This window comes from Penaeicola halotolerans, assembly GCF_016464625.1.
Classification (GTDB): domain Bacteria; phylum Bacteroidota; class Bacteroidia; order Cytophagales; family Cyclobacteriaceae; genus Penaeicola; species Penaeicola halotolerans.
On sequence record NZ_JAEAGO010000001.1, the window covers coordinates 1 to 230,686 of the forward strand.

General features: G+C 39.8%; 192 protein-coding genes, 3 tRNA genes, 1 other RNA gene and 1 CRISPR repeat array (1 of these 197 cut by a window edge). Of the genes, 92 read left to right on the plus strand and 104 right to left on the minus strand.

Translation table 11 applies throughout. The annotated features are described in order from the left end of the window. Positions 1-150: 150 nt before the first annotated feature. Positions 151-1,083: a ribosome small subunit-dependent GTPase A gene (gene rsgA, locus I5349_RS00005; RefSeq protein ID WP_226388666.1), complete on the minus strand. Its 933-nt coding sequence runs from the start codon at positions 1,081-1,083 to the stop codon at positions 151-153. Then, a complete protein-coding gene (locus tag I5349_RS00010) occupies positions 1,080-2,312 on the minus strand; it encodes a 3-deoxy-D-manno-octulosonic acid transferase (protein ID WP_226388667.1) in 1,233 nt (410 codons plus the stop codon). The genes rsgA and I5349_RS00010 overlap by 4 nt, the downstream gene beginning before the upstream one ends. Positions 2,313-2,562: 250 nt before the next feature. Here I5349_RS00010 and I5349_RS00015 point away from each other — a divergent pair, with 250 nt between their 5' ends. Together I5349_RS00015 and I5349_RS00020 are read left to right on the plus strand one after the other, a co-directional pair. Then, positions 2,563-3,051 carry a low molecular weight protein-tyrosine-phosphatase gene (locus I5349_RS00015; protein WP_226388668.1) on the plus strand — a complete coding sequence of 163 codons (489 nt, stop codon included), beginning with the start codon at positions 2,563-2,565 and terminating at the stop codon, positions 3,049-3,051. Continuing rightward, on the plus strand, positions 3,041-3,916 hold the full coding sequence (locus I5349_RS00020) for a fructosamine kinase family protein (protein ID WP_226388669.1): 876 nt from the start codon (positions 3,041-3,043) through the stop codon (positions 3,914-3,916). The genes I5349_RS00015 and I5349_RS00020 overlap by 11 nt, the downstream gene beginning before the upstream one ends. On the opposite strand, the gene I5349_RS00025 is transcribed toward I5349_RS00020, so the two are convergent. Further along, positions 3,913-5,190, minus strand: a complete 1,278-nt coding sequence (locus tag I5349_RS00025) for an aspartate kinase (RefSeq protein ID WP_226388670.1) — start codon at positions 5,188-5,190, stop codon at positions 3,913-3,915. The genes I5349_RS00020 and I5349_RS00025 overlap by 4 nt on opposite strands. A gap of 51 nt (positions 5,191-5,241) precedes the next feature. Between I5349_RS00025 and fbp the strand changes: the two genes are divergently transcribed. Beyond that, positions 5,242-6,273, plus strand: a complete 1,032-nt coding sequence (fbp, locus tag I5349_RS00030; protein WP_226388671.1) for a class 1 fructose-bisphosphatase — start codon at positions 5,242-5,244, stop codon at positions 6,271-6,273. Here fbp and I5349_RS00035 read toward each other — a convergent pair. The 3 genes from I5349_RS00035 to yihA form a co-directional block, all read right to left on the minus strand. Continuing rightward, a complete protein-coding gene (locus I5349_RS00035) occupies positions 6,270-6,605 on the minus strand; it encodes a hypothetical protein (protein WP_226388672.1) in 336 nt (111 codons plus the stop codon). The two genes, fbp and I5349_RS00035, sit on opposite strands and share 4 nt — an antisense overlap. Before the next feature lie 27 nt (positions 6,606-6,632). Next, complete coding sequence (locus I5349_RS00040; protein ID WP_226388673.1) at positions 6,633-7,133, minus strand: DUF5606 family protein; 501 nt, start codon at positions 7,131-7,133, stop codon at positions 6,633-6,635. Positions 7,134-7,200: 67 nt separating this feature from the next. Next, positions 7,201-7,809 (minus strand): ribosome biogenesis GTP-binding protein YihA/YsxC, encoded by a 609-nt coding sequence (gene yihA / locus I5349_RS00045; RefSeq protein WP_226388674.1) that lies wholly within the window; start codon positions 7,807-7,809, stop codon positions 7,201-7,203. A gap of 113 nt (positions 7,810-7,922) precedes the next feature. Here yihA and ubiE point away from each other — a divergent pair, with 113 nt between their 5' ends. Genes ubiE through I5349_RS00060 form a run of 3 tightly spaced genes read left to right on the plus strand, consistent with a single transcriptional unit; the run spans position 7,923 to position 10,117 of the window. Further along, on the plus strand, positions 7,923-8,645 hold the full coding sequence (ubiE, locus tag I5349_RS00050) for a bifunctional demethylmenaquinone methyltransferase/2-methoxy-6-polyprenyl-1,4-benzoquinol methylase UbiE (protein ID WP_226388675.1): 723 nt from the start codon (positions 7,923-7,925) through the stop codon (positions 8,643-8,645). After that, complete coding sequence (porT, locus tag I5349_RS00055; protein WP_498366180.1) at positions 8,594-9,346, plus strand: type IX secretion/gliding motility protein PorT/SprT; 753 nt, start codon at positions 8,594-8,596, stop codon at positions 9,344-9,346. Before ubiE ends, porT begins: the two co-directional genes overlap by 52 nt. 3 nt (positions 9,347-9,349) lie before the next feature. After that, positions 9,350-10,117 (plus strand): SDR family NAD(P)-dependent oxidoreductase, encoded by a 768-nt coding sequence (locus tag I5349_RS00060; protein WP_226388677.1) that lies wholly within the window; start codon positions 9,350-9,352, stop codon positions 10,115-10,117. Here I5349_RS00060 and I5349_RS00065 read toward each other — a convergent pair. Together I5349_RS00065 and cdd are read right to left on the minus strand one after the other, a co-directional pair. Continuing rightward, entirely contained in the window at positions 10,100-10,732 is a 633-nt protein-coding gene (locus tag I5349_RS00065) for an alpha/beta hydrolase (RefSeq protein WP_226388678.1), read from the minus strand. The genes I5349_RS00060 and I5349_RS00065 overlap by 18 nt on opposite strands. Then, complete coding sequence (gene cdd, locus I5349_RS00070) at positions 10,729-11,214, minus strand: cytidine deaminase (protein ID WP_226388679.1); 486 nt, start codon at positions 11,212-11,214, stop codon at positions 10,729-10,731. The genes I5349_RS00065 and cdd overlap by 4 nt, the downstream gene beginning before the upstream one ends. A 115-nt stretch (positions 11,215-11,329) precedes the next feature. On the opposite strand from cdd, the gene I5349_RS00075 reads away from it, so the two are divergent. Further along, positions 11,330-12,658 carry a saccharopine dehydrogenase C-terminal domain-containing protein gene (locus tag I5349_RS00075; protein WP_226388680.1) on the plus strand — a complete coding sequence of 443 codons (1,329 nt, stop codon included), beginning with the start codon at positions 11,330-11,332 and terminating at the stop codon, positions 12,656-12,658. Here I5349_RS00075 and I5349_RS00080 read toward each other — a convergent pair. The 5 genes from I5349_RS00080 to aroQ all read right to left on the minus strand — a co-directional run bounded on the left by I5349_RS00080 (position 12,655) and on the right by aroQ (position 16,013). Further along, complete coding sequence (locus I5349_RS00080; protein WP_226388681.1) at positions 12,655-13,368, minus strand: tRNA1(Val) (adenine(37)-N6)-methyltransferase; 714 nt, start codon at positions 13,366-13,368, stop codon at positions 12,655-12,657. The two genes, I5349_RS00075 and I5349_RS00080, sit on opposite strands and share 4 nt — an antisense overlap. A 2-nt stretch (positions 13,369-13,370) precedes the next feature. After that, the gene (gene rnhA / locus I5349_RS00085) at positions 13,371-13,823 is read right to left on the minus strand and encodes a ribonuclease HI (RefSeq protein WP_226388682.1); all 453 of its coding nucleotides are present in this window, start codon (positions 13,821-13,823) and stop codon (positions 13,371-13,373) included. A gap of 65 nt (positions 13,824-13,888) precedes the next feature. Further along, positions 13,889-14,458 carry a MarC family protein gene (locus tag I5349_RS00090; protein ID WP_226388683.1) on the minus strand — a complete coding sequence of 190 codons (570 nt, stop codon included), beginning with the start codon at positions 14,456-14,458 and terminating at the stop codon, positions 13,889-13,891. Between the two features lie 58 nt (positions 14,459-14,516). Next, complete coding sequence (locus I5349_RS00095) at positions 14,517-15,587, minus strand: aminotransferase class V-fold PLP-dependent enzyme (protein ID WP_226388684.1); 1,071 nt, start codon at positions 15,585-15,587, stop codon at positions 14,517-14,519. A 3-nt stretch (positions 15,588-15,590) separates the two neighbouring features. Next, a complete protein-coding gene (gene aroQ / locus I5349_RS00100; protein WP_226388685.1) occupies positions 15,591-16,013 on the minus strand; it encodes a type II 3-dehydroquinate dehydratase in 423 nt (140 codons plus the stop codon). Between the two features lie 37 nt (positions 16,014-16,050). Between aroQ and xerD the strand changes: the two genes are divergently transcribed. The 4 genes from xerD (at position 16,051) to lolA1 (ending at position 21,238) form a co-directional block, all read left to right on the plus strand. After that, positions 16,051-16,953 (plus strand): site-specific tyrosine recombinase XerD, encoded by a 903-nt coding sequence (gene xerD, locus I5349_RS00105; protein ID WP_226388686.1) that lies wholly within the window; start codon positions 16,051-16,053, stop codon positions 16,951-16,953. Positions 16,954-16,992: 39 nt separating this feature from the next. Beyond that, positions 16,993-18,045 (plus strand): quinone-dependent dihydroorotate dehydrogenase, encoded by a 1,053-nt coding sequence (locus I5349_RS00110; protein ID WP_226388687.1) that lies wholly within the window; start codon positions 16,993-16,995, stop codon positions 18,043-18,045. Between the two features lie 68 nt (positions 18,046-18,113). After that, the gene (locus I5349_RS00115; protein WP_226388688.1) at positions 18,114-20,579 is read left to right on the plus strand and encodes an FtsK/SpoIIIE family DNA translocase; all 2,466 of its coding nucleotides are present in this window, start codon (positions 18,114-18,116) and stop codon (positions 20,577-20,579) included. A gap of 8 nt (positions 20,580-20,587) precedes the next feature. Continuing rightward, on the plus strand, positions 20,588-21,238 hold the full coding sequence (gene lolA1 / locus I5349_RS00120) for an outer membrane lipoprotein periplasmic chaperone LolA1 (RefSeq protein ID WP_226388689.1): 651 nt from the start codon (positions 20,588-20,590) through the stop codon (positions 21,236-21,238). A gap of 35 nt (positions 21,239-21,273) precedes the next feature. On the opposite strand, the gene I5349_RS00125 is transcribed toward lolA1, so the two are convergent. The 10 genes from I5349_RS00125 to I5349_RS00170 all read right to left on the minus strand — a co-directional run bounded on the left by I5349_RS00125 (position 21,274) and on the right by I5349_RS00170 (position 37,544). Then, positions 21,274-22,632, minus strand: a complete 1,359-nt coding sequence (locus I5349_RS00125; RefSeq protein ID WP_226388690.1) for an NAD(P)/FAD-dependent oxidoreductase — start codon at positions 22,630-22,632, stop codon at positions 21,274-21,276. Positions 22,633-22,706: 74 nt separating this feature from the next. Continuing rightward, positions 22,707-23,642, minus strand: coding sequence for a DUF4412 domain-containing protein (locus tag I5349_RS00130; RefSeq protein ID WP_226388691.1), 936 nt, complete (start codon positions 23,640-23,642; stop codon positions 22,707-22,709). A 117-nt stretch (positions 23,643-23,759) separates the two neighbouring features. Next, a complete protein-coding gene (locus tag I5349_RS00135) occupies positions 23,760-24,608 on the minus strand; it encodes an endonuclease/exonuclease/phosphatase family protein (RefSeq protein ID WP_226388692.1) in 849 nt (282 codons plus the stop codon). Between the two features lie 33 nt (positions 24,609-24,641). Next, complete coding sequence (locus tag I5349_RS00140) at positions 24,642-26,228, minus strand: glucoamylase family protein (protein WP_226388693.1); 1,587 nt, start codon at positions 26,226-26,228, stop codon at positions 24,642-24,644. A 7-nt stretch (positions 26,229-26,235) separates the two neighbouring features. Then, positions 26,236-27,030 (minus strand): carboxylesterase family protein, encoded by a 795-nt coding sequence (locus tag I5349_RS00145; protein WP_226388694.1) that lies wholly within the window; start codon positions 27,028-27,030, stop codon positions 26,236-26,238. Between the two features lie 72 nt (positions 27,031-27,102). Then, complete coding sequence (gene bglX, locus I5349_RS00150; RefSeq protein ID WP_226388695.1) at positions 27,103-29,337, minus strand: beta-glucosidase BglX; 2,235 nt, start codon at positions 29,335-29,337, stop codon at positions 27,103-27,105. 81 nt (positions 29,338-29,418) lie between these two features. Next, entirely contained in the window at positions 29,419-30,918 is a 1,500-nt protein-coding gene (locus I5349_RS00155) for a RagB/SusD family nutrient uptake outer membrane protein (RefSeq protein ID WP_226388696.1), read from the minus strand. A 23-nt stretch (positions 30,919-30,941) separates the two neighbouring features. Next, the gene (locus tag I5349_RS00160) at positions 30,942-33,968 is read right to left on the minus strand and encodes a SusC/RagA family TonB-linked outer membrane protein (protein WP_226388697.1); all 3,027 of its coding nucleotides are present in this window, start codon (positions 33,966-33,968) and stop codon (positions 30,942-30,944) included. Positions 33,969-34,280: 312 nt separating this feature from the next. Next, complete coding sequence (locus I5349_RS00165; RefSeq protein ID WP_226388698.1) at positions 34,281-36,098, minus strand: 7TM diverse intracellular signaling domain-containing protein; 1,818 nt, start codon at positions 36,096-36,098, stop codon at positions 34,281-34,283. A gap of 48 nt (positions 36,099-36,146) precedes the next feature. After that, the gene (locus I5349_RS00170; RefSeq protein ID WP_226388699.1) at positions 36,147-37,544 is read right to left on the minus strand and encodes a glucoamylase family protein; all 1,398 of its coding nucleotides are present in this window, start codon (positions 37,542-37,544) and stop codon (positions 36,147-36,149) included. Between the two features lie 171 nt (positions 37,545-37,715). On the opposite strand from I5349_RS00170, the gene I5349_RS00175 reads away from it, so the two are divergent. Together I5349_RS00175 and I5349_RS00180 are read left to right on the plus strand one after the other, a co-directional pair. After that, entirely contained in the window at positions 37,716-38,612 is an 897-nt protein-coding gene (locus tag I5349_RS00175; RefSeq protein WP_226388700.1) for a flavin reductase family protein, read from the plus strand. A 112-nt stretch (positions 38,613-38,724) separates the two neighbouring features. Then, positions 38,725-38,946 (plus strand): hypothetical protein, encoded by a 222-nt coding sequence (locus tag I5349_RS00180; protein ID WP_226388701.1) that lies wholly within the window; start codon positions 38,725-38,727, stop codon positions 38,944-38,946. Positions 38,947-38,982: 36 nt separating this feature from the next. Here the strand turns inward: I5349_RS00180 and I5349_RS00185 are convergent, their stop codons facing one another. Further along, positions 38,983-40,074 (minus strand): serine hydrolase domain-containing protein, encoded by a 1,092-nt coding sequence (locus I5349_RS00185; RefSeq protein WP_226388702.1) that lies wholly within the window; start codon positions 40,072-40,074, stop codon positions 38,983-38,985. Positions 40,075-40,226: 152 nt separating this feature from the next. On the opposite strand from I5349_RS00185, the gene I5349_RS00190 reads away from it, so the two are divergent. Genes I5349_RS00190 through I5349_RS00200 form a run of 3 tightly spaced genes read left to right on the plus strand, consistent with a single transcriptional unit; the run spans position 40,227 to position 42,796 of the window. Continuing rightward, a complete protein-coding gene (locus I5349_RS00190; RefSeq protein ID WP_226388703.1) occupies positions 40,227-41,054 on the plus strand; it encodes a serine O-acetyltransferase in 828 nt (275 codons plus the stop codon). Between the two features lie 4 nt (positions 41,055-41,058). After that, positions 41,059-41,937 (plus strand): cysteine synthase CysM, encoded by an 879-nt coding sequence (cysM, locus tag I5349_RS00195; RefSeq protein WP_226388704.1) that lies wholly within the window; start codon positions 41,059-41,061, stop codon positions 41,935-41,937. A gap of 58 nt (positions 41,938-41,995) precedes the next feature. Beyond that, entirely contained in the window at positions 41,996-42,796 is an 801-nt protein-coding gene (locus I5349_RS00200; RefSeq protein ID WP_226388705.1) for an SDR family oxidoreductase, read from the plus strand. 52 nt (positions 42,797-42,848) lie between these two features. Here I5349_RS00200 and I5349_RS00205 read toward each other — a convergent pair. The 5 genes from I5349_RS00205 to I5349_RS00225 all read right to left on the minus strand — a co-directional run bounded on the left by I5349_RS00205 (position 42,849) and on the right by I5349_RS00225 (position 46,635). After that, positions 42,849-42,922: transfer RNA gene (locus I5349_RS00205), tRNA-Pro, on the minus strand. A gap of 198 nt (positions 42,923-43,120) precedes the next feature. Then, positions 43,121-44,299: an acetyl-CoA C-acyltransferase gene (locus tag I5349_RS00210; protein WP_226388706.1), complete on the minus strand. Its 1,179-nt coding sequence runs from the start codon at positions 44,297-44,299 to the stop codon at positions 43,121-43,123. A 28-nt stretch (positions 44,300-44,327) separates the two neighbouring features. After that, positions 44,328-45,002: a hypothetical protein gene (locus I5349_RS00215; RefSeq protein ID WP_226388707.1), complete on the minus strand. Its 675-nt coding sequence runs from the start codon at positions 45,000-45,002 to the stop codon at positions 44,328-44,330. A gap of 4 nt (positions 45,003-45,006) precedes the next feature. Continuing rightward, a complete protein-coding gene (locus I5349_RS00220; protein ID WP_226388708.1) occupies positions 45,007-45,651 on the minus strand; it encodes a tetratricopeptide repeat protein in 645 nt (214 codons plus the stop codon). Positions 45,652-45,654: 3 nt separating this feature from the next. Next, positions 45,655-46,635, minus strand: coding sequence for a vWA domain-containing protein (locus I5349_RS00225; protein ID WP_226388709.1), 981 nt, complete (start codon positions 46,633-46,635; stop codon positions 45,655-45,657). A gap of 236 nt (positions 46,636-46,871) precedes the next feature. Here I5349_RS00225 and I5349_RS00230 point away from each other — a divergent pair. Next, a tRNA-Ser gene (locus I5349_RS00230) sits at positions 46,872-46,960 on the plus strand. Between the two features lie 77 nt (positions 46,961-47,037). On the opposite strand, the gene I5349_RS00235 is transcribed toward I5349_RS00230, so the two are convergent. The 5 genes from I5349_RS00235 to I5349_RS00255 form a co-directional block, all read right to left on the minus strand. Further along, complete coding sequence (locus tag I5349_RS00235; protein ID WP_226388710.1) at positions 47,038-47,814, minus strand: hypothetical protein; 777 nt, start codon at positions 47,812-47,814, stop codon at positions 47,038-47,040. 96 nt (positions 47,815-47,910) lie between these two features. Then, positions 47,911-48,171, minus strand: coding sequence for a hypothetical protein (locus tag I5349_RS00240; RefSeq protein ID WP_226388711.1), 261 nt, complete (start codon positions 48,169-48,171; stop codon positions 47,911-47,913). Then, on the minus strand, positions 48,155-48,412 hold the full coding sequence (locus I5349_RS00245) for a hypothetical protein (RefSeq protein WP_226388712.1): 258 nt from the start codon (positions 48,410-48,412) through the stop codon (positions 48,155-48,157). Before I5349_RS00245 ends, I5349_RS00240 begins: the two co-directional genes overlap by 17 nt. Continuing rightward, positions 48,400-48,852, minus strand: a complete 453-nt coding sequence (locus I5349_RS00250) for a DUF5675 family protein (RefSeq protein WP_226388713.1) — start codon at positions 48,850-48,852, stop codon at positions 48,400-48,402. The genes I5349_RS00245 and I5349_RS00250 overlap by 13 nt, the downstream gene beginning before the upstream one ends. After that, complete coding sequence (locus I5349_RS00255) at positions 48,845-49,594, minus strand: hypothetical protein (protein ID WP_226388714.1); 750 nt, start codon at positions 49,592-49,594, stop codon at positions 48,845-48,847. Before I5349_RS00255 ends, I5349_RS00250 begins: the two co-directional genes overlap by 8 nt. A 1,527-nt stretch (positions 49,595-51,121) precedes the next feature. Between I5349_RS00255 and I5349_RS14295 the strand changes: the two genes are divergently transcribed. Then, the gene (locus I5349_RS14295) at positions 51,122-51,412 is read left to right on the plus strand and encodes a helix-turn-helix domain-containing protein (protein ID WP_226389496.1); all 291 of its coding nucleotides are present in this window, start codon (positions 51,122-51,124) and stop codon (positions 51,410-51,412) included. A 67-nt stretch (positions 51,413-51,479) separates the two neighbouring features. Next, complete coding sequence (locus I5349_RS00265) at positions 51,480-53,126, plus strand: serine hydrolase domain-containing protein (RefSeq protein WP_226388715.1); 1,647 nt, start codon at positions 51,480-51,482, stop codon at positions 53,124-53,126. A 106-nt stretch (positions 53,127-53,232) separates the two neighbouring features. On the opposite strand, the gene I5349_RS00270 is transcribed toward I5349_RS00265, so the two are convergent. Together I5349_RS00270 and I5349_RS00275 are read right to left on the minus strand one after the other, a co-directional pair. Continuing rightward, positions 53,233-53,514 carry a DUF6520 family protein gene (locus I5349_RS00270; RefSeq protein ID WP_226388716.1) on the minus strand — a complete coding sequence of 94 codons (282 nt, stop codon included), beginning with the start codon at positions 53,512-53,514 and terminating at the stop codon, positions 53,233-53,235. A gap of 80 nt (positions 53,515-53,594) precedes the next feature. After that, positions 53,595-53,879: a MauE/DoxX family redox-associated membrane protein gene (locus I5349_RS00275; RefSeq protein WP_369075569.1), complete on the minus strand. Its 285-nt coding sequence runs from the start codon at positions 53,877-53,879 to the stop codon at positions 53,595-53,597. A gap of 17 nt (positions 53,880-53,896) precedes the next feature. Between I5349_RS00275 and I5349_RS00280 the strand changes: the two genes are divergently transcribed. Continuing rightward, entirely contained in the window at positions 53,897-55,078 is a 1,182-nt protein-coding gene (locus I5349_RS00280; protein WP_226388718.1) for an RHS repeat domain-containing protein, read from the plus strand. 137 nt (positions 55,079-55,215) lie between these two features. Continuing rightward, complete coding sequence (locus I5349_RS00285; protein WP_226388719.1) at positions 55,216-55,425, plus strand: hypothetical protein; 210 nt, start codon at positions 55,216-55,218, stop codon at positions 55,423-55,425. 979 nt (positions 55,426-56,404) lie between these two features. Here the strand turns inward: I5349_RS00285 and I5349_RS00290 are convergent. Genes I5349_RS00290 through I5349_RS00300 form a run of 3 tightly spaced genes read right to left on the minus strand, consistent with a single transcriptional unit; the run spans position 56,405 to position 60,662 of the window. Next, entirely contained in the window at positions 56,405-59,365 is a 2,961-nt protein-coding gene (locus tag I5349_RS00290) for a CHAT domain-containing protein (protein ID WP_226388720.1), read from the minus strand. A gap of 9 nt (positions 59,366-59,374) precedes the next feature. Next, positions 59,375-60,109 (minus strand): hypothetical protein, encoded by a 735-nt coding sequence (locus tag I5349_RS00295; RefSeq protein WP_226388721.1) that lies wholly within the window; start codon positions 60,107-60,109, stop codon positions 59,375-59,377. Next, a complete protein-coding gene (locus I5349_RS00300; protein ID WP_226388722.1) occupies positions 60,099-60,662 on the minus strand; it encodes an RNA polymerase sigma factor in 564 nt (187 codons plus the stop codon). Before I5349_RS00300 ends, I5349_RS00295 begins: the two co-directional genes overlap by 11 nt. 221 nt (positions 60,663-60,883) lie before the next feature. Here I5349_RS00300 and I5349_RS00305 point away from each other — a divergent pair, with 221 nt between their 5' ends. The 5 genes from I5349_RS00305 (at position 60,884) to I5349_RS00325 (ending at position 64,697) form a co-directional block, all read left to right on the plus strand. Continuing rightward, on the plus strand, positions 60,884-61,372 hold the full coding sequence (locus I5349_RS00305) for an outer membrane beta-barrel protein (protein ID WP_226388723.1): 489 nt from the start codon (positions 60,884-60,886) through the stop codon (positions 61,370-61,372). A 6-nt stretch (positions 61,373-61,378) separates the two neighbouring features. After that, on the plus strand, positions 61,379-61,966 hold the full coding sequence (locus I5349_RS00310) for a hypothetical protein (RefSeq protein ID WP_226388724.1): 588 nt from the start codon (positions 61,379-61,381) through the stop codon (positions 61,964-61,966). Positions 61,967-61,982: 16 nt separating this feature from the next. Continuing rightward, complete coding sequence (locus I5349_RS00315; protein ID WP_226388725.1) at positions 61,983-62,555, plus strand: hypothetical protein; 573 nt, start codon at positions 61,983-61,985, stop codon at positions 62,553-62,555. A 201-nt stretch (positions 62,556-62,756) separates the two neighbouring features. Further along, complete coding sequence (locus I5349_RS00320) at positions 62,757-64,109, plus strand: OmpA family protein (protein WP_226388726.1); 1,353 nt, start codon at positions 62,757-62,759, stop codon at positions 64,107-64,109. Positions 64,110-64,127: 18 nt separating this feature from the next. Beyond that, positions 64,128-64,697, plus strand: coding sequence for a hypothetical protein (locus I5349_RS00325; RefSeq protein ID WP_226388727.1), 570 nt, complete (start codon positions 64,128-64,130; stop codon positions 64,695-64,697). A 97-nt stretch (positions 64,698-64,794) separates the two neighbouring features. On the opposite strand, the gene I5349_RS00330 is transcribed toward I5349_RS00325, so the two are convergent. After that, positions 64,795-65,100 (minus strand): hypothetical protein, encoded by a 306-nt coding sequence (locus tag I5349_RS00330; RefSeq protein WP_226388728.1) that lies wholly within the window; start codon positions 65,098-65,100, stop codon positions 64,795-64,797. Positions 65,101-65,297: 197 nt separating this feature from the next. Between I5349_RS00330 and I5349_RS00335 the strand changes: the two genes are divergently transcribed. Further along, the gene (locus tag I5349_RS00335; RefSeq protein WP_226388729.1) at positions 65,298-65,789 is read left to right on the plus strand and encodes an outer membrane beta-barrel protein; all 492 of its coding nucleotides are present in this window, start codon (positions 65,298-65,300) and stop codon (positions 65,787-65,789) included. 203 nt (positions 65,790-65,992) lie between these two features. Continuing rightward, positions 65,993-67,543 (plus strand): aldehyde dehydrogenase family protein, encoded by a 1,551-nt coding sequence (locus I5349_RS00340; protein WP_226388730.1) that lies wholly within the window; start codon positions 65,993-65,995, stop codon positions 67,541-67,543. Between the two features lie 50 nt (positions 67,544-67,593). Here the strand turns inward: I5349_RS00340 and I5349_RS00345 are convergent, their stop codons facing one another. Next, positions 67,594-68,133, minus strand: a complete 540-nt coding sequence (locus I5349_RS00345; protein ID WP_226388731.1) for a DUF2911 domain-containing protein — start codon at positions 68,131-68,133, stop codon at positions 67,594-67,596. 88 nt (positions 68,134-68,221) lie between these two features. Between I5349_RS00345 and I5349_RS00350 the strand changes: the two genes are divergently transcribed. Next, a complete protein-coding gene (locus I5349_RS00350; protein WP_226388732.1) occupies positions 68,222-68,704 on the plus strand; it encodes a deoxycytidylate deaminase in 483 nt (160 codons plus the stop codon). Here I5349_RS00350 and I5349_RS00355 read toward each other — a convergent pair. Next, positions 68,701-68,982 (minus strand): GNAT family N-acetyltransferase, encoded by a 282-nt coding sequence (locus I5349_RS00355; protein WP_226388733.1) that lies wholly within the window; start codon positions 68,980-68,982, stop codon positions 68,701-68,703. The genes I5349_RS00350 and I5349_RS00355 overlap by 4 nt on opposite strands. 208 nt (positions 68,983-69,190) lie before the next feature. Between I5349_RS00355 and I5349_RS00360 the strand changes: the two genes are divergently transcribed. The 8 genes from I5349_RS00360 to I5349_RS00395 all read left to right on the plus strand — a co-directional run bounded on the left by I5349_RS00360 (position 69,191) and on the right by I5349_RS00395 (position 79,807). Beyond that, on the plus strand, positions 69,191-71,302 hold the full coding sequence (locus I5349_RS00360) for a TIM-barrel domain-containing protein (protein ID WP_226388734.1): 2,112 nt from the start codon (positions 69,191-69,193) through the stop codon (positions 71,300-71,302). 165 nt (positions 71,303-71,467) lie between these two features. Then, positions 71,468-71,540, plus strand: a tRNA-Lys gene (locus I5349_RS00365). Between the two features lie 343 nt (positions 71,541-71,883). Further along, a complete protein-coding gene (locus I5349_RS00370) occupies positions 71,884-73,065 on the plus strand; it encodes a DUF4221 family protein (RefSeq protein WP_226388735.1) in 1,182 nt (393 codons plus the stop codon). 7 nt (positions 73,066-73,072) lie between these two features. After that, entirely contained in the window at positions 73,073-74,239 is a 1,167-nt protein-coding gene (locus tag I5349_RS00375; RefSeq protein WP_226388736.1) for a DUF4221 domain-containing protein, read from the plus strand. A 332-nt stretch (positions 74,240-74,571) separates the two neighbouring features. Then, the gene (locus I5349_RS00380) at positions 74,572-75,357 is read left to right on the plus strand and encodes a hypothetical protein (protein WP_226388737.1); all 786 of its coding nucleotides are present in this window, start codon (positions 74,572-74,574) and stop codon (positions 75,355-75,357) included. 41 nt (positions 75,358-75,398) lie between these two features. Beyond that, positions 75,399-75,770 (plus strand): hypothetical protein, encoded by a 372-nt coding sequence (locus I5349_RS00385; protein WP_226388738.1) that lies wholly within the window; start codon positions 75,399-75,401, stop codon positions 75,768-75,770. Beyond that, positions 75,770-77,077 carry an alpha/beta fold hydrolase gene (locus I5349_RS00390; protein WP_226388739.1) on the plus strand — a complete coding sequence of 436 codons (1,308 nt, stop codon included), beginning with the start codon at positions 75,770-75,772 and terminating at the stop codon, positions 77,075-77,077. The genes I5349_RS00385 and I5349_RS00390 overlap by 1 nt, the downstream gene beginning before the upstream one ends. A 39-nt stretch (positions 77,078-77,116) precedes the next feature. Further along, on the plus strand, positions 77,117-79,807 hold the full coding sequence (locus I5349_RS00395; protein WP_226388740.1) for an ATP-binding protein: 2,691 nt from the start codon (positions 77,117-77,119) through the stop codon (positions 79,805-79,807). An 11-nt stretch (positions 79,808-79,818) separates the two neighbouring features. Here the strand turns inward: I5349_RS00395 and I5349_RS00400 are convergent, their stop codons facing one another. From I5349_RS00400 to I5349_RS00425, 6 genes are all read right to left on the minus strand, one after another. After that, the gene (locus I5349_RS00400; RefSeq protein WP_226388741.1) at positions 79,819-81,207 is read right to left on the minus strand and encodes a sigma-54-dependent transcriptional regulator; all 1,389 of its coding nucleotides are present in this window, start codon (positions 81,205-81,207) and stop codon (positions 79,819-79,821) included. Positions 81,208-81,341: 134 nt separating this feature from the next. Next, positions 81,342-81,656 carry a hypothetical protein gene (locus I5349_RS00405; RefSeq protein WP_226388742.1) on the minus strand — a complete coding sequence of 105 codons (315 nt, stop codon included), beginning with the start codon at positions 81,654-81,656 and terminating at the stop codon, positions 81,342-81,344. A 162-nt stretch (positions 81,657-81,818) separates the two neighbouring features. After that, positions 81,819-83,006, minus strand: coding sequence for a hypothetical protein (locus I5349_RS00410; protein WP_226388743.1), 1,188 nt, complete (start codon positions 83,004-83,006; stop codon positions 81,819-81,821). Beyond that, positions 83,003-83,611, minus strand: a complete 609-nt coding sequence (locus I5349_RS00415) for a hypothetical protein (RefSeq protein ID WP_226388744.1) — start codon at positions 83,609-83,611, stop codon at positions 83,003-83,005. The genes I5349_RS00410 and I5349_RS00415 overlap by 4 nt, the downstream gene beginning before the upstream one ends. Next, a complete protein-coding gene (locus I5349_RS00420; RefSeq protein ID WP_226388745.1) occupies positions 83,604-84,140 on the minus strand; it encodes an RNA polymerase sigma factor in 537 nt (178 codons plus the stop codon). The genes I5349_RS00415 and I5349_RS00420 overlap by 8 nt, the downstream gene beginning before the upstream one ends. 73 nt (positions 84,141-84,213) lie before the next feature. Further along, positions 84,214-84,951, minus strand: a complete 738-nt coding sequence (locus I5349_RS00425) for a lysophospholipid acyltransferase family protein (RefSeq protein ID WP_226388746.1) — start codon at positions 84,949-84,951, stop codon at positions 84,214-84,216. A 168-nt stretch (positions 84,952-85,119) separates the two neighbouring features. Between I5349_RS00425 and murI the strand changes: the two genes are divergently transcribed. From murI to I5349_RS00470, 9 genes are all read left to right on the plus strand, one after another. Further along, positions 85,120-85,932, plus strand: a complete 813-nt coding sequence (murI, locus tag I5349_RS00430) for a glutamate racemase (protein WP_226388747.1) — start codon at positions 85,120-85,122, stop codon at positions 85,930-85,932. A 27-nt stretch (positions 85,933-85,959) separates the two neighbouring features. Further along, the gene (locus I5349_RS00435) at positions 85,960-87,036 is read left to right on the plus strand and encodes a complex I subunit 1/NuoH family protein (protein ID WP_226388748.1); all 1,077 of its coding nucleotides are present in this window, start codon (positions 85,960-85,962) and stop codon (positions 87,034-87,036) included. Positions 87,037-87,124: 88 nt separating this feature from the next. Further along, the gene (locus I5349_RS00440) at positions 87,125-87,982 is read left to right on the plus strand and encodes a 4Fe-4S dicluster domain-containing protein (protein WP_226388749.1); all 858 of its coding nucleotides are present in this window, start codon (positions 87,125-87,127) and stop codon (positions 87,980-87,982) included. Next, positions 87,975-88,484: an NADH-quinone oxidoreductase subunit J family protein gene (locus I5349_RS00445; protein WP_226388750.1), complete on the plus strand. Its 510-nt coding sequence runs from the start codon at positions 87,975-87,977 to the stop codon at positions 88,482-88,484. Before I5349_RS00440 ends, I5349_RS00445 begins: the two co-directional genes overlap by 8 nt. Continuing rightward, positions 88,481-88,786 (plus strand): NADH-quinone oxidoreductase subunit NuoK, encoded by a 306-nt coding sequence (nuoK, locus tag I5349_RS00450; RefSeq protein WP_226388751.1) that lies wholly within the window; start codon positions 88,481-88,483, stop codon positions 88,784-88,786. Before I5349_RS00445 ends, nuoK begins: the two co-directional genes overlap by 4 nt. Then, entirely contained in the window at positions 88,786-90,873 is a 2,088-nt protein-coding gene (locus I5349_RS00455) for an NADH-quinone oxidoreductase subunit 5 family protein (RefSeq protein WP_226388752.1), read from the plus strand. The genes nuoK and I5349_RS00455 overlap by 1 nt, the downstream gene beginning before the upstream one ends. Positions 90,874-90,877: 4 nt before the next feature. Next, positions 90,878-92,599, plus strand: a complete 1,722-nt coding sequence (locus I5349_RS00460) for a complex I subunit 4 family protein (protein ID WP_226388753.1) — start codon at positions 90,878-90,880, stop codon at positions 92,597-92,599. After that, positions 92,600-94,120 (plus strand): NADH-quinone oxidoreductase subunit N, encoded by a 1,521-nt coding sequence (locus I5349_RS00465; RefSeq protein ID WP_226388754.1) that lies wholly within the window; start codon positions 92,600-92,602, stop codon positions 94,118-94,120. A gap of 14 nt (positions 94,121-94,134) precedes the next feature. Further along, complete coding sequence (locus tag I5349_RS00470) at positions 94,135-96,018, plus strand: amidophosphoribosyltransferase (protein WP_226388755.1); 1,884 nt, start codon at positions 94,135-94,137, stop codon at positions 96,016-96,018. Between the two features lie 98 nt (positions 96,019-96,116). On the opposite strand, the gene I5349_RS00475 is transcribed toward I5349_RS00470, so the two are convergent. The 3 genes from I5349_RS00475 to I5349_RS00485 all read right to left on the minus strand — a co-directional run bounded on the left by I5349_RS00475 (position 96,117) and on the right by I5349_RS00485 (position 101,166). After that, positions 96,117-97,484: a RagB/SusD family nutrient uptake outer membrane protein gene (locus I5349_RS00475; protein WP_226388756.1), complete on the minus strand. Its 1,368-nt coding sequence runs from the start codon at positions 97,482-97,484 to the stop codon at positions 96,117-96,119. A gap of 5 nt (positions 97,485-97,489) precedes the next feature. After that, positions 97,490-100,618, minus strand: coding sequence for a SusC/RagA family TonB-linked outer membrane protein (locus tag I5349_RS00480; RefSeq protein ID WP_226388757.1), 3,129 nt, complete (start codon positions 100,616-100,618; stop codon positions 97,490-97,492). 221 nt (positions 100,619-100,839) lie between these two features. Further along, entirely contained in the window at positions 100,840-101,166 is a 327-nt protein-coding gene (locus I5349_RS00485; protein WP_226388758.1) for a HesB/IscA family protein, read from the minus strand. Positions 101,167-101,286: 120 nt separating this feature from the next. Between I5349_RS00485 and mce the strand changes: the two genes are divergently transcribed. Continuing rightward, positions 101,287-101,691, plus strand: a complete 405-nt coding sequence (gene mce, locus I5349_RS00490; RefSeq protein ID WP_226388759.1) for a methylmalonyl-CoA epimerase — start codon at positions 101,287-101,289, stop codon at positions 101,689-101,691. A 6-nt stretch (positions 101,692-101,697) separates the two neighbouring features. Continuing rightward, the gene (thiL, locus tag I5349_RS00495) at positions 101,698-102,726 is read left to right on the plus strand and encodes a thiamine-phosphate kinase (protein WP_226388760.1); all 1,029 of its coding nucleotides are present in this window, start codon (positions 101,698-101,700) and stop codon (positions 102,724-102,726) included. 43 nt (positions 102,727-102,769) lie between these two features. On the opposite strand, the gene I5349_RS00500 is transcribed toward thiL, so the two are convergent. Continuing rightward, positions 102,770-103,147: a hypothetical protein gene (locus I5349_RS00500; protein ID WP_226388761.1), complete on the minus strand. Its 378-nt coding sequence runs from the start codon at positions 103,145-103,147 to the stop codon at positions 102,770-102,772. Positions 103,148-103,150: 3 nt separating this feature from the next. Then, positions 103,151-104,560 (minus strand): 23S rRNA (uracil(1939)-C(5))-methyltransferase RlmD, encoded by a 1,410-nt coding sequence (rlmD, locus tag I5349_RS00505; protein WP_226388762.1) that lies wholly within the window; start codon positions 104,558-104,560, stop codon positions 103,151-103,153. Positions 104,561-104,773: 213 nt separating this feature from the next. On the opposite strand from rlmD, the gene I5349_RS00510 reads away from it, so the two are divergent. Both I5349_RS00510 and I5349_RS00515 read left to right on the plus strand, forming a co-directional pair. After that, complete coding sequence (locus I5349_RS00510) at positions 104,774-105,586, plus strand: SDR family oxidoreductase (protein ID WP_226389497.1); 813 nt, start codon at positions 104,774-104,776, stop codon at positions 105,584-105,586. 6 nt (positions 105,587-105,592) lie between these two features. Continuing rightward, on the plus strand, positions 105,593-109,627 hold the full coding sequence (locus tag I5349_RS00515; RefSeq protein WP_226388763.1) for a DEAD/DEAH box helicase: 4,035 nt from the start codon (positions 105,593-105,595) through the stop codon (positions 109,625-109,627). On the opposite strand, the gene I5349_RS00520 is transcribed toward I5349_RS00515, so the two are convergent. The 4 genes from I5349_RS00520 to recQ are packed head-to-tail and all read right to left on the minus strand — an operon-like array spanning position 109,617 to position 115,116. Beyond that, positions 109,617-110,099 carry a gliding motility lipoprotein GldH gene (locus I5349_RS00520; RefSeq protein ID WP_226388764.1) on the minus strand — a complete coding sequence of 161 codons (483 nt, stop codon included), beginning with the start codon at positions 110,097-110,099 and terminating at the stop codon, positions 109,617-109,619. The two genes, I5349_RS00515 and I5349_RS00520, sit on opposite strands and share 11 nt — an antisense overlap. Then, positions 110,096-111,565 carry a PSP1 domain-containing protein gene (locus I5349_RS00525; RefSeq protein ID WP_438865879.1) on the minus strand — a complete coding sequence of 490 codons (1,470 nt, stop codon included), beginning with the start codon at positions 111,563-111,565 and terminating at the stop codon, positions 110,096-110,098. The genes I5349_RS00520 and I5349_RS00525 overlap by 4 nt, the downstream gene beginning before the upstream one ends. A 46-nt stretch (positions 111,566-111,611) precedes the next feature. Then, on the minus strand, positions 111,612-112,907 hold the full coding sequence (purD, locus tag I5349_RS00530) for a phosphoribosylamine--glycine ligase (protein ID WP_226388765.1): 1,296 nt from the start codon (positions 112,905-112,907) through the stop codon (positions 111,612-111,614). 19 nt (positions 112,908-112,926) lie between these two features. After that, a complete protein-coding gene (gene recQ, locus I5349_RS00535) occupies positions 112,927-115,116 on the minus strand; it encodes a DNA helicase RecQ (protein ID WP_262895339.1) in 2,190 nt (729 codons plus the stop codon). Positions 115,117-115,195: 79 nt separating this feature from the next. Here recQ and I5349_RS00540 point away from each other — a divergent pair, with 79 nt between their 5' ends. The 4 genes from I5349_RS00540 (at position 115,196) to pyrF (ending at position 121,510) form a co-directional block, all read left to right on the plus strand. Further along, positions 115,196-116,167 (plus strand): KpsF/GutQ family sugar-phosphate isomerase, encoded by a 972-nt coding sequence (locus tag I5349_RS00540; RefSeq protein ID WP_226388766.1) that lies wholly within the window; start codon positions 115,196-115,198, stop codon positions 116,165-116,167. 1 nt (position 116,168) lies between these two features. Further along, positions 116,169-117,242, plus strand: coding sequence for a mannose-1-phosphate guanylyltransferase (locus tag I5349_RS00545; RefSeq protein ID WP_226388767.1), 1,074 nt, complete (start codon positions 116,169-116,171; stop codon positions 117,240-117,242). Positions 117,243-117,387: 145 nt separating this feature from the next. After that, positions 117,388-120,612, plus strand: a complete 3,225-nt coding sequence (locus tag I5349_RS00550; RefSeq protein WP_226388768.1) for a S41 family peptidase — start codon at positions 117,388-117,390, stop codon at positions 120,610-120,612. 79 nt (positions 120,613-120,691) lie between these two features. Continuing rightward, positions 120,692-121,510, plus strand: a complete 819-nt coding sequence (pyrF, locus tag I5349_RS00555) for an orotidine-5'-phosphate decarboxylase (protein ID WP_226388769.1) — start codon at positions 120,692-120,694, stop codon at positions 121,508-121,510. Here pyrF and murB read toward each other — a convergent pair. After that, positions 121,504-122,520 (minus strand): UDP-N-acetylmuramate dehydrogenase, encoded by a 1,017-nt coding sequence (gene murB / locus I5349_RS00560; protein ID WP_226388770.1) that lies wholly within the window; start codon positions 122,518-122,520, stop codon positions 121,504-121,506. The two genes, pyrF and murB, sit on opposite strands and share 7 nt — an antisense overlap. Positions 122,521-122,608: 88 nt before the next feature. Between murB and I5349_RS00565 the strand changes: the two genes are divergently transcribed. Next, a complete protein-coding gene (locus tag I5349_RS00565; protein WP_226388771.1) occupies positions 122,609-123,550 on the plus strand; it encodes a succinylglutamate desuccinylase/aspartoacylase family protein in 942 nt (313 codons plus the stop codon). A gap of 70 nt (positions 123,551-123,620) precedes the next feature. Here the strand turns inward: I5349_RS00565 and sppA are convergent, their stop codons facing one another. Then, positions 123,621-125,378 carry a signal peptide peptidase SppA gene (gene sppA / locus I5349_RS00570; protein ID WP_226388772.1) on the minus strand — a complete coding sequence of 586 codons (1,758 nt, stop codon included), beginning with the start codon at positions 125,376-125,378 and terminating at the stop codon, positions 123,621-123,623. 82 nt (positions 125,379-125,460) lie between these two features. Here sppA and folK point away from each other — a divergent pair, with 82 nt between their 5' ends. Further along, positions 125,461-125,955, plus strand: a complete 495-nt coding sequence (gene folK / locus I5349_RS00575) for a 2-amino-4-hydroxy-6-hydroxymethyldihydropteridine diphosphokinase (RefSeq protein WP_226388773.1) — start codon at positions 125,461-125,463, stop codon at positions 125,953-125,955. 36 nt (positions 125,956-125,991) lie between these two features. Here the strand turns inward: folK and fabD are convergent, their stop codons facing one another. The 4 genes from fabD to hemA form a co-directional block, all read right to left on the minus strand. Then, positions 125,992-126,867: an ACP S-malonyltransferase gene (fabD, locus tag I5349_RS00580; RefSeq protein WP_226388774.1), complete on the minus strand. Its 876-nt coding sequence runs from the start codon at positions 126,865-126,867 to the stop codon at positions 125,992-125,994. An 83-nt stretch (positions 126,868-126,950) separates the two neighbouring features. Continuing rightward, positions 126,951-129,179, minus strand: a complete 2,229-nt coding sequence (locus tag I5349_RS00585) for a TonB-dependent receptor (protein ID WP_226388775.1) — start codon at positions 129,177-129,179, stop codon at positions 126,951-126,953. 136 nt (positions 129,180-129,315) lie between these two features. Next, positions 129,316-131,520, minus strand: a complete 2,205-nt coding sequence (locus tag I5349_RS00590) for a WG repeat-containing protein (RefSeq protein ID WP_226388776.1) — start codon at positions 131,518-131,520, stop codon at positions 129,316-129,318. 95 nt (positions 131,521-131,615) lie between these two features. Continuing rightward, positions 131,616-132,884: a glutamyl-tRNA reductase gene (hemA, locus tag I5349_RS00595; protein WP_226388777.1), complete on the minus strand. Its 1,269-nt coding sequence runs from the start codon at positions 132,882-132,884 to the stop codon at positions 131,616-131,618. A gap of 298 nt (positions 132,885-133,182) precedes the next feature. On the opposite strand from hemA, the gene I5349_RS00600 reads away from it, so the two are divergent. Both I5349_RS00600 and I5349_RS00605 read left to right on the plus strand, forming a co-directional pair. Next, positions 133,183-135,072 carry a sodium-dependent transporter gene (locus I5349_RS00600; RefSeq protein ID WP_226388778.1) on the plus strand — a complete coding sequence of 630 codons (1,890 nt, stop codon included), beginning with the start codon at positions 133,183-133,185 and terminating at the stop codon, positions 135,070-135,072. A gap of 161 nt (positions 135,073-135,233) precedes the next feature. Continuing rightward, positions 135,234-136,208 (plus strand): ComEA family DNA-binding protein, encoded by a 975-nt coding sequence (locus I5349_RS00605; RefSeq protein ID WP_226388779.1) that lies wholly within the window; start codon positions 135,234-135,236, stop codon positions 136,206-136,208. Between the two features lie 55 nt (positions 136,209-136,263). Here the strand turns inward: I5349_RS00605 and I5349_RS00610 are convergent, their stop codons facing one another. Next, on the minus strand, positions 136,264-137,907 hold the full coding sequence (locus I5349_RS00610; protein ID WP_226388780.1) for an amidohydrolase: 1,644 nt from the start codon (positions 137,905-137,907) through the stop codon (positions 136,264-136,266). Positions 137,908-137,981: 74 nt separating this feature from the next. Between I5349_RS00610 and I5349_RS00615 the strand changes: the two genes are divergently transcribed. Further along, complete coding sequence (locus tag I5349_RS00615) at positions 137,982-138,443, plus strand: type I restriction enzyme HsdR N-terminal domain-containing protein (RefSeq protein ID WP_226388781.1); 462 nt, start codon at positions 137,982-137,984, stop codon at positions 138,441-138,443. Between the two features lie 85 nt (positions 138,444-138,528). Here the strand turns inward: I5349_RS00615 and ald are convergent, their stop codons facing one another. Continuing rightward, complete coding sequence (gene ald / locus I5349_RS00620) at positions 138,529-139,644, minus strand: alanine dehydrogenase (RefSeq protein WP_226388782.1); 1,116 nt, start codon at positions 139,642-139,644, stop codon at positions 138,529-138,531. 315 nt (positions 139,645-139,959) lie between these two features. Between ald and I5349_RS00625 the strand changes: the two genes are divergently transcribed. Then, on the plus strand, positions 139,960-142,359 hold the full coding sequence (locus I5349_RS00625; RefSeq protein ID WP_226388783.1) for an alpha-ketoacid dehydrogenase subunit alpha/beta: 2,400 nt from the start codon (positions 139,960-139,962) through the stop codon (positions 142,357-142,359). A gap of 69 nt (positions 142,360-142,428) precedes the next feature. On the opposite strand, the gene I5349_RS00630 is transcribed toward I5349_RS00625, so the two are convergent. Further along, complete coding sequence (locus tag I5349_RS00630; protein WP_226388784.1) at positions 142,429-143,112, minus strand: hypothetical protein; 684 nt, start codon at positions 143,110-143,112, stop codon at positions 142,429-142,431. Between the two features lie 87 nt (positions 143,113-143,199). On the opposite strand from I5349_RS00630, the gene I5349_RS00635 reads away from it, so the two are divergent. Both I5349_RS00635 and I5349_RS14240 read left to right on the plus strand, forming a co-directional pair. After that, entirely contained in the window at positions 143,200-144,186 is a 987-nt protein-coding gene (locus I5349_RS00635; protein WP_226388785.1) for an acyl transferase, read from the plus strand. Between the two features lie 46 nt (positions 144,187-144,232). Then, the gene (locus tag I5349_RS14240; protein WP_262895340.1) at positions 144,233-144,358 is read left to right on the plus strand and encodes a hypothetical protein; all 126 of its coding nucleotides are present in this window, start codon (positions 144,233-144,235) and stop codon (positions 144,356-144,358) included. Between the two features lie 32 nt (positions 144,359-144,390). Here I5349_RS14240 and I5349_RS00640 read toward each other — a convergent pair whose 3' ends face one another. After that, the gene (locus I5349_RS00640; protein WP_226388786.1) at positions 144,391-145,551 is read right to left on the minus strand and encodes a sigma-54-dependent transcriptional regulator; all 1,161 of its coding nucleotides are present in this window, start codon (positions 145,549-145,551) and stop codon (positions 144,391-144,393) included. A 26-nt stretch (positions 145,552-145,577) separates the two neighbouring features. Further along, positions 145,578-145,960, minus strand: an RNA gene (gene rnpB / locus I5349_RS00645) — RNase P RNA component class A. A 244-nt stretch (positions 145,961-146,204) separates the two neighbouring features. Here rnpB and I5349_RS00650 point away from each other — a divergent pair. The 3 genes from I5349_RS00650 (at position 146,205) to I5349_RS00660 (ending at position 153,283) form a co-directional block, all read left to right on the plus strand. Beyond that, a complete protein-coding gene (locus I5349_RS00650) occupies positions 146,205-148,577 on the plus strand; it encodes a TonB-dependent receptor (protein WP_226388787.1) in 2,373 nt (790 codons plus the stop codon). A gap of 150 nt (positions 148,578-148,727) precedes the next feature. Further along, entirely contained in the window at positions 148,728-151,832 is a 3,105-nt protein-coding gene (locus tag I5349_RS00655) for a VPS10 domain-containing protein (RefSeq protein WP_226388788.1), read from the plus strand. Positions 151,833-152,014: 182 nt separating this feature from the next. Beyond that, complete coding sequence (locus I5349_RS00660) at positions 152,015-153,283, plus strand: DUF4934 domain-containing protein (protein ID WP_226388789.1); 1,269 nt, start codon at positions 152,015-152,017, stop codon at positions 153,281-153,283. On the opposite strand, the gene I5349_RS00665 is transcribed toward I5349_RS00660, so the two are convergent. After that, positions 153,280-154,335, minus strand: coding sequence for an endonuclease/exonuclease/phosphatase family protein (locus tag I5349_RS00665; protein WP_226388790.1), 1,056 nt, complete (start codon positions 154,333-154,335; stop codon positions 153,280-153,282). The genes I5349_RS00660 and I5349_RS00665 overlap by 4 nt on opposite strands. Positions 154,336-154,429: 94 nt before the next feature. Here I5349_RS00665 and I5349_RS00670 point away from each other — a divergent pair, with 94 nt between their 5' ends. Further along, on the plus strand, positions 154,430-154,900 hold the full coding sequence (locus I5349_RS00670; RefSeq protein ID WP_226388791.1) for a hypothetical protein: 471 nt from the start codon (positions 154,430-154,432) through the stop codon (positions 154,898-154,900). A 54-nt stretch (positions 154,901-154,954) separates the two neighbouring features. Here I5349_RS00670 and I5349_RS00675 read toward each other — a convergent pair whose 3' ends face one another. Further along, a complete protein-coding gene (locus I5349_RS00675; RefSeq protein ID WP_226388792.1) occupies positions 154,955-155,749 on the minus strand; it encodes a thymidylate synthase in 795 nt (264 codons plus the stop codon). 114 nt (positions 155,750-155,863) lie between these two features. Between I5349_RS00675 and I5349_RS00680 the strand changes: the two genes are divergently transcribed. From I5349_RS00680 to cas2, 7 genes are all read left to right on the plus strand, one after another. Beyond that, positions 155,864-158,113: an efflux RND transporter permease subunit gene (locus I5349_RS00680; protein ID WP_226388793.1), complete on the plus strand. Its 2,250-nt coding sequence runs from the start codon at positions 155,864-155,866 to the stop codon at positions 158,111-158,113. Positions 158,114-158,173: 60 nt separating this feature from the next. Beyond that, positions 158,174-159,832 (plus strand): amidohydrolase, encoded by a 1,659-nt coding sequence (locus I5349_RS00685; protein ID WP_226388794.1) that lies wholly within the window; start codon positions 158,174-158,176, stop codon positions 159,830-159,832. A gap of 36 nt (positions 159,833-159,868) precedes the next feature. Beyond that, entirely contained in the window at positions 159,869-160,441 is a 573-nt protein-coding gene (locus I5349_RS00690; protein WP_226388795.1) for a DUF2911 domain-containing protein, read from the plus strand. 319 nt (positions 160,442-160,760) lie between these two features. Further along, positions 160,761-164,849, plus strand: a complete 4,089-nt coding sequence (gene cas9, locus I5349_RS00695) for a type II CRISPR RNA-guided endonuclease Cas9 (RefSeq protein ID WP_226388796.1) — start codon at positions 160,761-160,763, stop codon at positions 164,847-164,849. Further along, positions 164,846-165,328 carry a nucleotidyltransferase gene (locus tag I5349_RS00700; protein ID WP_226388797.1) on the plus strand — a complete coding sequence of 161 codons (483 nt, stop codon included), beginning with the start codon at positions 164,846-164,848 and terminating at the stop codon, positions 165,326-165,328. The genes cas9 and I5349_RS00700 overlap by 4 nt, the downstream gene beginning before the upstream one ends. Continuing rightward, positions 165,325-166,218 carry a type II CRISPR-associated endonuclease Cas1 gene (gene cas1, locus I5349_RS00705; RefSeq protein ID WP_226388798.1) on the plus strand — a complete coding sequence of 298 codons (894 nt, stop codon included), beginning with the start codon at positions 165,325-165,327 and terminating at the stop codon, positions 166,216-166,218. The genes I5349_RS00700 and cas1 overlap by 4 nt, the downstream gene beginning before the upstream one ends. After that, positions 166,211-166,558 (plus strand): CRISPR-associated endonuclease Cas2, encoded by a 348-nt coding sequence (gene cas2 / locus I5349_RS00710; protein WP_226388799.1) that lies wholly within the window; start codon positions 166,211-166,213, stop codon positions 166,556-166,558. Before cas1 ends, cas2 begins: the two co-directional genes overlap by 8 nt. Before the next feature lie 113 nt (positions 166,559-166,671). Then, positions 166,672-169,824: direct repeats of the CRISPR family, unit length 46 nt; unit sequence CCTGTGAATCATCTATGAATGTACAATTTTGAAAGCAATTCACAAC. 584 nt (positions 169,825-170,408) lie between these two features. On the opposite strand, the gene I5349_RS00715 is transcribed toward cas2, so the two are convergent. Beyond that, entirely contained in the window at positions 170,409-171,215 is an 807-nt protein-coding gene (locus I5349_RS00715; RefSeq protein WP_226388800.1) for an aminotransferase class IV, read from the minus strand. A 183-nt stretch (positions 171,216-171,398) separates the two neighbouring features. Between I5349_RS00715 and sdaAB the strand changes: the two genes are divergently transcribed. The 4 genes from sdaAB to I5349_RS00735 are packed head-to-tail and all read left to right on the plus strand — an operon-like array spanning position 171,399 to position 175,025. Further along, positions 171,399-172,076: an L-serine ammonia-lyase, iron-sulfur-dependent subunit beta gene (sdaAB, locus tag I5349_RS00720; protein ID WP_226388801.1), complete on the plus strand. Its 678-nt coding sequence runs from the start codon at positions 171,399-171,401 to the stop codon at positions 172,074-172,076. 1 nt (position 172,077) lies between these two features. After that, entirely contained in the window at positions 172,078-173,418 is a 1,341-nt protein-coding gene (locus I5349_RS00725; protein WP_226388802.1) for a TolC family protein, read from the plus strand. Between the two features lie 4 nt (positions 173,419-173,422). Next, positions 173,423-174,793, plus strand: a complete 1,371-nt coding sequence (locus I5349_RS00730; protein ID WP_226388803.1) for an efflux RND transporter periplasmic adaptor subunit — start codon at positions 173,423-173,425, stop codon at positions 174,791-174,793. Positions 174,794-174,815: 22 nt separating this feature from the next. Beyond that, positions 174,816-175,025, plus strand: coding sequence for a hypothetical protein (locus I5349_RS00735; RefSeq protein WP_226388804.1), 210 nt, complete (start codon positions 174,816-174,818; stop codon positions 175,023-175,025). Positions 175,026-175,089: 64 nt separating this feature from the next. Here I5349_RS00735 and I5349_RS00740 read toward each other — a convergent pair whose 3' ends face one another. From I5349_RS00740 to accC, 3 genes are read right to left on the minus strand one after another with little or no spacing between them, the layout of a single operon-like run. Beyond that, on the minus strand, positions 175,090-175,665 hold the full coding sequence (locus I5349_RS00740) for a Maf family nucleotide pyrophosphatase (protein WP_226388805.1): 576 nt from the start codon (positions 175,663-175,665) through the stop codon (positions 175,090-175,092). Next, positions 175,643-176,962 carry a DUF1015 domain-containing protein gene (locus I5349_RS00745; protein WP_226388806.1) on the minus strand — a complete coding sequence of 440 codons (1,320 nt, stop codon included), beginning with the start codon at positions 176,960-176,962 and terminating at the stop codon, positions 175,643-175,645. Before I5349_RS00745 ends, I5349_RS00740 begins: the two co-directional genes overlap by 23 nt. Before the next feature lie 6 nt (positions 176,963-176,968). After that, a complete protein-coding gene (gene accC / locus I5349_RS00750; protein WP_226388807.1) occupies positions 176,969-178,468 on the minus strand; it encodes an acetyl-CoA carboxylase biotin carboxylase subunit in 1,500 nt (499 codons plus the stop codon). Between the two features lie 179 nt (positions 178,469-178,647). On the opposite strand from accC, the gene I5349_RS00755 reads away from it, so the two are divergent. Together I5349_RS00755 and I5349_RS00760 are read left to right on the plus strand one after the other, a co-directional pair. Then, positions 178,648-179,898 (plus strand): aminotransferase class I/II-fold pyridoxal phosphate-dependent enzyme, encoded by a 1,251-nt coding sequence (locus I5349_RS00755; protein ID WP_226388808.1) that lies wholly within the window; start codon positions 178,648-178,650, stop codon positions 179,896-179,898. A 101-nt stretch (positions 179,899-179,999) separates the two neighbouring features. After that, entirely contained in the window at positions 180,000-180,179 is a 180-nt protein-coding gene (locus I5349_RS00760; RefSeq protein ID WP_226388809.1) for a BF3379 family histone-like protein, read from the plus strand. A 75-nt stretch (positions 180,180-180,254) separates the two neighbouring features. Here the strand turns inward: I5349_RS00760 and dapA are convergent, their stop codons facing one another. Genes dapA through ligA form a run of 3 tightly spaced genes read right to left on the minus strand, consistent with a single transcriptional unit; the run spans position 180,255 to position 183,731 of the window. Continuing rightward, positions 180,255-181,133, minus strand: coding sequence for a 4-hydroxy-tetrahydrodipicolinate synthase (gene dapA, locus I5349_RS00765; protein ID WP_226388810.1), 879 nt, complete (start codon positions 181,131-181,133; stop codon positions 180,255-180,257). A 32-nt stretch (positions 181,134-181,165) separates the two neighbouring features. Next, positions 181,166-181,678 carry a DUF6913 domain-containing protein gene (locus tag I5349_RS00770; protein ID WP_226388811.1) on the minus strand — a complete coding sequence of 171 codons (513 nt, stop codon included), beginning with the start codon at positions 181,676-181,678 and terminating at the stop codon, positions 181,166-181,168. After that, the gene (gene ligA, locus I5349_RS00775) at positions 181,671-183,731 is read right to left on the minus strand and encodes an NAD-dependent DNA ligase LigA (protein WP_226388812.1); all 2,061 of its coding nucleotides are present in this window, start codon (positions 183,729-183,731) and stop codon (positions 181,671-181,673) included. The genes I5349_RS00770 and ligA overlap by 8 nt, the downstream gene beginning before the upstream one ends. Before the next feature lie 105 nt (positions 183,732-183,836). On the opposite strand from ligA, the gene I5349_RS00780 reads away from it, so the two are divergent. After that, the gene (locus I5349_RS00780) at positions 183,837-184,475 is read left to right on the plus strand and encodes a TetR/AcrR family transcriptional regulator (protein ID WP_226388813.1); all 639 of its coding nucleotides are present in this window, start codon (positions 183,837-183,839) and stop codon (positions 184,473-184,475) included. Here I5349_RS00780 and xseB read toward each other — a convergent pair. The 7 genes from xseB to serA all read right to left on the minus strand — a co-directional run bounded on the left by xseB (position 184,472) and on the right by serA (position 190,953). Continuing rightward, the gene (gene xseB / locus I5349_RS00785) at positions 184,472-184,669 is read right to left on the minus strand and encodes an exodeoxyribonuclease VII small subunit (protein ID WP_226388814.1); all 198 of its coding nucleotides are present in this window, start codon (positions 184,667-184,669) and stop codon (positions 184,472-184,474) included. The genes I5349_RS00780 and xseB overlap by 4 nt on opposite strands. Next, positions 184,666-185,961, minus strand: coding sequence for an exodeoxyribonuclease VII large subunit (gene xseA, locus I5349_RS00790; RefSeq protein ID WP_226388815.1), 1,296 nt, complete (start codon positions 185,959-185,961; stop codon positions 184,666-184,668). The genes xseB and xseA overlap by 4 nt, the downstream gene beginning before the upstream one ends. A 124-nt stretch (positions 185,962-186,085) precedes the next feature. Next, entirely contained in the window at positions 186,086-186,553 is a 468-nt protein-coding gene (locus I5349_RS00795) for a hypothetical protein (protein WP_226388816.1), read from the minus strand. 18 nt (positions 186,554-186,571) lie between these two features. Beyond that, positions 186,572-186,958, minus strand: a complete 387-nt coding sequence (locus tag I5349_RS00800; RefSeq protein ID WP_226388817.1) for a hypothetical protein — start codon at positions 186,956-186,958, stop codon at positions 186,572-186,574. A gap of 39 nt (positions 186,959-186,997) precedes the next feature. Beyond that, positions 186,998-187,534, minus strand: a complete 537-nt coding sequence (locus I5349_RS00805) for an RNA polymerase sigma factor (RefSeq protein WP_226388818.1) — start codon at positions 187,532-187,534, stop codon at positions 186,998-187,000. Positions 187,535-187,617: 83 nt separating this feature from the next. After that, the gene (locus I5349_RS00810; protein WP_226388819.1) at positions 187,618-188,541 is read right to left on the minus strand and encodes a universal stress protein; all 924 of its coding nucleotides are present in this window, start codon (positions 188,539-188,541) and stop codon (positions 187,618-187,620) included. Between the two features lie 519 nt (positions 188,542-189,060). Beyond that, on the minus strand, positions 189,061-190,953 hold the full coding sequence (gene serA, locus I5349_RS00815) for a phosphoglycerate dehydrogenase (protein ID WP_226388820.1): 1,893 nt from the start codon (positions 190,951-190,953) through the stop codon (positions 189,061-189,063). 189 nt (positions 190,954-191,142) lie between these two features. Here serA and I5349_RS00820 point away from each other — a divergent pair, with 189 nt between their 5' ends. From I5349_RS00820 to I5349_RS00830, 3 genes are read left to right on the plus strand one after another with little or no spacing between them, the layout of a single operon-like run. Continuing rightward, on the plus strand, positions 191,143-191,643 hold the full coding sequence (locus I5349_RS00820) for a DUF4920 domain-containing protein (RefSeq protein WP_226388821.1): 501 nt from the start codon (positions 191,143-191,145) through the stop codon (positions 191,641-191,643). 37 nt (positions 191,644-191,680) lie between these two features. Further along, positions 191,681-192,127 carry a hypothetical protein gene (locus I5349_RS00825; RefSeq protein WP_226388822.1) on the plus strand — a complete coding sequence of 149 codons (447 nt, stop codon included), beginning with the start codon at positions 191,681-191,683 and terminating at the stop codon, positions 192,125-192,127. A gap of 25 nt (positions 192,128-192,152) precedes the next feature. Further along, entirely contained in the window at positions 192,153-192,353 is a 201-nt protein-coding gene (locus I5349_RS00830; protein ID WP_226388823.1) for a hypothetical protein, read from the plus strand. Between the two features lie 35 nt (positions 192,354-192,388). Here I5349_RS00830 and I5349_RS00835 read toward each other — a convergent pair whose 3' ends face one another. From I5349_RS00835 to I5349_RS00865, 7 genes are all read right to left on the minus strand, one after another. After that, a complete protein-coding gene (locus I5349_RS00835) occupies positions 192,389-193,273 on the minus strand; it encodes an HAEPLYID family protein (RefSeq protein WP_226388824.1) in 885 nt (294 codons plus the stop codon). Between the two features lie 41 nt (positions 193,274-193,314). After that, positions 193,315-193,704 carry a hypothetical protein gene (locus tag I5349_RS00840; RefSeq protein WP_226388825.1) on the minus strand — a complete coding sequence of 130 codons (390 nt, stop codon included), beginning with the start codon at positions 193,702-193,704 and terminating at the stop codon, positions 193,315-193,317. Position 193,705: 1 nt separating this feature from the next. After that, entirely contained in the window at positions 193,706-194,152 is a 447-nt protein-coding gene (locus I5349_RS00845) for a hypothetical protein (protein WP_226388826.1), read from the minus strand. Between the two features lie 47 nt (positions 194,153-194,199). Further along, complete coding sequence (locus tag I5349_RS00850) at positions 194,200-194,868, minus strand: SGNH/GDSL hydrolase family protein (protein ID WP_226388827.1); 669 nt, start codon at positions 194,866-194,868, stop codon at positions 194,200-194,202. A 79-nt stretch (positions 194,869-194,947) separates the two neighbouring features. Beyond that, positions 194,948-195,568 (minus strand): PepSY-associated TM helix domain-containing protein, encoded by a 621-nt coding sequence (locus I5349_RS00855; RefSeq protein ID WP_226388828.1) that lies wholly within the window; start codon positions 195,566-195,568, stop codon positions 194,948-194,950. Positions 195,569-195,640: 72 nt separating this feature from the next. Further along, positions 195,641-196,042, minus strand: coding sequence for a thiol-disulfide oxidoreductase DCC family protein (locus I5349_RS00860; RefSeq protein ID WP_226388829.1), 402 nt, complete (start codon positions 196,040-196,042; stop codon positions 195,641-195,643). Continuing rightward, positions 196,039-198,834, minus strand: a complete 2,796-nt coding sequence (locus I5349_RS00865; RefSeq protein WP_226388830.1) for a T9SS type B sorting domain-containing protein — start codon at positions 198,832-198,834, stop codon at positions 196,039-196,041. Before I5349_RS00865 ends, I5349_RS00860 begins: the two co-directional genes overlap by 4 nt. A gap of 348 nt (positions 198,835-199,182) precedes the next feature. Here I5349_RS00865 and I5349_RS00870 point away from each other — a divergent pair, with 348 nt between their 5' ends. Genes I5349_RS00870 through I5349_RS00880 form a run of 3 tightly spaced genes read left to right on the plus strand, consistent with a single transcriptional unit; the run spans position 199,183 to position 202,586 of the window. Beyond that, complete coding sequence (locus I5349_RS00870) at positions 199,183-199,869, plus strand: succinate dehydrogenase cytochrome b subunit (RefSeq protein ID WP_226388831.1); 687 nt, start codon at positions 199,183-199,185, stop codon at positions 199,867-199,869. 14 nt (positions 199,870-199,883) lie between these two features. Beyond that, on the plus strand, positions 199,884-201,818 hold the full coding sequence (locus I5349_RS00875; protein ID WP_226388832.1) for a fumarate reductase/succinate dehydrogenase flavoprotein subunit: 1,935 nt from the start codon (positions 199,884-199,886) through the stop codon (positions 201,816-201,818). 18 nt (positions 201,819-201,836) lie between these two features. Then, the gene (locus I5349_RS00880) at positions 201,837-202,586 is read left to right on the plus strand and encodes a succinate dehydrogenase/fumarate reductase iron-sulfur subunit (RefSeq protein WP_226388833.1); all 750 of its coding nucleotides are present in this window, start codon (positions 201,837-201,839) and stop codon (positions 202,584-202,586) included. 74 nt (positions 202,587-202,660) lie between these two features. On the opposite strand, the gene I5349_RS00885 is transcribed toward I5349_RS00880, so the two are convergent. The 7 genes from I5349_RS00885 to I5349_RS00915 form a co-directional block, all read right to left on the minus strand. Then, the gene (locus I5349_RS00885) at positions 202,661-202,969 is read right to left on the minus strand and encodes a rhodanese-like domain-containing protein (RefSeq protein ID WP_226388834.1); all 309 of its coding nucleotides are present in this window, start codon (positions 202,967-202,969) and stop codon (positions 202,661-202,663) included. Between the two features lie 5 nt (positions 202,970-202,974). Continuing rightward, the gene (locus I5349_RS00890) at positions 202,975-204,822 is read right to left on the minus strand and encodes a T9SS type A sorting domain-containing protein (protein WP_226388835.1); all 1,848 of its coding nucleotides are present in this window, start codon (positions 204,820-204,822) and stop codon (positions 202,975-202,977) included. Between the two features lie 3 nt (positions 204,823-204,825). After that, the gene (locus I5349_RS00895; RefSeq protein ID WP_226388836.1) at positions 204,826-205,614 is read right to left on the minus strand and encodes a PASTA domain-containing protein; all 789 of its coding nucleotides are present in this window, start codon (positions 205,612-205,614) and stop codon (positions 204,826-204,828) included. Between the two features lie 3 nt (positions 205,615-205,617). Beyond that, positions 205,618-208,317, minus strand: a complete 2,700-nt coding sequence (locus tag I5349_RS00900; protein WP_226388837.1) for a D-alanine--D-alanine ligase family protein — start codon at positions 208,315-208,317, stop codon at positions 205,618-205,620. Positions 208,318-208,382: 65 nt separating this feature from the next. After that, positions 208,383-211,370: a T9SS-dependent choice-of-anchor J family protein gene (locus I5349_RS00905; RefSeq protein WP_226388838.1), complete on the minus strand. Its 2,988-nt coding sequence runs from the start codon at positions 211,368-211,370 to the stop codon at positions 208,383-208,385. Between the two features lie 158 nt (positions 211,371-211,528). Next, positions 211,529-211,774 (minus strand): NifU family protein, encoded by a 246-nt coding sequence (locus I5349_RS00910; RefSeq protein ID WP_226388839.1) that lies wholly within the window; start codon positions 211,772-211,774, stop codon positions 211,529-211,531. An 11-nt stretch (positions 211,775-211,785) separates the two neighbouring features. Next, entirely contained in the window at positions 211,786-212,877 is a 1,092-nt protein-coding gene (locus I5349_RS00915; RefSeq protein ID WP_226388840.1) for an Mrp/NBP35 family ATP-binding protein, read from the minus strand. 199 nt (positions 212,878-213,076) lie between these two features. Between I5349_RS00915 and dnaG the strand changes: the two genes are divergently transcribed. The 4 genes from dnaG to surE all read left to right on the plus strand — a co-directional run bounded on the left by dnaG (position 213,077) and on the right by surE (position 217,919). Beyond that, positions 213,077-214,996 (plus strand): DNA primase, encoded by a 1,920-nt coding sequence (gene dnaG, locus I5349_RS00920; RefSeq protein ID WP_226388841.1) that lies wholly within the window; start codon positions 213,077-213,079, stop codon positions 214,994-214,996. Positions 214,997-215,068: 72 nt separating this feature from the next. Continuing rightward, positions 215,069-216,289, plus strand: a complete 1,221-nt coding sequence (locus I5349_RS00925) for a bifunctional 3,4-dihydroxy-2-butanone-4-phosphate synthase/GTP cyclohydrolase II (protein ID WP_226388842.1) — start codon at positions 215,069-215,071, stop codon at positions 216,287-216,289. 119 nt (positions 216,290-216,408) lie between these two features. Further along, positions 216,409-217,032, plus strand: coding sequence for a hypothetical protein (locus tag I5349_RS00930; protein ID WP_226388843.1), 624 nt, complete (start codon positions 216,409-216,411; stop codon positions 217,030-217,032). A gap of 104 nt (positions 217,033-217,136) precedes the next feature. Next, on the plus strand, positions 217,137-217,919 hold the full coding sequence (gene surE, locus I5349_RS00935; protein WP_226388844.1) for a 5'/3'-nucleotidase SurE: 783 nt from the start codon (positions 217,137-217,139) through the stop codon (positions 217,917-217,919). A 38-nt stretch (positions 217,920-217,957) separates the two neighbouring features. On the opposite strand, the gene I5349_RS00940 is transcribed toward surE, so the two are convergent. The 6 genes from I5349_RS00940 to I5349_RS00965 all read right to left on the minus strand — a co-directional run bounded on the left by I5349_RS00940 (position 217,958) and on the right by I5349_RS00965 (position 225,993). Then, a complete protein-coding gene (locus I5349_RS00940; protein WP_226388845.1) occupies positions 217,958-218,614 on the minus strand; it encodes an outer membrane beta-barrel protein in 657 nt (218 codons plus the stop codon). Positions 218,615-218,657: 43 nt separating this feature from the next. Continuing rightward, positions 218,658-219,524, minus strand: coding sequence for a substrate-binding domain-containing protein (locus tag I5349_RS00945; protein ID WP_226388846.1), 867 nt, complete (start codon positions 219,522-219,524; stop codon positions 218,658-218,660). Between the two features lie 68 nt (positions 219,525-219,592). After that, positions 219,593-220,912 (minus strand): MFS transporter, encoded by a 1,320-nt coding sequence (locus I5349_RS00950; RefSeq protein ID WP_226388847.1) that lies wholly within the window; start codon positions 220,910-220,912, stop codon positions 219,593-219,595. Between the two features lie 4 nt (positions 220,913-220,916). Next, positions 220,917-222,269, minus strand: a complete 1,353-nt coding sequence (locus I5349_RS00955) for an alpha-amylase family glycosyl hydrolase (protein ID WP_226388848.1) — start codon at positions 222,267-222,269, stop codon at positions 220,917-220,919. 12 nt (positions 222,270-222,281) lie between these two features. Beyond that, entirely contained in the window at positions 222,282-224,705 is a 2,424-nt protein-coding gene (locus I5349_RS00960; protein WP_226388849.1) for a glycoside hydrolase family 31 protein, read from the minus strand. 259 nt (positions 224,706-224,964) lie between these two features. Continuing rightward, positions 224,965-225,993, minus strand: coding sequence for a LacI family DNA-binding transcriptional regulator (locus tag I5349_RS00965; protein WP_226388850.1), 1,029 nt, complete (start codon positions 225,991-225,993; stop codon positions 224,965-224,967). A 360-nt stretch (positions 225,994-226,353) separates the two neighbouring features. Between I5349_RS00965 and I5349_RS00970 the strand changes: the two genes are divergently transcribed. Beyond that, positions 226,354-229,299 carry a SusC/RagA family TonB-linked outer membrane protein gene (locus I5349_RS00970; RefSeq protein WP_226388851.1) on the plus strand — a complete coding sequence of 982 codons (2,946 nt, stop codon included), beginning with the start codon at positions 226,354-226,356 and terminating at the stop codon, positions 229,297-229,299. A gap of 19 nt (positions 229,300-229,318) precedes the next feature. Continuing rightward, positions 229,319-230,686 carry the 5' portion of a RagB/SusD family nutrient uptake outer membrane protein gene (locus I5349_RS00975; protein ID WP_226388852.1) on the plus strand. It continues 210 nt past the right edge of the window, so only the first 1,368 of its 1,578 coding nucleotides appear in the window; the start codon lies at positions 229,319-229,321; its stop codon lies off the right edge, out of view.

Genomic DNA, 230,686 nt, shown 5'->3' on the forward strand with positions numbered 1-230,686 from the left:
GGGTTACACCCGGGAGAGTAAGTCGTTGCCACCCTTTATTATAGTCCTTGAGTCCTCAAAAAACTTAAGGACTTTTTTTATGCACTTTATTTTTTAAATGAGTTTTTATCTTCAATATTATCAAAAGAGTAAATCCTGACAGATATTATTTTATCTCATAATATCTTCTTCAAAGAGAAGCTTGATGTAATTTTCGTATCGTTCGACTGAAATCTCATCATTTTCTACAGCTTCTATAATGCTACAGTTAGGTTCGTTTACATGTTTGCAGTTATTAAATTTGCATTTACCTAAATAAGGCCTCATTTCTCGGTAGTAATGTGATAGTTCATTGTCTTCTATTCCAAGAATGCCAAATTCTTTGATGCCAGGAGTATCAATGATGAAGGTTGATTGATTCAGTACAAACATTTCTGCAAATGTTGTAGTATGAACTCCTTTGTTAGAGTAGGATGAAATGTTAGTTGTTTGTTGATTAGCTGTTGGAATGAGGGTATTTAGAAGAGTTGACTTACCAACTCCTGAATGGCCTGCAAATAAATTAGTTTTACCCTCTAGCTTTTTCCTTAGTTTATCAATATTGTATGTATCACCAATACTTGAGACTTCTATAACTTCATAGTCTATAGACTGATATATGTCTTTTATAACGTCTCTATACACTAATTGATCGATTGCTTTTATTTGATCGGACTTATTGATAACAATTAGAACAGGAATTCGAAAACTCTCAGCACTGACTAAAAATCTATCAATGAAACCAAGAGAAGTCTTAGGTTGATCGACTGTTACAATCAATACCGCTTGATCAATATTAGACGCAATGATGTGTCCAAAGTGGGTTTTTCTTGTTGATTTTCTAATGATATAGTTTTCTCGTGGTAATATATCAATGATTAAGTAGGTTTCATTTTTTTCTTCTTTTATAAAAAGCACTTTATCACCTACAGCGATTGGGTTTGTTAATTTAAAGTCACTTTGTTTAAACCGCCCCTTAAGTCTTGCTTGATATGCATGTCTATCTGAAAGTATAGTATACCATGAACCAGTTGACTTTATAATAATTCCCTTTTGCTCGTTCATTTTTGGTGATTTTGTATATGCTTAATTATTTTACTGCTACTACCTTTATTATCATTCACATATTTGATAGCTGCTTTAACTGAGTCAGAGTATCTATCTGAGTTATTCAATAGGTCATTAATCACTTGAGTCAATTCATCTGAATTTGATACGGAGTAGCTACATCCATACTTAGCAGATATAGTGGCTTCTGGAAATTTATTAATTTTAGAAACTTCACCAAAAAGTGTTGGCTTCAAGAAGGCTAAAGGCTCCAATATGTTGTGCAGGCCTTTACCAAAAGCACCACCAACATAAGATATATATGCATACTGATAAAGGCTTGATAGCATGCCTATATTATCTATGATCAGTACTCTAGCGTTTTTATATTGATTTATTTCAGAGTACTTTATGCATTCCAGTGTGATGGCTTCCATCCAAATATCAATGGATTTGCTTCTAATATCGTGTGGAGCAATAATATATTTCAAATCGGGGTGTGAATTAATAAATGGGATAAGTAAGGTCATGTCTTCTTCCCAGCAACTTCCTATAACAATACACTTTGCCCCATCTAAAAAGTCTTCAATGTCAGGAAATGATTTAGGGTTTTGACTAATTTCAATTACTCTATCAAATCTAGTATCTCCTACAAATGTGCAATTTTTAATATCGAGTTGTTGAAGAAGGGTTATAGAAGCTTCGTTTTGAGTGAATATATGATCAAATGATTTTAGTGATTTTTTAAATATTGAACCATACCATTTAAAATAGATTTGATCTGTTCTGAGTGCGGCTGAAATCAAATAAAGAGGAATTTCATTCTTTTTGCTTTCTGTAATAAAGTTGGGCCAGATGTCATACTTAACGAAAATCGCTAACGTAGGAGTAAGTGTGCTTATAAATTCTCTGGCATTTTGGACCGTATCTAGTGGTAGATAGATTTTATGCTCATTTTCTCCCAACTTAGCATGTTCATATCCTGATGGGCTAAAAAATGAAATCAGAATATGATAGTTAAGCTCATTCTTTAATTTTTGTATCACAGGTTTGGCTTGCTCGTACTCTCCTAAAGAGGCCACATGAAACCAGCAAAATTCCTCTGTGGTAGAGTTTCTGATTTGCTGTAGCTGTTGAAACCAATTTTTTCTAACAGAAAATAAAGTCTTGATCTTTGGAATCAATAAAGCAGCTATACGGAGTAATCCAATCAAAAGAGTCGTTAGAAATCTGTAAATAATCATCATATGACTCAAAATTAAATAATCCTCTCATAAGGCTTTATCTTTATCAAATTTAAATCTCTTATTTAACTAAGAGATCACTAGCTTATGCCTGTCGATGAATAGGTGAGCTTTAAATTTTTAGGTAGAATTTTATTTCTTAGAAAGGAAAAATGTTTTGATAAAAATAAAAATGTTCTTTAATTTAAAGTGTTTGAATGCATGAATTTGCGATTTTACAATAATATATTACTTGATACATCAACCTAAAAATATGAGAGTTCTATTTGTCTGTCTTGGCAATATTTGTCGGTCTCCACTGGCTGAGGCACTATTTCAAAAAAAGATAATGGATGCAGGCTTATCAGATAAGGTGAAATGTGACTCTTGTGGTGTATCAGACTATCATATAGGAGAGTTGCCTGATGACAGGACACTTGCTAATGCAAAAATGAATGGAGTTGAGATCAAGCATCGAGCTAGACAATTAAACAAAAGGGACTTCAAAAGTTTTGATTATATCTTGGCGATGGATAAGTCTAACTTATCAGAAATTAATAAATTCATGCAAATGCATCATATAGCGCATGATAATGTCCATCTACTAAGAAGTTTTGATCAGACAGAAGGTCAAGAAGTTCCCGATCCGTACTATGGAGGGGATGAAGGTTTTCAGAAAGTATTTGATATTCTATCGGATGCTGTAGATTCATTTTTAGTTTTTTTAAAAGAAGAAAAATTAGCAGAAGCTGATGCTCGATGATGTCAATCAGCTTTTTGATTTTGTACTAAAGGAGTCTCTAGGATCGGCTACTATTCTTGAAGATGCATTCATCCAGTCAGCTGGCCATATCAATACCATAGCCAAGCTGCAAACTAATAAGGGAGTCTTTATTTTGAAATGGAACCATGAAGAATTGAGTCCATATAAGGAGGAGTTCAAAGGACTACAATTGTTGGATTCTCTGAGTCAATTCAAAGTACCCGAACCGCTTCACTTCGGATCTAACTTATCAGTTAACTACCTATTGATGGAGTTTATCCCAGAGACTCCAAAAACGATAAAATTCTGGATAAACTTAGCTGAAAGCTTAGCAACGCTTCACGCGCAAAGTAATACACATTTTGGCCTTGATCATGACAATTACATTGGTGCATTACCGCAGTCAAACAAGTTTCATGATAATTGGATAGATTTTTTCATCAATGAGCGTCTTGAGCCTCAAATAGGGCTTGCCTATTATGAGGGATTGGTGGACCTGTCCTATTTAAAGAATTTTCAAAGAATTTATCCAAAGCTGCCCACCTTGATTCCAAAAGAGCTTCCGGCATTACTTCATGGAGATCTATGGAGTGGGAATATACTCGCTACTGGTGATGATATGCCAGCCTTAATCGATCCTGCGGTTTATTACGGTCATCGAGAGATGGAGCTAGCTTTCACCAAACTTTTTGGAGGATTTGAAAGTATCTTTTATGCGACATACTCTGAGATATTTCCACTCCAAAGTGGCTTTCAAATCAGAGAAGAGATCTATCTACTCTATCCACTATTGGTACATGCTAATAGCTTTGGGCCTTCATATCTGACTAAAGTCTCCCATATATTAAAGAAGTATCTTGGTTAAAGAATACTTCTAGATAATACTATCTGACAGGTATTGCGAGTGCGCTGCTCCATCAATACCTCCGCTTGATTGGTGAAATCTTGGATGAGTGTATCTCTATAATTCTTGATGGTGATAAGTTGTAGATCAGTATTATACCTGATCTGAAAGTCGCTTTGAAGTGTTTCCATTAACTTTTCTAGCTTTATTGGAGCATCGTCTATACTAATCGAAAAGCTTACTGCTGAGTTTTGCATCAAGTTGATTTTGATATTGAGTAGTGATAGGCTCTCAAATATTTTATGTAGATGTGTCTCATTTATGAAACTAAAGTCTCTTGTTTTAAAGGAAACTAAAGTCTGCCTGTCTTTTATGATGATGGCAGGGATATCTTCGTGATCACTTGATTGACTGATAATTGTGCCTGTATCATCCGGATGTAAAAATGACTTAACTAATAAAGGGATGTTTTTGACTGCTAGTGGGCGTATAGTTTTGGGATGAATCACGGAGGCACCATAAAACGTCATCTCAGCAGCCTCATCATATGAAAGCCTACTATAAAGTTTAGCTTCTTTTATACGTTTAGGATCGGCATTGAGCACACCTGGGACATCTTTCCATATGGTGACGTCTATCGCTTCGAGACAGTGGGCTAGTATAGCTGCTGTATAGTCAGACCCTTCTCTACCCAGAGTGGTGGTATGTCCATCAGCTGTGGAGCCTATAAATCCTTGTGTGAGTATTATTTTTTGGTCAGCTAAGAGCGGTTGTAAGGTGGCTTTCGTAGCTGAAATGGTTGTTTCCCAGTTGACTTTTCCTTCTCGATAAGTTGCGTCAGTCTTGATGATCGACTTAGCATTTACCCACGTGATAGGGAGATTATTTAAAATCAAAAAATCAGCAACAATAGTAGTAGAAATCAGCTCACCTAGACTGATGATTTGGTCATAGTAGAAATCATAATTACTGTCGTTAATATCGCCTTGAAGTATTTGCTTCAAAGACTTGATATAATTTCTAAGGGAAGTTTCCGTAGGAGTATCTTGCAGGTTGAGCGAACTCAATATCTCAAAATGATAATCAAAAAGTGCTTCAACTTGGTCTTCATAAAGGATGTTACTATATCTTGAAAAAAGGATTTTTTCGAGGTTATTAGTAGTCTTTCCCATTGCGGAAATGACGACCACTAAATTTTCTTGCAATCGATTGTTTAATATTTTTAAGAGGTTTTTCACCGCTGAGGCATCTTTTACAGAGGCTCCTCCAAATTTGAATACTTTTATTTTTCCCATAAAAATTTTAGTGCTAATTTCGATTAGTCATTACCCAAAACAATATACTACATGTCATCAGACAATAATCAATCTGATAAATCAAAATTAGGATATTCTGTAGGAACTACCCTAGATAGATTTATCAAAAGTAAGCAAGACGACTTCCCTTTTGCAAGTGGAGAGCTGTCTCAGCTGCTAAGGGATATCGCTCTAGCAGCTAAAATAGTAAACCGAGAAATCAATCGTGCTGGTTTGGCTAATATAGCGGGTGCATTTGGTCAGATGAATGTACAAGGTGAGGAGCAGCAAAAACTCGATGTGATCGCTGATATCAGATTTACGAGAGCCCTTACCAAAGGTGGAGAGGTGTGCGCGATCATCTCTGAAGAAGTGGATGAGATCATAGATACGGGCAAGCCAGAAGGAAAATATGTGGTAGCTATAGATCCGCTCGATGGGTCTTCAAATATCGATGTTAACATTTCTATCGGGACTATTTTTTCAGTTTATAGGAGAGTGTCTCCGATAGGAAGTGCCATCACCAAAGAAGATGTGTTGCAATCAGGATTGAAGCAGGTAGCGGCTGGCTATGTGCTGTATGGGTCGTCTACTATGCTCGTCTACACAACTGGCAATGGAGTGAATGGATTCACCTATGAGCAATCTTTAGGAGAGTTTTTTCTTTCTCATCAAAATATCAGAATACCAGAGACTGGTAAAATATATAGCATCAATGAGGGGTCTTCAAATCATTTTGAGCCGTCTATACAGGCATATATCAAGCAATGCAAGGATAAAGAAATGAGTGCTCGATACATCGGTTCATTGGTGGCGGATTTTCATAGAAATATGCTAAAAGGAGGGATTTATCTTTATCCTTCGACCAAAAAAGATCCTAATGGAAAGCTTAGATTGATGTATGAAGCACAGGCTTTGGCCTTTATAGTCGAACAAGCTGGAGGAAAAGCATCGGATGGTCAACGCAGAATCTTAGAAATAGAGCCTGAGAATCTTCACCAAAGAGTTCCTCTTTATATAGGCTCTAAAAGTATGGTAAATGAGGTGGAAGGTTATGTCAAAGAGCATTCAGTACATGCTTAACTAAAACCTTTGTACTTTTCTCTTAATGCTATTTTTTGCAATTGCCTTTGAATAATCAAAATAGACAAACTAGAAGCTATCTCATCGGGGCTAGCTTCTAGTAATGTCTTTTTTACTTTTAGCTCGCTTACATCTATTCGATATAGAAGATGTAGTAAGCGCTCCAGATTGGTGTCCAACAAATGTTTGATTATAGGAGTCAGCCATGCGAGAAGTATTTTCTCAGGGTCTCCTTCATCCTTTAACTTAGGTTTGTGTTGCAGTTCGAGCTGAAGCCCTTTACTGATCTGATCAATACTTAAGCTTATGATATCCTGACTATTCATCATCAAAAAAGGGAGTGATTAGCTCCCTTCATTTTACTCTGATTTTTTAGCTTTTTTGGGAGCCTTAGTTTTTGACTCGTCTTTAGCTGTAGTAGTTTTTTCTTTTACAGGCTTTTCTGCTTTCACTTCTTCTTTAGCCGGTTGAAGTACTTCTGGCGCATATTGCTTTAAGATTTTATACCAGCTTACGAGTTTTTTGATGTCTGATACATAGACTCTGTCAGCATCATACTCAGGTAGTACATGCTTGAGAAATGATCTCAACTCTTCATCAGAAGATTTGCTATCTAGGTCTATATCACCTTTAAATTCTTTTTCTATGATGATCATCACCTCCTCTAGAGGTTTAGTGCCTTCTGTGTCAGTAGTGTAGATTGATATCTCGTTGAGTATAGATACTCTATGACTTGTGCCAGCGACTAGTTTTGCCTTTTTATCATCGAGTGATTCTAAAATGACACCATTTTTCGTAGGCTTCAAGATCTTGAAAAGCCCACCTTTTCCAGCTATTGTTGCTAATTCTCTAAATTCCATATATAATGTTGATCAGGTATTTCAAATAGGATGCAAATAATGTGATAAAAATAGCGATATACAAATTTTAGAATCTCTTTGGCTCAAAGGATTCGCTCACTTCAGCTATGAAGTTGAGGACTTCTTCTCGTCCTGTTTTGTTTTCTGCAGATGTGATAAAATACTGGGGCATCTCTTCCCAAGATCTGAGGAGTGCTTTTTTCATCTGCGCTATTGTAGCTTGCGTTTTATTGAGAGATTGTTTATCCGCTTTGGTAAAAATCAGACAAATCGGTACGCCACTTTGACCTACCCAGTCGATGAATTCAAGGTCTACTTTTTGAGGTTCTAACCTAGAGTCAATGAGGATAAAGGTGCACAAAAGATTCTTTCTATTAGTTAGATAGTCTTTTATCATTTTGTCCCATTTGGACTTGATGTCTTTGCTCACTTTGGCAAATCCATAGCCTGGTAAATCCACCAGATACCAAGCATTATTGATGATGAAGTGATTGATCAGCTGTGTCTTGCCGGGCCTTCCTGAAGTTTTGGCTAGCTTACTATGATTAGTAAGCATATTGATTAGAGAAGATTTTCCCACATTTGATCTACCGATAAAGGCAAATTCAGGCTTGTCTTCTGCTGGGCCTTTTTTATAATCTGTATTACTGATGACAAATTCTGCTGAGGTGATCATGTGATATCGGGTAATGTGAATTTCAGAGGGTATTTTCCTCCGAACAATAAGAGTGGACAAAAGTTATTTAGTAATATTGCACAAAATTAAACAATTACCTTTACAAATAGCGCATGTCAGTAGTACCATATAAGGAGCAGGAGGCAGGAAAGAAGGAGCAAGTAGCTACGATGTTTAACAACATCAGTAAAAAATATGATTTGCTTAATCATTTATTGAGTTTGGGAATTGACATTATCTGGAGAAAAAAGGCTGTCAAGCAGCTTAGAGCTGATCAGCCAAAACTAATTTTAGACATCGCTACTGGTACTGGTGATTTTGCCATAGAGGCGCTAGCACTAAACCCTGATAAAATCATTGGAGTCGATATCTCGGAAGGAATGCTCAATGAAGGGAAAAAGAAGCTTAAGAAAATGAAGTTGGATCACAAGATCGAACTTCAGGTGGGAGATTCTGAAAAGCTGCTTTTTGAAGATAATAAATTTGATGCTGTCATCGTTTCATTTGGAGTTAGAAATTTCGAAAATCTAGAGAAGGGTCTAGCAGATATGCAGCGTGTATTGAGACCAGGGGGTAAAACTGTGATCGTAGAGTTTTCAAAGCCAAAGGCTTTTCCTATGAAGCAGCTGTATAACTTCTACTTCAAAAACATACTTCCAGGTATCGGGAAGCTCATATCAAAAGATAACTCGGCATACACATATCTGCCCGAGTCAGTGCAAGCGTTTCCTGATGGAAAGGACTTTTTGACTATATTGGAAAAAGTAGGGTTTAAAAACACAAAATGCATCCCACTCACATTTGGTATCAGCTCGATCTACATAGGAGAAAAATAGTTTCAATATTTTTTTTCATCTTGCTTATTTCATTTTCTCAGGGATGGGCGCAAGACACCAAATGGAAGACTAAGTATAAATCGGGAGATGATGATAAGCTCATCAGTTATGGATTTTTCTTGGCAGCTCATAGTCATTCCTACAGATTACGCTACTCTGAGGCTTTTTTAGATACTAGTAATGTATTCACGCGCAATCAAAAGGCGATCATGCCTAGGTATGCGACTGGTTTTGCGCTAGGATTTATTGGTAATGTAAGGTTGCATGATCAGCTAGATATCCGCATTACACCCAAGATCAGTTTTTATCAGTATGGTATAGAAGTCAGGTACACTGACGCACCTAGTGATGAGATTCTAATAGAAAACACCAAGGTAGAGTTTCCTTTACTTTTGAAATATAAATCTATCAGAAGAATGAACTCTCGTGCCTATATGATAGGTGGTATCAATCCTATGATCGAGGGTAGGAAGCGAGACAATATAGAAGTAGCGCCTATCAGTACGCTTACTTATGACTTAGCTTTAGAACTTGGGTTCGGTTTTGATTTGTATTTCGAATACTTTAAATTTTCCCCTGAGATCAGATACTCACACGGTTTGATTAATATTTTTGATCAGACTACAAGCAACCCAGAATTTGCTACGGGGATAGCTTCTATGAGGTCTCACACGATTACATTGTATCTAAACTTTCAATAAGACATGAGAAAAATCGCCCTTGTCACTGGCGCTACTTCTGGAATAGGTTATGCAACAGCGCTTACTTTATCCCAAAACGGTTATGATATCATCGCATGTGGGAGAAGAGCAGAGCGACTTGATCAACTAGCAAAGGCTATCGATGAGTCAGCTGATATTCTTCCTTTGGTCTTTGATGTGAGTGATAGAGAGGCAGTCTTCAAGAGTATCGAAGGCCTACCAGATCGATGGAGGCCAATAGATGTGCTAGTCAATAATGCGGGTAATGCTCATGGACTTTCTCCTATACAAGACGGCTCTGTAGATGACTGGGAGCAGATGATAGATATCAATGTAAAGGGCTTGCTCTATGTCTCCAAAGCGGTGATTCCTCAAATGGTAAATCGCAGATCAGGCCATATCATCAATATCGGTTCGATAGCTGGTAAGGAGGTCTATCCCAATGGGAATGTTTACTGTGCCTCGAAGCATGCAGTAGATGCTATCAATAAGGGCATGAAACAGGATCTTAATCCATGTGGCGTCAAGGTAACAGCCATCAATCCAGGTCTAGTAGAAACGGAATTTTCTGAAGTGAGATTCAAAGGTGATAAAGATCGTGCAAAGACGGTTTACCAAGGTTATCAGGCACTTCAAGCTACAGATATTGCTGAAACGATACTATTTGTGGTGACTCGACCTGCTCATGTAAATCTACTAGACATCACAATCTTCCCTACAGCCCAAGGAAGTGCTACTATGGTTGAAAAAAATCTAAAGTCTGGTAATTGATAGCATCGTTTCTTCATGAAGCTCATGTCCGCCATCAAAAGTGTGTATGCTTGGTTTGATGCCAATCTTAGAAAGTAAGGTTAGTTGATCATCAAATATTGATTGCTTGAAAAACTCATCTTGCTTGCCGTATACCAAGTGCGTATTGTCAGAAGAAAGCTTTTGATTTTCATCCCATTTCATATCAGGAGGAAATACTCCACCCCACAAGACTAGTTTGGAAAGGTCAAACTTTGTAGTGAGTGCCCAGCGTGCAGCTGTAGCAGCACCTTGTGAGAAACCAAGTAATGAAATAGGCTTATTTGAAGTCATTTCTTTATTTGCTATACTGTCTAGAAAGTTTAGATAGTTAGTAATTGCTATTTCACGATCATTGCTAGTCATCCAATGCGCTCCGACCCTTCCTGAGTAGCCTTCTAAGTAGTACTTATTTAAACCTTCAGGGGCAATGATATAATGTCCAGCATCCGCTAAGCTCTTAAATTTTCGAATGAAAAATTCTGCAAGCTGTCCATGGCCATGACAAACCACCCAAATAGATTTGGCCGTTTGAGCTTCTCCCAGGGTATAATATCTTCCAGTAAATTGAAAATTAATATGTTTGGCAGTACTCACTTGAGATCGTTATCCGAAAACTTAAATGGGAGTAAATTATCAATGTTTGCAGACACATAGACTCTGCCTTCTGGTGCTTCCATGAGGATTCTGATAGGACTAGATTGTTTAGTCTCATATTCAGAGATCGCTTGTCTACACATGCCGCATGGCGTCACTGGAACAGTTTCTGGAGCATCTTGCTTTCGCGCTACCACTGCTATAGCGGAGACTACGGCTTTTGAATCATTTGCAAAGGCATAAGCAAGAGCCACTCTTTCTGCGCATATACCTACTGGATACGAAGCATTTTCTTGATTATTAGCTTTGACGATACGGCCGTCTTTTAGACGAAGTGCGGCTCCCACCTTAAATTGGGAGTAAGGTGCATGGGCATTATTAGCCGCTACTTTAGCTTCTCTGATGAGTTCTTGGTCAGCTAGGGTTAATTCAGCATATTGATACTCCTCAAGGGATATGATTTTTTCTACTTTTCTACTCATGTTGATTGTCTAAAAGGACAGTAGTAACTCGCCCTACTAAAATAGGGTTTGAAATATGGTGAAAAAATTTGAATCTCTGTGAATCATTTTCATATTTAATCCAAATTGAAATGACATGAAGCAAGTTTTAATATTGGGTGCTGGGAAGTCTTCAAGTGATCTAATCGCTTATTTGTTGGATTATGCTAAAAATAAGTCGGTTAAGTTGATCATAGCAGATGCTGATCTGGCAGTTGCTCAACGACATGTAGGGATACATCCCATGGCAGAAGCTAGACGATTAGACGCAGGTGATGATTCGGCTAGGAAGGCTCTCATTCAAGAGGTAGATATAGTGATCTCTATGCTTCCAGCATTCATGCACATTACCGTAGCAAAGGATTGTTTAGCTCTTAGAAAGCACTTGCTGACGGCTTCCTACATCTCAGAAGAGATGAGAGCACTTGACCCTCCTGTAAAGGCCGCTGATTTACTTTTTCTCAATGAATGTGGACTGGATCCTGGACTAGATCATATGTCTGCTATGCGTGTCATCAAAGCTTATCAAGACAAAGGATTCGAGACTGTTTCATTTAAGTCATATTGTGGGGGACTTTTAGCACCAAGCGCTGAGAGGGACAACCCATGGCAGTATAAGTTTACTTGGAATCCACGCAATGTCGTTTTAGCAGGACAAGGGGTTTCGAAGTATTTAGAAGAGGGAGACTTTAAGTACATTCCTTATCATCAGCTTTTTAGTAGGGTAGATAAGCTTTCTGTGGGAGGAGTGGAATATGATGGCTACGCGAATAGAGACTCACTTAGCTATAGAGAGGTGTATGGATTAAAAAAGCTCAGAACTATCCTTAGAGGAACTTTGAGGAGAGTAGGTTTTTGTCAAGCTTGGGATGTCTTTGTGCAGTTAGGGATGACTGATGACACCTATTCTTTGGCATGGACAGGAGATTTGACGAAAAGAAAATTTCTAAATGCGTTTTTACCCTTTGATCCGAACGATTCGGTAGAATCTAAGCTAAGTAGGTTGATTCCTCAGAGTCAAGATGCTGCTATTTTTCAAAAACTAGCTTGGCTTGGGCTATTTGATCATGAAGTCATCACGCCAAGTAAAAAGACCCCAGCGGCTATTTTGCAGCATATCTTGGAGGAAAAGTGGAAGCTAAATGCCGCAGATCAAGATATGACGGTGATGCAGCACCTTTTTGAATTTGAAAATAAGCAATCAACTATCAAAGTCAGTTCAAGTATGGTCTGTATAGGAGAGAATGCTCAGCATACTGCCATGTCAAAGACCGTGGGGCTTCCACTAGCGATCGCTTGTAAACTTTTGTTAGAAAATCGACTTAGCCTAAGAGGAGTACAGCTTCCTATCTATGAAGAAGTCTATGATCCTATTTTAGATGAGTTAGAAACTTTAGGGATAAATTTTAAAGAAGTAGAATTCTAAAAGATGATCAGATAGTCTTTCAATAGACTGATGTAATCATTTGTAAAATTGTTCGATTCGTCCTTGATAAAAAGTGTTTGCTCTATTGTTGAGTTGATCGGTTTTTTGACAAAATGACAAATACTTCTTACGTTTCCTTTTTTTTGATTTTCAGCTAACAAGACTTCTTTTTGTATATACCATGAGAAAAAGCTCATCATTTTCGAGAGCTGAGTCATCTGTACCTTTGGCAGGATGATCCAAACGCTAGTATCTGCATGACTAAATCTTTCGATACCATTTACTAGGTCTTCAAATCTGAGTTCTAATAAATGCATCGCTTTGTTCTTATGAGCATCATGGGATAAAGGATGATTTTCGAAGTAAGGCGGATTGCAGATGATCAGGTCAAAGTTAGTCTGAGATTGATAAGTCTGAAGTTTTTCTCTGTGGATGAAAAGTCTATCAGACCATGGAGACTCACTAAAGTTAGCCTGAGCTTCTTCGAATGAAGCTCGATCAGGCTCTATGGCCGTGATCTGAGAAGCAGGATGGCGCTGAGCGAGCATCAAGGCTAAGACTCCTGTGCCAGTTCCAATGTCTAGTATATTTCTTGGATTTTCCCCTTCAGCAAGAGCTCCCAGAACTACAGCATCAGTACTGATGCGCATAGCAGACTGCGCCTGTCGAACACTAAATTGTTTGAATCTAAAAACATGCTCTTTTGCCATGATTAGACACTTTCTTCATAGCCATGATCAGCGGGGAGATTTGGACGCTCAGCAGCTGCTACAGCTAGCTGATCACATCGCTCATTTTCTGGATTTCCAGCATGCCCTTTGACCCAGTAAAATTTCACTTTGTGTGCTCGATATACAGGGATAAATCTTCTCCAAAGGTCTTCGTTTTTTTTGCCTTTAAAGCCAGTTTTAAGCCAATTCCATAGCCAGCCTTTTTCTACAGCATCCACCACATATTTGCTATCAGAGTAGATCATGACTTCAGATGGACTGACTTTGAGCGCTTCAAGCCCTACGATCACGGCTAAGAGTTCCATTCGGTTATTGGTAGTTAGCCTAAAGCCTTCAGAGAGTTCCTTTCGAAGATCTTTAAACTTGAGTACTACACCATATCCTCCAGGTCCTGGATTGCCTTTGGCAGCGCCATCTGTGTACATTACGATCATAAGGTAAATTTAATAGAAAGCGACCAATTAAAGAATTTAGCTTCAAAAACCGATCAGTGGAATCATTAGCCAAAAAGATTGCTTTTGAATAGCTTGATGGCGATTGATAAAAGGATGATTCCGAAAATTCTTCTCAATACATCTACACCAGTTTTACCAAGCTTGCGCTCAAGCCAGTTAGTGCTTTTCAGTACTACAAATACGATGATCAAATTGATCACGATTCCCAGAAGAATATTGGCTTGACTATACTCTGCCTTCAGAGAAAGAATAGTGGTCAATGTACCCGCTCCAGCAATTAGTGGAAATGCTAAAGGGACTATAGAGGCACTATTAGTAGCATCTGGATCTGGCTTGAATATCTCAATACCTAAAATCATCTCAGCTCCAAGAGCAAAAATGATCAGCGCTCCAGCGATGGCAAAATCTTCTACTCCTATGCCAAAAAGGCTCAAGATCGATTTTCCAAAAAGTAAAAATAAAATCATCAGTAGACCTGCAGCTATCGTAGCCTTTCCTGACTGGATGTGTCCAGCTTTTTTTCTCAGGTTGATGATGATCGGGATAGAACCCAAAATATCAATGACTGAAAATAGGATGAGTGTGACGGATAGAGTGTCTTTGATATTGAACATGTTGTTTGCTTGGCTTAATTTTCCGCAAAGGTAGCAAATATTATTTGGCTAACTGAAGTCAGCTAAGGTGTTCATCAAGAAATAACTTTAGCCTATCAAATCCTTCATCTGGTACAGCGGGGAAGTTGGCTATGCGAAATGTAGAGGCCTTCAAATCACCATATCCGCTACCAAGCGCAAGTTTATGCTCACTAGCTTGAGACTTGAGTTTTAGGATGATATTGGGATCTGCTACTATCGGAAATACTGTATGACTTTGGAGATTTTTATCCTTGATCAGATGATGTATTTCTGTCTTTTTCGTCAGGTATTGGTTGAAGTCTAAATATCTTTTATGTATGCGGTCATGTGTTTGGCGGATAGGAGCCATGTTTGCAGCTACTTTTCCCAAGAGGAAGATTCCTAGAACATTGGGTGTATAGTTTGTTTGAAAATTTTCCATCTGCTGCATGATGCTTAGAAGGCTATTGTAGTGTTTCTTTTCACCGATAGCCAATGCACGATCTTTAGCTCTTGGGGAGCAGATCATCACACCTAGTCCTGCGGGAAGACCAAAGCATTTTTGCACTGAGCCATACCAAACATCTGCTAAAGAAAAATCCATGATTACACCACCTAAACTTGAGGTAGTATCTACAGCTATCAGTAGTTCGGGAAATTTTTCTTTGATATGCTTTATAGTCTGCATATCTACTTGTGTACCATTTGAGGTTTCGTTATGCGTCAGAGCAATCAGCTCTGTATGCTTAGATATTTTGAGCTGATCTACTGCGATGCGCTCATTCATGTCAAATGGATGTGCGATGCTTTCTGGATGGATATTTCTGGCATAGCCGTACCATTTTTCCCCAAAAGCACCAGAAAACAAGTGAATAGAGCTACGTCTAACTAGCGACTGGGAGATGATCTCCCAGCATTCAGTAGCGGATGAAGTGAAGTAAACACCATAGTTGGCGGGAATTTCCAATTTCTCTTTTAGATCAGCAATCGTTTTTTCACACATGGACATAAACTCCGAGCTTCTATGATTAGCACTCAGAAGTCCTAGGTCATAGGCCTCTTGTACCCAAATGGGAACTTCAGCATAGACTTGTGATGGCCCTGGATAAAATGAGATACGCTGCTTCATGACTTACGCCTTTTCGATAAAATATTGAATTCCTAGATCATAGCCCAAAAGTCCCAAGCCAGTGATACTGCCTATACAGTGCTGCGCGATGATGCTTTTGTGTCTGTACTCTTCTCTTGCATATACATTGGAGATGTGAACTTCAAGCACGGGTGTTTTGATCCCTGCTATGGCATCTGATAGTGCTACAGAAGTGTGTGTGTAGCCACCCGCATTGAAGAGAATGCCATCATAGTCAAATCCTACCTCATGAAGTTTATTAATAAGTTCCCCTTCTAGATTACTCTGGAAGTAAGCCAAGGAGATGATTTCATACTTTGCTTGCAGTTTTTTAAAGAAAGTGTCAAAACTCTCAGATCCGTAGATCTCAGGTTCTCTTTTACCCAGCAAGTTGAGATTCGGTCCGTTTAAGATTAATAATTTCATTTGGCGATGGATATTTTAATTTAGCTAAATTTCGAACATGCAAGCCTGGGAAACACAGATCAAGCACTTTAAAAACTACCTAAAGCTAGAACGAGGATTGGCTCAAAACTCTATCGATAGCTATTTGCACGATATCGTAAAGCTAAAACAGTTTATAGACATCTCCAATGGACCAGAGGATCCTACGGAGATAAAAGCCGCTCAAATCAAAAGTTTTTTGCAATACATAGGAGAGTTAGGGATGAGTTCCTACTCACAAGCGAGGATTTTGTCTGGCGTAAAGGCTTTTTATAAATACTTGTTTTTTGAAAATCGCATCACAAAAGATCCAACTGCAATGGTGGAGGCGCCTAAGATTGGTCGTAAGCTTCCAGATACACTTAATTTTGATGAGATCAATTCCCTACTAGAAGCGATCGACCTATCTACACCTGATGGCGCGAGGAATAGGGCTATGTTGGAGATTCTCTACAGTTCTGGTTTGCGGGTGACGGAGCTAGTGAGTCTAAAAATGGCCAATCTATACTTTGATGCAGGCTTTCTCAAGATCATAGGGAAAGGAGACAAGGAGCGACTCGTGCCGATCGGTAGAGATGCGATGAAGTACACCAAGATATATCTAGAGCAGATCAGAGTGCACTATCCTATCAAAAAGGGCAGTGAACCTTATGTATTTCTCAATAGGAGAGGCTCTCAGCTAAGTCGGGTGACAGTTTTCACCGTGATCAAAGATTTGGCTTTAAAGGTGGGTATCAAAAAAAGTATCAGCCCGCATACCTTTAGGCATTCTTTCGCGACTCATCTGATCGAAGGTGGTGCGGATTTGAGGGCTGTACAAGAAATGCTTGGTCATGAGAGCATTACTACTACAGAGATTTATACGCATTTGGATAGAGATTATTTACGCCAAGTATTACTTGATTTTCATCCCAGAAAATAGCCGAGGATTATGTATTTTAGCGCAATAAATCCTTAAGCTGTGTACCAATCCATCATCAAGCCACTTCTTTTCAGACTTCAGCCTGAGCAAGCACATCATTTGACTTTTCGTTTGGTAAAGTTTTTTTTCAATCTCCCAGGAGCGAAAAGAATCCTAAAGTCAAAATATCAATTTGCGGATCCGCTGCTTGAAAAAGAGGTTTTTGGTATCAAATTTCCTAACCCTGTAGGTTTAGCCGCGGGATTCGATAAAGATGCTGTACTGATCGATGAGATGTCTCAGCTTGGTTTTGGTTTCATTGAGATTGGGACGCTGACACCTCAGCCACAAATAGGAAATCCTCAGCCTAGATTATTTAGATTGCCAGAGGATCAGGCGTTGATTAATAGAATGGGGTTTAACAATGGAGGAGTGGCTGAAGCAGTTGAAAGATTGAAAAAGCGCCAATCAAAAGTAATTATTGGAGGTAATATTGGGAAAAATAAAGTAACACCAAATGAGGAAGCAGTGGCTGATTATGAGCATTGCTTTGATGCACTGTATCCTTATGTGGACTATTTTGTAGTCAATGTCAGCTCTCCTAATACACCTAATCTTAGAGAACTTCAGGATAAAGAACCGCTTAAAGCACTTTTGATGGCGGTACAGACTAGGAATTCGTCAAAACCCGCTCAAAAGCCAGTTTTGCTTAAAATAGCACCTGATTTGACCAATGAACAACTAGATGATATTATAGAAATCATTCAGGAAACAAAAATAGCGGGAGTCATCGCTACTAATACCACCATAGCTAGAGATCAACTGAGCATATCAACAGATAAAATCGAAAAAATCGGTGCAGGAGGTCTAAGTGGCAAAGTATTGGCTAAGAGAAGCACTGATGTGATCCAGTATTTAAGTCACAAGTCAGGTGGAAGCTTTCCGATTATTGGTGTAGGAGGTATATTCACCGCTGCCGATGCGATAGAGAAGTTGGAAGCAGGAGCTAGTCTAGTGCAGGTTTATACTGGATTTATTTATCAAGGTCCAAGTATCGTGAGTGATATCAATAGAGGTTTGCTTTCATACATCAAGCAAAAACAGATCAATTAGGTCTTTTTCGTTTAAGCTTCGGACTTTAGACGATTCTTCATATCTTCAAATGATTTTTGAGAAAAAGCATGAGCACTAATAGTTATAAATCAAACACTTTTAAGAAAAAGGGCGAGCCAGAAAAGAAAACAAAGTCGAAGTTTAAATTCGATATTGCCTTTTTGAAAGATCGCAAAATCCACCTAGCCTTTGGCTTATTTTTATTGCTAAGTGCTATCTTTCTATTCATTGCTTTCTTTGCCTATCTATTTACAGGTAGAGTAGATCAAAGTGTTGTCACGCAGACCATAGACGGAGATCTCAAAGAGACCGTAGCGGAGACGCGCAACTGGTTTGGATATGCTGGGGCTTATTTAGCTCATTATTTCATTTTTAAGTGGTTCGGTCTAGCGGCATTTTTCTTGCCACCGCTGATGTTTTTGATTGGGTTTAAAGTAGTCTTTGAAAGATCGCTCATTTCTATTAGTAGATTTTTTTGGTTCAGTGTATTCTTTACTTTTTGGCTTGGTTTGATGCTAGGCTACGTAGTATTGCTTACTGACGACTTCAATTATTTCGGCTACCTCAGTGGAGGCATTGGATATGAACTTGCTGTCTTAGTTAACGGCTTTTTTGGTTGGGGGACTTTTATTGTGCTACTTTTCGCTTTTTTAGTTTTCAATGTTTTCTTTTTCAACATTACCAATATCGCTTGGCTTACTAAGAAGGAAGTGACTTTGGACGAAGATGAGGAGAAGCTTTTTTCAAATATGACAGATTCGTCTGAGTCAGATGAAATAGTAGCAGACGAACAAGAGGATGAAGAGGTACTAACTGACTGGGCTGTCAAAACTGAGGCTCCAGTAAGTTCTAGTATGCCATTATCAGTTACAAAAAATGAAGAGGAACTACCCGTCAAAGAAACGAAGCTCGACCTACAACTAAGCAATGATTTAAATAAAGAGGTAGAAGAGGAAGTACAGGATAACTTTAAAATAGAAGAGACTATAGCAGATGACAAGCCTGCTGATAAGCTAGAAAACTATGATCCAACCCTAGATCTTAGCTCTTATAAATACCCTACTGTAGACTTACTCAATGAGTATGGAGGTGCCAAAGTCCAGGTAACCAGAGAAGAACTTGAAGCTAATAAAAATAAAATTGTTGAGACACTTATCAATTTTAAAATAGGCATACAAGAGATCAAGGCAACAATAGGGCCAACGGTGACACTCTATGAAATCGTCCCAGATGCAGGGGTGAAGATCTCTAAGATCAAAAACTTAGAAGATGATATTGCCTTGAGCTTAGCGGCTCTGGGTATTCGTATCATTGCGCCAATTCCAGGTAAAGGCACTATCGGTATAGAAGTGCCAAATAAAAATAAGGAAATGGTCAGTATGCGTTCTGTATTGGCTACAGAGAAGTTCATGAAGAGTGATAAGGAATTGCCAGTAGTACTAGGTAAGACCATATCAAATGAGATATTTGTGGCGGACTTAGCTAAAATGCCTCACCTACTTATGGCTGGTGCTACGGGTCAAGGTAAGTCTGTTGGATTGAATGTCATACTAGCTTCTTTGATATATAAGAAGCATCCCTCTCAATTGAAATTTGTTTTGGTGGATCCCAAAAAGGTGGAGCTTACACTTTTCAATAAGCTAGAGAGGCACTTTCTGGCCAAACTTCCAGATAGTGAAGAGGCGATCATCACTGATACTAAGAAGGTGATCTATACGCTCAATTCACTTTGTATAGAAATGGATCAGCGATATGATCTACTCAAAGATGCAGGTTGTAGAAACTTAAAAGAATACAATGCAAAGTTTGTTCAGAGAAAGCTCAACCCTGAGCATGGACATAAGTTTCTGCCATATATCGTGTTGGTCATAGATGAGTTGGCGGATCTCATGATGACAGCGGGTAAGGAAATCGAAACTCCAATAGCCAGACTTGCTCAGCTAGCCAGAGCTATTGGGATACATCTAGTAGTAGCTACGCAGCGTCCATCAGTCAACGTCATCACAGGTATCATCAAAGCTAACTTCCCAGCGAGATTGTCCTTTAGAGTGACTTCTAAGATAGATTCACGTACGATATTAGATGCAGGAGGAGCAGATCAGCTTATTGGTCAAGGTGATATGTTGCTATCAATGGGGTCTGAGATTATCAGATTGCAGTGCGCTTTCATAGATACACCAGAAGTAGACGCTGTCTGCGATTTTGTCGGTAATCAACGCGGATATAGTACTGCTTATTTACTTCCAGAGTTTGTAGGAGATGAGGGAGGAGATGGTATTGGAGATGTAGACCTTTCAGATCGTGATGCCTACTTTGAAGATGCGGCTAGGCTGATCGTCAATGCGCAGCAAGGAAGTACTTCGCTTATCCAACGAAAATTGAAGCTTGGATACAATAGAGCAGGTAGAATCATCGATCAGCTAGAGGCTGCGGGTATCGTAGGACCATTTGAAGGAAGTAAAGCCAGAGAAGTCTTGATTACAGATGAAGGGAGTTTGGAACAATTATTGAGTGAGCTCAACAATAAATATTAGCCTAAACAATGAAAAATATCATACTATCCTTTTGCATACTATTGATTAGCAGTGGTGCTATCTTCGCGCAAAGGGATCCTAGTGCACTACAGCTACTCGATCAGATGAGTGCTAAGTATCAAAAAATGAGTGGATTTAAAGCTAACTTTGACTATACCTTTGAAAACTCGGCTGAGGGTATCAATGAAAAGATGAGTGGCGAGATCGCTGTAAAAGGAAACAAATACAAGCTCAATATCGGTGGGCAAGAGATTTTCAATAATGGGGATGTCATCTGGACGTACCTTGACCTAGATGGTGTTAAAGAAGTTACGATCAATTATTTTGAGCCTTCTGAAGAAGAACTTACTCCTTCGAATATCTATACGATTTATAAAGAAGGATACAACTATAAGTTGCTTCCTGAAAAAAAAGAAGGTGCTATCACTTATCAATATGTAGAGCTCACGCCAACTTCTAAAAGTTCGCCATTTAAAAAAGTGATCTTGCAAATAGAAAAAGATACTAAAAACCTGAAGAGCTGGAAAATCACTGATGAAACAGGTGGGACTTTCAGTTATATAGTGAATAATTTTCAGCCTAATCTCAACTTAAAGGATGCGGATTTCAACTTTGACGTGAAAAAATATCCTGGAGTAGAGGTGATAGATTTAAGGTAACTAATTAGAAATAGACTTTATACGACCCATCCTTTTTAGGATGGGTTTTTTATTGGCTCTAGTAGCTCTGATACTTCTTCTTGCTTTACTTTTCTAGGCCTGATCAAAAGTCTCAATGATGGATCAAAGGATAGATAGTTCCAAGCCCAGTCAAGGAATATAAAGACTTTATTTTTAACCCCTACTATAGCCATCAAGTGAATAAATAGCCAAGTGATCCAGGCAAAGAAGCCATTGAAGTGAATAATTGGGAGGTCTACTACGGCAAGTTTTCGCCCTACTGTAGCCATAGATCCTAAGTCTTTGTATACAAATTTTTCTCCACTTGATACATCATTGTTTTTTCGCCAGAGTAGTAGATTGTCTGCTAGATTTTTGGCTTGCTGTATAGCTACTTGAGCTACTTGAGGATGGCCATTGGGGTACTTTTCAGTACTCATATAAGCGACATCCCCTAGTGCAAAGATATTTTGATAGGATGACACTCTATTGAATCGATCAGTGATCAGTCTCCCACCTTTTGTATAGCTAGCTTCTTCTAGTCCTTCTAAGTGGTTGGCTTTGATTCCAGCTGCCCAAAGAAGCGTTTTGGTAAAGATAGGCGCATGATTTTTGAAACTTACTTTTTGCCCATCATAGTCGACTACTTGTGCTTTTGTCATGACGTTTACACCAAGTCTAGTGAGGTATTCTTTAGCTTTTTCGGAGGAAGCTTCAGACATACCATTGAGCAGTTGTGAGCTAGCTTCTATCAAGTAGACTTCCATCAGGTCAAAGTTCAGCTCGGGATAATCTTTAGGCAAAACAGACTTTTTCATCTCCGCTAGAGCTCCAGCTAGTTCTACTCCAGTAGGTCCACCACCTACGATGACTACGTTCATCATTTCTTCAGCAGCATCATCAGTGAGTGTATTTAGCGCTTCCTCATAGTTAGCGATGATTCTATTTCTGATGTAGAGTGCTTCTGACACAGACTTCATAGGAATGGCGTTTTTTCGAATGTTTTCAATGCCAAAATAGTTGGTGTCAGCTCCTGCGGCTATGACGAGGTAATCATAGCTGATCTTTCCTACACTGGTAAAAAGTATTTGAGCTGTACTATCTACAGAAAGCGCTTCTGCCATTCTAAAATGTACATTCGAAGTCTTATGAAATATCTTTCTCAAAGGAAATGAGATAGCACTGGGCTCAAGTCCCGAAGTGGCTACTTGATAGAAAAGCGGTTGAAACTGATGGTAGTTATTCTTGTCGAGTAAGACGATCTGGTAAGGCTTATGCGCGAGTTTGCGTGCTAGCTTTAAACCAGCAAATCCACCACCGATGATGACGATGCGTGGATTTGATGATTGAGGTAAGTTTTGGATAAAATCAACTGCAATTGGCGCATTTTTCATAAAGGAGGGATTTGAGTGAGATTTCCCTATTTTGTACGATTATTACCGCCTATCGTTCTGTTATTGTGTATAATTTATTGATTTGCTCCTAGCATAAGATTTGGATATTCAGCTACTTTGAAACTTGTTTTTCTGTCAGTATGAAGTTCTTTGACTATATAGTGATATTCGCTTTTATCTTTTTTAGAAAAGTAGTCTATAGCCATTACATTGCCTGTAGGCCAGCTTGGGTTAGTCAGAGGTTGTCTGTTTTTCATCTGACTAGTTTCGTTATTTGACTGCATCAATTTTAGTAAGGCGACATTTTCTTGACTGACCCAAACATTAGATCTGTACTCTTCATCTTCCGTGATATATTCATCGCACATGATGCCACAAATTTCTTTGCTTTTGCCAGTCTTAGTGAATTTAGCATCTTTAGAGATGAGTTCTTCATCCTCCTCTTGATCTTCACTATCAAATGTTGAGTAGACATCTTGTTTGTATGCCATGCTAGATTTAGTACCGTCTTGATTGTCCATCAAGATCACAGAAACTTCTCTTTCTTGATCCATGATATATGTCATCATAGATTGAGATTCGATGGTATTGATCTTAGATCCAGTGATTCTCTCACTTTGAGATATTAGCATGTCCATCATGAAAGGATCTTGTACTCTACCTTTATCATCTACTGCGATGATTTCTATTTTGGCCAATGCGTCAAACGTATAGACGTCCGCAGTTTCGACTTCTTCATAAAGACTTTTCATGAAGTTTTCATACTTAGCTTTCCTTTCTGCAGCGATTTCAGGATCATCTGAGGAAATCTCCTCTTCTCCAAATATTTCCATCCAAGCTTTCTCTACTTGTTTTTCAGCAGCTTTATCTAGTTCCTTTTCTAGCTTTTTTTCTAATGCTTTATTAGCGGCCTGTTGTGCTTTGTTTTTGAGACTGTTTAGCAGCTGTGCTTCTGTGGTTAAAATGATGCAGGTTAAAAAAAATCCTGTCAAAAGTAATCTTGTTTTCATATTGATTTGAGGATTAGTGGTTTATGTCCGAAATGTAGTGGTAATTTTAGATAATTGGAATAAAAATGCCGATAAAGAATTCTTTACCGGCAGTGTTTTTTTAGTCAAATCCTAATATTACTTTTTAACAAAAGATATTAATGCACGAACTGGGAAATGATCGGATGGGTATTTTAGTCCATAATTATCGGTAATTACAGCGTATTTTTTTATTATCAGATTTTGTGAAGTCCAGATATAATCAATTCGTCTAGTAGGCTTCATCTGCCAGTCAAATGCATTGAAAGTACCAATGGGGCCATAAGGAGGACTTGCAGAACTGATGTAGCTATCAGTAAGTGTACTTGATTTTAGGTTTTCATAAGCTTCACTCTGTGGTGTTATATTAAAATCTCCCATCAAAATCACTTCTTCGTTTTTGATAATTTTTGGTATTTGTTCTAAAATTAACTTAGTGCTATTTATTTGAGCTTCTCTACCAACATGATCAAAGTGTGCATTAAAAACGTAGAATACTTGAGTTGTCTCATCAGAAATCGTTTCAAACCTTACCCAAGTACATATCCGCTCCATAGCTGCATCCCAACCAACCGATGGTTTATCAGGTGTTTCTGATAACCAGAAATTTCCGCTATCTGAGACTTTTACTTTTTCAGTATTATAAAATATAGCGCTAAACTCTCCTTTATTTATACCATCTTCTCTACCTACACCAATATATTCATAACTCAATAAGCCATCTTTAAGATCTTCTAGTTGATGTTTTAACCCTTCTTGAGTGCCTATAATATCTAATTGGTGATGTTTTATTAACCCAATGATTTGAGGAAGCCTATTTGACCAGTTGTTAATAGTGTCTCTTTTATCATCAAATTTTATATTGTAAGTGGCTACTGAAAGTGTTTGACTAATTCCGTAGCTAGATACAATGCAAAAAATATAAATAAGTAAAATGTGCTTTTTCATAAATCTTTATTCATGATTTTATAGAAAGGATTTTTAATTATTTGGATCATAAACAAATCCAAGCTTTCTAAGACCTTCTTTAATTTCTGGAGCATTCATAAATAATTTCCAACCAAGTTGTGACCTATAATTTTCTATCATAGCCACAATTGGTCCTTGATCAATAGCGAGATACCTTTGAGGGTACCAATCATCTTTTGGACTTAAAGCATCATAAAATCCATAAAGTCCAAAAGTTTCTTTTCCATAGTTATAATAAAGGTTTTTAATCACATCCATAGATTCATCAGGCGTGTAGACTATAGATGAAAGTGCAGCTGTAGGAGAAATCACTCCTAAGTCACTTTGCTCTCCAGGCTTATGACCAGCATAGCCTTTAACTGAATAGCTTGAAGTAAGGCCCCAAAGGTCCTCTCCGTATCCCTCGAAGCTATTTGAGTTTTCTACGCACCAAGCTCTGTTGATCAATGTATGATTCCGGTTATGATCAAAGTAGTTAGTGTACTGATCTTCAAGACCTCTAGGATCTAAACCTATAAAGGAGTAATGCGCCCAGAATAAAGGGCCTCCCAATTTTTCAGCGTAATTATGTTTCAAATTTAATTTGATACCGTATGGATTTTCATTAGCAGTGATTTGACCATCTCTAGCCCAGCCTTTATGATAAGCATCTGCTGATATCGTATGAGTAGGAGAGGATGCGGCTAGGATATAGGTGATCAGGCATTCATTGTAACCTTCTAGTGGGAAGTTCATCTCCCAGTTGTAGTTTGGAGACCAATGCCAATAAAGAACATCTTTATTTTGAGTATACCAGTCCCACTCCATCTCTTTCCATAGCTTGTCTATTTCCATGGCAAGTAACTGTTCATCTTGTGTCCCATTCTTATAGTATTCTCTAACCGCCAAAAGGCCTTGCATTAAAAATGCTGATTCTACTGTATCCCCTCCATCGTCTTTTGGGCTAAATGCTTTTACTTTTCCAGTTTCTCCATCAAGCCAATGAGGCCATACTCCATGAAATCTATCTGCGCTAGCTAAGAATGAAACTATTTTCTGAAATCTTTTTAAACCTTCTTCTTTAGTGATCCAACCCCTCTCTATACCAGCTAATAAGCCAAAAATACCAAACCCAGACCCTCCAGTTGTGACGATATTTTTATCATTTTGAGGATAAACCCCATCCATGTGATATCTTTCTCTAGCTAATCCAGAGTTGGGTTCAGCACCATCCCAAAAGTATCTGAAAGTGTAGTACTGCACCATGTCCAAAAGCTCTTCATCGGTAAAAGTACGAGTAGAGATTTGCGCAATATTGTATATATTGTCTGAGCCATCTACAGCCTTAATTTGATACTGCAGGTTTAAATTGCTACCAAGATCCGACAAGAAATCTAGATAAACAGTATCTTTTACAGTAGCTCTTTTTGTGAATTTATCTCCATTATCAGTTGAGAGATACACCTCATAAGAAGTTGTATTACTTAATTTATCCCAATGAAGTTCAACATGCTGGTCATACCCTTTTGCTATGACTTTATGTTTCGATTTTTCGTGCTGACAGCTAGCAGTGGTTAAGATGGCTGCTAGCAAGTTGAGATACAATAATGATTTTTTCATGTTGAGTTTATTTTGATTTTGAAAAGAGCCAAGGTAAAAGATCTGGGATAGCGAATGTTGGATCCCATGCATTATGGTTGGCATTAGGGAACTCTGTGTATTTTACATCTGCTCCATTTTTTTTAAGAGCGTCATAAACTCTCTGTGAATATAATACTGGAACAATATCGTCAAGTGCTCCATGAGTGATCCAAAGGCTAGTGTGCTTAGCATACTTTTTAGTTATTGTTACATTTCCACCTCCGCAGATTGGAATTGCAGCAGCAAATTTTTTTGGATTTCTTGAGATTAGGTCAAATGTGCCAAAGCCTCCCATGGAAAGACCTATGACGTATTGACGTTTTTCATCTACAGCTTCATTAGTCAAGATGCTTTGATGAAGTTCTATCAATAGACTCATTTGCTTACTAGGGGGCGCATTTACTTCACTGAAATCCAAGTCTTCTTTATCATAAAGTTTTTTGCGAACCGAAATATCTATCCAATAATCATCCTCTGGGCATTGAGGAAAAACTACAATGGCTGGGAATTTTGATCGATTCTCTGGTTTTAAAAATAATTTGCCTCCATGGGTTAATTGTTTTCGGTTATCACTTCCTCTTTCACCAGCGCCATGCAGAAATAGTACTAATGGGTATTTTTTTGATTTATCATAAGCTTCTGGATACAGTATCCTATAATCCATTCTATCTCCATTTTCATTAATGTAGACTTTTTCTTCGTACAAGCTGAAATCTACATCTTGACCTATACTATTTAGAGCGTATATGGCTAGTAATAAAAGTAATAGTAGTTTTTTCATATCTGTTTTTTTAAAGAAAGGGGAGACCAAAGGTGCTCCCCATTCATCCATTCATATACCCAAACAATATAACTATTTATTCAAAGTGAATTTTGACTCAATTACATCTCTTGAGTTTCCTCCTACGAAGATTTTAAACTCACCAGCCTCTGCTTTGAAATCCATAGAAGCAGTGTAAAAGGCTAGATCTTGCTCAGTGATGGTGAAGGTGATACTTTTCGTTTCCCCACTATTTAGCGCTATTTTTTGAAATCCTTTAAGCTCTTTGACAGGGCGAGTTACAGATCCTACTAAATCCTGTATATACAATTGCACTACCTCTTCTCCATCAAGATCACCTGTATTTGTGATATCTACTATGACTTTTAAGGAATCATTTATATTGATTTTATCAGCACTTAGTTTAAGGTTATTATACTCGAATGAAGTATAGCTTAGACCAAATCCAAAAGGATAAAGAGGATCATTTGAGACATCTAGATATTTTGATGTATACTTCTCATCTGTCATTGGTCGCCCTGTATTTTTGTTATTATAAAAAATAGGGATTTGTCCGACATTTCTTGGGAATGACATGGTTAGTTTTCCAGAAGGATTGTAGTCTCCAAAAAGTACGTCTGCTATTGCATGTCCAGCTTGGGTGCCTGCAAACCAAGTCTCTAAAATAGCATCAGAACTATTGTCAAGCCATTCTATAGTGAGAGGTCTTCCATTCATCAATACTGTAACTGTAGGCTTTCCAACTTTTAGTACAGCTTCTGCTAATTCTTTTTGCACACCAGGAAGGTCTAAGTTAGACCTACTTGCTGCTTCACCACTCATCCAGTAGTTTTCACCAAGGGCAAGGATCACTACATCAGCATTTCTTGCTGCCGCAATTGCTCTATTAAACTCACTTTGATCATTGCCCTCTACGTCACTGCCATTGACTTGTATGATTTTCGTATTACTACCTAGCTTTTCTTTGATACCTTCTAGAAGAGTGACAGCTTTGCTCCAATCTCCCGCAGCGGACCAAGAACCGATAAGATCTCTTCTATTATTACCCATTGGGCCTATAAGGGCGATAGTTTTGACATCTTTACTAATGGGTAAAACATTATCATTCTTTAAAAGAACTTGTGATGCTCTAGCGACTTCTCTCGCGCTCTCTAGATGTTCTTTAGTGAATACTTGGCTTTGCTCTCTTTCTTTATTGGAGTAGCGATATGGATCATCAAATAACCCTAATTTAAATTTCATTCGTAGTACATTTCTAACAGCCTGATCAATAGTCTTTTCAGACACTTTTGATTCAGAGACTAACTCTTTGAGATGATCATAATAAGCAGCTCCTTGCATGTCCATATCTACTCCAGCATTTATGGCTTGCTCAGCAGCATTTTTTAAATCAGTTGAAAAGCCATGAGCGATCATTTCATTGATAGAAGTATAATCGGTAACGACAAACCCATTAAATTTCCATTCATCTCTTAAGATATCATTCAAAAGGTATTTACTTCCTGATGCTGGGATACCATCCACCTCATTAAAAGAAGTCATAAAGGTGGCTACTCCTTCATCGAGTGCAGCTTTGAATGGGGGGAGGTAAGTCTCGCGAAGTACTCGATCAGACATATCTACTGTATTATAATCTCTTCCAGCTAAAGCAGCTCCATAAGCAGCAAAGTGCTTTGCTGTAGCAAGAATAGTATTGGTTTCTTTTAGATCACTTCCTTGAAAACCTCTAACTCGCGCTTTAGCTATGGCTGCTCCTAAGTAAGTATCTTCTCCTGATCCTTCAGAGACTCTGCCCCATCTCGGATCTCTAGAGATATCTACCATTGGTGCGAAAGTCCAATGGAGGCCTTCAGCACTTGCTTCTATTGCTGCAATTCTCGCAGCTTTCTCAATAAGTGCCAAATCCCAAGTAGAAGACTCTCCTAGAGATATCGGAAATATAGTTTTATGGCCATGAATGACATCATATCCAAAGAGTAGTGGAATACCAAGTCTTGTTTCTTCTATGGCTATCTTTTGAAGTTTAGTAGTATAATCTACTCCATAAGCATTAAAAATTGCGCCAACCTTACCAGATTTTATGTCTTCAATATAGCCTTCACGCATAGTAGGACCAGTCACATCGTAGTCACTAGTAAAGAGCGTGAGTTGTCCGATCTTCTCATCAATCGTCATTAGGGATAGAAGAGAGTCAATTTTATTTTCTGTTTGATCTTCGAGATTACTTTGGTCAGCTCTTTCAGAGCATGAAAGAATAGTGAGTAGTATTAGGCATAAGGATAAGCCCTTTGATAGTTGATTTATCATAATAGCTAAAGACAGTGTTAAAAAAAGGAAACAAGACTAAGAGGCACTCTCAGTCTTGTTTCCATTGGTTTAGGTTTGAAATTAATTATATCCTGGATTTTGAGTCAAACGTCCATTACTTAAGTCGATTTCATTCTGTGGTATTGGATATACCTCATTTTTACCTTCTTGAAAGTTAATTCCCAGATTAGCAAATATTTCAGGGGCTCTACCTTGGCGTACTATATCAAAGAATCTATGTTGCTCCATAGCTAGTTCTACTCTACGCTCATGCCAAATAGCTTCTCTGAGTTCAGTTTGGTCAGTAGTAGTGACATCTGGAAGAATAGTATCATCTCCCTGTCTGGCTCTTTCTCTCACTAGGTTAAGGTATCTCAATGCATCAGTTGAATTATTTAACTCATTTGCGGCTTCCGCTGCGATAAGTAAGACATCTGCGTATCTAAGGATTCTGATATTAGCACCTGAATTACCATTCCCTCCCACAGGCTGTACTGGGAGATAGGCTTTTTTACTAAACTTAGCATCAGCAGGCATACCTTGCCCAGCTACTACTACCGAGCCATCAGGAAGGGTCTCACCATTAAAGATAATAGTAGCTTCTCTTCTTGGGTCGCCAGGCTCATATGCATTTGCTAGGTCATTTGAAGGACTATTGAACCCCCAACCTCTGTTTGGATTTCCTCGGATACCTTGTACCTCATTGTATTGGCTACCTCCACCGCCTTGCTCAAGAGCCGCTGTAGAAACTTCAAATACTGACTCTGATGAATGCTCTCCAGCTTGCCTGAAGATCTCCAAGTAATCTGGATAAAGGGCATACTCTCCAGAGTTGATGACTAATTCTGCATAGTCAAAGGCATTTTGAAAGTCATTTTGGAAAAGATGTACCTTAGCTAATAAGCCGTTGGCAGCTCCAGAGGTAACGCGACCGAGATCTGATGCTGCATATTGAGATTTAGCGGGTAGATTTTCAGCTGCAAACTCAAGGTCTGCTTCAATAAAATCATAAATAGTCTCTTTAGGCACTCGCTCTTGGAAATACTCATTTGGATTGAGATTTCTATCTACCAAAGGAAGGTCTCCAAACGCCCTAACAAGGAAGAAATAGAAATAGCCTCTCATGAATCTATTTTCTGCAATGAGTCTATTTTTCAATACTGGGTCGATATCGGTTACATTTTCAATACCAGCAATCGCTTGATTAGCTCTGAATATTCCTTGAAAATAGCCATTCCAGATGCCATTTGGTGCAGTATTATTTGCATCAAATGTGAAGTCATTGATGTCTTGTAAAAATGCAGCATCCCCAGGTACAGAACCTTTTTCAGCGTCATCTGAAGCAATATCCGTAACTCCTATGTAGCTAAATACATGCACATTGAATGATCTCAAGATACTGTAAGTAGCATTAGTAGCTTGTTCGGCATGTTCAGCAGTTTGAAAGAAGCTGTCTTGTGTGAGCTGACCTTTTGGGGTTTTATCCAAAAAGTCTTCGCATGAAGTTGATAGCGTAAGCACTGCTGCCAAGCTAACTACTTGAAATATGCGATGATATCTTTTATTGATTAAATTTTTCATTTTTTTTTGATGATTTTGGATAATTAGAAATTGGCTGTCACGCCTAGTGTAAATGTTCTTGCAATTGGATAAATGCCTGAATCTATGGCATTACCTAATACATTTCCTCCTCCAATTTCTGGAGTATATCCGCTGTACTCACTGATAGTAAATACATTTGTTCCACTTACATAAACTCTAAGTTTATCTACTTTTATTTTCTCCAAGGTGCTGATTGGAAGTGTATACCCAAGCTGGATGTTTCTTAATCTTAAGTAAGATCCGTCTTCAATAAATCTTTCAGACACTAAGTAATTATGACCCCCATTAGTTACTCTAGGCTCTGTATTACTTGTGCCCTCACCTGTCCATCTGTCTAAATAAGAGGATTCAAAATTGTAAGTATTGAATCTGGTTTGCTTCTTAGCGTTATAGATTTCATTACCAAGTGTACCATTGAAATCAGCTGAGAGATCGAAACCTTTGTAGGCAAAGCTAAAGTTGAATCCAAAGATGAAGTCTGGGATAGGAGAGCCTATTTTGGTTCTATCTTGGTCATTGATCACCCCGTCACCGTTGACATCTCTATATCTAAAATCCCCAGGCACTTCTCCACCTCTTTTAGGAATACTAGCATCATTGATTTCTTGTTGATTTTGGAATATGCCATCAATCTGATATCCGTAGAAATATCCAATAGACTGCCCAACAACTGTACGACCAACCAGAAATCCATTAATTCCGGCCGCTCCACCTAATAATTGTTCATTTCCTCCTCCTAAACTCAGGACATTATTTGAAACAGTCGAAGCCACTACTCCAAATGAGTAGTCTAGATCACCTTTTCGATCTCTCCAGTTTAATGTCAGGTCAACACCTGAGTTTTCTACGCTAGCTGCATTCACTGTCGGATTATTAGCAGATCCTACATAAGCAGGAATTGGCACACCTATTAAAATGTCGTTAGTTTTTCTGTAGTAATAGTCAACTTCACCAGTAAGTCTATTATCAAACATTCCAAACTCGAGACCCACGTCAAATTGCTCAGTTTCTTCCCATCTGATTTGAGGATTAGCTAATCCAATGATAGTTGCACCAAATATCAAGTCTTCATCGACACCAAAAATGGCATTTTGATTACCGCTCACAACTGGTATGGCCGGATAGTTACCGATACGATCATTTCCAATTACACCATAGCTAGATCTGATTTTTAGATCTGATAGGAAGTTTGATTGTTGTAAAAACCCTTCTTCTATCAGTCTCCAACCAGCGGCTATCGAAGGAAAATATCCATATCTATTTTCTCTACCAAATCTAGAAGAACCATCCGCTCTTAAAGTAGCAGTCAAGAGATACTTATCTTTAAAAGTATAGTTAGCTCTCGCTAAATATGAAATCATTGACCAGTCTCCCGCTCCATTGAAGTTGGTTTGTGTTGCCGCATCACCTGCGCTCAAATACCACAATGCTGGGTCGTTACTTGGTAGATTCAGTCTACTTCCTCCTATATTTTCAGTATAGAAATCCTGCGTAGTGATACCTGCAAGCACATTTAATCTATGATCACCCCATTCCTTATCATAAGTGAGTGTATTTTCCCAAAGTACATTGATAGTTCTAAATGAGCTTACATTGAGAGAGTTGTTAAGGTTTTGCTGCAATGGAGATACAAAATATACAGGGGTAAAATTTCTTGATTGACCATTTGAGAAATCAAGACCGAAGCTTGATCTAAAGCTAAAGTTCTTCAATAGCTTGATATCCATATAAGCATTACCTACCGCTCTGTAGCCTAGATTTTCATTGTTTGAGTTGTATTCAAATGATGCTAGTGGATTTCCTACTGGAGATGTATCACTATATGAGCCATCAGGATTTCTTGGACTGATCGTTGGATATGCTTGATAGGCATTGCTGATCACTCCTGGGGCATCTTGCCTAGTAGTATAGATTAAGCTCATATTATGTCCAAAAGTGACGTTTTCAGACATTTTATAGCTATTATTTAGTCTTAATGTAAATCTATCAAACTGAGATTCTTTGACTATGCCTTCTTGAGAGAAGTAGTTGAAGTTTAAATTATAGGTCATTTTATCACTACCACCCCTAGCTCCGATGTTGTAGCTGGAAATTGGAGCTGTTTGAAAGATCTCGTCCTGCCAGTCAGTGCCTTCACCAAACTGGTTAGGATCATATAATGGAGGCTGACCCACATTTTGTTGAAGCTCATTATAAAGTGTAGCAAACTGGTTGGCATTTACTAAGTCGATCTTTTTCGCTAAGCTTTGTACGCCATAGTATGAATCGAATGTGATGATATTATCTTGCCCAGCTCTACCAGATTTGGTAGTGACGATGATTACACCATTTGCACCTCTAGAACCGTAGATTGCTGTTGCTGAGGCATCTTTAAGTACTTCTACTGACTCTACATCATTTGGATTGATAAAATTGATATCATCAAGTAGCATTCCGTCAACTACAAAGAGTGGGTTAGCATTGTTTAGTGTACCAATACCTCTAATTCGAACGGTTGATCCAGCGCCAGGTGCTCCCGAGTTTGCAGTTACATTAACCCCTGAAACTCGCCCTTGTAGTGCTTGTTCTACCGATGGGGTAGGTATTCTAGTGATTTCTTCAGCTTTCACACTAGAGATTGAGCCTGTTAGGTCACTCTTTCTTTGGGTACCATAGCCCACTACCACTACTTCTTCAAGTAACTCTAAATCTTCTCTGAGAGTGATATTGATGGTGCTTCTATTTCCTACTGTCTCTTCTACAGTGGTGAAGCCAATAAAAGTAAAAACCAGTATTGAAGAGCCATCCTTCACATTTAGACGGTACTGACCATCTAAATCAGTCGTAGCACCATTATTGGTGCCTTTTTCTCTGATATTGACACCTGGTATAGGCTCTCCATCAGATCCAATGACTTGTCCAGTGACATTAACTTGTGCCATAGCGACTACGCTTGAGAGCATCATCATAAAAAGGAGCATCACTACGCTCAGCCTTTTAGTATGCCATAGCACGTTTGCTGTGTTTTTTTTGGGTAGATTTTTTGACATCTTAATTTAGGTTTATGTTAACTTTTCTCGATTACCAAATAATATTTCAATCGATTGCATGATATGCTTCATGCTTTGGAATTTTACATTTAACCAAGAATGCCTGCAAGAAAAATTTAGGAAGAAATTTATTTAAGCCTCTTAAAAAGGTTGAAAATTCAACGCATTTATTTCGCCTTAGTATCAGTAAAAAATAGGCCTGATTTAAAATCAAATGGGTGACGAGCGTATTTTGTTGCGCTTTAAAAACAATTTATTAATCCCTTTAAGAAATAGGAGCAATACAGAAGTATGGTTAGAAGATTGTTTGGTTTATTCATCAAGGATGATATTTTTCCATTGATGCTTTTCTTTTGATAATCCTGTGATTTTTTCCTCGATTTTCTTTTTAAAGTTCCAAACCGTATTTCTTCTAAGGTTAAGCATTTCGGAGAGTGAATCTAAAGTTTGCTTATCTGTTTCCGCGATAACTGTATAAGCAAGATAAAATGCTTTTTCTAGAGGGAATTTGATGCCATGAAATATAGTGCCTGAAGTCGCTGATTCTATATAGCCACATTTGGTACATCTTTTAGAGAAGAGCTTCGGCCCATTGGATCCTTTTCTATTATTGCAATTTTTACATCTGAAGTTGCCTTCTGACCATTTAAATTCTTCTAAATACCTCAGGCAAGCTAATTTGTCTGGGAAAATATTCTTAAACTCATCAAATGAAAGAGACTTGTTTGTTAGTCTAGCTTGAAGTGACTCTTTAAAATTACTCTTTAGTTTATAATTGTCCTTATCGAGTAGCGCATTCATTCGTTGAATTTCACCATCAAGCTCTATCAGCCTTTGATTAGAAGCTATCAATTCTTTTGATTTCTCTTCTAGAGCCTTAGTCCTTTGAGAAACCTTTTCTTCCAGCTCTCTATTGACTTTTTCTTTCAACTGAACATTAATTTCATGCTCCTTTAAAATTCTTTTCCATGCCTTATCTCTATTTTGCTTGAGTATTCGAATTCTATCACCCAAGGCAAAAGCTAAGAAAAGCATCTCAAGTAAGAATGCAATATGTAAGCTGTAGTATAGGATAGTAGAGAATGGAACAAGGCCAAGATTTAGCAATGCTTTGATAATAAAACCGATGAATAAGAATCCATAAGCGATCACAAAGAATCGAGCTATCTTGTAGCCAGTACTTAAAATGTGAATTCCAACATAGAAAATGATGAAAAATGGGATAGTGTCTATTGGGCTTACTTCAAACATTCTTTGATTAAGTGTCAGACCAATCAGAAAATAGACTGTCTTAAATGCTAAAGCTCCCCAAAGTAGATAGTAAAGTTTCTTAGATTTGAATTTGACATTTAGAAACCTAAAGGAGAAGAGAACTGCCCAAATCACAATCATAAAACTGAATATACCATAGGCTATCTGATTCCATTTTGGACTGTTGGGCCATAAGTATTGATAGGCAATACCATCCACACACATAGCATAGATCCCTACACTCAAAAGGTAGAATATGTAGTAGAGGTACTTAACTTCTCGGATAGCGAAGTAAACTAAGAGATTGTACAAAGCTAATATGAGAATCATCCCATAGAAGATACCGTAAATGAAGTATTCATTAAGGGCATAATAGACAAATCTATTCAAAGATCTTACAGTCAGTCTAATGTCAGCTTTTTGTGAGGACCTCACCTTAAAATAATAAGTATCTACTCCTGTAAGATCATTATCTATGATTAATTCAAAATTTTTGTGTTGAAGTGATCTTTCTTTAAAAGGCTTAGCATCACCGAGATGGTAGATTTTGTAGGTACTGTCTTTTTGAGGGGCAAATGCTATAATCTCATCAATCGTCTGATCAAAAAACTCAATAAGCCATACTTTTTGAGAATTAGGGTTTTTTTCAATATTTAATTTTATCCAATAGGTGTTTTTTTCCCGAAAATCAGCATTTGTGAAGGTGGAGTCAATTTTGAAATTGCCTTTAAAATCTAAAGATGAAATCTCTTCGAATTTTAACGCATTTGTTGTGTCTTCAAAAAATAGAAGAGATGATATCGGTAGAATTCTTTCATCTAGTCGATCATCGATTTGTATTATAGCATCTTTTGTCTGACCTGTTGATAGCTTTGACAAGAAAAGCAATAAAACTAAACACAAATTGAATCTCCTGCTCATATCTATTTACTCATCAATCCAGCCTCCTTCAAATCCAGCCCTGATGAGCCCATTTCGAATATAGGGATTTTTCTTCATCACTGACCAAATCAATTCTGATTCGTGGTTTTCAATCATCAATAAGATTGGACCTTGATCAATACCTAGATAATCTTTTGCGATCCAGCCAGCTGCATTTGTTTCGCCATATATGTAAGTTGGATTAAATGCATCTTTAAATCCATATGCTCCATATAATCTATCTCCGTAAATACTGTACATTGCGCTGAGGGCTTTTTTTGATTCTTCAGGTGTAAAAGCATAACTTCCGCCAGCAGCAGTTGGAGCTATCGTACCATCGTCTACTTGGTAATTTCTGGCAGCACCTCTAGCTCTATAATCATAAAACACTTGGCCTCCCTCTTGTACATTTCCTGGTCCATCACTTGCCGTAAGCCCCCAGATATTTTCAGAGTAGCCCCTAAACCTTCCAGGGTTTTCTATGCAATAAGCTCGATTGCTTAATGTAGCTCGTCTTGAGTTTTCAAAATAATCAAAACCCAAGGTAGCTGTGTAGTCATCATTAATTCCCCTAAAATCAATGTAGATATGACTATATTGATGTCCAAATAGTGGTCCAAAATTAATATGTGTAAAACCTTGAAATGAGCCTACCTCATAAGTACTTGTCCAAGCAGGCCAAACACTTTCATCTAAGGGATATGTAGGCGATCCAAGGCCAAGAATATAGAGTATCATTGCCTCATTGTAACCTGTCCATTCGAAAGGTAAAAAGCCTTCTTCTGGAATCCAGCCAAGACTCATTTTTGCTTTATCATTCATAGCCCATTGCCAATCCACAGCTCTGTATAATTCATCTGCTACATTTCTAATGGATAGTTCATCTTCAGTATCTCCATCGAAATAGCTTTGACAACTTAATATCCCTGCCATCAATAAAGCAGTATCAATGGTTGAGAGTTCTACTTCTCTATATCGATATCCTGTATTCATATCTAAAAAGTGGTAGAAAAAACCTTTATACCCTCCGACCTGTATGCTGCTGTTTGATTGGGGTAGTGATTTTAAAAATTCTAATGTTTTTTTAACTCTTTGGACAGCTTCAAACCGAGATATGTAGCCATTTTCTACACCAACTATATAAGCTGTAAGACCAAAACCAACAGCAGCTATGCTACTAAAACTCTCAGTCGGTGCTCTGTCTGGAATTAACCCTGTCTCATTATCAGCTATGTCCCAGAAAAAATGAAAAGTATCTTCTTTCAGTTGCCTGATAAATTGAAGTGTATCTAAATTGCTGACTTCAGGTGGAGTTGTAGGGTTTTGAGGTAATTCTGTTTCACTTTTACATCCATAAGTGAAAATCAGAAAAAGTACTATACAATATTTTAATAGGTATTTCATCAAATAGGTCTTTTCTGTGTTTGAGTTTGCTCTGATAAGGGTATAAACTTCAAATGCTCCTCAAATTAACGAATGCCTCAATCATTTCGCATAAATACGTGTTTTGTAAGTGCTAGTCCAAACTTATTTTTAAATTCGTTACTCTGATTGATCTAATTTAAACAAACTGATATGTTGACGATAAACCCCAAAGATATTTCTACAGGTGAGTTTCACGGCTATATGCTTGGAGCGATTGCTCCTAGACCGATCGCTTTTGCAAGCACGATAGACAAGGCAGGAAATGTGAACTTGAGTCCATTTAGCTTTTTTAATGCCTTTGGTTCAAATCCTCCTACGATCATCTTTTCTCCAGCACGTAGGGTAAGGGATAATACCATCAAGCATACCCTAGAAAATGTGATGGAAGTAGATGAAGTGGTGATCAACATCGTCAACTACAATATGGTAGAGCAGATGTCTCTAGCGAGTACAGAATATGACAAGGGAGTTAATGAATTTGTTAAATCTGGATTGACAGAGGCTCCCTCATCGCTAGTCAAACCACCACGTGTACTAGAAGCTCCCGCAGCTTTTGAATGTAAGGTAAAGCAAATCATCTCTATGGGAGACCAAGGTGGTGCAGCTAATTTGATCATTTGTGAGGTGATATTAGCACATTTTAATGAGAACATACTTGATGCTGATGGCAAGATAGATCCCTTCAAACTGGATGCAGTGGCTCGAATGGGGGGCGACTGGTACTGTAGAGCCAATGGAGATGCGCTCTTTGAAATACCAAAGCCTGTCAGAAATAAAGGAATAGGTGTGGATGCTTTACCTCAGTCAGTGAGAGAAAGTGTCATTTTCACGGGAAATAATATTGCTAGACTAGGTAATGTAGAACAACTTCCTTCGGCAGAGCAAGCAGCAGCTTATCTAACGGAAAATGCAGAGCTAAAAGAGCTACTTACTCGTCTCAAAAATGATCCTGAGAACCTCATAGATCAAATACATGTGCTCGCTAAGCAACATTTGGAGGCGGGAAACGTAAATGAAGCATGGATGATACTACTCCAAATATTATAAGGCGGAATCCCATGTCTTGTTGATTTGAAGTGGTTTTATTGATATTATCAAAACATATATTTGTTTTGCTCGATTTGTTTTCTAACTTTACTGAAAACCAGACAGTTGTACTATGAAGCCTCCCAAATTTCTCTTCAGTTTCACAACTGACGATACGCGTGAGTATATCATTCATGCACATCCGCCAGTCATGCTTTTTAAGGTAGATCGCAATGCGAAAGGGGAGGTAGAACTGAAAGTGCAAAATAGTCAACCCTTAGAAAAAGATGAGTCGAAAATGAATCAACTCTTGGCTGAAGCTAAAAATTGGTTTTATAGAGAGATATATCAATGAAGAAAGTCTAGTCAACTGACTAAACTTTCTTATTTATTATCGAATGATTTCATTGATTTTTTCCCACATGAGATTATGAAAAATGACGGGGACCTCTCCGCCATCACTAGGAGCTTCACCCATCCGAATGACGACAAGGCGCTGACTAGGAATGATGTCTAGTATTTGTCCATTAGCGCCTAGTCCAGCAATCATATCACTTGGTGCCTGTGGTGCTAGCACACCGCTGAAGCTATTAGGATTGCCAGGATAGACGATACTCGTTTTCCCATTGAGCCACCATAGGTATCCATAGGCTGGATTTAAGCTTTGAGATGAATTGGTCATCGCTTGGAGATAGGCTTTATCACTTATTATTGGCGTTTCTCCCCAATTTCCATCATTGAGAATCATTAGTCCGAATCGTGCCATAGATCGAGGTGTACTAAAGTAGATACCATTGTATCCTACTTGACTCCAAAAGCCATTCATTCCTATCTTTTGCGCTATTTTTTCATTGGTATAAAGCGTCCTTGATCTACCAGTAGCGTTTTCCAATACACCATCAAGAAGCGTATAGGGTGCATTGTGGTAGTACCATTGGGTATTTGGCGGTGCCATATACTGAAGGCAAGCAGGCTCAGTACACATCAGGTCAGCCACTTCATAATCGAGACCTGTGGTCATAGTGAGTTGCCTTTTGATGGTAATTTGAGACTCTTGAGAGGGGCTTAGTGATGTCCATCCTTCTCCCAAATATTGACTGCTTGGATCATCTATGTTTAAAAGTACTTCCTCTTGAGCAATCCCTATGAGTGTAGCGGTGATTGTCTTGCCAGCTGATGCCCAGTACCAAAAGGAGTTCTCATCAAAACTTTCAGTGCTAGATATTTTTTGACCCCAGTAGTTTTCAAGGACGATCTTACCATCCTTCAATAGGATGAATGCCCTTGTGTCATTGGCTTCTAAAAATTCATAAAGTGCTGGTATTTGATCAGTATTCCACCCGAGAGATGCTGCGTCTGTCGTTTCCCATGTATTGCCACTGAGTGGAGGGAAATATAATGCTTCATCAGGCTGAGGTTCGTCATTTTTAGTGCATGAAAGCAGTAATAGCGATAAAATGAATAGTTTACTTAGCTTTAGCATAGCTTAAAATCTTTAGCTGAAAGTTACAGAGATAGTTTTTCATTCCTTTGATCCACACGAACTTTGTATTGGTTTTCACTGTATCAAAGAGTGTGCTAATTCAAGTAGTTTAACAATGAGACTACTAGCGCGTTTTCTTTAAAATAATACCAATGAATCAATCATTTATCAAATGCCTATTTGCACTCCATCAGGAAGCTGCCTGTTGTCCTCCGCCTAGGGTTGTGGTGTACTTTCATGAAGAGCTGATAGGCTTGCTATATCCTGAGTTTTCTGAGCTAGATTTTCCTAATACCGCTACACTAGAAGACTACATCAAGGAGCTGAAACAACAATTAATTTTACTTTTAGAGAAAGCTCCACTGCCATCTAGCGTAACTGCCGATCAAGTTGCTGAAGTGTTTTTTGGCCAACTCCCGCTGATTCGAGAAGCGATAGATAAGGATGTGCAAGCGACTTATGATGGCGATCCAGCTGCACAAAGCACTACTGAAGTGATTAGAACTTACCCTGGCTTCTATGCGATAGCTTCTTACAGACTGGCTCATGCACTTCATCAGCTTGGGGTAGCCCTCATTCCAAGGATGATCACAGAGCATGCTCATAGCAAAACGGGCATAGACATTCATCCTGGAGCGGAGATAGGGGCATACTTTTGTATAGACCATGGGACTGGAATCGTGATCGGGGAAACCGCTAAAATAGGTGATCATGTGAAAATCTATCAAGGAGTTACTTTGGGTGCGCTGAGTGTGCACAAGGAAGACGCAGCCATTAAAAGACATCCTACGATAGGAGAAAGGGTAGTCCTATACTCAGGCGCTACGATCTTGGGTGGAGAGACTGTTATCGGTCATGATAGCATCATTGGTGGCAATGTTTGGCTGACTAGGAGTGTGGCTCCTTTTTCTAAAGTGTATTATCGAGCACAGATGACTGATGGTTCGGGGAATACGGATATGATCACTTTTAAACCTTGATATCATGAAATTAGAATCATTGATAGGCAATACGCCCCTAATAGCACTTCAAAGAATACCTCTCAAAAAGGAAGTGACGATCTACTGTAAGCTAGAAGGTCAAAACCCAGGAGGCAGTGTCAAAGATCGTGCTGCACTAGGCATGATCTCCGCTGCACTTGAAAGAGGGGATGTCAAGCCAGGGGATCGCTTAGTAGAAGCGACAAGTGGTAATACGGGTATAGCTCTCGCCATGATCGCTAGTATGAAGGGACTGCAAATGACGCTCATCATGCCAGATAACTCCACCGAGGAACGCATCAAAACGATGAGGGCCTATGGGGCAGAAGTGATCCTCACACCAGCTGCACAGACGATAGAGTATTCTAGGACTCTAGCCGAAGAGATGGCCGCATCGGGTGATTATTACATGCTTAATCAATTTGGCAATGCGGATAACTATAAGCAACACGAAAAAACGACTGGCCCCGAGATTTGGAGGGATACGAAGGGTCAGGTGACTCACTTTGTCTCTGCGATGGGCACTACTGGTACGATCATGGGTGTCTCTCGATATCTCAAAAGTCAAAATCCAAATGTCCAAATCATCGGTACGCAGCCGACAGATGGTTCGCAGATACCAGGGATCAGAAGGTGGTCACCTGAGTTTTTACCCAAAATATATGATGCCAGTAGAGTAGATCGTATCATAGATGTCAGTGCTGAAGAAGCCACGGAGATGACGAGAAGGCTAGCAAAGGAAGAAGGAATCCTTGCGGGAATGAGTAGTGGAGGGGCGCTTAGTGCAGCATTGAAGGTGGCTTCAACGATAGATAAGGGTGTCATTGTCTGCATCACTTGCGACAGAGGAGATCGCTATTTGAGCTCTACTCTTTTTGAGTAAGGAATAAAAAACTTCCTCTTAAAATCTTTACCTTGTCAAGGTAGCTACATTCATATTTATGCATGATTTAAAGAATAAGACAGTGCTCATCACTGGTGGTGGGTCAGGTATCGGCAAACTGATGGGAAGAATGGTTCTGGAAAAAGGAGCGCAACTCATCATTTGGGATATCAATCAAGCCAATATAGACCAGACAATCACTGAACTGGCCGCATTTGGCTCCGTTACGGGCTATCAGATAGATGTGACTCATGTGGAGAAGGTCACAGCCACTGCACAACTTGTCAAGCAAAAACATGGGGTCGTAGATGTACTCATCAATAACGCTGGGACGGTCGTAGGGAAGTATTTTCATGAACATTCGCTCAGAGATATCAGCTTTACTATGGAGCTCAATGCTAATGCGCCTATGAATATCGCCCTAGCCTTTTTGCCAGATATGATGGCGCAGAGGAGTGGGCATATTTGCAATATCGCCTCTTCGGCTGGACTGATTTCAAATCCCAAGATGTCTGTCTATGCTGCTAGTAAATGGTCTATGATCGGTTGGTCAGATAGCTTGAGACTTGAGATGCAAGCCCTCAAAACAGGGGTGGGTATCACGACAGTCACACCTTACTACATCAACACGGGGATGTTTGACGGGGTCAAGTCTGTCATCCCAATCTTAAATCCAGAGAAAGTTTCCAAAAGGATCATTAGCGCCATTGAAAGAAATAAAATATTTGTCAGTATGCCTTGGACGGTACGTTTTGTGCGGTTTGCGCAGGGACTCTTTCCCATCTGGCTCTTTGACTGGTTCGTAGGAAAGGTACTCGGTGTATATAGCACGATGGAGCACTTCAAAGGAAGGTCATAAAAACAAAATCCCTAGCATCTATCAGACACTAGGGATTTCATTTTCATTGTAGTCGGGGTGGCAGGATTCGAACCTACGACCTCCTCGTCCCAAACGAGGCGCGATACCGGGCTACGCTACACCCCGAAACTAGGTTTTTACAACCCTTTTTTCCTTGAGAGGTCTGCAAAGCTAAGTAAAAAATCGAACTATCAGCAGTTAGTCCCTCAATTAGCCCATAAAAGAATCTAGCTTTATGCTTTGACCTTGATTATCAGGACTTAAATTTCATCAAAAAAGGGCTACTTCAAGCAGCCCTTTTTGGTGTGTGATGATATTCGCTGATTACATCTTCTCGATCACGATAGCAGATGCACCACCGCCACCATTGCAGATACCAGCTACGCCTATCTTACCACCTTTTTGGTGGAGGACATTGCTGAGTGTAGTTACGATGCGTGAACCAGATGAGCCTAATGGGTGACCTAGAGATACTGCACCACCCGCTACATTGACTTTATTGCTATCAAGATTCAATACTTGGTTGTTTGCCAAAGCTACCGCAGCAAAAGCTTCATTGATCTCATAGTAGTCCACTTCCTCAGGAGTGACTCCAGCGTTTTTGAGGGCTTTAGGGATCGCTAGTGAAGGCGCAGTAGTGAACCAAAGTGGATCTTGAGCGGCATCCGCAAAACCTCTGATCTTAGCGATTGGCTTCAATCCTAGCTCTTCTGCCTTTTCTTTGCTCATCAAAACTACTGCAGAAGCACCATCATTCATGGTAGAGGCATTGGCAGCAGTGACTGTTCCGTCTTTGGTAAATACAGGTCTCAGGCTTGGGATTTTGTCAAAGCTGACGTTTTTGAACTCTTCGTCTTCTTCGATAAAGCTGACGTTTCCTTTTCTATCTTTCACTTCTACTGGGATGACTTCCTCTTTGAAAAAGCCGTTTTTCCAGTTCTCAGCAGATCTTTTGTATGAATTGATTGCATACTCGTCTTGGGCTTCTCTGCTGATGTTCATTTCTTTGGCGGTGTTGTCTGCACAGTTTCCCATCGGGAATCCATTGTACACTTCCCAAAGACCATCTTTTACGAGGCCATCTACAAATTCAGCATTGCCATATTTGTATCCAAATCTAGCCTTAGGCACATAGAATGGCACATTGGACATGCTCTCCATACCACCTGCTACGACTACATCATTTTGACCAGTCATGATAGACTGCGCGCCAAACATGATGGCTTTCATGCCTGATGAACATACTTTATTGACTGTAGTGCAAGGGACATTGTAGCCTATACCTGCTCCTATGGCTGCCTGACGTGCAGGCGCTTGTCCTAGATTAGCAGAGATGACATTGCCCATCAATACTTCTTGTACTTCTTTAGGATCTACTTTAGCCTTGGCCAAGGCACCTTTGATAGCGATAGATCCAAGCTCTACAGCTGTGAAACCTGATAGACTTCCGCCAAAACTTCCCATGGGTGTTCTAGCGGCTGCGATGATGTATACTTCTTTCATGTTTAGGGTTTATTTTATGGTAAATATCCTACCAATCTGGCTTTCCATTTGGAGGCCTTTTGGTAGCTTTCTTTTTTTGCTGTTGGATAAATTTGATTTCGTTATTGTTCAAGGCATTGAGTATGGCTTCGGCTTTTTCCTTGGAGATATTCATCTCTTTGAGCTTGTCCATCAACTCTTGCTGTGATAGTTCTCTTTGCTGCTGTTCAGGGGATTTTTCGGACTGGCCGTTAGGATCATTTTTCTCATTGGATTTGTCAGCATCTCCGGGCTTTTGATCTTGTCCAGACGGGTTTTGCTTTTGATCGTCCTGCTTATCTTGTCCTTGATTATCCTTGTTTTGGTTTTGCTGCTGCTGATTCTGCTGTTTTTGTTGCTCTCCATTCTTTTGATCCTGCTGCTTGTCTTGAGCCGAATCCTGTTGCTCTTTGTTTTGGTCTTGCTGCTGCTGTTGCTCCTGTTGCTTTTGTTGCTGCTCTTTTTCTTCCTTTTCTTTTTCTAGTTTCTCCAAGAGCGCCTTCATTTTGGCATCATTAGGGTATTTTTGTAGCCCTGCCTTGAGCTGAGAGATGGCTTTATTGGCATCACCTCCTATGTAGGTCTGTGCTGAGCCATGAAATATGTCCGCAGCAGATTGCGCCCAAGCACTCTGGATGAGTGTGCAGGATAGGAGAAATACGAGTCCAAAGAGTATCTTTTTCATAAGCTTAATTGTCTACTTCTACTACTTCTGTGAGTCGTTGTACAAAGTCCTGATAGGCTTGTACTGTTTGGTCCTTTTGATAGGCTTCTATCATCACTTGTAGCGCAGCGCGATAGTCTCGCTTATTGACCAAATCGTCTGCTATGGCTTTTTGTTGCTTGGCAAACTCACTTGGTTCGATCTTGTCTTGCTGGTCTTGCTCTTGCTGCTGTTTTTGCAACATCTTTTTGACCAGTTCATAGTTATAACGTGCGTTATCGTTTTTTGGATCCTTTTTGAGGGCTTGTTTGAAAAGTTCTGCTGCTTTTTCTAATTCTTTATCCTTGGCTTGCATGATGCCCAGCTGTGTGTAGGCTATAGAAGCGGCTTGTTTGTCTGCATTGTCTAGGAGTGCCTCATAGGCTTTGGTAGCCGCTTCGTTTTGCTCGGATTTGTAGTAGGCATTGGCGAGGTTGAGCAGTACACTTGGATCGCTCACTTTGAAGCTGTCGACCAATTGCCTGTTGTATTTGATGGCTTTTTCAAAATCCCCTCCTTTGAAAGCTTCCTCAGCAGCTGTTTTTAGCCGATTGACTTGGGCGATTTCATTGAAACTCCCCCAATCGAGAAAGGCCAGCATCAGTAGCAATATGGCGGTAGACTTGGTCATGGCTTATACTGTTACGGTTTTGAGTGGTGTCAAAAAGTCTATCACTAGCATCACTAAAGCTAGTAAGACGAAGTAGTAGTATTTGTCGGCAGTGACATCGATGGTGCGGGTGTCTATGGCTTCTCCTTCTATTTGATTGATGGCGGAGATGAGTTTGCTGGATTCGTTTTGGCTGTCGCTGATCTCAAAGTACTTGCCATCTGTCTGTAGGGCAATGGCCCTGAGGGCACGGTCATCTAGTTTGGAGATGACATCTTCGCCTGTGCTACGGTCTTTGAGGAATGCATTTCCTTGTCTGATCTTACCTCCGTCTTTGGTCCCTATGCCGAGGGTAAATATTTTGATGCCTTGGTCGTCTAATGCCTGTACGACTGATTCTGTATCATCCCCGAAATCTTCCCCATCGCTGATAAGGAGTACCATTTTGGCTTTAGGTCGGGCGTCCATGTCTGTCTCAGCGGTGAGCTTGTCCAATGCCATCTGGAGGGGTGCACCAAAGTCTGTGCCTCCGCTTGGGACGAGGTTGGAGTTGAGCGTCTCAAAGTAGAGCATGAGGGCGCTCTGATCAAAGGTGAGTGGGCACTGCATGAAAGCCTCTGAGGAGAAGATGATGAGTCCTATGCGGTCTGAGTTGAAGGCTTGGATGAGTTTTTTGATTTCAAACTTTAGTTTTTCCAGTCTGCTCGGCTGTACGTCTATGGCATTCATGGACTGGGAGAGGTCCACAGCGATGAAGATGTCTTTGCCGATGGCTTTGATCTCGCGCTTGCTTTCCCCAAAGCTGGGTCCCATGAGGGCGAAAAGTACGAGGGCAAAGGCGGCTATTCTCCAGATGAGCTTGGTGAGTAGGGCAGTCTTGCTGACGCGCAACTTTCGATTGATCTGCCAAAATCTCCCGAGGTATAGCAAATAGGCAATGGCAAAAAGGGTGATCAGCCAATAGGCACTTTCTTCTAAAGGGTATGTGAAATTGATCTGGTCCATCGGAAAACAAAGATATAAAAACCTGATGGGGACAAAAACATCAGGTGGTAAATTAATGGGGTGGGGGGATTTGGACTAAGCTTTGAGGGACAAGTGCTTAGCGCTGGGTGCTGTGATAATTTTGATAAACTTGATAAAAAAGCCTTGTGCTATTGGTGAAATGAATGCGAATAATTTATATTTGCATCGCATTTGGGGAGATCATATCAAAACAGGTGCTGATAAGCCAAGTACACAGAGAGTTGGGTGAGTGGCTTAAACCAGCAGTTTGCTAAACTGTCGTACGGGTAATTCCGTACCGGGGGTTCGAATCCCCCACTCTCTGCACTTTAAACCCCTTTGAGGTATGATACCTTAAGGGGTTTTTGTTTTTGATGCAGTTAAGTGTGCTATAGGGTGAAACTAATTCTTGGCTTCTAAGGAAGTGAAGATTGATTCATAGCCTATGAGGTCTGTTTGGATGATATGTCCCGTATTGAGTTCATACAATGACCCTAGATTGCCATCAATAGCATGAGGAGCGGCACAAGTCAGCTTATTAATCGTCAGTACGATTAGCTTATCCTCTTTTTTGATGGGTAGGAGATCTGCCAAGTCAAATTGTTTGGGCGTATTGTGAAAGTCTTCATTTTCATATTCTCTCACTTGAAAAGTATGGGGGTCATCTAAGTATAGGAGTACTGAAATATCAAGAGATTCATTGAATACTAATAGGTAGTTGGTCACATTAAAGTAGGTGACTTCATCCTCAAGCAATTCTACTCTTCCCGAATGGCTGTAGGAGACTTTGGTGCCTTCTATGTCTACATTCACCATACCATATACATGCCTAGTGATATCTGCATAAAGGTTGAATTGAAGGCCTTCCAGGTAAGATGTGTCCAAGTATTGCTTGAGGCCTAAAACCTCTCTGTTCAAGTTACTTCCTTGAAAGGCTTTTAGCATTTCCGCTTTGAAAGCTTTAGCAAATCCTTTCGTGTAAATATCTCTTAATATGGGTTTGAGTGTTGCGAGGAGTTGCTCTGCATGCGCTTTAGCTTTTGCTTTAGGATTGGTAAATCGGTGAGACTTATCGGCTGTATTTTGGAGCATTTTGACAAAGTACTTGCCTCTAGTATTGTAGTATAATAGTTTCCATACTCTACCCACCATTTTTATTTCTTGCTTTTGTGTAGCCATGGTACAAAGGATTTGTGTGAGAAAATACATTTCAGGGATAAGGATAAAACCGATGGTCAAAGACCACCGGCTTTATGGTAAATGATGGCAAATTAATCAGGCATCAACTTTTTTAGCTGCCTTCTTTGGGACAGGTAACTTGCCTTCTACTGTTACTTGACTGACTGTAGTCAATACACCTCCTATGGCTAATACATAGCCTCCTGCTGTGATGACCGCTGCGGGTAAAGCCACAGGTGCGGCTAGTATGCTACCTCCAAGGGCTGTGATGACCAATCCGATCAATCTCAGCTTTTTGAAGAATTTAGGCGTTGGGGCTTTAGCCCTTTTGACTATTTCATTATCTGTAAGACTCATGATGTATTAAGTTTTGGTTTGACTTGTAAATTTGTGTGCGTAAGAATTCTATCCGTTCTGTAAGAAGTCGGATAGCCCCTTGACTTTCAGCTTGCTGCTTAGTCATCTGTTCTTGCAGACTGTTAATAGAAGCCTGCGCTTTCCTCAAATCCAATATCAGTGATCTGATGCTGTATGAAAGGATAGAAAGTAGCAGGGACAAAAGCCCCGCTACAATCAAGTGTGGTGTCAGAAACTCCATTCTGACATATCTATTGCTTCAGCTTCAATGACCATGGTACCATCGGAAGTGACTATGAGTTCACAATCACCATATTCCTGTAGTATCTCGATCAATATGTCTCTGAGTTTATAAAAGGCTCGTCTGGAATAGACGCCTTTACCTTCACCTGTAGTCTTGGACACAGGTGCTATGCAACCTTTTAGCTCTTTGAGTGCATCATTGGCTGGATGGATGTCTATTCCTTCTCGGCCAGGCACATCGAGGAGTCTAATCACCATGTCATAATCCTCACTAGGAATTAGTTCTAGCGCATAGATGCCTTCTGGAATGCAGGATGTTTCTTGTTTGTTGTCGTTCCATGGCAATTCGATGGTAGAACAGATTAGCTCATTGTTGTAATAGAGCAAACCATTTGTTCCTAGTGGGAAATATGACCTATTGAGAGTCAGCCTATGCATGCGGTAAATGCTGAACTACAGTTAGCGCATTGAAAGAGCCGTTCATGAACTGGTAGTATCGACCACCTACTTCTTTGACGAACTCTACTCCTAAGGCAACATACTTGTCGTATGCTTCAAGACCTGTAATGTCCAGGTTCATGCTCAAGTCTTCTTTAATGTCCAGAATAGAGAAGTAATCTGATTGTGCTTCAATCTTACTTGTCTCATTTGCAGCAAAATCAACTGCTCCACAGGCACAGACAATTCTGAAATGTGTGACATTTGGTGGTATGACCAATTCCCTTTCAGGATTGATGCTCGCGAAAGCTACCGTAATAGCTGATTCTGTACTGGTGATAGCAGCTTGCACTTTTAGGATGTTTTCTAATCGTGCTGCACTGTTGAACTCAAAGTTTCTAAGTAAGGTAAGATCCCCTTCAGATACTTTGCGTAAGCCTGGTATCCCATCAGGGTTTGATCTAATGATCGCACTCATGATTGAGAACAGTCTGTTGTTCATTCGAGGATCCTTAACACTGTCAATCGAAGTGGAGAATGCTGATAGGAACAGTTTGGCAGACTTGGAAGCATGTTCAAACTCTGCCATGTTTTCACGGGTTCTTTTGAACCTTGGATCAGACTGTATTCTTTCCTTGGAGACTCCACCTTTGAGCCTGGCAAGGAATCCATCTTTAGATTTGTAGAAGTTCACTTCATCTAGCGAACCTTGGATTTTGAATATTCCTTTTTGCTTTGGCATAATTGTATTTGTTTTGGTTTAACTGTGGCAATATGGGGAATGAAGTGGTTTGGAGAAAATGAACGTGCGTTCTGTGCGCATTTTGCGCATTTATACACTTTTTGCGTTTTATGCGGATTATGCGTTCTGTGCGCTTTATGCGTTTTATGCGCATTTCGACACTTTTTGCGCTTTATGCGTTTTGTGCGCTTTTCTTCACTTTTTGCGTTTTATGCGTTTTATGCGCATGGTCAGACCCTTAATGCCCAACTATGTACCAAGTATCTCCCAAGTATCTCCCAAGTATCCCCCCAACCATCCCCCAAGTATCTACCTAGAATCATGGGGTAAAGTATTATGAATTCTAGGTTTTGTGCAAAATGTTGAAGTTTGAAAAATCGAAAATTTCGAAGGTTTGGAAAAATCGAGCGTTTGTTTTTGTTGATTTTACAAAATAATGTTTGGTGAGAAGTGAGGAGTGAGCGGTTGGTTATAAGTTATAATTTATGGGTGATGAGTTATGAATGATGAATGAGGGATGGAGGATAAAAGATACATAAGCTTTTAAACTCTCATTTTATAAGAAATCGTGTGAGGTTTCTCTTAAAGGATAGGTCTAGATTAGTTGGTTTTGATAGTAGATCGTTGTTACATTGAGTAATTAAATGTGACCTATGTATGATATTGTTTGGCTTTAGCTTAAAGAGTAGTCTGTTGTTGATTTTTTTTATCCATGGACTCGTCTTTAGCTCTTTACTTTTTATAAAAGGCTTCAAAAAAAATGATCAAGCTAGCTACTGGCTTAGTTTCTTCACTTTGTTGTGTGTATTGTATATTAGTCCATTTATGCTCGGGTATGCAGGGTGGTACGGAAAAGAGCCTTACAGAACAATTCTTTTTTATATTCCATTTCAGCAACTTTATTTAATCCCTCCTGTCTTGTATATCTATTTTCAGTTTTTACTGAATGCAGAGTTTAAATTATCTAGAAAGCATCTTATTCACTTTATTCCTGCCTTTTTATATTTGGTTTATTCCTTGACTATCATTCTGATAGATGAGTATGTATTGGGATATAGTTATTTCTATTCTGATGGGAGAGATAAGGATTTTGATCCTTTTTATCAGCTTACAGGCTTCATTTTTCTAATATATTATCTAATTCTAACTTTTAGACTGTTTAATAGATATACCTCTATTACTTTCAACACGTATAGTTTTGCTGACTCTTTAAAGTTTGAGTGGGCTAAAAGGTTTTTGATTGCTCTTATATTATTGATATTAATTAGGATTCTGTTTTTTCTAATTAATCCAGAATGGGCTCAATTTGGAAGTAAGTTTTGGTATTACTTGTGTTTTTCAATACTCTTCTATTATATCTCAATAAGTGGATATGTTAATCACACTCGGTCTATAACTTTACTTGATATAGGAGTCAATGACCTTATTTCGAAGAATCAAAAGCATTCCTCATCTAGGGATTATAATAATCTCGAGCAAATCGAAGAGTTGGGTAAAGCGCTTGAAAGGATAATGATTGAAGAGAAAATGTATTTAGACCCCAACCTTTCTGTATATGAGCTAGCAAAGAAAATAGGGACTCATCCTAAAAAGGTGTCTGAAATAGTTAATAGGATCTATCATAAAAACTTTAATGATTATGTCAATACTTATAGAGTCTCCGAGGTCATCTCAAAAATTCAGTTAAATGAACATAAGCAGGTAACTTTACTAGGATTAGCACTTTCGTGTGGTTTTAATTCGAAGTCAACCTTCAATAGAGCGTTTAAACAAGTAACTTCCCAAACACCCGTTGATTATATTAAATCATTAAAGTAGTGTCAGATCAGGATTTGAGGCGATGTTTAAATGGATAAGGGTTATTCTTGAGGAAAAAAATATATCCATGAAAAAATCGATCATAGTTATCTCTTACTGCTTTTTGCTCTTAGCTCATCTAAGAGTGTCTGGACAGAATCATGTCTACAATAAGGATTCTTTAGACGTAATAGCACTTCAAGATGTGCCACCTAAGTCACCTGGGATAGCTACAGCAATCATTGATAATGGGAAAGTAGTATATAAGCAATATGGAGGATATGCCAATTTATCTGACAGTACCTTGATCAATGAGTATACTCTATTCAATATTGCTTCTAATGGAAAGCAATTTACTGCATTGGCAGTATTGCTATTAGTAGATCAAGGTAAAGTATCTCTTACTGACGATATTAGGCTGTATTTACCTAATGTATTTAAGGACATAGAGCAAAACATTACTATTGATCAATTATTACATCACACTAGTGGTATCAGGGATTTTTATGATCTTCTATCTCTACAAAGAAAGACTTGGTGGAAGCTATCTTATACGAATAGTGATGTTCTCAGACTTCTTGAAGATCAAAGAGAACTAAACTTTAAACCTGGTACGCAATATCTCTACAGTAATTCTAACTATGTACTACTTGCATTGATCATAGAACAAGTAAGTGGATTGACTTTCGTAAATTTTACTAGACAAATGTTTGACCAACTTGGTATGAACAATACTTTTTTTGTGGATGATGCCAAGTCATTAAATGGTCCAATTGCCAAGTCATATTTTAATTTTGGTACATGGACTACCTATGATTGGATTTGGAATGCCTGTGGAGATGGTAATATCTTTTCTACACTCAGCGATCAGATACAATGGGAAATGATAGTTCAAGGTAAAGTGTCTCAAATCAAACCTGAATTGATTGATCTAAGTCAAACACTTCCTAACTCTTCCATTTCAAATTATGGCTATGGACTCGAGTTTGGACAGTATAAGGGATTAACCTATAGATTTCATGAGGGAGCTACAGGCGCATGGAAGGCCACCATATTACGATTTCCAAATGACAATAGGTCATATATAACAATGACAAATACTGGTAAATCTATTCCTTCAATGCAGACTAGACAAATGGTTGATATTACTTATAACCTAGAGTCAGATGAAGCGTATTTTTTGACAAAACCTAAAGTCATTGGTGCTTTTGTTGATCAAGAGCAGATTGTAGGTTTATATAGCACTACAGATGGTTTTTTATTTCAATTTCTCGAAAAGGATGGGATATTATTTTTAAGAAGAGATGGTAGAAATGATGTTGAGTTAAAAAGAGAATCAGCCAACATCTTTCATCAAAAATTTGATCCTGATTTCAAACAAGAGTTTATAGTAAATGCTGAAGGTATACTTGAGGTTACTGCTTATTATATCAATCACGCCCCCTATACCCTCAAGAAAATCCAGCCGATTAAAGGTTTTAATTTTGAGCAATTGAATGGCGTCTATAAAAATCAAGAACTTGGTGTTACTATCAGTTTGAATTATTTAGGAGGTCAAGAATATGATATTAGACTTGGAAATGATTCTATTCAGAAAGGGTTGTTGTTGACAACTAATGAGATAAAGGTTGGCGGATATCTTTTAAAGATTAGTGGTAATACTTTTCGATTGGATGGAGATAGAATAAAAAATGTGTTGTTTGATAAGGTGAGCAATCTGGACAGAGATCAGTAATAATCATGAATTTGAGGAATGAGATATAATCACAAGTGCCCGTCAGGGACGGGCAACTTGCTTTCACTAAGCAGAAGATACTCCAAATCAAACTGCTTGGCTAATCTTAAAGCACTATGGCTAATCCTTCCACATCAGAATCTAAGATCATAGAGCCATTAATAGGATCGTTACCAGTGAACCTTGCTGAGCAAATCTCTACAGCAGGAGAACATAAGTATCCATTCGGTAGCTCATCCTCTGGTGTCCAAACAAAGTCATTTTGACCTGTTCCCGTAAATACTTTTACAAAGATTACATCATCATCAGATGATGGTGCATTTGCAAAAGCGAATCCTGCGCCTATCACAAAGGCGAGTGCTGCGAATACTAATCTTAAACTTTTCATTTTAAGGTTGGCTTTTGTACATCAAAAAGCCTTAAACTTTAGATTAAACATGTGGTAGGCGCTTCAAACAGGGGCATACCTTAACCTGTATTCCTAGCTAGAGAATGTTTATATAAATAGGCTGCTATAGCCGTCATTATGGTCAATGTGATGTTGATGTATAGATGGAGTTCCCAAGAGATATTTCTAAAGATGCCAGCACAGGAGCAAGGGATGAATTCAAATGAACCTCCATACACATAGGTTACATATATGGTAAATGATAACATGAGCGTCCCGGAAGCTAGGAGTCCCATCCAAATAGTTCTTTTGAAAAGGAGTAAAGCCATGCAAGCTAATTCGGCTAATGGTACACCAATGGCCAAGTAAGGCTTGATGAAAAGTGGCAGCAGGCTTCTTGAACAGCTTTGGGATAGAGCGTGCGCCAGAGCAGTCAGACCTGTATGAGTTGTTTGGAGACCTCTTTATGTCAGGGCCGATCTTTACGGGAAATAGCGATACGAGCATCCCTAGAGCCTATCTCAACTACTTGGTCTTTGATGAGCAGATGACCTTGGTGGACATGGGCTTTAGACAAGTGAGTGCGGCAGGACAGACGGATGGGACTACGGGCACACATGAGACACTATCAGCTGATGTGACGATCAGTAAATCTGGATTTGTTTTTGTATATTTATCCAATGAGAGCGGACAGGTGTCCGAGGTGTTCTTTGACGATATGCGGGTGGAGCTGGCTCATGGGCCACTGCTGCAAGAGACGGGCTACTATCCATTTGGATTAGAGACCTATCAGAGCAATGCCAGTGGGATGACTGGACAGAAGTATCTGTATCAAGGGGTCGAGTTTAATGACGCTATTGGTGTTTACGAAACAGAATATAGACTTTATGATCAGCAAATTGGTAGGTTTTTGAGTGTTGACCCTTTAGCGGATCAGTTTTTAAGTTGGACACCATATCATTATGCATATAATAACCCTATCTTTTGGAATGACCCTACAGGAGCTGCTCCAGAATCTGGAGATGAGTTTAGGGGGTTAGCTACTCGATACATTGATCCGAGTGGAAGAACCATAATCAATACGGATGATGGTAGAGATGATGTTTTCGTGGTTCCGTGGAATAGGGTCAATGATTTTAAAAGGAATGCTGAATTTGCTTCAGAGACAGGGGTTTCAAATTCAGGTGGATGGAACGACTATTGGAGGTCTGAGTTTCAAATGCTTGTCAGTGAAGGTACTCTTAATATGCTTCATTCTGAAAGGGCGAAAGATGCTTTGATTGACTATCTGGTTTCGGGTGATTGGAAGGATTGGGGTAGGTTTCTTATGTGGGAAGTAGGAGGACAATGGACAGACCCGGAATTAGTTGTGGGGAGTCTATCCCTAACAGTTGTATCATTACCACGTTCAATTAGAAATTCTATCAGTCCTGGTCGAGAAAATCATATATTTAGTAGAAAAGAAGGGAAATTTATAAATACCCCAAATAATCGAAGAGCAATAGAACAATTATCTAATAATAAAAGATTTAAATTGGGTATTGACCAATACGAAGTAACATGATGTGCAAAAACAAGAAGTGATGGGACACAAATATATTCTGCTGTTAATAAAAAAAATGAAATTATTTCAGCAGGAATTAATAGTGAACCGCGGAAGTTTACTTACGATCAAGGATTAAGAATTAAACCAGAAAGAAAATGACACAAAAAGAGGGTTATTCAGCAATGTATTTGTTTTTAGAAAACTGGTATAAAATTACAAAATCAGAAGATATTGGCGAATTGTTAAGTTTAATGGAATTCTTGGATGATGGTGGTCCAGTTGACTCAGCTATGTGGGAATACTGGGAAGACGCTATGCATAGAGTAAAAAGTGGAGACGAACCTTCTTCAAAAAAATTGATTTAGTTATAAGATGGAAGATGAAAAAAGTCTTAGGGTTAGTCATTTACTTAAAGTTATAGAACGAGGAGAGTGGTTTGAATGATCATCTTTACTAGAGAATTACATAACTATTTTAGTAATTGATTTCATGTCATAGCCCACGGTTTAAACCGTGGGCTATGGTGTTTTAAAAAGGTTATATTCTTTTAGTTTGAAGCATATCCTCCCTTCGTGAGACAGGTCTCCCTCTAGGAGGTGAATATGACCAGTTGATGGTGTTAGATCAGCAGCCTTGGTAGTCTGAGACCCTCCCCGAGGGAGGCAGGTCATCGTGCCTTAGGCAGGTGCGATACAAAACAAATCGTTTCATCCGATGCATTTCGGCAGGTACGGCATGTAGTTGTTACACCCTTACAGGGCTAGTGTGTGTAACGAAATCACCTATACATAGGGCTTCACCCTATGCTATTTTATTTCGACCCTGCCTACTGCAGGCAGGCTTTCAGGCCTTTATCGTTTCATCTGATATATAATACGACCAGTGGATAGCATAGGTACAGTAGCAACAGTAGTCAAGGATCCTCCCTTCGTGAGGTAAACTTTCCTATCGTCAACATGACAAAACTAGCATGGGATCAAGAAACGGTCTGTACTGTAATCTGTAGGGTCTTTAAAATGAAATGAGACATGATCAATGGAGACGCCCTGTAGGTCGTCTCTACAAATGACGATGAAAACGTCAACCTCGCCCGTCCTCGTTGCAAACGGGAGATGATTGTATGTGGAAAGAGACGCCATCAATGGACGTCTCTACGATAGACGTTGCAAACGGAGGATGATTGTATATTATAGGAGACGCGATGAATGGAGACGCGATGAATCGCGTCTCTACGGGTTGGTGTTAAAGGCTGGATTGCTTCGGGGCAAGCCCTCGCAATGACGTTGCAAACGAAGGACGATTATATATTAGAGGCGTGTCTTAATTGATGTATAAGGTGGGGAATTAAGTAAAATAATTGATTGGTTTTGAAGATTGATTTTTTGGTTTTGTAGCCTTTGCTATCCAAATGGTAATTCCAATTAAAATAAGTGCTCCTATGATGAGGAATGGCCAGTAATTGGGACCTTGCTCCATGGTGTCTTCTCCCACAAATACAAAGGCTCCCCAGTAGTAGGGGTGTGCGGTGTTGTCATCTGAGGATGCTAGGTAGGAGAGTTTAGCCGCTCTGATAGCTTCATCATATGAAAGTCCTTCATTTATGTTTGTATAAAATGACTCCATGAGTATGCTGGTAGATCTATCAGGAACTGCCCATAGGCTCATCAGCACATTGGCGGCACCCGCATACATGAATCCTCTGGCTAAGCTGATGACTCCCTCTCCTCTTTGAAGTTCGCCAAAGCCGGAGTTGCAAGCCGATAAAGTGACTAGATCTGCCTGTAGTGAAAGTCCAAATATCTCATAGGTGTGCAGTAGGCCATCTTCATTGGTATCACTTCCGAGAATCAGTTGAGAATTGAGTGGATTTGACTCATTGATGAAAGAGTGTGTGGCCAAATGGATCATGTTGGCTGTTGGAGCTTTTGATTTGAAGCTAGCCTCTGAGGCATTTTGACCTATAAGAAAATCTCCTTTGTAAACTTCAGAAAGCTTTTCTAGCTCTTTTTTTGCAAAAGGTAACACACTCAATTTGTCTATACTGCCTCTTACTAGATCTTGGCTACTTGATAGGTAGTTGCTTCTGATGATGTCAAAGTCAGGAGAGAGTGCGAGCATTTCATTTTTGGTGGATTTCTTAGTTTTTTGTCCTGGCTTCAATAGTGAAATGGCGTACTGGTAGCTTATGGTGTAATCTTTAATGAGGTACTTGAAATCTTTGAACCCTTTACTATCTGCTTCTTCACTGATCAATAACTCAAATGGCAGATAGGCTAGCTTGCCAGCTGGTATAATGACGATTTTGTCTGGGTTGCTACTGGCCAATGATGGGCTAAGCAGCTTGTCATAAATGGTATAGGCGTATTTTTGATAGTCTCCTGAGGCTTTGGTACTGATGATGCGTAATAGTTCATTGATTGATTTTTCTAGCTGCTCGCTCTTTGGTACTTTATAAGCGCCTTGTATCTTTTGGTCAAAGAATGAAATCAAGTAAGCCTCTGAATTTTCATGTATGTCTATGACCAATTGGGATTTGAAGCCTGCGCGAAGTGCTGTGAAGTCAGTTGTTTTTGCGTCTGCGAAAAGCCCTTCTGATCCATATTCGAGTTGGTAATAATTAGGGTAGTCTCTTTTCACCTCTCTGATGAATTCATCTAGTGCTGATTTGGCTTTGATGAGTCCAAGACGATTTTCACTATTTGGTTCAGAGGAGCGGACAGTCTTGGCAAAGCTTTCTTTGTAGACAGCCTGTTCGTAATAGAGTAGGTTGCTCTTTAAGTCAATTTCTTTGGAAGCAATGTGCTTAGGGATGCCAAGCGTTATGTTTTCTTTGCCTTGGACAAAATCCTTTAAAGTGGCTGCTTTTGATAAATCACTTAGCCACAGCATGGTCCAAAAGTCTTCGAGCTTCTTGGTCTGATCTTGTAGTAGAAAAGCCAATTCGATGGCTTGGTCAAAGTTGTTTGCCAAATAGGAAGAATAGAGGGATTTTGAGCGGAGACTGGTGAGACCTTTTCTTGTGCGCATTCCGATCTTTATCCCTAAAATATAGGCATCCAAGGCTCCTTTTAGGTAATTGATGTCTTCTGTTTGGTCGTAGAGTCCTTTTAAAAGCGCCCCTTTTTCTATGAAATAGTTACTAAATATGGGGCTTTGAAAAAGAGAATCTACTGAAGGATTCATCCAGATGTTGTCACTATTTTCAAAAGTTGGGAATATTAATTTAGTGGCACTAGCAATGCTTTTTTCTACTTTATCTAATGATTTATTTTGGAGGTAGACTTGCGCTTTTGATAAATGAGCTTGGGCTTTGTAGGGAAGTTTATCTATTTCTTGTGGAGTGGGGATGGCTATCGCTTTGTCTAAAACATCAAGCGCAGTGGATCCTTCTCCTTTGAGTGCATAAAGTTTACCTAAGGATGCCATTCGACTGATTAGTCCTGGGTAGGTTGGGCCGTATTGGTCTTGAAGGAAATTGACCGCTTTCTGACCATAATAAATGGCACTATCGTATTCAGAGAGTAATCTGTATGTTTTCTGCAAATTGTAATAGGTAGAGCCTACATATTGGTCGTTTGGATTGATGGCCTCTAGTATGCGTAAATTCTCTTTTAGATAATTTCTTGCTTCCAAAATCTCTTCTTTGTTTTGATTGATTTCGATCAGTGCATCAGCCAAAACAAGGTTTTCTTTCATTTTTTCATATCCAGTAGGGTCACTTTCTGGGTTTGATAATCGAATCAATTTGGCTATTTCTAAATTTTCTATAGCAGACTGGTAGTTCGATAGATCAAGGTGATTGGATGCTTTATTGATATAAAGGAGGCGACTTTGATCACTTAGCTGTAAGTCGCGCTTTTGAAAAATGACTAAACTGCTATCAAAGTACCTTAGTGACTGTGCATAGTCAAAAAGTAAGTTATAATTGATGGCTATGTTGCTGTATAGTTGTGCAATCTGTATGTCAAATTTATGCTCTTCGTTCCTAGCCCTATAAAAATCCGCTAGTTCATTGAAGGTAGCGATGGATCGTTTGTTTAGTCCTCTGTAAGCATAGCTTATGCCTAATCGGTTTTTCACTCCATGTACGATCTCTACAGGGCCGTCTTTGATCGCATTGATGAGGGTATTGGCTTTTTCTAAAGTTAGGATGGCAGAGTCGAGTTCATTGCTTTGTAGAAAGGCATCTCCTTTTTGTGTTAGCTCGATGACTTTGAGGCTATCTTGATATGATATACGCTGTGCTAAAGCTGATGTGCTTAATAAACAGTAAATAATGGTGTATGCGAAAAGTCTATAGAACATGTGATTGGATCATTTTATCTGATTAAGGAGTACACGTACCTCTTCTTGCTTGTAGGGGTATTTTGAGAGTAGTTCTAGTGTAGCCTTCGCATTTGAAGTGTCTTTGGCAGCATATTCTGAAATGAATTTGTACCATAGACTTTGTTGGTATAGCACGCTGTCGCCAGATTCTAGATATTCTGCAAAGTAAAAGGAGGCACTATCATACGATTGAAGCTCTATTTTTATGATGCCTTTGTAGAATGCGGTATAGCTTAACTGCAAGTATTTGACCTGGTTAAATAATGAGTCCGCTTTTTCATAGGATTCATTTTCATAAGCGATCAATGCTTCTCTGGCCAAATTCAGGCTATCTTCCGTAGCATTTCTAGTGGTAGGAGTGATCACATTCGGATAGGGTTCATAATAGGCTAATACGTCTTTTGGTTGATTATCTGTAAACCATTTAAAAACAAAACTTAGGCCTAGCAGTGCAATGAGTCCTGCAGCTACATAATAAGTGATTTGATAGATTGGCTCCTTTTTAGGCTTAGCGATCGAGTGAGTTGACTCATCAAGTTGACTGAGCATCTCTTTCAAAGATGCCCTTTCAATATTTTTAAAGGCTTGGCGTGTCTTTAGTTGGAAGGTCACTTCCTCTTTAAAGTCCGAGTCTTCTTTCATCAATTGATGAAAAAGCATATTTTCCTCCGTATTAAGGGTTCCTTCTAGGTACTTTTCTATTAATTCATCTTTATTCAGCATCTTCAAAAGATTTTGAGTTCATAGCATCTTTTAAGCTTTTCATACAGCGTGATTTTTGGCTCTTCACTACGTCATTGTGATTGTAACCCATGATTTCTTTTATCTCATGTATCTTTTTTTCTTCATAATAGAAAAGCCTCAATAACTCTTGGCATTTACTACCTAGCTTGGCTATGTTATTTTCCAGTATCTTCACTTGAGGATCTGGCTCATAGAAAAAGCTGGTAAGGCTTTCTTCCTCATATTGATCCAATACCTGTTGATCGTCTTCCAAAAACTCCATCTTTGAGTTTTTTTTAAGTTTTGTAAACAGCATGAATTTACCAATGCTGAATAAGTAAGTTTTTAGGTGGCAGGTTTCTAATTGAAGCTTACCCATCAGTGCCTTTTCATAGAGTGCAATGACGGCATCTTGATAAATATCATATATCAATGCTTCATCTTGGTGGTACTTAAGTGCAAACTGAATAAATGAAGATCGGTGCATGCTGTAGACTTCCGCGAGAGCCTTTTTATCTCCAGACTGCAATCTCTCCAGTAAAAAATTATCCATTTCCAATTAGTCTATTTAAGGTCGTAAAAGTAAACACAGGTAATACCTAAAAGATCGAAATTAATATAAAGAACTGTCATTAATTGATTTAAGTCAATTTTTTTTTATCAAAAATCATTTTTTCAAGAAAACTTTTCTGTTGGCGTTTACTTTTTTGCTTCTGCTCATACTAAGCTGAAAATAATCTTAAACCGGTCAAAAGACCATAATCAAAACATATCATGAAAAAAATATTACTCATAGTATGCCTAGCATTTATAGGCTCTTATGCAGCAGAAGCACAAGTTAGAGTTGGTGGTACAGTCGGGTATGGCACTCAAGTAGAAGCACTCGGTATAGGAGTGACGGGCGACTATATCATCAATGAGAACATTGCTGTAGCAGCTAATTTCGCTTATTATTTTACTGAGAATTCGGAGTTTGCTAAAACCTCTTTTTGGGAGTTTAACGGTAATGTGAACTATTACTTCACGTCTACGGAATCACTGGAGGTGTATGGTATTGGGGGGCTCAACTATAGTCGCTCTGCTGTCACCTTTGAAGGCTTTGGCTTTGATGGATCTGCTGCAGTAGGAGAGATTGGTCTAAATCTGGGTATAGGGTCCAATTTTAATATTGGTAAGAATTTTCTGCCATTCGCAGAAATGAAATATGTGGTAAGTGAGTTTGACCAGTTGGTCATTCAAGTTGGTGTCAAATTTAATTTATAATCTATTATGAAGCGTATATCAATAACAAGCTTTCTTTTACTAGTTCTTTGTGTATTAGTTAGTTGTAAAGAAGATGAGGCAGATGAGCCTCAACTTAGTCAAGCTACTTATTCCGTCACTGTGTCTGGTGGTCCGCTAAATGGTAGGACTTTCACAGGTACAGCTGATCCCGAGCAATATATTAGTTTGACGGTCATTAGTCAAGAAGTAGGGCTATCAGGAGTTAGTGCTACTATCCAAGATCTGACAACAGAGTCAATGGTACTGATAGGTATGACGTTCCCAGCTAATCCTGGTAGTTCATTCACGGGGACATTTACTGAGGATACTGATACTAGTGCTGATGATCAGCAAGAATCAGCGTTTCTGTTTCTTACTTTAGATACCGGTGTAGGTGTTACAAGTTATTATAGTGTAGATGCAGACTATCAAGTAAGAAACTATAGTTTCAATAGAATCAGTACCTCTCAGGGTAATGAGATAGGGACCTCATCAATGGATATCGAGTTTAATGGCACATTTGAAGACGGGTTGAACGAAGATGAGCAAGTACAGATAAGAGGAACTATTAGAGTTGTTCAAAATTTAAACTAATTCTGATAATTCATTTATGATGAATAGACTAAACTTTTATTGCTTTTTATTGATCATCCTGATTAGCATTGCTTGTAGTAAGGATGATGATGTAGTGCCAAGAAATACGGCTAATACATATGAAATCAACTTTAATAGTGGAGAATATGCAGGAGTATCCTTTAAGGGTGAAGCGATTGAGGTGTTTACTTATTTTTCCAAAACCCCAGAAGGAGATAGGATAATCTCAAATATCGGATCCAATGATAACCTTGATCGCATTTACTTTGGCTTAAATATACTGGCAGAATCTATAAGTAGCGAGGGTGACTTCAACGGGGTATTTTCTTATCAGAATCTCTCCAATACAGATTACCCTAAAATTTTGGTAATCTATATAAGTGGCGCTCCAAAGGATACCTTCATTAGTCGAAATGTATCCTTTACCATAAGGGGCTTGGAAACCACGGATGATGGTTTGACTAGGAACAATGCTGCATACGAAATAGAGTTTGCAGGTACCTTTATGAATGATTTAGATCAAATCGTTCAGGTGGATGGAATTGTTAACTTCTATCCTTTTGATGAAGTATCAACCTCTTCAAACTAAGTAATTCAAATATATTTTCTCATAATTTGGTTTTGTTTGAGGGTAAGTTAAATGATTTAATTATCCATTTACTTTACTCAGAAACTCTATTGGCTTTGCTGATAGAGTTTTTTATTTTTTTGTTGATGATGTTTACTTTTTGCGTGATCTCAAATACTAAGAGGTGTATCAAATACTTACATCAACTAAATACACCTTAATATGAAGAAGTGGATCATTTTGGGACTTATCATTGGCCTCTTTTCGGTTGTCAATTCAGAGGCTCAAATGAAAAAAAGAGTAAAATCTACTGCTAAAGAAAGCACGACTCGAAAAGCAGAAAAAACAGTAGATCAATCAATCAATGCCGCAGCAGACGGCTTGATCAATGGGGTAAAAGGAGCTTTCAAAAAGAAAGATAAAAAAGTAGCCAAAAAAGGCAGTAAAGTAGAGCAGCCATCTTCACCTACTCAATCCGAAGAGTCGCCTAGTCAAAAAAATAGTCTTGATCGGTATGCGAAGTTCTCATTTATTCAAGGTGAGGAAATCATTGTTTATGATGATTTTTCACAAGACCAGCTTGGGGATTTGCCAGCAGCATGGATTTCTACTGGCTCGGCTGAGATTGTCAGCTTTGAAGGCTTAGAGGGGAATTGGGTTTGGTTTAATAAGACGAGTGGAAATTTTGTCCCTACCTATTTAGATAACTTCCCGGAAAATTTCACGCTGGAATTTGACTTGATGTATGAGTTTGAATTTGATCAGTATAGTTTCAGTAGATCACTCATGCTTGTCTTTACGGATATAGCCAATCCAGAGTCTAAGTTGGATTGGAATGGTGGAGGAGATTATTTCAATCTTCAGAAATTATCTGCTAACTATTTTGGTCTTTTATTTAATGCAGCTAGCGCGAATGGTGGCCCATATATTACTGGTAGAAAAGCTGTCTCTGCCAATAGGTCTCTCAATTTTAGTACTGATTTTAAGGCGAATAAATACATCAACAAAGACTTAGTTACTGAGCCATTGCACATATCGATAGCTCGAATGGGTCGCAGAGTGCAAGTATTTGTCAATGAAGAGAAAGTCCTTGATTTGACAAATGCTTTCGAGAAAGAGGTGAAACTAACTTCTGCTAGATTTTTTGTCAATAATTATACTGAGCAGGATAACTACTACCTATCAAATATCCGCTTGGCGGTAGGTAAGCCAGATCCAAGAAGTAAGCTCTTAGATGCCGGCACTTTTACTACTAGTGCCATCACCTTTAGATCAGGGTCTGCTGAAATCCAACCAGAATCCTATGGTATCCTCAAAGAAATCGCTGCGGCACTTGCGCAAGAACCAACTAGAAAAGTACAAATCATAGGACATACTGATAGTGATGGCTCTGATCAACTAAATATGAAGCTATCTAAAGAAAGAGCTTTAGCGGTAATGGCGGCACTTAAAGAAACTTTCAATACTCAAAATCCCATGGAGGTGGATGGGAAAGGAGAGGCTGAACCGCTAGCAGACAATAATTCTGCAGCAGGAAAGGCTAATAACAGAAGAGTCGAATTCATTTTAAAATAAACCAATAATCAATCAAACATGAAAAAGTCAATGATTTATGCTATGCTCTTATTATTTGCAATAGGAGCTGTGTCATGCAAAGAAGATGAAGCTAGTCAACCCGATGATGAACTATCTTTTTATGAGTTTACTGTTCAAGGAGGGGCGCTTTCAGGGAAAACCTTCAGAGTGATAGAGGTAGCAAGAGAGACGAACTCTACTGGATCTATAACAGATGAAAATCAGCAGGTTACCCAGTCAAACATCACTTTCTTTGAAGCGCGCAATGCTGCTACTTATTTTAGAATAGAATGGGATGGAGCAAGTGCTCGTCCTTTGAATGTAGAGTTTCCAAATGATGATGATAAGTTTAGTTTCATCAGATTGACCTGCGAGGATACAGATGGGCAAGTTTATGTGTTTGAGTCACAATCAGGCAGTTTTACAGTGGCAGAGAGAGAAACCATTATGCTCACTGATCAAATAACGAATAAGAGCTATCCTACCTATCAATTTTCAGGCACTTTCCAAGGGATGTTTAGATCCGTTTCAGGAAATGAAACAGTCTCCATTAGTGGCAGGCTAATCTTAGTACCTGGTAGAAATTGACTTTAAGCTTAGTGATTTTACCTAACCCCTTGAGGTATGATACCTTGAGGGGGTTTTGTTTTTAAATTAAGATTAAGAATTTAAGTTTTCTCATACATTAACTTTCTCTAAACCTCTCAGGAATGCAGGATTCTGTACAAGATGTGCAGTCTAGGTACATGTGTCTAGCGAGGTTTTCTTTTCTTTCTGTTTTCATGTGGGTGGCGTAGTAGAGGCACCTATTGGCATAGCAGTCTTTGGTGTCGAACTCCTGTGCGATTGTCGCGATGATCTCATTTCCGCTGATGTCTTCACAGTAGAGTTCGAATATGCGCTCGTCTATTTCTTTGGGCGGGCTGAATTTTTCCCACTCTTTTCTAAACTGTAGGATGGCTTGGTCTTTTTCTCTGTTGGTGAATTTCATCTTCCTTCTGGTCGGTATTTGTCTATTTAAGTATAATATGGCGGATTATAAATTTTAATCCAAGTCCTGTGGGTAGGGTGGAATGGTTTAGTTTTTCACTATCTTCACGCAGGGAACTCGTTTGATGATGGTATTCCATCATGTATTTATAAATCAATTTTTAAACAAGCTCCATGGAGCACAAACAAATTATCTTTATGAAAAAATTCTTACTTATTCTATGTATTGCCTTTTTAGGCACCTTTGCTGCGCAAGCGCAAGTTAGGCTTGGTGGTACTATTGGTTACGGAACGCAGATTGAAGCGCTTGGTATTGGTGTGATTGGTGATTATAAAATCACTGAAAATATCGGTGTAGCTGCAAACTTTGCTTATTACTTTGCTGAAGACACGGAGTTTTCCACTACGGACTTTTGGGAGCTGAATGGTAATATCAATTATTATTTCGTGACTAATGAAAGCATTGAGTTTTATGGTTTAGGAGGTTTAAATTACTCTAGAATTTCTACTTCGTTTGATGGGTTTGGGTTTTCTGGATCTGCTGCTGAGGGTGAGCTAGGCCTCAACTTGGGTGTAGGCTCTAATTTCAATATTGGTAAAAACTTCTTGCCTTTTGGAGAGATTAAATACATCATTGGAGACTTTGATCAGTTGGTCATCCAAGCTGGAGTGAAGTTTAATCTGAATTAATCCCATTTGCATTAAGGCAAACAAGTCAATAAACGAGTTTCAATGAGGTCAGTACTTAGCGGTGCTGACCTTTTGTTTTTTCCTCAAGTTATTTTTACGATCGAGTTAGTGGTTGCTAAACTATTTTGTCATACAGGGGGTTAGCGAAATATCTCTATCTTAGAGAGGGTTTCTGCTGAATGGAGCTTCGAAAAAACACACTCATGACAAAACAAAAAGTAATTCTCGAAAAGGCGAAATGGGAAAATCTCTACGCGCAAATGGTCAGCCTCATACCAGAGGCATTTGATTCGGAAGGTCATCCACTTAATCTGATCCAAGGTCAATGGCAGGAGTCGGGCAATCACAAACCTTTTAGCTCTAGTATCGATGGGACGCTACTGGGTGTTTACCCTAATATCAATCTGGATACGTGTAAGCTGGCGGTGAAGTATAGCCATGAGGAATCTATTGCATGGTCTCAAGTGGATCTACCTACAAGGAAGGCCAAAGTGGCTCAAACGCTGCAAGATATCAAAGCACAAAAGGAGCTCATCGCGTATCTACTGGTCTGGGAGATCGGTAAGCCGTATGATCAGTGTCTGGACAGTGTGGATCGCTGTGTAGATGGTGTGCAGTGGTATATCGATCATATTGAGGAGATGCTCGGAGATAGGAAGCCGATAGGGGTGGTATCCAATATCGCTTCGTGGAATTATCCGCTTTCTGTCTTGGTACATGCTTGTCTCATTCAAGTGCTCTGTGGCAATGCTGCAGTAGCTAAGACGCCCTCAGATGGGGGACTTTTTTCTTTGACGGTGAGTTTTGCTTTGGCCAAGAGAAATGGGCTGCCGCTCACGCTTGTCAGTGGATCAGGTGGTGCGCTCAGTGAGGCTTTGGTCAAAAATGATCACATAGACTGTCTGGCTTATGTGGGTGGCAAGAGTAATGGACGTAATATCGTGGCGAGTCTGTATGACAAGAACAAGCGTTATATGCTAGAGATGGAAGGGGTCAATGCGTATGGCATCTGGAACTATTCGGATTGGGACGTACTGATGAAGCAGCTTAAGTCAGGGTTCAAATATGGCAAGCAGCGTTGTACAGCTTATGTACGGTTGGTGATTCAGCGATCTCTCTTCCCTGATTTCTTAGAGGCTTATTTGTCCATGCTCAAGTCACTCACTTATGGTCACCCACTTCTAGTCAACGAAGGGGATACGGAACCACCTCAGGTAGATTTTGGTCCGTTGATCAATAGCAAAAAAGCAGAGGAAGTAGATGAGATGTACCATGATGCTATCGGCAAAGGGGCAGTCTCTCTGTATAGGGGTAAAATCAATCCGGAAAATTTTTTAGCGCATCAGGATATCTCGGCTTACTATCCTCCAAGTGCCTTACTCAATGTGCCAACCAATGCTAAATTGTATCATAATGAACCATTTGGGCCACTGGATAGCATCGTCTTGGTAGATTCTGTAGAGGAATTGATCGCTGAGATGAATATCTCCAATGGATGCTTGGTGTCTAGCATCGCCTGTGATGACCTGCATGAGGCTAAAGTAATCGCGGGACAGTTGAGAGGCTATAAGGTGGGGATCAATAAGGTTCGCTCTAGAGGAGACAAGGAAGAGTCTTTTGGTGGAATCGGAGAGTCTTGGAAGGGTTGCTTCGTGGGAGGGAAGTACCTCGTACAGGCAGTGACCGTAGGAGAACCTGGGGAACAGCTTTATGGTAATTTTCCTGAATATACCTTGTTGCCTAAGAGAGATTAGGTAAAGTAAAGAAAAAGGACTCGTGAGAGTCCTTTTTTATGTCTTGTGTTTTATTTGAAAGTGATAGGAACGGTTACTTGTGTATTGTCCCACATCATTGTCAAATTGGCTTTCTTGTCGCCATCAGCTGCTAGTGTAATGGTAAAAGCTTCGATTTCTTTTTCGGTCTTCATAGGCGTAGCCGTCACTCGGAGGGCATCTTTTTTCTCATCATAGCTAAATGCGCCCCAGACACCTAGGTCATTATTGAGGATGATCGTCCAAGAATCAGCGTTTGGAATGGTAAAAAGTGTATAAGTACCTGCCTTCAAGTCCTTACCACCAAAGTTTACATCTTTCGTGAGCGTGATCTCAGTAGCATCGTTAGCGCCTGTTCTCCATACCTTGCCATAGGGTGCAAGGGCACCACCGAAGACCTCACGGCCTTTTTTCTGTGGACGGCTATAGACCACTTTGATGTAAGTATCGCCACTTTTGATCTTGGCAAGATCGAGTGGACTTGGCTTTGGCTTCAACTCTTGCGCTTGGCTCATGCTGGCCGCGAAGACCATTAGGCAGATTGAAAATAAAAGTGTCAATGTCTTTTTCATGTCTTAAGGTTTTATTGTTTCACATTATTACTCAAATTGCAAGAAAATGTTTCAGTGTACTAAATGGACACTACGTAGCTGATTGATTATGAACAGACCTGCATTTGACGATATCTTCATGGAACTGGCCGCTAGCCTAGCTAAGCGCTCTCACTGCATCAAAAAACATGTAGGTGCCGTGCTCACCAAAGAGACAAGAATTATCTCTATTGGCTACAATGGTCCTCCAGCTGGCACGCACAACTGTGACGAGGAGTTTCCTCATGAGGGCTGCGCCAAAGACAGCAAAGGAAGTTGTTCGCTGGCTATCCATGCTGAGCAAAATGCGATCCTCTATGCTGTGAAAAACAACACTTCCGTGGAGGGTTCTACACTCTATGTTACGCTTGCTCCTTGTCTCTCTTGTGCTCGTATCATTTTTAGCATGGGAATCAAAAAGGTCGTGTACCTCAAATCATACGCAGCCTACAAAGGTTTACCTTCTGACGAGGGCGTAGATTTTCTCCAAAAGTTTGGGGTGGAGGTAGAGCAGTACCGCAAGGAGCTTGCTATAGACGATGCCTTGATCTAAGCTAAAACATCTTGTAAACTTGCATCCTTCTGTATGGTGGCTTTCGCAAAAGGGCATAGTGGGAGAATTTTAAAACCTTCTTTACGCGCCTTTTCTACCGCTGCTACCACTAGTTTTTTACCAGCTCCTTGTCCTTTTAGTTCTTCGGAGACTTCTGTATGATCTATGATGATTTTGTCAGCTCCTGCTTTGCTGTAAGTCATTTCCGCGAGTCTTTTGCCTGACTTTTCGATGTAAAAAGTGCCTTTGCTATCGGTAGATTCATGTAGTATTTCCATGGTTTTGCTTTTGTTGCACTTCAATTTAACAAGCCTATCTCACATTTGCACCATCATTCCATAAATATCGCCTCTAAGAGGTATTTCAATCGATTTCCATAAAATAATCTCTTTTTTATCCCTTCTAAAGCTGTGAAAAGCCGCTTGGATTAGCTTTTTTTGAGTAAATAACAAAGGGTGACTAGCGCACCTTTAATCCAAAATACCTATGAAAAGATTCTCTCTAATCGCGCTTTTGACTTGCGTGAGTTGGTCACTAATGGCACAAGAAGCCTATCAGATAGGAGACAAAGTCACGATGTATTATCCTGCGAACTTTGACTCTGTACGTCACTTGCCTTCCTTGGCTTTGCTGGAGGAGCCCACTGCTACGAAGAGATTGGCACAGTTTCCTAAGGTGCTCAGCCCTATTTTTAGCCAAGGGGATTCCACGACCATCGCAGAGATCATGATTGAAGCTGAAACAGATTTATATGGCACTGGTGAGGTGACGGGCGATCTTGTGAGAAATGGCGAAACCATCACACTTTGGAACAAGGATAATTATGCTTATGGTAAGGATAATGGGAAGAAACTTTATCAATCGCACCCTTGGGTGATGGGAGTGCGAGCAGATGGGACGGCCTTTGGTGTCTTGGCAGATAATACTTACCGTCAGCAAATTGACTTGACTTCATCCATCAAGTTTATCTCTGATGGGCCTGCTTTTAGGGTGATCGTGATAGAGCGTGACTCTCCTAAGGAGGTGCTCAAGGCTTTGGGTGAACTCACTGGTACGATAGAGATGCCACCACTGTGGGCTTTAGGCTATCAGCAAAGCCGCTACTCATATTTTCCTGATACTAGGGTGCAGGAGATCGCAGATACTTTCCGTACCAAGCAGATCCCAATCGATGTGATCTGGATGGATATCGACTATATGGATGGTTTCAGGGTATTTACTTTTGACAAAGAAGGCTTCAAAGATCCCAAAGCACTCAATCAATACCTGAAATCTAAAGACATCAAGAGTGTCTATATGATCGATCCAGGGGTGAAAAAAGACCCGGGATACGCTGTCTATGACTCGGGTACTGCTGGGAATCACTGGGTACAAACGGCTCAAGGAGTGCCATTTGTCGGGGAAGTATGGCCTGGAGATTGTGTTTTTCCTGATTTTACCAGACCAGAGACGCAGCGCTGGTGGGCAGGTCTTTATGATGACTTCCTCGCTACGGGCATCGATGGGGTGTGGAATGATATGAATGAACCTGCGGTTTTTGATGGACCCGATATGTCCATGCCCATTGACAACATCCATAGAGGTGGAGGAGTGTTGCCACAAGATATTCACCTACGTTACCACAATGTCTATGGCCTACTCATGGTGCGCAGCAGCAGAGAAGGTATCCTCAAAAATAGACCTAATATTAGACCTTTTATCCTTTCTAGAGCCAACTTCATCGGTGGGCATCGCTATGCAGCTACTTGGACTGGAGACAATGCTTCTACTTGGGATCACTTGAAAATGTCTATCCCGATGTCCATCACGCTAGGACTTTCAGGACAGCCTTTTAATGGGCCTGATATTGGAGGATTTTCTGGTGAAGCTACTGAAGAGCTTTTGGGTCATTGGATGACCGTGGGGGCTTTTTATCCATTTAGCAGAAATCACTCTGCGATAGATGCGCCATTCCAAGAACCATGGGTATTTGGAAAGGAAGTAGAAGATGCTTCTCGCAAGGCGATCAATAAGCGTTACCAATTGATGCCTTTTCTCTATACCCTCTTCCAAGAAGCAGCGACTACAGGACTGCCTGTGATGCGGCCGATGTTTTTGGCTGATCCTAAAGACCTCAAGCTGAGAGCGGAGCAAGAGGCTTTCCTTTGGGGAGATGACTTGGCTATCATCCCAGCTTGGGCGGAGTCGCCACAGCTGCCAAAGGGCGCATGGGAAGTACTTCCCTTTAATGAAGTGCCAGATCAATACCAGCCTACGCTGAAGGTCAGAGAAGGGGCCGTCATTCCGATGGGTCCTGTGATCCAAAGTACGGAGGACTATCAGACAGATATGCTAGACCTAGTGGTCAACCTAGACGCTGCTGGCAAGGCGACAGGCAGGCTGTATATAGACGATGGCAAGAGCTTTGACTTCAAGTCGGGTGCTTATGTTCATTATGAAATCCAAGTGGTACAGACAGGGCCAGGTAACTATACTGCCACGGTGAAGAAATTGGGTGGTGCCTTAAAACAAAAGCCTGAATTTAGGGTCATTGTATTGGATAATGGTCAAAGGCTGCCTATCGCTCCTAAGGCTGTCAAATGGAAGTATTTAGATTGATAGGTGAGTGCGGTTAGATTTCCAAATAAAATCAGGTAAGCAATTGAATATCATTGATTTCATTCTAAATCCGATTGAGTGAAGTGAGGATATTTATAGAAAATTTGCCTTAGCTTTTGGGATCAAAGCATAGCCTTGCTATATTTGCACTCCCAAAAGGGACAAGATTCCGTAGCTCAGCTGGTAGAGCAATACACTTTTAATGTATGGGTCCTGGGTTCGAATCCCAGCGGGATCACTTCAAAAGACTGCAAGCCATTGCAGTCTTTTTTGTTTTTGGGGCTATTTTTTGGCTAGAGCCCATACGTATGTAAGTTCGTTTGGGAGATCGGGTTTCATTTGCCAAATTGCTCAAGTGTATGTTAGTATTCAGAGCTTACATTAAACAGTCTTTATTTGTTTCTTGATGTATTTTATGGAAAAATATATCGTTTAATCAAGAAAGTATTAAATCAAATATGATGGAGCAATAAGATCATTTATTAATTTCAAAGCGACACTGTAGTGTTAATCAAAAGGCAATTGGAAATGAAATGCTTGCTAAACTAAAAATGCCTTTTATTTGAAAATTAAAATATACTATGAAAACGATCTACTCCCTTTGTTTAGCCGTCCTATTATTCTCATGCAGTGATGGTGCTGAAAATACGAAATCTATTAGTATTGAATTTGATGATAACTCTATCATCCAGACTTGTGATACTGATTTCTTAGCTTTTGAAGGAGAACACAGAATCAAAACTGCTGAATTATCGGCTGCCAGTTCAAGATACTGGGATTTTGTGGGACCTGAGAAAGGCTTTGATGTGCCTACATTAGCTGTTTTTGATTTGAATGCGAAGCAGATTAACTATTACAATGTTGAAACGGGAGAAAATTATAAGACCATCAACTTAGACTTTAATGGTAAGGACAAAATCTATTTCGCTAATTTTCCATATTCTAGTTTTAATGTGCTTTCAAAGGACGAACTGCTGCTTTTTGATGGGCAAAATGCTTTAGCGACTTTACTGGATGGGGAAGGGTCATTTAAAGGTAGGTTAAGAAGTTCTGATCCTAGTGTCAACATAAGCATCAGTGCAGTATCATCCATAGTTAAGCATAATGATGCCTATATTAGTTTTGCTAGACCTTTGATGGACAGTGTTTCATTTGATAGCTATGATGGTAAAGGGAAATATTTAGCATTACTCGATCTTGAGGAGCGAAGTGCTAAATTCATCGAGTCTAGCTTACCAGAACCTTATACAAGCACTATTTTTGGCATTAGTGCTCATAATTACCAATTATTTCAGGGTCTCAAAGGTGAAGTGATGGCAAGTTTTCCTGCCTCCCCTCTCTTACATCAACTTGACATGTCGAATTATCAATGGAAGCCTTTTGGGCAAGTGTTAGATGTATTAAATGCAGTGAAGCCCTTAGCACCTAATGAGAGAAATAACTCCTCTAGCTATGATTCGAATAAGTTTTATTTGCTAAACGATCTCTATGAAGAATTGTATGTTGACAATGTCAATGACTATTACCTGAGAATAGGTAAAAGAAAAATAGCTGAGGAGAATTATATTCCAAATACATGGCCTGAAGTTCAATATACATTGAGTTTTCAAGATCAAAATGGGAATGTGACCTGTAATTGTGAGATGAATTCCTCAGGAGGCTTTTATGTGTTCTCTGAAGGATATATATACATTTCTCAGTCCACAGGAAATCTTACTTCAGATGATGAGATGGTATTTCATAAATATAAGTACTTAAATTAGATTAATAATGAAGCTTAAATATTTTATATATGTAAAAGTATTTTTTGTGCTTATTGTATTAGGTACTTTTATTTCATGTAAAGAAAAAAATAATACGTATGATAGTAATTATATCATATCTATTGAAGATAAAATATTTCATTTAGATAGTATTTCTTCATTTGAATTATTAAATACTCAATTGATACTAGAGAATGAGCAATATTATTTATTGTCTTTTGATAGATTAAAAAATAGTATCAACGTGTTTGATTGGAATTCGGGTTATATTATAAATAAAATTCCAATAATAAGAAATGATGATATAAATACTATTTTTAATCCGATTTATTTTTTATATTTAAATAAGGATTCAATACTTTTAGCAGATCAGTCAAAGTCATATACTCTTATAAATAATAGAGGTAAAATAATTGATAAATGGTATTTTGGTGAAGTTATTTCAGATGAAGATGAGTATAGGGGGTTATATGCTTATAATACTTTATCAAATAGTATGGACTTAAAATATTTAAATAATAATATTTATTTCATGTCTACTCATATAAGTAAAAGTGAGAGTATATTTTCTGTTTTTAATATAAAAAATAAAACCATTTCAAATATTTTAAAGTACCCGTTTAATATCGATAATATTTTAGAGCTTGATTATATTTATAGTAATTTTTTAATAGATACTTTAAGAAGAAAAATCTTATTTTCTTTTCCAGCACAACATGATATTTACTATTATGATATTAATGATATTGATACTTTGAGAAAATTCACTAAGACTTTTAATAAATCATTATTTGATATTTCTGATCAATATAATAGTTTGTTTAATAATTTTAGATATAACGATTTACCTGAGGATCAGAAAGTAATGTTTTATGAAAAACATGATAAATTAAATAGATATAGCTCTTTGTTTCCCCATAGTAAGGGATATCTTAGACTATTTGTAAAAGGAGAAGAGGGTGGTCAATTACCAGATTTTGAAATTCAATCATTTGATTTTCAGGGGAATTTCTTAAATAGTTTTGTCTTTAAAAATGATAATAATATTAAATATTTAGTAAAGAAGAATGAGAATTTCATTTTAGTTAAACAAGATACTTTGTTTATTCAGTATTTCAATAGTTTACCATCAAATGAGAATGAGATTAATTTTAAAAAAATATATTTGTATTAATAAATGTAGTAAATATAAAAAAAGACAGCCTCTCAGCTGTCTTTTCCCTTTGGGTTTATTTCCCTTTCCATAAAAATAAGTCGGCAGGCACGTTGAAAAACAGTCCAAACGAATCAACTCAACCCCGGCTTGACACAGGATCTGCCTGCCGATCATACCTTTACAACAATCAAAAACCAAAAACTAAACACTGCAATTTCGACTACTGAGCCACTGAATCAAATACCCAATACTGGGTATTTTACCCTTTTTCTAATTGGATGATGGATTTTTGAGAAATCCTGCTTTATTTGTTACACACTTTTCAGACAAACACATTGCTATATTGACTCATGGATTTAATCAAACTAGATCAAAAGATCAGACAAGGCACTTCATTTAGTATCAGAGAGATTTTCAGCAAAGGAGCAGGGCTTTTTCACAGTCAACCCGTATTCGTCTTAGCCTATTATTTGATGACGCTCGTGCTGAGTCTAATTGGATCGATTGTCTTGGGTAGTTTTAGTTTTCTGTGGTCTATTTTGGTCATCTACCCGATCAGTGCGGGGATCTACTTAGGCATCAATGCCATCTCTAGGAAAGAAGAAGCTACTTTCCAAGAAGCCTTTAAAATCATTAAGTTTTATGGGCCTATTTTATTGCAGTACCTGATCATATTGGCGATTTTCATGGTGTTGATGGTCGTTTGCTTTATTTTACTGGGTCTGGTGGGCTTTGGTTATTTCCAAGAATTGCGGGAGTTTGTAGACCCAGCTTCAGCTACCTATTTGGTCTTTACAGACCAGATCAAAACTGTCATGGCGTACATGAGTCTGTGCTTCATACCGTTTATTTACTTGTCGATTATTGTATCATTTGCGCAGTTCTTTTTGATCTTTGGAGGATTAGCGCCATGGGATGCCATTGTATGGAGTCAGCGACTAGTGCACAGTGTTTTCTGGAAATTCCTGCTTTTTTTATTGGTTTTAGCACTACTCAATCTGGCTGGCGCCTTATTTTTATTGATAGGTTTGCTGTACACCCTACCGCTCACGATGTGTGTTTTTTATGCCCTTTTTGAGGACTTAGTAGAGGTGCCAGGAGAGGAAGAGCCTGTCGAGATGGCGGCTCTTGACTAAACTTTCCTTTAGCTCATCGGGTTTGATAGAAAAAGGATCGTTTGAAAAACAGGAGACTCTTATATGCGCATATACTGCTGGGGCCTTTTTTGCTGCTCGCTGCCTTGTGGATGAAAATTTATCTACCTGTGGCTGCTTATGTGCAGGATTTTCCCGAAGACTGGTCGCCAGAGATGAGCTACCTCATAGCAGCCAATGCTAAGCTCTACGGGTCCAATCTGCTGATTGACATTGCTTTTATCCTGATATTTATTCAGATCACCACTTTATTTTTCTTTGATCGGGCAAAAAGTCTCATCATCACGATTTTGGTGCTGATCGTTTCGGTATATTGTTATCAGTTTATGCTAACTTCGCATACTAAGCAGTATATCAAAGAATTAGCGATCCGATCTGAAACAGTAAATGCCTGATGAGAACTTACCTAATATTATTTTTATGTGTGAGCTGCTGCGTCTTTCACGCTTCTGCCCAAGTCAAAGAAACTTCTAATCGCATCCTAGTTGAGATGCAAGAAGGGAAGACAACGACCATCATCCCACTGCTCTCAGAGCAGATGCGTGCCAGTGTCACAGAGGCTCAGTTAAGCAGTATTTGGGGGGCTCTACAAAAGCAAATGGGAGACTTCATCGAAGTGACTGGGGAGTCTGAGCAGAAAGTTGCAGTAGGGGTCAGTTACTCTCAAATATTGCGCTTTAAAAATGCTACGCTCAACTTCATCCTCAATTATGATGAAGCAGGACAAATCATTGGCTTCTTTTTCAGACCTACACAACAAATGGCTAAAGTAGCCTTCAAACAAGCAGACTACGACTTGTCAGAAAACTATACGGAGAGGAAGATTATGGTGACCACTGGAGATTATAAACTTCCTGGTTTATTGACTTTGCCTAAAGGCTTGACAAATGTCCCCGTGGTGATCTTAGTGCATGGTTCAGGCCCCAATGACATGGATGAGACAATAGGTCCAAATAGGGTGTTTGCAGACTTAGCCGCTGGACTAGCGCAACAAGGCATCGCGACTATCCGCTATGAGAAGCGTACCAAGACCTATGGAGCTCAGCTTGCAAAAGACACTACAATGACGCTAGATCAGGAAGTCACAGAAGATGCAATCTCTGCAGTGAAGCTAGCTGCAGCACAAGTAGAGATAGATCCCCAACAGATCTTTGTACTGGGGCATAGTCTAGGAGGGATGACAGCTCCCCGCATCGGTCAATATGCAGGTGTCAAGGGCATTATCATCGCAGCAGGTAATGCGCGACCTTTGGAAGATGTCCTTATAGATCAATATGACCTTCTTACGGATGGTTTGGCTGAGCGAGAAGATATCATGACCAATATCAAAACTGAGGTGAATAATGTCAAAAAACTGAAGCCTACTATTTATATCCCTACAGATCAGTTACCGCTGGGTATGCCACAAGCTTATTGGCTTTTTCTTAATGAATATGACCAAGTAGCCACCGCGAAAAAGCTCAAAAAGCCCATCCTAGTTTTACAGGGAGAGGATGACTATCAAGTGACGATGAAGGACTTTGATCTTTGGAAAAAGGCCCTACCAAAGGCGACTTTCAAATCCTATCCAGAGATGAATCACTTGCTGATGAAAAGTGATGGGAAGATTGGAAATGAGGCGTACAAAACTGCTGGAAATGTGGAAAAAGTCCTCATTGATGATGTGGCAAACTGGATCAAAAGCTTGAAGGCATCAAAATAGGCTAGTTGAGATAGAAAGGAACGGATTTTGAAGCGGGCTATGGGAGATCAAGAAAAATTCGGTTTGAACGAGAAAGGAAATCAAACATCAAAGCGTACCAAAGCTAAAATTATTTGGGGATTTGGCCTGTCATTCATTTTGGCATTGTCGGTCACCTATATTGCTTTTTATAGTATAGGTAATCTGGTAGGAAAAGTAGAATCCCTCTCTGAGCCAAATAGAAAACTTTATCTTTTTAACTCCCTCATTGCAGACATTTATGAGCTAGATAAGCTCAATCAGGCTTATTCTCTCATGACCAATGTGCCAGATACTCTGACAGACTACAACCGCAAGCTCAGTGATATCCGCAATCGCATGATGGAGCTTCAAGTGCTCTCTGATAGCCTAGAGCGCGTGCAGTTGGATACAGTTTATGTGGGACTTGGTGAATTGGAGAAGATCTCCTCAGCCTTGAGGGATATCAAGCAGAGTTGGTTTCAGCAAAACTTCAGTGAGCGAGCGCTTAGACGAGTAGAGCGTAAGATGCAGCAACAGCAGCTTCTAGAGCAATTGGCGACTTACAATGGACTGAAAATGCCCGTATCTGGGGATTCTGCCAAGCTAAATATCATCCGGGACACACTTTACTTTGGCAGACCGCTTCCAGCCGTAGAAAAGGAGGAGGTTGAGAAAAAGGGATTTTTATCCAATATCTTAGGCATTTTCAAATCAGAGGATAAAAAGCAAAAAGCCATTGTCAAGCGTCCTGACCCGATCAAAATACCAGAGATCAAGCCAGAGTATAGTACCTATTTTTCTGCAGCAAAGCTGGATACCTCTACCATTTTGGCGCAGTTTGATACGCTCAGTAGAGACTCCATCCTGAATGCAGTAAAGACTATTTTTAACAGGCTAGGGCAAGAGGAGAAAAGGTTTCAGATGCAGTTTGTAGAATATGAGATGAAACTCATTAATGAAAATGCAGCCATTATCTCCAATATTCAAACGATCCTTAACGGTCTGGAGGCGGATGCGTTGAGAAATGCAGAGGCACAGAATGCTGCGGCTTATGAATTGACTAGAGATTCTTCTCGCATTTTACTTATACTAGTGATTATCGGAATGGCTGGTTCACTGGCTTTTGTCTCCAGTATATTTACTGAGATCAAAAAAGGGCAGCGCTATAGGATACAGCTAGAAGAAGCTAAAGAACGCTCTGAGCAGCTCGCCAAGGCAAAGCAGGATTTCTTGGCTAATATGAGTCATGAAATCAGAAATCCGCTTCATGCTATTTTAGGATTTACCCATCAGCTCAAGACGACCAAGCTAGACGACCGCCAAGAAGAGTATGTACATCTGGTAGACTTTGCTTCTCAGACTTTATCCTCACTAGTAGATGACATCTTGGATTACTCCAAACTTGATGCTGGCAAGATCACGATAGTCAAAAGTGCCTTTGATCCGCATAGATTTTTCAACACACTCAAAGCAACTCACCTATCAAAAGCCTGTGAGAAAAACTTAGGGCTCCGCTGGGAAGTAGATATCGCAGAGGATGTGTATCTAGTAGCAGATTCTCTACGACTGGGTCAGATCATAAACAATCTAGTGGGCAATGCGATCAAGTTTACAGAATATGGAGAAGTGGCTTTTCAAGTATCTCTGAGGAAAAAAGAGTCTGAGCAAGTCCTAGAAATGAAAGTGGTCGATACAGGGATAGGCATTTCAGAAGATTTGATCGATCAGATATTTGAGAAGTTCAACCAAGGTGATACTTCTATCACGCGTAAGTTTGGAGGCACAGGTCTAGGGCTATCTATTGTCAAAGGACTTTTGGAAATACAAGGTGGTACCATACGCATCACTAGTGCAGAAGGAGAGGGGACTAGTGTATACTTTGACTTGCCAGTAAATATATCTGCCAAGCCAGCGGATGGACAGCCAACAGACCAGGATAAAGTGGCTACACCAAGTTATGAAGATTTGCTAGTAGGATACAAGATACTCATTGTAGATGATGACCCGATGAGTTTGCAATTTGCTCGTTTGATCCTAGAAAAAAATGGGGCACAAGTCATCAGCAAAGCTAGTGGTAAACTAGCCTTAGAAGAGATCAAATCGATCAATTTTGACTTGGCACTAGTGGATGTACAAATGCCCGAGGTCAGTGGCTATGATGTAGTGGATTATCTGAAAAATCTAGCTGATCAACAAAATAGAGAGCTTCCAGTGCTTGCAATCACAGCCAATGTTTTTGCTAAAGAAAAGCAAAATATGACACAAAGGGGCTTTGATGGAGTCATTACCAAGCCATACAAAGAGGAGCAGGTCTTGACCAGAATGGCGGTGAGTTTGTCGATTGACTTTGAGAGGGGTGTCACTTCCGAAGAAGATAAAGACGCTTCCTATGATGCGCTTTTTGACTTGACGGATCTGGAGCGTTTTTGTATGGGAGATGAGGGACTCTTACAAGAAACTGTAGAGAACTTTATAGAAGAGACTACCAATAACTTACAAGCCATCACTTTGGCTTATCAGACGAGAGACGGGGTGCAGATGAAGGCGATTGCTCACCAGCTCTCTTCTAGACTAGGTCAGCTAAAGATCAATGAAGCTGCTCAATTAGCGGCTGCTATCGAACTTCAGCTAAAGGAAAACATCCATGCCAATGTCAATGGGAAAGTAGCAGCACTTGTCTCTTCCGCAGAAGAAGCCTTACATGCTATCAAAGAAAGTGTCCTGAGATAATCAATTATTCATCAGCCATCAATGCCGTATTTCTCCATCTTATTATAGAGTGTTTTACGGTCTATGTTGAGGAGTTTTGCAGCTTTGCTTTTATTGAACTTCACCTGCTGTAGCGTATCGATGATCATCTGTTTTTCTTGGTGCTCAAAGGTGGCCTTGAGATCAGAACCTATCACTTGCGCACTACTAGTCTGAGTAGCCGAGATGGCAATAGGCTCTGGATTGGCAATTTCAACTGGAATGACGCCATGATGAATATCAGCACCATTTTGAGTAAGTAGCGTGGCTCTTTTGACAATATTCTTGAGCTCACGTAAGTTGCCAGGCCAAGTGTAAGTCAAAAATATCTGCTTGACTTCTGCACTGAAACCAGAAACTTCTTTTTCCAGCTCTTCATTACTTTGCTGCAAAAAATGCAGCGCAAAGGCTTCCACATCCTCTGGGCGCTCTCTCAGAGGGGGAACTTTGATGGTAAACTCATTGAGTCTATGGTAGAGATCTTCTCTAAAATCTCCCTGCTTCACGCTTTCGATCAGATCATCATTTGTCGCTACGATGATGCGAACATCTACTGAGATGTCATCATTACTCCCTATTTTTCTGATTTTACGCTCTTGGATAGCACGAAGTAGCTTAATCTGAATGTCATAGCTGAGGTTTCCGATCTCGTCAAGGAAAAGTGTGCCGCCATTAGCCGCTTCAAACTGCCCTATCTTGTTATCAAGCGCTCCTGTGAATGACCCTTTGATATGTCCAAACAGCTCGCTACCAGCTAGATCTTTGGAGAGCGCTCCACAGTCTATGGCTACAAATGGCTTGTCTTTTCGCTTAGAGCTGAGGTGAATAAGGCGGGAAACATACTCTTTACCAGTGCCGCTTTCTCCTTGTACGATCACTGACATATTGGTCGGAGCTACTAGTTCTATGTATTCTTGTATTTTGACCGCAGAGGGACTTTTTCCTTTGAGATAGTCAAAGCCTTTTGTTGGTGTAGTCTTCTTAGTTGACGGACTGCTGGCTTGATTCACTACAGTATTTGCAGGTTTTTTGAGGGCCTGTTTCACTGTGGCAAGAAGCTCATCTGGATTGATCGGTTTGACGATATATTCGAAAGCGCCTACTTTCATCGCTTTGACAGCAGTGCGTATGTCTGAGTAATTGGTGATGAGAATCACTTGAAGCCCTGGGTGCTTTTCTGCGATGTGATAGAGTACGCCCATGCCTGTATCATCAGGTAAGCGATAGTCTGTGATGACTAGATCAAACTTTTCACGTTCTATTTGAGCGATTCCGTCTTGCGCTTTGTGTACGCTGATGACATCAAAACCATTCTTGATTAAAAAGTTTTGAATGATTTTAGAAAAAGTAAGATCATCTTCGATGATTAATATTTTTGACATACAGAGTGGCTAAATTCATTCAAATATAAAATGTAAATCACACTTTTAGTTTAAAAATCATGAAAATACATCAGCGGTCATCTTTAAATTTCCCGAGCTTTTAGCTATTCAGATGAGTATGTAGTAGGACGATATCACCTCTTGATTTCTTTTCCTTCCGCATCAAACTTAGCGATTTTCAATACACCTCCGAAGTCAAAGACCAGTTCGTATGTTTTTGTTTCTGACTCGGTGACTTCATATACCTCTTTCAGTGTCATTTGTTTGAGGCTCTCGCTATCATTGATGGCATCCTTTACTTTTTGAGGGAGTTGCTTTTCGGTGATGCGCTTTTTGTCATTATCGACTAGTGTTAGGATTTCATTGATTTGGAGATTGCGGATGCTTAGGGCTGCTGTGGCATTGATTGCCATGAGGATGCCTATTACGATGATGATTTGCTTTTTCATAGTCTTAAAAATTTGATGTCATGACATAGAAGGCTAAGAAAGTGCCAGTGTATCAGTTGTATTTAAATTGCTTTAAATCAATTATTTAAATGATCTCTCATCAATAGGGCATAAAAAAAGTGTGGAGACTGTCCACACTTTGGTGATAGAATTATCCAAGATTTAGAAGAATACGCCAAGCTTAATACTTGGATAAGATTTACTGAAATTGTCTTCAAAGATGATCTCTGGAATTAAACTTACATTAGAGTTTCGCTTAGTTAGGTCAATGGAAAACTTAAATGTATTTCCCTCGAAATAGTCTCCACTGCTGCGTGTTAGGTAGCTGATTCCGATACCTATGTCTACTTTATCTTGCTTTGAGTATGGGCTATACGATTTGAAAAATATTCCTACGAAGGCATTGTCGTAAACTTCAAATGATCTATCTGCTGCTCTTTCAAAGAAATAGTGATAGGTAGTTTGAACCCCAAGATATCTGATGGTTTCTCCATATTTACCTTTCCAATTGTAACCTACGGCAAACTCTAGATTTGGCGTAAGTGTATTTCTAATCAAGCTCGTACTAAACCCGTAAGTTCCGACAAAGAAGTTTCTATTTCTTGCAGGATTGTAATTGATACTTTGTATATCCGAAATTTCTTGTTTATCAGAGTTGATTAGTATTTGTTCGTACACCTTTTTGTTCTTGGACTTATATTTTTTTTGAATTTCAGCACTAGCCAAATAGGCGTTTACATAAGCTGTAGGACCTTGTTGAGAGATTTCATTTAGATCGGACAAATCATTAACCATGACACTAATCACTTGTGTATTGATAAACCTGAAGTTGATGATGTATTTTTCAAACTTCTTCGCTTCATTATCAGCTTGATCTAAATAGTAAGTCTTGCTTGTGTTTATTTGAGGAGTGATAACTATTACAGGATTGATCAGTTTTCCATCTTTATCTTGGTAGAAACTAAAATCTATCGTGGCTCCATTTTGAGGGATTTCAAGCTGCTCTAGTCTACTCATTAATGCAGGAATCAATGGCTCAAAGGCCTGTATGCTCATAGGATTACCTTTGAAGCGTGTGGCATAGATGATATCTGCTCTAGTCTGTATAGCAGAAGAAGCTTTTTGGCTTAAAGACACTAGTATAGTGTCGTAAAGAGCATAATTGTTATCAGCTACGGATATCATTTTATCCTGATTGATTCTTTGACTGGCATTGATCCTGCTAAAATCAAGTGGGTCGAGTTCATTACTTTTTACCTTTTTGATCGTAAGGGTGTCATTTCTTACTTCTTGACCATATCCTAGAAAAGTAAAACTAATGAGTATGAGAGTGAATAGTGTCTTTTTCATGGCGTTTGGAATTTAGTAGTGAATGATAGAGATGAAGCTGATACAGCACCTTTGTTAAAACTTGGAGTGTTGATCTTTAATTGAATTAAGCGTTCTTTTTCGTTTGAGTTGTTTTCTGCAATCAAATCTGCAATAGCTGCATAGTCAGGTCTTTTTCTAATTTCTAGTCTGTAGATCGAATCCACAGTAGGAATTTCCATCGGAAGACTAAGAGCTCGATTAGATACATGGATTGAGGCTGTTTCTGATCTTGCTATTTGGCTAGGGCTTGACATACTGGAAGTTGCTTTCTTACTATCATCAGATAGGTCAATTTTATTAACTTGATTATTTGCTGTTGAGAATGGAGAGCCTGATGTTTCAGGTTCTATTTGAGTGAGCACATAGTCTTCTAGACTTATTTCACTCGATTTGTTTACAAGCAGATAAGTTAATGTACCTAGTAGTATCAGTCCTGCTGCCCATCTAGACCAAATTGGTATAAATATTCTCTTAGATTTTTTTTCTAAGCGACTTTCCAGTTTTTTCCACCCTTGATCTTTCGACCAAGAGGAATTAGGAGGAAGTCCATTCATGTTTTCTATTTTAGATCTCAGCTTATCCATATTTGATTCCTTGTTTAGTGATAGCACTTTTGAGTAGCGCTTTTGCTTTATTTAATTGAGATTTTGAGGTTCCTTCAGAGATATTCAGCATTTCGCCTATTTCTTGATGTTTGAAGCCTTCGATCACATAAAGATTGAAGACTGTTCGGTACCCCTGTGGGAGCTCTGTGATCATTTGATAAATATCCTCTGCAGCTATATGATCTAAGATGTCATCATCCACCATGATTTGAGGGGCATCCTCTAAGTTGATAGTGATCATCTTTGTTTTTCTTAGCTGCATTAAGCATTCATTGATCATGATTTTTTTCATCCATGCTTGAAATCGCTGTGTATTTTCATATTGGAAGTCTTTGAGACCTTTGAAGATTTTGAGAAAGCCCTCTACTAAGACATCTTCTGCAAGTTCTTCTGAACTGAGATATCTTAGACATAGTCTAAAGAATCGATCAGCAAACTCGTTGTAGAGTTCATTTTGAGCTTTTCGATCTCCTTTGATGCAAGCTTGTATGAGTAATTGTTCTTTCAAAAATCAAATTTTAGACTTGTATATTGATAAATGCAGCATCAAGTCAAATGGTTGTCTGAGTTTCTTTAAAAAATCACTCATGCGTGAGAATCATGGCTTCCATGCGATTATAGACCTTTTCTTTTAGTTGATCTACATCCTCTAATGAGAGGCCTGAAACAGGAATAGGCTCTGAAAAGTAAATGGAAATCACACCAGGTTTCAAGAAAAATGTCCCTCTAGGCATCAGCTTATTAGCATGTAAGATGACCATTGGTAAGATAGGTGTCTGAGTTTCTATCGCGAGCTTAAAGGCTCCGTTTTTAAAAGGAAGGAGGGTGTTTTTTGTGTTGTTTCGTGTGCCTTCTGGCGCGATCAGGATAGAGATGCCTTTGGCCAGTACATTTTTGAGTTTATCGATGCTTTTGAGTCTTGAAGCAGGGTTTGTTCGATCTACCCATACAGCAAATCTCCCTACGATCCATCCGAAAAGCGGGATTTTGCCCAATTCATGTTTGCCCAATGCTCTAAGCTGCTGAGGAACTGCCGCAGGGATCGCTGGAGCGTCTAAATAGGAGGTATGATTGATCGTGTAGATGTATGGTTGGCTGAGATTGATCACTTCTTTGCCGTAGGTTTTGAATCTGATCCCAGACATATAGCCCCACAGGGTAGCCCATAACCTGATAAATATAAAACTAAATCTACCTGCACGATCACTGATCAAAATAGGGATCATCATAAAAGGAGAAAAAAGGATCATCCAAAAGACAAACCATACCGCTGTCCAGATCAGAAAAAGTATTTTAAAAAACAGTACAAAGTATTTCATAGGCACTTGAATATTAACTGTAAATTTATTTTCTTTGGGTATAAATCAAAAATGTTTAACCTCTTTGCTTGCAGGCCTCTTTTGTTCACACAGGAGAGGCCTTTCGTTTTTACTGATTTATTGTTGAGAGATTTTATTTACCTTCGAGATAGATTTTAAAATTAGTTTATGTCTAAAAAAGCAGCCTCGCCTATAGGAATATTTGACAGTGGTATCGGTGGACTCACTGTGGCACATGCCGTCAAGAAGTTACTTCCTCAGGAGCAGTTGATTTACTTTGGAGATACAGCGCACCTTCCTTATGGAGATAAAAGTACGGCAGCTATTCAAGCTTATAGTATCAAGATCTGTGATGTTCTCCTTCGTCAAAACTGTAAACTGATACTCATCGCTTGCAATTCTGCTTCTGCAGCTGCCTTTGAGCTGGTCAAAGAATATGTAGGTTCCAAGGCTAAGGTGTTTAATGTCATTGACCCAGTAGTGGACTATCTTCGAGAGCACCATGCCAATAAAACCGTAGGACTCATCGGTACTAAGCAAACAGTCAACTCTAATGTCTATCAGAAAAAAGTGGATGATTTAGGAGAAGGTATTCAATTGAAATCCTTAGCTACACCTCTATTGGTTCCGATGATAGAGGAGGGATTTTATAAAAATCAAGTAAGTCACTCGATCATTGCTACTTATCTTGGTCATGAGGCATTGGCAGGAGTGCAGTCCTTGATTTTGGGATGTACGCACTATCCACTGATCAAAGAGGAGATCAAGCAGTACTATGCCAATCAAGTGGAGGTGATCGACTCCTCAGAGATTGTAGCCAAAGCACTAAAGGCTTATCTAGAATTTAATAATCTGTTGAATTCAGAAAAACTACCGGATGATAGATTCTTAGTTTCTGACTATACGAAGTCCTTTGAGCACGCCACCAAGCTGTTTTTTAGAAAAGAAGTAGAGTTGGAAAAGTATCCCCTTTGGGAGTAGGTTATTTGATGCGTTAAACTTGAAGAGATGACCTTTTTATTTTACTTACCCTTGATCTTAGTCTATGCTGTCTTTGCGATCTATGCAGAGCGGAAGATTGCGGCTTTTATCCAAGACCGTTTGGGACCTATGGAGGTGGGTAGGTATGGTTTGCTTCAGACAGTAGCTGACTTGCTGAAGCTGCTTCAAAAGGAAGATATCATCCCAGCAGCTGCGGATAGGTTTATGTTTAGGGTGGCGCCATTTTTAATCTTTGTATCCATCTTTGTAGGTTTTTCTGTGTTACCTGTTTCTGCCTCTATGGCAGGATCAGGCGCTTCTACGGGGCTTTACTTTTTACTGGCATTCGTCTCCTTAGATGTATTAGGGATGCTATTTGCTGGCTGGGGATCCAATAATAAGTATGCGCTCTATGGAGCTATGCGCTCGGTCGCTCAGATCGTTTCCTATGAGATACCACTTAGCTTATCAGTACTGTCTGTTATTGTTTTGTCTCAGAGCTTGGACTTACAAGAAATTTCCTTTCAGCAGAGCATTTGGTCAGATCAAAAGAGCTATTTGCTAGGGATTTCGGCTTTGGGTGAAGTGAGTTCATGGGGAGGTTTTTTCACTTGGAATATCATCAGACTCCCAATTTTGGTCCCTGTCTTTGTGATTTATTTCATTGCATCTCTAGCAGAGTCTAATCGAGCACCCTTTGACCTAGCAGAAGCTGAATCTGAGTTGATAGGAGGATTTCATACGGAATATTCTGGCTTTAGATGGGCACTGATCATGTTGGCAGAGTATGGGATGATGCTGCTAGTATCTATTTTGGCTGCTATTCTTTTCTTAGGTAGCTGGAATTCACCGTTGCCAAACATAGGGACTGTAAAGCTAGCAGAATGGACCAATGGGAGCATAGGAACTTGGACTTCCTACGCTTGGGGTAGTTTTTGGCTTTTGAGTAAGGCTTTTCTATTGATCTTTGTGCAGATGTGGGTCAGATGGACCTATCCTAGACTCAGGGTAGATCAATTGATGAACTTATGTTGGAAATACTTAACTCCTGCCGCACTTTTATTACTTTTGTTGAGTGCAGTATGGGTACTCTCATGGGTCTAATCAAAGCATAGTGAAAGGAGCAAATAATACATATTGGGGGAATATCAAGGAGGCAATTAGCTCACTAAAAAGTGGTCTTAAACTGACCATGAAGCACTTGTGGCAGGCGAGAACAAGCCAAAAGCATGTGGCTATAGGAGATGATACTTACTTTGATCAAGACTCAGGCTTAGTCACGCTTCAGTATCCTAAGCAGCAGTTACCAGTTCCAGATACAGGTAGATACAAGCTTCATAATGAAATAGACGACTGTATCGTCTGTGATAAATGTGCTAAAGTTTGCCCAGTAAACTGCATAGACATAGAGCCTATCAAAGCAACTGAAGAAATAGGTAAAACTTCAGATGGCACGTCTAAAAGACTTTATGCAGCTAAGTTTGATATTGACATGGGTAAGTGTTGCTTCTGTGGATTGTGTACCACCGTATGCCCTACAGAGTGTCTGACGATGACTTCAGATTATGATTTCAGCGTATTTGACGTTAAAGAGCATAACTTTTCCTTTGCCAATCTATCTTTAGAAGAGATCATCAATAAGAAAGCGCAAGCTGCAGAAGCAGCTTCTGCTAAATCAGCTATAAAGTCTGCTCCAGCACCTGCTGCAAAGCCAGTTTTCAAACCTAAAGTAGTGGCTAAACCTCAGTCTGAGGCAAGCACAAATACTCCTTTAACTCCAGAGGAGAGTCCGAAGCCAAAGCCAGTTTTCAGACCAAAAGTTGTGGTAAAGAAAACAGAAGCGTCTAAAACGGAAAACTCCTCAGAATCTGAAAAGCCGAAAGTCACTTCAAAACCTAAGGTGGTGATCAAGCCAAAAGTAAAAAGTGAAACTCCACCTGCTGAGGATAAGCCATCTGATGCAGATGAAAAACCTATCACACCAAAGGCTAGACCTGTCATCAAACCTAAAGTAGTCATCAGAAAGAAGAAGGAGGGAGAGGATGAGTGATATGATCACGATAGCATTCTACCTATTTGCAGGCTTGTCTATTATATCAGGTATCTTTATGATTTTCACTAAAAACATCCTTTATGCAGCTTTTGCACTGATGTTTTGCTTTTTGTCTTTGGCGGGTATTTATGTTTTGTTGGGAGCGGATTTTGTAGCGATCACGCAGCTATTAGTATATGTGGGTGGAGTGCTTGTACTGCTGATTTTTGGTGTGATGCTCACTGTCAGAGTAGAAGGTAAGTCACTTCAAACAGGCAGTCATCTCAAATGGGGCGGAGCTTTGATCGGGATTCTGTGGATAGGGATCTTGGTTCAATTGATTTTACAGGTTGATTGGACAGCTGTGATGACAGATCAACCCATAGAAGCGTCTGTCAATTCCATAGGTAAGCTGCTTTTGAGTAAGTATGTGATTGTTTTTGAGCTTGCAGGTTTGCTACTTCTTATTGGATTGGTAGGAGCTGCTTATATCGCTGGCGCTAAAATTAGGACTAAATGATTCCATTTGCGCATATATTGATACTTTCTGCTGTCCTATTTGCGATAGGACTCGCTCTCGTGGTGGTACGAAAAAATGCCATCATTGTGCTCATGGGCATAGAACTTATGCTCAATGCAGGTAATCTTAATCTGGTCGCTTTCAATCAAAAAAATCCTGAGTTATTAGAAGGTCACCTTTTCGCGCTTGTCGTCATGATGATCGCTGCCATAGAAGCTGCAGTAGCTTTGGCTATCATATTGAAAGTGTATAAACTCTTCCAATCGGTAAATTTGGATGAAATCAATGAGATGAAAGGCTGATGGATTTAGCACCACTCATAGCGCCCATGAAGTTAGGTCAAGAGACTTTTCAAGCTTTGATAGTCTTGGTGTTACCCTTGTGCAGCTTTTTGATCTTGGGCTTTTTAAGAAATCGCCTAGGCATCTTAGCGGGTTATCTGGCTACTTTGGTAGGCTTGGTAGGCTTAGGACTATCTGTTAACTTGTTTATTGCTGTTTGGAATTATACGACTTATCATTTTAGGACAACATGGTTTGATATCAGTCTCGGCAAGCTCCCACTCAATTTTACGGTTGGGGTTTATTTGGATAATTTGACCGTGCTGATGTTAGTCATGGTGAGTTTGATTGCCTTGTTGGTGATTATTTTTTCACTGGCCTACATGAAGGATGATCCTCAAGTGGCTAAGTATTATGCTTTTTTGGGGCTTTTTCAATTCTCTATGATGGGGATCATCTTAGTGGATAACCTACTCTTTATCTTTATTTTTTGGGAGCTAGTTGGATTGTCATCCTATTTACTGATCGGGTTTTGGTATCAAAAGACTAGCGCTGCACTAGCTGCTAAAAAGGCATTTTTGTTTAATAAAGTGGGAGATCTTGGCTTTATGATAGCCTTGATGATGCTTTGGAGTCAATTTTACACACTTGATATTGATGCCATCAAATTCCTTTGGCAGCAAGCTAGTCTTTCAGATCGATTTACCTTGTCAGCAGGAGGACTCTCCGTATGGACTGATATGTCTGACACTTGGATGACGTGGATTGGTATTGCACTATTTTGTGCGGCAGTGGGTAAATCTGCTCAGTTTCCACTTCAAGTATGGTTGCCAGATGCTATGGCTGGCCCTACACCTGTTTCGGCATTGATACATGCTGCTACGATGGTAGCTGCGGGCGTATATTTACTCGCTAGGGTATTACCTCTCTTTACAGTGGATGTCATGTTGGTACTGTCGATCATCGGTGCGCTGACAGCCCTAATGGGAGCTTTTGCTGCTTTAGCTCAATCTGACATCAAAAAGATATTGGCGTATTCCACCATTTCTCAACTAGGGATGATGGTCATGGGCATCGGAGTTTATGCTGTGGAGGCCGCTGTTTTTCATCTTTTCACACATGCAGTATTCAAAGCTGGCTTATTTCTAGCAGCTGGTTCTGTGATCCATAGCTTGCATCAGTATGAGGCAGCAAGTGGACAGCACTTAGACGCTCAAGACACGGATCAAATGGGAGGTTTAAGGAAATTCATACCACTAACCTTTTTGACTTTTGTGCTCTGTGGGTTAGGACTGATTGGCTTTCCGGGCTTTTCTGGATTTCTCTCCAAGGAGGGCATCATAGAGGGAGCCATCGCATGGGCTAACAATGCAGATGTTTTTGCGGCTTGGCTCATTCCTGTTATGGCAATCTTGACTAGTTTACTGACTGCTTTTTATATAATAAAACTGATCATTAAGGTGTTCTTTGGCAAGTCTCCACAATGGTTGGTAGACGATCATCCAGTAAGAGAAAAAGGTTGGGCGATTAAATTTCCATTAGTTGTACTTGGCTTACTTTCTTTTTCCATTTGGTATGGACATCCATTTGATGGACATCAAAGTTGGCTCGGAGAGGGAGTAAGTCGGGCTATTTTTGGAAATGAATTCGTTCCTACTATCATAGAGGGTAAGTGGTCAATGGTTTTGGCACTGCTAGCCCTGTTAGCAGGTGGGACGATGGCCATCATGAAATATGGCGTGGATAGGTCTTATTTTACAGAAACTGTACATTGGTTAAAGTCTATGTCTTACCATAATTTTCATTTGGACGCTATCTACATGATCATCTTTATCAGACCTAGTTATTATTTAGCTAGTGCTATTACACGATTTGACCAGCATGTATTAGATAGGTCTGTCAATTTGCTTGGAATTTCTCAGGTTGTTTTTGCTCATATAATCGCCTGGATAGACAGAACAGTGGTGGATGGGCTAGTCAGTTTAGTTGCTAAGTTTAGCCAGTGGTTTGGAGCACTATTTAGGTGGTTTGTTCACTCTAGGGTGCAGTCAAAGATATTGTGGGCTGTTTTGTTTGTTGTATTAATTATCCTCATTTGGATTAGATAAGTATATGGAAAATCATTTACTCACGCTGATAGTTTTTGCGCCTTTGGTCATGGCTGGTGTACTGCTGCTGGTGCCAGCAAAACATATTGGCTTTTTCAAATGGGGAGCATTACTTGGTAGTGTGGGATCATTGTTAGCGGCCTTGTTTGTATTTCATCTATATGACAATAGAACGGGTGTTACAGGAATAGATAACCTCAGCACCTATCAGTTTGTAGAGAAAATGGATTGGATCTCACTTGATCTAGGCCAACTAGGACAACTATCGATTCAGTACTTTTTAGGTATAGATGGTGTAAGCATGCCACTGATACTCCTTGCTAGTATAGTGATGGTGATCGGGGTATTGGCTTCTTGGAGTGTGGAGGAAAAGGCGAAAAGTTATTTTCTCCTTTACTTACTTTTGAGCACTTCGATATTTGGTTGTTTTTTAGCATTGGACTTCTTCCTATTCTTTTTATTCTTTGAATTCATGCTGTTACCAATGTACTTTTTAATTGGTCTTTGGGGAGGTGTGCGCAGAGAATATGCCGCGATTAAATTCTTTCTATATACCTTTTTTGGTTCTGTATTTATCCTGATTGTAATGATCGGTTTGTACAGTTCTGTGATAGATCCGATTAAGATGTCGGAGACATTGCAAGTATCGGTATCACAAGTGCAGCAAATGCTACAGCAAGGAAGTATCGCTAGTGATCAGATGATTAGGACTTTTGATATGACGGCTATGATGCAAGCGGATAACTTCATCCCAGGCAGCGTATTGAGCTTATTCAATGGATTGACGATCGGAGGATATTCTGCCAGATTGATTGCTTTTCTCTTTTTATTACTTGGCTTTCTGATCAAACTTCCAGCTGTTCCTTTTCACACTTGGCTGCCTGACGCACACGTGGAGGCACCCACAGCGATATCAGTAGTATTAGCGGCTATTTTGCTCAAGATAGGAGGGTATGGACTGATGCGTATCGTTTATCCAATATTCCCAGAGGGAGCCATTCAATTTGCAGTTTTGGTAGGCTTCTTAGGGGTTTTAGCCATCATATATGGAGCATTAAATGCTCTAGCAATGAAAGATTTGAAAAAGATGATCGCTTTTTCTTCTATATCGCACATGGGGTTTGTTTTGTTGGGCTTAGCTTCATTGACAGCAGAAGGTGTGAGTGGCGCACTTTATCAGATGGTCTCTCATGGATTTATATCAGCTGCCCTCTTTTTGATCGTAGGCGTGATCTATGATCGTACTTATAGCAGACAGATTGCTGACTTTGCAGGATTAGCTACGCTGATGCCAAAATTTACTGCGGTGGTGGTTATCAGCTTTTTTGCCTCATTAGGTTTGCCTGGTTTTTCTGGATTTATAGCGGAGTTGCTTACGCTTCTGGGGGCTTTTCACTCTCATTCGCTCAATGACCTACTGCCTTTATGGATGCCTATAGTTGCTGTATTGGGTTTGCTTTTGACAGCTGCTTACTATCTATGGACGATACAGCGCATGTTTTTTGGTAAAGCTTGGCTGAGAAATGAATCATGGATGGCACGACTAACTGATTTGTCATCAAGAGAGTGGTTGATGTTTGTTCCACTGATACTACTGATGATAGCTTTGGGGGTTTTTCCTCATTTGCTTTTAGACATTTCCAAGGAGTCCATCAGCTATTTTACTGAATTGATTAATGGTAAAGGATTCGAACAATTGCAGCTTTTATACCAAATGACAAAGTAAGTGGAGATACAAAGCAACATACTGGATCCGATCTTTAGCTTAAGCCAAGACCTCAATTATTTTAGGCCTGAGCTGGTGCTTTTGATATGCCTATTTGTTTGCTTTTTTGCTGATTTATTGATCAAAAAGAATAAAGGGCTATGGCTCAGTAGTCTGGCGATTTCTGGTGTGTTGGCTTATTTATGGTTTAGCTATACTCAATTCATTGGTCTGGAGGAAGAGGTTTATTTCATGTCAGATCTTATGAGATTGGAGCGGAGTATTGTCTTTGTAAAGCTGATATTTGGAGTGACAACTCTGGGGGCTATTATTTTAGCGATCAAAACTAAATGGATACAAATACCGCTCAGCCATACTGGAGAGTATTACTTTATGTTGATAGCCCTGCTACTAGGTTCGGTGCTTTTGCCGATGGCTAACAATTGGTTAGTATTCTTTTTATTGATGGAGTTTTTATCCATCACAGGCTATATCATTACTTCTTTTAATAGAGACAAGTCTTCTTATGAAGGGGCTATTAAGTACTTGCTATTTGGAGCTGCGGCATCTGCTATCATGTTATATGGTATATCACTGATCTATGGGATGACCGGTAGTATGTCCATAGGTGATCTAGCCAACGGGATGGAGCTTGATAGTGGTCTTTTGAGCTTGGGGTTACTATTTGTGCTTTTAGGAATTTTCTTCAAGATTGCACTATTCCCCATGCACGTTTGGCTACCGAGTGCATATCAGGGAGCGCCTTCAAGTGGTATCGTGCTGCTATCAGTAGCACCGAAGGTTGCAGCGCTTTTGTTTTTATGGCATCTGACATCGATCATTGAGTTAGGCAAGATCGGTTTTGATCTGTTACCGATGTTTCAGTGGCAGCAGATGATAGGGATTTTAGCGATCATCACCATGCTAGGAGCCAATGCAGCAGCACTATGGCAGACTAATGTCAAGAGACTTCTCGCTTGGTCCTCTGTGGGGCATGGAGGATTTATGTTAGCTGGTGTATTGACGCTATCTGCCTTTGGTCAGAGCACATTACTTTTTTATGCAAGTGTATATGCATTGATGAATATGGGAGCCTTTTTATTGGTTCTCTTGATCAAAAAGCGAACTCAAAATGAAGAAGATATCAATGCCTTTAGGGGGTTGGCTAGTTTACACCCATTTTTGGGAGTTTTAGTGACGTTATTAATGCTATCCTTTATCGGACTTCCGCCTACTGGAGGCTTCATGGCTAAATTTCTCTTGTTTTCGGCTATATGGGATACTTATCAGCAAAGTGGCGAACCCATTTATATTTGGGTCTTCGCAGCCGGCTTATTTAGCTCAGTGATATCGCTTTTTTACTATATGAAAATCCCTTATTTGATGTATTTCAAGCCTTTGAACTCTAAAGACCCTAAGCTTGTTAGCTTGAAATCATTGGATTATCTCATGATGTTCCTGATAGTGGTTGCTTTGATGGTTTTATTCTTTAAAGCAAATTGGTTGATGAACATACTGAATAGTCTTAACTTTGCGCTTTAATTTTCTGACAACCCATGAGCGATCAAATCAAGCATGAATGCGGTATAGCCATGATCAGGCTTCGCAAACCTCTCCAATACTATATTGATAAATATGATACGCCTCTTTATGCCGTGAATAAGCTGTATCTTCTGATGCAGAAGCAACATAATAGGGGACAAGATGGCGCAGGAGTGGCCAATATCAAGATAGATACAAGACCTGGCACGAGGTATATCAGTCGATATCGCTCGATAGAGTCTCAAGCTATAGCAGAGATTTTTGAGAAGATTGGGAAGAAATTTAAAAAAGCAAAAAAGCAAGCGCCTGAGAAAGCACTCATGCGAGATGCGGATTGGATCAAGCATCATGTGGGATTCAGTGGGGAAGTATGGCTAGGACACTTGAGATATGGAACTCACGGAGAAAACAGTATAGAGACTTGTCATCCCTTTCTAAGACAAAATAACTGGAGAAGTAGAAATCTGGTCGTAGCGGGTAACTTCAATATGACCAATGTTGATAAACTTTTTGATCACTTGGTCAATCTCGGTCAGCATCCTAAAGAAATGGCAGACACTGTCACTGTGATGGAAAAGATCGGACACTTTTTGGATGAGGAAAACCAAAGAATCTTCGATAAGTATAAGGGTCAACATACCAATATCGAAATCACGAATCTGATAGAAAACGAGCTAGATGTTCATAGAATACTCAAGCGTTCTTGCAAAGACTTTGATGGTGGCTATGCCATGGCAGGAATCATTGGGAATGGATCTTCATTTGTAGTAAGAGACCCTGCTGGAATCAGACCAGCCTACTACTATGCGGATGATGAAGTGGTGGTGGTAGCCTCAGAAAAGCCAGCTATTAAGACAGCTTTCAATATTGCCTATGATCAGATCAAGGAAATTGATCCTGGTCATGCGCTGATTATCAATAAGGATGGATCATTTGATCAAAAGGAGATCCTAGCACCGATCACAAAGAAGAGTTGCTCATTTGAGCGCATTTATTTCTCTAGAGGATCAGATCCAGATATCTATGCAGAGCGTAAGCAGCTGGGTAATTTACTAATCCCTCAGGTCCTCAAAGCGATCAACTTTGACCTAAAACATACCGTGTTTTCATATATCCCTAATACAGCCGAAACAGCTTTCTTGGGGATGATCGCTGGATTAGATGAATACCTCGTCAGACAACGAAAGGAAATCATTTTGGATGGAAAGCCTCATATAGATTCGCTTGAAGAACTGCTGGCATTTAAGCCCAGAGTTGAGAAGCTAGTCACTAAAGATGTGAAGTTGAGAACTTTCATCACAGATGACGAACATCGAGATGAGATGGTGGCTCACGTGTATGATACTACCTATGAAGTGGTGCAAAAGGGTGTAGATACACTTGTCGTCATTGATGACAGTATCGTGAGAGGGACTACTCTGGAGAAGAGTATCCTTCGTATGCTTGATAGGTTAGAGCCTAAGAAGATCATCATCGTATCATCAGCGCCACAGATCAGGTATCCAGACTGCTATGGTATAGATATGTCTAAAATGAAAGATTTTGTAGCTTTCAGGGCATTGTTGGCTTTGGTGAAGGAGAGAGGCTTGCAACACTTGTTAGAAGAGAGCTATCAGCAGTGTCTGGCAGATCCCAATGGGGCAAATCATGTGCAGCAGGTTTATAATCAGTTTACAGATGAAGAGATCTCTGAAAAAATCGCTGAGATCATCAGGCCAGAAGATTTGAGAGCAGAGCTACAGGTGATCTATCAGACGGTAGACAACTTGCATACAGCTATACCACAGCATACGGGAGATTGGTACTTCACTGGCAACTATCCAACACCGGGAGGATTTAAGGTGGTCAATAGAGCTTTTAAAAACTTCATGGAAGGCAAACTCGTCAGAGCATATTAAGTATCGATTGGTAGATCTTAAAGATCAAAATCATATAAATGAAAGAAGCCACATCATCGATGTGGCTTCTTTGTTTATGGGGTTATTAATAACCAAAATTAGTTATTTGTATAACCTACGTTTTGTTCAAGGTTTGAATTTACCTCTATTTCTACCAGTGGGATAGGCCATAATACTCTAAAAGGCTCATTGCCATAAAGAGCAGCCGCTTGACCAAATCTCTTCAAGTCAGCAAATCTATGTCCTTCAAAAGCTAACTCAAATCTTCTTTGAGTCAAGATCTCATCTAGAGCATCTTCTACAGTTGGAATATCGAGGATAGTCACGTCAGCTAGTCCAGCTCTACCTCTGATTTCATTGATATCATCAATTACTGAAGTAGGAGTGATTGCAGTTAACGAGCCTGCAAGACGAGCGTTTGCTTCTGCTTTGATCAAATACATTTCAGCAAGTCTGATCAAAGGAACGTTATCATCATTAGTGGTAGATCTGAAATACTTCACTACTCTATTTCTAGATGTAACTAATACTGATGCTGCAAATCTTTCATCACCTTGCGCACCTGATGCTGCAAATTCATTTAAGAAAGCATTTCTTAAATAAAACTTCTGACCACCAGTAGCAGGGTTAGAGGAAATAGAAAGAGTGTTTTGATCAGTGTTGCTAAATGCAAGCTCTAAGATCATTTCACTATTTCCTTTGATAGAAAAGATGTCAGCATAGTTGTTTTGAAGTGAATAAACTCCAGCATCAATTACTTCTGCAGCCTTTGAAGCAGCCATTGTATTGTTGCCTTGTTGTAAATAAACTCTAGCAAGTAACGCTGTAGCAGATAATGGCCTCGCTCTAAATGGAGCATTTGCAGTATTTTGTAAGTTGTCTTCAGCAAATGTCAAATCTTCAATGATAAATGTATAAAGATCTGCTTCTGTTGCTCTAGGAGCGAAATTCAATGATTCAGTGTCTGTGATGAAATCTGTTACGATAGGTACGCCACCAAATACTTTCAGCATATCGTAATATACCAATGCTCTTAAGAATCTAGCTTCAGCTTCTAAAGCGGCTAGCTGCTCTGGAGAAGCATCTGTAATATCTTCTAGTACAGAAAGTATAAAGTTGGCATTACTGATCACAGCGTACATAGTCTGCCAAGTACTTCTGATTTGAAGGTTAGAAGGATTGATTATTCTTGCACTAACCTCTTGATCAGTTGTAAATGTACCTGCATGTTGTAAGTTATCCGTATAGACATCTTGATAGTATAGATATCTCAATCCATAATAGTTGCCACTCTGCATTGCAGAATAAACACCTAGTATTGCTCTGTTGGCATTAGCCAAAGTTGTAATGGCACCATTAACATCAATAGAGTTTACTGGATCTTGCTCTAGTGTATCACATGATGTTTGGAATATTAGTATTGATGCAAATACTAACGCTATTATTTTATTAAATCTCTTTTTCATAGTTCTTAAAATCCTACGTTAATACCAAATGTGTATGTTCTAGGCTGTGGGAATGTATAGAAATCCACGCCAAGTGTAGTATTGCTAGTACCTGATGAATTTACCTCAGGGTCAAAACCAGAGTAGTTAGTAAATGTAAATAGGTTTTGTGCTTGAGCATATACTCTTAAGCTTCTGATTTGAAGTTTCTCAGTAACAGAAGTAGGGAATCTATAACCTAATACTACGTTTTTGAACCTTAAGAAAGATCCATCCTCTATAAATCTAGAGGTGTTTGAAGCATTGTTTCTATTTGCCGCTACACTAAAAGTCGCTCTGGGAATTTGACCATTACCTGGATTCTCTTCAGATCTCCATCTATTAACTACCGTAGCTTTGTTGTTATCATCGAAGAAGTTGGCAAACATACCCTCTTGGAAGCTACCTGCTGCATTAGCGATTTCATTTCCATAAGAAAACTGCATGAATACTTGTAGATCAAAGCCTTTATATGAGAAGGTATTATTAAAACCACCTACAAACTTAGGCTGAGCATTACCAAGTACTGTGAAATCATCATCGGTAATAACACCATCACCATCGATATCTCTGTAGTTCATATCACCAGCTTGAATACCTGCTGCTTGTCTCGATGCAGGAACATCCTCTTGCGTCATGAATACACCGTCTGAAATCAAACCGTAGAATGTTCCAATAGGTTGTCCTTCTCTTAAGACTAGTGAGTTACCACCAAATCCATAGAATACGTCCTCCCCGTTGAACAGTTCAGTTACTTCATTTCTATTGAAAGAAATGTTAAGATCTGATCTCCATTTAAAACCATTGCCTGGTTGGTCAACATTGACAGTAGACAACGTGAATTCAAGACCTTCGTTTTCAACTGATCCAATATTTGATTGGTAAGAACCAAAACCGTTTTGAGTTGGGATTGGTCTTGCGAAAAGAAGATCTGTTGTATTTTTCTTGTAATAGTCAACGATCAGGTTCACTCTGTTATTGACAAAACCAAGATCTAAACCAACGTTGATTTGAGTAGTTTCTTCCCATTTCAAATCTGGGTTACCCAATTGAGCTGGAGCAATCGCTGGTCTATCTAAATAGTTAGATGTACCTGCAAGACCTCTGAAAGAGAAGTTACCAATTTCTTGGTTACCTGTGATACCCCAAGAACCTCTTACTTTTAAGTCAGTGAAGATGTTTTGAGAAGCCATAAAGTCTTCATCTATAATTCTCCATCCAGCAGATACTGAAGGGAAATAACCCCATCTGTTGTTTTCACCAAATCTTGATGAAGCATCAGCTCTAAAGCTCACAGATAGTAAGTATTTCTGATCGTAAGCATAGTTAGCTCTACCGAAATATGATTCAAGTCCCCAACCTGCAAAGCTACTGCTACCAGAGTTTACTGTGGCAGCTGCTCCAAGGTATCTAAAACGCTCACCAGGAAATCCAATACCTCTTACTGATGAAGTAGTGATGATGTTTTCTTCTCTATTATGACCAGCTACAACTGCTAGATTGTGCACTTCATTGAAAGTTTTTGCGTAGTCAAAAACTACTTCACCTACCCACTTGATTGGGTTAGAAGTATTGAAATTACCAGCACCACCTTCTGCAGTAGAAGAACTACCAGGATAGTTATCAGGAGTGTATCTTCTCTCTTGGAAATTCAAGATATCTGCACCACCTCTTAGTGTTACTTTTAATCCATCAGTGATTTCATACTGACCATAAGCGTTTACAAGTGCTCTGATAGACTGATTGACATCGTCATTTTCAGTACCTTCAGCTACAGGATTAGAGTAGAAGTACTGAGGTCTTGTATAGCTACCATCTTCTTCAAATACAGGCCAAAGAGGAGAGGCTGCTAATGAGTTAGCAAAAGGACCATTAAGCGTATTATCAGATACAATTCTATTTTGCTCTGATCTGCTCAACTGCGAGCTGAAACTCACTAAAAACCTATCAGTTACGTTGTGATCAAGATTAAATCTTGTAGAGATTCTATTATAACGAGAGTTGATAACAGTACCCTCTTGATCAAAATAGTTAGCGGAGATATAGTATCTTGTCTTATCATTTCCACCAGTCATATTGACTTCATAGTTTTGGATTGGTGCTCTTCTAGTTACTTGATCTACCCAATCAGTATCAATATTATCACCATAAAAATCGCTCGGATTACCATTTGCAGTCGATATAGTTGGATCAACTTCTCCATAAAACCAATCTAAGATTTCTTTATCAGTAGTATTTTCTGGAGTTTTGCCAAGAGCAGCCAGTGAAAAAGCATCTTTCATCAAAAGCAGGTATTGATCTCTATTCAAGAATTTAGGCTTGTTCCAGAGCTCTTGAGTACCCCAATATGCATTGAAGTTCACTTGTGTCTTTTGATCTTTACCTCTTTTTGTTGTGATAAGTACTACACCGTTAGCGGCTCTAGATCCGTAGATCGCAGCAGCAGCAGCATCCTTAAGAACTTCCATAGACTCGATATCCGCTGGGTTTAAGTCAGTCAGGGCATTGATAGACTGTCCACCAAAACCTAGTTGAGACTGATCACCAGTAGTCATCGGTACACCATCTACTACATAAAGTGGTTGGTTTGAAGCAGAGATAGAAGATGCCCCTCTAATTCTCACAGAGATACCTCCACCTGGAGTACCAGAGTTTTGGTTGATCTGTACACCAGCTACTCTACCCTGTAGTGCCTGATCGATACCTGTAGCAGGTACGTCTCTGATCACATCGGCATTGACGCTTGATACAGCTCCTGTGAGCTCTCTTTTATCTTGAGTACCGTAACCTACAACTACTACTTCATTTAGAAGCTCAGTATCTGGCTGAAGGGTTACATTGATAGTAGATCTATTGCCTACTCTTTGTTCTTGGGTAGTAAACCCAAGGAATGAAAATACTAAAACAGCATCAGATGGTACATTGTCGATCGCATAGTTACCATCTAAGTCAGTAGCCATTCCTCTAGTCGTGCCTTTGATTTGCACGCCTACGCCTGGTAGTGGTTGCCCATCTTCACCAGAGACTACTTTGCCCGAGACTCTACCAGTCTGAGCCATAGCACTATAGCTAATGTTGATCAACAAAGCCATTGCTACAAGTAAAACTTTTCTCATAGTTGATTGTGATTTGGTTTAAAATAAATTTGAATAAAAGAGACCAAAAGAACCTTTCGGTACTGTTTGGTCCATAAAACTAATATGCAAGTTAAGTAAAAAAGCTAAAATTTGCCCGTAATGTTTAAGAAAAAATTAATAATACTGCTTAAGTGTTAAACAAAACAAAAAATCCCTGCAAAGTTTGCAAGGATCAAAATAAGATAGAGGTCTGTAGTAACCTATATAGCGAAACTCTCTCCGCATCCACAAGTGCGTGTAGCATTTGGATTGATGAATTGGAAGCCTTTGCCATTAAGCCCGTCTGAAAACTCAAGTGTGGTCCCAGCTAGGTAAAGCAAGCTTTTCTTATCTACGATGATTTTCACTCCTTTATCTTCAAATACTTGGTCTGTGTCTTTCAGAGCCGAATCAAATTCCAAATCATACATCAATCCAGAGCATCCTCCGCCCTTTACAGCTACTCGGATATGATCATTGGCAGTTCTTCCTTCTGTACTCCTAAGTTCTAGGATTCTTTCTTTGGCTCTCTCTGTTACTGCTATCATGCTTCTTATGATTTATAGTATCTTTGTGATTCGATTGCTTATTATTAATTCTCTGATGAGAAGAAAAGTTCTAAGCCTGACACAAATTTAAAGATTTATTTAGATTTATACTTAATAAGGATGACTAAAATCGAACACATCGGTATCGCTGTCAAAGAGATAGCGGCAGCTGATAAAATTTATAGTAAATTATTAGGCGTTGACCCTTATAAACAGGAAGAGGTAGCTTCTGAAGGGGTGTTGACTTCTTTTTTTAAAATAGGAGATTCTAAGATAGAACTGCTTGAGGCAACTCGAGAGGATAGCCCTATTGCTAAGTTTATAGAAAAGAAAGGAGAAGGGATTCATCACATCGCTTTTGATGTAGAAGATATCCATGCGGAGATGGATAGACTCCGTGCAGAAGGATTTGTCCTACTAAACGAACAGCCGAAAAGAGGTGCTGATAATAAATTAGTTTGTTTCATACATCCAAAAAGTGCTCATGGTGTACTGATCGAACTTTGTCAAGAAATAAAGGAATAAGTGAAAATGGAAAAGAGAACGGAATTAGCAGACCTAGGAGAGTTTGGTTTGATAGAGAGATTGAGTAGTGGCTTTGCGCTTACGCAGACTTCTACTGTCAAAGGTATAGGAGATGATGCTGCGGTCATTGACAAGGGTAATGGAGAGGTGATGGTTATTTCAACTGATTTGCTATTAGAAGGTGTACACTTTGATTTATCTTTTCATCCTTTACAGCATCTAGGCTTCAAAGCAGTTGCAGTCAATGTCTCTGATATCGCAGCCATGAATGCAGTACCTACTCAGATCACGGTCAGTATCGGTATTAGCAATAGATTTTCTTTAGAAGCGATAGATGCACTTTATGATGGGATCAAAGCTGCCTGTGAGCATTATAAGGTAGATCTTGTAGGAGGCGACACTACCTCTTCTAGAGCAGGACTAGTCCTATCGATCACTGCTGTGGGTGAGGCCAAAAAGGAGGATTTGAGTTATAGATCTGGAGCGCAACTAGCAGATATCATCTGTGTGACTGGAGATCTAGGAGGGGCCTATGTAGGTCTTCAAGTGCTAGAGAGAGAAAAGCAAGTTTACCTAGCCAATCCAGAGATGCAGCCTGACCTAGCACCTTATGAATATGTAGTTCAACGTCAACTCAAATCGGATGCGCGTACAGATATCATCCACGAAATGCGAGAGCAAGGAATAGTGCCTACTGCTATGATAGATGTGTCTGACGGTCTGGCTTCTGAGTTATTTCACATAGCTAAAGCATCAGATAAAGCGGTTCAAATTTTTGAAGATAAACTTCCGATAGCCAAGCCGACATTTGATACTGCTGTGGAGTTTAATCTAGATCCGATCACTTGCGCACTAAATGGTGGAGAGGATTATGAATTGCTCTTTACGATCAAGCAGGAAGATTATGAAAAACTCAAAATGCATCCAGATATCCACTTCATCGGCTATGTGCATGAAAGAGACAAAGGCATGAATCTAGTGACCAAGAGTGGTACGGTGGTGTCGCTCAAAGCACAAGGCTGGCAACATTTTTAACCAAAAGAAAACCGAGAAGATTATTTCCTCTCGGTTTTTTCATTTATTCCTCATTGGGATAGGGAATGAAGACGAAATTGGTAAACTCCTCATCGATCACAAATAAGCAGCAGTACTCATCTGGATCTTTGTATGTTTTCTTAAACTCATCAAGCATCTCTGAGTCTACAAGTTTTCTTTGTACAAACTCATCTATATAAGTGATGTAATAATTCCATTCGAGCGGTTTGTCCTTATTGCCGATCAATAGCTGTCCTATAGGTTGAAGGGTTCTGCATATCGGAAATATAGGATAGTCAGAAAACTTTTTGCTTCTGATCTGATAGGCTGCCTCTTTGATTGTATCCGCTATTTTGACAAAGTCTTTAGTGATAGTGCCTAGATATTTACCGTTGAGTTCTGGATCATTTTCGTGATACATGCCTTATTTTTTTAAGGTGAGTAATACTACATTTTCTACGTGATATGTCTGAGGAAACATATCCACTGGCTGTACTTTCTCCACAGCATAGTAGGAATCTAAAAGTGCTAAATCTCTTGCTTGTGTGGCAGGATTACAGCTTACATAGACGATTTTTGGTGCAACTAGTTTGATGAGCATGTTGATGACATCTTCATGCATCCCTGCTCTCGGAGGATCAGTGATGATAACATCTGGACGAGCATGTGAGGCGATAAACTCATCGTTAAGCATATCTTTCATATCTCCAGCGTAGAAGAGCGTGTTTTTGATGTTATTAATCTCTGAGTTGATCTTAGCATCAGCGATCGCTGCTTCCACATATTCTATACCGATCACCTGCTTGGCTTGCGAAGCTACAAAGTTAGCAATAGTACCTGTGCCAGTGTATAAGTCATAGACTACTTCATTGCCCGAAAGCCCTGCAAAATCTCTGGCAACCTTATACAGTTCGTAAGCTTGATTTGGATTAGTTTGATAAAATGACTTGGGACCTACTCGAAACTGTAAACCTTCCATGACTTCTGTGATATAGGGTAATCCAGCATAAGTCACCACCTCAAGGTCATGAAAAGTCTCATTCTTTTTGAGATTGATAATGTATAAAAGAGAAGTGATCTTTGGAAATTTGGTCTTCAAGAAGTTCATCACTTGCTCGATGACCGCTTGATCATCCTCACCAAACTGCACGATCACCATAGTTTCATCCGTACTGGTCGTTCGGATGATAAGGTTTCGGAGATGACCAGTCTGTGCGATCAAGTCATAGAAAGTGATTCCGTTTTGAAGTGCAAAATCTCTCAGTGAGTTTCTAACATCATTGGATATACCACCTTGTAAGTAGCAGTGTTCGATATCTATGATTTTATCAAAACGCTTAGGAATGTGAAAGCCAAGAGCATTTTTTTCAAATTCTCTTCCTGAGTCGATCTCTTCCCATGTCAGCCATCTGTTGTTTGAAAAGGTGAAGTCAAGCTTATTTCGGTAGTAGCGTGTCTCCGCTGAACCGAGAATAGGTGAAATCTCAGGTAGGGCTACCTTACCTATTCTACTCAAATTGTCGATGACTTGCTGCTGTTTGTAGCTTTTTTGAAGTGCATAGTCTATATGCTGCCACTTGCAGCCACCACATACACCGAAATGCTCACAAAATGGCTCAGATCTATCTTTAGAATATGATTTATAGTTAATCACTTCAGCTTCGATGAAGCTACTCTTGGACTTTCTGACACGCACATCCACAACATCTCCCGGAGCAGTTTTCTCTATGAAAACTACCTTGCCATCATAGTGTCCAAGACATTTGCCCTCAGATGCGATACGCTCTACCAACAAGTCTTCAATGACTTGATTCTTCATTTTATTTCTCGCCATAGCGCGCAAAAATACAAAAATAAATGTTGCTAGACGAGGCCTAGTCACTCTATTCCTATGGATAAATACTTCCTCAAAACTTTGATTAGATAGATTAGTTAAAACTTAATCGTCTGTTATTGTGGGAGCTTTATATATTGGTTAACTTATGACTGATTTTAAATCGAGCTACCTATTCATTTTTACATATTTTTGTGCTGTTATATATTTTAGATTATGCTAAAGGATAAAGTAGTCATCATCACAGGAGCCACCTCAGGTATTGGACAAGCCACTGCACACGAGTTTGGAAAAGCAGGGGCAAAGATAGTCATCACTGGGCGTAGTCGTGTCAAGCTCGATGAGACATTAGTATCTCTACAAAGAGAGGGGATAGATTGCCTTGCAGTCTTAGCAGATGCGGCATCTGAACAAGATAACATACGGATGGCTCAGGAAGTCATGGCACAATATGGTCACATAGATATCCTGATCAACAATGCTGGGATTTCCATGCGTGCGCTTTTTGAAGACCTTGAATTGTCAGTTTTCAAGCAGGTGATAGATGTGAATTTTTATGGAACTGTATATGCTACTAAGTATTGTCTGCCATATATTTTAGCTTCTAAAGGAAGCGTAGTGGCCGTATCTTCGATCAATGGCTACAGAGGTACTCCAGCGAGGACAGCTTATACAGCCTCTAAGTATGCGATCAATGGATTCATGGAGTCTCTTCGAACAGAAGTGATGAAGCGAGGAGTAAATGTCATGGTAATCAGTCCAGGTTTTACTACCTCAAATATCAGAAATAATGCGCTCACGGCTGATGGAAAATCTCAAGGAGAGTCACCTCGTGAAGAGAGTAAAATGATGAGCGCAGAAGATGTGGCTAAGGAAATTTATAGCGCAGTCAAGCGTAGAAAGCGTCAAGTGGTACTCACTGGAGAAGGCAAATTGGCAGTATTCTTGAATAAGTGGATTCCCGGTATCATGGATCATGTAGTCTATCGACACATGGCCAAGGAAAAGGATTCTCCATTTAAATAGCATACTATGGAAAAAGTCTTGAAAACCTTTCAAAACAGGTTGATTGATCTCAGTAGCAGAAATCGTTCATTACTACTTTTGAGATTAGCCTCAGAACAGATGATCGATCTTCAAGACTTTGATTTTATCGCAAAAGGTGGATCGTTTCGGATCATTGAGGAGATGATCAGTCGGGTACAAAACATCGATTTGTGTGAGGTAGCAGACCCACGAGATGAGGATGTCAATGCAGTCTCGACTAAGCTCAAAAAAATCTTAAGGACTGCTAAGTTCATAGAGCAGGAGTCAGGAGAAAAACAATTTTACGTAGGATGGCCCTTTGTGAAAGGAGCTTTTAATAATGGGCAAGTTGTCAGATGCCCGCTTTTATTTTTCCCAGTAAATCTAGTACCACAAAACAGCAGATGGGAGCTCAAAGTCCCTAAGCATGCTTTTCCTATTCTCAATCGTACATTTTTACTTGCCTACAGTCATTTTCAAGAACAAAAGTTAAGTGCTGAATTTTTAGAGCAGACGCTTGAAGGGTTTGATACAGATAGTTTGGCTTTTAGGACCCAGCTTTACCAATTGCTCAAAGAATCCCCAGTTGCGATCAATTTCAATCAAGATCTTTTTCAAAACAAACTCAGCAAGTTTGAAGCTTATCAAAAGAAAGATTTAGAAAGTGAGGCCAAGCCAGGTGAGCTTAAGCTTTATTCTGAAGCAGTTTTAGGTTTATTTGCTCAGTCAGATAGTTACTTAGCGCCAGATTATGACTTTTTGATCGAGAAGTTTTCTGAAGAAGGGAGTCTTGAGGAACTATTGCATAGGCAGTTTGCCAGCGATCAGGAGCCTTTAGAAACTCACTCTAGAGACTATACTTATTTTCTCAATAAGATCCGAGAAGAGCATATCTACACACCATATCCTCTAGATGCCCATCAAGAAAATGCGCTCAAAGCAGTCAAAAAAGGTAACTCTATAGTCGTGCAAGGACCTCCAGGTACAGGGAAGTCACAGCTGATCACTAATTTGATGGCAGACTTTGCTAGTAGAGGTAAGCGGGTGCTGCTCGTTTCTCAGAAGCGCGCAGCGCTGGATGTGGTATACAAGAGGCTTGAAGAAAAAGGCCTAGAGCAATTTGCAGGTATAGTACATGACTTTAGAGCTGACCGAAAGGAACTTTACAAACAGCTTGCTTATCAGATAGATGCATTAGACAAATATCAGCAAGTCAATAATGGACTAGATAGTATCCAGCTTGAGCGTAGATTTTTGCAAAGTAGTCGCATGATCGATCAGATCACAGAACAGCTTGATGAAATGAAAAATGCGCTATATGATACTTCAGAGTGTGGAATGAGTATCAAAGAGCTTTACCTGACATCAGATCCAGAAGCAGCTCAAGTAGATCTCACACAACACTACAAGTACTTCACACTCGAGACGGTGCCGTTATTCCTACCTAAGCTCAAACGATATCTCAAAGGACACAATCTATATGATGAACAGGAGTGCTTTTGGCTAAATCGTAAGACTTTTGAAAGATATCAGCAGCGCGATCAGCGATCTATCAAAGCAGCGCTAGTCGAAATCTCTGGCTACCGCTCTGAGGGGATATCTTCATTGGAGGCGATACTTGGCAAATCACTCAACTTTGAGTTTCTCTTTTTCTTAGAAGAAAATTTAAATCAAATCGTGCAGTTGAGAGCGCTGCTAGATGACTATAAGACCTTTACTGCATGGAAAGAGATCCTTTCGGTCTCCGAAAAGGAGATAGACTTGCTATGGTTTGATAACTGGTATAGAGTCTTTATGGGACTTTTCGAAAAGCCTGGTATTGAGTGGACGATTCCTCAGGAAGACTTGCAAAAGGTCTACAAAGAAGTGTACAAGGGCTTAGATGCCAAAAAGAGTATGCTGCCTTGGCTGAAATGGCGGTATTTTTCCAAATCATCTAAGGCCGTTCAACTAGCCTTGAGCAAAAATCATCTTGGAAAAGATGTCAAGTCATTAGAGATACTGGAGCAGAAGATCAACAGTAAGTTTAATTTTACCCATCAAGAGACTATACTAGAGCAGACCAAGTGGCTTAAACTACCTGAAAATAAGAAAGATACTCGTGTACTAGACGCTTGGTTTGAGACGAACTATCAAGCAGGGGAGGCTAGGGTGCTGACTGCAAAACTACTTCAGCTGACTAGTAAAATGTCGCTCTCACAGCTAAGTCACCCAGAACTGTGCAAGCAACTAGACGAAATCATTGCTTACGTGGAGGGATTTCAAGAGCAGCTTTCTTCTTGGTCTCAGTATCTATCTTCCATACAAATTCATAGTTTGTTTTTAGAGAAGAGTCCTGAGGAACTGAAAACCGAGATTGACTTTTTAGATCAGCACTTTGATGAGATTTGTTTACATGATCAGATGAAGATGAGTCTTCACGAGGATGAAAAGGGCGCTATACAGAAATTAATTTTTTCCGATACAGTAAATCAATATGAGGACATTGCTGCACTTTTTCTCAATAGTATCAAGTTAGCTTGGATCGATCATATCGAAGTGAAGTTTCCTGTGCTGAGAAAGGCCTCTACGATGTATATTGATGAGCTTGAGCAGGATTTGATCTGGCATATTCAAGAGAAATTATCCATCAGTGCAGAGATAGTACTGATGAACTGTCGAGAGCAAACTTATAACTCCGTAGAGTATAACCGTCTCAATAACCGCGTAACATATAGAGACCTACAGCATCAAGTCACTAAAAAGCGAAAGATTTGGCCAATTAGAAGACTATTTGAATCTTATGCTCAAGAGATTTTTCAGTTGGTACCTTGCTGGCTTGCTTCTCCAGAGACAGTATCTGCACTTTTTCCGATGGAAAGTGTCTTTGACTTAGTCATTTTTGATGAGGCTTCTCAGTGCTTTGCGGAGAAGGGTCTCCCAGCTATGCTGAGAGGAAGACAGGTAGTCATCGCTGGTGATGATCAGCAGTTGAGACCTTTTGATCTGTATCAGCCTAGACTTGAAGTAGAGGAGGACGAACTGACAGAGCTAGAGGTAGAGTCTCTTCTGGATTTATGCAAAAACCAATTGTTAAATGTTCATCTAAAAGGCCATTACAGAAGTCAGTCTTTTGATCTGATTGCTTTTTCTAACAAGCACTTTTATCAAGATAAGCTGTATATGCTGCCGGCTTACGAACTGGCTAAAAATGCTATTCCAGGTATCAATTACATCAAAGTGGAGGGCACTTGGAAGCATCAGACTAATCCGGTAGAAGCTGAACGGGTTGTACTGCTTTTAGAAGAGTTGAGTCAAAAATATCCTCAGCAGAGCATAGGAATCATTACTTTCAATGCAAAACAGCAGCACCTAATCTATGATCTCATAGATTACCGAAATGCTAAATCTGAAGGATCACCTATAATGAATCTGGCTTTTGTTAAAAATATAGAAAATGTCCAAGGAGATGAATGTGACCAACTGATCTTTTCTATAGGTTATGCTCCTGATGATAAAGGAAAACTTCAGATGCAGTTTGGTAGCCTCAACCAAGTGGGAGGAGCCAATAGACTCAATGTAGCCATCACCAGAGCTAGGCAAGCGATTCATTTGGTTACGAGCATCTGGCCAGAGCAACTCCAGGTAGCAGGAGCTAAAAATGATGGGCCAAAGCTACTGAAAGAATATTTAGCATTTGCAAAATCAGTTTCTGAGGGTACTTTCAGTCCAGAAAGTCAAGCCAATACTGAGGGTGGTTTCGGGCAAGAGTGGTTTTTACAACAGAGGCTAGCGACACTGCTATCTGAAGATGAGATAGTCAAAACCATGACCAACTATCCATATATGGATGTGCTGATGTGGCAAAATGATCATCTAATCGGAGGGTTATTGACAGATGATAATCGTTATTTTCTAGCGGGATCTAGTAAGGATTCGCATGCTTACCTTCCTATGTTGCTTAGTGATAAGAATTGGCCTTATAGGAGAGTATTCAGTCGTCAGTATTGGTTAGATAAAGGTAAGCTGACGACTGATATGTTGAAGTACTTTACTGAGTAGCGGCACGCTCCAGTCGATAGCCCACTGACTCTACTCCATTGAGTTTAGATTCTCTCATGTATTGGAGTAGTTTTAGCTCATATTTTCCAGTATATGGAAATGTCAATGACTCATTTAGCACATAGTCACTTCTATACGATGAGCCAAATCCATCTCCTAGTGGTTTACCGGTAATTGGATCAAAAAGTGAAAAATTCACTAGTTGAGTGTCGATGGTATTTCCAATAGAGTCAAGGAGCCAATAAGTCATATAGAAATTATGGTATTTAAAATCAGCATTGTATCTCACCTGCGCTCTGAGTGAGTGTGCTTGTGTAGTATCGTTCACCACTAGCTCAAAACGAGTAGTATCGGTCTCAGACCAATTGAAGTCAGCAAAGGTCTTATTTTCCTCAGATACCAAATCGTTATCACATCCGATCATGGCAAGTATGATAAAAATGAGACCTATACATTGGTTAGATTTTCTCATGCTGATGTATCAGGTTTAGGCCCTCTGTTGGGATTATTTCCTCTTCCTTTTCTTTTATTATTGTTTTTTGGCCTTCTGTTTTCTGTGCTTTCTCCGGTAGTTCCAAGATTTTCCTGAGGCTTTACATTACGTCTCTCAGGTCTAGGAGTACTTTCTGGTCTTGGACCTCTATTGGCAGTTTGACTATCATTTGATGGTCTATTCCCTTCTCTAGGAGGTCTTCTCTGCTGTGAATCTCTAGGAGGTCTAGGGTTTGTGTTTTCTCTTTTCAAAGAAGGCTCTTCTCTTTTGGCAGAAGGGTTTTCGTTGGTAGATTTTGCTGCTGAATTACCGCTTCGTTCTTGATCAGATGGTCTACGTTTCTTTTTCTTTTTGTTACCTTTTTTCTTCGCGTATTTTTTATCGATTTGCTCTAGGTCACTATTTAGCCTTTCATTGGCATCTGCTATCTCTAGTTCATCATCAAGTAGGGTGACAGGTTTTTTACCCTTTTCATTTAGGACCAAAATCTCTTTCACTCTTTCAGTCTCTATAGCATGCCAGTTACTATCTCCGCCATAGCTAAACCACATGATTTTTCTGAAGATATCAGTTTTTTGTAAATAGGCATTGCCTTGTTCTGTTTGCAGAGGAGCTTCTACCTTGGGAATGTCCTGAAGTGCATCCATATAAGTATCTAGCTCGTAGTTGAGGCAGCACTTAAGCCTCCCACACTGACCAGAAAGCTTACTTGGATTGAGTGATAAGTTTTGATAGCGTGCAGCTGAAGTACCTACACTTTTGAAGTCCGAGAGCCAAGTAGAACAGCAAAGCTCTCTGCCGCAAACTCCAATACCACCAAGTCTACCAGCTTCTTGTCGGAGAGAGATTTGACGCATTTCTACGCGAACTTTAAACTCCCCAGCGAGCAGCTTGATCAACTCTCTAAAGTCCACACGGTCTTCTGCTGAGTAGAAAAATGTAGCTTTAGAATTGTCCGCTTGAAACTCTACATCTGATAACTTCATCTGGAGTTTTAGCTCTTCGATGATTTGCCTTGTACGATAGAGGCACGGTGTTTCTCTAGCTTGCGCTTCGTAAAATTTCTCTAAATCTTTTGCCGTAGCGACTCTATATATTCTGGTGATTTCATCATTATTAGCTACTTTTTTACGCTGCATTTGTAGCCTGACTAGCTCTCCCTGAAGGGACACAAATCCCAAATGATGGCCGTTTGGTACATCTACTACTACAGGATCTCCTGTAGTGAGAGAGAGATTGTCTACATTTCTGAAATACTCTTTTCTTCCTCCTTTGAACTTGACTTCTACAATGTCAAATTTATCAACTATAGGCATATCCATATTGGCGAGCCAGTCAAATGCGTTCATCTTATTGCATCCGCCTGTGCCACAGGTGCCATTATTATTACATCCTTTTACATCGCTACCGCTATTGGCGGTGCCACAACTTGCACATCCCGACATGAATCCTTCCTTTCTATATATGTATTGCCGGTACTCCGACTTGATTTCACTGATTAAAATTAAAGGAAAGTAAATCCTTTCCAATGTCTTTTCTATAATTAACGTTTTTCCACTGGATCTTTTCTACACCAGCGTAAGCATATTCTAGGGCTTCAGCAATGCTTTTTCCTTTACCTGTCACTGTTAGTACGCGCCCACCATTTGTCAGTAGATGGCCATTTTCGTGACGTTTAGTCCCTGCATGAAAAACCAGTGCTTTGTTGATATGCTCTAGTCCAGAGATTACATCTCCTTTATCATAGTTTTCTGGATATCCACCCGCTACCATGACCACTGTAGCTGCAGCTTCTTCGTCTATTTCTAAGGCATACTGATCGAGTGTCTCATGAGCGACAGCTTGAAGCATCGCTACAAAATCACTTTTGATTCTAGGAAGTACAACCTCTGTTTCTGGATCCCCCATTCGTACATTGTATTCGATCACATATGGGTCACCATTGACGTTCATTAAGCCGATGAAAATAAAGCCAGAGTAGTTCATGCCTGCTTTCCTCAGACCTTTTATGGTAGGTTGGATGATGCGGTCTTCTACCTTTTGGAGAAAATCTGTTGTAGCAAATACCACAGGAGATACAGCACCCATGCCACCAGTATTGAGTCCAGTATCTCCATCTCCAATGCGCTTGTAATCTTTCGCTTCTGGAAGAATTTTGTAGGACTTACCATCCGTTACCACAAAAACTGAAAGTTCAATACCTTGTAGAAATTCTTCTACTACTACTTTGGCACTGGCTTGTCCAAACTTAAGATCTACCAGCATACTCTTAATCTCTCGAGCAGCTTCTTCATGACTTTGGCAGATGAGTACTCCCTTGCCAGCAGCTAGGCCGTCAGCCTTGAGCACTACTGGGAGGCTGTGCTGACTGACATATGCGATGGCTTCAGTTATTTGACTAGGTACAAAAGTGGCTGACTTTGCAGTAGGAATGCCATGTTCTAGCATGAAGTTCTTAGAGAAATCTTTACTGCCTTCTAGCGTAGCACCAAGCTTATCAGGACCTATCACAGGGATATGCCTAAGGTCTGGTATAGACAGAAAGTAATCTTTGATACCTCTCACTAGTGGCTCTTCTGGACCTACTACAATAAGGTTGATATCGTGTTGCAAAGAAAATGAAGCGACCTGATCAAAATCATTGATATTGAGGGCAGCATTTTCGGCTATTTGTTGTGTGCCTGCATTTCCAGGCGCTACGTATAATTTTTTACAAAGTGGACTAGCTACTATCTTCCAAGCAAAAGCATGTTCTCTTCCGCCTGATCCTAAAAGTAATATATTCATTGTTTAAGGTTTGTATTGGTTAATTGGCAAATTCAGAAATAAACTTAATCCTGATTAGCCTAAGTTCTTCTTCACTAAAGTCAGCATCATCAAGTTCGCTAAGTGCTACTTTGATGTTGTCTGTATCTGCTGTCATGAAGTAGTCATAGAGTTCTTCTTGTCTATCACTATCTATCGTATTGTCGATGTAGTAATTGATATTTAGTTTGGTGCCAGAATAGCAGATTTGCTCGATCTCCCTGAGCAGTTCATCCATCGTGAGTCCCTGTGCATCAGCGATGTCATTTAGATCTATTTTCCTGTCTATCTGCTGGATGATAAAGATCTTGATCTTAGACTTGCTGCCAGAAGTTTTGACGATCACATCTGAAGCAGTGATGATGTCATTTTCTTCCACATAGTTTTTGATCAGCTCCAAAAAGCTCGAACCAAATTTCACTACTTTACCCATACCTACACCATTGATCTGGGCGAGTTCATCTCGAGTAGTAGGGTAGAGTGTAGCCATCTCTTCGAGCGAAGGATCTTGAAAGATGACATACGGGGGTAGGTTTTTAGACTTAGCTACCTTTTTTCTTTCAGCTTTTAGCAGTTCAAAAAGCTTCTCATCGTATGCCTTGGAGCTTGCATTTTGCACTTCGGCTACTTCTGACTCAGCAGTCATAGAGGTGAAGTCATGATCATGGCTAAAGGTAATGCCAAAAGGATCATTGATGAAGGATTTACCTTTTTCCGTGAGGCGAATTACACCATAGTTATCGATATCCTTTTCTAAGAATTCTTCGATCATGCCTTGACGAATCACAGCTTTCCAGAAGACTTCTTGCTGTTCTCCACCTTTGCCAAAAACGTCTAATTTGTCATGGCTGTAGCTCTTTGTGTATTCACTATGTACGCCTCTGATGACATTGCATATATGCGGGATGCCAAATCGTTCTTTGGTCTGAAGTACTGTCTTGAGTACTAGTTGGAGAGGCTCTTTGGCATCAAATGTTTCTTTTTTCTTTTGACAGTTATCACAGAAGCCACACTCTTCATCAAAGCGCTCGCCAAAGTAATGTAAGAGCTGCTTTCTTCTACATACTGAGGATTCCGCATAGGAGGCCATTTCTTGTAGCAAGAGCTTTGCATTTTCACGCTCGTTGACAGGCTTATCCTTGTTGAATTTCTCCAATTTGATGATGTCCTCATACTTGTAAAACATGATGCAATTGCCCTCCAGTCCGTCTCTTCCTGCTCTGCCAGTCTCTTGATAATAGCCTTCTAGCGACTTAGGTGTATCATAGTGAATGACAAACCTAACGTCTGGTTTATCTATCCCCATACCAAAAGCAATAGTTGCTACGATCACATCTACTTCCTCATTGAGGAAATCATCCTGATTTTTCATCCGCACAGAAGCATCCAATCCCGCATGATATGGTGCTGTCTTGATACCATTCACACTGAGTAGCTCTGCTATTTCCTCTACTTTTTTACGACTAAGGCAATAGATCACACCAGATTTACCCTTATGAGATTTCACATACTTGATCAGCTGCTTTTTCGATTCGCTCTTGATCTTTGGTCTTACTTCGTAATAAAGATTTTTTCGATTGAACGAAGATTTAAATACATCCGCATCCTCCATTTGAAGGTTTTTTTGGATGTCTATTTGGACTTTTGGAGTAGCTGTAGCCGTAAGTGCGATGATGGGTAAATTACCGATCATAGCGATGATTTGTTTGATCTTTCTATACTCAGGACGAAAGTCATGACCCCATTCTGAGATACAGTGCGCCTCATCGATAGCGACTAGAGAGATGTTTGATTTTTGGAGAAATGCTATATTTTCTTCCTTATTGAGTGACTCTGGGGCTACATAGAGCAATTTGACTTCTCCAGAGAGCACTTCTTTTTTGATTTTATTGCTTTCTGTTTTAGTCAGGGTAGAGTTTAGGAAGTTAGCTTTGATGTTCACCGCATTAAGCTGATCTACTTGATTTTTCATCAAAGCTATCAGTGGAGAAATAACAATGGCTGTACCCTCTCTCACGATGGCAGGTAACTGATAGCAGAGGGACTTTCCAGCTCCCGTAGGCATGATCACAAAGGTATTGCGACCTGATAATATATTATTGATTATAGCTTCCTGATTTCCCCTGAAATTGCTGAAGCCAAATACTTCTTTTAGTTTGCTCTTGATTTGTTGCTCCACTTCAATCTTCATTAACGACCGATGATTACCAAAAGAAAATTGATTCTTGTCGTATATTTGTCAGACAAATTTATCATAAACCTTGGACAAATTGAAGTTAGAAAAAAATATTAAGGATTCTGCTATACGTACATTAATAAATGAGGCAGATGCTGTCAGAAAGCTAGCGGATCTGATAGATACTGATTTTGAGAATTGTGTCAAAGAAATATTAACCTGCAAAGGTAGGGTAGTCGTCACAGGTGTAGGCAAGAGTGCTATCATCGCTCAAAAAATGGTGGCTACTTTCAATTCTACAGGAACACCTGCGCTTTTTATGCATGGAGCAGATGCCATTCATGGTGATCTAGGCATGATTCAAGATCAGGATGTGGTGATTTGTATCTCCAAAAGTGGCAATACACCAGAGATCAAAGTACTCGTCCCCTTGATCAAGCGCACTGGATCAAAGCTGGCTGCTTTGGTAAGCAATACGAAATCTTACTTGGCGGAGCATGCGGACTTTGTACTCAATGCTACCATAGGAGAGGAAGCCTGTCCAAACAATCTCGCACCCACTACTAGTACTACAGCACATCTGGCTTTGGGAGATGCTTTGGCAGTTTGTCTGATGGAAGCCAAGCAGTTTGGTAGCAGGGATTTTGCTAAGTATCATCCAGGAGGTGCGCTGGGTAAGCAGCTTTATCTCACAGTAGAAGACATCATCTCTAAGCATGCCATACCTGTAGTAGCGGTAGATGCAGATATCAAGAAAGTGATCGTAGAGATATCAGGTAAAAGGTTAGGAGCAACTGCTGTAGTCGATAGTCAAGAGCAACTGGTTGGTATCGTCACAGATGGGGATTTGCGTAGAATGCTTGAAAAGTATACTGATATTTCGCACATTAGGGCACAAGATATCATGACTCCAAGTCCAAAGACTATCGACAAAACCCAATATGCAGTAGAGGCGTTTAACGTGATGACAGCTTTTAACATCACGCAACTTGTAGCCACTGATAATGGAAAAATCGCTGGTTTTGTTCATTTGCATGATCTCATCAAAGAAGGAATCGTAAAATAAAATGCAAAAAAACCATACGCATGTAGTGATCATGGCGGGCGGGATCGGTAGTAGATTTTGGCCTTACAGCAGAAATAATCATCCGAAGCAATTTTTAGATGTCCTAAACACTGGGAGATCACTTCTTCAAATGACTTATCAAAGAAGCTTGCAGATCTGTCCAAGTGATCAAATCTATGTGGTCACTAATGAACTGTATGGAGATCTGGTCAAAGAGCAACTACCAGAGCTTAGTGACCATCAAATACTGCTCGAACCTATCCGGAGAAATACGGCACCTTGTATTGCTTATGCAGCGTATAAAATCCGAGTCATAGATCCAAAGGCCATACTTGTGGTCGCACCTTCGGATCATTTGATTATCAACGAACAGCTTTTTCATGAGAAGGTCCAGCAGGCAATCACTGCCGCCACTGATTCAGATAAACTACTGACTCTCGGTATAGAACCCAACAGGCCAGAGACTGGCTACGGCTACATCCAATACAACCCAAGTGATAATCCGATCAAAAAAGTCAAAACTTTCACAGAGAAGCCTAGCCTAGACCTAGCTAAAACATTTGTAGAAAGTGGAGAATTTGTGTGGAATGCAGGTATTTTCATTTGGTCTGCTCAGAGTATCATCAAGGCTTTTGAAAAACATGAGCCTGAGCTAGCAGAGGTTTTTGCAGAGGGGATTCCTAGCTTTCATACAGACCGTGAAGCCGATTTTATCAAAAAGGCCTACATGCTCTGTAAAAATATCTCCATAGATTATGCAGTTCTTGAAAAAGATAGTGAGGTGTATGTTGTCTTAGGAGACTTTGGATGGTCGGATCTCGGTTCTTGGACTTCACTTCACGAGCTTCGAGAGCAAGATGAAAATCAAAATGTCATAGATGCCAATGCGCTTACATACGATAGTCAGGGATGCTATATCCAAGCACCAAAAGATAAGCTAATCGTAATCCAAGGCTTAGAAGACTACTTAGTAGCTGATACAGATAATGTGCTTTTGATTTGTAAAAAAGATGCGGAAAGTAAGTTTCGAGACTTTGTTGCTGATGCTAAAAACAAAGGTGAAGAATATATCTAAACACAACAGCCTCTCTATTAACTAGAGAGGCTTTTTTATGATATGTATCCATATTTAATCAACTTTATCCATTGATCAAATAAACGAGTTTAGTAACTCCATTTTTAGTAATTTCGAAATTCAATCATTCATCAAATCAAATCCTATGAAATACACTTTTAGTTTGTTATTGAGTTTGCTGACGCTAGTTTCGGTAGCTCAAGTGAGTCCCAAATGGGCTCGCTATCCAGCCATCTCTCCTGATGGTCAGAAAATAGTCTTTACCTACAAGGGTGACTTATATGCAGTAGCTACCTCTGGTGGAGCCGCTACTCAGTTGACTTTTCATGAAGGGCACGATTACATGCCTGTCTGGAGTAAGGATAGTCAGAAGATAGCCTTTGCCTCTGATAGATATGGAAATTTTGATGTTTTCATCATGGATGCAGCGGGAGGGCCAGCCCAGCGATTGACTTACCATTCTTCGGACGAGATGCCATATAGCTTTTCTGCTGATGGTTCATCAGTGATCTTTGGGGGAGTACGCCAAGACTTAGCTTCTCATAGACAGTATCCTACTGGCTCTCAACCTGAATTATACAGTGTGCCAGCTGTTGGTGGTCGTGTAGACATGGTTTGGACGGTACCTGCGGAATATGTGCAAGTAAGCAAGGATGGCAGCAAAATGATCTATCATGATAAAAAAGGTGGGGAAAATGAGTTTAGAAAACATCATGAATCAGGTATAGCTAGAGACATTTGGGTATATGATGCCAAGTCTAAATCGCATCAGATGATCACGAAGTTTTATGGAGAGGATAGAAACCCCGTCTTTGCGCCAGATGAGCAGAGCATTTACTTTTTGAGTGAGGAAAGCGGAACGTTTAATGTACACCAGCTTTCATTGGCTAATCCTACAGAGCGAAAGCAAATCACAGATTTTAAATTACATCCAGTACGTTCGCTCAGCATTGCTCAAAATGGCATGATGAGTTTTAGCTATGATGGAGAACTCTACACAGCAAAAGCTGGAGAAGCTCCACAAAAGCTAGCTGTGACACTTCGCACGCAAGACATTAAGAACAAGGACAGCTTCATTTCTATCAATGGAGGTATTAGAGAAATGGATATTTCTCCTGATGGTAAAGAAGTAGTTGTGATCGCTAGGGGAGAGGTTTTTGTTACTTCTGTAGATGGATCTATCACTAAGCGCATCACTACAACTGCTGAGCAGGAGCGATTTGTGAGCTTTGCGCCAGATGGTAAGTCAATCATCTATGCGCGAGAGCAGGATGGTAAGTGGGTCATATTTCAAACAAAGAGAGTGAGGTCAGAAGAGCCATTCTTCTTTGCATCTACTCTTTTGGAAGAAAAGGAACTCGTGAGCAATGAATATGATAACTACATGCCACAACTTTCTCCAGATGGCAAAAAACTAGCCTTCATCGAAGCTAGACGTACCCTTAAGGTGATGGATTTGGCAACTAAGAAAATGACTACGCTACTGACGCCAGAGGAGCTTTTTCATATGCAAGATGGCGATCAGTACTTCACTTGGAGTCCAGATAGCAAGTGGCTTCTCGCTAGCTACAGACCAACTATGTCTAATGGTGAAGTGGTTTTACTTGCTGCAGATGGCTCTAAAGAAATGGTCAATCTGACCCAAAGCGGCTATGGAGACTCTCGTCCTAAGTGGGTCAATGAAGGTAAGCAAATGCTATGGTTCAGTGATCGTGATGGTTTGAGAAGTTATGCTACGAGTGGCGCTACTCAATCAGACGTTTACAGCATGTTCTTTACTCAAGAGGCTTGGGATAGATTCAATTTGAGCAAGGACGATTTTGAACTGCTCAAAGAGATAGAAAAAGGGGCTAAAAAAGAAGAAGAGAAAAAGGATGATAAAGACAAAAAGGAGGAGAAAGCAACACCTTCTAAAGATCTGAAATTTGAACTAGAAGATATTCGTGATAGAAAAGCTAGGCTGACTATCCATAGCTCTTCATTAGGCGATGCGGTACTTTCTAAAGATGGAGAGAAGTTATACTACCTAGCCAGATTTGAGCGAGGGATGAATCTTTGGAGTACTAATCTGAGAACAAGAGAAACCAAGCAAGAGATCGCACTCAATGCTGGTTTTGGTTCACTTCAGTGGGATAAGGATATGAAAAACCTTTATCTCTTAAGCGATGGACGCATCTCTAAGATCAATCCTGATAACGGTAAAAGAGACATGATTTCGATCAGTGGTGATATGCCTTTGGATGAAATTGCTGAGAGAGCCTATATGTTTGAGCACGTATGGTTGCGTACCAAAGCGATATTCTACACACCTGATATGCATGGGGTAGACTGGGACCTAATGAAAAAGGAATATGCTAAGTACCTCCCACACATTGGTAATAGTTATGAATTTTCAGAAATGCTTTCTGAAATGATCGGTGAGCTCAATGTATCTCATGCTGGAGCAAGGTATAGTAGAAGCATCCCTGAGGCGGACGCAACAGCCTCTTTAGGGATATTTATGGATTACAATCATAAATCTGAAGGTATTTTGATCGAAGAGATCATCCAAGGAGGTCCATTAGATAAGGCTGATCTAAAAATCAAACCTGGTATGTTGATCGAAAAGATAGATGGAGTTACTATCGCTACTGATAAAGATGTCGCGCAGTACCTGAATAGAAGAGCGGGTAAATTTACGCTACTTGATATTGTAGATCCAAAGACTAAAGTTCGTCAGCAAGTGACGATCAAGCCAATCTCACTAGGAGAAGAAAATAGATTGCTCTACAGAAGATGGGTGAAAAAGAACCAAGAGGAGGTAGCAAAAGCAAGTAATGGTAAATTAGGCTATGTGCATATTCCTGGAATGAGTGATGGTCCGTACCGAACTGTATTTGAAGAGATGATGGGTAAGTATAGTGAATCTGAAGCTGTGATCGTAGACACACGATTCAATGGTGGAGGTGACTTAGTAGCTGATTTGGCCATGTTCTTTACTGGAGAGAAGTTCTTGACTTATGCTACTGAGGATAGAGAAGTAGGATTTGAGCCTACAGCAAGATGGACTAAACCTACACTCGCTATGTTCAATGAAGCCAATTATAGCGATGGACATTGCTTTGCTTGTGGATATACTGACCTTGGCATTGGCAAGACTGTCGGCATGCCAGTACCAGGTACTTGTAGCTTTGCTGGATGGGAAGGATTACCTGATGGTACTCGTTGGGGTGCTGTGCCGATCAGTGCTAAAAACAAAGCTGGCGAATGGCTTGAAAATAATGAAACTAAGCCAGACATTGAAGTCAAAAATATGCCTGGTGTAGTTGATAAAGGCAGAGATCAACAACTCGAAAGAGCTATCGAAGAGCTGCTCAAAGAAATTAAATAATGAACTTTCAAAAGGTCACTCCAAAAATGGGGTGGCCTTTCTTTTTTCTTTTATTTTTGCCCAACCATAGAAATATATCATGACCAGAGCACAGCTTTTTGACCAAATACAAAGAAAATCATCTTTTCTCTGCGTAGGATTAGATACTGATATCACCAAGATCCCAGAGCATTTATTGAGAAGGAAAGACCCGATTTTTGAGTTCAATAAGCAGATCATAGATGCTACTGCTGATATAGCCGTGGCGTATAAGCCAAACATTGCTTTTTATGAAGCTTTGGGAGCAAAAGGGTGGGAGTCGCTTCGCAAGACAATCGAGTATATCCCAAAGGAGATTTTCACCATAGCAGATGCTAAGCGCGGAGATATTGGCAATACAGCCAATTTATATGCAAAAGCATTTTTGGAGCAGATGGATTTTGACTCGATCACTGTAGCTCCTTATATGGGGGCAGACTCTGTCGAGCCATTTTTGCGTCAAGACAAATGGGTCATCTTATTAGGGTTGACCTCTAACTCAGGTAGTGGAGATTTTCAGCAGCTTGAACTCAGATCTGGAGAAAAGCTTTATGAAAAGGTCTTAAAGAAAAGCCAAGAATGGGCGAGTACTGACCAGATGATGTATGTAGTAGGAGCTACACAAGCACAAGCCTTAGAGGGGATTCGAAAGATCGTTCCAGATCATTTTCTACTAGTACCAGGTGTAGGAGCGCAGGGCGGCAGCTTAGAGGAAGTCTCTAGATTTGGGATGAATGCACAGTGCGGTCTTTTAGTCAATGCTACCAGAAGTATCATTTATGCTTCATCAGGAAAAGATTTTGCCCAGATGGCACGTGCTGAAGCCATCATGCTTCAGGATGAGATGAAGGAGTACTTAGAGCAATACCTCCCTCAATAAATATTTACTTCAGGGTTAAGCGTTACACCAAACTGCTCTTTGACAGAGGATTGAATTTCTCTGCTCAAAGCTAAAATCTCACGGCCTTTTCCTCCGCCATAGTTGACTAGTACGAGTGGCTGATTGACGTGTACACCTACTGCACCCATTGTTTTGCCTTTCCAGCCAGTTTGCTCTATGAGCCAAGCGGCAGGAACCTTGACTGTGCCGTCTTCTTGTATATAGCCAGGGATGTTTGGATGAGTAGATTTTAACTGTTCAAATTGACTAGCTGGAATGCTAGGGTTTTTAAAAAAACTTCCCGCATTACCGATTTTTTTTGGATCTGGAAGCTTCGATTGACGGATATGGATGACTGCATCACTGATAGCTTTGAGGCTGAGTTCTGCTACTTGCATCATTTGAAGTGTATCAGATATAGCACCATAGCTCGTATTGAATTGAGGCTTTTTAGAAAGCTTAAAAGTCACTCCTGTGATGAGGTATTGGTCTTTCACTTGATGTTTGAAAATGCTTTCTCTATAGCCAAACTCACAAGTATCTTTATCAAAATGGTGAACAGATCCTGTAGCGATCTCCACAGCTTCAAGTTCATGGAATATGTCCTTGAGCTCTGCGCCATAAGCTCCAATATTTTGCATAGGTGCAGCGCCTACAGTGCCTGGTATTAGCGACATATTTTCTGCGCCTCCTAAGCCAAGTTGTATAGTTTCTAACACAAATTCATGCCAAGAAACTCCAGCACCTACTTGTAGGTAGGTATGATCTGTAGTCTCCTTAGTTTTCTGAATTCCCAGAATCTCATTTTTGATGACCAATCCATCAAAGTCTTCAGTCAAAAGAATATTTGATCCTCCTCCAAGGATGAGTCTTTTATGATTCAAAAAAATCGGTTCTTTGACCAATTTCTGCGCCTCCTCTAGGGTTTTTATCACCACAAAGTATTTGGCTTTTTGATCTATCCCAAAGGTATTGTAAGCTTGGAGGGAGATATTCTCTAAAATCTGCATGAAAGGCTGTTTTACACAAAAATAGGCTAATCGATAAATTTATCCCAAAAAATATCCAAAACCCTCTCAAAGGGAGTATTTTTAAGACATGAGAGATATAATCATCAACGGAGTTAAAATCCGTCCGGGTCAAAATATACAGCTTGATATCAATATCGCTAGACTACCTACACATACTTTAATTGATTTACCAGTGTTTATTTACCGCTCAAAGGTAGATGGCCCAGTGCTACTAGTCAGTGGAGGCTTGCATGGAGATGAGATCAATGGCATAGATGCTGTCAAGCGTATGATCACTGACAATATGCTCAAACCCAAGCGAGGAACTGTTGTGGCGATTCCACTTATCAATGTCTATGGTTTTCTCAGTACCTCTCGGACTTTTCCTGATGGAAGAGATCTCAATAGGAGCTTTCCTGGGAGTAAAAAGGGCTCATTAGCTTCTCAGATTGCACACATACTGACCAATGAAATATTGCCTAATATCGATATGGGGATAGACTTTCATACAGGCGGACGCATGCTTTCTAACTATCCTCAAGTACGAGCAGACTTTAAAGATGAGAAGAGCGTAGCATTGGCTAAGGCCTTTGGTGCACCTTTCATCATCAATTCAGGATTGATTGACAAAAGCTTCAGAAAGGAAGCTTACAAAAAGGGTAAACCGATACTAGTCTATGAAGGAGGAGAGTCGATGCGCCTAGATGAGTTGGTAGTCAAAGAAGCCATAGAAGGCACTCAGCGTCTTATGCACCACCTTCAGATGAAAGATCAAGTGCATGAGCCTAGAGAATCCATCGTCATGGCAGCTAGCACATGGGAACGTGCAAAGGTTTCGGGTATTTTTAACCCTACAGTGCAGTATGGTGAGAAGGTCAAAAAAGGCCAGATGCTTGCTAAAATCACTGACCCATATGGTAGGGTTAAGGTTCCTGTAAAAAGTCCTTATGATGGCTTTGTCATTTGCTTAAATAATCTACCAGTAGTCAATGCTGGTGATGCACTCATTCATATCGGGAAAGTAGAATAGTCAAATTATTCTCTAATAAAAAAAGGCTGTTCCACTCAAGAAACAGCCTTCTTTGATATTTACTGATTGATTATTTAATGCTAAACTGGTAAGGCATTCTAGCTTGGATGCCCTCCATTTGCTTGATTTTTTCTGCTTGCTGTACGATAGGATAGAGATCGCCTAATTTATGTTGCATGTAGCGAGCTTCTATATTGCCCCCAAAGCTTTCTAGAATTTTCTCTACAAATGTTTGTTTGGCTGGGAACACCCTCAAGCCATAATCATCCCCTATGTTGGCTTTTTCGGCAGCGATCGCTAAGGCATCATCTAATCCACCTAAGATGTCAACTAGACCTCTTTCTTTAGCTTCTGTTCCACTCCACACACGACCTGAAGCAATGCTTTTTAGTTCTTCTAATGACATGCCTCTACCATCTGCACACAGTTGGGTGAAATTTTCATACCCTTCATTGATAGACGATTGGATATAGTCACGCTCTACTTTCGTCAGCTCTCTCGTCATACTAAACATATCTGAATGCTGGGCGGTGTTGACATGGTCAGTAGTGACACCAAGTTTGTTCTTTAAGAAGTCTTGAGCATTGAAAAACATGCCGAAGATGCCTATAGAACCCGTGATAGTATTTGGTTGAGCTACAATAGTATCAGCTGCCACAGCGATATAGTATCCTCCAGAGGCTGCTACATCAGACATAGAGGCGATCACAGGCTTTTTCTCCTTAGCTAGTTGGAGTTCTCTCCACATCACATCAGAGGCTAGTGCACTTCCACCTGGAGAGTTGATTCTCAAGACGATTGCTTTAATCTTATCATCATTGGCTGCTTCACGGATCATTTTAGCATATGCTTCTGAGCCAATAGTACCATCAGATACATTTCCTGAGACGATTTCTCCTTCTGCTACGATGAGTGCTATTTGGTCATTGCTGCTTTTAAATTTATCAGTAGCAGTGAGGAATTTACTCATGCTAATTAGTTCAATTTTGTCTGATTCACCAAGTCCAAGTTTTTCTCTAAGCAAATCATTTTTCTGATCAGCGTAGGCTAATTGGGTCACTAGCTTGTTGTCCAAAGCTGACTGTGCATTGGTGATGCTCAAATTATCAGCCATACTCTGAAGTGTTGCTACAGGGATATCACGGCTTTCTGAAACATCTTGCAAAAATTGATTGTAAAGACTACTTAGATAAGACTTGGTTTGTGCGGCACTTGCCTCACTCATTTCTGTAAGTAAGTAAGGCTCTACTGCACTTTTGAAATCACCAACTCTGAAGATTTCAGGCTTCACTTCAAGCTTATCTAAAGTGCCTTTGAAGAATACTGCTTCATAAGTAAAGCCATCGAATTCCATTCCTCCCTTTGGGTTGAGCAAGATATCGTCAGCAACAGAAGCTACATAGTAGCCGTTTTCGTTGTAGATCTCTGCATAGGTTGTGATGAACTTACCAGATGCTTTGAAAGCAAGGAGCTCATCTCTGATTTCTTTATGTATGGCTGGTAGACCACTTAGAAATCCTGTTTCTAAGTAGATGCCTTTGATATTGTCATTTTCTGCGGCTCTTTTGATAGCCTTTTTGACATCGAGAACACTAATCTGTCCACTGACAATCAAGCCTGGAAATGGAGATGGAAAGTCCATGTCTTCAACAGGTCGATCTACGATGATCTTGTTCAGGTCTAGATGCAAGACTGAATTGGCTTTGACTTTTACCTCTTCCTTGCTACTAGCCATGATACCTATGATACCGAAAAAGAGAAAAAATGCGATCATGTTGAAAATGATCAAGCCGACTATGACGGCTAATACGTTTCCTAAGAATTTCATAATTGGAATTTTAGTTTGCTAAAGCTTAAAAGCTTTGTTATTCATCAAATGTTTAAATAAGATTGTGGAAAAAATAACCCACATGCAGTCAATCATACTACTGCTTGGTTCAAATTTAGGAGAAACTAAGCAGAATCTAGTCATTGCCAGTCAGTTGATTTCAAAAAAAGTAGGGAAGATCGATCGATCATCGGACTTTTATGAGACTGCTGCTTGGGGAAAAACAGATCAAGCGGACTTTTTAAACCAAGTTTTGATATTAAAAACTGAGCTTGAACCCCTTGAGCTACTGGCTCAACTTCAAGCGATCGAGCTAGAAATGGGAAGGGTTCGCTTCGAGAAATGGGGCGCTCGATTGATTGATATTGATATCCTTTTTTATGGAGAACAAGTGTTAGATCTACCTGACCTTAAAGTACCTCATCCATTTATTCAAGAGAGGAGATTTACACTGATGCCTTTGGTAGAGTTAGTCCCTGACATGATCCACTCAGTGCTAAAAGTGAGCATGAAAGACTTGCTCGATGCTTGTCCAGACAAATTATCGGCCAAGCGACTAGATAAATCTGAAGCATAAAAAAATCCTCACGGTTAAGAGAGGATTTTCGATGCTTTATATACTGGCTACTTCCGCGTCTTTATGGATTTTTTTGATCAATCCTTGAAGGACTTTTCCAGGGCCACATTCTATGAAGTGAGTGCCACCATCTGCTACCATGTTTTGTACGGATTGAGTCCATTTCACTGGAGCAGTTAGCTGAGAGATCAGGTTAGCTTTGATGCGCTCTATGTCTGTCTCCGCAGTAGTGCTTACATTTTGATAAACAGGACATGTCGGCTGGTGAAATGCCGTCTCACTGATTGCTTTTGCGAGTTCCTCTCTAGCTGGCTCCATGAGTGGTGAATGGAAAGCACCCCCTACAGGAAGTGGCAAAGCTCTCTTAGCACCTGCCGCTTTCATGGCTTCGCAAGCGATTTCTATACCTTTGTTTGAGCCAGAGATTACGAGTTGGCCTGGGCAGTTGTAGTTAGCAGCTACCACGATCTCATCGCTGATGCTAGCGCAGATTTCTTCCACTTTTTCATCTTCAAGACCGAGTATGGCAGCCATAGTAGATGGATTGATCTCACAGGCTTTTTGCATTGCGAGGGCACGCTGATACACGAGTCTGAGCGCGTCTTCAAATGCCAATACACCATTAGCAACCAAGGCAGAAAACTCACCTAAAGAATGCCCAGCGACCATATCAGGTTTGAAATTTTCACTCACCTTAGCCAAAATCACAGAGTGCAGGAAGATAGCAGGTTGCGTGACTTTTGTTTGTTTCAGATCTTCTTCCGAACCCTCAAACATGATATCTGTGATACGAAAGCCAAGGATCTCATTTGCTTTTTCAAAGAGGGCTTTAGCTTCGCTTGATGATTCATAAAGCTCTTTTCCCATACCAGGAAACTGGGAACCTTGTCCCGGAAACACATATGCTGTCATAGTTTTTTCAATTGTTGAGGGGACAAAATTACGCCCTTCTTTTTAAATAGAAAATCTCAAGGCTCAATAGCCCACATTTTAGATCAGAAAGTAAAAGCTATCCTCGTCTTAAAGAAGAATGGCGTGCCTGGCGTAAAATGAATTTCCGACACAGAACTTGCCTCCCCTTGGAGCTGAGACTCTGTGTCAAACTGTGTTTCTTCCCATTCCTGATCAAATAAGTTTTCGATATTGAAACCTACTTCGAAGTTCTTCTTGGTATATGACAAAGCTAAATCTGTAATGAAATATCCTCTAGCGATCGTACTTCTGTCCTCATTGGCAGCTCTATCTGCGATGTGTCTGTAGCGAAGACTACCAGATATACCGCTCGGAAACTGAAAGGATAAACCACCCGTACTGGTGAAATCAGGAGCTAGGGGGATGTAATCCTCTCCTCTAGCTTCATCTATTGATCTCGGATTGGCATAGTTGAGATCTGCATCAGCAAAAAGCCATTTATTGATTTGGTAACGAATGCTCAAATCTACACCAGTTCTTCTAGAGCGTCCACTTGGCTCTACTACGCCTTCATCTCCTACGAAGACAAACTCTTGATCAAGGTACAAATACCAAAGTGCTGGCGTGATGATCAAGTTGTTGGCAGGCTTCCAAATGGTACCTAGGTCTGCTCCCCATGCAGCTGGAAGTACTTGTCTACCATTTCTAGCGACAGCTACATTGGCACTATTGGAGTGAAATCCTTTTCCTGATTTGAAAAATAACTGAAGATTTTGACTTGGCGTATACAGAATGTTAAACTTAGGAAGTACGATAGTCTGACTGACCGTTTGCTTGTTGTAGTTAGGGTCTAGCTTGTTCACTACTTCATAGTAAAAGTTGTCAGCTCTCAGGCCAGCAGTGACTTGGAAATCACCCATCTCTACTTCAAAATCGGTAAACGCATACAAATTGGTCTCGTTGATGTCTGCCAGCACAGGAGTACTGATAGTGGTGAACCTTCTCACGGTTCTGCTCAATTCTAAGTCTTCGATGACATCATTTCTCAAGCCAAAACCTACACGTTGATGAATATGCTGCTTACCAATATGAAGTGTTTGCTGATAGGTAGAATTCCAGCCAAATATCTTTCTAGACTCTTGTTGTTTGACTTGATCCCCATTGATTGGATCATTGAGGAAAAAGGTGAAGTTGGAAAAAAGTAAGAAATCGTATTTGCTGTAAAACACTTGGTTTTCTAGACTCGCGCCATTTTCCAAATAGCGTAAATGTTTCAAAGAAATATTTTGTCTAGAGGTAGCGCCACCCTCCGTATCATCTATCGCACCAAATCGTGTGATATCTCCGCTTTCTATCGCCCTGAAGGGAACTTGACCAGAGGCATCCCACTTGCTATCAAGATGTGAAGCTTGGAAGGTGAGGAAATCATTTGGGCTTAGTTGACCAGAGTATTTAGCGAAAATATTATTTCTAAATAGATTTTGTGGAGAGTCAAAAGGTCCATCATTGACGAAGTATTCTGCAGCGATATAGGCACTGTGATTCTCGGTGCTTCCAAGTAAGTCAAAAAGACCTACTGCGCGGAGTGTGTTAAATCTACCAGCTTCTAAGATTACTTTACTTTGTGGTAGTTTATTGAAAGTCTGTAGATCTGCAAAGCCAGCAGTGGTGAAGTTGCCTTTATCTGCATAGTAGGGTCCTTTAGCAAAATTGATTTTATCGATGGTCTCAGGAATGACAAAGTGCAGATCTGCATAGCCTTGACCATGCGCATGCGAGACCATATTGACAGGGAGTCCATCTACAGTCAGTTGGATATCAGTCCCATGGTCTATGTCAAAGCCTCTTAAGAAAAACTGCTCTGCTTTACCACCTCCAGCATGCTGAGCAACAAATAGTCCAGGCACTCTCCTGAGAATTTCCTGTGAAGAGTTGACAGGATTTAGCTTGAGATCGGCTCTTACTACTCGACTGATAGCTTCCGAGTTTGGTGTTACGACTATTTGGCTAAGTTCTATAGCTGTGCCTGTTAGTTGGATTTGTAGAGGCTGATTTGGGTTTTCAAAGACTACTTCTTGATAGGCAAATCCTAAATGAGATACGATGATGGTATCACCTATCGCTACTGGATCTAGTCTGAATACACCATAGTCGTTACTGATCGTATTGACATTTTTGCCTTTGACGAATAGAAAGACATCTTTGAGAGGAGCATTATTTTGATCTACTATCTTACCTGTAACTGTATGAGCTAGTAGGGTAGAGATTGAAAAAAGACTTGCTAAAAAGCTCGTGAGTAATAATCGCATCATGGTTCCATCAATTTGAGATGCGCAAAAGTAGTTCTCTTACATAATTAAAAAAGTAAATAAAGTCAGAAACCTCTTTATTTTAGTATGAGCGGTTTTTTTGTAATCCATTAAGTGGATAAGAGGAGTAGTTATATTTTTATTTAATACTATTCCATTCTCCTTTTTCGGCAGTCCACAACTGGCCAGTAGAAGCATCATACATGACATAGTCATAGATCAAGGATACCACATAGATACCCTGTTTATCCATGACACCGTAGGCATCTCCGCGTTTGATGAGTAAGTACTCATCACTAAGTTCTTGGATGTCATCAAACTTCGTAGAGCTGAGTACATTGCCATTTTTCTCAATGTAGCCAACTTGACCATTTTGATAGCTTAGGAAATTACCAGAACTGAGTCGCTCTACACGATCATAAACAGGAGCTACTATTTCTTCACCCTTCAAGTTGAGTACTCCCCATTTACCATTTTTGCGAATGCTCGCTAAGCCATTTTCAAACTGACTAACTTCTTCATAGTAGGGCTGAATGATGATGTTTTCTGATCGGTCGATAAACCCCCATTTGCCTCTCAGCATGATGGCAGCTAAGCCATTTTGGTAGTTTTTGACACTATCGTAGCGATTGGCTATGCGAAGATTTCCATCAAAATCGACAAAACCGTACTGACCATTGATTTTCACTGCCAAAAACTCAAAATCGGAAGGTATGATGCGTTCAAATCTCTCAGAAAGAGGAATTTTAAATTTACCTTCTTTATTGACCAAGCCCTTTTTCTTGCCTTGATGAACTACAAATAGGCCAGCTTCTTCAGAATGAACGATAATGCTGTCATAGATAGGTTTGAGCACTTCTTTTCCAAGTCCATCGATCAGGCCATATTGTTTATTTTTGCGATAGGCAAAGTGCCCATTGATAGCGTAGATGAAGTCATTTGAGCTAAAAATGACACTATCATTTGCCGCTAAGACGAGCTCTCCTTTAGTCCCTTTTTTCCCTAAGGCATAGCTTGGTTTGAGCCATTTGATAGAATCATACCGTGCATTTACAGTCCAGTTTCCTTGACTATCTATGATGCCTGAGATACCATCTTTGATCGCTATGGCATAGCCATGATAATAGGCTTCCGCTTGATCATAAAGAAAAGGTACCGATATCTCTCCTGATGTAGAAATGAAACCAGTTCTGTTTTGATAACGAACAGCCAACAAGTCTCCAGAGAAATGATCATCCACAGATTGAAACCCAAAAGAATGGATATTTCTCAAGGTACTAGCCTCGATGATTTCCCACTTTTGCCCTTGAAGAACCACTACTATTTGATCAAAGGCCTTATAATCATCATAGCCAAACTCAGTAATGGTGTCAGAAATCAAACTGTAAATTGCTAGTTTTTCACCCTTTTTGAGGATTAAGTAATCATTCTTTCTTTCTAATAGTTGTACATTATCCCAAGAGCGAAGCACCCTATATTGGTCATCTAGTATCTCCAAAGTGCTATTGTAATAAGCTATAAGCTTATCATGGCGCAGTGGTTTGATAGAGTCTGCGGCTATTACGCTAGCATAGCCTGCATTTAGATGGTTTTTCCACTTAGCATAGCTAAGTGCTTCTGGTTTGCCCTTCTCAGATTTGATGAAATATTTATATTGAGGTTCGAAGAGCACCTTTCCCCTCAGGTCTATCATGCCAAAGAAATTGCCTTTTTGGAGTAAAAGGTATTGATCAAATGCTTGGATCTCATCATAGTACTCTTTACTCAAAAGTCTTCCCTGACTATCGAAGGCTTGCCACTTATCTTCTGCTGTTTTTGCTCTCAGTCCAGTGTTTGGCAGATACTCGATTTTGCTGAAATCGGGAGCAATCAATGATTTTTCCGTGTAATTCATCAGTCCATAGCGATCAGCAACTAGTCCCGACAAACTATAGATAATATGATCTCCTGCAGGACTCAATGAGCTATATTTTCTTGAGGTACTAGATTTCCCCGAAGTTTGTATCAAGCCTCTTTTACCATTTTCATCTACCAATAAATGTCCTTTAGTGAAGGGTTCGATATGCTTAAAAATAGCTCTAGTGAGCTTGTTCCCAGACATGTCCATCAAGCCCCATAAGTTATTTTCCTTGTAGCCAATCGTGCCGGTGACAGCCGCTGTAGCCATGCTAGACCATCCGATTTGCTGATATTGAGCAGGTATGAGGATTTCAGACTGGTTGTTTTTCAAGCCAACTTTGTCGTTCTCCATATACAGGATGTACAGGTCTGTCTGACTACTAGCGCTAAGGATGGGGAATAATAATACAAGGCCGAGGGTGGCCACTATTTTTGTGATGATCATGAAGAAGCCCTTAATTCTCTTTTCTGCTCAAATTTAAACGTCTTTAATGGAGATTTATGCGAGACGCACAAAAAAAGCCGTTAAATGACGGCTTTTTAATGATTTTCTTTCTGATTTTCTAAATCAAATAGATCGCTGAGTAAGTCGATGAGATTTTCTGCATCACCTCTTTTACAGGCAGCTTTGAGTTGGATCACTGGCATTTTGATGATTTTTTGCATCATGCTTTTAGTGACCTTATCAATGATCTTTGCTTCTTTATCAGTAGCATTTTTGAGATACCTAGCGAGTTCTTCCTGACGGATTTGCTCAAGTGCATTCTTGAATTTATTGATAGTAGGAGAGACCATCATCTCTTTTTTCCAATCATTAAATTCTTCGATAGACTCTCTCACGATTTGCTCCACTGCCGGTATGGCAGCTATCCTTCTTTCGAGTGCTTCTGAAGCTTTGCTTTGAATATTGTCTACATTATAAAGCAGTGCGCCTGGTACTTCCTCTATGGCTGTTTCAATACTCCTCGGTACGGATAGATCTATGAAAAACTTGAAGCTTAATATCTCTAGGTTAGCAACGATCTCTTTCGTGATGAATGGCTCGTTTTTCATAATTGAGCTGACAATCACATCGGCCTCTTGGATAGCGTCAAGTATGTTTTCAAAAGGCACTACCTCATAGCCACATTCTTGCGCTAGTGCTTCTGCTGTAGCTTGCGTTCTATTGGTGATTTTCACAGAAGCTTGAGGGATGTTGACCATATTACGACAAACATCAGTTCCGATCTCACCTACACCTATAATGAGTACTCTTGGATTTTTGATTTCTTTAGTCAAGACCTCAATCAATTCTACAGCAGCATAAGACACAGAAGCTGCCCCATCTCTGAAGCTAGTTTCTTGCACTACGCGCTTGTTAGTAAAAAAGATCGTGTGCAATAGCCTGTGTAAAAAAGGACCCGCCAACTGTAAATCAGCTGACATTTGATAGGCTCTCTTGACTTGATTGCTAATCTGCATGTCTCCGATTACTTGAGCTTCAAGTCCCATCGCTACCCTGTATAGATGAAGGATAGCCTCTTGCTCTTTAGTGAGTATCTCGAAGTAAGCTTTATATTGATCAGCACCTGTGATGCCTTTTTCAGAGATGAGCAATTTAATCAGCTCATCACTCAGGTCAAGGTTGTGGGAATAGTATATCTCAGATCTGTTGCAAGTTGATAAGATCATTGCCTCAGAGACATTGAAAAACTCTTTCAGCTTGATCAACAAGGCCTGCATAGAAGCTTCATCGAGCGAAAGTAGCTCTCTGATTTCAACAGGGGCATTTTTGTATGATAAACTAAGTGCTTTGAAATTATTTGACATAGATCTTTTCCCTCTACTGCTGCAAAATTAACACATAATCACTTAGAGAAAAATGACTTTAGTGACTCTGCTTAATTTATAATCTGTCTAAATAGAATATCGTTTGATACACAGCATTACTAATACATAATTTTTAACAATGAAATTTTAAAAATGATTTAAAACATCTCTTAAAATCAGAAAAAATATACGCAGTAGATAGGTGGGTTAGTCTTTTTTTACTTATAAATTGCGAGGATTTTCGATTGGGTAATGTCACTCAAAGAGACAAAATCGCTTGCTTTTCTAGATAGTAAAAATGGCACAACAAACTGATTCTTGGGGTTCTAGGGTAGGACTCATTTTAGCCATGGCAGGGAATGCCGTTGGTTTAGGAAATTTTCTCAGATTCCCCGTACAAGCGGTACAAAATGGCGGAGGAGCTTTCATCATCCCATATCTCGTTTGCTTTTTAGTGATGGGTATTCCATTGCTCTGGATAGAGTGGTCTATGGGTAGATTTGGAGGAAGATTTGGCAATCACTCCACACCTTTCATTCTGGATAATATGACCAAAAGACGCTTCTGGAAGTATTTCGGAGTGTTTGGTATCTTTACTAATGTGGCTGTAGCAGCTTATTATTGCTACATAGAGTCTTGGACACTTTCATATGTTTATCACTCTGTCATACAGTCATTTAGTGGCAAGAGTCAGGGAGAGATCGCCATGTTCTTCAATGACTATGTGGCTATCGGGAAATCGACTACTGGAATCCCTTTTGAGTCTATTCTATTTTATATCCTTTGTCTCGTACTCAATACTTACATACTCAGTAAGGGGCTTAGCGGAGGCGTAGAAAAGGTCGCTAAAATAGGTATGCCATTATTGATTTTGTTTGGAGGGTTCCTAGCATTTAGAGGGATTACGCTCGGGACAAGTGGAGCGCCTGATGGCTGTACAGATTGTGATGCTTTCTTAGGACTCAATTTCCTATGGGAGCCTAGATTTGAAAGTTTGACAGATCCTAAAGTGTGGCTTGCTGCTGCAGGACAGATCTTTTTCACACTTTCTGTAGGGATGGGGACTATCCACTGTTATGCTTCTTATGTACGGTCTAAAGATGATATCGCACTCAATGCCATGTCAGCTGGCTGGATGAATGGCTTCGTAGAAGTAGTCCTTGGCGCTTCGATAGTGATTCCTATAGCTGTAGGTTACTTAGGCTTGGATTGGGTTAAAGAAAATGCTGGATTTGCTATGGCCTTTCAGACTATGCCATACCTTTTTGCTCAGTGGGGAGATCTAATGGGTACTTTAGCTGGGGTATTTTGGTTTGGTTTACTTTTCTTTGCGGGGATTACCTCTTCTTTAGCCATGGGAACCCCTTGGATAGGCTTCATGGAGGATGAGTTTAATTTTTCAAAAAAGAAAGCTGCTTGGTCATTTGGCGGGATTGTGCTTCTGGTAGGTTTACCAACTGTATTATTTTATACGCAGGGCTATTTTGATCAGTATGATTATTGGGCGGGTACGGTCTCCCTTGTAGTATTTGCCTTAGCAGAAAGTATTATTTTTGCTTACATATTTGGTATAAATAATGGATGGGATGAACTCAATAGAGGGTCAGACATCAAAATCCCGAGTATCTATAAGCCAATCTTAAAATACGTAACACCACTTTTACTATTAGTTATTTTCATCACTTCGCTAGTCACACCAAAGGATAATGACTGGGGAAGGGCACTTTCGGGTGATTGGCAACTTGACGCTTCAAGTATCATAGGCAAGATCACCAATATGGATGTGCTTGCGAATGAAAGTTATTTTTCAGAAATCAAAGAAGCGGATATTTCAGGTACTGTTGGTACGTTGCTCATCTCTGAGGAGAATAAATGGGAAGTACCAATTGGGCATATGCAGACTTATTTTAAGAATAGTAAAGGGCAGATATTGCGAAATCAGTCAGGAGATGCTATGGCCTTTGATTCGTTGATCATTGATAAGCTAGTCAAGCTGCCAGTTGACTCTAAGCTACTCGTAGAAGAAGGTGATCAGGTGGTACTTGGTCAGCCTATCGCTGAAGGAGACTTCATCAATGACGTCTTTTACACAGACATGGCAAAACTGGTACTTTTGGCCTTATTCATTTTCCTAGCAGTACTAGTATATATTGCTAGTAACAAACGACTTAAATCTCAAACGATATGACGACAAGTGCGCTCATCACGATGATTACAGTACAAGTACTCTTTACAGGAGTGACGTTGTATTTTTTCTACAAAGTGCTAAAGACACCACTGAAGGAAGACGATTTGGATGAATAAATAGGATTTTATATATTCATATTTGGTATTTGTAAAATGATATAAATGCTGAATAGACTGAGATATTATATTCGAAACTATTTTGGTTTTACCAAAAGAGAGACCAATGGAGTCATCGTCATCATGTTTTTGATGGTTATACTCTGTGGGTCTTTTTTTTATTTACAGGATTTGATGTTTGGGTTTCATACAGTCAAGCTCCCAGCTTCAGAAACTCAAATGGCAATGATTGATCAATGGAATGCGCTTTATCCTCCAAAGTCTAATCAAGCTAATCAAGAGCAAAAAACTGAAGTGGAAGTCGCATACTTTAATTTTGATCCGAATATGGTCAGCAAGGAAGAACTGATCAGCCTAGGTTTTTCAGACAAGCTCTCTCAAACACTGATTAATTTTAGAAATAAAGGAGGAGAATTTAGAGAAAAGGAGGACTTGCAAAAGGTCTATGGAATGAGTGAAGCGCTCTATGATAAGCTAGAAGACTATATAGTGATACCAGAGCAAAATACATCCAAGAAATTTCAAGCGGATCGTAGATCGATAAAACAAGTACCTACCTATCAAAGAGATACAGCATATACGCCCCCTCCTCAGCCAAAAAAGATCGAAGCTTTTGTGACTACCATGAGTCTCAATGAGGCGGATAGTTTATCCCTCACCTCCGTGCGTGGAATCGGCCCTGCGCTTTCAAGTAGGATCATAAAGTATAGGGAGTCTATGGGAGGCTTCATTCGTGAAGAGCAGTTAGAGGAGATTTATGGTCTGAGAGAAGATGTCAAGGAAGCACTTTTGGAGCGATTTTACATCGAAGATGGATTTGAACCTAAGCAAATCAATATCAATCTAGCTACTGCTGAGGAGCTTGCCAAGCATCCATACATTACCTACAAGCTAGCCAACATCCTAGTAGCCTATAGAGAGCAGCATGGAGCCTATCGGGATGCTGATGATTTATTAAATATCAAAGTGATCAAGAAGGACTTGGTAGGGATGATAGCGCCTTACTTATCCTTTAAATAAACAAGCCGAACTCATCTGGCTCGGCTTGTCTAAAGTTTTAGAATTTGCTCATGTTCTAGTAAACACGCTGTCCTGAGACATAAGTGTTTTTTACTTTGGCATCTCTCAGCTTTTCATATGCCAACTCCATGATATCTTCTTGGAAGATCACAAAGTCTGCAAGCTTACCGACTTCGATGCTACCTTTTTTATCTTCTTCAAAATTGGCGTGAGCAGCCCAGATCGTAGTGCCTTTTAGGGCTTCTTCTCTGCTTAGTTTATTTTCCATTTGGAAACCTTCTTCAGGCCAATTTTTAGCATCTCTACGTGCTACAGCTGAGTGAAAACCATACATCGGATTGATGTCTTCTACTGGAAAATCACTTCCGAGTGCAATCGTGCCATTTTGATCTAAAAGATCCTTAAATGTATAGGCTGTCTTGATTCTGTCTGGTCCTAGTCTATCTTCAGCCCAATACATGTCTGAAGTAGCATGAGTTGGCTGCACTGATGGGATGATGCTATACGCTGCAAATTTATCAATATCCGCCCTAGTCACGATTTGCGCATGTTCTATTCTCCATCTGAGATCATTTTTGCCTTTAAGCACTCGTCCATAAATGTCAAGAAGTGTTCTATTGGCAGAATCTCCAATACAGTGCGTATTCATTTGGAAGCCATTTGCATACATTTCATTGGCAAGCGACTCAAAAGTTTCTGGTTCGCTTAGTAGAAAACCGCTATTGTCTGGATCATCATGATATGGTGCTAAAAGACTTGCTCCTCTAGAACCCAAAGCACCATCTCCGTATATTTTAAAGCTTCTGACGGTCAGTTGATCTGTGATATAATGACCGTTTTTGAAATAGTAATCTTTATTTTCCTGAGTTGGGTTGATCATAGCATAGATACGCATCTTGAAGCTGCCAGCTTTGTGCAGAGAGTCCATCAACTCTATAGTGCTTCTGTCTAATCCTGCATCTACCACTGTGGTAAGTCCTACACGGAAACAGTTTTCTTGAGCCATCAGTAGCGCACGAACAGATTCTTGTGTGTCTGGCTCTGGGATTTGCTCTGATACGAGGTCAATAGCATTATCTACCAAGACGCCTGTAGGCTCATTGTTTTCTACGATTACTTTCCCGCCAATCATTTTTGTCTGAGCGGTGACTCCACCTAGTTTGAGTGCTGCACTATTCGCTAAGGCAGCATGCCCATCTACTCTAGTAAGTAAAAGGGGAGTGTCAGGAAAAAGGATGTCAAAAGTATCCTTTTTTGGAAATGCCTGACCTGGCCAAGCGTTTTGATCCCAACCTCTACCAATGATCCATGGTGCATCAGGGTATTTTTCTCTGTGAGCAATCACTCTAGCGACTAGCTCATCGAAAGATTTAGTAAATCCCAAGTCAGCATAAGCTAAGCCTAATCCATAGCGGTAAAAGTGTGCATGTCCGTCAATCAATCCAGGATATATGGGGCTGCCTTCTGCATCGACTTCATCAGTAGCCTTGTAGGCCAATAGAATGTCTGTATCATTTCCTACAGCGACAAACTTTCCATCTTTCACAGCAAAAGCTGTAGCTTTGCTAAAGTCTCCATCTACTGTGTAGACGTTGGCATTGAAGACAATGAGATCTACTTCTTCTTTACTGCCACAAGCGAAAACAAAAGCGGTGGTAGCGAGCAAAATGAGTGATCGGATAATAGAATTGAATTTCATGTTTTTTGAAATATTTCGTTTGAGCTTATCTAAAGCACCAATTTAGGAATAAATTTAATGTTTGTTAAGAAATTATGATAGATGGTTTGGAAAGACTTCAGTTTCCCCAGACAGCATTGAGAATTGAAGCTGCGGAAGGAGGATGGCAAGTCTTTGATCGCATCCGAAAGAAGATGATTTGGCTGACTCCCGAGGAATGGGTGCGGCAGCATGTAGTAGCTTATTTGATCGATCAGCTCAATTATCCCAAAGCACTATTTACTGTAGAAAAAGGATTGAAATATAATGCGCGTCAAAAGCGAACAGATATTCTTGTTTCAGATAGAAATGGCAATCCCTATCTATTAGTAGAATGTAAAGCGCCTGAGGTCAAGTTGAGCCAAAAAACTGTAGAGCAGGCCTGTATCTACAATAAAATAAAAGAGGCGAAATACTTAGTTTTGACAAATGGACTACAAACGATTTGTTTAGCCTATCATGCAGATGACAAGAGTTATCGACAGCTTCAAACTATTCCAGCTTTTGACGAGGAATGAGTAGAGATAAAAGCTTAGTTTTTTTTACAATAGAAAAGCAGGATCATGTCCTGCTTTTCTATTGTAATTATAATGTGCTTAGCAATTAAGCCAAGTATTTCTCTACAGGTACATACGGAAGGTTAAATGCATCCGCTACACCTTTGTAAACTACATCTCCATTGATCACATTGAGACCTAGGGCTAGTTCTTTGTTGTCTTGGCAAGCTTTCTTCCAGCCTTTATCTGCAAGTTGAATGGCATATGGAAGTGTTGCATTTGTCAGCGCAAGTGTTGAAGTGAAAGGTACCGCACCTGGCATGTTAGCTACACAGTAGTGGACTACATCATCTATGATGAAAGTAGGGTTTTCATGTGTAGTAGGCGTACAAGTTTCGATACAACCACCTTGATCTACAGCTACGTCCACGAGTACAGTACCAGGTCTCATGTCTTTTAGCATATCTCTAGTGATCAAGTGAGGGGCTTTAGCTCCTGGGATCAAAACCGCACCGATGATCAAATCAGCTTCTTTGATTAGTTCTCTGATGTTATACTCGTTAGACATCATCGTCTTGACGTTTGCCGGCATGACATCTGCTAAGTAGCGAAGTCTGGCAAGTGAGATATCCATGATCGTCACATCTGCACCTAGACCAGCAGCCATCCAAGCAGCCTGAGTACCTACGATACCACCCCCTAGGATCAAAACTTTAGCTGGAAGTACTCCTGGTACACCACCTAATAGGATACCTCTACCCTTGAGAGGCTTCTCTAGATAGTTAGCACCTTTTTGCACAGACATTCTACCAGCTACTTCTGACATAGGTACTAGTAGTGGAAGACTTCTGTCTGTTTTCTCTACAGTTTCATAAGCAAGGCATACAGATTTATTGCTGATCATCGCCTCAGTGAGTGGCTGATAAGAAGCAAAGTGGAAATAAGTGAAAAGTAATTGATCTTTCTTTATCAGGTTGTATTCTGGAGCGATTGGCTCCTTTACCTTCATGATCATCTCAGCAGCATCATAGACAGCCTCGATCGTAGGAAGTATCTCAGCACCTGCTACCAAATATTCTTGGTCAGGAAAGCCACTACCTTCACCAGCAGTTGATTGTACATAGACGATATGCCCTCTTTTAACGAGTTCTTTGGCACCCGCTGGCGTCAAAGCCACACGGTTTTCATTGTTTTTTATTTCCTTTGGAACACCTATTATCATGGTATCAATATTTGGGTTTTTGAAACTCAGCGCAAATATAGTAAGCTATTCCAAATATTAATGTGCCCTCTGATTTTATTCTGTTTTTAGTCTGACCCCCCTATAAATCAAAGCCTAAGTAGGTCAATCACTGATATGAATAAGAAATAAAATTTTGATATAAGCATTGAAAGAGTCTTCAGGCAGACTATTATTTGGGTCATTATAAATTTTCTTTATTTCAAAGGTTTGCAAGCCTTATATTTTTCGTTATTTTTGGACTGCTTTAAAAGCGAATAAACCCAAAAACATTTATAGATATTAAATTATAGGATAGTGAGTGCTACAAAAACTAAATCGATACTTAACAAAGCAGCAGTTTTAGCAGATTATAAGCTAGCGCAAGAAAGCCGTCAAGCTTCTCTCATGGGACGTAAAGAGGTTTTTATGGGTAAAGCTAAGTTTGGAATCTTTGGAGATGGAAAGGAAGTGGCGCAAATCGCTATGGCTAAAGCTTTTCAAAAGGGAGATTTTAGGTCTGGATATTACAGAGATCAGACTTTCATGTTTGCTATAGGAGAGCTTACTGTACAGCAGTATTTTGCACAACTCTATGCACATACTAGCGTGACAGATGAGCCAGCTTCAGCAGGTCGCTTGATGAATGGACACTTTGGAACGAGATACCTCGATGACCAAGGTAACTGGAAGGCGCAAACGGCTCAGAAAAATTCTACTTCTGATGTTTCCCCTACAGCCTCACAAATGCCAAGATTGGTTGGTTTGGCCTATGCTTCTAAGCTTTATCGCAACAATCCAAAACTTAAGGATTTAAAAGATTTCAGTATCAAAGGAAATGAGGTAGCATGGGGAACTATTGGTAATGCTTCTACTTCCGAAGGGATGTTTTTTGAAGCGGTCAATGCCGGTGGTGTACTTCAAGTACCGATGGTTGTTTCCGTCTGGGATGATGAGTATGGTATCTCGGTACCCAAGGAATACCACACAACCAAAGGAAGTATCTCAGAAATTCTCAAAGGTTTTCAAAGAAATAAAGAGCAAAAGGGCTATGAGATCATCGTAGTCAATGGTTGGGACTACCTAGCTTTAGTAGAGGCCTACCAAAAAGCAGCTAAAATAGCGCGTGAGGAACATGTACCTGTATTGGTTCACGTGGTGCAATTGACACAGCCTCAGGGTCACTCTACATCTGGTTCGCATGAGCGATACAAGTCTAAGGAAAGACTGGCTTGGGAAGCTGAATATGACTGTGTAGAGCAAATGAAAGCATGGATCATCCGTGAAGGGATGGCGACTAAGGAAGAGCTAGATGCAGTAGAGCAGCAAGCCGCTAAGGATGCTAAGGATGCCAAAGATGCTGCTTGGAAGGCTTTCGTAGGGGAGATCAAGGCAGAACAAAAAGAAGCAGTAGCACTCATCCAAGCTGTAGCAGCTGAAAGCAATAGAAAAGAAGCTATCGAAGAGATCGCGACCAAATTAGCAGGAGAGATGAATCCCATCAGAAAGGATGTCATCAGTGCTGTTCGCCAAGTAATTAGACTACTCAGATTTGAGGCTGGTTCTGCCAAGACAGCCTTGGTAGCTTGGTATGAGGCACAACAAGAGAAAAATTTCGATAAATATAATTCGTATTTATACAGTCAATCTGAACAGTCAGCTTTGAAAGTAGCGGAAGTCAAGCCCGTATTTGACGAGGATGCTAAGCAAGTAGACGGAAGAGAAGTGCTACAAGCTTGCTTTGATGCAGCGCTTTCAAGAGATCCTAGAGTCTTCGCTTTTGGAGAGGATGTCGGTAAGATAGGAGATGTCAATCAAGCTTTTGCAGGACTTCAAGAGAAGCATGGTGAACTTCGTGTGACAGATACTGGTATCAGAGAATGTACCATCCTTGGTCAAGGGATTGGTGCTGCGATGAGAGGTCTTAGACCGATCGCAGAGATTCAATATTTGGATTATTTGCTCTATGCAATCCAGATCATGTCAGATGATTTAGCTTGTCTACAGTATAGAACCAAAGGAGGCCAAAAAGCTCCTGTCATTATCCGTACGAGAGGACATAGACTAGAAGGTGTTTGGCACTCTGGTTCACCGATAGGTATGATCCTCAATAGCATCAGAGGGGTACATGTGTTGGTTCCGAGAGATATGACACAAGCGGCAGGTTTTTACAATACCATGCTGCAGTCTGACGAGCCTGCACTTATCATCGAATGTCTTAATGGCTATAGACTAAAGGAGAGAATTCCTACAAATATAGGAGAGTTTACAGTGCCACTAGGAAAGCCTGAAGTGCTTCGTGAGGGCACTGATGTCACAGTGGTCACTTACGGATCGATGTGTCGTATCATCATGGATGCAGCTAGTGTTTTAGATGATATGGGTATCTCTGTAGAGGTGATAGATGTACAGTCTTTACTACCATTTGATGTGGATCACATGATCGTAGAGTCTATCAAGAAGACTAACCGTGTAGTTTTTGCAGACGAAGATGTACCAGGAGGAGCTTCAGCCTATATGATGCAAAAAGTAGTAGAGGAGCAAAATGCCTATTTCCACTTAGATAGTCAGCCGCTTACAATCAGTGCCCAAGAGCACAGACCAGCCTACTCATCTGATGGAGACTACTTCTCTAAACCTAGTGTGGATGATGTAGTAGAAAAGATCTATGCCATGATGCATGAGGTAGATCCAAAAAGCTATCCAGCGATTTTCTAAAAAGTTTGATTAGATAAAATGAAAATGGCTTTCTGATGAAGAAAGCCATTTTTTTAATTAAATATTTTTTTAATCGACCCTGACGCCTTGTAGTGTGAAATCCTCACTCACAGCGACATTGCTTTGATTGAGCGCTCTGTCTTTGATCTGGACTTCTAGACGGATAGTATCTGTTCTGAAGATTGGAAGCCAGCCAGAGGAAAGCATTCCGTAGCGTATTTTTCCTTCGAGCGGTCTCGCACGATCACTCGTGTTGAGTATAGGAAATCTTCCATTGAAAGTGGTGTAGAATGGAGCATCTTCCCATCTAAATTCATTGTAAGCACCGTTTTGCTTAACAAAGAACTTTACAGAAATATTGAAGTGATTTGGATTTCTTTCTACTAAAAGTGTGTCAAACCTAGCACTCTCTTCAGTGGCATTCCTATTTTCAACGATGACCCAGTCTAATGGATTATAAGGTGGGAAAGCTGGATCGTTGCTATAATTGATAAACTGCCCAAGATTATCCCTCACAAAGTCAAAAGGCTGAAAAGGTGGGTTTTGCTCATTTCCTCTAAGCCCTAGATCACCTTCCGCATCTTTGAAATTAATAGTGACTACAAGGGAGTCTGGTCCATTGACTTCTTTGAACTCTACTTTGTCCCAAGAGATCTCAGGTACAGAAGGAAAGTCATCAGGAGGTCTATTACAAGCTAAAAAGCTCATAAATGCCAATCCAAGGATGAAAAATTTGATATATTTGAGCGTCATATCGATGAGCGATTTATTGCAATTTCGTAAAATTTCACTGCTTTGCCAGCTTTCAAGCACATTTCAGTTAAATCAAGTTAATAACGAATGGATTTTGTCAAAAGTTTTAAGCAAAAGTTGCTTTCAGGTCAGTTTGATTTTGAGGAGATGGCACTCACACTATTTGCTTGGCAGGCGAAACATAATAGCGTCTATAAAAGGTACTTGGATGCTCTCGGTAGAGATATCCAACAAGTGAAGCAGCTTACGGATATTCCATTTTTGCCGATTGCTTTTTTCAAATCTCAAGATGTAGTATCTGGCCATTTTGAGGCTGTGGCTACATTTGAAAGTAGCGGAACGACAGGCGCACAAACAAGCAGGCACAAAGTAGCCGATTTAGATTTTTATCAAAAACTAACCCAGAAGTTGTTTGAGGAATCTTATGGTCCACTTCAAGATTGGAGTATTTTGGCGCTCTTGCCTTCATATCTTGAAAGGAACAATTCCTCTCTCGTGGCCATGGTAGACTACTTCATCAAAGAGAGTGGGCAGTCTACTGGAGGGTTTTACCTCAATGATCTCAAAGCACTTATCCAACAAATCGAAAAAAATAAATTTTTAGGACATAAAACTTTATTGATTGGGGTGAGTTTTGCGTTATTAGATCTAGCAGAACATCAGGAAATTAACCTGTCTGATATAGTCATCATGGAGACAGGTGGAATGAAAGGTAGGCGTAAAGAGCTGACTAGATTTGAACTTCATGAACAGCTAAAAAGTGCTTTTCGTGTTAAAAGTATTCATTCAGAGTATGGGATGACAGAATTATTTTCGCAGTCCTATTCATCTGGAGAGGGTTTATTTAAAATTTCTTCAAGTTTTAACGTTCTTATTCGTGATATCAACGATCCTTTTACGTATATGAGTGAAACAAAAAAAGGAGGGATCAATGTAATAGACTTGGGGAATGTTCAAAGTTGTGCCTTTATAGAAACACAAGATATAGGCATGAAGCATGATAGTCAGTACTTTGAAGTACTAGGGAGGTTTGACCAAGCAGATATTAGAGGCTGCAATTTATTGGTGCTTTGAGTTTCATTTTATATATTTCGAACGATTTTAAAAAAGAATAACCACAATGAAAAAAATATTATCAATAGTAGCACTTGGAATGGGGATCTTGATCTTAGGGTCATGTGCTTCTTCTAAGCCATGTCCGGCTTACAGCAAGACAGACATCACAACCACTGACAAAAAGGTATAAATAGAAAGCCGAGTCTTCACTCGGCTTTTTCTTTACTTATAGTTTCCAAATCGCTCGACATCATTTTTAGAGATTTTTTGACCTCCCAAGATGACGAGTCTTTCTACCACGTTTCTCAGTTCTCTGATATTTCCAGTCCATTCAAACTCTTGTAGGAGCTTGATAGCATCCTGCTCTATCTCCTTTTTGCTAGTACCATATTCTCCCGCAATATCCTCTAAAAATCTATTCACCAATAGCGGAATGTCATCTTTTCTCTCCTTAAGAGCCGGGACTTCAATCAAGATCACACTAAGACGATGGTATAAGTCTTCCCTGAATTTATTTTCAGCAATTTCCTTTTTGAGATCCTTATTAGTCGCTGCGACTACACGCACATCTACTTTGATGTCTTTGTCTCCGCCTACACGACTGATTTTACTTTCTTGTAGCGCTCTAAGCACTTTGGCTTGAGCAGAGAGGCTCATGTCTCCGATCTCATCGAGGAAAAGTGTTCCGCCTATTGCCTGTTCAAATTTACCTTGACGTTGCTTCACAGCAGAAGTAAAAGCGCCTTTTTCATGACCAAATAGCTCACTTTCTATCAGATCAGCAGGTATAGCTGCGCAGTTGACTGCTATGAATGGAGCATCTGAGCGGTTACTTTTTTGATGCAGCCAGTGAGCTACTAACTCCTTACCAGTACCGTTTGGTCCAGTGATGAGTACGCGTGCTTCGGTGGGAGCGACTTTTTCGATTGTATCCTTAAGCTGTACGATGGGTGTAGACTCACCTACGATATCGAGCTTTTTACTAAGTTTCTTTTTGAGGACTTTCGTCTCAGTTACCAGATTTGACTTATCTAGAGCATTGCGAACAGTCAGTAATAGCCTATTGAGATCAGGTGGCTTAGGGACGAAATCAAAAGCACCTTTCTTAGTAGCTTCTACGGCTGTTTCGATCGTGCCATGAGCAGAGATCATGATAAACTGAGCTGACTTACCAGCTTCCATGCTCTTTTCTAAGACTTCGATACCATCCATCTTAGGCATTTTCACATCACATAGTACTAGGTCAAAGTCTTCTTTCATGATCAGGTCAAAGCCCTCTTCACCATCTTTAGCTTCTGTGATCGTGTATTTTTCGTATTCTAAGATTTCTTTGAGCGTCATTCGGATGCTCTTTTCGTCATCTACGATTAAGATTTTTGCCATTTTATCGATTGGTTTTGAAAAACATAAAAAGATGCAAGTCTATAAGCCGGGTTCTGTTCACTTACCTGTGTAAGCTTGCTTATCATTTATCTAGCCCTGCCTTCACAGACAGGATCTATCGATCTACCCATTTCGTAGCAGAGACGAGCAGCCTCTGTGAGGTTTCCCTCAAAACGAAACCTATTTGATCTTTCAACCCATAAGGTTTACCCTGCCACTGATGTCGCCACCAGCGCGGTGAGCTCTTACCCCACCTTTTCACCCTTACCTCGCGAGCGAGGCGGTATATTTTCTGTGGCACTAGCTGTCTCTCTTACGAGAGCCTTCCCGTTAGGAAGTATGGTGCTCTATGTTGCCCGGACTTTCCTCTTTCTGCATTGTTGCGGACAGCGATAAGCCGACTTGCATGCGCAATTTTACACATTTTTAGGGAATTATCGCCCATGAAAGATTTTCTACAATCATCGAGATAAAAAGAATGCTATCAGTCATACTATCTGATACAGATTATCTATCAAAAATTATTTAGGCTTATTTGGATTTAATTTAAATAGAGTCTAATCTTGCAGCATTATTTAAAACCAGTCTTAATAAATATGTTTCAAAATATACGAATGCTCAAGTTTAGCGCTGTCCTGATAGTTACATTATTGATGTTACAAACAATATCATTTGCGAAGGATGATAAGCCAGCAATCAAAGGTACTATTCTGTCTGTCAATCAAGAGCCAGTAGCTTTTGCCAATGTGATGGTAGAGGGTACCTACAAAGGTGCATTCACGGAAGAAGATGGTTCTTTCATTATTTATGATTTGCCCGATGGTGAGTATACAGTGATTATCTCTGCTTTAGGGTATAAGCGCATCACTCAAAAGGTAACGATCAAAGACGGAGTAGCTCAAAATCTCAATATAGCTTTTGAGGAGGAAGTGACGGAAATTCCACAAATCACAGTATTTGCAAACAGAGACCGTATGTTTACTAAAGTTCCAGGATCAGCAGGGTACGTAAGCAGAGAGGAACTCACTAAAATCAAACCGATCAGTGGTAATGAAGCGCTCAGAAGAGTGGCTGGTGTGCATGTAGTCGATGAAGAAGGTCTCGGCATGCGTGTCAATATCGGTATCAGAGGACTTGATCCAGATAGGAGCAGGTCAGTGCTCGTGATGGAAGATGGTGTGCCGGTAGCATTGGCTCCTTATGGTGAGCCTGAGATGTACTACTCACCTGCTATAGACAGGATGTCAGGCATTGAAGTACTCAAGGGTTCTGGACAAATTCTTTATGGTCCTCAGACGATCGGTGGTGTGATCAACTACCTGACAGCCAATCCCCCTCAAGAAGAAGAAATCAAAGTACGCATGCAAGGTGGTCAGGGTGGATTTTTCTCTGGACTATTGAGTTATGGAAATACTTTTGGTAATTCTGGTATCCAAGTAGACTACCTACGCAAGCAAGCAGATGAAGTAGGTCCTACAGAGTTTCAAATCAATGACTTCAATGTGAAGTTCAAGCAAGAGCTGACAGAGAGATCTACGCTAGGTTTGAAGCTAGGCGTTTACAATGAAGTGTCTAACTCTACTTATATTGGTTTGACGCAGTCGATGTATGATATGGGTGGTATGGACTTTTTGCGCATAGCGCCAGATGACCAGCTTGATGTAAAGCGATTCTCTGGGAGTGCTACTCATGAATACAAAATCAATGATAGAGTGAAGCTGAAAACACTAGCTTATGCTTACACGACTACGCGTAACTGGAGAAGACAAGACTTTGCGAGTACACCTCCAGCTAATCCAACAGGTGTAGTATATGGTGATACAAACATACCAGGTGGTGCGATCTATATGCGCAACAGCACAGGGAATAGAAATAGACAGTTTGAGGTAGTGGGTGTCGAACCTAGACTAGAAGTACAACATGATCTATTTGGCTTCTCTAATGAGCTTCAAACAGGCGTTCGTTACTTATATGAAAAAGCCTATGAGCAGCGTGTCAATGGTACGAAGTTCAATGTATCATCTGGCAACTTAGTGGAAGATGAAGTGCGTACTGGCAATGCGCTGAGTGCGTATGTACAAAATAAGTTTAATCTCTCTGAGCGCTTCATGGTTAGTGCAGGTGTACGTGTGGAGAATTTTAATTATGAAAGAGATATCTTCAGAAGAAGCTTTCCTGGTATAGGGGTGAGGGATACTATTTTGGTCAATAACTCAAGCCTAACAGAAGTCATCCCAGGCCTTGGGTTCACTTACAAAGTATTCGATAAAACAACTGTTTTTGGTGGCGTGCATAGAGGATTTGCTCCTCCTAGAACTAAAGATGCAATCACCTCTCTTGGTGATGCGCTAGACTTGGAGGCTGAGAAAAGTTGGAACTATGAGCTTGGATTTAGAGCAGATGTGACATCTGGAGTTTATGCAGAAATCACTGGTTTTTACATGAACTTCTCTAATCAGGTAATCCCCGTATCAGAGTCTTCAGGTGGACTAGGTACTGGCTTGGTCAATGGTGGTGCTACAGTACACCAAGGATTAGAGGCAGCGTTAGCAGTAGATTTTAGCAAAATATTTAGCTGGAAGAAGACAAGCTTGATCTATGATATCAATGCCTCTTATGTAGAAGCTACCTACAGTGAAGATAGATTTATAGACGCAGGTGAAGATGCTCCTGTCAATATCAGTGGCAATTTCACACCTTACGCACCTCAAGTATTTCTTTCATCAGCACTTTCAGTAGAGACACTTTCTGGTTTTGGACTTAGACTTACAGGTACTTATGTGGGGGATCAGTTCACAGACGAACTTAATACCGTCACTCCAAGTGCCAATGGTCAGATCGGTGAGTTGCCAGCTTATTTCACATTAGATGCTACAGCGAGCTATTTTGTAGAGAAATGGAATACAGCATTTAATGTATCTGTTAAAAATCTCACAGACGAGCGCTACATCAGCACGAGAAGACCTCAGGGTATCCGAGTTGGCTTGCCTCGATTTATCACTGCAGGATTTGAAATTAAGTTTTAAGGGTTTACTGATTTAATTTGAAAGGGATGTATCACTGATGTATCCCTTTTTTTCTGTTCATCTCCCCAAACTTCCTTTTGTCACCTAGCATTTGTAAGCCAGATAAATCTTGTGTATCATTAATCTACAATCCAACCAACCAAATACACTATGAGAAAATTCATACGAGATAGTTGGAGTAGTTTAGGATACATGCTACTCCTTTTGATTTTTACACTAGGAAGTGTGGAAGCACAGCGCAGACAAGCGCCAGCTGCACCAACTCCTGTAGTCGATGACCAACTTCACGCTTCTGTGGAGTGGCGCTTAGTAGGGCCATTTAGAGGAGGAAGATCTGCTGCGGTAGCAGGCATCCCTGGCCAACCCAATACTTTCTTTTTTGGAGCTACTGGTGGAGGTGTCTGGAAAACTGAAAATGGCGGACAGACATGGTTCAATATCTCTGATGGCTACTTTGGAGGATCAATCGGGGCTGTGACGGTCAGTCCAAGTGATCCGTCAGTGATCTATGTAGGGGGTGGAGAAAAGACGGTAAGAGGTAACGTATCCTATGGATATGGCATGTGGAAATCTACAGATGGAGGTAAATCATGGAAGGCTACAGGGCTTGAAAATTCACGTCATATCTCCAGAATTCGTGTTCACCCGACAGATCCAAATACGGTCTATGTAGCAGTGATGGGAGATCTTTTCAAAGGAACACAAGAAAGAGGCGTGTATAAAACAACCAACGGAGGAGAAACTTGGACAAAAATACACTTTGCCAATGAAGATGCTGGAGCAGTAGACTTGATCTTAGATCCGAGCAATCCGAATACACTCTATGCAAGTACTTGGAGAATCAGAAGAACTCCATACAGCTTAGAAAGTGGAGGAGAGGGTTCTGCTCTTTGGAAAAGTACAGATGCTGGTAAGACATGGATGGAAATCTCTAAAAACCCTGGTTTTGCTACGGGAACACTAGGGATTATCGGGGTGACAGTTTCTCCGGTAAATCCAAATCGAGTTTGGGCCATTGCTGAAAGTCTAGAGGGAGGCGTTTTCAGATCAGATGATGGCGGGATGACTTGGAGAAAAACCAATGATGATCGTAACCTCAGACAAAGAGCCTGGTACTATACGAGAATCTATGCCGATACGCAAGATGAAAATACTGTTTATGTACTCAATGTGCGCTATCACAAATCTACTGATGGAGGGAGGACTTTCTCTAGCAACAATGCACCTCATGGTGACCACCATGATCTATGGATAGCGCCAGAAGATCCTAATCGCATGGTCATCGCAGATGATGGAGGCGCACAAGTTTCTTTCAATGGTGGTCAAGATTGGTCTACTTATATGAATCAGCCAACTGCGCAATTTTACAGAGTCACTACAGATAATCATTTCCCCTATAGAATCTACGGTGCGCAGCAGGATAATTCTACTATGAGAATCGCCCATAGAAATGATGGAGGTGCTATCACTGAAAATGACTGGGAAACATCTGCTGGTTCTGAAAGCGGTTGGCTAGCGGTAGACCCATTGGACAATGACATCGTCTATGGTGGTAACTATGGCGGACTTTTAGAACGCGTTAACCACCGAACAGGAGAAAGCCGAAGTATCAACGTCTGGCCAGATAACCCAATGGGGCATGGAGCAGAGGGGATGAAGTATCGCTTTCAGTGGAACTTCCCGATCTTCTTTTCGCCACATAATCCAAAGAAACTGTATACTACGTCTAATCACGTACATGTGACGACCAATGAAGGACAAAGCTGGGAGATCATCAGCCCTGACTTAACTAGAAACGATCCTTCTAAATTAGGACCATCAGGTGGACCTATCACTAAAGATAATACTTCAGTAGAGTATTATGCGACCATCTTTGCAGCCATGGAATCACCCGTAAAAGAAGGTGTGATCTGGACTGGTTCTGATGATGGACTCGTACATGTGACTCAGGATGGAGGCAAGAATTGGACAAATGTCACGCCTAAAGACATGCCAGAGTGGATTCAAATCAACAGTTTAGAAGCAGATCCGCATAATGCTGCAGGAGCATACATAGCGGGTACAATGTACAAGTCTGGAGACTACAGACCATATCTCTACAAGACGTCTGATTATGGAAAGACTTGGACTAAAATAGTCAATGGCATCGACCCGGGACATTTTACTAGAGTGATCAGAGCTGATCCTGAGCAAAAGGGTTTACTCTTTGCTGGAACAGAGACTGGCATGTACATCTCTTATAATGATGGCGCTAGCTGGCAGTCATTCCAAAAGAATTTACCTATTGTGCCGATCACAGATTTGACGATCAAAGAAGGTAATCTCATCGCGGCTACTCAAGGCAGAAGCTTCTGGATCATAGATGATCTGACAGTGATCAGACAACTCGCTGCTGGTACTAAGGGAGATAATATTTTCTATAAGCCCTCACCAACTTACTTGATGGATGGCTTTAGCAGATCATCCTTGACGGCTGGAACAAATAGAGGAGCAGGCGTTCACTTACATTACTACCTTGCTAATGAGCCAACAGGCAATGTCAAAATCACTTTCTATGATAATGAAGGTAAAACGATAAGAGATTTCACTACTAAAGCTAAAAAAGGAGCCAATACCTATAACTGGAACTTGCGCTATCCAGATGCTAAAGGTTTTGAAGGGATGATCCTATGGGCAGCAAGACTGACAGGGCCTAAGATCGCTCCAGGCACGTATAAAGCTGAAATAAAAGTAGGCGATCAGACGATGGAGCAGACTTTTGATGTGCTGAAAGATCCTAGATATCCATCTACTGATGCAGACCTAGTAGCACAGAAGGATTTCTTACTGGCTGTGAGAGATAAAGTGACGGAGACGCATGAGACGATCATCGCTATCAGAGAGACGCGTGAGCAGCTCAACTTCTGGGTAGAAAAAGCTAAAGGAAAATCTGCCGCCAAAGCAGTAGCAGATGAAGCTAAGCGAATAGATGCGCTCATGACAGCAGTGGAGGAGACACTCTATCAGACCAAAAACAGAAGTGGTCAAGATCCACTTAACTATCCAATCCGACTTAATAACAAGTTAGCACACTTGACTTCAATCGCTGGAAGTGGATCATATAGACCTACAGACCAAGCAGAGCAAGTGCGTCAAGAGCTTACTGCGGCTATCGATGAGCAGATCGCTAAGTGGAAGCAAATCAAGTCCACGGAGATCCCTAAATTCAATGCCCTTATCAAATCTAGTGGTATAGAAGCTATCGAAGTGAAATAGCACTCGGCTATTTTCATACAACAAAAAGAGGATGTCGAAAGGCATCCTCTTTTTTATTGAAGCAAGAAATTAGAAAATATGAAGTAGAATTTTTTAAAATAGCTATGAATTACCCATTTTCATTTCTTTATTAGTAATTGTATTTTTAATATTGTTTTTAAGTGATTTTAGAAGATTGATTGATGAAGAACATTCAAAGTATTTTGTTGGCTAGTTTGGTGACTTTGTTGGCCTGTGGTCAGAAGGAAACTAAATACACAGCAATGGATCCTACTAAACAAGCAGTGCAAAAGGATGAAGGAGTAATTCGCTATGTTAAGCAAGTTCCAGAGTTGATTGAAGTTGATTATGATGAGGCTGAGGACATTGAGTTTAGCGAACATTTCAAGATTACTAAAGTAATTCCTTTAAGTGATGAGGTTTTGCTCGGAAGAGTGGACAAGCTTCGATTCACAGATAAACATATCTTGGTATTAGATAACCGCATTTCTAAAGGAGTCTTTTGCTTTGATTGGGAAGGTAATTTGATTTGGAAGTTTGATCATGAAGGTGGAGGACCGGATGAATTTTTAGATTTAAACGACTTTGATTTAGTAGATGATCGGGTCATACTTTTTGATGCGGGAGGTTTGAAGTCCATAGAGTTGGATGTCAATACAGGAAACATCATAGACAAGAAAAATTTCTACACAAACGGGATTCAAATATTTGCTACAGCAGGGCATTACATATTCACTCCTATATGCGTCACTTATGGAGAAGGGATGGACTATAAATTGCTAGTTTTCAATGATCAAAATGAACTGGTGAGCAAGTTATTACCCTATGAAAAAGTCAATATTGGAAATTGTTATGATGTAAAGCCATTTCTAACCAAGGCAGAGGATGGAAGTTCCTACTTTTTTGAGACGATCAATGATACAGTTTATCATGTAGTAGGTGACCAGGTGATCCCTAAGTATCAAATTCACTATGGAGATGGATTTCTAGAAAATGTGGCTGAATATAAGAATATGTCGTATAAAGATATCATTAATTTAGAGGAATACAGAACTTCTATGATAAGTCCAGTTAGTAATTTTTTGGATATAGGAAAGTTTATATGTATACAAGCATCAAAATATGATGAAGATATACAAAGAAAATTTTTATTTACATACTTTTATAATAAAGAAAGTAAAGAAGTTTCTGTCGTGAAGCTAATAAAAAATGATCCTTTTTTTATAGTACATCCTAATCCTACCTTATCCCCCTTACTGTTTGATCATGCATACGAGAATCAATTAATAAAAGTAGTTTTTCCGCAAAATTACAAGGCTGTAAGAGATCTTATAGCCAGAGACTCTCTTAATAATGCCATTTACAAGGAAAGATATTTTCCACTTTATGACATGATTCAAAATACAGAAGAAGAATCTAACCCAGTTTTGGTTTTTTATGAGAAACTTTAATTAGCAGGTTCAGCTGATTTGATGCGATACTCACCATAGATAGGGAAGTGGTCTGAATAGTCCACTTCTTTGTGTGTACGGAAGTTTTTGACTTCTAAGTCAGGCGTATAGAACTGATTATCTATTCTCAGAAAGACCAAGATATTATTAAAGCTAAAGCCAAAACCTCTCCCTGCATTTTCAAAGGCATTTTCCAATTTACTTTTTAACCTAAAGTAAGTGTAGCTATAAGGCACATCATTCAAGTCGCCCATCATGATCACAGGATAGGGTGATTGATCTGCATGGTCTAGGAGCAAGTCGATCTGACTAGCCCTCGCTTGTAGGCCTATAATGAGGCGCTTATAGGTATCTTTTAGCGAGCCTTTGATACGGTCTATATCCGAAAAGTTGTCAGGGTTGATACTCATAGATTCTAAGTGGAAGTTATACACACGCACGATCCCTTGATCGGTCTGGACATCCGCATAGATGGCGCCATTGGTAGTCTCAGACTCGAATACTTTACCCTGATCAATGATAGGAAACCTGCTAAAGATCGCTTGCCCATAAGATTGCTCCCTCAAGCTACCCGCATAGACTTCATAGTAGTGATAGTAGGTGCCATTTTGGTTGATTTGCTTGATGGCATCTAACTTAGGCTTACGACTATCTGTGTAAAACTCTTGTATGCATTTGATATCTGCCTCATGATCAGCAACCCACTTGATGCTATTGATCGAGAGGTTTTTGAATTCGTCTTGCTTGACCTCAAAGTTAAAACGCTTGACGTTATAGCTAAGGACTTTTAATCCATCAAAATCTTTGTCCGATGCATGCCACTGAAAGGTAATTAGTATAAATTTGTAGCCGATTAGCAGCACTACTGCTGGAAGAATAAATAGGCGGTCTTTTCGAAAGAGCAAAAGCAAAAAGAGTAGCGCATTAAAAGCTAAGGCTGGCGCTATCATAAATGGAAGCAAACCGATTTGCGGGAGTTTGGCAGGTGAAAAAAGTACACTTGCATAAAGCAAAAGAGTGACCACAAGGGTGAGCTTCGTGATGAACTTCATTTTTGGATATTAATTTTTGATTATCCGCTGTTTAAAACATTACAAACATAACAACGAATTTTACGTTTCAAACGTGTCCTTTTAATTTATATCAATGGAAGACGAAAGAGAAAGCAAAATCGCGATCAAACAAGCGATCATGAAGCAGTGTCTGCAAAAGCAATCTGACCTCATCACTACGGCTAGAGAAGCGATGAAAGAAGCACAAGACACGGCTAATGAGCAAGACAATGCGATAGAAGAGAAATTTGAATCCTTCAAAGCCCAAATGCAACAAGACCGTGACATGTATGCTAAGAAATTAGATGAACACCTTTCAAATATGGCCGTTCTCAAAAGAATCAGCAGTACCATGGTCAATCAAACAGTGACACAGGGATCAGTCGTAGTCACTTCTGCGCAAAACTACTTCATCTCGATCAGTATCGGAAGTATCACGGTAGAGGGTAAAAACTACTTTGCAATCAGCTCGCAGTCTCCCATTTATGAAGCCATGGCAGAAAAGAAAAAGGGCGATACTTTTGAGTTTAGAGGTCAAAAGATCACCCTATTGGATGTATTTTAATATCAGATTTGAGTGATAAGAAGAGAGGTTGTTCATATAGATCAACCTCTTTTTTTATACTGCTACTGCTGCTTTGATGTGTGGATGAGGATCATACCCCACTAGCTCAAAATCTTCAAAGGTAAATTCGAAAAGATCTTTAACTGCAGGGTTGAGTTTCATTTGTGGTAGCGGACGAATATCTCGTGATAGTTGAAGTTTAGCCTGCTCGAGGTGATTGGTATAAAGATGTGTATCTCCAAAAGTATGGACAAAATCCCCCACTTTTAGTCCACATACTTGAGCCACCATCATCGTGAGTAGTGCATAAGAAGCGATATTGAAAGGCACGCCCAAAAACACGTCAGCACTGCGCTGATAGAGCTGACAAGATAGCCTTCCATCTGCTACATAAAATTGAAAAAGAGAGTGACATGGTGGGAGTGCCATTTGACCTACTTCGGCTACATTCCAAGCACTGACCATGATCCTACGAGAGTCTGGATTGGTTTTGATCTGGTGAATGATCTGCTTGATCTGATCGATCTCTCCACCTTTGCCATCAGGCCAGTGTCTCCATTGATGGCCATATACGGGACCTAGGTCACCATTTTCATCTGCCCATTCATCCCAGATAGAGACCCCGTTTTCTTTGAGGTATTGGATATTAGAGTCTCCTCTCAAAAACCACAACAATTCATAGATGATAGATTTTAAGTGTACTTTTTTGGTTGTCACTAAAGGAAAACCTTTACTCAAATCAAATCGCATCTGATAGCCAAATACACTTAAAGTACCTGTACCAGTTCGGTCTTCTTTGCGGGTGCCATGATCTAAGATATGCTGTAGTAGCTGATGATATTGTTGCATAATGGTGGCTATTTAAAGTGTTGAAATTATTCAAAAATACTGGAATAGCCAATTGGACTTTAGCGAAATTTACCCCTTGATAGAACATTTTACTTAGTAATGGCTTAAATAACTATGCAGCAGTCATCAGTGATCAAACCCATCTATTTTTATATCAGTGCGGGAGTGGTATTGTTGATCACTTTATTTTTCGCCTTGACTTGGAGGACACCGCTTTTTGATTATGACTTTGAGCGATTCTTTCCCCTAGAAGATGAGGAGTTAGTCTTTTACCAAAAGTACCGAGAGACCTTTGGTAATGACAATGATTACTTGCTTTTGGCCATACATCGAGCGAAGGGAGTTTTTGAGAAAGATTTTTTGGATCAAGTTAAATCAGTTGAAACATCTCTTCAATCCATCACCTCAGTAGAGCAGACTGTTAGTTTGCTCTCGCTCAAAGAGCCTCGAAAGGCACCCATGGGTGTTATTCCTGTAGCAGTTTTGCGTGCAGATAGTGAGGATCTTAGTCGAGATAGTGCGAGGATCATGCAGCAGGAGAGATTGGTAGGCAATCTGATAGATGAGTCCGCCTCATACCTCAATATTTTGATCAAACATGAAGATCGCATCAGCAAAGAAGATGGGGACCAACTCTATGCAGCCATCAAGGAGAAGCTAGCCGAGCAAGAGGTCTCAGATTATGTATTAGCAGGAAAAGCCAAAGCACAAGGTGTATTTGTATCAAAGCTTCAAAGTGAGTTTGCTTTATTTTTAAGCATATCAGCAGTTCTGATCTTGTTGATGTTGGCGGTTACCTACCGAACTTGGTGGGCAGTTTTATTGCCTTTTGTATTACTACTGTTAGCAATTTTTTGGACCATATCATGGATGACGTTGGCAGGCAAAGCACTCGATGTGCTTTCGGTGATGCTTCCTACCATCTTGCTGATCGTTGGGATGTCCGCGATTATCCACTTGATGAACAAGTATCTTTTTGAGTTGCGAGCGGGCAGAGATAAACTTAGTGCCATTAGCAGAATGATCAAAGAAGTGGGATGGGCTACCTTTCTCACTTGCCTGACCACCGCTATAGGTTTTGGTGTTTTATGGTTTTCAGATGTAGCAATCATTAGAGATTTTGGTGTTTTTACAGGCATAGGTGTTTTGCTAAGTTTCGGTATTATCATCATGGTTTTACCACTAATCTTATGGCTGATGCCTATACCACAGTTGAGTACTTCACAACAGACGGACTCGCGCTGGAGGCAGATGATGCAAAGCCTAATGATCATAGTTTTGAGGAAGAAAAAAGCGATTATGTTCATCACCAGCCTTTTGATAGTACTTTCGATTTGGAGTGCATCGCGGATAGATATCGATGGATATATTATAGATGATCTACCCGAGGGTGATGATTTGGTAGAAGATTTCACATTTTTTGATGAGCGATTTGGAGGAAGCAAGCCAGTAGAATTTTATCTAGAAAAAGGCGAAAGTGCTAAAGGACTCTATGACCTTCCGGTACTTAAAGAGATGGCTAAGCTAGAAAAGTATATATTGAGTGAATATGGAGCCGCCCATCTCAATAGCCCACTTCAAGCAATCAAACTAGCCAATAAATATATCAATAGAGAAAATAGCCTTCCTGATTCTCAAGCTGAGATTAATCAGCTACTCGACTTGATCAAAGGCAATCGTGAGATCAGGTCACTCAAACTAACCGCTTCCGGTGATCAGATCGGTCGTATCAGTGGTAGAATGCCAGATATAGGCAGCAAGTTAGGTGGAGAAAAGTATGCTGACTTAAAGCAATTCATCCAAGAGGAAATAAACCCAGATCTACTTCAAGTAAGACTTACTGGAACCTCTCATCTGATCGACATCAGTCACAACCAACTAAGCTTTAGTGTATTTGAAGGTTTAGGATATGCTTTTTTAGTCATAGGAGTATTGATGGGCTTACTTTTCAGATCTGTCAAGTTTGCTTTGATCAGCTTAGTTCCCAATATCATTCCGCTACTACTGACTGCAATGGTCATGGGTATCTTCAATATTGACCTCAAGCTATCTACTTCCATTATTTTCACTATAGCCTTTGGGATAGCAGTGGATGATACGATACACTTTATGGCCAAAGTGAAGCAGGAGAGAGGGAGAAAAAAGTCTATGATATGGGTGCTAAGAAGTGTATTCATTAGTACGGGCAAGTCAATGGTGCTGACTACACTTATGCTTGGACTTGGCTTTGGTGTACTTATTTTTTCACAGTTTGGCGTTACTTTTTACACGGGAGTTTTGGTGACAGGAGCTTTGATTTTTGCTTTGCTGGCAGACCTTTTTGTCTTGCCACTATTACTAATCTCGAGTAAAAGGAAATCATAAGGAGCTTTTTTAGCCACTAATTCTTTTATCTTTATTTCTTTAAAAAATCAACCTCTAAACATGAAGAATATTGTAATGCTCGCTTGCTTAGCGCTACTGATAGTTGCTTGTCAGCCAAGCCCTCAGCAGCCTCCAGTCACTATTTTGGCCAATGCTGAAATTTGGCAAGGTGCGGACCTAGCACCTCAGCAGCTAGATATCGCCATCCAATCAGGCAAGATAATAGCCATTGAAAAGAATTTAGCAGAGACTTATCCAGCAGCTACAATCATCGATCATACAGGTCAGGCGATTTTACCAGGCTTTATAGATAGTCATGCACATATCCATGAGTTTGGTCAGCAAGCACTCAAGGCCAACTTAGTAGGCGCTGAGACAGTCGCAGAAATGGTAGCTAGAATGCAGGCATTTTTCCCCAATCCAACACCAGGAGAGTGGCTCATCGGGCAAGGCTGGGATGAAGGAAAATGGGCGGGAAAGGGCTACCCTGATAGACAATTACTTGATGAAGCATTTCCAGATAATCCTGTCAGGCTTCAGTCATTACATGGTTTTGCAGGTTTTTACAATGCTAAAGCCTTAGAAATAGCAGGCATCAATGCCGATACCAAAGATCCAGAGGTAGGTCGTATCATCAGGAGAGCAGATGGCAGTCCTACAGGAGTGATGGAGACACTTGCACAGCAGATGGTCAATCAGCATATCCCTGTAGAATCACTAGAACAAACCAAAGAAGCCATTCTAGCAGGTCTTCATAAGATGAAAGCTGCTGGAGTCACGATGGTACATGAGGCAGGGATGAACCCTCAAGTAGTACAAGCTTACCTAGAGCTAGACGAAGCGGGATTACTTCCGATAAGAGTTTTTGGTATGCTTGATGGTAATAACCAAACCCTGATGGAAGAATGGTTTGCCAAAGGCCCTCGTGTAGGTAGTGATCGAATGTTTCATGTCAAAGGAATCAAAGTATTTTATGATGGTTCTCTAGGCTCTCGTACGGCCTTACTCTTTGCGCCTTATAGTGATAATCCTCGTGCAGCCAAGATGACGGAGCGGATAGCTATTGCGGACATTCAAAAACTAGCTGTTCAAGCAGCTGAGAAAGGCTTTCAAATGGCGGTGCATACAATAGGTGATGCTGGAAACGATCGCATCTTAATACTCTACGAGCAGGTGCTAGGAGAAGATGCTCCTAATCACAGATGGAGGCTAGAACATGCTCAAATCGTAAGACCTGATTTTTATCAAAAAGCAGCTAAAGGTCAATATTACGTCAGTATGCAGAGTAGCCACGCAGTAGGAGATAGTCCTTGGGCAGAGGACAGACTTGGAGCGGAACGCATCCAGCACGCTTATGCTTGGCGCAATATGTTAAATGCTAATGTCCCCGTTATTTTAAACAGTGATTTGCCAGGAGAACCATGGACGCCTATAGAGACGCTATATTTTGGGGTGACTAGGATGCGCCTAGACGAGACACCTACGGGAGGTTGGTATCCTGAGCAAGCTTTTACATTAACAGAGGCACTTGAAGCCATGACTACTGTGCCAGCCAAAGCTAGTTTTATGGAAGATCAAGTAGGCAAGATAGCTGTGGGTTATCAGGCAGATTTGGTGATCTTGGATCAAGCGCCTTGGTCTCTGCCAGCTGTCGAGTTGAAAAACCTTCAAGTCAAAAAAGTTTACCTAGCAGGTAATCCAATAGTCGAAAATCATTAGTAAATTACATCGCAATTGATCAAACCAACGGTAACAATGAAAAAGAATTTAATGAATACCATAGCCCTATTAGCACTTTTGATGGGCATGTCAGCTTGTGGAGGATCTTCTTCTACAGAGGCTGAAAGTACGGTAGATTCTACAGCCATGAGTTCGGAAGAGCCTGAGCAGCGAATCAGCCCTTTGGTCAAAAAAGATGGTAAAATAGGCAATGTCAATGTAGCCATCCAGTATGGTTCACCTGCTGTGAGAGGCAGAGTGATCTGGGGTGAATTGGAGCCTTATGATGAAGTATGGAGAACAGGTGCCAATGAGGCAACAAATGTGAAGTTCGACCAAGATGTGATGATCGAAGGTCAAGCTTTGAGAGCGGGTCATTATTCACTATTTACCATCCCAAGAGCAGAAGGTGCTTGGACAGTGATCTTCAACTCTGAGTGGGACCTAGAGCATGGTGCCTATCAGTACAATGCTGAAAATGACGTCTTGAGAGTAGAGGTGATGCCTGAGTTTGTAGATGAAGTAGAAGAAAATCTCTCTTTTACCATTACAGAGACAGGTTTAGAACTCAGATGGGACAAACTCAAACTTCCGATCTCAATCAAATAAGAGACATTCTCTAGAAATTTAAAACCCGCTTCTGGCGGGTTTTTTTATGAGGTAAGGTGAATAGATTTTTATTTCCTTATCTAATCTATAGACAAAACAATAGTGGTAAGTATGTCAATTTATGTCACTTAAACATTTACAAATGTCACTTATTATGCTAAAAAATTAGGAATAATAATTTCAATTGAGAATATTGAAATAAAAATGCCCCGAAGATAGTCGAGGCGCTAAATGCTTTTCGCAACGGAAAATAATCCTTATTGTGAAATGCTTTCAAAATTGTAATTCAAATATAGTGATATTTTTAAATATCGTGCAAATGAAAAAGATTTTAGGATTGGATTTAGGGACAAATAGTATTGGTTGGGCACTGGTTGAGGCAACTGAGGACAATATACCAGTTAAAATTGTAGCCATGGGATCAAGGATTGTACCTTTAAATTCAGAGGAAAGAGATGAGTTTATTAAAGGTAATAGTATATCTAAAAATCAAAAAAGGACATTAGCAAGGACTCAAAGAAAAGGATACGATAGAAGACAGATTCGAAAGCATAAGTTGAGAAGGATTTTATCCAATTTAAATATAGAGCCAACAGAAGACCTAATGAAGCTTCCTAAGTCTGAACTGTGGCAGCTTAGAAGTGATGCTACTAATCCCAATAAAGAAATTACTCCAAAACAGCTAGGTAGAATTCTATACCATATCAATCAAAAGAGGGGATATAAATCTGCTAGAAGTGAATCTAATATGGATAAAAAGAATACTGATTATGTTGAGGAGGTTAAAAGTAGACATGTTTTATTGAGGGAGAATAATAAAACATTCGGTAATTATGTTTCAGATGAAATTAATGTTGCTTTAAAAACGGATACATATTTTCGAAAAAAGGACAAGGTATTTCCCAGAGAGGCTTATATCGAAGAATTTGAGAAAATTATTAATGTTCAGAAGGAGAAACATAAATTTTTAACAGATGAAGTAATTAGTAAAATCAAAGACGAAGTTATCTTTTATCAAAGACCTCTAAAATCTCAAAAGGGATTAGTTAGTATTTGTGAATTCGAAGGTTTTGAGAGAATTATCAAGAAGAATGGAAAAGATAAAACAGTTACTGTTGGTTCAAGAGTTGCTCCTAAATCATCTCCTTTAAATCAACTATGTAAGATTTGGGAGAGTACAAATAATATTAATTTAAAAGTTAAGAACCCTGATGGATCAAAATATAAATGGTCAGAATTTATCCCTTCATTAGATCAAAAGGAAAGAATTGCAGAATACTTATTTAATAATGAGATTCTAAGTTTTGATAGTTTACTTGATATTTTAGAACTTAAAAAGTCTGACGTTTATGTAAATAAACAAATCCTAAAGGGAATACAGGGAAATATCACCCTTTCAGAGATAAAAAAATATTTAAATGATGATAGTCCTTTGTTGAAATTTGAAGTAAGAGTGATTTCACAAGAAGCACAAGCTTATCTGATTGATAAAAGTACTGGAGAAGTGATCGAGGAGAGAGATGCATTTATTTTGGAGAATTCAATTCAAAATGAGCCTCTATATAGACTTTGGCATACGATATATTCTATAAAAAACCCTGATGAATGTGAAAATGCACTTATTAAAAAATTTAACTTAGAGAGAGATATAGCTGCTAATCTCTCAAGATTGGATTTTAATAAATATGCTTTCGCTAATAAAAGTCATAAAGCGATAAGGAAAATTCTACCTTATCTTATGCAAGGGTTTAATTATGCAGATGCTTGTAGTTTAGCTGGGTATAATCACTCAGATAGTTTGACAAAACAAGAAAATGATGTTCGAAATTTAAAGGAAAAACTTGAGTTGATTCCTAAAAGCGGATTGCGTCAGCCAGTAGTTGAAAAGGTATTAAATCAAATGATTAATTTGGTTAATTCGGCCATTGATGAATATGGAAAGCCTGATTCGATTAGAGTAGAATTAGCTCGTGAATTAAAACAAAGTAAAGATGAAAGAAATGATAGTGATCGACAAAATACAATAAATAAGCGTCTTCATGAGGAGATTTCTAAAAGATTATATGAATTGGGTATACCAGCCACAAAAAAGTATATTCAAAAGTATAAATTTATCTTCCCCATTCGTGAAAAGAAATATTCAGATGCTCAAGTAAATACTCAATGTATTTACTGTGGACAGAATTTCAATATTTCAGAGGCATTATCTGGAGCTAATTTTGACATAGATCACATCGTACCAAAAGCGTTATTATTTGATGACTCTCAGTTGAATAAAGTATTAGTTCATAGTGAGTGTAATAAGAATAAGACGAATAGAACTGCCTACGACTATATAGCTTCAAAGGGTGAGGTTGAATTGAGCAGTTATTTAAATAGAGTGGATGATTGGTACAAGAGGAACATTATCTCTTATGGGAAGATGTTGAGATTAAAAGTATCTCACAAAGAATATCTGGAAAGGAAAAAGGCGAATAAAGAAACTGAAAGTGATAAAAGATTATGGGAGAATTTTATAAACAGGAGTCTTAGAGAAACGGCATACATTTCTCGAAAAGCAAGTGAAATATTGAAACAGATATGCAGAAATGTTTCGACAACTGATGGATCTATAACGGCTAAGTTGCGCGATCTCTGGGGATGGGATGATGTACTAATGAATCTGCAATTACCAAAATATAGAGAGCTTAACCAAGTTGAGTGGAAAGAGTGGACAAGCAATCATGGGAAAAACAAACATAAAAAAGAGGTTATTAAGAATTGGGATAAAAGGGATGATCACAGACATCATGCAATTGATGCTTTGGTTGTTGCTTGTACTCGTCAAGGTTTTATACAACGGATAAATACTTTGAATGCTGATGACACAAAGGATGAGATGAGAAGAATTATTGAAGCTTCAAAACAAGAGCAGGGTGAGAGGTATAATGAAAAGATCTTATTCGAGACAAACACTTTAATTTCAGGAAGACAAAATAAGTTGACTGAGCTTGATCAATATCTAATTAGTCAAAGACCAAATAGTTTTACTACACAATATGTCATGAGAGAGGCTGATAAAATCCTAGTATCTTTTAAAGCTGGTAAAAGAGTAGCTACAATAAGTAGATTCAAGGCACTAGGGGAGAATAAGGGTAAAGGTGTTATAACACCCAGAGGATCATTGCATGAGCAATTTGTTTATGGTAAAATAAAGCAACTTGAAAAGGATAAGCCTATTAAATTTTTAGTTGAGAATAGTGATTCAATAGTTGATGGAGTTGTTAAAGGTCTTGTAAAAGATAGGTTAGTAAGATTTGATAATGATTTTAAAAAAGCATTAAACTCCTTAAAAAAGAACCCAATTTATCTTGATGACAAGAAGACTAAGTTGTTAGAAAAGGCTCATTGCTTCAAAGAGGAGGTTGTACTAAAGTATAGAGTTCAAGATCTAAAGAAGAAAGATGTTGAATTTATAATTGATAGAGTGGTTAAAGAAAGAATTCAAAATCGTTTAGATAAATACAATGGTAATGAGAAAGAAGCCTTTAAAGAAACAGTTTGGTTTAACGAGGATAAGCAAATTCCTATTCTTAGTGTTAGGCTAAGAACAGGTCTAACTGCAATTGAAGCCGTTAAAAAGGATGAAAATGGGAAAGAGATTGGTTTTTCAAAAACTGGAAATAATCATCATATAGCTATATATAAAGATACTGAAGGTAAGTTTATTGAGCATCTATCTACTTTTTGGCATGCTGTAGAAAGAAAAAAATATGGAGTTCCTTATATTATTTCTAGTACACATGAAATATGGAATGAATTACTTAAGAAAGAATTACCCCAAAGCTTCTTATCTAAATTGCCGTTAGATAACCTTAAACTAGTTCATAGTCTACAGCAAAATGAAATGTTTGTCTTAGGTATTAGTAATGAAGAATTTGAGAATGCACTCAGTAATAATGATTACGGCTTCATTAGTAAATATTTATATTTGGTATGGAGTATAGGACAAAATGATTATTGGTTTAGACATCATTTAGAGACGAAAAACTCTGAACTAAAAAAAATAGAGGGAGCTAAGGAAAGTTTGAGATTTTTTAGATTTAAAAGTATAGGATCATTTCTTAACAAGAATCCAATTAAGGTAAGAGTAAATAATATAGGTCAGCTTGTGAAATTATCTGATCAGGTTAATGATCAATCGATAAATGTTCAAGAACCCCAAGCACCCTACACTTTAAAAAGCATCAATAGGCATACTTCTCACATCGCGATGGAAGATGCCCAAAGGGAGTACGCAGCTAATCAAACGCCAGAAAGTAGATTAGAAGAGTTGAAAAGGTTGAATATGATGGGCTTTGGACTATCCAATGAGCCTTCTTTAGATAAGTTGGATAAGCGCATCAATACTAAGCCTAAGAAAGAATGAATATCTTTTTAGCCCCTCATCGGGAGGTATTGGAAGCTTTAAATAGATGTCAGGTCAAATTCATCCTCATTGGAGGTTATGCGGTGAATTATTATGGTTACCACCGAATGACAGGTGACATGGATCTTTGGCTGGCTCCAAACAATGAGAACAAGTTAAACTTAATCAAAGCACTAAGAGCGCTGGGTTTTGAAGAAGCAGGACTTGCAGAGATCAGTTTATGGGATTTTGAGCAAGTACAACTTTTTAGTGTCCTGGAGCGACCCTTTCAAGTAGAGTTCATGACACAGATTACTGGTTTAGTATTTCAATCTGCCTATGAGCAAAGTATAGAGATCACTATAGATGGACTAAGCCTTCGACTGATTCAATACCGAGACCTGATCAAAAACAAAAGGCTGTCAGGTAGAACCAAAGACTTGCTCGACTTAGAGGAACTCGAACAGATACAAAGACTGAAAGAAAAGAAGAAATCATGATCAAGCGAACCCTCTTTTTTGCTACACCAGCCTATCTAAGCACTAAAAATGAGCAACTGGTAGTCAACTATTCTGATGGACAGGCAGAGAAAAGGGTGCCTATAGAGGATATCGGCATGGTGATCATGGAGCATCAGCAAATCACCATCACCAATGCATTACTCGAAAAATTAGTAGCCAACAAAGCTGCAGTCATCTCATGTAATGCACAACACCTCCCAGTCAGCTTGCTTTTGCCACTAGATGGGCATACAGAGCTAAATGAAAGACTTCGCTATCAATTAAATGCAAGCAAGCCACTGATGAAAAATCTTTGGCAGCAAACCATAGAAGCCAAAATACAAAATCAAGCAGCACTCCTAGCAGAGAGAGGATTGCCAAATCAGCGACTGCTACACTTAGCCAATTCAGTCCAATCGGGAGATACTAGGAATAATGAAGCGCAAGCTGCTGCCTACTATTGGCAACATTTATTTGAGGATTTTGACTTTACACGCGGGCAGAAAGGGACACCTCCCAATAATTTACTCAACTATGGCTATGCCATCTTACGAGCGATTGTTGCTAGGGCTTTGATTGCCTCAGGTCTATTACCAGCCATTGGGATCTTCCACCGCAATAAGTACAATGCATACTGTTTGGCTGACGATATCATGGAGCCATACAGGCCTTATGTAGATCTTATAGTGTGCAGTTTGGTTGACTCTCAAGATGATATTTCAGAATTGACCATTGAGATCAAAAAAGAGCTTTTGAGCGTTGCTTCGATAGATGTTGTGATCGAAGGGAAGACCAGTCCGCTATTTGTAGGAGTGAGTCGCACTACTAATGCACTATTTGAATGTTTCGCTGGCATCAGTCGCAAGATGCTCTATCCTCACTATGGATGAAAGCCGATATGCTAGACTTAACCAATACCGATCTATGTGGGTGCTAGTTTTCTTCGACCTGCCGACTGAAACGAAAAAAGATCGGAAGATAGCCTCAGGCTTTCGCAAAAAACTCTTGGATGATGGTTTTGCAATGTTTCAATTTTCCATTTATATGAGATTCTGTGCCAGTAGAGAAAATGCTGATGTACACATGAAGCGAACCAAAAAGAATTTACCGCCAAATGGCAAAGTAGGCATTATGCAGATCACTGATCGGCAATTTGGTATGATGGAAATATTTCTTGGTACAAAAGCGCAAGAGACGGAAAGGCCTAGTCAGCAACTAGAAATTTTTTAAATTGGAATGGATTATTTGAAAATCTCATTCGATTGAAGCTGTTTTAGAGATTAATTTTTTAATCCTAAAACATAGATTAATTCACAGAATATCAGCGATTTAAGCTAAGGTATCCTGTGAATCATCTATGAATGTACAATTTTGAAAGCAATTCACAACCAAAGATAAATACTTTCCGATATTCATGACCTGTGAATCATCTATGAATGTACAATTTTGAAAGCAATTCACAACACGAGTCGATAATATCCTCTGATTCTGCTCCTGTGAATCATCTATGAATGTACAATTTTGAAAGCAATTCACAACTTTGCCGATTTGCAGAATATCACAATTACGCCTGTGAATCATCTATGAATGTACAATTTTGAAAGCAATTCACAACTTTCAACAACTACTTCTTTAATCTTCTCAACCTGTGAATCATCTATGAATGTACAATTTTGAAAGCAATTCACAACGCGCATTTCGGACATATTGATGTTTTGGTCCTGTGAATCATCTATGAATGTACAATTTTGAAAGCAATTCACAACTGCTCATGTGAAGGCCTGCGCTGAAGATCCCCTGTGAATCATCTATGAATGTACAATTTTGAAAGCAATTCACAACAGTCCTACCAGCTGGCCATTGATATACAGGCCTGTGAATCATCTATGAATGTACAATTTTGAAAGCAATTCACAACTGAAACTACAAGACAAAGTAATCAAAGCTCCTGTGAATCATCTATGAATGTACAATTTTGAAAGCAATTCACAACGGTGTGACAGTATTTCGTGCGAGCCAGTCCCTGTGAATCATCTATGAATGTACAATTTTGAAAGCAATTCACAACATGATAACAACCTAATATCAATGCCATTTTCCTGTGAATCATCTATGAATGTACAATTTTGAAAGCAATTCACAACGGTAGCACCTAACTGGATGATGCGCTCACCCCTGTGAATCATCTATGAATGTACAATTTTGAAAGCAATTCACAACTGCTATGAGGGAGGACTCAAAGCTGGTGGTCCTGTGAATCATCTATGAATGTACAATTTTGAAAGCAATTCACAACAAAATAGCTCCGTTAGAAGATTGGATGCCTCCTGTGAATCATCTATGAATGTACAATTTTGAAAGCAATTCACAACAGACGCTTCAAATGCATGGTGCAAGTGCTCCTGTGAATCATCTATGAATGTACAATTTTGAAAGCAATTCACAACCTTCCACTCAAGCTGATACAAGAGACAGACCTGTGAATCATCTATGAATGTACAATTTTGAAAGCAATTCACAACAACTCACCGAAAAGCAACTCAAGCTAGTCCCTGTGAATCATCTATGAATGTACAATTTTGAAAGCAATTCACAACTGATGAGCATGAAGACTTTGATGAGTTTGACCTGTGAATCATCTATGAATGTACAATTTTGAAAGCAATTCACAACTCAAAACTACATCGCTTGCACGAGAATAGGCCTGTGAATCATCTATGAATGTACAATTTTGAAAGCAATTCACAACATATGATCAACTACAGTAGCATCTACTAGCCCTGTGAATCATCTATGAATGTACAATTTTGAAAGCAATTCACAACTTGGAAGATGCGGGTGTTAGTGGATTGATTCCTGTGAATCATCTATGAATGTACAATTTTGAAAGCAATTCACAACAATCTACTACAGATCAGCGAAGCGACTAATCCTGTGAATCATCTATGAATGTACAATTTTGAAAGCAATTCACAACTTGAGTACGAAATCAGCTACCACGAGGAAACCTGTGAATCATCTATGAATGTACAATTTTGAAAGCAATTCACAACCTCCGAAAGAATCTGCTCCAAATTCTGTGTCCTGTGAATCATCTATGAATGTACAATTTTGAAAGCAATTCACAACTAATTTATAAGCCAAATAAGGCTTCCATTTCCTGTGAATCATCTATGAATGTACAATTTTGAAAGCAATTCACAACATAAAAAAACATAATTAAGTGAGCTATGGACCTGTGAATCATCTATGAATGTACAATTTTGAAAGCAATTCACAACCAACCGGGAAGTAAAATGGGAGCAGGCTCGCCTGTGAATCATCTATGAATGTACAATTTTGAAAGCAATTCACAACGCTCCATTAATAAATCCAAAACTTCCTGTTCCTGTGAATCATCTATGAATGTACAATTTTGAAAGCAATTCACAACAGAGAAGCCTCAAGGGTGTAGAGCTAATCCCTGTGAATCATCTATGAATGTACAATTTTGAAAGCAATTCACAACTACAAGCCCTAGCATACTATGAGGGGTACACCTGTGAATCATCTATGAATGTACAATTTTGAAAGCAATTCACAACAAGGTGCTTTTGTCACCAAGTGCGGATGTACCTGTGAATCATCTATGAATGTACAATTTTGAAAGCAATTCACAACTGCTGTAGAAGCCATACCTTTTGAGTAGCACCTGTGAATCATCTATGAATGTACAATTTTGAAAGCAATTCACAACTGATGAGCAGGAAGACTTTGATGAGTTTGACCTGTGAATCATCTATGAATGTACAATTTTGAAAGCAATTCACAACAGTCCAAGCAAGAGTTAGGTAAGCTAGATACCTGTGAATCATCTATGAATGTACAATTTTGAAAGCAATTCACAACAGACAAACGAAGCATATTTAAAAGGCTTGGCCTGTGAATCATCTATGAATGTACAATTTTGAAAGCAATTCACAACAAATATCGGGAGCAAATAAAGCAAGCCTTGCCTGTGAATCATCTATGAATGTACAATTTTGAAAGCAATTCACAACTCTCCCCCTTTCCTTTAGCTAATTAATTTCCCTGTGAATCATCTATGAATGTACAATTTTGAAAGCAATTCACAACAAAAACTGTTACTTGTAAAGGCAACATAAGCCTGTGAATCATCTATGAATGTACAATTTTGAAAGCAATTCACAACAAACATAAGCATATCATCAGTAAACACTTGCCTGTGAATCATCTATGAATGTACAATTTTGAAAGCAATTCACAACAATCTGCGTAGCTCGTTCAAAAATGCCTGTCCTGTGAATCATCTATGAATGTACAATTTTGAAAGCAATTCACAACAGACAAACGAAGCATATTTAAAAGGCTTGGCCTGTGAATCATCTATGAATGTACAATTTTGAAAGCAATTCACAACAGCAGGAATGTTGCTGGCGGTATCGTAAAACCTGTGAATCATCTATGAATGTACAATTTTGAACCTGCCTGTCAACAGACAGGAGCAATACATAATACACCTCTTTTTTCCTAAAACTCTTATTCGTTTGAATGTATAGCTTTATTTAAAATATGTTTTTTATTAATGAAAATCATGAATTTCTTTCAAATAGACCAAAAGGTAGTTCAAGCCTAATCTATCGTAATGTTCACGAATAATTGGCAAAAGCATAATGATGAACCTGCCTGTCAACAGACAGGAGCAATTCAAACTAGATTAAATTTTTCAATTTATCAGGACACGCTGAAAGACCCTCCTTTTTCATTATTAGCTAGGGAGATAATCATTAAATATAAGAATTTATAAGTGTTCAAATTAAGAATAAATATCTACCAATCAGAAGGTAAAAATCTTGTTTTTGAAAGTTCTTTATAAACGCTTTAATAAGCTTTTATAACCATAGCATAGCCGTATTTTAGCCGTATCTTGGCCGTATTAGACCCGTTTGGCTTTGGATTACTATTGGGTAAACTAGGGTTTTAACATACCTGTTGATTGCGGTTACTTAGGGGCAGTTCTTGAGTGAATAGTTTTGAGGAATCTCACCTGAGGGATCTCTTAGAAAAGACTATGGGTTATTTACAGCTCAGTCAAAAAGGCCAACTCCTCGGCTATACCTATTTTATGCCCTTCTATATTAGTGAGAAAGCTGATACCAGATACATTCGTTGTAAAGACTGAGTCTGCTTGAAGCATGTGCTCTGGACCAGTGATGATTTCTTTGACTTCATATCCCTGCTCTCTGAGGAGTAAGGTTACGTTTTTGCGCATGACACCTGCGATACAGCCACAGCTGATAGCTGGAGTATAAATGACGTTTTCTTTTAGCCAAAAAAGATTGGCAGCACCCGCTTCTACTACATGACCAGTACCATTGAGCAGGATGATTTCATCTGCTTTGCGCTGGGTACGCTCGATACCCGCAAGTACATAGCCAGCTGCGCTAATTGTTTTATAGGGAGATAAGGCTGTCGGATTGATATAAACCGCCTTAGCGATCACGGTTTTTGCCTTGACCGAAGGTGCTGGCTGAAAGGCTGTTGCAGAGATCATCCAGTTAGACTGTCGAGATTGGGGCGCATAGAGTCCCCCTTCTTGTCTACAGACATAAAGTTTGACTCTAGCAGTTTCGAGCTTATTGGCTTTGACCACAGAGAGGATCTGCCCCCTCAGTGTTTCTCTTCTAGGCAGTCCTTCTTTGACCAGGTAAAAACGCTCCATCCCAGCCAGAAGACGTTCTAGGTGGTCTTCGAAAAAACGGATTTTACCAGATTGAAATATCATCGTTTCAAATAAGCCATCTGCATACTGAAAGCCTCTATTGGAGAGGGAGAGTGCAGCCGCTTCTTCTGCGATGAGTTGACCATTGATATTGATATATGACATGCTATGTTTTCGGACAATAATTGTAATATAATCGGACACTTTTGAGAATTGAGAAAACCTCACCCTTTGATTTTTTCAATTTATTTCAATCCTTTTCATAGTTTTGAAACGATTATACTACCTTTCGTAAACATATTGAATGTGTGATTTATTTTTAGCATTAATATTGAAAAAGAATTAGGGATGGCAGAAAAAAGTAGTGTTTTTGATATGATTGGTCCAGTCATGATCGGTCCTTCAAGTTCTCATACAGCAGGAGTGGTACGGATCGGTAGAGTAGCCAGAAGATTACTCGGTGGACAACCCGAGGAGGCCGTCATTACCTTTTACAATTCCTTCGCTAGGACATATGAGGGACACGGGAGTGATCGTGCGATTATTTCAGGATTACTGGACTTCAAGACAGATGATAAAAGGATCCGAACGGCTCTAGATGAAGCTAAATCAGCTAATATGAGCTATACTTTTAAGTCCAAAGGCAATGCTTCTACCATGCACCCAAACACAGTGAAGCTTAATATAAAAGCAGGGGAAAAGCAGATAGAAGTCATTGGTGAAAGTAGGGGAGGCGGATTGGTAAATATCGCTGAGGTCAATGGATTTGCCGCCAACTTTACGGCATCAGCACATACTTTGATCATTTTTGCCAAGGATGTCAAAGGAAGTATTGCCTTCATCGCTAATGTCATCTCGCATGATGAGGTCAACATTGGCACCATGTCTGTCTCTCGAAAAGGGAAAAATGACCAAGCTTGCTTAGTGATTGAGATGGATTCAGGCTTACGACCTATATCGTTGGACTATCTGCGAGGATTGTCTTGGGTAAACGAATTGATTTATATACCAGATATTGATTTATAACATGATGTACAAAAACAAAGTATTTTTAGGCCTTGTAGCAGCTTTACTTTTAGGGTTTTCAGCAAAGGCACAAGAACAAACTTATGATAAAGTATGGACATTGGAGGAATGTCTAGACTTTGCCATGAAAAATAACTTGGATGTTCAGCGAGCTGAATATGAAATCAAGAATAATGAGGTGGCTGTGCTTCAAGCCAAAGGACAAGTTCTACCTACCTTGAGTGTAAACAGTTCGTATGGCTTCAGGTTTGGTAGGTCTATCAACCCGATCACCAACCTTTTTGAGGAAAATAGAATCGGCAACTTCAACTTGTCTGGAAATTCAAATGTAACCTTATTTGCTGGCCGTAGGATCGTTAATAACATCAAGCAAAATCAAACTACGCTTGAGGCTAGCATCTATAACTTAGAAGCTACCGAAAACAATGTAATGCTTAGTGTAGTAAGAGCATTTTTGGATGTGATCTTGGCTGAAGAGCAGTTAAAAATAGCCAAGAAGCAACTAGAAACCACTTCTGAGCAATTAGTCAGAACAAAGTATTTAGTTGAGGCGGGTTCTTTGCCGATGAGCGAGCTTTTTGACTTACAGTCGCAGTTGGCTACTAATGAGGTAGATGTGATCAATGCAGAAAATGCCTTTGGCCTCAATAAGCTAGCACTGATGCAAACTATGCAGATGCCAGCTGATCAAAGCTTTGAATTGTATATTCCTGAACTAGAAATAGAGGAGTTTGCCTTACCTGAAAATAGTGTGAGGGCAGTTTACAATGTGGCTAATGAGACACTTCCTCAAATTAAAAATGCGGATCTATCTATTGTGAGTTCTGAATTGGCACTTAAATCAGCCAGGGGAGGCTATTCTCCTACTTTAGGTTTTGGAGCTAGTATGTTTACCAATTATGCAGATAGAGCACTTGCTAATTTTGAAGAGCAATTGAGAAATAATCAATCAACTGCCCTCAACATGCAATTGAGCATTCCAATTTTTAATGGATTGCAAACAAGAGGGAATGTACAGCGTGCTAAAGTGAATGTAGAAATCGCTAAACTGAACGCACAAGATACCAGAAACGTTCTGAGACAGGAAATCGAAACAGTCTTTGGCAATGCCCTAGCAGCTGCGCAGACTTACCAAGCTTCTCTAAAGAGAGTGGCTTCTACAGAAGAATCTTTCAGAATGGCCAAGGAGCGCTATGACATAGGAGATATCAATTTTGTGGATTATCAAGTGGCGCAGAACAACCTTTTCAATGCGCAAGTAGAGCTTAGTAGATCAAAATACCAGTATATATTCAGAGTGAAAATACTTGACTTTTATTTAGGAAACCCAATTACCCTTTAATTCAATGGCACGTAAAAAATCAAACAAACTACTTTTCATCGTAGTCGGAATAGCAATCTTTTTAATCATTTTTGTTATCATAGGAAAGTCAGCTGGCTGGATAGGTCAGCCTGCGGAGCTAGAAGTAGAGCTCGCTAAAGCCAAGAAAGCTACCATCACTGAAAAAATCAGTGCTTCTGGAGCAGTACAACCAGAAGTGGAAGTCAAACTTAGCCCAGATGTAGCAGGTGAGATCATAGAACTCAATGTAGCAGAAGGGGACTCTGTTCCCGCTGGTAAGCTACTCGTAAAAATCAGACCTGACAACTTCATCTCTGCACTAGATAGAGCCAAAGCCAATTACAACCAGCAATTGGCTTCATTAGCACAATCCAAAGCTAATCTTCAAAGAGCAGAAGCACTTTATACAAGGACTGAGCTCTCTTTCAAAAGAAATGAAAAGCTTTATAAAGATAAAGTCATCTCTGATGCTGACTTTGAGCAAGCGAGAGCTGATTTTCAATCTGCGAAAAACGACCTCGAAGCAGCTAAGCAACAAGTAAATGCTGCTGAATTCGTAGTGAAGAGTTCAAAAGCCTCTGTAGATGAAGCACAGGAAAACCTCAGATTGACTAATGTTTATGCACCAGTCAGTGGTATCGTCTCTAAACTTCTTGTAGAAAAAGGCGAAAGAGTAGTGGGTACGCAACAAATGGCGGGTACTGAAATGCTTCGAATAGCAAACCTTCAAAAAATGGAAGTGCGTGTCAATGTCAATGAAAATGACATCGTACGAATCAGTGTAGGAGATACTGCGATCATAGATGTGGATTCGTACACTTATACAGGACAGAAGTTCAAAGGGGTGGTGACGCAAGTCTCTAACTCTGCCCTAGACAAAGCCAGCCAAGATGCTGTGACTGAATTTGAGGTAAGAGTGAGTATTCTCAATGATTCTTATGCTTCCTTAGTGACTGAAAAGAACAAATATCCATTTAGACCAGGGATGACAGCTAGTGTGGATATCATCACTAATAAGAAGGTTGATATCCTCTCTGTACCACTCTCAGCGGTAACTACGCGCACTAAAAATGAAGTAGAAGGTATGGCTTCAGACTCTACTGCTACAGCTCCTGCACAAGGTCAAACTGTCAGACAATCGGAGGATAGTATGCAAGAGGTGATCTTCATCAATGATGGTGGTAAAGCTAAGATCGTCAAAGTAAAAACTGGAATTAGTGACTTTGAAAATATCGAGATCTTAGAAGGAGTTACGGAAGGCCAAGAAGTAATCTCAGGACCATTCTTCGTAGTCTCTAAGCGTATCAAAAATGGTGATTTGATCAAGGCTATGCCAAAAGGAATGCCTGTCGCAGGTGCTCCAGCCGTTAATTAATACTTTTAAAGAACATAAGATTATGAAAAACTTTCATCCATTCTTTATCATCGGTACTGTAGGTATGATTATCAATGCTGCATTGCATATCTTCATGACATTAGGGCTGTCTATCGACTCAAATACTATCTTTTTGGGTATTTATCCTACTTTTCTATTATTCATTGTCTTGGGTGTAGCCCTGACTTTGAAGAAACAAAAGGAAAGTGGCGGAACAGAAGTGAAACTATAAATATTAAGCATACAAAAAAGCTGCTTGATTTCAAATCAAGCAGCTTTTTTGTATTTAAGCTAATCTAAAAATCAGATAAATGTTGGTAAACAAGGTGCACTGGGAGCCCCATAACAGTATAGAATGAACCTTCTAGTTTGGTGATAGCGATATAACCCAGCCAGTCCTGAATCCCATAAGCACCAGCCTTATCAAGTGGTGGCTGATGACTGAGGTAATAGTCTATTTCGTCCTCTGTCAGTGTTTTAAAAGTCACCCAAGCGGTATCTTCAAATACTACTTGCTTTTCTATGCTTTGGAGGCAAACAGCTGTGGTCACAGCATGCTTTTGTCCAGATAGAAGCTGCAACATTTCTTTAGCTTCTTGGAGATCTTTAGGCTTACCAAGTAAGGTGTCCCCTAAGATCACCACAGTATCCGAAGTCAGTACCAACTCATTTTGCGTCAAGTTCTTCAGGTAAGCACTAGCCTTTTTTTGAGCTAAGTAGTTAGCTACCTCATTTGCATGAAGCGTTTCTGGATAAGTTTCATCCACTTGTTTTACCCGACTCTCATAAGCAATCCCTAATCCACTGAGCAGCTCTTTGCGCCTAGGAGATTGAGAGGCTAAGATGATTTTATAAGGGGTCAAATTGTGCATCAACTAGTGCGAGTTTACTTCCAAATTCCTTTTCATCTATAGAAGAGTATACTAGTCCGCATACTACTTTAGGATAGAAATAGGTGCTTTTTTGCGGCATGGTATAACCTGTGCCACACACTGCTTTTACCTCATCCATATTGATCTCTCTAGTCACTGCAGCAAACTGAGCCTCTCCTTTATTGATTTTGAGGAGACAATTGCTAAAACTACGTTCGTAGCTGATTTTATCAGTGAATCGCTGTTTTTCTCGTTTGATTCCTAGTACTTTTTCTATCAAAAAATAGTGCAATACTGTGAGATCTAGATCTTTGATCGCTTGAGGGAAATTCCAGTCGATTAAGGCATGTGCTTCTGGCTTGAGGCGGATCTTATATACTGCGTCTTTAAATACTAGCCCAAATGCCCACTTTTTATTGAGGATCATTTCAGGGATTTCTTCAAAATCTATATTTGACTTGATTGTAAAATAAGGCTCAAGACCAGTGATGACTTGCTCCTCTGTAAGTCCTTCAAAGTTTTTAAACAATCGGTGAGTAGGGAGTATTCTCAAGTCTTCCCCTTCTGTATTGGTTAGATACATCAAATGAAAGTTATAAGCCTCTTTTCCAGTATGGTGGGGATTTTTAGCTTTACACTCTCTGCGATAAACCAGAGAACCCTCATATCGATGATGACCATCTGCTAGGATGATTTTTTTATCTCGAATGACTTGAATGAATTTTTTGATGACTTCTGCATCTTGAATGATACCCATGACTTCCCTCACTCCTTGGAAGTCCTCCAATTCATAAATAGGTGCAGCTATCGCTTCATCCATATACTGCTCTAGCTGATGCTCAGTATCCGTGTAGAGTCCGTGAGTGGCGCTTGCATGCAGTTTTGTTTTAGCCAAGAGTTCGATACGGTCATTGACTGCATCAGCGATCGTATTTTCATGTCTTAGAATGATGTTTTCAGACCAGTCATAGGCTTTGATATTACACATGAAGCCTTTGCGACAGTACTCCTTAGAGTGTCCAGGAATAGAAAAATATTGATAATATACATAGATGGCAGGTAGCTCATCTTGGACGATGACCCGATCTTTTTTCCACTTTTCAAGTGTTTTTACTGCTATCTTATTAGGTTCTTCACCTCTTGGAACAGATAAATGGATGCTATTGATGGGGTTTTGATAGAGCATCTCACGTTGCTTCGCAGAGACGACATCAAAAGGGGGAGAAGTAAGGCTTTCTATTTGATTGTCATACTGCGGATGATAGCGCCATCCTCTAAAAGGTCTAATCTCAGCCATTGATGCTTATTTTCTATTACGCTTCCATTTGCTTTGCATGACAGCACCTTCAGAGGCAGCGGCAGTAGCCAGTGATTTTTTGCTGTCCTTGATGATCATAGTAGCTAAAACGGCTCCTATCACTTCTTCATCTGAGCTTAGTTTTTGCTGTAGCACTTCAGGCTTGAAGTATCTTTCTACGAATTTGGTGTCAAAATTTCCAGAAGTAAAAGCTTCATGACGCATCACATACTGGCAGAAGCCCAGTGTAGTCTGTATCCCTTTGATCTGATACTCGTCTATAGCCCTGATCATACGGTCTATAGCTCTTGAGCGATCCGTATCATAAGTGATCAGTTTAGCTATCATAGGATCATAGTAAATAGGGATTTGCATGCCTTGCTCGAATCCATCATCTACTCGGATGCCAGGACCTTGTGGACGCTTGTAGATTTCTAGTTTTCCGATATCAGGAAGGAAATTGTTCTGAGGATCTTCCGCATAGACACGTACTTCCATAGCATGTCCTTGTATTTTCAGATCTTCTTGTTTAAAAGAAAGCGGTAATCCTTTGGCGATATTGATTTGCTCTTTGACCAAGTCTACACCTGTGATCATCTCTGTCACAGGATGCTCCACTTGAAGTCTAGTATTCATCTCTAAGAAATAAAAGTTGAGTTGATTATCTACGATAAATTCTACCGTACCAGCGCCATGGTAGTTACAAGCTTTAGCCACTCCTACGGCAGCTTTTCCCATAGCTTCTCTTACCTCAGGAGTGAGTATGGCCGAAGGAGCTTCTTCGATGACCTTTTGATGCCTTCGCTGTATAGAGCACTCACGCTCAAATAGGTGTACAATGTTACCATGCTGATCTCCCAGTACTTGTATTTCTATATGTCTAGGGGAAGTGATAAATTTCTCAATAAAAACAGCACCATCTCCAAATGAAGACTTCGCTTCACTGACAGCACGTTGCATTTGCTCTTCAAAATCAGCTTCAGCCTCTACGATACGCATGCCTTTGCCACCGCCTCCAGCACTGGCTTTGATGAGGATCGGGTATCCTATTTCTCTTGCAGTCTGCTTCGCAGCATCTATATCATCGATGGCATCAGGAGTGCCTGGTACCATAGGGATATCATATTTTGCTACGGCATGTTTAGCCGCAAGCTTACTTCCCATCACTTCTATCGCTTCGGGTGATGGCCCTATGAAGATCAGTCCATGATCACTTACTTTCTTTGCAAATGCTGCATTTTCAGATAAAAAGCCGTAGCCAGGGTGTATGGCATCTACTCCGAGATCTTTGCATACTTGGATGATTTTGTCAGCGAGTAGGTAGCTTTCTGAGGAGGGAGGAGGACCTAGACAAACAGCCTCGTCAGCAAACCTTACATGCAGCGCATTTCGGTCTGCTTCACTGTAAACTGCTACAGTCTTGATACCCATTTCTTTGGCACTTCGCATGACGCGGAGTGCTATTTCACCTCTATTGGCAACTAGTATTTTATTGATCTTATGCATGCTCAGAATGTCAATTTGGACGCTTTTTAAGCTGCACAATGCTAATCAATAAAATTAAATTATCGAAATATTATGTGCTTTTAATTAACCCTTCGTTTTTGCTTCATACGCTTTAAATCGTTACATTTGAGGGATTTTTTTATCAACGGTTCAAGAGTTTAACTAAAACTAATACAACATTGGATTTATTCGAAAAACTGATGCAAAATAGGGGGCCACTTGGAAAGCACTCAGATCTTTCTGAGGGGTATTTCATGTTCCCAAAGTTAGAGGGTGAAATCGGCCCGCGCATGAAATTTCAAGGTAAAGATGTGCTAAACTGGAGTTTGAATAACTATATCGGTCTAGCTAATCACCCTGAAGTGAGAAAAGCAGATGCTGATGCTTCAGCACATTATGGTATGGCTCATCCGATGGGTGCTCGTATGATGTCTGGTAACTCTAACAACCATGAGCTACTAGAAAGTCAACTAGCTGAATTTGTTCATAAGGAAAAAGGACTGCTTCTAAACTATGGCTATCAAGGTGTAGTATCGATCATCGATGCGCTAGTAGATCGTCATGATGTGATCGTATACGATGCTGAGTCACATGCATGTATCATCGATGGAGTGAGACTCCATATGGGTAAGCGTTTTGTTTTCCCACACAATGATATCGCCAACCTAGAGAAACAACTAGAGCGTGCTACTAAGATCGTCAATGAGACTGGTGGAGGTATCCTAGTGATCACAGAAGGTGTATTTGGAATGTCTGGCAACATGGGTAAGCTTGTAGATATCGTAGCGCTCAAGAAAAAATTCCAATTCAGACTTTTTGTAGACGATGCACATGGTTTTGGTACGATGGGGCCAACGGGTGCAGGTGCTGGTGAAGCTCAAGGTGTACAAGATGACATCGATGTGTACTTCTCTACATTTGCTAAGTCTATGGCAAGTATCGGTGCTTTTGTAGCAGGTGATAAGAATGTGATCAACTATTTGAAATACAATATGAGATCTCAAATCTTCGCTAAATCACTTCCTATGCCGATCACGGTTGGAGCTTTGAAGCGTTTAGAGTTGTTGAAAACAAAGCCAGAATTGAGAGAAAACCTTTGGAAGATTGTCAATGCGCTCCAAGGTGGATTGAGAGAAAAAGGCTTCAATATCGGTACTACAAATACTCCTGTGACACCTGTCGTGCTCAATGGTACAGTAGGTGAGGCAGCAGCTTTGAGTAGAGACTTGAGAGAGAATTTCAACATCTTCTGCTCTGTAGTTATCTACCCAGTTGTACCGAAAGGAACCATCATTTTGAGATTGATTCCAACAGCTTCTCATACATTAGAAGATGTGAAGGAAACTATCGCAGCTTTCGAAGCGATCAAAGATAAATTGGCTAGTGGACATTATAGAAATGAAGAGTTAGCGGCAGCTTTCAAAGAATAATTTTTTTCTAAAAAGTTGCTCGAACTGTTGTTCTTTAAACATTTTACCTATATTAGATTAAAATTAGTTAATTATACATCAACCTTTAAATGACTTTTGTTATGAAAAACAGATTTAGCGAACTTAAGGATTTGGTAATGTCCTTAGAAGATGATTTCTCAAAATTCTACGAGAAAGGCAATCAAGCTGCCGGAACTAGAGTGAGAAAAGGAATGCAAGATATGAAAAACCTTGCTCAGGATATTAGAATTCAGGTTCAGGACATTAAGAACAAAGCTTAATCCAAAATCTGAAAGTATAAAAAAAGGTGATCACTCGATCACCTTTTTTATTTTATACCTATCTCAAATCTTTCTTTAAGGTAGCTTAGGGGCTGTTTTAGCGATAGCATCCTGTAGTTCAGCGGAGGCTGGAAGTAGCGGAAGTCTAACGAAATTTTCCATAATACCCATTTGCTGTAGTAGCGCTTTGACACCTACTGGATTACTCTCTGCGTACATGAGTGGATTGATATCCAAGAGCTGGAAGGTGGCTTCACTACTTGTTTTAAAGTCTCCTTTTAGTGCACTGTGTATGATCAAATGGAATGTCTTAGGATAAGCATTAGCCAATACCGAGATCACCCCTGTGGCACCTATCGCAGCCATGCTGGTAGTTAGCATATCATCTCCTGAGATCAAAAGGAAATCTGATGGCTTTTGTCTCGCTATAGCCATGCACTGTTCCAGATTACCCGAAGCTTCTTTCATACCTATGATGTTAGGGTGTTTGGCCAAGGCTAGCGTTGTACCAGCAGTCATATTAGAGGAAGTACGTCCTGGCACATTGTAGAGGATGACAGGCACTGGACACTGATCGGCTATGAGCTGATAGTGGTTGATGATAGCAGCTTGAGAGGGTTTATTATAGTATGGGCTGACTGAAAGTATTGCTGTGACACCTTTGAAGTCCGTCTCAGCGATTTCCGCCAGCACTGCTTTAGTATTGTTACCGCCTAATCCATACACGATTGGTAGTTTTCCTTTATTTTCAGAAAGTACAAAACTCAAAACCTCTCTCTTTTCAACCTTAGTCAAAGTAGCAGACTCACCCGTGGTGCCTTGTACGACAAGGTAGTCTACGCCTCCAGTATCACTGACGTGATGGATTAACTTTCTTAATGCATCAAAATCAATGCTTTCATCTGATTTGAAAGGAGTGACTAAAGCTACTCCTGTACCATGTAATGTTTTCATATTGATAAGGTGTCGAGTTCCAAAAGGTAAACCTATTGGAAAATTTTTACACTTTCTAAAATTTGATCCAAGACCTTGCTTAGTGGTTCTGAACCTTTACTGAAGACCATCAAGTCATAAAATTGTTCACGAGCAGGATCATGTAAACCTACTCTACAGTAGGCTTTACTATGTGCTAAGATGTAGTCAATCAGTGGATTATTTGAACTAAATGGGTGGATAAGGTAGTCAAAAGGCTCTTCGATAAAGTCTTCTACATGACTACTTTTTACTTTGCCAAAAAGGCTAAAATCTTCTTTACTGAAGGTGTGCATACTTTGATTTTGCTTTTGAGGCTTGTCTAAGTATCCCATTTCTTTGATGACGACACCCATAGGAGCTAAAATTCGTGTGAGTCTATCGATGTCCTCACTGATCTGGGCAGCCGTGACATCATAGAGTATTCCGATCTTTTTGATCTGATCGAATTTTCTTCCACTCCTTGGGTTGTTATTTTTCCGAAGCGCACTTTTGGTTTTACGCTTGATTTGATTGAGCTTAATCAACTTTATTTCCTTTGAGTATTTGACTAAAATCATCTTCTGAGATGATCTTCACGCCTAGTTTATTAGCCTTTTCCAGTTTAGCTGGCCCCATATTTTCCCCTGCCAATAAGAAATCAAGCTTAGCTGATACGGCTGTCAGAACTTGACCGCCATTTGCTTCGATGATTTTCTTGAGTTCTTCCCTTCCAAAATTGGAAAAAACCCCCGATATAACAAAAGACTTCCCAGCTAAAACATCGCTTTCTAGACTTTCCTCAATAACAGACAGCTGAAGACCAGCTGATTTGAGTCTTTCGATGAGTCTTTGATTTTTTGGTTCTGCGAAAAACTCAAGGATACTTTGCGCGATTTTATCCCCGATTTCTGGAGCTTCTACCAATGCTTCAAAGTTAGCTTCCATGATGGCATCTATGTTCTTGAAATGCTTGGCGAGTTTTTCAGCCACTGTCTTACCGACATAGCGTATACCTAGTCCAAATAGTAGATTAGCAAAAGGCTGTTCTTTGGATTTCTCTATCCCTTGGATGATATTTTCTGCACTTTTTGCTTTGATACTTCTTTTGACAGTTTTGTCTTTTTCCTCGTCATAGTAGCTAAATGATAAGCCATCTATTTGCTCGAATGTCAAATCATAGAGATCTGCTACATCTTGGATCAGCCCATTGCTTAGAAGACCCTTTACTGTTTCGGTACCTACACCATCTATATCCATGGCTTTGCGATGTGCAAAATGCTCTATACGCCCACTTTGTTGTGGTGGACAGCTTAGTTCATTAGGACAGTAATGATTCGCTTCACCTTCTTGACGAATCAGCTCTGTGCCACATTCTGGACAGTGAGAGATATAGATAACAGGCTCACTGAAGAGTGCACGCTTACTCAAATCTACTCCAGTGACCTTTGGGATGATCTCTCCACCTTTTTCAACAAATACAGTATCGCCTATCCTCAAATCTAAACGTTCGATTTCATTGGCATTGTGTAGAGAAGCACGCTTGACTGTGGTACCTGCTAGCTGCACAGGTTTGAGATTAGCGACAGGGGTGATCGCTCCAGTACGGCCTACCTGATAAGCGATGCTATTGAGTGTAGTAGCAACACTTTCTGCTTGATACTTATAGGCGATAGCCCATCTTGGACTTTTAGCGGTAAAGCCCAGTTGCCGTTGCTGGCGGTAAGCATTTACTTTGATCACAACTCCATCCGTATCTAGTGGAAGTTCGTGTCTTTTCTCACGCCATTGCTCTATATAAGCTAGCACAGCTTCTATATTTTGGCATTTTTGATAAGTAGGAGATACGTTAAATCCCCATCTTTCAATTGCTTTGATAGCTTCTTCATGTGTTTCTATCCCTAAGTCTTCTCCCAATAGGCTATAGAGGTAGCAGTCGAGCCTTCTTTTAGCTACTTCTGTGGCATCTTGCATTTTTACAGAGCCAGAAGCTGCATTTCGTGGGTTTGCCATGAGCGCTAGACCTTGTTGCTCACGATCTTGGTTGATGGCATTAAAAGCCTCTCTAGGCATGAATATCTCTCCCCGAACTTCAAACTTAGCGGGGATATCAGTGGCTTTGATTCTTAGTGGAAGTGTTCTAATAGTTTTGATATTAGCAGTGACGTCATCTCCACGCACACCATCTCCTCGAGTCACAGCTCTGGTCAATATGCCATTTTCATAGGTTATGCTGATCGCTACTCCATCAAATTTCATTTCACAGAAATACTCAAAGTCAGTAGTACCTAGTCCTTTGGCGACTCTTTGATCAAACTCTTGGAGCTCATCATCTGCATAAGTATTACCCAAAGACAACATAGGGTACTCGTGAACTACTGTCTCAAATTCTTTGGTGATCGTACCCCCCACTCGCTGACTTGGACTATCAGGAGACTTGAGTTCGGGGAAAGCTTCTTCTAATTTAATGAGTTCTTCCAAAAGCTCATCAAAAGCCTTATCTGAAATCTCTGAGGTATGCTTTTGATAATACTGATGGTTGTAATAATCTATTTTTTGAGTCAAATCAGCTATTTTTTGAGCTGCTTCTGCTTTGTTCATGCTACCTGTATTTTATTCCAAATCTAAACTTATTAATCAAAATCTAATAATCGATGTGAAGTTTAAATCAAGGTTGACTAGATTTGAAATACTAATCAAAATCACATGGAAGAGCAGGAAAATAATCTAATGAGATCGAAAATATTGGAGGCTGCTTTGGGTCTATTCGTAGTCAATGGCTATAAGGAGACGACCATGGATGATATAGCCAAGCATCTAAAGATTAGTAAGAAAACACTGTATAAATACTATCAAGGGAAATATGAACTACTCTCATTAGGGGTGGCGCAGATCAAGTCAAACTTGACCAAAAGTGTGGAACAGATCCTAAGTGCAGAAGATGAATTTCCGATCAAACTTAGAAACATGCTTTCGGTGGTTGGTTTTGGCTTGGCTAATATCAAACAGCGAGTGATCCAAGATCTCAAAGAGCTTGCTCCTAATTTATGGGAAGATCTCAATGCATATAAGCGAGAAGCAGCTTTTGTCCGATTTCAGAGATTGATCGATGAGGGAGTTAGAAGTGGTTATATTTCTCCTAAAGTCAATAAAGAAATGGCTGTATTGCTTTATGCCAGCATCATTCAGAATCTCCTCGATCCTGACTTTTTAGATCAGTTTCCTTCAGATTTCAAAGACAAGATTCCAGACTCGCAAGCTGGGATTTTTGAGCAATCCGTGATGGTACTGTTAGAGGGGATCTTGACTCCTGAGGCACGCAAGGTTTTTGAATCTGAAGGTTAATCCTCAGATAAGGCCTGAGCAATTTTATCCTCTGTTTGCTTCAACTTGCTCTTACAATTTTTGATCAATGCGACTGCTTCTGATACCATATCGCCCAGCTGATCTATATCAGGCTGCTCCTCTTCGATGATACGGATGATATCTGTTACTTTATCCAATGACTCTTGATAGCTTAGCTCTTTCTTTTTGCTCATGGTTTCTCTACTTTACTTTCGATTGTTTTTTGATAGATGATGGTAGTGAGTTGATCACCTATTTTTAGTTTGCTGTCTTTTTTGATGACTTTTCCCTCGTGACGGGTGATACTATAGCCTCTTTTAAGAACGTTTTCAGGATTGATTAGCTCGATTTGTCGCTCGAGCTGTACACATTGTTCAGATGCAGTTTTAAGAGCTCTTTGGCTCACTTTTTTAAGCTGTTCCAGCTGTCTGTCGACTAGTGTGTTTTCATTTGAGATTCGCTTATCCTGAATTTTCTCCAAGTTGACTTGTACTCTCGAGATTAGTTCTTTCTGCTGATAAATGACCTCTTTCGTGTGTGTTTGAAGCTGATAGCGGAGCTCTCTTAAATCCTGAGTGGCCGTTTGGATCAGTTGCCCAGCCCATCGCTCAAGCATTTCAGCAGCATCATCTAGTTGCTCTTCGAAGCGTCTCATTCCTTCGAGTATGAATTCTGCTACTGCTGTAGGAGTTTTCATTTTGGTATGAGCGACTAGATCTACGATGGTTTCATCTCTTTCATGTCCGATTCCCGTGATGACAGGTAGGGGAGTTTGCGCTACCTTACTAGCAAGCTCAAAGTGATCAAAACAGTCTAAATCAACCTGTGCACCTCCTCCTCTGATGATCACTACTAGGTCAAATTGATCTGCTCTTTGTTTGATCTTTTCTAAAGCATTCATGATGCTTTGAGGGGCTTCATCTCCCTGCATTGCTGCTTGATAGAGAGTCGTTTGAAAGAAGTAGTGATTTCTATTGTTAGTCAGTTGATCTAAAAAGTCTCCAAATCCTGCGGCAGTAGCGGAACTGATAATAGCAATTCTTTGTGGTACCAAAGGCAACGGTAATTGCTTGTTAAGGTCTATAAGATTTGCCTGAGTGAGTTGTTCTAAGATGGCTTGCTTGCGCATAGCACGCTCTCCCAAAGTGAAATTGGGATCTATATCCTTGATGTGCAAGCTCATGCCATACAACTCATGATATTGTACGCTCACTTGACACAATACCTTCAGTCCTGCACGTAAAGATGTGCCTGTGACCTGCTCAAATTTCTGTCGGATGACACCATAGCTGTATGACCATATATTGCCTCTAATCTTAGCATGGATCACATCTCCTTCTTTTTCGATGAGCTCTGTATAGCAATGTCCCTTGGGATTTACCCTAAGTTCACCGATCTCGGCTATCACCCAGTAGCTTGGTTCTAAAAAAGTATCAAGTGTAGCTTTAATCAGGTTGTTAAGCTCAAATAGACTGATAGGATTCATACAGCTAAGTTAAGCATTAATGAATTCAAGCGGTGTTTTCTAGGGCTGTTTCCGACAGTTTTTGTCAGATATAAAAAAAGCACGCCAGGTTTTCTAGCGTGCTTGATCATAAACCAAATACATTTTATTTTTTATCCTCATCTCTGTTCATCCCTCTCCTCATGACAGTGCCGGTAAAGTCTCTACTTGCAGTCATCAGTCGATAGGTTTGTTTCGCAGAGAGCACAGTTTGAAATTTAGTCATGTAGCTTTTTTCCAAATCTAAAAGTTGCTGCTGTACATCTAGTCTAAGCTTGACTCGCTGAGCAGCTTCTGCATCTGTCATATCATCTAATCTCTTTCTATTACCATCATACATGGTCTTGATGATACGATACTTTTCTTCATTGTACTTGTTATACATCGGCCAAAACTTCTCTGCTTGAGAGACAGACAGACTCAATCTATTGGTGAGGTAAGCTACTCGAGCAGCTTCCATCTTTTGATGTGCTTCTTTGACTTCCTCTGGAGTCATGCGTTTTCTCTGGTCTTGAGCATATGCTGAGGAGAACATCAGCATGAGCAAACTCAAAGCGACTATTATATTTTTCATTTTGATTGATTAGCTATTTTAATAGATGTTTTCATTGTCATCCTCATCAGTCCACAGCCAGTCTGCCTGCTCTTCTGCTAGGATACTGTTAAATATATCTGTCGATCCGTCTAGTTGATAGATAAGCTCCTCTTCGGAAAGCAGACCAGCTTCAACTAGCATGATGAGTTCTTCTTCTGTATAGGCAACTTGAGGTTTCACGGTTTCTACAGGACCTTTTAAGAAAAAGATCTGAACGGCCACAGCTATCAGCAGTATCGCAGCAGCATACTTGATCATATCAGGCCATAGTATTCTCTGCTTAGCTTGTACAGGCTGAGTTTTAGCCATGATTTTGTCTTCAAGCTGCTCAAAGTATCCCTCTGGTACTTTGAATATATTTTTGTTTCCGATCTGATCTAGCATAGTATATTTTGTTCTTAGATGTAAGTATGGATCAAAGGTTTAGTCTTGTGTTAATATATCTTCAATTTTTTTTACGGCTAGGTGATAGCTTGTCTTCAATGCTCCCACAGAAGTGCCTGTGATCTCTGATATCTCTTCATATTTTAAGTTGTCAAAATACTTCATATTAAAGACAAGTCTCTGTTTTTCTGGAAGTTTTAAGAGTGCATGCTGAAGTTTGATGGACACCTCGTCTCCATCTAGATCTTGTTGATTGAGACTGTGTGATAGTTCGTGATGGGTATCTTCTAGTGGCTCAAGGTACATGCGCTTAGCCTTGTTGAGGTGGTGGAGGGTCTCGTTGGTAGCGATTCGGTAAATCCACGTATAGAGACTCGCATCTTGCTGAAACTTGTCCAGATTTTTGTAGACCTTCACAAAAGTGTCTTGGGTTAGATCATCAGCATCCTCATGGTTGATCACCATTTTTCGGATCATCCAGTAGACTTTTTGGCTATACTTCTTTACCAGCTCCCTAAAGGCTTTGTCTCTAGTAGCAGGCACTAAGAAATCACGTATCAGATCTTTATCTTCCAATATTCTTTTTCTCTTTGATCAAGATTCGCCAATAAAGTTTAAAAAAGAAAGGCTACAATTTGAATTTGTAGCCTTAAGTGTGATTAAATCTCTAGAATATACTCTAGTATGCCAGCATTTTTGCCTTTAGGCCTGACTACGAGTAGCGGGATAGTATTATTGACCTGAATGAGTCTTTCTGCCATACTGCCGATAAAGAGTGCTGTAGCAGCCGTCCTGCCTTTGGCTCCTATGATAATACCGTCTACTTCCAGTTCTTTCGCTTTTTGGTAAATATCTTCTACGGGATCGTCATCATCGTCTCTAGAGTAGATGGGTTTGATCTCTACTTGCTTAAGATCTATTTTTTTGATAAACTTCTTATAATTGATCTCAGCATGGGTCTGCATGATGCTAGCAAATTCCTCAAAACTCTTCCCAGTAAAGTGATAGCCTGATGGCACGCTATAGACGTTTTGGCAGATGATCTCTGCAGTGCCTCCGTTTTTTTCTACGATAGTGATCGCCTCCTCTATAGCTATCTGAGAGTATTCAGAAAAGTCAGAAGGAACGAGTAGTTTCTCGACTTTAGGGGAAGCTCCCTCAGGGACAATCAAGAGTGAACAGCTAGCTCTTCGTGCTAGTCTATTAGATACTACCCCAGATCCTACTAGTGTGGATTTTCTGCCAACTATGATTAGATCAGCTGATTTCTCTTCACTTAGCTTTAATAATTTTTTGGCAAGTTGTCCTTCTTTTACCGTGAAGCTCAACTCTACTCCAAGAGAAAGATCAAAATTCTTCTCAACGATCGTCTTCATTTTTTGCTGTCTTTCCTCGATCATTTTTTCGATCATATCAGGAAAGTCTTTTAACACATCTTTTGGGATATTGAGGTTACGAATGACGTTTACAAAATATACTTTTTTTGTAGAAGAAGTTTTGGCGATGAAAGAGGCGTACTTGACTAGTGTGTCATCTAGTTCAGTAAGGTCTAAGCCTACTATGATTTTCTTCAGTTGGTACATGGACGCTTGTTAAATTTGTCGCAAAGATAGGGTGTTTTCATATCAAAGCAGCGTGCAAATAAAATATTATTTGTAATTTATTGATAAAAACATACCAAATCAAAATTATATTTCAAAGAGTTTAACTCAAGGCTGCGCTAGCTTCAATTCAGGGTCTAATATAAATATTTTTATTACGGATACTAGGCCTAGGGGTTGCTATTATATGAGAGGTTAAGTGATTGCTTTTTCAGTACTGTTTCATTTTTGGATTTTTCATTCCTTTAGAAAAAAACACGTGCTCATTATGCCATACAAAGGTTGATGCTTACCTTTGTAGAGACTCAGGTCTTAGACATCGTTCTAACTTCACAATTATATAAATTTCCGAGTGAAGCCCTTTTCAAAACCAGGCCTCATCTGTCTTTGGCAGACCTCGCTCTTGGAGCAGGATAACAGTGGAAGGTTGCGAGATCTCAGGCAGCTCAAATCTTGTCTTATAGGAGGTTAGTAACGCCCCGAGGCCTGAGTTTACTTTTTTTAATATAAAATCCTAAAGCGGATAGTACCTTCTATTTGCTTCAACTCATCCACTACTTCTGGAGGATATGCCTTGTCGATATCCGTGATCACATAGCCTATCAGCTCGTTGGTCTTTAGGTATTGGCCTACTATATTGATAGCAAAAGCCGCTAGCGTATTATTGATTTTGGCCAATATGCCTGGCTCATTGTAGTGAATATGGATGAGTCTATGCGCATTTTGCAAAAATGGCAGTTGTAAGTTTGGGAAGTTGACGGCATTATAAGTACTGCCTGTATTGATATATTCGCTGAGCTTACTAGGGACAAACTGTGCAATATTGACCTGCGCCTCTAGCGTAGAACCTCCAATATGTGGTGTCAAAATCGTGTTTGGGAGTCCTTTGAGCGGAGAGTCAAATGCTTCTTCATTAGTTTTTGGCTCATAAGGGAAGACATCTACAGAAGCACCACCAATGTGTCCATTCAGGATAGCAGTCTTCAAGGCCTCAACATCTACCACATGCCCTCTACTCAAATTGAGCAGTATGGCTCCTGGCTTCATCTGTTTGATGGCTTTTTCGTCTATGAAGTTTTCGTTTGTAGCCCGTCCATCTACATGCAGAGAGATGACATCAGCGAGTTTAAGTAGTTCCTCTAGACTTTGACATTTGGTAGCATTGCCAAGTGCAAGACGTTCTACGATGTCATAGTAGTAGACATTCATTCCCATATTTTCAGCTAGTACAGACAGTTGTGCTCCGATATTGCCATAGCCTATGATGCCTAGCTTTTTACCTCTGATCTCAAAGCTATTATTGGCAGATTTATCCCACTTGCCTTGGTGCATCTGAGTATTTTTATCAATCAAATTTCGCATCAAAAAGATAATCTGTCCGATCGCTAACTCTACTACAGAGCGTGTATTGCTATATGGCGCATTGAACACAGCGATACCTCTACGCTGACAAGCGAGTAAGTCGATTTGATTAGTTCCTATGCAAAAGGCTCCTACGGCCATCAGTCTAGTGGCATTTTGAAGGACTTTTTCAGTGACTTGAGTTTTAGACCTGATTCCTAGAATTGAGACATTTTTGATTTTTTCAGCAAGTTCTACTTCATCCAGTGCACCTTTGATCGTCTCTACATTGAAGCCTTCTGCTCTGAGTTGATCAGCAGCAGTAGGATGGATACCTTCTAGCAGGAGTACATTGATTCTGCTTTTGGGATAAGAGAAGTTCTTATTGAGCTTGTTTAAGTAAAGGATCTCATCTAAACTAGGCGCTATATGATCTGCTTTTTCAGTCACCTTAGTCCTTTCTATATTCTCCGTGAAGGCATAAAACTTATTAGCCAAACCAGCTGCTTTGATTTCATAATCTGTGTAGCCATCGCCTATTACATAGATGTCACCTTCTAGTTTGAGGGACTTGATCACTTCAGCTTTGCCATTATTTTGAGAAAGTAGGTTCTCTCTATCGAAGCCAATGATATTTTCATGATCGTCATAGGTGAATTCATTGGCAAAAATATTGGCTTCTTTGATACCCAGTTCGGTCACGATTGGCGTGATAAAGTCTTTGAAGCCATTTGACACGATAAATATTTTTGAGGCATGCTCTTTGAAAAAATCTTTATTCCTGATAAATGATTTAGATATTTTAGTTTTGAGTACTTCTGTGAGTTCGTGGAGATGTACTTTTTTGGCTTGAAGCAAATGGATACGTTGCTCGAGCGATTCTCTAAAAGTCAGGCTGCCATCCATCCCTTGATCGGTGATATTTTTGATCGCTTCTATCTTTTCATTTTTCTTTGGGTCGTCTTTTAAGCTGATGGCGGCCAGTATGTCTAGCGCTTCTACTTGGGTAAAAGTACTATCAAAGTCAATTATGAAGTTTTTAGCAAGAGTCATGCTTTTTTGAAGATTTGCAAAAGGTTTGAAATAGGTTTTGAATTTGGAGTAATAAAACTACCAATACTTTTACATGAAGCCAATATAGATTTTTCTTTTTTTAAGCCTTTTTCAGAATCATCTATGCACTTTGTTTTTTAGCCTCTATATTTGTTGTAAAAATGAACATTGACTCAAAACAAAATATCCATGAAAAAGCAAATTGCCATTTTTAGTCTAGCGTTGTGCTGTACCTTAGCCTGCTCTAGTCCTCAGGAAACGGAAAATACCGTAGCATCTACAGAAGCACCCGTAGCAGGTAGCTATGGTGATCCTATCACTACTGAAGAAGCGATCTCAGCCGCAGATCTCAAGATGGTCTTGGCTGGTCAACCGGTATTTGAAGGAAAAGTAACAGGTGTCATCGAAGAGGTATGCAGTAAAAAGGGCTGCTGGTTGACGATGGATCTTGGCAATGGCGAGAAAATGCGCGTTACTTTTAAAGACTACGGATTTTTTGTTCCTAAAAATTCTGCGGGATATAAAGTCACCATCCAAGGTATAGCTAAACAAACTACTACTGATGTAGCAACATTGAGACACTATGCAGAGGATGCTGGGAAGTCAAAAGAAGAGGTAGAAGCAATCAATGCACCTAAAGTTGAATATGCCTTTGAAGCTGAAGGAGTGATCATAGAGGAAAATGCTTAAATCAAAAAATATATGGCTGATACTAGCAAAGGGATGTTTGATAGCATCCCTTTGCTATGCTTGTCAGCAAAAGGCTGAGCGTGTAGATATCACGACAAATAAAAATCTCTATCCCAATAATGACGCAAGACTAGCAGTACTCATGCGTAAAATGGATAAAGATATGCGAGATATCAAAAAGGCTATAGAAAATGGGGAAGCGCTTCCAACTTATTCAGAGGACTATTTAGAAATTAAGACTGCTAAGTCTACCGATCCTTCAGTGAAGACTGAGGCTTTTGCACTGATGGCAGATAATCTTCTCGAGCAGTTAGATAAGTTGCAAAATACAGCTCCAGAATCTTTAGAGGCACAATACTTACTAACAATCAATGCTTGTTTAGCTTGTCATGTGACTTATTGTCCTGGACCAGTAAAGCGAATAGAAAAGTTGAAATTGTTGAACTTAGCATCTCTTGATGCAGTTGATTGGTCAGAAAAGTAAATAATACAAATATCTATCTGATCAAATGCCACTATCTTTAGACAATATCAGAGTAGGAAAACGCTATCGTATTAAAAATTTTGGTGAGATCACTGAAGTACAAGTCATGGCTAGGATATCTGATGAAAACTACAAAGTCAAAGACCTTGTCACCCTTGAGGTATTTGAACTAGAGGATCTCATCAGATATGGTTTAGGTAAAGACTATGACATAGATGAAATATAAAAATCGGCTACCTGACATGTCAGATAGTCGATTTTTTAGTGCATAGATCTAAATCCTGGCTCATAGATCACTCTCACAAATGAGCTTAAGCCTCTATTTTCTCGATTGAGTGGTATGCCACTGACGATCCCAATCATTAGATTTTCAGCTAGTCCTATACGCATCTGAGGCCTCATCACACTGAGTAGCCTATTTTCGATTATCTCTTGGTTGAGTTCTACACCTATAAAATTTCTAGTGCCAGAGATCATATAGTGAAAACTTGTGTTAATCTCATAAGCGCGTTCCCAGCTACTATCAAATTCTTTGACCAATCTTGACCCAGTATAGATTAGCGTATGATAATTTCTCCCCCAACGTTTGGCCGCTATCAAGAATGGATTGTAGACATTTCCTTGAAACCACCGACTTTCTCCTAAATCTCTCAAATCACTCAATTCAAATTCATGAATGTAACCAAGAGCCAAAGAGGTATTGGTTTTTTCGGAAACTAGAAAAGTCCACTGTGTAGCTAATTTAAGACTTTCTAAGCGGTTAGCAGGACGTGTTTGGTCTGGGTTGATGCCGATTCCTCTCCCATAAAGTGTGAGCGGGAGCTCTATCTCGAATCCTAATCTATCGATTGGAGCCCATTCATACTCTATCAAGGCTTCATATTCATCAAAATTGCTATCAGCTTTCATCCCTAGACCAAAGTTCCATTCTTTTTCACCCTTCCTGGCACCAAGATCTCTGATGAGATCTATATAGAGTGGCTCTGCATGTAGGACTTTGGCCTTTTCACCTTTGACAGATTCGATCTCTTGGATGAAGGTACTGTCTAGTAATATGTTTTCTTGCCTGATGCTATCTCTTTCTGTTTGTGCATAGGCATATAATGGTAGCAAGCTTACTACCAAGCAAAATATTTTTTTAATCATTTTCCCTTATGTAATTAATTAGAAACTTTTGAACAGTGTATTCAAACAATGTTTCTAGGGGGAGGAGAGGGGATGTCTTCAGGAAATAGCTCGTACAAGTCTATATGAAAACTATTGAGTTTAGCGAAAGCATGAAGACTAGGGAATTTTAGAGGAGAATCAAGCTGATGCCAAGCTAAAGTCCATTTAAGGGGAGTATTTTTTCTTTTTTCGTGAGGGATTTCAGTGTCTGGAATGGTGTCATCCTCCATCTCCATGAAGTATTCTAATGCTAATTCTACCAAGTTGTCGACAGGATCTACGTGTCCTATAACTTCTTGCGTGATATATTTGGATTCATAATAGTAGAAGCTAGCAGCGATATTCAAAAAATGAATCGCTAAGAACAAACTGACTAGTCTTCTCGATATAGAAATCTTAGCATTTGACATTTTATTCAGCTAATAGCCAAGCAAAAACCTTCCATTCATTTGAATCATTTAGACGAAGAATCGCCTGAAAAGTTTGTGAATCACTACTGTAATAGTGTAATTTTATTTTTACCGAAATGTCACCTTTGTCTGCCCCTATGATAGCAAGTGGGCCTTCAAGTCCTCTAGTCAATGTATCTTGAGCGATAATCTCCGTAGATTTGATAATGGTAAGGTCTTCTTCCAAGCCAAATAGCACTTCATCACTTAGCGCGTATCTTTGTAGTCGCTCGTTGGCACCCTCTGACAGTGCATGTGCAAAAGAGTCCACTACTGACAATGGATTAGCCATGACATTTATTTCTGGCTCTGGGATCTTTACTTCTGCCTCAAATGATTGCGAGACTTGTTCACTAGGAGGAGTGCTACAGCCTACTACGATCAGTAGTATCAATGTCACTGATGACATGATAAATTGGAAATACTTCATATTTCAGAAACGTGCTTAAAGTACCTTTATTTTAACCTAGCTTCCACCAAAGGCAAAAGACTTTTAGCCCAATGCTTGTAGATTTTTCCAGATGGGTGGAGTCCGTCAGAGGCCAGTGCATTCTTTTTGTCGCCCTCAAGTCTGTAATGTTCTGTAATGTCAGTATAGCTTACATCATACTTCGCGCAAATTTCCATTTTGATTTGGTTAAAAGAATCTATAGCCATCCCTACATCGGTAGAGTTGACTCCTTTTTTCTCGGCAAAAGGAGTGATGCCCCAATCTGGAATAGATACTACGAATACCCTAGAAGCATCTCCAGCAGCAAACTTTATAGCTGTTTGTAAAAGCTGCTCAAATTCCTCTGCGTAATTTTCTAGAGATCGACCTCTGTATTGATTATTGACACCTATGAGTAAGGTGACCAAGTCATAAGTTCCTTCAGGTTTTCTGATACTAATTCCTTCCATCAACTCGTCAGTAGTCCATCCAGTGCGTGCCACTATCACTGGAGCGCTAATAGCGATATTTTTTTTGACCAACATTTGTTGAAGTTGAACAGGAAATCGATCCTGTGCTTCTACTAATTCTCCGATCGTATAAGAGTCTCCAAGCGCTAAAAATTTCAAATCTTGAGCTTTTGTGTTTATGGACATAGCAAAAAGGGTAAAAATGACAAGGTAGATGCTTTTCATGAGTGAGTTATTTATACTCGAAAATAAGCATTTGTTTGATAGCATCAATACAAATAGAAAAAGCTAATATCTCTAGGGTCTAAGATATAATGGCTTTTGGAGTTTTGATTTTTCGCTTCACTTGAGTGGAGGCTTCTGATTCTTTTTTCATTCTCTTGGGACCATACCAAAGCCAAAAACCTGTAATGGTAAATACCAATAATGCTATACCTGTCAGTGTACTGTAGAATAATTTGAAATAGCCATTAGGAATACCTAGCTCATTGTCAACAAGCGACCCATCATGAAGCGATTCTATCCAATCAGCTCTCCTAGGACCTATACTGAGAACTGCTCCAGTACTAGCATCAAGTTGAATTTCTTGGATATGCTCTTTAAAGATAAACTTGGCAATTCCGTCAGCTGGCCTATAATCAATACGATCAAGTTCAAGAGACAATTTTGGGTCAAATGCTTTTTTGGCAGTGATCAGTGCGATTTCTTGAAGTGCTGCTACAGGCATAAAATCTTTCGCGTCAGCACTGATACCACTTTTAGTGTTTGGCATGATGTATTCTGCGCTGTGTTTTTTCCATCCTAATAGGACTGCAGTAATCGCAATAATAAAGAAAAACATAAACAGAAAAGCTCCCGTATATCGGTGTACTTTCCTAAAAATACGTAAAGTCTGTGCTTGGTTTTGACGTTTTAATTGACTCATTGGAGACAATATCTTAAAATACTTTTGACTCTAGCTAAACTTTTTGATTAGTGGTGTTTTGTCAGGTTGTACTTACAAAAATCTAGCTTTAAGCTCAGGTGTAGGCATTCTGCACTGATCCCTTTTTCCAAACCATTTATATCTGTTTCTAGCGATCCAGTCGTAGATGGGATTTCTGATAAAAGGAGGAATGATGATCAAGCCATAGAGCAAAGGCCATGCTCCACTAAGCTTTTTGGCAATTCGAAGTGCTCCAGTACTTTTAGTAAAGACTTTGCCATTTTCAATCAATACTAATGAATCCAAAAAAGCCCGATCGATCTGGTATTGCTCTAGTAAGGCTGCTCCTTCATCACTTTGAAGTGCTCCAAGCTTAAAGTATGCTTTAGGATCATGATCGATGATAAAATTGATGGCGCCATTGCACAAATTGCAGACACCATCAAAGAGGATTATGGCCTTTCTATTTGTCATTTGATGAGTTGTACAGAGCCTTTGAGTTTGGACACTCTTCTGCTAGGATCTAAGACATCAAATATGACCGTAGCATCATAATAATAGGTGCCTGCAGATAGTTCCTTACCATTTTTATTTCTGCCATCCCAGTTGATGAAGATGTTGTTCTCAGGACTATCTTCTAAAGAATTGTATGCAAAAACTTCCGTACCCCATCTGTCATAAATCCTGATTTCTACAGACTCTACAAATCTTGGACATCTACTAGCAGGCTCGTCATAAGCTTGGAAAGTATCATTGGCATTGTCTCCATTTGGAGTAAAGGCATTAGGGAGTTCATAGTAAGGACAGTTGTCATTGCAGATGATGTTGCTAAACTCACTTTCATTACCTGATCTATCTACTGCTGTGATTCTGTAGCAGCCTTTGAGAGAATTGAGATTTCTATGAACAAAGGTAGTAGTGGTCGTCTCACCGACTAAAGTGAACTCACCATCTTGGCCATTTTCGTTAAAATAGATGCGATAAATTCTGACATCATCATTGTCACAGTTAGGATCACTGACTCTATCCCAAGTGATGGTATTAGAGAAGTCACTAAATCCACATGGTCTACCAGCGATGAAATCCTCACAGCTTTGCAAGCTAGCCAACTCGATCGTAGGAGCACATGGTGCTTCCTCATCGTTTGGTTGAGCACAAAGTATCTGTGATTTATTCAAAAGCGGAGCGGGGAGTTTGTCACTGCCATAGGCTCCTTGCGTTTCTACATAGTAGCAATAGGCGAGATCTATGTCTAAAGGTGTATCATTAAATGAGCCATCATCTAGATAGATAAATCCATTTTCAAGGACATTGACACTGTCGATAAGCACGAAGGTAGTCTCATCCTGAGCTGCGGCATCTGCTCTATTTCTGTAGATATAGTGAACTGGGAATTCCTGCACTAAATTTGACCAAGGTACATCTGCCTCCCAAGTCAGCTCGATACCGCCTACCAATGTCTGGGCATCTAATCGTACAGAAGAAGCTTTAGATGAACTGTCTACAAGTGTATTATTAGCATCGTAGAATCGGATCATGTAATTGTAAATCTCATCCTCTGTATTGAGTCCTAGATCTGTATAGGTAGTGTCAGAAGTAGTTGTGAGCACGGTGCTATTAGTATTGCCATCAAAACCAGTGGCTCGAATGATTTCATACGTGTATGGCCCAGGGAATTGGGTAGCATCTATCTCAAATGGAGAGGTCCAGCGTACAAATATCTCACCAGCAGACTCTGAAGTATTTTCAATGCTTACATTGGTGATCACAGGGGCATCTATAGGCAGGGTCGCACATGCTTCGAGAGAGACTTTACTTTCTCCACCTCTTGGCTGAGGAAATACCGCTACGAGCCTATAGCAATAAGTATTTCCTGGAGAGAGTTTTTCTCCAGCATTGTCATCGAGATAAGTGCGCTGACTAATAGGTACGATATCTACTAGCTCATATCCTGCACCATCTCTGATACCAGTCTCACAATCATCGGGAGTATAGTCAAAGCTATTGATCCTTCTCCAGATTTGCATCGAAGAGGCAGTCGTCTGGCAGGCATAGTCATCCCAGTTGAGCTCGATGGCTCTCTCTGGTGCTACATCTGCTGTAAGTCCAGTAGGAGGAGGGCCTATGACGGTGATCTGCCAAGTTTGTATATCTACAAGTGCTGGCCCAGATCCAGGATTGTCAGTAATTTTGACTCGCACTTGATATGGGCGCTCTCTCACATGCGTGCAGTTGGTCTGCCAGCTGAAATTCACGATCCCTGGCTGAGGTTGAAACTCTGGCGGAAATGGTGTGTAAGTAGCTGGTGAAGAGGATATTTCTATAGGGTCACCAAAAATTTCAATGAGAACGTCATCCCCATCTACATCTATTCCTTGGATAATGGCTTCCAGATTAGTACCTGCCACCACACAGGTATCAGGAGGTAGGATGAGCTCAGGCCTATTGTTGTCAGTACCTTCTACGATGATCTGCATATCACGCGTCACTTCTCCCAATTTAAACCAATCATCGTTGATTTTTCTCCATTCTTCTACGATGAAGGCGACATTGAACTGTCCTGCAGTACCAGGAGCATCCCAGATCAAATCTCCGAAAATAGGATCAATAAAATAAAGTGCAGGAGGGGTGCCATCTTCTTGACTTGAGCTGAATTCGGCTACATTAGGATCTCTGTAGTTATCTACAAATCTGCCAGCATTTTGCTTGGGTACTTCTAGTCTGTAAGCTAGACTATCTCCATCAGGATCATAGGCTCCTGGATTGTGGATGTAGCGAACGCCTATGGCAGCATTGTCCACAGGAGGAATAGTGAGTACAGGAGAATTGTTGATGCCAAAAAATGGATCGATCGATAGCTTAGTCTCAACGTAAAACGGTGTATTGACTGAGTTAGCCATATTGAGTGTTCTTTCATTTCTATTGAACTCTCTAAAGCCAATCACATAGTCACCAGGACCTTGAAAAGTATGAGTGACTACAAACGAATTGATGGCTACCCCATTGCCAAGGTCTTGAGTAAATGAAAAGTCTGTTCCAGTTCTCAGTGCTTGAATACGCCCATCACCAAAATTGATGTCTCCATCTCCGGCTTCTACAGGAGAGCTAGTATCTGTATAGAGTGTGACTGTAAACTCAAAAGTCAATGTTTGCAGAGAAGTTCTTCTAGCGATGATCTCTCCTGCCCTGATGTGTGTAGCCCATGTATAGCTCAATCCCAAAATCAGAATTGAAAACAAGAACGAAACAAGTAATTTAGTTTTCATTGAAATATTTGTTAAAAGCTTTCTAAACGGTGTTTTTTCGCCATTTTCAGCTTTGTTTTTCAGATGGTTTGGTAGTCTAGTGAAGACAAAACGAAATCGATACATTCATTGCTACACTATTCTGCTACTAATATCAAGTTTTTATTCTGTACGTCAAACAATAAAACACGACAAGCTGTTATGAAATCACTTAAAATGACAGGATTTAAGTAATTTTCGCTAGCCTATTTAGAATGTATTAAAATAGCAGGCTAGCATTTGAAAATATTGTTTGCTAGAGGTTTCGAACGTAAATTTGGCGAGCAAGTTCAATACTTAAATCAAACTATTTTAACTAATAAAGCACATATGAGTTGGGTAACTAAAACCTTAAACAGCACACTTGGCCGCAAATTATTGATGGCACTCACTGGATTATTTCTAATTCTGTTCTTAGTAGTTCACTTAGCAGGTAATCTTCAGTTATTACTCCCTGACGGTGGGGAAGCATTTAATAAGTATGCAGCCACTATGGCAAGCAATCCTTTCATCAAAGTAGTGTCTATCGGAAATTTTGCATTCATCCTCATTCACGTCATTTATTCTATCATTCTCTCTAGGCATAATAAGAAGTCTAGACCTGTAGAATATGCTGTTTCTAAAGCATCTACTAATAGCGTATGGGCATCTAGAAACATGGGGATTTTAGGTACAGTTATTTTGATTTTCCTCTTAGTTCACTTGAAAGGTTTCTATTACGAAGTGAAGTTTGGAAGTACTCCGATGGTATCATACGAGGGTGTAGAATTCAAAGATGTGTATGCGATAGTAGCTACTGCATACAGCAATATTCTATATGTAGCATTTTACGTGATTTGCATGGGATTCTTGAGTTTTCACTTGAGTCATGGATTTGCAAGTGCTTTCCAAACATTAGGATTGAATCACAAAAAGTACACACCGGCTATCCAGTTCGTTGGTAGGTTATTCTCTATTGTAGTACCAGCCTTGTTTGCTTTGATTCCAGTTTACATGTATTTCACTATTCAGTCATAAAAGTATCTATTGATATGCATTTAGATAATAAAGTTCCAGCAGGCCCACTAGCCGAAAAGTGGACCAAACATAAATTCAACTCAAAGTTGGTGAACCCTGCCAACAAGAGAAAATATGATGTGATCGTAGTCGGTACAGGTCTAGCGGGTGCTTCTGCAGCTGCTTCACTTGGTGAGCTAGGCTACAATGTAAAAGCCTTTTGCTTCCAAGATAGTCCTAGAAGGGCGCACTCGATCGCAGCTCAAGGGGGTATCAATGCCGCTAAAAACTATCAAAATGATGGTGATAGTGTCTTTAGACTTTTTTACGATACGATCAAAGGTGGTGACTACAGAGCGAGAGAAGCTAACGTCTACAGATTAGCAGAGGTATCTGTCAACATCATCGATCAGTGCGTGGCTCAAGGTGTTCCTTTTGCCCGTGAATATGGTGGACTTTTGGCTAATAGGTCATTTGGTGGTGCGCAAGTATCACGTACCTTTTATGCAAGAGGCCAAACTGGACAGCAGCTATTGTTAGGTGCTTACTCGGCATTGAGCCGTCAAGTTGCCAATGGTAAAGTGAAGCTTTATCCTAGAACGGAGATGCTAGACCTAGTGAAAGTAGATGGTAAAGCGAGAGGTATCGTCACTAGAAACATCATCACAGGAGCTATTGAATCACATTCTGCACATGCAGTGCTATTATGTACTGGTGGATATGGTAACGTATTCTTCCTTTCTACCAATGCAATGGGTTCAAATGTGACTGCTGCTTGGAGAGCGCACAAAAAGGGTGCTTTGATGGCCAATCCATGCTTTACACAGATTCACCCTACTTGTATTCCTGTATCAGGAGATCACCAGTCTAAATTGACACTCATGTCTGAGTCACTTAGAAATGATGGTAGAGTATGGGTGCCTGCTACTGTAGAGACAGCTGAAAAACTCAGAAAAGGAGAAATACTTCCTAGCGATATCAAAGAAGAGGATAGAGATTATTTCTTAGAGAGAAAATATCCATCATTTGGTAACCTAGTGCCTAGAGACGTAGCCTCTAGAAATGCTAAATATGTCTGTGATGAAGGCAGAGGAGTCAATGAAACTGGCGAGGCTGTTTTCCTAGATTTCCGTGATGCTATCAAGCGTGATGGAGAAGACACTATCAAAGCTAAATATGGTAACTTGTTTGATATGTACATGCAGATCACTGGTGATAATCCATACAAGCAGCCTATGATGATCTATCCAGCCGTACATTACACAATGGGTGGACTTTGGGTCGATTACAACTTGATGACAACTGTCCCGGGTCTTTATGCACTAGGAGAGGCTAACTTCTCTGACCATGGTGCTAACAGATTAGGTGCTTCGGCTTTGATGCAAGGTCTGGCAGATGGATATTTCGTAGCACCTTATACCATTGGTGATTATCTAGCTACGATGCCTTATGAGAAAATATCTACTGATCATGAGGAATTCAAAAAGGCAGAAGCTGATGTAAAAGAGAAAATAGATAGACTCATCAGTATCAAAGGAACTAAGTCAGTAGATCACTTCCACAAGAAATTAGGTAAAATCATGTGGGAATATTGTGGTATGGCTAGAACTGCTGAAGGCTTGAAAAAAGCTAAAGTGATGATTCAAGAATTAAGAGCAGAATTCTGGAAAGATGTCAGAGTCATCGGTACTAATGAAGAACTCAATCAGTCGCTGGAAAAAGCTAACAGAGTAGCTGATTTCTTAGAGCTAGGGGAGTTAATGATAGATGATGCGCTTAATAGAGACGAGTCTTGTGGTGGTCACTTCCGTGAGGAGTTCCAAACTCCTGAAGGTGAGGCCTTGAGAGATGATGAAAACTTCGCATATGTAGCAGCTTGGGAATACACTGGAGATAACAAACCAGAAGTATTGCACAAAGAGGCGCTTGAATTTGAAAATGTCAAATTGACGCAGAGAAGCTACAAATAATCAAAATCTTAGAAAGCTATGAAACTTACACTTAAAGTCTGGAGACAGAAAAACAATAAAGATAAAGGTGGATTTAAAACGTATCCACTTGATGGAATATCTGCAGATATGTCCTTCTTAGAGATGCTAGATGTACTTAATGAGGACCTCAATGAAAAAGGAGAAGATCCTGTACACTTTGACCATGACTGTAGAGAAGGTATCTGTGGTATGTGCTCATTGTACATCAATGGTAAACCACACGGTCCTAAGCAGACTACCACTTGTCAACTTCATATGCGTAGCTTCAGTGATGGAGATACGATCACGATTGAGCCATGGAGAGCTACAGCTTTCCCTGTTCAAAAGGACTTGGTAGTTGATAGATCTGCATTTGATCGTATCATTCAGTCAGGGGGTTATGTATCTGTCAATACTGGTGGTGTACCTGATGCCAATGAAATTCCTATTCCTAAGACTATCGCTGATGAGGCATTTGATGCTGCTACATGTATCGGTTGTGGTGCTTGTGTAGCTGCTTGTAAAAATGCTTCCGCGATGCTTTTCGTATCTGCTAAAGTATCTCAGCTAGCGATGCTTCCACAAGGTCAAGTAGAGAGAAAAGAGCGTGTAGAGAAAATGGTCGCTCAGATGGATGCTGAAGGATTTGGTGCTTGTACTAATACAGGTGCTTGCGCTGCAGAATGCCCTAAAGGTATCAGTTTGACGAACATTGCAAGATTGAACAGAGAGTATTTCTCTGCAATTGTCAGCTCAGAAAATGTCTAATTAATTGATCATACTATAAAAAAGCGGCTGTCTAATATTAGACAGCCGCTTTTTTGTTTCACACTTATGTTTGATTAACCTTGCGCTTCAAATTCTCTTATAGCTAAAATACCACCGAGAAGGTTGCGTACTTTAGTGAATCCGTTTTGTTCTAAAAATTTCTTTGCATTTCCACTTCTAGCGCCAGATCTGCAATGCACGATAAACTCTACATTTTTATATTCAGCGATTTCGTCAAGTCTGTTTGGTAGTTCTCCAAGCGGGATGTTTTTCACATCGATATTGTCTTCTTCATATTCCCACTCTTCTCTGACATCTATGATGTTCAATTTTTCTTTCTTAGCTAATCGCTCTTTCAATTCTTGTACTGTGATATCTTCCATGTTCTTTATTTTACGATGATTCTATGAGTAGATACGCCTTTTTGATAAAAGACTTTCAGTATATAAATACCTTTATAATTACCAGAAAGTTCAAGTGTCGTGATTTCAGAAGCTCGAGTTCCCGATCTTACTTTCTTGCCGAAACTATCATATAATTCGAAAGAAATAAAGTCGCCTTCCAAATTAAGTCTATCAGCCGTAGGATTGGGATAAATATTGATCTTAAAATCTTCATTTCCTGTGTTTGGAGCTATTTGATTGAGTAGACTGGAGTCAAAATATGGCCTGATCATCAAGTTGCCAGCCACCTCAGTATTTTGCTGAAAAGTGCCAGTTACATTGAAATATACTTCATCTCCATTATTGCTACTTTTGTCTAATCCTACAGCGATAAAATCATCTGTAAATTGCCTGTATCCTACATAAATCGTGTCTTCTATATAGACAGGATCATTGAGTTGGTATTTGAAAAATGTATCTGTGTTGTCACCCACCCGTACATTGGTAGAAATGATGGCTTCTTGTATATCTAATACGCTTCCTGTCAGTGCGCTCCAGACCAGAATCTCGATAGGTTGATTTTCTTGGAGAGGATTCGTGAAATTGATGCTGATATGAGTGAGTACATCAGGTCTATTTAAAACAAATTTTTGAAATAGAATACCTCCGTTTTGATTAATCCCTGCTGCATAATCAGCCTGTCCATCATCGTAGGCATAGTAGTTTGAGAGTCTTAGGTATGTAGAGGTAGTATCATTGACTCTGAAATCCACGGAAGTACTAAAAGTAGTATCTTGAGTTACTGGATCGATACTTTCTATCAAGAAGCCATCACCACTATTGATATAAAAATCGGCTCTTAATAGTAGGGAGTCAGCATTGAGTGCTAATTGATCAAGGTCAGGAATAGCAGAGTTCAAAATGCGCCTTTCGAATGCCAGTGGGACAGGAGAAACAGGCGTGTTTTGGTTGACTTGAATCACTACTTGCTCAGTTGCTTCATCTACTATGCGGTATCCAAAATCTATCGGCTGGAAGCGATTGTTCAAATTAGCAAAAAGTACCTCAGCTCGATTTGCTGTAGGTAAGTTATTTCCTTTCACCTGATGGATGGGAAGTGCAGTGTATTTGCCAAAGGCGCTATTAGGTGGGTAGGCTAGCGTCCTGTCTTCAAACGCTACATTTTGCCTAGTTCTTCCGCTATTGAGAAATACATAGTCTAACAGCCAAGTATCAAATGGACCTGATTGACGAGCAATGTTTTGAAATTTAAACTTAAAATCATCATGGAGAAAGTCCGCGGTCAGTAAAATGAAAGTTTGCTGAAAATTCATACTAGGATTCATCTCCCCTGTGACTTGCCAGACTTGTATCCAGTTTCCATTTTGATCTAAAAAAAGTAGCTCAAACCGGTCATTTGCATCAGGTCTTTCTCCCAAGCCCTGCATTTGCCAAAAAAAACTCAGATATAGACTGTCAGAAACAGCAGCACCGCTGAGATCAAAGGATGGGCTTTCAAGTTGATCGGCTATACCCACTGCAGTCGTTTGCGTCTGATATGGATTTCCTCTTTGATCTACTCCATCAAATACAGCTACTCCTACAGAGGGTGGATTTATACCTGTATGATTAGATAGTGAAGCACCAGTATTAGCACTCCATTTTTCAAATGAATTTTGAGAAAAATCATCCCAAAATGGAAGAACTGCACTTGTAGTAAAGTTTTGCGTTTGAAAATCTTGTGCTGATCTAGACTGTTTAGAGAGTGGTAATTGTTTGAACTGCGCCAAAGCAGTATTTCCCCCAATGATGAGTATCACTATCAAACTGACGAATCTACTGCTTTGGCGCATGAATTATAGGTCTATATCCTCTGGTGTTAAGCCTTCTTTGTATTTAGCTACATAGATATCTACGAGATCACCCACGCGAGATGAAGATCCAGCTGGAGGGCTTTGTCTCAGGATAGTACCCTGAGGAACACTGTCTACTTCTATATAGTTGATGTTGTTGATTTTCAATCCATAACCTCCAAGCAGAAACTCCGCTTCTTTTTCATCCATACCTAGGACATCAGGCATGTCTAGATTTTGATTTCCTAGACCATTTCCTACGATCAGGTCTATGACAGAACCTTTAGGAAGCTCTGTTCCTGGCTCTATTTTTCTCCCTCTAAATCGCTGTTCTAGTACAGCATTTTTAGCCAAATCGGGAATCCATTTGATGTCACCTGTTTTCAATCCGTAAGTAAACATCAGTTCCTGAGCATTACGAAGTGGATTGCCTACCAGTTGAGGCATGCTGATGATAGGGGCTTTTTTTGCATTGAGCGTGATGAATATTTTTCTAGATTCTTTGACTCTAGCTCCTGGTTTTGGGAACTGCTTCATCACAGTAAATGGCTCCATCTCTACTGTATATCCAGAATCAGGCGTGACTTCGTAGCGTAGATTTCTACTTTCTAGAAATGCTTCGATTTCATTGATATCATAACCTTCTAAGTCAGGTACTGTGATCGTCTCACCATGATTGGTATAACTAGGCAAGTAGATATAAAAAACACCAATAATGAATAGGGCGGTGATGCCTAGCATGATCCCCAGATGAGGTAAAAAACTTTTAAAAACTTCTTTTATTTTGCTCATGGTTTAAAGGGCTATTCTTTCTTTTCTTTTCATACCAAAATCTAAAATTCCATCGATAAAATCGTATGGTTTGTAGTCGTTGATAGCTGACTGATGAAATATACACGTAGCAGGAGTCATGCCAGGAAGCGAGTTTATTTCTATGATGATGGTCTCTACTCTGCCATCTTCGAATACCCTAACGAACGCATCGATACGGCAGTATCCTTGTACATTTAGAATTTTAGCTACACGCTCTAGTTCTGATCTTACTTGTGATGATACCTGCGCATTGAGCGCAGGGTCTGGAGCAAATCTAGCAGGAGTGATGTTTTGACCTTCTCCAGCTAAGAATTTTTCTTCGAGAGAAAGTACCTCACCACTCGCTAAGGCTTCTGATGGCTCAAATACTTCATAGACTACCTGTCCACTTCCATCAAAGTGAGTGAGCATACCTCCTGTAATCTCCAAGAAATGTTTAGCACCATTTTTAGAAATCAGTTCTTCTAGTAAGAACCCTTTTTTCTGGGGGAATTCCTCATGCGCTTTGAGATTGAGAACCTTCGCCTCATATTCTTTAAGGGCTTCTTGTTCTCTAAATATCTGCTCTGCAAATGCAATGAGTTCATCTGGTGTTTTGATTTTCTTTACAGCTGAGCTACAGCCATCATCTGCAGGCTTGCAGATAAATGGATACTGATAGTTCTGGTGGATGTCCTCTAGCACTTTGGCTTGATCTGCACGCCACTCCTCTAGGTAGATCATTCTGTGTTTAGCTACCAACACTCCAGCTTCCATCAGCTTTTCATTAGTCTCGTACTTATTGATAGTGATTTGAGAGCTATCTACTCCTGAGCCGTTATATGATAGACCTACTTTATCCAAATGTGCTTGGACGGCTCCATCTTCACCCGGTCTACCATGTAGTGCGATAAAGACCACATCGCAGATGTCGGCTAGTGTTTCATAATCTATCCTCTTAAGAGTTAGTGTTTCTGTACCTATGTAGGTATTTCTGATGACAGATGTTTCGTCTTTGATCTTTTCTAGTAGCTCATGTTTGTAGCCATTAAGCTGAGCATGAATCTTATCCTTGATGTCATCCGCATTGTCCTTGAGCATGATGTTGACAGGTAGCTGATAGAGTTGGTGATCAGACTCATTTCCAGTCAAGAATACAGGAATGGGATGGTATTTGGTGCTTGAGGCTAGTTTTTCAAAGATATTTCTACCACTCTCTACGGAAATATGTCGCTCAGAAGAGAATCCACCCATGATCACAGCTACTTGAATTTTCTTATCTTCAGAAGCTTTTTCAGCTTTGATGGCTTGATCAAGTGCTGCTAGCTGATTACGGAGTTTATTGTTTTGCTTGCCTGTTTTGATTCTTTCAGATAAAGAAGTTCTGATGATGTAAGTTAAGAATTGACTTGGATTGAGACCTATCTCGGCTGCTTGATGAAAGAAGAAGGAGCTTGGCAGCATCCCCGAAGTAGTATTTGGATCATTGAGATAGATCTTACCATCATGACCGTAGAATCCGTCTATCCTTGCATAGACGTTGAATGACAAAGCCTCAAAAAGAGCCTCGCAAGATCTACGAATGGCCTCTATCGCTGGAGTATCGATCTCGATAGGGGTGATCTTTCTACTCATACCTGGCAGATATTTAGAGCGATAGTCAAAAACGTCTTGACCCTTGATGATCTGAGTGGGAGGAAGCGCTAGCGGATTGCCATTTTCATCTTGTATGACGATACATGAAAACTCTTTTCCATCGATAAAGCTTTCAAATAGGACTTCCTCTTCACTATTGATGCTTGTAAATGATAAACTTTTTTCTGCTGCTGCGAAATGGGTATTAAGGTATCGAAGCAAATCTTCAGGATGATAAATGAGTGTTTCATCAATGACCACAGGCATGCCAATCCCCTCTCTGATATCGACTAGGGATATGATAAAATGTCTTTTTTGATCCTCATTCAAAGATTCCCATTGAGTTTTGGTGATTTCTTTGACAAAGAAGCTCTTGTTGAGATAGTTTATAAAAGTCTCTAGATTTTTCTCTTTAAGAATAGATACTCCTATAGATGAGCCTTGATTTGGCGCTTTGATGACTAATGGAAGGCCTATTTTACTAATTAGCTTATCTAACAATTGCGCTCTTTCGGCATTTGAGTTAATAGCCATCCAAGATGATCTAGTCAGCGTATCCGTGATAGGAGAGGTGAACCCAGCCATTTGCATGAGCTTTCGCTGTAAGGTCTTATTGATCCCAATACTCGATGGGAGTATGCCTGAGCCAGAGTAGGGGATGTTATACCACTCGAGTATGCCTTGAATGTTTCCGTCTTCTCCATAAGGCCCATGTAGGCTAAGGAAAGCAAAGTCAAATAGCGAAGTAAAGTCTTCAGGAGATACTTTTTTACCTACTTCACTGATAAGTTGTTGGAGTTTATCTTCTGATAAGTTTTGGATACTCTCTATATAAATTTGAAAGCCATTAGGCGTGTCAGGAAGAAAATTAAAAGGAGGGTAAAAATCTCTGATAGTGCCTTTGTAAACATACTTCCAGTCGAGGTGAATAAAATTACCCAGACTATCTACAAAAATAGGTACTGGCTCAAAGAGAGACTTGTTTAAGTTGTCGTAGACTGTTCTACCTCCTGCAAAGGAGATTTCTCTTTCTCTGGATTGACCTCCGAAAAATATTCCAATTTTCATGCTGTCCTTTTCTATCTAATAAGCTCAACTCAAAGATAGAAAAAGACAGCAATTATTTGGGAAAATTATCGCTCGATCATCAATCTAAGCGTCTCGTTATAGGTAGGACTCGTAATTCTAAGCAGGTAAAGTCCAGATCTCAAATAGCTACCATCAAAGTAGTAGGTTTGGTTCAAGACATTTTCTAGTGATTCTTCTCTAAGCACTACACCTGTCATGCTAACCACTTGGATATTCACAGTCTCCAATTCTGGCAGATTGAAAGTGATTCTGTAGATATCCTTGGTAGGATTTGGATATAGGCTAAGTGTGTTCTCAGGAATTTCCACAGGATTTTGGTCATTGCTCAAGAAGAACTCTAGATTGTCTAAGTACAGATTGTTACCACCTGCACTTGTCACGACAAAGATGATTCTTACATTGGAGTTGCCAGCATATTCTGTGAGATCGACAAAGTCAGCTGTCCACTCATTAGCGCCTGGAGTCCATGATTGACTACTATTGGCATTGGCTAGTTCGGCACCAGATAGACTATATACTGTTTCATAAGTATTACCACAGTCTGTAGTCACTCTGACTTCAAGCGTTTCAGCATTTGTCCCATCAAAGGCATAAGATCTATCAAAGAAAATACTCGCTTGCTTCTGATCAGATAAGTCAAAAGTAGGGCTGACTAACCAAAACTCTTGGCCTATATTTTCTTGCCCAAAGTTTTCTACGAATACGCTATTACTTGCGCCTCCTCCTGAACTTACAGGTGATACAGCCCAATCTCCTGTTGCTGTAGGACTTACACTTCTCCAGCCACTGCTGTTTAACTGTGCTGCATCAAATCGCTCTCTAAATGGTACGATTTCAGTTAAGTTATTTACCAAGAATCGTTTGAATAAGTTATTATCAGCAGGATTGTCATCTGCTCTACCATTTGGACTAGCTATAGTCACATCTAAGTCATAGCTATTGGCACTAAGTGCTCCTAAACCGATATTAAATGTGCGTACTTCTCCAGGTCTAAATTGGATGCCAGAAAATGTCTGAGATAGAAGTTGTCCGTTGACAGAATAGTTTACTCTGAAAGTAGTCACAGTGACATCTCCAGAGTTTTCTATTTGTAGGATGCCATTGTTTACTTGGTTGACAGCACATGATATAGTATTAGGAGAAGTAATATTTCTAAGCGTCAAATCAGTAGTAGTTTGTCTGGACTCATTGACTTGGAAGTCTTTGACATAGATGTTATTTCCTCTTCCATTTTGAGCGACAAAGGCTAGGCGGACATTATCCAAACCAGCTAAAGCACTCAAATCCACCACTTCAAATCTAAACTGTTGACTTGATGTTGGTATAAAGTCTTGTTGTGTAGGGTTGGTCGTAGCGAGTGTATTACCAGTTTTACCAAATATGACTTGGTCTAAAGGGAAAAAGCTTCCGCAATCCAAAGAAACTAGCACAAATAAACCATCTGAAAATCCTGGGTATGGTGCATAACTCACCTCAAAAAGGAGCTCTGGATCTACCAGATCTGTCAAATCTAAAGGAGGCATGATGAGATAGTCAAGTTTGTTGAATAGCCCATCTACACGATAATTCTCAATTCGGAATACATTTTCAGTTTCACCGTCTATCGTCACTGGAATAAATTCCCATGTGTAGCTATTGTCGGTAGGCGCGTCTACCGTCCACCCAGCAGGAAATGAGCTTAAATCTGCTACATAAGTAAGCGGAACTTTAGCTGCATAAGTGGAGATGTAAGCCAATAGATTGTTATCTGGGTTGGCATCTGGAACCCCATTTACCTCAGTAATCACGAATCTAACATCCTCTTGAACAGTGTTAGAAAAGTCAAATTCACTAAAATCAATATCTTCAAATGCTAGCGGATCAATATTAACAGGGAAAGTAATTGTCTCTACAAGAGATCCAGCTACAGAGAATTCTACGGTCAATGAAGTGATGGCATTGTCACCAAAGTTTCTAACTCTCAGCAGAGGAGATTCAGTAGGGTTACAGATAAATTCATTGATATTGGCAGAGCTAATCACACCAGCATCATTAGGGCCTTGATATGGTTCGATGAGGCCTTTTGAGGTTAGTAGACTGGTTCTTCTAGGAGCATTTTGGATGACTGCGTGGAATCTTTCTATTTGACCTAGTGAAAACATATTTTGACACTGTCCAAAGGTATAGTCCATATAGTTCTCTGTCTGATCTAGAGATCCACAGCTTGACTGATTAGTTGGACACCCTGATGTAGAAAAACCCTGATTGGGTGTATCTGCTACAAAGTCATCAGCAGAACAGTCTCCATCACCCCAAGTATGCCTTAAGCCAAAGTAGTGACCAAACTCGTGCGTTAGTACTCGTCCTTCGTATTGGTTTGCAGCAGATCCGATAGACCCCATGAGCCTGTAATCTACACATACGAGATCTGATGTTTCAAATATGTATGAATCAGTAAGACCTGGTATATCAGATATAGGGAACTGTGCGAAGCCACCTAGGTTACCTCCTAGGGTAGCTGTATAGATATTGACATAGTCGTCTGCTGGCCATTGGATCAAGTCGGTAAGAGCGGTATATCTTGTACCACCAGATCCATATTCTTGTTGGGTGCCACGTGTTCTAATGATACCATTGGTAGGAAGGCCTTCAGGGTCTTGCTTTGCTAAGACAAACTCAATCCTAGCATCACCAGCCACTGATTGAAACTCTGGCTTTGTCTGGTTAGCATCAGCATTGAGTCTCCTAAAATCTTCATTGAGTATTCTGATACCATCTAAAACTTGCGCCTCACTGATGTTTGGACCTACTCCCACAGGTTCACCATTGTGAATGACATGTACTACTACAGGAATCTGATAAACAGTTTCATTTCGCTGACTATTGAACTTTCTATCGTTTCTGAGCTCAATTATTTTATCGCCTACCCACTTTTCAAACTGAGCTTCTGATTCAACTTGAAGTCCTTGCTCTTGAAGTTCTTTTCTGTAATGATCTATTGCACAATACTCTGTATGTATGTGTGCTTTCTCTTTTTGTTTGACTTGCGCCAAACTAGAAGAAGGGTAGATAGAAGAAAAGGTTAAAAAAAATAAAATCAGATATAGGTATGCTGAATGAATTCGGGAGTAAAGGTATTTAATCATCAATTATATAATTTACATGCGGCTATAAGTCATTTTAAAACCTTGTAAATATATAATTGTTTTAACTAAATAGTCACATTTATTGCCTCTACTTTTAAAATTTCTGGAATTGCTCTTTTGACTGCCTCTTCTACACCTGCTTTTAGTGTCATAGTAGACATAGGACATGAGCTACAAGCCCCCAAAAGCTCTAATTTCAAAGTCATATCATCTGTAAGCTCTACTACTTTGACGTTTCCACCATCAGCCTCTAGATAAGGTCTGATGCTATCAAGGGCACTCTCTATTTTGATTTTAATATCTTCGTTCATGATTGTTTGCATTATTTTACCTCTACTGGCTTAGTTTTTTGCTGTTTAGCGTTTCTGATAGCTACTTGACGAGCCATTGATTCTGCTAGTTTTTTGAAAGCATCAGCTGTCACATCATCTCTGAGTACGGCTGGATATCCGCTGTCACCACTTTCTCGGATGCTTTGTACAATCGGTATCTCACCGATAAATGGTACTTGGAATTTTTCAGCTAGCTTTTTGCCACCATCTTTACCAAAGATATAATATTTGTTTTGAGGCAGTTCTTCTGGCGTGAAATAGGCCATGTTTTCTACTACTCCAAGTATAGGCACGTTGATTTGTGGCTGTTTGAACATGGATAAACCCTTAGTAGCATCTGCAAGTGCAACTTTCTGAGGCGTAGTCACGATAATAGCACCAGTTACTGGTACAGTCTGTACTAGCGTCAAGTGAATGTCACTTGTGCCTGGAGGCAAATCTATCAGTAAGTAATCAAGCTCGCCCCATTCTGTATCTGCGATGAATTGCTTCAAAGCTGAACTAGCCATAGGCCCCCTCCATACCACTGCATTTTCAGCTGGGGTCAAAAAGCCAATAGAAATCAATTTCACATTATACTGCTCTATCGGAATGATTTTATTCTTGCCATCTTCCTGGATGACAGATGGCTGCTCAAACTCACAATTGAACATCGTAGGGATCGATGGCCCAAAGATATCGGCATCAATGATACCTACTTTAGCACCTGTTTTAGAGAGTGCTACAGCTAAGTTAGATGTCACAGTAGATTTACCTACACCGCCTTTTCCAGAAGCTACAGCGATGATGTTTTTTACTTTTGGAAGCAAAGGAGCATCATTTCTGATCGTAGTTACATTTGAAGTCATGAATATATCTAACTTCAAATCAGGTGATATTTGCTCATGAAGCGCTGTGATACAAGCATTCTTGATCACCTCTTTGAGCGGGCATGCTGGTGTTGTCAGTACTACCGAAAACTTCACATTCAATCCATCTATTTCAAGATCCTTGATCATTCCTAGTGTTACTAGGTCTTTTTTTAGATCAGGATCTTCTACCGTACTGAGAGTAGCGAGTATTTGTGCTTTATCTATTGTCATCCTTGGGTTGATTCTTCGGGATTTATATTTGCGTGCAAGTTACATCTAAAACTCTTTATCTGAAAGAGAGAAATTATTTAGACTAATTACTCTTAAACTAGAAGGCAAATGAATAAGTTTCGTAAATTATCCCTAATCGCACTGCATATTAAGTCAAGGGATCCTTAGATTTGTAGAGAGTAAATTTAATTTCAAACTTTTGTCAATAAGTCAATCAACAGCCGAACACATCAAAAGCCTCGCTATGATAGAAGAGGTGGTAGGAGACTATGTTCCTCTCAAAAAGAAGGGACAAAATATGTGGGCTTGTTGTCCTTTTCACAACGAAAAATCACCTTCCTTTTCTGTTTCTCCAGCCAAGGGAATCTACAAATGTTTTGGTTGTGGCAAGGCTGGTGACTCCGTGCAGTTTGTCATGGATATTGAGGGGGTAAACTATCCAGAAGCTATCCGCCACTTGGCTAAAAAATATGGTGTAGAAATAGAAGAAGAGGAAGAGATCTCTGATGAGCAACAACAGCGCTATAATGAGCGAGAGAGTATGCTGATAGCACTCAATTATGCCAAGGAGTTTTTTAAACTGAACCTAGAGACCGAAGAAGGTAAGTCGATTGGTCTTAGCTATTTTTATGAAAGAGGATTTAGCAAGGAAATCATCCAGAAATTTGACCTTGGATATGCACTAGACAAATGGGATGCACTCCTCACTTCTGCTCAAAAGCAAGGATATGAAAAGGAGATTTTAGAGAAATGTGGGCTCATCATCCCAAAGGAGGATCGCTTTTATGATCGTTTTAGAGGGCGGGTTATTTTCCCTATTCACAATGTCGCTGGTAAATCTATAGCCTTTGGTGCAAGGATACTCAAGGCAGATAAAAATCAACCTAAATACATCAACTCACCAGAGACAGAAGTCTATCATAAAAGTGATGTACTCTATGGCATATCCCAAGCTAAGCAAGCGCTTAGGGCTAAGGATAATTGCTATCTCGTAGAAGGCTACACAGATGTGATATCGCTACATCTATCAGGCATAGAAAACGTAGTGGCTTCCTCTGGGACTTCTTTGACAGAAGGACAAATTACCCTAATCAAGCGATTCACAGACAATGTCACAGTGCTTTTTGATGGAGATCAGGCTGGGATCAAAGCTTCCTTGAGAGGGATTGATTTACTCTTGGCAGGCGGGCTCAATGTCAAAGCGGTAGTCTTTCCAGATGGTGAAGATCCAGATAGTTATTCGCAGAAGTTAGGTTCTTCTGATTTTCAGCAGTACCTCCTAGCGCAAGCGAAAGACTTTATGACTTTCAAGCTAGACCTAGTAGCAGATGATCTAGCGAAAGACCCGATCAAAAAAGCAGAAGTCATCAGAGAGGTAGTAATCAGTATTTCTAAAATCCCTGATCCACTTAAGCGGGCAGTCTATATCAAAGACTGCAGCTTGCACTTGGAGATCGAAGAAAGCTTGCTTTATAGTGAGTTAAATAAACTTTTGCTAAAAAGTAAAGCGGATACAGAAAGAAGTGAAAGCTTTACTAATCCTCCTCTATTAGATCAAGAACTGATCGAAGACATCGCATCTTCGACTAGTGCGACCCAAGATCAGATTATCGCATTGCAGGAGCGGGAGACAGTTCGGATGTTGATCGTGTATGGATTCCAAAACTTAGATGAAAACATCAAAGTAGCGGAGTATCTACTTCAAGAGCTCGAGGAAGTGGATTTTCAAACTCCCATCTACAGTCAGATGATCGCGCTATATAAAGAGGCACTTGCTAAGGGACACATCCCTGATGCAGATTACTTTCTCAAGGTCGATGATTCTCAAATCAAAAATGAGGTGATTCACATGATCAGTACCAAGTATGAATTAAGCGAACATTGGACTGGTAGGCATGGTATTTTCATTTCTAAGGAAGAGGATAATCTAAACATAACGATCTACAAGGCTGTACTAAAACTTAAGCACAAGATTGTTAAAAAATTAATAGCTCAAAATTTAAATGATTTAAAAAACTCTACAGAAAATGAAGTTGAGAAGTACCAACTTATTAGTATGGAATTGAAGAAAATAGATAGAGAAATTGCTTTACAGTTAGGTATAGTAATAAGCTCTTAGTTTTGAAACTTATTGCTTTAGACAGAAGTTTTCATTCAAAATGCGCTATTTTTGCGCCAAAATACAAGCCCAATGTCAGAACAAATAAAACTAGATACCATAGAGGAAGCCATAGAAGCTATCAGAAATGGGGAGATAGTCATCGTAGTAGATGATGAGGATCGCGAAAATGAAGGCGACTTCATCTGTGCTGCAGAAAAAGTCACGCCTGAGATTATCAATTTCATGGCGACTCATGGCAGAGGCTTGATCTGTGCCGCGATCATCGAAGATAGATGCGAAGAGCTTGGATTAGAACTTATGGTGGGTAAAAATACCGCCACATTCGAAACACCTTTCACGGTATCAGTAGACTTGATTGGTCATGGATGTACTACGGGTATCTCAGCTAGCGATCGTGCTAAAACGATCAAAGCGCTAGTCGATCCTAATACTAAACCAGAAGAGCTTGGAAAGCCTGGGCATATTTTTCCATTGAAAGCTAAAAGAGGTGGTGTGCTCAGAAGAACAGGTCATACAGAAGCTTCTATTGATTTGGCAAGAATAGCAGGTTTCCAGCCAGGTGGAGTGCTAGTAGAGATCATGAACGAAGATGGTACGATGGCTAGACTTCCAGACTTGAAAAAAGTAGCCGAGAAGTTTAACCTCAAGTTAGTGTCTATCAAAGACCTGATCGAATACAGACTTCAAAAGGACTCCCTCATCAAAAGAGAGATTGGCGTAGAGATGCCTACTGGATTTGGAGATTTTGACTTGATCGCTTTCAGACAAACTAATACAGATGAGCTTCATCTAGCCCTGATCAAAGGATCTTGGGAAAAAGATGAGCCAGTATTAGTGAGAGTTCATTCTTCTTGTATGACGGGCGACATATTTGGCTCATGCAGATGCGACTGTGGACCTCAGCTACACAAGGCTATGGAGATGGTACAGCAAGCAGGTAAGGGTGTAGTGCTCTACATGAATCAAGAGGGAAGAGGTATAGGTTTACTCAATAAATTGAAGGCATATAAGCTACAAGAGCAAGGTATGGATACCGTGCAGGCTAATCTTGCACTCGGTTTTCAGATGGATCAGAGAGACTATGGGGTAGGTGCACAGATACTTAGAGACCTAGGTGTGTCAAAAATCAAATTGATCTCCAATAATCCAAAGAAAAGAGCAGGCCTCATAGGATATGGATTAGAGATAGTGGAATCTGTAGGTATAGAGGTCACGCCCAATCCTCACAATGAAAAATACTTGAAAACGAAAAAAGATAAAATGGGACATATACTCCCAAACTTGAAATGATAAAAGGCTCCTTGTGAGCCTTTTATATTTTTAAAACTTTAGCATATATTTTGTGATTTTCAACATATGCGATCCTTTTTCGTTAAATTGATGTAGTATTAAATAAAACAGTAAATGATATGTGGAAAAATCTTGTTCTCCTAGCTATCATATCTTTAACCTTTGTTTTTGAAGGATTTTCACAACAGTTTCCTTCAGAGATTTGGCACAATGGTAAAGCTGCCTTCACAGACAACTCCCTACTTCAAGGACGCATCAAGTATGATCTAGATAATAACCTGATTCAAGTAGAAGTAGATGGCACGATCAAAACCTACACTGCTCAGTCAGTGGTTTCTTTTGAGATATTTGACGAGTATTATGGTGGTATTAGGGTTTTCTATTCGATTCCCTACGCGATCAGTGGCAATTACCAAGCACCCATATTTTTTGAGGTATTGACCGAAGGAAAAGAGATTTCATTACTTTGCCGTGAATATCTCACCACAGACTATCAAAATGGGCGAATGGACTATTATGGCTGGGGACCTACCATAGGGTCAAGACGCTTGATGTTTGATTATTATTTTGTCAGGGATAATCAGATAGAGAAGTACTCTACCAAGAAGAAGGATCTTTATGAAGTAGTGGAAGATAGGCTGCCAGAGATCAAAGATTTCATGAAAAAGGCAAAACTATCTCATGACAAAAGAGGAGATCTGCTTCGAATCATAGCACAGTACAACAAGCTCAAAAGCGTATAATTAAAAGAGTTTTAAAGGTGATGAAATTCACCTTTTTTTATGGACTCTTACTAAGTATGAGTACTTTTGAAGCATAGCAAGACAATAGTTTAACAAGAGATATAATGAAGAAAAAACCGTTGATTTTAGTGTCAAATGATGATGGCATCACTTCGAAGGGCATTCGTACGCTAGTCAATGTCATGAAGCAAATAGGAGAGGTAGTGGTAGTGGCTCCAGATGGTCCGCAGTCAGGGATGGGTCACGCGATTACGATAGGCAATACGCTCAGACTAACTAGAGAGGATATCTTTGGTGATGTGGTCGCATACAAGTCTTCAGGGACTCCCGCTGACTGTGTCAAACTAGCCAAACACCACGTACTCAAAGACAGGCAGCCTGATCTGCTTGTCAGTGGAGTAAATCACGGTAGCAATACCTCCATCAGTGTGCTATACTCAGGTACGATGTCAGCCGCTATTGAGGGAGCTATAGAAGGCCTCCCTTCTGTAGGTTTTTCACTTTGTGACTATGGACATGATGCGGATTTCACTCATACAGAGGAGTATATCAAAAGTATAGCACTGGAAGTATTAGAAAAAGGAATGCCAAAAGGCGTAGCACTCAATGTGAACTTTCCTCCGAAAAGAAACGAAAATATCAAAGGGGTAAAAATTTGTCGTCAGGCACGAGCCAAATGGCAGGAGGAGTTTGATGAACGCTTTGATCCAAATGGTAGAAGATACTTTTGGATGGCTGGCAACTTTGTCAATTTTGATAAAGGAGAAGATAATGATGAGTGGGCAATCGCAAATAACTACGTCTCTATCGTACCATGTATGTTTGACTTGACTGCACATCACGCAATCAGTCAACTCAATGATGAATGGGATCTACAAGGCTTATAAATCAAAAAATGCGCAATTTTAGTATTGCGCATTTTGCTTTACAGTCGATATGAGATACCTGCACTATAGCTCCACAAGCTCAGATCAAAGCTGCTATCTTTTTGGAAGTCACTCATGGTTTTTTGGTACCTTGAATTGATTGTGAATTCAAATTTCTTCAGGAATGGGATCCCTATTTCTATTCCTGCATATCCATTGAGCAGTTGGTCATTGAGGTCTTTTATTTCTTCTGATTTCTCCACTGCAAAGCTCTGACGCAAGCCAGCTAGTGCTGAGAGATTGAATAACTTAGTTTCCCATAATCGATAGCGAATACCAATTGGAATCTCCAGATATCTCAGCTTAAATTCTTCTTGACTAAATGGAACGTAGCTAAGTCTAGCCATTAAGGGGTAGAAAGTGAATGAGCATACAGGACAAGAAAAGTAGCCCTCTAGATCACGTTCACTATAGCCAAAGCCACTGATGATTTGTAGTCGATTAGTAAGCTGTCTTTGCACCCCAAGATTGATGGCATAGTTACTAGCTTTTGACTGGACCACATATCCATAACCAATTTCATTAAAGCCAAAAGGAGTTAGCTCATCTAGTTTCTGCAGTTGGTCGATACTATAGCTAGCACTGATCTGCCATTTTTGAGCGAAAGTCGTCAGACTTAGAAAGCAGCAAAAAGTCAATAAGTAAATTTTCTTCATGAGTATCTTTTTTTCTCATGACGTGCTAGGTTTATACAGTGTCTCAATCCATTGAAATATTTAAAATGCAATCATTAGCAGATGTGTGAGCATCTATGAGTGATAGGTCTTCCAAAAGGTCAAGCGTTTTTTGCATCTTTCCTTTATCTACATGAACCGATTTACTCCATTGAGTCAAAGTCAACCATTTAGAGACTTGATCCTTTTGTAATTTGTACCTGTCTGCAATCAGCCTTGCTGTAGTCTCTGCATTAGTTTTTAGTAATTGTGCTTCAGCAAATATGATTTCAAGGATAGCGCATAAGAGCTGTCGTTCATCATGAAGCCTAGGATGAATCACCACTGCAAAACATGGCCACGGAGTAGGGACTTCTCCGATTCTTCTAAACTCTCCACTGTCCACCAAAGGTTGCGTCATGAATTTCTCCCAGAGAAAACCTTCAGTAGTCTGCTCTGAGAAAGACTCTCTAGCACCCGCTAGATTATTAACTACTTCAAAGTGGAGGTCTTTGTCCATGTTCCATCCATTCTGCTTTGCCATCACATAACTCATCAAATGAGAGCCCGAACCGTATCTACTTATCGCTATTTTTTGGCCTTTTAGGTCATTGATCTCTTGTGCTTGACTAAGGGCTGGTGTATGTACACCCCATATCAGTGGACTGTCTACATAGCTACTACATATTTTGGCGGCACTACCCATAGCGATGTCCCTGAGTGCACTCTCTGTGAGTATAAGAGCAATATCAGCTTCACCACCTCTAATCATTTGGTTCATGGCACCGCTACCTTCTGGGACATCTTGCCAGATAATTTCCACACTGATATGCTCAAATAATCCCTTTTCTATAGCACTATGCCAAGGATAGTTGAAATGCTCGGGTACGCCTACGACTTTGATCTTTTTCATGATGGACAAAAATAAAAAAGCTGTACCGATAAAACACAGTACAGCCTTCAGTTTAATAGGTAGTGAATTTAGTCGTGAATAGCCTTTTTGTTAACAATCCAAAAATTACTCAAACCAGCTAGTATCAATGAACAACCTGCCAATACCATGGTATAAATCACTTCTTCGCCAAAGATCAATTTATAAGTAAAATTGATACCTCCTAGGGCAGCTATGATTTGCGGTATGACAATGAACATATTGAATATACCCATGTAAACTCCCATCTTTTTAGGATCTATGGCACTAGAGAGCATGGCATAAGGCATAGAAAGTATACTCGCCCAGGCAATCCCTACCAGAGCAAAAGAATAGTGAAGATTGGCGGGATTTTCTACAAAGTAAATTGAGATAAAACCCAATCCACCAAGTATCAAACTCCCCATATGAACTAGCTTTCTATTGATGCGTATGCGACTGGTGATAAATGTCAAAATCAGCGCAAAAAACATGGATACAAGTCCATAGGTACCCAGATAGTTGCCCACTAAATCAGCGGCATCATTGTATGCAGCTGAAGCTGTGTCTGTGGCTTTGAATACGTGCTCAGTGATAGCTGGGGTAGCAAAGCTCCACATCGTAAAGAAGGCAAACCAAGAGAAAAACTGCACAAGCCCTAGCTTAGCCATGACTTTTGGCATGCTAGCGATATTATTAAAGACTTCTGTGATCCCATGAGCAAACCCTTTGGTAGATTCTTTCTCTTTTTTGAAAGCTTCTAGATCTTCTGGTGGATACTCGTTTGTAGTGAAAATAGTATAAAGGATAGAAACTATAAATACTATAGCACCAATAGTGAAAGCATATTTTACTGAGTCTGGAACCACTCCTGGAGCTGCGGTATTTGGCACGCCCATTTTAGTCATCAGCCATGGAAGATTGCTCGCTACCCAAGTACCTATACCGATGATGAGGGTCTGCATCACAAAGCCATAAGAACGCTGACTATCGGGTAACTTATCCGCTACGAGGGCTCTAAATGGCTCCATCGAGATATTGATAGAGGCATCTAATATCCAAAGTGAACCAGCTGCCATCCACAAGGCAGAAGAGTAAGGTGCAAAGAAAAGTGCAATAGTACTCAAGATAGCACCGATCAAGAAGAAAGGTCTTCTACGACCAAGCGTAGGATGCCATGTGCGGTCACTGAGATAACCTACGATAGGCTGAACTATCAGACCTGTGAGAGGAGCTGCAATCCATAAAAATGGGATGGCATCTTTTTCAGCACCTAGCGTCTGGAAAATACGAGACATGAAGCCACCTTGAAGCGCAAAGCCAAATTGTATCCCCAAAAAGCCAAAGCTCATGTTCCATATCTGCCAAAAAGAAAGTCTTTTCTTTTCCATGAGCTTATTTGATTAGAATGTGGTAAGCCCAAGGAGCTAGGCTTAGCTTCTCGTCAACAGCTATAGATATCTTTTCTTGAGAGAAGTAATCTGTCCCAGAGATAGGCGTCTTCATAGTGACCTCTTGATCATTACTACTCAAATTAAAGATCACTGTGACAACATCATCTCCTTTTATCCTATTGAAAGCAAATATATCGGTATCATTGCTTGTTTTGATTTTCTCAAAACTTCCTCCAAAATCACCATTCCAAAGGGCTGGCTGCTCATGTTTGAGCTGATTGAGTTGGCGATAGAAGTTTGCCATTTCATAATCACCCCACTGAATAGCATCTTTCTCAAAAAACTCAAGTTTCTTTTGATTATTAGATTCTTGACCAGAGTAGGTGAGAGGCATGCCTGGAAGTGTGTATGTCAGGGCTAGCATAGTTTCATGAGCATCACCTAAAAGGCTATCAGCAGTTCCGTTCCAGCTATTTTCATCGTGATTAGTGATGAAGTTCATGCGGTAGTTTTCCATAGAAAATCTAGTAGCATTTTTAGTGATCATAGAGTCTAAGTGGTGTGCATTTTCTTTACCACCAGCTATGGCATTTATGTGATGAAAAAGCTCCCATGAATAAGTCATGTTAAACCCTACTTCATGCATTTCAGGATTTTCAGCCTCGGCTAACATGAATACTTCTTTTTTACTTCTCAAGGTATCGATAGCCCTTTTCCAAAACTCAGCAGGTACCCAGTCTGCTACATCGCATCTGTAGCCGTCTATGTCAAATTCTTCCACCCAATAGCTCAGTGCATCGATCATGTAAGTATTCAATTCCTCATTTTCATAGTTGAGATCGATCACGTCTGACCAGTCAGTACCCACAGGAGGGGTGAAATTGCCTAAACTATCTTTGGTATACCACTCTGGGTTGGAGATGGTAAGTGGATTGTCCCAAGCAGTGTGGTTAGCCACCCAGTCTATGATGATGTACATCCCTAGATCATGTGCTTTCTTGACTAGATTTCTAAAATCCTCTTCTGTACCATAGTTTGGATTTACCGCTTTATAATCTTTTACGGCATAGTAGCTACCCAGTGAGCCTTTGGCATTCTTTTCACCTACTGGATGAATTGGCATCAGCCAAAGGATATCTACCCCCATGTCCTTGAGTCGAGGTAGTTCAGCAGCAAATGCGTTGAAAGTCCCTTCTGGCGTGTATTGTCTGATATTGACTTCGTAGAGATTTTTATCTTTTGTCCATTCAGGGTATTCACTAGTCTGAATTTCGGTTTTTTGCTCTGATGGACTGGTACAAGCTACGATCGCAGAGAGCAGTAGTAATCCAATCGATTTTAAGTAAAATTTCATAGGTATTTTGGGTTAAAATTTGATCGTGATTTGCTCATCTACTAATTTAAAAGTAATACAAGGCAAACCTTTGATCTCATGATGCAAGTTGGTGTTTTCAGGCAGTGGGTCAAACTGAGATATCTGCTGGATAAATGCATAATTGACTTTTTGCACATTGACTCTGATGTCATTGACTCTTACGCTATCTAAATCAAAACCATGAAGATAAAGCTTCACTTCTTTAAAGTGAGTATCCATATCGCCTAAACTCGGCTTAAATACTAGTTGGCTATTTGCAGAATCATATCTCAAGGTTCTTTTGTGAAAAGCACCTTTTTTAAAATCATAAGAGGTACCATCATCTTCATAAAGTACAAATTCATTTGTTTGACTTCCTTGATATAGATGTAGTTCCAATGTTTCGGATGGTTTTTCATCCAAGTGCTTTACGTCTGATTGTATAGGTATGATAGAAGAACCTTTCACAAAAACAGGTAGGTGACTGATCGGACAGTCTACATAAGCTTCCTGTGAACCTTTGTAGGCTTGATCATTGAATAGATAGTACCACTCACCTTTTGGGAGGTAGACCTTAGTGATTTCTTTAGTGCTTTCTACTGGAGCTACCAAGATACCATGTCCGAAGAGGTATTGATTTTGATAAGCAGGATCATATACTTTAGCATCATGCGTATCCGTGATAGCCAAACTTCTGACTACAGGAAGACCATTTTGAGAAGACTCATATAAAGTGCTATAGATATAAGGAATGAGCTTATATCTCAATTTCAGGTAGTTTCTAGAGATTTCTTCTACTTCTTCACCAAATGCCCAAGGCTCTGAATCAGGTGAATTGATCATAGAATGTCCTCTGAAAAATGGAGAGAAAGTAGCGATAGACATCCATCTAGCAAATAGGCTAGGAGATGCGTGTCCGCAAAAGCCTCCTACATCATAACCTGTGAAAGGGATGCCACTAAGCCCCATGCTATTGAGTAATCTGATACCAGCGAGCATATGTTCGTCAGAAGCGACATTGTCTCCAGTCCATACGGCTGTGTAGCGCTGTATGCCAGCGTAGCCAGATCTTGTGAGCATGAGTGGTCTTTCATTGAGATGTTTTTTAGCGCCTTCTACGGTGCTTTTGACCATATTTTGACCATAGATGTTTCTAGCTTTTCTATGGCTAGTCTTTTGTCCATCGAAGTCAAACTCGATCAAGTTTGGGGTGTGCTGACCCCAAGATGCAGGTTCGTTCATGTCATTCCAAAATCCTCTGATACCTCTATCAGTGTAAAACTTCATCCATTCAGACCACCAGTCTCTTGTTTCTGCTTTAGTGAAGTCTGGCAGGTTGCACCATCCAGGCCATACTTCAGCTTCATAGTCTTCTCCGTCAGGATACTTGACGAAGAGGTCTTTAGCCTTTCCCTCCTCATAAGGGGCATAGCCATTTTGAACTTTGACACCAGGATCTACGATGACAGCTACTTTGAAGCCCATTTCTGCTAATTTCTCGGTGAGTTTTTTAGGATTTGGGAAACGCTGCTCATCAAAGGTAAATACCTTATAACCTTCCATGTGATGGATATCTAGATAGATCACATCAGCTGGCAGATCTTTGTCTCTAAATGTTCTTGCTACATTGAGTACTTCTGAGTCTGGATAGTACGAGTAGCGACATTGTTGATAGCCGAGAGCCCATTTGGGGGGGAGCTCTATTTTGCCTGTCAAGTAGGTATATGCGCTGATGATATCTTTGACTTCTGCTTCATGGATGAAGTAGTAGTCCATATCGCCATCTTCTGCGCTGAAGTAAGAAAAGCGTCTATTGGAAGCTCCAAAGTTGAAAATGGACTTATGAGTATTGTCAAAAAAGATTCCATAACTAAGTCCACTGTGTATCCCTATATAAAAGGGTATAGAGAGGTAAAGTGGATCAGCATCTACTCCATACGCAAAGAAATCAGTGTTCCAGTTGGTATAAGCTTTGCCAGCTCTGTCGAGATTTCCTGTTTTCTCCCCTAAACCAATGAAACGCTCACCTGCTTGCAAGCTTTTATAAGTGGATACTTCTGTTCCTTGCCATGATGTACCAAAAGCCGGGTCGTCTTGGTTGATCAATTGTCCATCTTTGGTATAGAATGAGAAGCGAACAGGGTATTTGGAAACATGAAGATCTATAGTGTCAGTGCTGAGGATGAGTTTGTCCGAGGTTTCTTGTAGCTCAAACAAATCATCAGTCGGAGAAACTACTACTGCGTAAGGATTTTGATCAAAAGTGTCTTTTCTACTGATCCTGATTCTGAATATAGAGGAAGCATAAAGTGATATGCTAAACTGACAATTTTCAGTAGTTCCGATGATTCCATGAGGAAGTGTGTCGAAATGTATAAGCCCGCCTACAGCAATATGATCTCCATCCTTGGGGATGGTTTTTGTGATTGTAGTCATTTTGGGTAAAGATTTGATGTTGACAACTTAGCGGCTTTCCCTTAGGCGTAGTGACCCTTTTTCACCAATAAGCAAAGCTAATTTAGGATTAAAATATAAAGCGAAAAAGTAAGCAAGCGGTACGTAAAGGGAGATAAGGCTTCTAAGTTATCCCTTATAAGGTCCAAACGTAGCTTTGTGATAGCTTTCAATCGATTGCACAAAAAGAGTAATTATTTAGAAAAAAAATGAAAAAATTTTAAACAAGATCTAAACGCACTTACTTTTTGAGCGAAGAAGCTCTCACGAGGAGTGTCGCATCCATGATTTCAGTAAATGGATATACAGGGTGCTCATTCATAAAATTGATCTGATCTATTAGCAGTTTAGCCGCAGTTTCTCCGATCTTGAAGCCAGACTGCTCTACAGTACTAAGTGGAGGATTTATCAGTGAGCTAAATTGCCAGTTGCTAAACCCTACAATCCCAATTTCTGAAGGTACTTGCTTACCAAGCTCTTGCGCTGCCTTCATTGCACCTGATGCAGCTAGGTCATTGCTAGCAAATATCCCTGTAATATCCTGTCGCTTGCGCATAAAATCTAGCATAGTAAGATAACTTTCCTCCTGAGTGCCTTTAGGGCATTCGATGATAAGCTGATCATCTATAGGGATACCATTGTCACGAAGAGCAGCTAGGTAGCCTTCTAACCTCTTTTTGCTGATAAGTAGATTGCTAGGCCCTGCCAAATGTACAATTTTGGTATCTCCTTGCTGTATTAAATGTTCAGTAGCTTTGTAAGCACCAGAGAAATCGTTAACGATGACCGAAGTAGCATTGATCTTTTCAGAAATTCTGTCAAAGAATACAATAGGGAAATTTCTCTCCAGAAGATCATTAAAGTGCTCAAAATCATTCGTTTCTTTGGTGAAAGAGACTAAAAGTCCATCTACTTGACTAGCAAGTAATGTATTGACACTGTTGATTTCTCTATTGTAAGACTCATTGGTCTGGGATAAGATGACATTATAGCCCTCTTTGAAAGCGACTTCCTCTATGCCGCTGATGACTGTAGAAAAGAAGAAATGAACAATTTCAGGAATGATTACTCCAATAGTATTGGATTTACTCTTTCTGAGGCTCAAAGCAACAGCATTTGGGCGGTAATTCATCTTTTTGGCCAGCTCTTTTACAGCTTTCTTTGTCTCATCACTGATACCTGGATAATCCTTCAAAGCCCTTGATACTGTGGAGGATGAAACATTGAGTGCTTTTGCGATATCTTTTATAGTAGCTTGACCGATTTTCATATTGGTATTTTTCTAGGATTCGAAATATAATGTAAATCCAGCATTTTAAACATTCGAAATCTTTATGATTTATCTAAAATGGTAATGAATACTTCTTATGACAAAAAAAAGTTTGAAATTTTTTAACCTATGCAATCGATTGCGGTTTCGATTGCAATGAAAAAACTAGCTTTTTTTATATTTTTTAGTTTGTCCCTTACTTAATTTTTGCATAATATTTCAATAGAAATTAAGAGAATTTAAAGCAAAGCTGGTCTTTCCCTTGTATGGCATCTGGTGCATTTTGTAGGAGGTGTTGTACTTTTTCGAGCTAAGCAGATTCAATTATTTCTAATTTTCAATATATCCAAATTAACTACTATGCAGAAAAAATTTACTCCCATGAGGGTAATGTTGTTGTCTTTGGCACTGCTGTTTTCATTCTCAGTATTTGCACAAGACAGGACAGTTACCGGTAAGGTCACCTCAGCAGAGGATAATGAACCTCTTCCATTTGTCAATGTATCCATCAAAGGAACAACTCAAGGAACTACCACTGATACTGATGGTAATTACTCTATAGAAGTATCAGGTCCTGATGCAGTGCTTTCTTTTTCTTTCCTTGGGTTTACTACTCAAGAAAGACGAGTAGGTAATGCAAGTATTATTAATATAGCCTTAGAATCTGATTCTCGTGAGCTAGATGAACTAGTCGTAGTAGGCTATGGTACGCAGAGAAAAGTAGACATCACAGGATCAGTAGCCTCTGTCACAAGAGAGGATTTTAATGCAGGTCAAGTGACTACTGCTGAGCAGCTTGTTACTGGTAAAGTAGCAGGTGTCCAAATCACGCCTAATAACGGTCGTCCAGGTGCTGGCGCGCGTATCAGAATCCGTGGAGGGTCATCACTCAACGCAAGTAACGATCCACTCATAGTCATCGATGGTGTGCCGATCGACAATTCTGGCACAGCGGGTACTTCTAACCCTCTCAACTTCCTCAATCCAAATGACATCGAAACATTTGATATCTTAAAAGATGCGTCTGCAACAGCTATCTATGGTTCTAGAGCATCTAATGGGGTGATCCTCATCACAACTACAAAAGGTAAAGCTGGTCAAGGTCTCAAAGTAGATGCTGGCTATAGAGGTTCACTTGCGCAAATCACCAGAACAGTTGATATGCTTTCAGCAGATGAGATCAGAGCAGCAGCTTTGACCAATGCAAACGCTTCTCAGCAAGCTCTTATTGGAGATGCTACGACAAACTGGCAAGACCAAGTGTATCAGCAAGCCTTTACACATGATGCTAATGTCACTGTAAGCGGTAGCATAGGAGATTTCCTTCCGATCAGAGTTTCCGCTGGTTATCTAAGCCAAGATGGTATCTTAAAGACAGATAAGCTAGAGCGTATGTCTGGTAGCTTAAATTTGAGTCCATCTTTTTTCAATGATGACTTGAAAGTAAATTTGAACTTAAAAGCAGTTGGAACTACGAGCCAATTTGCATCAGGTGCTGCACTAGGCAATGCGATCACTTTTGATCCTACTCAGCCAGTATTTAGTGAAAACGGTATCAATGGATATTATGAGTGGTTAGTAGGTAGCAATCCTAATAATATCGCTCCTAGAAATCCTGTAGGTCTACTAGATCAAAGAGATGATAGAGGAGATGTATTTAGAAGCATCGGTAATATCCAATTCAATTATGCCCTTCCTTTTGTAGAAGGTCTAAGCGCTAACTTAAATCTAGGGTATGATGTAAGCCAAAGTGAAGGAAGAGTGATCATCCCAGCTACGGCAGCTGAGTCATTCCTAGTGGGTGGTTCATTCTCTAGATATGAGCAAGATAAAAGAAACTTACTTGCTGACTTTTACTTTAACTATGTGAAAGATTTAGGTAATGCTGGAAGTATTGATGTCACAGCTGGTTATTCAGCACAAGATTTTAGAATCGACAATCCTGCATTCGCAGTATTCAATGCTGAAGGAACTCAGATTAGTCCTGCTCCTATCGCATCTCGTCCAGAATATAGACTAATCTCTTACTTTGGTAGAGTAAACTATAACTTCTCCGACAAGTACCTGATCACTGCTACAGTGAGAACTGACGGTTCATCTAGATTTGCCGAGGATAACAGATGGGGTGTGTTCCCTTCAGTAGCGGGTGCTTGGAGAATCTCGGAAGAAGGCTTCTTAAAAGGTAATACTACTGTTACAGATTTGAAGCTTAGAGTGGGTTATGGCGTTACAGGTCAGCAAGACATAGGTGCTACACTACCATTCCTTCCTAGATATACTAGAAGTAATGATGCAGCGCGTTATCAATTTGGTGGAGAATTTTTCACGACTTTTAGGCCAGAAGGTTATGATAGTAATATCAAATGGGAGGAGACTGAAACATACAATGCTGGTTTAGATTTCGAATTTGCAAGTGGTAAATTTTACGGTTCGGTAGACTACTACTTCAAGCGTACTAATGACCTACTTTCTGTGATCCCAGTTCCTGCTGGTACTAACTTGACAAACAGACTCTTTACCAACGTGGGTAATATCGAAAATGAAGGTATAGAAGTAGCTTTGAATGTCAACTTAGTCAATACGGCTGATTTGAAGTGGGATATCGGAGCTAACTTTACCTACAATAAAAATACTATCACAAGCCTATCTAATGTAGAAGACGACTCTGAAGGAATATTGGTAGGTGGTATCGCTGGTGGAACAGGTAACACTGTTCAGATTCAGTCAGTTGGCTTTGCTCCAAATACTTTCTATCTTTTCGAACAAGTATATAACACAGATGGTACTCCGATAGAAGGGGCTTATGTAGATCAAAATGGTGATGGTGTGATCAATAGTGAAGATTTGGTACGTCAGCAATTCCCAGATGCTCCTTACTTCTTTGGTTTCACTAACCAGACGAGTTATAAGAAGTGGAACTTGAGCTTTACACTAAGAGGATCGCTCGATAACTATGTGTACAATAACGTAAGATCAGCGAATGGTTCTTATGCAAACTTAAATCTTCAAGGGTACATCTTCAACATGACAAGAGATGTATTAGATTCTAATTTTGAAAACTATCAGTTCTTTTCAGATTATTATCTAGAAAACGCTTCATTTATCAGAATGGATAATATCAGCTTGAGCTATAACTATGGAGAGATCTCTAACTCAGGCGTAAGGATGACGCTAAGTGCAGCTGTTCAAAATGCCTTCGTGATCACTAACTATTCAGGAATTGACCCTGAAGTGCCGGGAGGAATTGACAATAATTTCTATCCAAATCCAAGAGTATTTTCTCTAGGTGTCAACTTCGGATTCTAATCTCAAATATTATAAGAGTATGAAAAATAGATTTAATAAAGTAATGGGGCTATTGATGGGACTTTTGATCTCTGTCACAGCTTGTATGGATCTTGATAAAGACCCATTTAATGAAGAAACTTCTGTAGAAGTTTATGCTGAGTTTGAAAATTATAAAAATGTACTTGCTAAGCTTTATGGTGGTCTAGCACTCAGTGGTCAGCAAGGACCTGCTGGTAACGCTGATATCAGCGGCATAGATGAAGGTGAGTCAAACTATATGAGAGCCTTCTGGAAGATGCAGGAGCTTCCAACTGATGAAGCTATCATTGGTTGGAATGATGATGGACTTCCTCAGATGAATGGTGCGAATTTCACTGATAACAACAGATTCATTACTGCAATGTACTATAGGATTTTCTATCAAATCTCACTAGCTAATGAGTTTATCAGAGAGCTATCAGATGACAGGCTTTCTAGTAGAGGGATCACAGGTGCTCAGGCTGAGGAAGCAAGACTATTTAGAACAGAGGCGAGATTTTTGAGAGCGATGAGTTATTACCATGCGATTGATCTGTTTGGTAATGTACCATTTGTAACAGAAGCAGATGCGGTAGGAGCATTCTTTCCACGTCAAGCTAGTAGAGCGGAGCTATTTGACTATGTAGAATCTGAGTTGTTGGCCATCATTCCAGACTTAGCGGCACCTAGAACAAATGAATATCCTAGAGCAGATCAAGCAGCGGCTAGAATGGTTTTGGCTAAGCTATACCTCAATGCAGAAGTGTACATCAATCAGCCAAGACATACTGAAGCAATCACACAACTTAATGAGGTAATAAATGCGGGGTACTCTCTTCATCCAAACTATGATGAGTTATTCTTTTCTGATAATGATCAAGGAATCAACGAGGTTATTTTTGCTATAGCTTATGATGCAGAGAATACAAGATCTTTTGGAGGGACTACATTTATAGTGAATGCTTCTACAGGTGGTGCTTTTGCGAGTCAAGTTGGAGTCAGTGGCGGATGGCAAGGGCTGAGAGCTCGTCCTGAGCATGTCAATGCCTTCAGCAATGGAGATGGTAGAGCGATGTTTTTTACTACTGGAAGAACAAATGATATAGAGACAGTCTCCGACTTTGGCACTGGTTTTCCTGTGATGAAATTTAAGAATCTAACTAAAGCAGGAACTCAAGGTCCTTTAATTGAAGGTCAATTTGTTGGTATAGATTTTCCTTTATTTAGATTAGCAGATGCTTATCTGATGTATGCAGAGGCTGTACTTAGAGGTGGCTCAGGTGGTAGCCAAGCACAAGCACTTACTTATGTAAATGAAATCAGAAGAAGAGCTTACGGAGATAACTCTGGAGATATCAATGCGGGAGAGCTTTCGTTACAATTCATC

Coding starts and splice junctions, on each gene's coding strand:
- ubiE (WP_226388675.1), top strand. CDS start 7,923: ATGTCAGTAGTACCATATAAGGAGCAGGAGGCAGGAAAGAAGGAGCAA.
- folK (WP_226388773.1), top strand. CDS start 125,461: ATGCAGTCAATCATACTACTGCTTGGTTCAAATTTAGGAGAAACTAAG.
- sppA (WP_226388772.1), bottom strand. CDS start 125,378: ATGAAATTCTTAGGAAACGTATTAGCCGTCATAGTCGGCTTGATCATT.
- I5349_RS00680 (WP_226388793.1), top strand. CDS start 155,864: ATGCAGCAGTCATCAGTGATCAAACCCATCTATTTTTATATCAGTGCG.
- I5349_RS00885 (WP_226388834.1), bottom strand. CDS start 202,969: ATGGAAGATATCACAGTACAAGAATTGAAAGAGCGATTAGCTAAGAAA.
- I5349_RS00480 (WP_226388757.1), bottom strand. CDS start 100,618: ATGAGAAAAGTTTTACTTGTAGCAATGGCTTTGTTGATCAACATTAGC.
- I5349_RS00545 (WP_226388767.1), top strand. CDS start 116,169: ATGCAAAAAAACCATACGCATGTAGTGATCATGGCGGGCGGGATCGGT.
- I5349_RS00240 (WP_226388711.1), bottom strand. CDS start 48,171: ATGAGTCTTACAGATAATGAAATAGTCAAAAGGGCTAAAGCCCCAACG.
- porT (WP_498366180.1), top strand. CDS start 8,594: ATGCATCCCACTCACATTTGGTATCAGCTCGATCTACATAGGAGAAAA.
- I5349_RS00740 (WP_226388805.1), bottom strand. CDS start 175,665: ATGCACAATTTGACCCCTTATAAAATCATCTTAGCCTCTCAATCTCCT.
- I5349_RS00445 (WP_226388750.1), top strand. CDS start 87,975: ATGAGTGATATGATCACGATAGCATTCTACCTATTTGCAGGCTTGTCT.
- I5349_RS00025 (WP_226388670.1), bottom strand. CDS start 5,190: ATGGGAAAAATAAAAGTATTCAAATTTGGAGGAGCCTCTGTAAAAGAT.
- I5349_RS00960 (WP_226388849.1), bottom strand. CDS start 224,705: ATGACTACAATCACAAAAACCATCCCCAAGGATGGAGATCATATTGCT.
- thiL (WP_226388760.1), top strand. CDS start 101,698: ATGGAAAAGAGAACGGAATTAGCAGACCTAGGAGAGTTTGGTTTGATA.
- I5349_RS00290 (WP_226388720.1), bottom strand. CDS start 59,365: ATGTTCTATAGACTTTTCGCATACACCATTATTTACTGTTTATTAAGC.
- accC (WP_226388807.1), bottom strand. CDS start 178,468: ATGCATAAGATCAATAAAATACTAGTTGCCAATAGAGGTGAAATAGCA.
- I5349_RS00890 (WP_226388835.1), bottom strand. CDS start 204,822: ATGCGCCAAAGCAGTAGATTCGTCAGTTTGATAGTGATACTCATCATT.
- I5349_RS00175 (WP_226388700.1), top strand. CDS start 37,716: ATGTTGACGATAAACCCCAAAGATATTTCTACAGGTGAGTTTCACGGC.
- cas1 (WP_226388798.1), top strand. CDS start 165,325: ATGATCAAGCGAACCCTCTTTTTTGCTACACCAGCCTATCTAAGCACT.
- I5349_RS00910 (WP_226388839.1), bottom strand. CDS start 211,774: ATGAACGAAGATATTAAAATCAAAATAGAGAGTGCCCTTGATAGCATC.
- I5349_RS00220 (WP_226388708.1), bottom strand. CDS start 45,651: ATGACCAAGTCTACCGCCATATTGCTACTGATGCTGGCCTTTCTCGAT.
- I5349_RS00115 (WP_226388688.1), top strand. CDS start 18,114: ATGAGCACTAATAGTTATAAATCAAACACTTTTAAGAAAAAGGGCGAG.
- I5349_RS00895 (WP_226388836.1), bottom strand. CDS start 205,614: ATGAGCAAAATAAAAGAAGTTTTTAAAAGTTTTTTACCTCATCTGGGG.
- I5349_RS00250 (WP_226388713.1), bottom strand. CDS start 48,852: ATGCATAGGCTGACTCTCAATAGGTCATATTTCCCACTAGGAACAAAT.
- I5349_RS00315 (WP_226388725.1), top strand. CDS start 61,983: ATGATGAATAGACTAAACTTTTATTGCTTTTTATTGATCATCCTGATT.
- I5349_RS00425 (WP_226388746.1), bottom strand. CDS start 84,951: ATGAAATACTTTGTACTGTTTTTTAAAATACTTTTTCTGATCTGGACA.
- sdaAB (WP_226388801.1), top strand. CDS start 171,399: ATGGCAGAAAAAAGTAGTGTTTTTGATATGATTGGTCCAGTCATGATC.
- I5349_RS00330 (WP_226388728.1), bottom strand. CDS start 65,100: ATGAAATTCACCAACAGAGAAAAAGACCAAGCCATCCTACAGTTTAGA.
- I5349_RS00835 (WP_226388824.1), bottom strand. CDS start 193,273: ATGATTAAAAAAATATTTTGCTTGGTAGTAAGCTTGCTACCATTATAT.
- I5349_RS00440 (WP_226388749.1), top strand. CDS start 87,125: ATGAAGCACTTGTGGCAGGCGAGAACAAGCCAAAAGCATGTGGCTATA.
- I5349_RS00615 (WP_226388781.1), top strand. CDS start 137,982: ATGATAGATGGTTTGGAAAGACTTCAGTTTCCCCAGACAGCATTGAGA.
- I5349_RS00310 (WP_226388724.1), top strand. CDS start 61,379: ATGAAGCGTATATCAATAACAAGCTTTCTTTTACTAGTTCTTTGTGTA.
- I5349_RS00780 (WP_226388813.1), top strand. CDS start 183,837: ATGGAAGAGCAGGAAAATAATCTAATGAGATCGAAAATATTGGAGGCT.
- yihA (WP_226388674.1), bottom strand. CDS start 7,809: ATGATCACCTCAGCAGAATTTGTCATCAGTAATACAGATTATAAAAAA.
- I5349_RS00515 (WP_226388763.1), top strand. CDS start 105,593: ATGGAAAAAGTCTTGAAAACCTTTCAAAACAGGTTGATTGATCTCAGT.
- I5349_RS00665 (WP_226388790.1), bottom strand. CDS start 154,335: ATGAAGTTCATCACGAAGCTCACCCTTGTGGTCACTCTTTTGCTTTAT.
- I5349_RS00870 (WP_226388831.1), top strand. CDS start 199,183: ATGAGTTGGGTAACTAAAACCTTAAACAGCACACTTGGCCGCAAATTA.
- I5349_RS00795 (WP_226388816.1), bottom strand. CDS start 186,553: ATGAAAAATATAATAGTCGCTTTGAGTTTGCTCATGCTGATGTTCTCC.
- I5349_RS00500 (WP_226388761.1), bottom strand. CDS start 103,147: ATGTATCACGAAAATGATCCAGAACTCAACGGTAAATATCTAGGCACT.
- I5349_RS00235 (WP_226388710.1), bottom strand. CDS start 47,814: ATGGCTACACAAAAGCAAGAAATAAAAATGGTGGGTAGAGTATGGAAA.
- I5349_RS00400 (WP_226388741.1), bottom strand. CDS start 81,207: ATGTCAAAAATATTAATCATCGAAGATGATCTTACTTTTTCTAAAATC.
- I5349_RS00685 (WP_226388794.1), top strand. CDS start 158,174: ATGAAGAATATTGTAATGCTCGCTTGCTTAGCGCTACTGATAGTTGCT.
- I5349_RS00725 (WP_226388802.1), top strand. CDS start 172,078: ATGATGTACAAAAACAAAGTATTTTTAGGCCTTGTAGCAGCTTTACTT.
- I5349_RS00810 (WP_226388819.1), bottom strand. CDS start 188,541: ATGTACCAACTGAAGAAAATCATAGTAGGCTTAGACCTTACTGAACTA.
- I5349_RS00900 (WP_226388837.1), bottom strand. CDS start 208,317: ATGAAAATTGGAATATTTTTCGGAGGTCAATCCAGAGAAAGAGAAATC.
- I5349_RS00745 (WP_226388806.1), bottom strand. CDS start 176,962: ATGGCTGAGATTAGACCTTTTAGAGGATGGCGCTATCATCCGCAGTAT.
- xseA (WP_226388815.1), bottom strand. CDS start 185,961: ATGAATCCTATCAGTCTATTTGAGCTTAACAACCTGATTAAAGCTACA.
- I5349_RS00245 (WP_226388712.1), bottom strand. CDS start 48,412: ATGGAGTTTCTGACACCACACTTGATTGTAGCGGGGCTTTTGTCCCTG.
- I5349_RS00760 (WP_226388809.1), top strand. CDS start 180,000: ATGAAAAACAGATTTAGCGAACTTAAGGATTTGGTAATGTCCTTAGAA.
- I5349_RS00470 (WP_226388755.1), top strand. CDS start 94,135: ATGAGCGATCAAATCAAGCATGAATGCGGTATAGCCATGATCAGGCTT.
- I5349_RS00650 (WP_226388787.1), top strand. CDS start 146,205: ATGTTACAAACAATATCATTTGCGAAGGATGATAAGCCAGCAATCAAA.
- I5349_RS00965 (WP_226388850.1), bottom strand. CDS start 225,993: ATGAAAATCGGTCAAGCTACTATAAAAGATATCGCAAAAGCACTCAAT.
- I5349_RS00655 (WP_226388788.1), top strand. CDS start 148,728: ATGAGAAAATTCATACGAGATAGTTGGAGTAGTTTAGGATACATGCTA.
- xseB (WP_226388814.1), bottom strand. CDS start 184,669: ATGAGCAAAAAGAAAGAGCTAAGCTATCAAGAGTCATTGGATAAAGTA.
- rlmD (WP_226388762.1), bottom strand. CDS start 104,560: ATGGCGAGAAATAAAATGAAGAATCAAGTCATTGAAGACTTGTTGGTA.
- murB (WP_226388770.1), bottom strand. CDS start 122,520: ATGCAGATTTTAGAGAATATCTCCCTCCAAGCTTACAATACCTTTGGG.
- I5349_RS00520 (WP_226388764.1), bottom strand. CDS start 110,099: ATGAGAAAATCTAACCAATGTATAGGTCTCATTTTTATCATACTTGCC.
- I5349_RS00415 (WP_226388744.1), bottom strand. CDS start 83,611: ATGGATAAGCTGAGATCTAAAATAGAAAACATGAATGGACTTCCTCCT.
- I5349_RS00485 (WP_226388758.1), bottom strand. CDS start 101,166: ATGATAGCAGTAACAGAGAGAGCCAAAGAAAGAATCCTAGAACTTAGG.
- I5349_RS00130 (WP_226388691.1), bottom strand. CDS start 23,642: ATGAAAACAAGATTACTTTTGACAGGATTTTTTTTAACCTGCATCATT.
- I5349_RS00460 (WP_226388753.1), top strand. CDS start 90,878: ATGGAAAATCATTTACTCACGCTGATAGTTTTTGCGCCTTTGGTCATG.
- I5349_RS00395 (WP_226388740.1), top strand. CDS start 77,117: ATGGGAGATCAAGAAAAATTCGGTTTGAACGAGAAAGGAAATCAAACA.
- I5349_RS00565 (WP_226388771.1), top strand. CDS start 122,609: ATGAGAGATATAATCATCAACGGAGTTAAAATCCGTCCGGGTCAAAAT.
- rnhA (WP_226388682.1), bottom strand. CDS start 13,823: ATGATCGTAATGTACACAGATGGCGCTGCCAAAGGCAATCCAGGACCT.
- I5349_RS00525 (WP_438865879.1), bottom strand. CDS start 111,565: ATGTCGGGATGTGCAAGTTGTGGCACCGCCAATAGCGGTAGCGATGTA.
- I5349_RS00355 (WP_226388733.1), bottom strand. CDS start 68,982: ATGGAAATACTACATGAATCTACCGATAGCAAAGGCACTTTTTACATC.
- I5349_RS00145 (WP_226388694.1), bottom strand. CDS start 27,030: ATGAAAAAACTACTATTACTTTTATTACTAGCCATATACGCTCTAAAT.
- I5349_RS00305 (WP_226388723.1), top strand. CDS start 60,884: ATGAAAAAAATATTACTCATAGTATGCCTAGCATTTATAGGCTCTTAT.
- I5349_RS00190 (WP_226388703.1), top strand. CDS start 40,227: ATGAATCAATCATTTATCAAATGCCTATTTGCACTCCATCAGGAAGCT.
- I5349_RS00270 (WP_226388716.1), bottom strand. CDS start 53,514: ATGAAAAGTTTAAGATTAGTATTCGCAGCACTCGCCTTTGTGATAGGC.
- I5349_RS00380 (WP_226388737.1), top strand. CDS start 74,572: ATGGATTTAATCAAACTAGATCAAAAGATCAGACAAGGCACTTCATTT.
- I5349_RS00170 (WP_226388699.1), bottom strand. CDS start 37,544: ATGAAATACCTATTAAAATATTGTATAGTACTTTTTCTGATTTTCACT.
- I5349_RS00015 (WP_226388668.1), top strand. CDS start 2,563: ATGAGAGTTCTATTTGTCTGTCTTGGCAATATTTGTCGGTCTCCACTG.
- I5349_RS00225 (WP_226388709.1), bottom strand. CDS start 46,635: ATGGACCAGATCAATTTCACATACCCTTTAGAAGAAAGTGCCTATTGG.
- I5349_RS00125 (WP_226388690.1), bottom strand. CDS start 22,632: ATGAAAAATGCGCCAATTGCAGTTGATTTTATCCAAAACTTACCTCAA.
- I5349_RS00800 (WP_226388817.1), bottom strand. CDS start 186,958: ATGCTAGATCAGATCGGAAACAAAAATATATTCAAAGTACCAGAGGGA.
- pyrF (WP_226388769.1), top strand. CDS start 120,692: ATGACCAGAGCACAGCTTTTTGACCAAATACAAAGAAAATCATCTTTT.
- I5349_RS00095 (WP_226388684.1), bottom strand. CDS start 15,587: ATGAAGCAGCGTATCTCATTTTATCCAGGGCCATCACAAGTCTATGCT.
- I5349_RS00285 (WP_226388719.1), top strand. CDS start 55,216: ATGACACAAAAAGAGGGTTATTCAGCAATGTATTTGTTTTTAGAAAAC.
- surE (WP_226388844.1), top strand. CDS start 217,137: ATGAAGAAAAAACCGTTGATTTTAGTGTCAAATGATGATGGCATCACT.
- I5349_RS00660 (WP_226388789.1), top strand. CDS start 152,015: ATGAAGAACATTCAAAGTATTTTGTTGGCTAGTTTGGTGACTTTGTTG.
- lolA1 (WP_226388689.1), top strand. CDS start 20,588: ATGAAAAATATCATACTATCCTTTTGCATACTATTGATTAGCAGTGGT.
- I5349_RS00410 (WP_226388743.1), bottom strand. CDS start 83,006: ATGAAAAAGACACTATTCACTCTCATACTCATTAGTTTTACTTTTCTA.
- cas9 (WP_226388796.1), top strand. CDS start 160,761: ATGAAAAAGATTTTAGGATTGGATTTAGGGACAAATAGTATTGGTTGG.
- I5349_RS00875 (WP_226388832.1), top strand. CDS start 199,884: ATGCATTTAGATAATAAAGTTCCAGCAGGCCCACTAGCCGAAAAGTGG.
- I5349_RS00945 (WP_226388846.1), bottom strand. CDS start 219,524: ATGAAAAAGATCAAAGTCGTAGGCGTACCCGAGCATTTCAACTATCCT.
- I5349_RS00160 (WP_226388697.1), bottom strand. CDS start 33,968: ATGTCAAAAAATCTACCCAAAAAAAACACAGCAAACGTGCTATGGCAT.
- serA (WP_226388820.1), bottom strand. CDS start 190,953: ATGACTCTTGCTAAAAACTTCATAATTGACTTTGATAGTACTTTTACC.
- xerD (WP_226388686.1), top strand. CDS start 16,051: ATGCAAGCCTGGGAAACACAGATCAAGCACTTTAAAAACTACCTAAAG.
- I5349_RS00820 (WP_226388821.1), top strand. CDS start 191,143: ATGAAAAAGCAAATTGCCATTTTTAGTCTAGCGTTGTGCTGTACCTTA.
- I5349_RS00840 (WP_226388825.1), bottom strand. CDS start 193,704: ATGTCAAATGCTAAGATTTCTATATCGAGAAGACTAGTCAGTTTGTTC.
- fabD (WP_226388774.1), bottom strand. CDS start 126,867: ATGACAGCATATGTGTTTCCGGGACAAGGTTCCCAGTTTCCTGGTATG.
- aroQ (WP_226388685.1), bottom strand. CDS start 16,013: ATGAAATTATTAATCTTAAACGGACCGAATCTCAACTTGCTGGGTAAA.
- cysM (WP_226388704.1), top strand. CDS start 41,059: ATGAAATTAGAATCATTGATAGGCAATACGCCCCTAATAGCACTTCAA.
- I5349_RS00350 (WP_226388732.1), top strand. CDS start 68,222: ATGAACAGACCTGCATTTGACGATATCTTCATGGAACTGGCCGCTAGC.
- cdd (WP_226388679.1), bottom strand. CDS start 11,214: ATGAGTAGAAAAGTAGAAAAAATCATATCCCTTGAGGAGTATCAATAT.
- dapA (WP_226388810.1), bottom strand. CDS start 181,133: ATGAAAACATTACATGGTACAGGAGTAGCTTTAGTCACTCCTTTCAAA.
- I5349_RS00730 (WP_226388803.1), top strand. CDS start 173,423: ATGGCACGTAAAAAATCAAACAAACTACTTTTCATCGTAGTCGGAATA.
- I5349_RS00605 (WP_226388779.1), top strand. CDS start 135,234: ATGCTGAATAGACTGAGATATTATATTCGAAACTATTTTGGTTTTACC.
- I5349_RS00140 (WP_226388693.1), bottom strand. CDS start 26,228: ATGAAAAAATCATTATTGTATCTCAACTTGCTAGCAGCCATCTTAACC.
- rsgA (WP_226388666.1), bottom strand. CDS start 1,083: ATGAACGAGCAAAAGGGAATTATTATAAAGTCAACTGGTTCATGGTAT.
- I5349_RS14240 (WP_262895340.1), top strand. CDS start 144,233: ATGAAAAAAATATTATCAATAGTAGCACTTGGAATGGGGATCTTGATC.
- I5349_RS00585 (WP_226388775.1), bottom strand. CDS start 129,179: ATGATGCGATTATTACTCACGAGCTTTTTAGCAAGTCTTTTTTCAATC.
- I5349_RS00830 (WP_226388823.1), top strand. CDS start 192,153: ATGCCACTATCTTTAGACAATATCAGAGTAGGAAAACGCTATCGTATT.
- ligA (WP_226388812.1), bottom strand. CDS start 183,731: ATGAACAAAGCAGAAGCAGCTCAAAAAATAGCTGATTTGACTCAAAAA.
- I5349_RS00390 (WP_226388739.1), top strand. CDS start 75,770: ATGAGAACTTACCTAATATTATTTTTATGTGTGAGCTGCTGCGTCTTT.
- I5349_RS00325 (WP_226388727.1), top strand. CDS start 64,128: ATGAAAAAGTCAATGATTTATGCTATGCTCTTATTATTTGCAATAGGA.
- I5349_RS00845 (WP_226388826.1), bottom strand. CDS start 194,152: ATGTCATCAGTGACATTGATACTACTGATCGTAGTAGGCTGTAGCACT.
- I5349_RS00855 (WP_226388828.1), bottom strand. CDS start 195,568: ATGAGTCAATTAAAACGTCAAAACCAAGCACAGACTTTACGTATTTTT.
- I5349_RS00340 (WP_226388730.1), top strand. CDS start 65,993: ATGACAAAACAAAAAGTAATTCTCGAAAAGGCGAAATGGGAAAATCTC.
- I5349_RS00265 (WP_226388715.1), top strand. CDS start 51,480: ATGAAAAAATCGATCATAGTTATCTCTTACTGCTTTTTGCTCTTAGCT.
- I5349_RS00640 (WP_226388786.1), bottom strand. CDS start 145,551: ATGGCAAAAATCTTAATCGTAGATGACGAAAAGAGCATCCGAATGACG.
- mce (WP_226388759.1), top strand. CDS start 101,287: ATGACTAAAATCGAACACATCGGTATCGCTGTCAAAGAGATAGCGGCA.
- hemA (WP_226388777.1), bottom strand. CDS start 132,884: ATGTCAAATAATTTCAAAGCACTTAGTTTATCATACAAAAATGCCCCT.
- I5349_RS14295 (WP_226389496.1), top strand. CDS start 51,122: ATGTATTTAGACCCCAACCTTTCTGTATATGAGCTAGCAAAGAAAATA.
- I5349_RS00040 (WP_226388673.1), bottom strand. CDS start 7,133: ATGGAATTTAGAGAATTAGCAACAATAGCTGGAAAAGGTGGGCTTTTC.
- I5349_RS00345 (WP_226388731.1), bottom strand. CDS start 68,133: ATGAAAAAGACATTGACACTTTTATTTTCAATCTGCCTAATGGTCTTC.
- I5349_RS00405 (WP_226388742.1), bottom strand. CDS start 81,656: ATGAAAAAGCAAATCATCATCGTAATAGGCATCCTCATGGCAATCAAT.
- I5349_RS00135 (WP_226388692.1), bottom strand. CDS start 24,608: ATGAAAAAGCACATTTTACTTATTTATATTTTTTGCATTGTATCTAGC.
- I5349_RS00635 (WP_226388785.1), top strand. CDS start 143,200: ATGGATTTTGTCAAAAGTTTTAAGCAAAAGTTGCTTTCAGGTCAGTTT.
- ald (WP_226388782.1), bottom strand. CDS start 139,644: ATGATAATAGGTGTTCCAAAGGAAATAAAAAACAATGAAAACCGTGTG.
- I5349_RS00600 (WP_226388778.1), top strand. CDS start 133,183: ATGGCACAACAAACTGATTCTTGGGGTTCTAGGGTAGGACTCATTTTA.
- I5349_RS00860 (WP_226388829.1), bottom strand. CDS start 196,042: ATGACAAATAGAAAGGCCATAATCCTCTTTGATGGTGTCTGCAATTTG.
- I5349_RS00335 (WP_226388729.1), top strand. CDS start 65,298: ATGAAAAAATTCTTACTTATTCTATGTATTGCCTTTTTAGGCACCTTT.
- I5349_RS00550 (WP_226388768.1), top strand. CDS start 117,388: ATGAAATACACTTTTAGTTTGTTATTGAGTTTGCTGACGCTAGTTTCG.
- I5349_RS00700 (WP_226388797.1), top strand. CDS start 164,846: ATGAATATCTTTTTAGCCCCTCATCGGGAGGTATTGGAAGCTTTAAAT.
- I5349_RS00865 (WP_226388830.1), bottom strand. CDS start 198,834: ATGAAAACTAAATTACTTGTTTCGTTCTTGTTTTCAATTCTGATTTTG.
- I5349_RS00180 (WP_226388701.1), top strand. CDS start 38,725: ATGAAGCCTCCCAAATTTCTCTTCAGTTTCACAACTGACGATACGCGT.
- I5349_RS00735 (WP_226388804.1), top strand. CDS start 174,816: ATGAAAAACTTTCATCCATTCTTTATCATCGGTACTGTAGGTATGATT.
- I5349_RS00360 (WP_226388734.1), top strand. CDS start 69,191: ATGAAAAGATTCTCTCTAATCGCGCTTTTGACTTGCGTGAGTTGGTCA.
- fbp (WP_226388671.1), top strand. CDS start 5,242: ATGTCATCAGACAATAATCAATCTGATAAATCAAAATTAGGATATTCT.
- I5349_RS00320 (WP_226388726.1), top strand. CDS start 62,757: ATGAAGAAGTGGATCATTTTGGGACTTATCATTGGCCTCTTTTCGGTT.
- I5349_RS00075 (WP_226388680.1), top strand. CDS start 11,330: ATGAAGCAAGTTTTAATATTGGGTGCTGGGAAGTCTTCAAGTGATCTA.
- I5349_RS00060 (WP_226388677.1), top strand. CDS start 9,350: ATGAGAAAAATCGCCCTTGTCACTGGCGCTACTTCTGGAATAGGTTAT.
- I5349_RS00610 (WP_226388780.1), bottom strand. CDS start 137,907: ATGAAATTCAATTCTATTATCCGATCACTCATTTTGCTCGCTACCACC.
- I5349_RS00155 (WP_226388696.1), bottom strand. CDS start 30,918: ATGAAAAATTTAATCAATAAAAGATATCATCGCATATTTCAAGTAGTT.
- I5349_RS00940 (WP_226388845.1), bottom strand. CDS start 218,614: ATGAAGAAAATTTACTTATTGACTTTTTGCTGCTTTCTAAGTCTGACG.
- I5349_RS00255 (WP_226388714.1), bottom strand. CDS start 49,594: ATGCCAAAGCAAAAAGGAATATTCAAAATCCAAGGTTCGCTAGATGAA.
- I5349_RS00010 (WP_226388667.1), bottom strand. CDS start 2,312: ATGATGATTATTTACAGATTTCTAACGACTCTTTTGATTGGATTACTC.
- I5349_RS00080 (WP_226388681.1), bottom strand. CDS start 13,368: ATGGCAAAAGAGCATGTTTTTAGATTCAAACAATTTAGTGTTCGACAG.
- I5349_RS00915 (WP_226388840.1), bottom strand. CDS start 212,877: ATGACAATAGATAAAGCACAAATACTCGCTACTCTCAGTACGGTAGAA.
- I5349_RS00925 (WP_226388842.1), top strand. CDS start 215,069: ATGTCAGAACAAATAAAACTAGATACCATAGAGGAAGCCATAGAAGCT.
- I5349_RS00210 (WP_226388706.1), bottom strand. CDS start 44,299: ATGAAAGAAGTATACATCATCGCAGCCGCTAGAACACCCATGGGAAGT.
- I5349_RS00475 (WP_226388756.1), bottom strand. CDS start 97,484: ATGAAAAAGAGATTTAATAAAATAATAGCGTTAGTATTTGCATCAATA.
- I5349_RS00630 (WP_226388784.1), bottom strand. CDS start 143,112: ATGACGCTCAAATATATCAAATTTTTCATCCTTGGATTGGCATTTATG.
- I5349_RS00970 (WP_226388851.1), top strand. CDS start 226,354: ATGCAGAAAAAATTTACTCCCATGAGGGTAATGTTGTTGTCTTTGGCA.
- I5349_RS00850 (WP_226388827.1), bottom strand. CDS start 194,868: ATGAAAAGCATCTACCTTGTCATTTTTACCCTTTTTGCTATGTCCATA.
- I5349_RS00300 (WP_226388722.1), bottom strand. CDS start 60,662: ATGGATAATTTTTTACTGGAGAGATTGCAGTCTGGAGATAAAAAGGCT.
- I5349_RS00675 (WP_226388792.1), bottom strand. CDS start 155,749: ATGCAACAATATCATCAGCTACTACAGCATATCTTAGATCATGGCACC.
- I5349_RS00715 (WP_226388800.1), bottom strand. CDS start 171,215: ATGTCATATATCAATATCAATGGTCAACTCATCGCAGAAGAAGCGGCT.
- I5349_RS00215 (WP_226388707.1), bottom strand. CDS start 45,002: ATGAAAAAGATACTCTTTGGACTCGTATTTCTCCTATCCTGCACACTC.
- I5349_RS00020 (WP_226388669.1), top strand. CDS start 3,041: ATGCTCGATGATGTCAATCAGCTTTTTGATTTTGTACTAAAGGAGTCT.
- murI (WP_226388747.1), top strand. CDS start 85,120: ATGTCTAAAAAAGCAGCCTCGCCTATAGGAATATTTGACAGTGGTATC.
- I5349_RS00370 (WP_226388735.1), top strand. CDS start 71,884: ATGAAAACGATCTACTCCCTTTGTTTAGCCGTCCTATTATTCTCATGC.
- nuoK (WP_226388751.1), top strand. CDS start 88,481: ATGATTCCATTTGCGCATATATTGATACTTTCTGCTGTCCTATTTGCG.
- I5349_RS00435 (WP_226388748.1), top strand. CDS start 85,960: ATGACCTTTTTATTTTACTTACCCTTGATCTTAGTCTATGCTGTCTTT.
- I5349_RS00930 (WP_226388843.1), top strand. CDS start 216,409: ATGTGGAAAAATCTTGTTCTCCTAGCTATCATATCTTTAACCTTTGTT.
- I5349_RS00090 (WP_226388683.1), bottom strand. CDS start 14,458: ATGTTCAATATCAAAGACACTCTATCCGTCACACTCATCCTATTTTCA.
- I5349_RS00455 (WP_226388752.1), top strand. CDS start 88,786: ATGGATTTAGCACCACTCATAGCGCCCATGAAGTTAGGTCAAGAGACT.
- recQ (WP_262895339.1), bottom strand. CDS start 115,116: ATGAAGATTGAAGTGGAGCAACAAATCAAGAGCAAACTAAAAGAAGTA.
- I5349_RS00185 (WP_226388702.1), bottom strand. CDS start 40,074: ATGCTAAAGCTAAGTAAACTATTCATTTTATCGCTATTACTGCTTTCA.
- I5349_RS00670 (WP_226388791.1), top strand. CDS start 154,430: ATGGAAGACGAAAGAGAAAGCAAAATCGCGATCAAACAAGCGATCATG.
- I5349_RS00200 (WP_226388705.1), top strand. CDS start 41,996: ATGCATGATTTAAAGAATAAGACAGTGCTCATCACTGGTGGTGGGTCA.
- I5349_RS00590 (WP_226388776.1), bottom strand. CDS start 131,520: ATGATCATCACAAAAATAGTGGCCACCCTCGGCCTTGTATTATTATTC.
- I5349_RS00955 (WP_226388848.1), bottom strand. CDS start 222,269: ATGAAATTTTACTTAAAATCGATTGGATTACTACTGCTCTCTGCGATC.
- bglX (WP_226388695.1), bottom strand. CDS start 29,337: ATGATAAATCAACTATCAAAGGGCTTATCCTTATGCCTAATACTACTC.
- I5349_RS00375 (WP_226388736.1), top strand. CDS start 73,073: ATGAAGCTTAAATATTTTATATATGTAAAAGTATTTTTTGTGCTTATT.
- purD (WP_226388765.1), bottom strand. CDS start 112,907: ATGAATATATTACTTTTAGGATCAGGCGGAAGAGAACATGCTTTTGCT.
- I5349_RS00690 (WP_226388795.1), top strand. CDS start 159,869: ATGAAAAAGAATTTAATGAATACCATAGCCCTATTAGCACTTTTGATG.
- I5349_RS00295 (WP_226388721.1), bottom strand. CDS start 60,109: ATGCTGAATAAAGATGAATTAATAGAAAAGTACCTAGAAGGAACCCTT.
- I5349_RS00950 (WP_226388847.1), bottom strand. CDS start 220,912: ATGGAAAAGAAAAGACTTTCTTTTTGGCAGATATGGAACATGAGCTTT.
- I5349_RS00880 (WP_226388833.1), top strand. CDS start 201,837: ATGAAACTTACACTTAAAGTCTGGAGACAGAAAAACAATAAAGATAAA.
- cas2 (WP_226388799.1), top strand. CDS start 166,211: ATGGATGAAAGCCGATATGCTAGACTTAACCAATACCGATCTATGTGG.